We start from the raw sequence: 230,686 nt of genomic DNA on the forward strand, positions 1-230,686 counted from the left end.
GCAGCAACCCGGCTCCGCCCGCCACCGGTGACACCGCGGAACCGGATGAAGGCCTGGTGGCGCGCACCACCCGCCAGGCCATCGGCAAGGCCCGCGAGGAACTCGCCACCGCCGACATCGGCGTGGGCGGCAAGGGCGACGGCCGTGGCTTCAGTTTCGGCGACGGTGCCCGCACGGACGGCCTGCCGCCGGCAAAGATCAGCCCCGCGGGCGACCTGCTGATCGATGGCGAACCCGTGCCGCTCGACGACCGCCAGAGGGCGCTGGTGCTGGCCCACCGCGCCAACGTGATCGCGGTGGCCGATGCCGGCATGGAGATCGGCGCGCAGGGCGCGGCCCTCGGGCTCGACGCGGCACGCGGTGCGCTGGGCGCGCTGTTCACCGGCGGTAGCAAGGAATTCGAGGCACAGATGGAAGCCGAAGGTGCGCGCATCGAACAGGCGGCGCTGGGCCTGTGCGGACATCTGCCGGCAATGCTCGAATCACAGCAGGCGCTCGCCGCCGCGGTGCCCGCCTTCGTGCCCTACGCGACGATGACCGGAGACGATGTCGAGAACTGCCATCGCAAGCTTGAAGAACGTGATGCAGCGGCGGAAGCCGCCACGGCGCCAACGTCAGCCGGCTGAGCTGCAAGCGGTCGCCGTGCCACACCCGCGCCCGGCAGCTGGGGCTCAGCCGCCTCCGCCGCCGGGTTTGCCGTGGATGCCACCGCGGGTCAGCGCTTCCGGGTCCAGCAGCGCGCGCAGGGTCTTCTCGTCCAGGCCGCTGTCCTCCAGCGCGATGTCCAGTACCGGCCGGCCTTCGGCGTAGGCGCGCTTGGCGATCGCCGCGCCCTTCTCGTAACCGATCACCGGGTTGAGCGCGGTGACCAGGATCGGGTTGCGGTCCAGCGCGGTGGCGATGATGTCGCGGCGCACGCTCAGGCCATCGATGACGCTGTCGGCCAGCAGACGCGACACGTTGGCCAGCAGCTGGATCGACTCCAGCAGGTTGGCCGCGATCAGCGGCAGCATCACGTTGAGCTGGAAGTTGCCGCTCTGCCCGGCCACGGTGATCGCGGTGTGGTGGCCCATCACCTGCGCGCAGACCATGCCGACCGCCTCCGGGATCACCGGATTGACCTTGCCCGGCATGATCGAACTGCCCGGCTGCAGCGCCGGCAACTCGACCTCGCCCAGGCCCGCGAGCGGCCCGGCATTCATCCAGCGCAGGTCGTTGGCGATCTTCATCAGCGCCACCGCCAGCGCGTTGAGCTGACCGGACATCTCCACTGCATCGTCCTGCGAGGCGATGCCTTCGAAGCGGTTCTCCGCGCTGGCGAACTTCACCCGCGTCTGCTTCGACAGCGCCGCGCACACGCGCGCACCGAAACGCGGATCGGCATTGATGCCGGTGCCGATCGCGGTGCCGCCGATCGGCAGCCGGCGCAGGCGTTTGAGCGCATCGGCGATGCGGGCCTGCGCCGATTCCAGCTGCGCCGACCATGCGCCGAACTCCTGCGCGAACGTCAGCGGCATCGCATCCATGAGGTGGGTCCGCCCGGTCTTCACCACCTTCTTCAGTCCGCGCGCGCGACGGTCGATGGTCCGGCGCAGGTGGAGGATCGCCGGCTGCAGGTCCTCTTCCGCCGCCAGTACCGCACCCACGCGCAGCGCGGTCGGGATCACGTCGTTGGAGCTCTGGCCGAGGTTCACGTGATCGTTGGGGTGTGCCTTGCGGCCGCGCGCCGAGGCCAGCGCGGCGATCACCTCGTTGGCATTCATGTTCGATGACGTCCCGGACCCGGTCTGGTAGATGTCGATCGGGAACTGCGCGTCGTGGTCGCCGTCGGCCACGGCAAGCGCCGCACGCCGGATCGATGCGGCAAGGCGCTCCGGCAACAGCCCGAGACCACCATTGGCATCGGCCGCGGCGGCCTTCACCAGCCCCAGTGCACGGATGAAACCGCGTGGCATCGGCCGCCCGGAGATCGGGAAGTTCTGCACCGCACGCTGGGTCTGCGCGCCCCACAGCGCATCGGCGGGCACCTGCAGTTCGCCCATGCTGTCGTGTTCGGTACGAAAGGACTCCGGCATGGCGCTCTCCTGTGCGGTGATGGCGGGCCACAGGCTCCGCCGGGTGTGTTCCCGAGGATACGACAGCGCCGGTGCAGGCCCGGGCTGCCGCCACACGCCACTGGCGCGTCATCGTGAGCGCCCCTGCAGGCCCGGCACGCGAACCACCGCGCCTGCAGCGCTGTTCGATCCCGCATAAAATGCGCGCCCGCCCGCTGTGCAGCATTCCCCATGTCCCACGCCCTGCTCGCCCTGTCGCCGCTGGATGGCCGCTATGCATCGAAAGTCGATGCGCTGCGCCCGGTGTTCTCCGAGTACGGGTTGATCCGCGCCCGCGTGCGGGTGGAGATCGAATGGCTGCTGGCACTTGCCGCGGAGCCGGGCATCGTCGAACTGGCACCGTTCGATGACGGCGCCACCGCCCGCCTGCGCGCGATCGCCGATGACTTCTCGGTCGAGCATGCGGCGCAGGTCAAGGCGATCGAACGCACCACCAACCACGACGTCAAGGCGGTCGAGTACTTCATTAAGGACCAGCTGCGCGATGCGCCGGGGCTGGCCGGCGCGCTCGAGTTCGTGCATTTCGCCTGCACCAGCGAGGACATCAACAACCTGTCCTATGGACTGATGCTGGAACAGGCGCGGCGCGAGGTGCTGCTGCCGACGCTGCAGGGCATCGCCGACGGCCTACGCACCATGGCGCACGCACAGGCCGGCCAGCCGATGCTGTCGCGCACGCACGGCCAGACCGCATCGCCGACCACGCTCGGCAAGGAGCTGGCCAACGTGGTCGCGCGCCTCGAACGACAGATCCACCAGATCGCCGCGGTCGAGTTCACCGGCAAGATCAACGGCGCGGTCGGCAACTACAACGCGCACGTGGCGAGCTACCCGGATGTGGACTGGCCGGCGTTTGCGCAGCGCTTCGTCGAGGGCCTGGGGCTGGTGTTCAACCCCTACACCACGCAGATCGAGCCGCACGACAACATCGCCGAGATCGGCGATGCCGCCCGCCGCGCCAACACCATCCTGATCGACCTCGCCCGCGACATCTGGGGCTACATCTCGCTGGGCTACTTCAAGCAACGGCTCAAGGAAGGCGAGGTCGGCTCCTCGACGATGCCGCACAAGGTCAACCCGATCGATTTCGAGAACGCCGAGGGGAATTTCGGCATCGCCAATGCGCTGTTCGAGCATTTCAGCGCCAAGCTGCCGATCAGCCGCTGGCAGCGCGACCTGACGGATTCGACCGTGCTGCGCGCGCTCGGCACCGCCTTCGGCCACACCCAGGTGGCGCTGGACGCGCTGTCGCGTGGCCTCGGCAAGCTGGAAGTGAACCCGCAGCGGCTCGACGCCGACCTCGACGCGTCGTGGGAGGTGCTGGCCGAGGCGGTGCAGACGGTCATGCGGCGCCACGGCCTGCCCAATCCGTACGAGCAGCTGAAGGCACTGACCCGCGGCCAGGGCATCACCGCGGACTCGATGCGTGCCTTCGTCGAGTCGCTGGAGCTGCCGGAGGATGCGAAGCAGCCGCTGCGCGAACTCACCCCGGGCGGCTACACCGGGCTTGCGGAGCAGCTCGCCCGCGCGATCTGAACGATCGGCCGGCGGAAAGGGCAAGGCCTCGTGCCGCGCGTCCGGCCAATGCTGCAGGGAGGAACTGCCGATGTCCGTCTCCATCCTCATCAACCTCGACGTTCCCGATCTCGCCGCAGCCGAGGCCCTGTACACGACGGCATTCGGCCTCCGCGCCGGGCGCCGCTTCGGCACAGACGGCGTCGAACTCCTGGGCGCCCAGGCACCGGTCTACCTGCTGGTGAAGGCGGCCGGCAGCACCGCCGCCGCGACGCGACCGCGCGACTATGCGCGCCACTGGATGCCCTGCCATCTGGACCTGGTGGTCGACGACCTGGACGTCGCGCTGACCCGGGCGCTCGGTGCCGGCTTTACGCAGGAAGGCGATGTGCGCGAAGCGGACTGGGGGCGGATCGTGCAGATCGCCGATCCGTTCGGGCATGGCTGGTGCCTGCTGCAGTTCCTGGGCGGTGGCTACGACGCGATCGCCACCGCGCCGGCCTGATCCGGACGCGCCCGCGGCATCGGTTTTCGCGTGAGGCGGATCCGGTTTTCGCGTAGGCTGCGGCCCCATGAGCCGCCCCCCATTCCCGATTGAAATCGACGCCAGCCGGACGCCCGAAGGCGGCCCGCTCGGCATGTCCGCCGAACGCTTCCTGCGCGACTACTGGCAGCAGCGGCCGCTGCTGGTCCGCAACGCGTTTCCCGGCTTCGTCTCGCCGATCGAACCCGACGACCTCGCCGGCCTCGCCTGCGAGGACGGCGTGCTGGCGCGCATCGTCGAGCACGACCGCGCCGCCGACCGCTACGGCCTGCGCACCGGCCCGTTCCCCGAAGACGCCTTTCCTGGCATGCCCGACCACGACTGGACCCTGCTGGTGCAGGACGTCGACAAGTGGGACGCCGACATCGCAGCGCTGCTCGACGCCTTCAGCTTCCTGCCGCGCTGGCGCATCGACGACATCATGGTGAGCTTCGCCGCCACCGGCGGCTCGGTCGGCGCGCATATCGACCAGTACGACGTGTTCCTGCTGCAGGCCCAGGGCCAGCGCCGCTGGCAGATCGACGCCCGCGCCAACCCGCCGACCGCCTTCCGCGACGATGCCGAGTTGAAGCTGCTGCGCCAGTTCGATCCCAGCCACGACTGGGTGCTCGACCCGGGCGACATGCTCTACCTGCCGCCGGGCATGCCGCACCACGGCGTCGCGGTGAACCCCTGCCTGACGTTCTCGGTGGGCACGCGCGCGCCGTCGTCGGCGGAACTGATCACCGACTGGCTCGACACCGTGGTGGCCGATGCCGACGACAGCATCCGCTACCGCGACGCCGGCATGGCGCCCCCGAAAGACCCGTGGGAGATCGACGCGCTGGCGATGGGTCGCGTGATCGAGGCCCTCAACGCGCTGCGGATGAACGACGCCGACCGCCTCGGCGACTGGTTCGGCCGCTTCATCACTCTCTACCGCGCCGGCGCGGAGGCCATGCCGGGGGGCGAAAGCCGCCCGCGCATCGAGGTGGAGTGGGACCTGCGCGCCGGCGGCGCCCTGCACCGCCACCCGTGGACGCGGATGGCCTGGCGGCGTGCACGCCGAGGCGCGCGCCTGTACGCATCGGGCCAGGAATTCGGCCTGCCGGTCGCGGACGCGCGCGCGCTTGCCGCGTCGGCGCGGGTGGACGATGCGCTGTACTCACGCCTGTCCGACACCGGCCGCGACGCCGTGATCGCCCTGCTCGAGGCCGGCCATTACCACCTGCTGCCGCCCGACGACGGCGAGTGGGACGGTGCGGAGGACGGCGACGGCGTGGAGATCGACGGGCGATGAGCGGCCAGCCGCCGCCCGGGCCGTTCCAGGTCGCCACGGCCGACTGGACACGCGACCACGCCGCACTGTTGCAGGTGCGCGGCGTGGTGTTCATCGAGGAACAGGGCGTTCCGGAAGCGCTGGAGCGCGACGACGACGACCCGCGCAGCACCCATGTCATCGCCCGCGATGCCGGCGGCCGCCCGATCGGCACCGCGCGGCTGACCCCGCAGCGGCGGATCGGCCGCATGGCCGTGCTGCGCGAGTGGCGCGGCAAGGGGGTCGGCGACGCGCTGCTCGAGGCGCTGCTGCGCGAGGCGCGTACGCAAGGGCTGTCCGAGGTGGCGCTGCATGCTCAGGTCGAGGCCATCGGCTTCTACACCCGGCACGGCTTCGTCCCCGAGGGCGAGCGCTTCGACGAGGCCGGCATCCAGCACCAGACCATGCGCCGTGCGCTGGCGCGGCCGCAGGCGATCGAGGACCGCGATGCCGCGGCGGCCATCGTCTGCGCGCTGGTGCATGGCGCACGCCGGCGGCTATGGGTGTACAGCCGCGAGCTCGATCCGGGCCTGTTCGACGACCCCGAGGTCCTGGCGGCGCTGCGCCGTTTCGGCACCCGCGGCGGCGGCGTGGAGGCGCGCTTCCTGCTGCAGGACCCCGCCGCCGCGCAACGGGCACATGCGCCGCTGCTGCCGCTCGCCCAGCGCCTGTCGAGCGTGTTCACGTTCCGCGTGGTCGAGGAACCGGTGGACCGCGGTTACGCCCCGGCCTACATCGCCACCGACGCCGGCGGCTATTACTTCCGCATCCTCGGCAACCGGTTCGACGGCGAGGCTGAACTCGACGCCCCGGGCCGGGCGCGCCAGCTGCGCGACACCTTCTTGCCAGTGTGGGAACGCGCGCGCCCGGCCAGCGAATTCCGCGTGCTCGGGATCTGACCCGGCAGCCGGCGACAACATGAACGGGGGCGTCGCGGCGCCCGCGGGCGCTCGCAACGGGTCGCCCCCACCGGTGGGCTGGGGCTATAATCGCGTTCTTTGCCGCATCCCGACCCGGGCGGCCGCTGTAACCACGTCCGGGCCGTCCCCCGCCCCTTCTTTCCGAGCCCAAACCCCCGACGTGGACAGTCTTCTCAAGCAGTTCGCCCAGTCTTCCCAGCTCGGCGCCAACGCCGCCTATATCGAGGATCTGTACGAGCAGTACCTCGTGGATCCCGACAGCGTCGGCACCAAGTGGAAATCCTGGTTCGACGGCTTCAAGGGGCGTGAGGCCGGCGACGTTCCGCACTCGGTGGTCATGGACGCGGTCGCCCGCGCCGGCCGCGAGGCGAAGGGCGGCGTCATCACCACCGCAGGCGGCAATGGCGGCGACCTCGAAGCCCAGCGCAAGCAGGGCTCGGTACTCAAGCTGATCACCGCCTACCGTTCGCGCGGCCACCTGCAGGCGGATACCGATCCGTTGGGCATGGCCGAGAAGATCGACGCCCCCGACCTCGACCTGCCCTTCCACGGGCTGTCGGATGCCGACCTCGACACCGAGTTCGCGACCGGCCCCGGCGGCGGCACCAGCACCTTCGGCGGTGCGCCGCGCATGCGCCTGCGCGAGCTGCTGGCGCTGCTCAAGGCCACCTATGCCGGGCCGATCGGCGCCGAATTCATGCACATTCCGCAGGCCGACCAGCGCCGCTGGATGTACGAGCGCATGGAAAAGGCCGGCGGCCGCTTCAGCCACACCCCCGACGAGCAGCGCAGGATCCTCGAGCGCCTCACCGCGGCCGAGGGTCTGGAGCGCTACCTGCACACCAAGTACGTCGGCCAGAAACGCTTCTCGCTGGAAGGTGGCGATTCGCTGATCCCGCTGCTCGACACCGTGATCCGCAGCGCCGGCAACGACGGCGTCAAGGACATCGTGATCGGCATGGCCCACCGTGGTCGCCTCAACGTGCTGGTCAATACCCTGGGCAAGAGCCCGCGCCGCCTGTTCGACGAGTTCGAAGGCAAGTTCGAGCACAACGCGCTCGCGCTGGCCGGCGACGTCAAGTACCACATGGGCTTTTCCGCCGACGTCGCCACCGAAGGCGGGCCGGTGCACCTGGCGCTGGCGTTCAACCCGTCGCACCTCGAGATCGTCGACCCGGTGGTCGCCGGCTCGGTGCGTTCGCGCCAGGAGCGCCGTGGCGATACCGACCGCCGCAAGGTGATGCCGATCCTGATCCACGGCGACGCCGCGTTCGCCGGCCAGGGCGTGGTGATGGAGCTGTTCCAGATGTCGCAGGCGCGTGGCTTCGCCGTCGGCGGCACCGTGCACGTGGTGGTCAACAACCAGGTCGGATTCACCACCAGCAACCGCGAGGACGCGCGTTCCACGCTGTACTGCACGGACGTGGCGAAGATGATCGCGGCGCCGGTGCTGCACGTGAATGCCGACGACCCGGAAGCCGTCGCCTTCGCCGCGCGCCTGGCCTATGACTTCCGCCAGGAATTCCGCAAGGACGTCGTCATCGACCTGGTGTGCTACCGCCGCCACGGCCACAACGAGGCCGACGAGCCGGCGATCACCCAGCCGGTGATGTACCAGATCATCCGCAAGCACAAGACCACCCGCGAACTCTATGCGCAACAGCTGGAAGCCGCGGGCGTGCTGTCGGCCAAGGCGGGCCAGGCCCTGGCCGATGCCTACCGCGACAAGCTCGACAATGGCGAGGTCACCACCGAGCTCGCCAAGGTGGAGAAGACGCCGCCGGAAAGCCGCCTGTTCGTCGACTGGGGCACGCTGGTGTCCGGCAGGCTCACCGACGACACCAGCACCGCGGTCGGGCTGTCGAAGCTGACGTCGCTGGCGCAGGCCATCACCCGCATCCCGGACGACGTGCAGCTCCACGCACGCGTGTCCAAGGTCTATGACGACCGCCGGAAGATGGCCGCAGGTGAAGCGGCCGCCGACTGGGGCTTCGCCGAGAATCTCGCCTACGCCACCCTGCTCGACGAGGGTTTCGGCCTGCGCCTGGTCGGCCAGGACGTCGGCCGCGGCACGTTCTCGCACCGCCACGCGATCCTGCACGACCAGAAGACCGACACCTACCACCTGCCGCTGCGCCAGCTGGTGGATTCGCCGGAGCGTGCCACCGTCATCGACTCGCTGCTCAGCGAGGAAGCGGTGATGGCCTACGAGTACGGCTTTTCCACCACCGACCCGAACACCCTGTGCATCTGGGAAGGCCAGTTCGGCGATTTCGCCAACGGCGCGCAGGTGGTGATCGATCAGTTCATCGCCTCGGGCGAGGCCAAGTGGGGCCGCATCAGCGGGCTCACCCTGCTGCTGCCGCACGGCTACGAAGGCCAGGGCCCCGAGCACAGCTCGGCGCGCCTGGAGCGCTTCCTGCAGCTGTGCGCGCTCGACAACATGCTCGTGTGCGTGCCGTCGACCCCGGCGCAGGCCTTCCACATGCTGCGCCGGCAGATGCACATGACCACCCGCAAGCCGCTGGTGGTGATGAGCCCGAAGTCGCTGCTGCGCCACAAGCTCGCGGTGTCGAGCCTGGAGGAACTCGCCAACGGCGAATTCCGGCACCTGATCGGCGACGCCTCGGCCGACCCGAAGAAGGTCAAGCGCGTGGTCCTGTGTTCCGGCAAGGTCTACTACGACCTGCTCGAGGACAAGGACAAGCGCGGCCAGGACGACGTCGCGCTCGTGCGCGTCGAACAGCTCTACCCGTTCCCGCGCGAAGCGCTCACCGCTGAACTCGGCCGTTACGGCAAGGCCACCGACGTGGTCTGGTGCCAGGAAGAGCCGCAGAACCAGGGCGCGTGGTACCAGATCCGCCACCACCTGCAGGCCTGCGTGCCCGTCGGCCTCGAGCTGCACTACGCGGGCCGCCAGCGCTCGCCCTCGCCCGCCGTCGGCCATTTCGCCGACCACGTCGTCGAGCAGCAGCAGCTGGTCGCCGATGCACTCACCTCCCCCGCCGGCAGCGTCTTCGCAGCCGACTGACCCCACACCGCCTACGACCCAGGACGCATCAAGACCATGGCCACCGAGATCAAGGTACCGGTACTCCCCGAATCCGTTTCCGACGCCACCATCGCCACCTGGCACAAGAAGGTGGGCGACGCGGTCGCGCGTGACGAGAACATCGTCGACCTCGAGACCGACAAGGTAGTGCTCGAAGTGCCGTCGACCGTCGAGGGCGTGATCAAGGAGCTGAAGTTCGCCGAGGGCGATACCGTCACCAGCCAGCAGGTGCTGGCGGTGATCGAGGAAGGCGCCGCGCCGGCGAAGTCCGCGGACGCGCCGAAGGACGAGGGCAAGGCCAAGGCCGCGGAAGTCGAGGCCGCCCGCGAGGAAGGCCCGAGCGTCGCGAAGAAGCCGGAGGCGTCCGCGCCGCCGCAGGCCGCGTCGTCGACCGGTGACCTGCCGCCGGGCGCGCGCTTCACCGCCCTGACCCAGGGCATCGATCCGTCGCAGGTCGAAGGCACCGGCCGCCGTGGCGCGGTCACCAAGGAAGACCTGGTGAACTACGCCAGCGGCAAGACCCCCGGGGTGTCCGGTGGCGCGCGTCCGGAAGAGCGCGTGCCGATGACCCGCATCCGCAAGCGCATCGCCGAGCGCCTGATGCAGTCCAAGGACTCCATCGCCATGCTGACCTCGTTCAACGAGGTCAACCTCGGCAAGGTGATGGCCCTGCGCAAGCAGCTGGGCGAACAGTTCCAGAAGGACCACGGCATCAAGCTCGGCTTCATGAGCTTCTTCGCCAAGGCCGCCGCCAACGCGCTGGCGAAGTACCCGGTGGTCAACGCCTCGGTCGACGGCGACGACATCATCTATCACGGCTACGCCGACATCTCGATCGCGGTGTCGACCGACCGCGGCCTGGTGACGCCGGTGCTGCGCAATGTCGAGCGCATGGGTTTCGCCGACGTCGAGAAGCAGATCGCCGAATACGCGACGAAGGCGCGCGACGGCAAGCTGGCGCTGGACGACCTGCAGGGCGGCACCTTCACCATCACCAATGGCGGCACCTTCGGCTCGCTGATGTCGACGCCGATCGTCAACCCGCCGCAGTCCGCGATCCTCGGCATGCACGCGATCAAGGAGCGCGCGATCGTCGAGAACGGCCAGGTCATCGCCGCGCCGATGATGTACATCGCGCTGTCCTACGACCACCGCATCATCGACGGCAAGGACGCGGTGCTGTTCCTGGTCGACATCAAGAACCAGCTCGAGAACCCGCACCGCATGCTGCTGGGCCTGTAAAGTTCTGGGCCCTCTTCCGCTCGCGGAGAGGCGCGCCCCCATCCGGCGCTGCGCGCCACCTTCTCCCGCACGCGGGAGAAGGGATCAAGCAAGGAAACGAACATGGCTGAACAATTCGACGTCGTCGTCATCGGTGCCGGCCCGGCCGGTTACCACGCCGCCATCCGCGCCGCGCAGCTCGGCATGAAGGTCGCCTGCATCGACGCCGCGCTGGGCAAGGATGGCAAGCCGGCGCTGGGCGGCACCTGCCTGCGCGTGGGCTGCATCCCGTCAAAGGCGCTGCTGGATTCCTCGCGGCAGTTCCACAACCTGCAGCACGTGTTCGAGCAGCACGGCATCAGCGCGAAGGATCCGCAGATCGACGTCGAGAAGATGGTCGGCCGCAAGGACGCCATCGTGAAGCAGTTCACCGGCGGCATCGCGCAGCTGTTCAAGGCCAACAAGGTCGCGCCGTACTACGGCTTCGCCACCCTGCATGCCGACCGCCTGGTCAAGGTGAAGCAGCATGACGGCAGCGAGGTCGAACTCACCGGCACCAACGTCATCATCGCCGCGGGTTCGGATTCGATCGAGCTGCCGTTCGCGAAGTTCGACGGCGAGACCATCGTCGACAACGTCGGCGCGCTCGACTTCACCGAGGTGCCCAAGCGCATGGCGGTGATCGGCGCGGGCGTGATCGGCCTCGAGCTCGGCAGCGTGTGGAAGCGGCTCGGCGCCGAGGTCGTGATCCTCGAAGCCATGCCGGACTTCCTGGCCGCCGCCGATGCCGAAGTGTCGAAGGTCGCCTTCCGCGAGTTCAGGAAGCAGGGCCTGGACATCCGCCTCGGCGCCAAGGTCTCGAAGGCCGACGTCACCGGCAAGGGCAAGAAGAAGGAAGTGCAGGTCACCTTCGCAGACAAGAACGGCGAGGAAACGATCACCGTCGACAAGCTGCTGGTGGCCGTGGGCCGCAAGGCCGCGTCCAAGGGCCTGCTGGCCGAAGGGTCCGGCGTGAAGCTCACCGAGCGCGGGCAGATCGAGGTCGACGCGCACTGCCACACCGGCGTCGACGGCGTCTGGGCCGTGGGCGACTGCGTGCGCGGCCCGATGCTGGCGCACAAGGGCTTCGAGGAAGGCATCGCGGTGGCCGAGCTGATCGCAGGCCTGCCCGGCCACGTCAATTTCGACACCATCCCGTGGGTCATCTACACCGAGCCGGAGCTGGCCTGGGTCGGCAAGACCGAGCAGCAGCTGAAAGAGGAAGGCATTCCGTACAAGGCCGGCAGCTTCCCGTTCGCGGCAAACGGCCGAGCGGTGGCGATGATCGAGGCCGCGGGCTTCGTCAAGGTGCTGGCGCATGCCGAAACCGACCGCGTGCTGGGCATGCACCTGGTCGGCGCCAACGTCTCCGAGCTGGTGCACGAGGGCGTGCTGACGATGGAGTTCAAGGGCTCCGCCGACGACCTGGCGCGCATCTGCCATGCGCACCCGAGCCTGTCGGAAGTGGTCCACGACGCCGCGATGGCGGTCGACAAGCGCGCGATCCACAAGGCGAACTGACGCCACGGCCGCCGGGCGCGCCCGGCGCCACCGCGGTGCATGCGACACAGGCGCCGGGCTCTTGCCCGGCGTCCGCGTTTCTCCCCCCTGCGTTTTCCTTCCAGCACGGCACACCCATATGCGAAGCATCTGCGTCTACTGCGGCTCCAACAGCGGCGCCCGCCCCATCTACGCCGAACAGGCGATCGCGCTGGGCACGCGCATGGCACGCGACGGCATCCGCCTGGTCTATGGCGGCGGCAACATCGGGCTGATGGGCACGATCGCCGACGCGGTGCTCGAAGCCGGTGGCGAGGTGACGGGCATCATCCCGAAGCAGCTGGTGGACATGGAAGTGGCGCACCGCGGCCTGACCGGGCTCGAGGTGGTGGGCTCGATGCACGAGCGCAAGCTGCGGATGTTCGATCTCGCCGATGGCTTCGTGGCGATGCCGGGCGGCTTCGGCACGCTGGAGGAAGTGGTGGAAATGCTGACCTGGCGGCAGCTGGGCATCAGCGAGAAGCCCTGCGCGTTCCTGGACGTGGAGGGTTACTACCAGCCGCTGATCGCGATGATGGACCGCATGGTCGAGGAGCGCTTCCTGCATCCCGCACAGCGCGAGGACATGTGGACCGGCCGCGACATCGAGGCGATGCTCGACTGGATGAAGTCCTACGAACCCGCGCAGGCGACCAAGTGGCTGAGCGAGAAGCACAGCCGCGAACTGCGCTGAACCGACCGGAGCAATGCCATGACCATCCCCACCGGCTTCCGTGCCTTCCGTATCCACGATGACGCACAGGGGTATCGCAGCGGCGTCGAAACGGTGACGCTCGACGACCTTTCACCGGGCGAAGTGGTGATCCGCACGGCGTACTCCTCGGTCAACTTCAAGGATGCGCTGGCGGGCACCGGCAAAGGAAAGATCCTGCGCCGCTTCCCGCTGGTCGGTGGCATCGACCTCGCCGGGCACGTGGTCGCGTCCACGGACCCCGCCTTCAGCGAGGGCGACGAGGTGCTGGTGACCGGCTGCGGGCTCAGCGAAACCCGCGACGGTGGTTATTCCGAGTACGCACGCGTGGAATCGAAATGGGCGGTCAGGCTGCCGGCCGGGCTGTCGCTGCGCGACTCGATGGTGCTGGGCACCGCCGGCTTCACCGCGGCACTGGCCCTGCTGCGCCTGACCGAGAACCACCAGCACCCCGGCCTCGGCCCGCTGGCGGTCACCGGCGCCACCGGCGGCGTCGGCTCGCTTGCGGTCGACATCTTCTCCAGCGCCGGTTACGAGGTGCATGCGGTGAGCGGCAAGCCGGCCCAGGCCGCCTATCTCAAGGAGATCGGCGCAACCGAGGTCATCGGCCGCGATGCGCTGGCGACCGGCCGGCCGATGGAATCCGCGCGCTTCGGCGGCGGCCTCGACAACGTCGGTGGCCCGATGCTGGCCAGCCTGCTGGCGCAGACCGTGCCCTACGGCAATGTCGCAAGCGCAGGCCTTGCCGCGAGCCACGAGCTGCCGACGACGGTGATGCCCTTCATCATCCGCGGCGTCTCGCTGCTGGGCGTGGCATCGGCCGGCACCGCGCGCGACATCCGCGATGAGGTCTGGAAGCGCCTGGCCGCCGAATGGAAGCCGCGGCACCTTGACCGCATCCTCCAGCACGAAGCGACACTCGACACGTTGCCCTCCGTGTTCGAGCGAATGCTCGCCGGTGGCTCGCTCGGGCGCACGCTGGTACGCATCGGCTGAGTCGGCGCGCATCGTCCACGCACGCACTGCATCCGCTTGCCGGGTGTGGTGGCGCGGCTACAATCTCCGCTCGCAACCCGGAACATGCCATGGCGCGCATCCTGATCGTCGACGACTCACCTTCCCAGCTTGCCGGCATCCGCCGCATCGTGGAGAAGCTCGGCCATCAGCCGCTGACGGCCGAAGACGGACAGGCCGGCGTGGATGCCGCCAACCGCGAACTGCCGGACCTGATCCTGATGGACGTGGTGATGCCCAACCTCAACGGCTTCCAGGCGACCCGTTCGATCAGCCGCGAGGCGACGACGAAGCACATCCCGGTAGTGCTGATCACCACCAAGGACCAGGAAACCGACCGCATCTGGGGCATGCGCCAGGGCGCGCGCGGCTACCTCACCAAGCCCTTCACCGAAGACGAGCTGGCCGACGTCATCTCCAGCACGCTGGGCGCCGGCGACATTTCCGCCTGAGTCGCGTCGCTGGCGCGGCCTACGCGCGCCAGCCCTCGCCGAACGCGGCCTGCAGCGCCTCGTAGGCCTCGCGCTGGGCATCGGTCTGCGGCTTCGGCGCCAGCACCTCGAGTTCGACGATCTGGTCGCCCGCCGGTGCGCCGCGCGTGCCGGGTAGCCCGCGCCCGCGCAGGCGCAGTCGCCGGCCGGCTTCCGAACCTGCGGGAATCCTGAGTTCCACCGGTCCGCCAAGCGTCGGTGCGCTCACCGTCGCGCCCAGCGCGGCTTCCCACGGCGCGACCGCCAGTACATGGATGACGTTGCCGCCATCGACCTCGAACTGCGGATGCGCGGCGTACTCGACCTCCAGCAGCAGGTCGCCGTGGGCGCCCTGCCCGCGCAGCCGGATCACCTGCCCGGGGCGGATGCCACGCGGCACGTTGACGTCGAGCGAGCGTCCGTTGACCGCGATGCGCACGCTGTTGCCGTGGTAGACCGCGTCCAGCGGCACCGCGAGCTTGGCGCGGGTGTCGCCGCGCGGCGCCTGCGCGCCCGGCCCCGGTCCGCCGCCGAAACCGCGGCGGCGACCGAACAGTTCCTCGAAGAAATCGCTGAAACCGCCGCCGTCTCCGCCGGCGAAGATCTCCTCGAAATCGACACCGCCGGGGCCGCCAAAACCGTGCGGGGTCTGCACCTCGTCGCCGGGCCGGTAGCCGCGCGCGCGAAGCTGGTCGTAGGCGGCGCGCTTCTGCGGGTCACGCAGGGCCTCGTAGGCCTCGTTGACCGCCTTGAACTGCTCTTCCGCATCCGCCGCCTTGCTGACGTCCGGATGGTATTTGCGGGCGAGCCTGCGATAGGCGGTCTTGAGCTCCGCCTCGTCCGCGCCGGGCTCGACGCCGAGTGTCCCGTAGTAGTCCTTGAACTGCATCGTGCGTGTTCGTCTGGAGGTTGCCCAGTGTAGTGCGTGGCCGCCGGTGCGCGGCCGACAGGGCGTAGCCGCACCGGGCGCGCAATGCGCCCGGTGTGGGCCCCGTTCCGCCGGCGTGGCGGCTGTGCTGCGTGCTTACTGCTGCGTCGGCAGCGTGCCCGGTCGTCCGACCTGGATCCGCCGCGGCGTGGTTTCCGGGCGCTTGGGGATGCTGATTTCCAGCACACCGTTGTGGCCGGACGCGGTGACGCCTTCGGGATCGGCACTGTCGGGCAGCGCGAAGCGGCGGTGGAAACTGCCGTAGCGGCGCTCGACGCGGGAAAAGCTGGTGCCCTCGTCGCGTGCCTCGGACTGGCGCTCGCCGCGGATGCTCAGGATGCCCTTGTCCATCAGCACCTCGACGTCCTCCGGGTCAACACCCGGCAGGTCGGCCAAGATCACGAAACGGTCGGCCTCTTCCTTGATGTCGACGCGCGGTGTCCACTGGCTGGTGACCACCGATGAACCGTCGCGGTCGTCATCGGTCTGGAAGAACTGGTTGAATGCCTGGCGCAGTTCGTCGTGCAGGCTGGGCTGGGTGGTGCCCTGCAGGGGATGGCGGATTGCATGTCTCATCGGTGTGTCCTCCGTTGCTGGATGGCGGCGCCGTGCGCCCGCCGTATGCCCGGGATGTAGCGTTTCCGCTGCGTCTTTCAAGGGTCACGTCGCGGCCCGGCATGGCGCGGCTAGACTGTGTTCACCCATTCCCCGAGGAGTTCCCATGAGCGTGCAGCCCGGCGACAGCATTCCCGAAGTGGTGCTGAAGTACATCAACGATGGCGTGCAGGCCATCGACACCCCCACCCTGTTCCAGAGCCGCAACATGGTGCTGTTCGCGGTGCCGGGGGCGTTCACCCCGACCTGCTCCGAACGCCACCTGCCGGGCTTCGTCGAGCACTTCGACGCGTTCCGCGCGCGCGGGGTCGAGGTCGCCTGCATCGCGGTCAACGACCCGTTCGTGATGCAGGCCTGGGGCCAGCAGCTCGGCGTGCCCGACGGCCTGCGCATGCTGTCGGACGGCAATGGCGACTTCGTGCGCGCCCTCGGCCTGGAGATGGACGCCAGTGCCTACGGCATGGGCCGGCGCGCCAAGCGCTTCTCGCTGTACGCGGAGGACGGGGTGATCCGCCACCTGTTCGTGGAGGCGCCCGGAGAGTTCAAGGTGTCCAGCGCCGAGCACATGCTGGCGCAACTCGACCGTGACGGCGAACGCCCGGCATCCTGAAGCGTTCACCGCTTCACCCATGGGCAACGGCTGCTTCACGCCGGCTGACGGGGACCGGCGCGCAGGATGCACGTGCGGCACCAACGGTGTGTCCGCATCCCCCCTCAGGAGTCAGCGATGAACAACCAGACGCAGGGTCAGAACAACCAGCAGCAGGGCGGCCAGGACCAGCAGAACCAGCAGGGCCAGGGCGGCCAGCAGCAGGGCCGCGAGACCCAGGGCATCCAGGACGAAGAGGAATAGTCCTCTCTTTTTCCAGGACGCCCCCGACGCCCGGCATCAGCCGGGCGTCGTCGTTCCGGGGTGTGCCGCAAGCGAAGCGGCCACCCGGTCGAGTACCGGTTGCAGCTGGGCGACGGCGACAGCCTGGCGGTCGAGCAGCAGCTTCGTGGCGGCGTCCGCTCCGGGCTGCGGTCCGCGCCAGGCGAATGCGACCTGGTTGCGCATCCGGGCTTCCTCGACCAGCAACACCCGGTCGGCACCGAACACCGCGCGCAGGTGCTCGACATGGGCGTCGGCCCCGGCCGCGAACAGGTTGACCGACAGCGCGCCGCCGGGCAGCAGCGCGGCGTGGCAGTCGGCGTAGAACTGCCGGGTCGACAGCACCGGCGGGATGCCGGTCTCGTCGTAGCCATCGACCAGCAGCACGTCGTAGCGGCCGGGGCGTGCGGCCACGAACGCGGCGCCGTCGTCGACCAGCACCCGCAGGCGTGCGTCGTCGTCGGGAATGCCGAATTCCCGGCGCAGGCCGACCACCCACGGGTTGTTCTCGACCACCTCCAGCGTGGCTTCCGGGAAATGCCGATGGATGAACTTCACCTGCGATCCACCGCCCAGCCCGACCATGCCGATGCGCGGCCGCGCCGGTGCCCACAGCAGGGCCGCCAGCATCGTGCGCGTGTAGTCGATCAGCAGATGGTCGGGGTCGTCGGCGAGCATCCGGCTCTGGGTCTGGCTGCGGGTGAACTGCAGCGCGGCGTAGCGGCCGTAGCGCCGCACCGAAGGCCGGCGCAGGCGCCGTCCGGACGCGTCCACCGGCCCGCGCACGCGTTGCCACCAGCGCTGCAGCCATGCCGCGATGGTGCTGTTTCCCACGTTGGTTCCGCCTGCGTCGCCCACCGTTGATCCATGTTGCGGAAGGGCGCACAGCCTAGCGTGCGCACCGCGGGCGCGCGATGCGTGGACACGTCGATCGGCGTGGCCACGCGCCGGGAAGCGCCGGTATGCTGCGGGGGTCCGGTTCCGGGGGAAAGGATGGACCAGCACATCGACACGGCGACCGGCATGCCCGCTGCGGCGGCCGCCGCGCCACGGCGGATGTCACGGCTGCCGCGGCGCGTGTATCCGTTCCGCGTGCTCGGCATGGGGCTGGCCGGGGTTGCGGCGGCGGTGGTGCTGTACGAGCGCCAGGCCGGGTGGCCGGCGTGGGGCTGGATGCTGGCGATCGCACTGGCATGGCCGCAGCTGGCATGGCTGCGCTCGAGCCGCAGCCGCGATCCCCATCGCGGCGAGGTGGGCAACCTGTTGATCGACTCGGCGCTGGCCGGCTCGCTGGCCGCCCTGCTCCACTTCAACCTGCTGCCCAGCGTGCTGGTGCTGACGCTGGCCACGGTCGACAAGATCAGCACCGGCCTGCCACGGCTGTGGCTGCGTTCGCTGCCGTGGATGCTCGGCGGCCTGCTCGCGACCGGCCTGGTGACCGGCTTCGCGGTGGCGCCGGATACCTCGATGGCGGTGATCGTGGCCTGCCTGCCGATGATGATCCTGCACACCATCGGCGTCGCGCTGGCCAGCCAGGACCTGGTGCAGCAGATCCGCGGCAAGAACCGCCAGCTCGACCAGCTCAGCCGCATCGATGGACTCACCGGGGTGACCAGCCGCCGCCACTGGCAGCAGCAGGCCGAAGCGGTGTTCGCCGGCGCCCGCGCCGACGGCGGCGCGGCGCTGCTGATGATCGACATCGACCGTTTCAAGGACATCAACGACCGTGTCGGCCATGCCGCGGGCGACGGGATCCTGCGCGCGCTCGGCGAGATCCTGCTGCAGTTGCAGGCCCGGCCGGGCCTGGCGGGCCGCTACGGCGGCGATGAATTCGCGCTGGTGGTTCCCGCCGTGGACCGCGCCGCGGCGATGGCCCTGGCCGAACGCCTGCGCGCCACGGTGGTCGTGCGGACCGCCGGCGGGCCGGGCCCGGAAGCGACCATCAGCATCGGCCTGGCGATGGCCGATCCCGCGCAGCAGTCGCTCCGCGACTGGATCGAAGCCGCCGACGCCGCGCTGTACCGCGCCAAGGGCAGCGGACGCAACCGGGTGGAGGCATCGCCGGGTTGACGTGGCGGAATGTCGCGATGGCCGGTTGCCCGCGGCTTGCGCCGGATCAAGTCCCGGCGCACCGGGTTGCCTAGACTGTGCGCATGCAGACCCGTTACCGCGCCACCCCCCGGACCACCGATGTGGTGATCGTCGGCGCCGGCCCCGCCGGGCTGGCACTGGCCTGTGCGCTCGCTCCGCTCGGACTGCGCGTGGAGCTGGTGGAACGCCAGCCACTGTCCGCCGTGGCGGAACCGGCGTTCGATGGCCGCGAGATCGCGCTCACCCACGCCTCGATGCGGCTGCTGCGCGAGCTGGGCATCGCGGCGCACATCCCGGCGGCCGCGATGTCGCCTCTGCGGATTGCACGGGTGATCGAGCGCGACGTCGCACGCGAGCTGCAGGTGCATACCGGTGACACCGGCCACGACCGGCTCGGCAGCCTGGTGTCGAACCGGGTCATCCGCGCGGCGGCGTGGCAGGCCGCGCAGGCGCTGCCCGACGTGCAGGTGCACGCGGGCGCGGTGGTGGATGCCGTACACACCGATGCCCGCGCCGCCGAAGTGCGCCTGGCCGACGGCCGCGTGCTGCGCGCCGGCCTCCTGGTGGCCGCGGACAGCCGGATGTCGCAGACCCGGCAGGCGCTCGGCATCGGCGCGCGGATGCACGACTCCGGCCGCCACATGCTGGTGTGCCGGATGCACCACGAGGTCGCCAACGATGGCGCGGCCTGGCAGTGGTTCGGCGATGCGCAGACGCGTGCGCTGTTGCCGCTGGAACCGCACCTGTCCTCTGTGGTGCTGACCCTCACCGGTGCCGAGGCGCAGCGCATGGAGCGGCTCGACGACGACGCCTTCGCCCGCGAGGTCGAACAGCGCTTCGAGCACCGCCTCGGCGCGATGGCCACGGCCAGCACGCGCCACCGCTATCCGCTGGTGACGGTGTACGCGCGCCGCTTCGTGGCCACGCGCGCGGCGCTGGTCGGTGATGCCGCGGTCGGCATGCATCCGGTCACCGCGCACGGCTTCAACCTCGGCCTCGCCAGCGTGGAACGCCTTGCGGGCGCGGTGGGCGATTCGCTGCAGCGGCACGCCGACCCCGCCGACCCGCGTGCGCTCGCGGCTTACCAGCGCCGCCACCGCCGGGGTTCACTGCCGCTGTTCCTGGCGACCGCCACCGTCGCCGGCCTGTATGGCGACGACCGTGGTCCGGTGCGGCCGCTGCGTCGTGCCGCGCTCGAGGCTGCAGCGCGCACCGCCCCGTTCCGGCGCGCGCTGGCGGCAGGGCTGGTCGATGACGGCCCGGTGGACCCCGGTGCAGCCGATCGCGTACGCGCCGCCCTGCGCTGGCTGCGACCCGGCTGACCCACGCGGCACGCACCGCCGGGGTCATGGCCAGCGGCCCTCGCGCATGGGACCATGCGCCCCATGCAGACCATTCCGTTCGATCTCGAAGGCGACCACGTCGAACTCAACCAGCTGCTCAAGCTGGTCGGGCTGGTCGACAGCGGCGGTGCCGGCAAGGCCCTGGTGGCGGCGGGCGCGGTGTGTGTCGACGGCGCGGTCGAATCGCGCAAGACCGCGAAGATCCGCAGCGGCCAGGTGGTGCAGCTCGATGGCGTCGAGATCCGCATCAGCTGAGGCACGCTTGCCATCTCCAGGCGTTCGCTGAACGCGGCTTCAGCATGTCCACGACGCGCTAATGCCGCCCTCGCCAGCATGGCGGCATGACGACATCCAACGCAGCCGCCGGCGCGCGCGTCCGGCAATCCGAGTTCTTCCTGCACGACACCCGCCTGGTGGCGGCCTCGCCCTGCGACGAATGGGACCTGGTGATCGGCGACGGGCCGGTGGTGGCCGCCGCGGTCCATGACGGTCACGCGATGCGGCCGTCGCTCGAACAGCATCTCGCCATCGATACGCCCAGCCGGCGCCGCGACGAGGATCCGCTGACCGGGTTGCTCACCAGCGTCGGCGACGTGCGCCTGCGCGCGCGGCGCTCGCGCTTCGAGGTCGACCTCAACCGGCCACGCGACAAGGCGCTGTCGAGCAACCCCGAGGACACCTGGGGCATCCGCTTCTGGCGCGGCGAACTGCCGCGCGAGGAACTGCAGGCCTCGCTCGCCGTGCACGACCGCTTCTACGCGATGCTGACCGAACTTTTCGACGCCCTGCTCGAGCGCCATGGCAGCCTGCTGGTCATCGACCTGCACAGCTACAACCACCGCCGCGACGGACCGGACATCCACGCCCCGGCGGATGCCAATCCGGATATCGACCTCGGTGTCACCACCCTCGACCGCGCGCGCTGGGGCAAGGCCGTGCATGCATTCGCCGAAGCCATGCGCGCCGCACCGGTCGCGGGCGGCGCCCCCGACGTGCGCGAGAACGTGCGCTACCCCGGTGGCGGCCACTTCCCGGAATGGATCCACGCACGTTACGGCAGCAACATCTGCACGATTTCCATCGAATACAAGAAGACCTTCATGGACGAATGGACCGGGCATGCCGACATCGCCCGCCTCTACGACCTGCAGGCCGGGCTCGAGCAGGCGGTGGCCGCGGTGCGCGCGGAGTTCGGGCGGTGAACGCGACCGCAGCGACGCCAAGGCCGCTGCCGCCCATCGCCGCCGGGGTGGACGCCGCACTGGCACGGATGGACGCCGAGCTCGACTGGCTGATGGCGTTGTCGCCGATCGGCAACGTCGAGCTGTGGGAGGCCTTCGAAGGCAGCGGCCGCACCGCGATGCCGGAACTGCGCTATATCGACCTCGACATCGACCTGCATGCGGCGCGGCGCCGACTGCTGGAACTGCCGGTGGACCGGGTGGAATCGCCGTTGCTCTCGGGGCTTCTGGCCGAGAAGCAGCGCGAGCTGGACCGCCAGCTCGAACTGGTGCGCATGCGCGGCACCGACGGCTTCGTGAATGCAAGCATCGACCTGTTCGGTGGCGTGGAGCCGCCGTTGCTGGAACTCGCGCAGGAGATCCTGCGCGACGTCGAGCCGGGTGCACCGTTGCAGGCCGATGCCGGCATCGACGAATTCATGGCCGCGCTGGAAGCGGAGCTCGACTGGTACCACGACCGCTGCCCGGACTTCCACGCCGAGGTCGTGGTCGACACCGACCTCAACTCGCTGATGCTGGTCAACCACGGCACGTTCTATGTCGACGGCAACCTGCGCATCCCGCACGCGCGGGTGCAGCCGCTGATCCAGCACGAGATCGGCACCCATGTGGTGACACGCCACAACGGTGCGCGCCAGCCACTCACGCAACTGAAGGTGGGGCTGGCGCACTACGACCCGCTGCAGGAAGGCCTGGGCGTGCTGGCGGAGTTCCTGGCCGGCTACCTGCCCGGCGAACGGCTGCGGGTGCTCGCGGCGCGTGTGCTCGCAGTGCACATGGCACTGGAGGGCGAAGGCGTGCCGGCGATCTTCGACGCGCTGCACAACACCCACGGGCTGCCGACCGACGACGCCTTCGATGTCGCGGTGCGCGCGGTGCGCGGCGGTGGCCTCAGCAAGGACGCCGTCTACCTGCGCGGCCTGCGCGACCTCGTCGACTACCTCCATGACGACGGCGACTTCGAGGCGCTGCTGGTGGGCAAGTTCGCACTGTCGCACCGCGTGGTGCTCGACCAGCTGCTGGCCGAGGGCTGGGTGGTCGGCCCGGAGCTGCTGCCCCGCTACATGACCGATCCCGCCTTCGCCGACAGGCTCGCACTGTGCCGCAGCCTGCCCGTCCAGCACCTCTACCACATGGAACCCGCATCATGAGCCCCACCCCGATCGCGCTCGGCTTCGTCGTCAACGACGTCGCCACCGAGCAGGAGAACTACACCACCATCCGGCTGGCCCGCCGTGCCTGCGCGCGCGGCCACCGCGTTGCGATCATCGGGCTCGGGGACTTCACCTACGACGCCACCGGTTGCGTGCGCGCATCGGCCTGCATCCCGCAGCGCTCCGACTATGCCGACGATGCCGGGCTGCTGGCCGAACTGCAGGGCGAGGGGGCGACGCGCGAGCGCATCTCGGTCGAGGACCTCGACGTGCTGATGCTGCGCAGCGATCCCGCCGAAGAACTCGAAAGCCGGCCATGGGCGCCGAACAGCGCATTGCTGTTCGCCCAGCTGGTCGCGGCACGCCACGTGATCGTCCTCAACGATCCGACGCGCCTGACCGACGCCAGCAACAAGACCTATTTCCAGCATTTCCCCGAGGAACTGCGCCCGGAAACCTGCATCACCCTGGACCCCGACGAGATCAAGTCGTTCATCGCCGCGCACGATGGCTACGGCGTGATCAAGCCGCTGCAGGGCTCGGGCGGCCAGAGCGTGTTCGTGGTGACGCCCGAGAGCGGCGCCAACCTCAACCAGATGATCGATGCGGTGGTGCGCGACGGCTACGCGATCGCGCAGGAATACCTGCCCCGGGCAGCCGACGGCGACCTGCGCCTGCTCACGCTCAATGGGCGCCCGCTGCAGGTGGATGGCACCTGGGCGTGCATCCGCCGCTACAACGACAGCGGCGACGCGCGCAGCAACATCAGCGCCGGCGGCAAGTACGAGGCCGCGGTGCCGGACGCGGATGCATTGCGCCTGGCGGAGATCGCCGCGCCGAAGCTGATCCGCGACGGCATGTACTTCGCCGGCCTCGATATCGTCGGCGACCGCATGATGGAGATCAACGTCGACACGCCCGGCGGCATCAACATGATCGAGGAGCTCACCGGCGTGGATTTCAGCGGCCACATCATCGCCGACCTCGAGCGCAAGGTGCGGCTGCGCGACCAGTACAACCGCACCCTGGGCAACGTCGAGCTGGCGATGCTGTAGCGCCGGAGCCGGTCAGGCCTTGCGCAGGAACTCGGTCTTCACCACCAGGCCCCTGATCTTCTCGGAGTGGCCTTCGACATGCGTCGGATCGCCATCGACCAGGCGGATGTTGCGGATCACCGTGCCCTGCTTGAGCGGGATCGAGGATCCCTTGACCTTGAGATCCTTGATCACCACCACGGTGTCGCCGACGACCAGCGGATTGCCGTTGCTGTCGCGTACGGTGTCGCCGCTCTCGCCATCCGACGGCGCATCCGACCACTCGTGCCCGCACTCCGGGCACACCAGCAGGCCACGATCGGTGTAGGCGTGGGCACCGCCACACTGTGGGCAGGCGGGTTGATCGGACATGTGTGCTCCAGCGACAAACGGCGGCGCATTGTATCGCTAGCCGCGCGGCGCAGCCCCCGAGCGCGCTGCGAGCACGCGTTGCACATCGGCCCAGCCAAGGCCGCGGGCGCGCAGCAGCACCACGAGGTGGTACACCAGGTCGGCGGCTTCGCCGAGCAGTGCATCGTCGTCCTGGGCGACCGCTGCGAGCGCGGTTTCCACACCTTCCTCGCCGACCTTCTGCGCGATGCGGCGCACACCGCCTGCGAACAGGCGTGCGGTGTAGCTCGCATCGGCCGGAGCATCCACCCGGGAAGCCACCAGCGCGTCCAGTGCCGCCACCACGTCGCCTGGCGCGTCGGCGAAGCAGCTGTCGCGTCCCAGATGGCAGGTCGGGCCCTGCGGTCGTGCGCGCACCAGCAGGCTGTCGGCGTCGCAGTCGGTCTCGATGGCGACGAGCCCGAGGGTATTCCCCGACGTCTCGCCCTTGGTCCACAGGCGATTGCGGCTGCGGCTGAAGAACGTCACCTGTCCCGTCCCGCAGGTCACCTGCAGGGCCTGGCGATCCATATAGCCGAGCATCAGCACGCGCATGTTGTCGGCGTCCTGCACCACGGCGGGCAACAGCCCGCCACTCTTGTTCCAGTCGAGGCTGTCGATGTCGATCATGGTGCTCATGCCGTGTCGCCGCGCAGAGGGAAGGAGGCACGGGCGTCCGGCGCTGCCCGCACCGCGATGCCGGCGCCGCGAAGATCGCGTTTGAGTTGCGGGATCGCGAGCGCACCGCTGTGGAACACGCTGGCGGCGAGCGCCGCGTCGGCATCGGCGTCGCGGAACACATCGACGAAATGCGCGGCCGTCCCCGCGCCTCCCGACGCCACCAGCGGTACGCGGCACACCGCGCGCGCGGCACGCAGCTGTTCGATGTCGTAGCCGTTGCGCACGCCGTCGCTGCCCATGCAGTTGAGGACGATCTCGCCGGCACCCAGCGCCTGCGCCTCGACGAGCCAATCCAGCGTGCGCCGCCCGGGCGCGCGTGTGCGCCCGGGATCACCGGTGTGGCTGCGCACACGCCACTCGCCGTCCGCCTCGCGGACCGAATCCACGCCCACCACGACGCACTGCACGCCGAATTCGGCAGCGAGCTCCCCGATCAGCGCCGGACGCTCGAGCGCGGGCGTGTTGATCGAGATCTTGTCGGCGCCGGCCTGGAGCACTGCGCGTGCGGTCGCCACATCACGGATGCCACCGGCCACACAGAACGGGATGTCGAGCAGGCGCGACACGCGGCGGATCCACTCGCGGTCCACCGAACGGCCCTGCGGGCTCGCGGCGATGTCGTAGAACACCAGCTCATCGGCGCCGGCATCGCGGTAACGCAGGGCGAGTTCGACGATATCGCCCATGTCGACGTGGTCGCGGAAGCGCACGCCCTTCACCACGCGCCCGTCGAGCACGTCCAGGCAGGGCACGATGCGCCGACTCAGCATGACGTCGCCCGCAGCGCTTCGGCGACGGTGAAGCGGCCCTCCAGCAGGGCGCGGCCGAGCACGATCCCGGCGCAGCCCCGGGTGCGGGCGTCGCCGATGTCGTCGAGCCGGTGCACGCCGCCCGAGGCCTGCACCGACAGCGACGATGCGATCCCGCGCAGATGCGCATACAGCGCGGGATTGGGGCCGGCGAGCATGCCATCACGGTCGATGTCGGTACTCAGCAGATGCACCAGCCCGGCCTGCGCATAACGCAGCGCCAGCGCATCCAGCGTCTCGCCACCGGTTTCAGTCCAGCCGTGCACCGGCAGCCGCCAGACGCCGAGGGCGTCGCGCCGGGTGTCGAGCGCGACGGTGATGCGGTCGGCGCCGAATTCCTGCAACCACGCTTCGACCAGCTCCGGACGGCGCACCGCGAGCGACCCGACCACCACGCGCGCAGCGCCCGCATCAAGCAGGGCGGCCACATCATCACGTGAACGCACGCCCCCGCCGGTCTGTACGCTCAGCCCGGTGCCGGCGATGATCGCCCGCAACAGGGGCCCCAGCGTGTAGTGGCCGACGCGCGCGGCATCGAGATCCACCAGGTGCAGCCATTGCGCACCCTGGTCGGCGTATTCGCGTGCCAGCGCGAGCGGTCCGTCGGCGTAGCGCGTCTCGCGGGCATAGTCGCCCTGGCGCAGGCGCACCACCCGCCCCTCGCGCACGTCGATCGCCGGATAGATGGTGAAGTCGTTGCTGGTCACAGTCCGTTCTCGATGAAATTGCGCAGCAGGCGCGCACCGACGTCGGCGGAGCGCTCCGGGTGGAACTGCGCACCCGCCACGTTGCCGCGCTGCACGATCGCGGCGAAGGTATCGCCATGCTGGCAGGCCAGCACGCAGTCATCGGTCACCGGCGCGGCGTAGCTGTGCACGAAATAGGCGTGTGCACCGTGTTCGATCCCCGCCACCAGCGGCGATGGCCGCACCGGCGCCAGCGTGTTCCAGCCCATATGGGGGACCCGGACACCGTCGCGTTCCTGCAGGCGCATCACCCTGCCCGGCAGCAGCCCGAGGCAGGCGGTGTCGTCCTCGGCCGAATGCTCGAACAGCAGCTGCATGCCCACGCACACGCCGAGCAGAGGCGTCCGCAGCTCACGCAGCACGTTCACCAGTTCCAGCTCGCGCAAGCGCCGCATCACCGTCGCCGCAGTGCTCACCCCGGGCAGGATCACGCGATCGGCCGCGTGCAGGACCGCCGCGTCGGTGGTGAGTTCCGGCTCCACGCCCAGCCGCTGCAATGCGTACGCCACGGAGCCGAGGTTGGCGCCGCCGGCATCGACCACCGCGAGCCGCATCAGAGCACTCCCTTGGTGCTGGGAAGCCCGGCGCCCTCGCGACGCAATGCCTGGCGAAGCGCACGCGCCACCGCCTTGAACATCGCCTCGATCTTGTGGTGATCGTTGTCGCCGCGCACCTGCAGGTGCAGGTTGAGCCCCGCCGCATCGCAGAGCGAGCGGAAGAAGTGCGCGACCAGTTCGGTTGGCAGATCGCCCACCCGCTCGCGGCGGAAGCCGCCGTCGAACACGAAGTAGGCACGACCGCTGAAGTCGAGCGCGGCCCGTGCCAGGGTCTCGTCCATCGGCAGGGTGAAGCCGGCGTGCGGTGCGGCCGCAGCCAGCATCGGATCGTCTGGCGGGTCGAAACCATAGCGGCCGATCCCGCGCTTGGCGCCCAGCGCTTCACGCAGCGCCTGTCCCAACGCCAGCCCGGTGTCCTCGATGGTGTGGTGCTCGTCGATATGCAGGTCGCCCTGCGCGTCGATCTCCAGCGCGAAGCCGCCGTGCTTGCCGAGCTGGTCGAGCATGTGGTCGAAGAACGCCAGGCCGGTGCTGACCCGCGGCTCTGCGGCGAGATCGAGGTCGAGCGCGACACGGATCGAGGTCTCGCGCGTGGTGCGCTGCACCTGTGCCCGGCGCGGTGCATCCACCAGTTCGTGGGCGATGCCCGCCCAGTCCCACTCACCGCCGAACTGTGGCGTGCGCAGCTGGAAGCCACGGATGCCCATGTTGGCGGCGAACGCGATATCGGTATCGCGATCGCCGACCATCGCCGAACGTGCGATGTCGATGCCACGATCGCGCAGGTAGTGCATCGCCAGCCCGATGCCGGGCTTGCGCGTCGGCAACCCTTCGCTGGCGAAGCTGCGGTCGATCAGCGTTTCGCGGAAGCGGATGCCCTGGCTTTCGAAGATCTGCAGCATCAGCGCATGCGGGCCATCGAAGGTTTCCTGCGGGAATGCATCGGTGCCGAGCCCGTCCTGGTTGGTCACCATCACGAACTCCCAGCCGGCATCGCGCAGCTTCAGCAGTGCGGGGATGACGCCCGCAAACAACCGCAGCTTCCCGTAGGCATCGATCTGGAAGTCGCCCGGTTCCTCGATCAGGGTGCCGTCGCGATCGACGAAGAGGATCGGCGTGCTCATTGCGAAGTCTCCTCTGTGCGGCGTGGCACGGGCATGCCGGCTGCGTCCGTCACGTCGCCCGGCGATCCGGCGGTGCCGCGGGGTGCGCCGAAGACCTCGAGCACGCGATCGTTCTGCTCGGGCGTGCCGATGCTGATCCGCAGTGCGTCGTCGAGCTGCACGGCGCCACGCTGGTCGCGCACGACGATGCCCGCGGCCAGCAGGCCGTCGAACGCGGCCTGCGCATCGCGGCAGCGCACCAGCAGATAGTTGCCGTCGGACGGGTAGACACGACGCACGCCGGGTGCGCGCAGCAGTCCATCGAAAAGGCGCGTTCGTTCGCGTCGCACCTCGTCGACGTGGCGTTGCGTCTGGCGCAGTGCCGCAGGCACGAGCGCCGCGCAGGCCAGCGCCGCCGATGGTGCCGGCAGCGGATACGGCGCCTGGCAACGGCGCAGCACCGCGATCAGGTCCGGATGGCCGATCGCGACGCCCACCCGTGCACCGGCCAGCGCATGCGCCTTGGAGAGCGTGCGCAGCACCACGAGGTTCGCGTGCTGCGCGAGCAGGCCCAGCGCCGACGGCTGCGAGGAGAACTCGGCATAGGCCTCGTCCACCACCACCAGCGCCTGGCCGCGCAGGCTGTCGGCAACGGCTGCGATCGAATCCGGCGCGATCGCGGCGCCGGTGGGGTTGGCCGGCGAACACAGGAACACGATCCGCGCCTGGCGTTGGCGTGCGGCCTCGACGACGGCACCGAGGTCCGGTCCGAACCCGCGCACATCATCCAACAGCGGCACCTCCACCAGCGGTGCGCCCTGCAGCCGCGCGGCCACCGCGTACATGCCGAACACCGGCGGCGTGGCGAGCACGGCGTCCTGCCCCGGTCGGCAGCTGGCGCGCACGAGCAGGTCGATGGCCTCGTCGCTGCCACGCCCGACCAGCAGCTGGCCGGCATCCACCGCGTACAGCGCGGCCAGCGCATCGACCAGCGCCTGCGGTTGCGGATCCGGATAGCGGCGGCAGCCGCCATCGGCATCGGCGGCATTCGGCCAGGGCGATTCGTTGGCATTGAGCCAGTCACGGCCGGCCACCCGCGTGCTGCGCGCGGAGCCATAGCCGGCGAAATCGCGCAGGTCCTCGCGGACCAGGTCGAGCACGCTCATGCCCGCGCCTCCGGCAGCCGCAGCCGCACCGCGTTGGCATGGGCCTGCAGGCCTTCGGCTTCGGCGATGGCGATGGCATCGGGCCCGATCGCGGCGATCCCGCCGGGTGTTGCGGTCTGCACGCTGATCGTCTTCTGGAATGCCGCCACGCCGACACCGCTCCAGGCGTGCGCGGCACCGTCTGTCGGCAGCACGTGGTTGGTCCCGCTGCAGTAGTCGCCCAGCGCCTCGGGGGTGTGGTCGCCGAGGAAGATCGAGCCCGCCGAAGTGACCCGGTCGAGCCAGCGGCGCGGTTCGCGCAGCGCCAGGATCAGGTGCTCGGGCGCATACAGGTTGGACAGCGCGAACGCATCCTCGAGGCTGTCGACCTCGACCAGCCGCGAGCGCGCCAGCGCCTGCCGCGCGATGTCGGCGCGCGGCAGCGCGTCGAGCTGGCGGGCCAGCGCCACCTCGACCGCGGCGATCAGCGCCGGTGCGTCGGAGACCAGCAGTACCTGCGAGTCCGGGCCGTGTTCGGCCTGCGACAGCAGGTCGGCGGCGATGAATTCCGGATCGGCGCCGGCATCGGCGATCACCAGTACTTCCGACGGGCCCGCCGGCAGGTCGATGGCGATGTCGCCCGCCTGCGCCAGCTGGCGCTTGGCCTCGGTGACCCAGGCATTGCCCGGCCCGAAGACCTTGTCGCACGCCGGCACCTGCGCGGTGCCGAGCGCCAGCGCGGCGATCGCCTGCGCACCGCCGAGCTTGAAGACGCGGTGCACGCCGGTCATGCGCGCGGCCACCAGCACCGCGGGGTCGGCGCTGCCGTCGCGACGTGGCGGCGTGCACAGCACCACCTGCGCGCACCCGGCCAGGCGCGCCGGAACCCCGAGCATCAACGCGGTGGATGGCAGCGGCGCGCTGCCGGCCGGCACGTACAGGCCGACCCGCGCGATCGGCCGCACCAGCCGTTCGCAGACCACGCCCGGCGCGGTCTCGACGCTGTAGCCCTGCAGCGCGCCGGGCGCGTGGAAGGCCTCGATGCGCGCTGCGGCGCGGGCCATCGCGTTGCGCAGGTTCGCGGGCACCAAGGCTTCAGCCGCGGCGAACTCGGCTTCGCTGACCTCGAAGGATTGCAGTGCGACGCCATCGAGGCGCGCGGTGATGGCACGCAGTGCGTCATCGCCGCCGCCGCGCACCTTGTCGATGAGCGCGGCCACCGACCGCGCCAGTGCCTGCGCACCGTCGCGACCCGGGCGCTGCAGCACGCGCAGGCGTGCTTCGCCGTCCAGCGTGGACCAGCGCACGCGCTGCGCGGTCGGCGCGATGTCCAGACCGGTGCTCATGCCAGCGTCCTCTCGACCGGCAGCACCATCAGCCCCCGGGCACCGGCCTGGCGCAGATCTTCCAGGCGCTGCCAGGTCATGGTGCCGCGGCACAGCGTCTGCAGTGCCAGCGTGTCCTGCCCATCGAGCTGCATCACGGTCGGCGGCTCCGCGTCCGGCAGCAGCTTCATCAGCGCGGGCACGGCCTCGCGCGTGGTCTGGAACATCAGCAGGCGGCTGTCGCGCAGGCGCAGCACGCCGTCCATGCGCCGCAGCAGCAGTGCCATGAGTTCGGCACGCGCATCGGTAAATGCCCGCACCGGCCCGGCCAGCACCGCCTCGCTCTGCAGCAGGGTGAGCACCGGGCGCAGCTGGTTGGCGGCGAGCGTGGCGCCGCTGGAGACGAGGTCACAGATCAGGTCGGCCTGGCCGAGACGCGGAGCGATCTCCACCGAACCCGACAGCACCACCACGTCGGCGTCGATGCCCTGCCCGTCCAGCCACTGGCGCATCAGGTGCGGATAGCTGGTGGCGATGCGCCGGCCAGCGAGTCCGCCAGGGCCGGTCCATTCCCAGCCCTCGGGCACGGCAAGGTCGAGCCGGCAGCCGCCGAAGCCGAGCGTGCGCAGCTCCCGCGCCACCTCCGGCAACGCCTCGGCCCGGCGACCGGCGGCCTGCTCGGCCAGCACGTTGCGGCCGACGATGCCGAGATCGCAAACGCCATCCGCCAGCAGGCCGGGGATGTCGTCGTCTCGCACCAGCAGCAGGTCGATGGGCAGGGTTTCGCCGTAGCAGAACAGGCGGTCGCGGCTCTCGCGGAAATCGAGGCCGCACGACGCCAGCAGGGCGCGGGACGGCTCGCCGAGGCGGCCGCTCTTCTGGATGGCAATGCGCAGACGGTCGCGCACCGCCGCGGGGGCGGTCGGGCTCATGGCGGTCCGGGTCAGTGGGAGGGAACGAGGTGCGGGAACTGGCGACGCGCGGCGGCGGCATAGCCGCCCTCGCCGTGGCCCAGCGTGCGTGCGACGCGACCGACGGTGGTCACGCTGACACGGGTGCGCTCGTGGATCTCGCGATACGGCACGCCTTCAAGCAGCAGCGGCACCACTTTCCAGCGGTCCGACATCGCTTCGAGTTCGGCGGGCGTGCACAGGTCGCGCAGGAACGCGACCACGTCCTCGCCGCTCTGCAGCGACGCGAATGCCTCCGCCAGGCCCTGCAGGGCGGCTTCGGCGTCGTATCGCGGCAGGGGATCAGGACGTTGTTTCACTGGGATAATGTATTAACGCGTTAGTGCATTATTCCGATCGGCGCTCCAATTGCAAGCGCTCGGCGCGTTGCGTTCAGCACGGATGCGGCCTCGTGGTTCAATCGCCGGACGCACCTCACGGACGACGTCGTGCTTCCGATCCCATTGATTGCGACCTGGGCCGCTCTCGTGTTCGCACTCCCGGCAATGGCCGCGCAGCCGCAGGAGGACGTCGCGCAGGGGGACACCTTGGCCGCAGCGCAGGCCACACCGGCCCTGCCGCTGCGCAGCCATGACGCGCTCGCGGCCTGGCGCCAGGCGAATCCGGGCCCGCTGGACCGGATGTCTCCAACCGGCCTGGCGCGCTTTCTGCGCGGACTGGTGCTGACCGATCGTGGTCCGGCGGGCTTCCCGCTCGCCGACCTGCAGGCCGAGCTCACCAGCGCCGAGGTGACTGCGGTGGCACGACTGTTCGGGATGGACGGCCATTGGGAGGGGCTGACCGAAGCCGAGGCGCGGCGCGTATCGCAGGTCGCGCGCCCTGCGGCGGCCACCGCACTGGAACATCGCGTCGAAACGTTCGAAGCGGACATCGCTGACCTCTCCGCGCACACTGGTTCTCGAAACCGCGCCATGGCGGTGCAGGCGAGGTTCGAACAGACGTTCCCGTCCGCCGGGTGGACGCGGCTGCTTGCGAACGCGGGCGACCACGACCTGCTCCTGCTGTGGCGCGCGGCCAGCAGTGCAGCGTTCCACGGCCGCGATCCACGCCTCCACGATCGCGCGGCGACGGCCCTCGCCGCGTTGCGCGAGCGTGGGCTGGATACACGCCTGCAGGTGCGGGACATGCAGGCCTTGCATTTCGCGGCCGGCGATCCGGATGCCGCCGCGGCGATCGCGCAGGCGATGCCGGAGCGCGACCCGATCCGGCTACCCGGGCTGCATCCGCTCGCGGACAGCGGACGCCATCACACCGCCTGGGAGGTCACCGGCGATCCTCCGGCACTGGTCGAGCGCGACCGCGCGGTGGCCGGGCGGCGCGTGGTCGTGGTGTCGGCGCCGGGTTGCGGATTCAGCCGCGCGGCCGCGCGTGACATTGCCGGGGACGCCACGCTGGGGCCGGTGTTCGCACGCCACGCGCTGTGGCTTGCACCGCCACGGCAGCTCGCCGGCTGGGAGCATCTGCAACGATGGAATGCCGCCCACCCGGACACGCCGATCGAGGTCGCCACCCGCGAAGGCGCGTGGCCGGAGCTGGATTTCGCACGGACCCCGGTGTTCGTGGTGCTCGACGGCGACCGGGTGCTGGCCCGCATCAGTGGCTGGACCCCGGACCATCGCCTGCAGCTGGAGGAGGCCCTGCGCGCCCACGGACTGCTGCCTGACTGACGGCACGCCGCGCCCCGCGGCCGCGCCATGCCTCAGTCCCCGGCGTCGGCAGCCCGGTCGCTGTCCTGGTGGCGGTGCGCGATCACCCAGCCCAGCGCCACGCCGGACACCGCGCCGATGATCTCCATGAAGACGCGCGTGCCGAGGCCGTTGGCGTCATGGATCCCCTGCAGGAACATGCGTGCGTAGACCGGCGACTCCAGCCGCACCACGCCCATGTAGAACAGGTTCCAGGTGTCGATGCCGGCGGCGATCGCGATCGCGGACACGCAGCTCCAGCCGATCGAATGCCCTTCGGTCCAGGCGAACCTCCGGGCCAGCGCGTGGAACAGCCAGAAGGCCAGCACTCCCACCAGCAGCGCGATCAGGCCGGCTTCCAGGGCACCGAGCCAGCCGTAATGCAGCGGCAGGTTCAACCGCCCTGCTCCAGCGCCCGGCGCGCGGCGGTCAGCAGGGTGCCGTCGGCCACCAGGCGCACCGCTTCGGCCACCTCGCCATCGAGCGCACGGTCGCGGTCCAGGAAGGCAATGCGCTCCCGCAGTGCGGCGTGGGCCGCGGCGACGGCCGATCCGGGCTGGAAGGGCTCGGAAACGGCGAGCTCCTCGCGCAGCGCATCGACCTCGGCGAGGAAACGCTCGCGATCCGGATGGGACGGCCCCGGCGCGCCCTGCACCTTCACCGCGAAGCCGGCGGCATCGCTGCGCCGCGCGAGGTCGCGCGCGGCGTTGATCATGTCGCGGCGGAAATCGAGCGCCTGCGCGGCGGTGTGCATTTCCAGTGCCAGCACCTTGCCGAGGTCGGCCACCATCGACAGCACATGGCGCGCCTCGTTGGCGCCCATCGACACGTGGTCCTCGGCGTTGGCGCTGGTGGGTACCGAGTACACGCTGGCCGGGTGCGCGCGCGTGGCGAGGTCGTTGACGATCGCCGCCGCGGTGTACTGGATGATCATGAAACCCGATTCGGTGCCGTCCTCGTTGCCGATCAGGAACGCGGGCAGGCCGTCGCTGGTGGACGGATCGACCAGCTTGTTGAGCCGCCGCTCGGAGATCGACGCCAGCACCGGGATCGCGGCCTTGACCGCCGACAGTGCCAGCGCCAGCGGCATGCCGTGGAAGTGGCCGGCGGAGATCACCTGCTCCTCGACGTGCTCGGCCTCGCGGTCCGGGAACACCAGCGGGTTGTCGGTGACGGCATTGAGTTCGATGTCGAGCACGCGCGCGGCGTGCGCGGCGGCATCGCGCACCGCACCGTGCACCTGCGGGATGCAACGCAGCGAATAGCTGTCCTGCGGCTGGTGCTTCTTGCCGCCACGGAACGGCTTGAAGCGGTCGTAGAACTTCTCGCGTCCGTGGCGCTGGTTGGCGGCCACCCAGTCCCAGCCGATATCGAAGCGCAGCGCCTGCGCCTCGGCCGTGTCCCAGCTCTCCGGCATCCAGAAGCGGAAGCGCGGCACCAGGTGGTAGGCGATGTCGGCGAGCGTCGAACCGTCCAGCAGCGCACGCAGGCGTGCGGCCACCTCGACCTGGCCCGGATGCGGGCGCAGCGCGTGCACGTCGGCATCGAACGCGCCGAGGCGTCCGGCAAAGGCGTCGATGGTCATTGCCGCGGCGAGGTCGGCGGTGTCGAGCAGGTCCTCCAGCCGGTGCAGCGCCAGCACGCCCATCGCCAGCATCTGCGCGGTGCCATTGTTGAGCGCCAGGCCCTCCTTGTACGACAGCTCCACCGGGCGCAGGCCGGCGCGCGCGAGCGCCTCGCCACCCGGCATCCGCTCGCCGTCGAGGAAGGCCTCGCCGCCGCCCAGCAGCACGATCGCCAGGTGCGACAGCGGCGCGAGATCACCCGACGCACCCACCGAACCCAGCGACGGCACCACCGGCACCACACCGGCATTGAGCATCGCGGTCAGCGCCTGCAGGGTTTCCACGCGGATACCCGAGTGCCCGCGCAGCAGCGTGTTGATGCGGATGCACAGCATCGCGCGCACCACGTCGGCCGGCATCGGCTCGCCCACGCAGACCGCATGGGTGACGATCAGGTTGCGCTGCAGCTCGGCGTGCAGCGAGCGCCCGGACGGCGTGGCGCCCGGCAATTCGTCGCGCAGCGGATGCGCGCCGAGCAGCTTGTCGGCATTGCTGCCGAAACCGGTCGAAACCCCGTAGATCGGTTCCTCGCGGCGGACCTGCTCGGCCAGGAAGGCGGCGGCACGTGCCACCGCCTCCAGCGCACCCGCATCCAGCTCGACCGGGGCCCCCTCGGCCACCATCACCAGTTGCGTACGGCTCAGCGACCTGCCGTCGAGATGGATCGGTTTCATCTGTCGTCCCCTGTATTCGTTGCCGGGCCGTCGCGCATGCCTGCCGCTACCGGCGTGATGCGTGCGGCGGGCTCAGCGGCCTGCCAGCGCGCGGGTCTGCTCGAGCTCGACGCGCAGCGCTTCCGCGCACTCGGCGCGTGCCACCTCGAACTGCTGCTCGCGCAGCAGGTCCTTGACCGCGACCACGCCGCGCGCGCGCTCGTCGTCGCCAGCCAGCACCACGAAGCGGACACCCGCCTTCGCCGCGTACTGGAACTGGCGGCCGAGCTTGCGAGGCTCCATCTGCACTTCGGTGTTGATGCCACCGGCGCGCAGCCGGCGTGCCAGGTCCAGGGCGTCGTCGAGCGAGGCATCGTCCATCAGCGCCACCATCGCCTGCACGCTGCTTTCGCCGATGCCGTCGATCAGGCCGGCGTCGCGCAGCTGGAAGAACAGCCGGGTCAGGCCGATCGAAATGCCCACGCCGGGCAGCCTGGACTTCGTGTAGTGGCTGGCGAGGTCCTCGTAGCGGCCGCCGGAACAGATCGAACCGATCTCCGGATGGTCGGTGAGCGTGGTCTCGTAGACGGTGCCGGTGTAGTAGTCGAGGCCGCGGGCGATCGAGAAGTTCAACCGGTAGGCGGACTCGGGCACGCCCAGCGCACGCACCAGCTCCAGCACCTCGCGCAGTTCGGCGGCGCCTGCGCGCAGCGCCTCGCCGGCGCCCTCGCCCGCCTGCGCCAGCACCTGGTCGATCCGCGCCAGCGCATCGGCATGCGAGGTGGAGCGCACTTCGACGAAATCGAGGATGCGCTGCACCGCATCAGCGGGAAGACCGAATGCCGCGCCGGTGAGCGTCTCGCGCACGTAGTCGGGGCCACGCTTGTCGATCTTGTCGACCTCGCGCAGCACCAGCGCCTGTTGCTGCGCATCGGTCACACCCTGGGCCTCGAAGAACCCGCGCATCAGCTTGCGGTTGTTGAGCTGCACCGCGAAGCCGCCGATGCCGAGCTCGGAGCACACCGCGTGGATCACCGCGAGGATCTCGGCGTCGTAGCGGATGCTCAGGCCGTCCTTGCCGATGACGTCGATATCGCACTGGTAGAACTCGCGGAAGCGCCCGCGCTGGGCGCGTTCGCCACGGTAGACGCGCTGCATCTGGTAGCGGCGGAACGGGAAGCTGAGCTCGTGCTCGTGCTCGGCCACGTAGCGCGCCAGCGGCACGGTGAGGTCGAAACGCAACGCCAGTTCCGGGAGGCCGGCACCCTCGCCCGCGGCGGCGTTGGCCAGCGCGCCGGTGGACTGCACGAAATACACCTGGCGCTCGGTCTCGCCGCCGGTCTTGGTCAGCAGCACGTCGGACAGCTCGAACACCGGCGTCTCCACCGGCAGGAAGCCGAAGCGCTCGTAGTTGCGGCGGATCACGTCCAGCATGCGCTGGAAGGCGATCTGCTCGCGAGGCAACAGTTCCATGACCCCGGCGGGGGTACGCGGCTTGATCAAGGCGGGCTCCGGCAGTGCAGAAAGGCAGTGCGACAGTTTAGCGGCTCGCCCGACTCCGGCGTCCGATCGTGCACGACCCCCTTGCCGAGTTCTTCGCGGATCCCTAGAATGCGCGGCTCAGTCGGGGTGTAGCTCAGCCTGGTAGAGCGCTACGTTCGGGACGTAGAAGTCGCAGGTTCAAATCCTGTCTCCCCGACCACTGTTCATCGAAAAAGCCGGCCTCGCGCCGGCTTTTTCGTGTCCGCACCGGTCGCAGGATCAGGCCGCGGCGATGCAGCGGTCCTTCCCGGCCCGCTTGGCCTCGTACATGGCCAGGTCGGCGCGCTTGACCAGCGCATCCAGCGACTCCCCCGGCGCATACAGGGCAACGCCCGCACTGAAGGCGATGACGATCCGCGCGCCCTCGTGCGGCAAGGCGCGGTGCTGCAGCACGGTCCGCAGGCGCGCCAGCGCGGCGAGTGCCTCCGGCAGTGGCGTATCGGGCATCAGCACGACGAACTCCTCGCCACCGAAGCGCGCGACGACGTCGCTGGCACGCAGCGTGAGCCGTGCGACCTCTACGACGTGGCGCAGCGCCGCGTCGCCGCCGAGATGCCCGTGGGTGGCATTCAGCGCCCGGAAATCGTCGAGGTCGAGCATGGCCAGGCACAGCGGGCGGCCAGCGCGCACCGCGGCGGCGGCAGCGGCGTCGAAACGTTCCTCGAAGCCGCGACGGTTGAGGCAGCCGGTCAGCTGGTCCTCGCGCGCCTTCCCCGCGGCGTCGCGCAGCTTCTGCTCCAGCTGCTGGATATGGCGTTCGCGCGCCTCGACCTCCTGCCGCGCAGTCAGCAGGTCGTCGCGGGCCCGCAGGGCCTGCGCCTGCACCCGGGCGGTATCGACCAGCACGTCGTCGAGCATCTGCTGCAGGTCGGTGATGCTGCGCGCCTCGCGCACCCGCAGCGCATGGCGGGTAATGCGGTCGTGGAACTCGCCGGTGTCCACCGCCATCCCGTCCAGACGCTCCACGAACGCCGCCATCATGTCCTTCATCGCGGTGCGCGAGTCGGCGATGCCCTGCCGCAACAGGCCCTGCCGGTAGATCACGTCGCGCAGTTCGGCGCGCGCCGATTGCAGCGACTGCCGGTCCATGGGCCCGCCCAGCAGGCCACGGACCCGGGCGATCTGCCCATGCAGCCAGCTGCGCTCGTCGAGCAGCTCGCCGATGTTCTCCAGCAGCACCTCGAACAGCCCCACCAGCATCGCCAGCTGTTCGTCGGCATCCTCGGCATACAGGCCGACCCGCGTGCACAGGCCGGTCAGCTGTTGCGTCAGCGCGCCCAGGTCCTGCCCGGGCCGCCATTCGCGCACCCGGGTGGCCAGCGCGCCCGCTTCTTTGGCCAGCGCGGGCTCGCGCTGCAGCAGGGCCCCCAGCGCGACGCCCAGCACCTGGCGGAGCGCCTCGCGCAGCCGCTCCGCCTCGCTGGCCGACGGTGGCTCCAGCTCTATGCAGCGGATGTACCTGTCGACGAGTTGCCGCATCGAGCGGCCGTAGGCGACCCAGTCCTCGGCGGCGCAGGCCGCCTGCAGGTAACGGCCCATGTCGCCGAGCTCGTCGTGCAGCCCGGCCATGCCGTCGGCGAAGGCGGCCAGCAGCAGCGGTGGCTGGTCGGCGCCCGCGAACAGCACGCGCAGCCCTGCGCCGTCGATCGGCTCGGCACGGCGGATGGACACCGCGGCAGCTGTGCCGCCTGGCGATCGACGGAAGGTGGTGGCGGGGGGATCGCTCATGTCGCGCATGGAAGGTTTCTGTGCAGCGGCGGGCATGCGCCGCGCGGAGGCGGACCCAATGGCTATCGGCTGCCGCGGCGAAAGATTGAGGAATCGCCGCGTCGTCGCTGCCCGCTATCTGAACCGCGCGAGAAGACCTTCCGGAACTGGCAACGCGCCGTTGACATCGGCCTCGCAAGTATCGCCGCGCCGAATGCCGCAGGGATGCAGTGACACGGCCCGCATCCCAACTCAGTCGATCACTTCATGCGATGTCCCTGCGTTGTTCGTCCTGGCCGTCTTGCCCTCCTGCTGTTCGCCCTGTCGCTGCCCGCCGGCGCGCAGGTGCTTCCATCCAGTGATCCCGCCACGGGCCGCCACTCCGGGGCCGGTGTTTTCGCGGCCATCGACGACCTGCGCAGGCAAGGCCGGCATGCTGAGGCCCTGCTGCTGATCGAGCGCCGGCTCGCGCACAGCCCGGACGACGACGCGTACCGCCTGCGCGTGCTGACGCTGGCCGATCTCGGCAGTTCGCGCCTGGCCGCGGCCGGGCTTGCGCAACGCCCCACCCTGTTCGCCGACCACGAGCGTGAGCGCATCGAGGGCAACGCGGTGGCGCGGCGCCTCGGCTGGGCCGAAGTGCTGCCGGAGAACCCGCAGGACCGGCTCGCCGAAGCCCGCGCCGCGCTGGCGGAACTGCGCACGCTGCAGCGCGAGGCGCCGCGGCAGACCCGTTGGGAATCCACACGGCTGCGGGTGGATGCACTGACCGCGCTCAACCAGTTGCACAGGCACGAGGAGGTCGCCGCCGGTTACCGCGAGCTGCTGGCCGACGACATCGAGGTGCCGGCCTACATCCTGGCCACCGTCGGCGATTCGCTGCTGGCGTTGCGGCGCCCCGACGAGGCGCTACCGGTGCTGGAGCAGGCGGTCGCCCACGACCCGGGCAACGTCAACGCGACGATCCTGCTCGGCTATGCATGGCTCGAGCTCGAACGCTTCGATCGCGCGCTGCCGGTGTTCGCCACGTTGGCCGCGTCGCAACCGGCGTGGCCGCGGCGCGATGGCGCCATTGCCGGCTACGAGAACTGGGACCGCTACAGCGCCGATGTCGCCCACGCGCTGGCCCATTCCCACGCCAACGATCACGCCGGGGCCGAAGACATGCTGCAGTCACTGGTGGCCATCGGCCCGCACAACGCATCGCTGCAGGCGGCCTTCGGCGCCGTGCAGGCGCGACGGCTGCGGCCCGCCGCGGCGCTGCAACGCTACCGGATGGCGGCCACGCTGGATCCATACGATCGCGATGCCCTCGCTGGCCAGGTCGGCAGTCTGGTCGCGCTGGAGCGCATCGACGAGGCCGCGGATGCACTGCAGGCGTTGCACGCGATCCATCCGGACGATCCGCGCAGCGCACGTATCGCCCGCGATCTCGATCGCCATCGCGGTGCGCAGCTGTCGCTGTCGTCGGCGTCAGGTCGCAGCAGCCCGCTCGGCGGACGCACGGCGCAATCGCCTTTCGGCAGCCGCGATGCCAGCCACGCACTGGAGCTGCGCTCGCCGCTGCTGGCCGGGCGCTGGCGCGTGGGCGTCGTCGGCCAGCAACGTGAGGCCGACTTCGACGACATCCGCACGCGCTATCGCGGCGCCGGCGTGGGCGGCTGGTACCGGCACGACCGCCTCGGTGCCGCGGCCACCGTCTGGCGTATCGACGACGATGACGCGCCCGGTCCCACCGCGTGGTCGTTCGCCGCAGACTGGCGCCTCGGCGATGCCTGGCGGATCGGCGGCTCCATGGCCCACCGCGATGCGGATGCCTCGCTGCAGGCGCGCCGGGCCGGCATCACCGCCGACAGCCTGCGCCTGAGCGCCGACTGGACACCGGACGACACCCTCGCCATCGGCGCGCATGCATCGCGCCTGCGTTACGACGACGGCAACACGCGCGACCGGATCGGCGTGGATGCATCCACCCGCCTGCATACGCGCCCGCACCTGCTGGTCGATGCACTGGCCTCGGTCCATGTCAGCCGCGGCTCGCACGGCGAGGACGCCGCGTACTTCAACCCGTCGCGCGACGCCTCGATACAGCTGGGCCTGCGCCTGGACCACATCACCTGGCGGCGCTACGGCAGCGCGTTCCGGCAGAGGCTGGAACTGCACGCCGGCCCGTACTGGCAGCAGAGGCATGGCAGTCAATGGATACCCGCCGTCGGTTACCGCCATGTGTGGCGACGCGAAGGCGGCACGTTCGAATATGGCGTGACCTGGTCACGCCCGGTCTACGACGGCGTGCGTGAGCAGCGCGTCGCGCTCGACGCCGGCCTGCGCTGGGGAGATGCCCGATGAGCCGCGCACTGGTGCTGATGCTGGCGCTGCTGGCGTGGGCGTGCTGGCCACATGCGGCCCGTGCCGACCTGCTGGTGCTGAGCTATCACGACATCCGCGACGATGTCGCGCCGAAGGGTGATCCCGATGCCTACGCGGTGTCGACGGCCAACTTCGCCCGGCACCTGGACTGGCTGCATGGCAATGGCTACCGCCCGGTCAGCGTGCAGGCGGTGCTGGATGCGCGCGCCGGCCGCGGCGCGCTGCCCGAACGCGCGGTGCTGCTGACCTTCGACGATGGCCTGCGCAGCGCCTACACCCACGCATTCCCGCTGCTGCGCGCATACGGTTTCCCCGCGCTGGTGGCACCGGTGACAGGCTGGATGGACCTGGCCGAGGGCGAAGCGGTGCCCTATGGCCCGCGCGACTTCACCCGCGAGGACTTCCTGACCTGGACGCAGCTGCGCGAGATGCAGGACAGCGGCCTGGTCGAGATCGGCTCGCACAGCCACGACCTGCACCGGGGGGTGACCGGCAACCCCTTTGGCAACCAGATGCCCGCTGCGGTCACCCGTCTGTGGAATGCGGACACGGGCTACGAGTCCGATGCGGACTGGCACGCGCGCATCCATGCCGACCTCGCCACCAGCAGTGCGCTGATCGAGCGCCACACCGGTCGCGCGCCACGGGTGATGGTGTGGCCCTACGCCGCCTACAACCGCGCCGCCACCGATATCGCCCACGCGCTGGGCATGACCCTGTCGTTCGATCTCGAAGGCCGTTCACAGCAGGGCGACCTTGGCCAGCAGGGCGAGCGTGAGGCCGGCCAGGACTCGCTGGACAGCCTTGCGCGGCTGCTGATGCACCGCAATCCCGATGTGCGTGACTTCGCCGGCGAGCTGCGCCGCGATCTCTCGCGCGATGGCCTGCGGGCGATCCAGGTCGACCTCGACTATGTGCACGACGAGGATCCGGTGCAGATGGCGCGCAATCTCGATGCGCTGGTGCAACGCATCCACGAGATCCGCCCGAGCCATGTGTTCCTGCAGGCGTTCGCCGATCCCGATGGCGATGGCGCGGCGGATGCCCTGTACTTTCCCAACCGGCACCTGCCGGTGCGCGCGGATCTCTTCAGCCGCGTGGCCTGGCAGTTGCGCACGCGCGCGGGCGTGCGGGTGTTCGCGTGGCTTCCAGTGCTGGGCTACGAACTCGCCGACCCAGCACTGCAGCGCGAGCTGCGGATCGCCGCGCACGACCCGGCCGAGATTCCCCGGCTCGATCCTGCCGATCCGCGCGCGCTTGCGATCGTCGAGGACATCTATGCCGATCTCGCCCGCCACGCGCATTTCGACGGCCTGCTGTTCCATGACGATGCCTATCTGCGCGACGACGAGGTGCCTCACTACGGCGACGGGGTGCCGGCCCGCCGCACCGCAGGGCTGGTCGACTTCACCCTCGCGCTGAAGGCGTCCGCCGAGCGCTGGCGGCCGAAGCTCGTCACCGTGCGCAACCTGTTCGCACGACCGGTGCTGGAGCCGGAATCCGAAGCGTGGTTCGCGCAGCGCCTGGACGCGTTCCTGGAGGCCTACGACTTCACCGCGCTGATGGCGATGCCGCAGCTCGAGAACGCGGAGGATCCCGAACGCTGGATGCAGGCCCTGGTGGCCGCGGTCGCCACCACGCCGGGTGGGCTCGAACGCGCACTGTTCGAGCTGCAGACGATCGACTGGCGCAGTCAGCGACCGATCGCGCCGGATGTGCTGCGCAGCCAGGTGCGCGCACTGCTCGCCGCGGGCGTGCGCCACCTCGGTTACTACCCGGACGACTTCATCTCCGACCATCCGCCCCTGCCCGCCGCCCGTGAAGCAATGTCGGCACGCGAATTCCCCTACGTGGAGCATTGATTGGACGTTTACGGGTTTCCGCTTGCCGCATGGCTGTTCAACTTCGCGTTCTTCTACCCGATCGTCATGGCCTTTTTCTGGATGACCGGCGGCATCTACTACTACCTGCGCCGCGAGCGTGGCACCCCACTGCCGGATGCACCGCCCCCACTGCCGGACACGCCGTTCGCTTCGATCCTGGTGCCCTGCCACAACGAGCAGGACCACATCGTGGCCACGATCACCGCGCTGTCGGCGCAGGAGTACCCGGACTTCGAAATCATCGCGGTCAATGACGGCAGCAGCGACCGCACCCCGGAGCTGCTCGATGCAATGGTCGCCGACCATCCGCGCCTGCGCGTGGTACACCTGGCCGCAAACCAGGGCAAGGCGAACGCGCTGCGCATCGGGACGCTGGCGGCGACCTCGGAGTACCTGGTGTGCATCGATGCCGATGCCGCGCTCGATCGGCACGCGGTGCGCTGGCTGGTCGGCCACCTGATCGACGGGCCACGCGTGGGGGCGGTCACCGGCAACCCTCGCATCCGCAACCGCACCACCCTGCTAGGCCGCATGCAGATCGGCGAGTTCTCCGCGATCATCGGCCTGATCAAGCGCGCGCAACGCACCTACGGTCGTCTGTTCACCATCTCCGGCGTGATCTGCGCGTTCCGGCGCACGGCACTGCACGACGTCGGCTACTGGAGCGACCGCATGGTGACCGAGGACATCGACATCTCCTGGCGGCTGCAGCTGGCCGGCTGGGACATCCGCTACGAACCCAACGCGCTGTGCTGGATCCTGATGCCCGAGACGCTGCGCGGGCTGTGGTCGCAACGGATGCGCTGGGCCAGCGGAGGCGTCGAGGTGCTGCTGCGCCACGGCCGCGACGTGCTGTCGTGGCGCCGGCGGCGGATGTGGGGCGTGCTTGCCGAATACGCGCTCAGCCTCACCTGGGCCTACGTGATGCTGACCATCATCCTGCTCTGGGTGCTCGGCCTGTTGCTGCCGTTGCCGGCCCCGTTGCAGGTCGAAACCATCCTGCCGCGCTGGCACGGGGTGGTGCTTGCCTCGGTGTGCATGCTGCAGTTCGCCACCAGCCTGGTGATCGAGCGCCGGTACGAACGCGGCCTGGCGCGGCACTTCTACTGGATCATCTGGTACCCGATGGCCTTCTGGGCGATCGGCATGGTGACCGCGGCGATCGCCTTCCCGCGCACCCTGCTCGGCCGCCGTGACCGGCGCGCGTTGTGGACCAGCCCGGATCGTGGAGCACGCGCATGACACCGCCGATCATCGACCACCGTCATCGCCGCGGGCCCGGCCGGCGTGCCGCCGGCGGTGCGATGACGGCCGCCGCATGGGCGGTGTACGCGTGGCTGTGGGCGCCGCTGGTGACGATAATCGCCTGGTATGTCGGCATCCGCACCGCGTGGCTGCAGCTGTACCTGCGCCAGGATGAGGTCGACCTGTTCGTGCTCGCCTCGCTGCCACTGATCGCGCTGGCGTGCGGTACGCTGCTGATCGGCTGGGCGGAGTACAACCGGGCCCGCTTCGCAAACGCCGACCGGCGCCGTCGCCGGACGGATGTGGATGACGACAGCGTGCGCTGCGCGCTTGGCGCCACGCCGATGCTGGCAACGAAGCTACGCGACGGGCGCATCGTCCACGTGGCGCTTGACGATGACGCGTGCCCCGTGGCCGCGCAACTGGGCAGCTGACTCCGTCGGGCTACAGCGCATCCAGCCGCGCACGCAGTTGATCCAGGCGCAGGTCCGCCGCCGCGCCGGGCGACACGCGCGCCGCGAGGCTGGCTTCCGGCGTGCGTCCCTCCCCGGCCTGCTCCACCGACGCCGCGGCGGCACGGTAGGCATCGCGGAACGGAACGCCGGCGGCGGCCTGCTCCACCGCCACGTCGGTGGCATACATGCCGGCATCCATCGCCGCGCGCATGCCGCCGGGCTTCCATTCGAGGTTGGACAGCAGCGCCGGCAGCAGCTCCAGCGCGGCCAGGCCGCGACCGAAGCCATGGAAGATCGCGCCCTTGGACGCCTGCAGGTCGCGGTGGTAGCCGGATGGCAGCGACAGCAGCTGTTCGATCTCGGTGTGCGCGGCGGCCACGCTGGCGTGGGTGGCGCGCATCAGTTCGACGACGTCGGGGTTGCGCTTGTTCGGCATGATGGAGCTGCCGGTGGTGTACTGCGCCGGCAGGGCCACGAAGCCGAATTCGGCCGCGGTGAACAGCGACAGGTCCCAGGCAAGGCGGCGCAGGTCGAGGGTGGCCGAGCCGAGAGCTTCCAGGGCGGCCAGTTCGAACTTGCCGCGCGAGAGCTGCGCGTAGATCGGGCTGACCTGCATGCGTGAGAAGCCGAGCGCGGCGGTGGTGTGCTCGCGGTCCAGCGGCAGGTTCACGCCGTAACCGGCGGCAGTGCCGAGCGGATTGGCGTCGACCAGCGCCAGCGTGTCGAGCGCACGCCGGGCGTCGTCGATGAACGCCTCCGCCCAGCCGGCCCACCACATCCCCGCCGACGACACCACCGCACGCTGCAGGTGGGTGTAGCCGGGCAGCGGCAGGTCCTTTTCGGCCTGCGCGCGGTCGAGCGCAATGCGGGCGGTCTGCTGCGAAAGCGTGGCCACGCGAGCCAGCTTCTCCTTCAGCCACAGGCGCGTGGCGACCAGGACCTGGTCGTTGCGGCTGCGGCCGGTGTGGACCTTCTTGCCGGCATCGCCGAGGCGCTCGACCAGCCGCGCCTCGATCGCCGAATGACCATCCTCGTAGCGCGCATCGAGGATGAAATCGCCACTGCCGAAGTCGGCGGCGAGCTGGTCGAGTTCCGCTTCCAGCCTCTGCAGTTCATCGGCCGAAAGGATGCCGATGCGCTGCAGGCCCTGCGCATGCGCGCGGCTGGCGGCGATATCGTGCAGGAAGAACTCGCGGTCCAGCAGCACATCGTCGCCGGCGAGGAAGGCCTGGATCTGCGCGTCGACGGCGACGCCGGGTTTCTGCCAGAGGAGGTCGGACATCGTTGGAGTTCCTGTTGCCGGAGGAGCGGCGCGTGCCGTGCCTAGAGCGGAATGCCCGTGGTCTCCGGGAGACCGAAGGCGAGGTTGAGGTTCTGCAGCGCCTGGGTGGCGGCACCCTTGAGCAGGTTGTCCAGCGTGGCGACCACCACCACGCGACGGCCGTCGTCGCTCGCGGTGAAGCCGCCGATCCGTGCGCCATGGCGCCCGGCGATGCCGCTCACCCACGGCGCGGCGTCGATGATCTCCACCAGAGGTTCGTCCGCGTACCGGTCGCGGTAACGCGCAGCGAGCGCATCCACCTCCACCGGAGCCGACAGGTGCGCATTGACGGTCAGTGTGATGCCACGGAAGTGTGCGGCGACATGCGGCATGAATTCCACCGCAGTCGCCAGCTGGCGCGTCACCTCGCGCTCGTGGATATGCCCGGCCAGCGCATACGGCATCAGGTTGTCGCGCAGCAGCTCGATGTTGTTGCGGTCCGATGGCGTGGTCCCGGCACCGGAATAACCGGACACGCCGAACGCCTGCACGGGACCGTCCAGCAGGCCCAGCAGCGGCGCGATCGCCAGCTGCATCCCGGTCGCGTAGCAGCCGGGGTTGCTGATCCGGCGCTGGCCGTCATAACGCCCGCGGGTGAGCTCGGGCAGCCCGTAATACCAGCTGTCGTCGAAGCGGTAGTCGGCCGACAGGTCGACCACCACCGTCTGCGGCGCATCGCGGTCGAGCGCGGCGACGAATGGCGCGGCCTTGCCGTTTGGCAGCGCCAGCACCACCGCATCCGCGCCCTGCCCGGGCACGGCCTCGGCATCGAAGTTGCCGTAGCGCAGCTCACCGGCGTAGCCGGCGACCTGCGCGTCCACGCGCTGGCCGTCGAGTTCGCGCGACGAGACGAAGGCAAGCTCCAGCGACGGATGGCCGTGGACCAGCCGGATCAGCTCCGCGCCGGTATGGCCGCGTGCGCCGACGATGCCGACGGTACGTACGGATTGGCTCATGTCGTACTCCCTTCGCTCAGCCGACGAGGGTCGGCGTGCGCTGCGCGCAATGGTCGACGAAATAGCGGATGTCTTCGAGATCGCCGGTGCCGTACCAGAACACCTTCCACGCATCCTGCTTGTAGCAGCCGTCGGACTGCGCGTAATAGAAGATATTGATCTGGTTGTCGTGGCGCGAGCGCCAGAACAGCTGCGGCGTCTCCTCGTGCATCACCTGCCACACCGCGCGCCCCAGGCCCTCGCCCTGCGCCTCGTCGAGCACCGCGAACTTGTCGAGATACACGTAGTCGCCCTCAGCGGTGAGGATGACCGCGGCACGGTAGTTCTCGCTGACATAGGCGCGCAGCAGACGGGTGCGCTCGAAATAGTCAGGCGCCAGCGTGCGGCCGAAGCTCGACTCGATCAGCGTGCGCAGCCGGTCGAGGTCGAAGGCGCTCCAGTCGGTCGCACGCAGCACGCGCTCGCCGCGGCGCACCAGCGTGCCCGAGCCCTTGTGGGTGAACAGCTCCTTGGCGAGATCATCCGGGCGGGTGATGGAGACCGACGAGGTCAGCGGCAGGTCGTCGAGCAGCCCCTTGATCTGCTCCAGCTTCAGCCGCATCCCGCCGCTGATCCAGTCCTGCGCCATCAGGTGTTCGTACTCGGTCGACAGGTTGATCGAGTCGATCACGCTGCCCTGCTCGTCGAGCAACCCGCCGGTGCCGGTGAGGAAGATGATCTTGTACGGCTGCAGCACCCGCACCAGCTCGTTGGCGGAGAAATCGGCGTTGACGTTGAGGATCTGCCCGCCACTGGTCTCACCGAGGCTTGCGATGACCGGGATCGACCCGGCCTGCAGGCTGGCCTCGATCGGCGCCAGGTTGACCCTGCGGATCTCGCCCACCAGGCCGTAGGTGTCGCGGTCGAGATAGTCGGCCTCGAACACGCCGCCGGTGATCGAGGTCGCGCGCGCACCGGCCTGCTGCAACGCCTCCACCAGTGCCAGGTTGGAGGCCTGGAACACCCGGCGCACGATGGCCAACGACTCCGGCGTGGTCACCCGCAGGCCGTTGACGGTGTGCTTCTCAATGCCGGCGGCCGACAGCTCCGCATCCAGCTGCGGGCCGGCGCCGTGCACGACGATCGGGCTCAGGCCCACCTGCTGCAGGAAGGTCAGCGACGAGGTCAGTGCATCGAGGTCGTCGCGCAATACCGCGCCCCCCACCTTCACCACCGCGAACCGCTTGGCGTCGAGCTGGGAGAAGCGCTTGAGGTACTGGCTGATCTCGCGCGCGCTCGCCATCGACGACAACAGGCGGACGATGGTCTGGCGGGTCTGGGTATGTGCTTGCATCGGCTCGGTTCGGGTGGGTACGGGTTTCAGCCGCGGATTACGGTGCGGACGCGGATCGAAGGGGGAAACGTGCGGCGTTGCTGTCGGGCCACCTCTCCCGCGCGGGAGGGAGGGGTGTTACGTGTGTGTCTGGCGGGCCGCGGTCCGTTGGCCGCCGGCGTTCATCGGCGTGGATCCGCGGCAGAACCGGCCGCACCACCCAGGATCCGCACGATCGATTCCGCGTAGGTCTCGAGCTCGCTCAACGACACCCACTCGTCCGCCGTGTGCGCCTGGGCGATGTCGCCGGGCCCGTAGACGATCGCGGTCATCCCCGCCTGCGAGAACAGCGAGGCCTCGGTCCAGAAGTCCACCGCATTTCCAACGGGCAGGCCGAGCGCGTCGGCGAGGTCGCGTGCTTCCAGCCGGCGCTCCTCGGCTTCGGCGACGTTGCCGGCCGGCAGCGGCGGACCGCGGAAGGTTTCCTCGTAGCGATCGAGCGCGCCGGTGGTGACGAAGCCGCCGAACGTGCTGTGCAGCACATCGATGTCCTGCGACGGCAGCGGCCTGAAGCCGAAGCGCACCTCGGCATGCGGAGCGATGACGTTGGCCTTGATGCCGCCTTCCACGCGGCCGACGTTGAAGCGCAGGCCGGTCAGGCCACCGAACCGCTGGTGCGCCTGTGCCTCGACGAAATCGAGCGCGCTCGCGCCCCAGCGCATCGCCTGGTGCAGCGCGCTGGCCTCGAGCGCATTGGCGCCGGATGCATGCCCGGCCGCACCGCGGAACTGCAGCCGCACCGAACTGATGCCGCGATGCGCGAGCACCGCTTCGCAGCGCGTCGGCTCGGCGATCACCGCTTCGGCGAAGCCGTGGTCGCGTTCCAGGAACGCGGCGATGCCGCGCGGATCGTTCGCTTCCTCGTCGCTGGTGAACAGGAATGCGGCCGCCCCGCGGGTGGCCCGCGCGGCCGCGATCAGCCCCGCAGCCGCGCCCTTGATGTCGCAGGCGCCCAGGCCGATGGCGCGGCGGCCACGCACGCGAAGGCGCAGCGGGTCGGCGCTCCAGTGCGGCGAGTCCGGCACGGTGTCCAGGTGCACGTTGAACAGTACCCGGGGCTGCCCGCGCACCGCGAACAGCGACACCGCGCCGTCACCGTGGTCGGTCACCTCGACGCGGAAATCCGCCAGCTGCGCGCGGATGTAGTCGAAGATTCCACCGGTATCGATGGCCCGCGGGGGATTGCGGGTGTCGAAGGACACCAGCCGTTCCAGGTGCGTCAGGGTGCTGTCGAGAAGATTGCTCATCGGCTTCGCATCAGGGTCGCGGTGGTCGGTTCGGGGCCGGGATGCCGGGTCGCTCAGCGATTGATCTGCGCATACAGCGTCGAGCTCATGCCGAACAGCTTGATGAAGCCTTCGGCTTCCTCGACGCCCCAGTCGGCGGACTGCGCGTAGGTCGCGTTGCGCGAATGCAGCAGGTGCGCGGAGCTGATGGCCACGGCGTCAACCCGGCCGCCACGCGTCTCGAGCGTGACCTCGCCGGTCACCGTGGCCTGCACCGAGGCCAGGAAGGCCTCGAGGTCGGTCTTGAGCGGATCGTGGAAGAAGCCCTCGTAGACCAGCTCCACCCACTTGCGCGCCACCTCGGGCTTGAAGCGGTTCTGCTGCTTGGACAGCACCGCCTCCTCGAGTGCGCGATGCGCGGTCAGCAGCGCCACCAGGCCCGGCGCTTCGTACACGATGCGGCCCTTCAGGCCGATCACGGTGTCGCCGGTATACACGCCACGGCCGACGCCGTAGGACGCGAACAGCGTGTTGAGCCTGGCCAGGAGCTGCTCGCCCGGCAGTGGCTTGCCATCCAGTTCCACCGCCTCGCCGGCGACGAACCGCAGCTTCACCGTCAGCGGTTCCACCGGCCAGGCGCTACGCGGCGCGCACCAGCCACGCGCGCCCTCGCCAGGTGCCTCCCAGCGGTCGATCTCGCCGCCCGACATGGTCACGCCCAGCAGGTTCTCGTTGATGGTGTAGGCCATCTGCCTGGCGCGCACGCCAAAGCCGCGCTCCTCGAGATACTTCTGCTCGTAGGCACGGGTCTGCGTGTGTTCCTTCTGGATCTCGCGGATCGGCGCCACGATGCGGTAGTCGCCCTGTGCCTTGATGGCGAGGTCGAAGCGCACCTGGTCGTTGCCCATGCCGGTGCAGCCGTGGGCGATGGCGTTGGTGCCGAGCTCCGCCGCGCGCTTGAGCGCCGCATCAACGATCAGGTAGCGGTCGGAAACCAGCAGCGGGTACTGGCCCTGGTAGCCCTCGCCCGCCCACACGAAGGGCTTGACGAAACCAGTCCAGATCGCCGGGCCGCCATCGACGGTGACGTGGCTGGCCACGCCCAGCTCCTGCGCGCGCTTCTCGATGAAGGCGCGCTCGTCGGCGTCCACGCCGCCGGTGTCGGCGAACACCGTGTGCACCGACCAGCCGCGCTCCTGCAGGTACGGCACGCAGAAACTGGTATCGAGGCCACCCGAGAAGGCGAGCACGATGTCGCGGCTCTGCGCCGGCGAAGTGCGGACCGGGGAACCGTCGGAAGAAGGCGCGGGATGCTGCGACATGGGAGATCTCTGGAGGAAAAAGAAGGGGAGAAAAATGAAAAGAAGGGCCGCTCAGGCAGCGCGGGTGGCGGCGGTCACTGGCGCGCGAGTGCCGCCATCACCGCCTTCTGCACGTGCAGGCGGTTCTCGGCCTCGTCGATGGCGATGCAGTTGGGCGAGTCCATCACCGCATCGGTGGCCTTGACGTTGCGACGCAGCGGCAGGCAGTGCGAGAACACGCCATTGTTGGTCAGCGCCATCTTGCGCTCGTCGACCATGAAGTGCCTGTACTGGTCGCGGATGGGCTTTTCGGGGCCCCAGTTGCCGAAGTACGGCAGCGCGCCCCAGCTCTTGGCGTAGACCACGTCGGCGCCGGCATAGGCGGCATCGACGTCATGGCTGACCGCCAGCGAGCCGCCGCTCGCGGCGACATTGGCCTCGGCCCAGTCCATGTAGCGCTCGTCGAGGATGTATTCCGGCGTCGGGCACAGCAGGGTCACGTCCATGCCGAGCCGGGTGGCGATGGTGAGCGCCGAGTTGGCCACCGCGGTGTTGAGCGGCTTCGGGTGGTAGGTCCAGGTCAGCACGTACTTTTTCCCGCGCAGGTCGCTGGTGCCGAAGTGCTCCTGCAGCGCCAGCGCGTGCGCGAGCTCCTGGCACGGATGGGTGATGGTCTCCATGTTGATCACCGGCACCGGCGAATACTTCGCGAACGACTTCAGCACGATGTCCTGGCGGTCGTAGGCCCAGTCGGTGAACTTCGGGAACGCACGCACGCCGATCATGTCGACATAGCGACCCAGCACGCGCGCCACCTCGGCGATGTGCTCCTCGGTGTCGCCGTCCATCACCGTGCCGAGGTCGAACTCGATCGGCCATGCGTCCTTGCCCGGCTGCAGCACGACGGCGTGGCCGCCCAGCTGGAACGCGCCCAGCTCGAAGCTGGTGCGCGTGCGCATCGACGGGTTGAAGAACACCAGCGCGATCGAGCGGCCCTTCAGCGCATCCCCGAGCTTCTCGCGCTTGAAGCGGGCGGCATCGGCCAGCAGCGCGTCCAGCTCCGCGCGGCTCCAGTCCTGGGTGTTGAGGAAGTGCTTGATCGACATCGGCATGGTCCGGGTGGAGGTGGTGCGCCCGCAGTGGCTGCGGGTGCCTGCGCGTCATGCGCATGGTGCGGAAACGAAAAAACCCAGCGCTCGGGCTGGGTCTGTCCTGGTGAAACTCGAATGCGACGAGTACCGGCTACCCAGCGGAATGGTGGGCTTCCGGTCGACGCGCGCGCGAGGTCATGCCAGCCGCCATCCAGGCGGAGGTCAGGATCTCGGCGTCGGCGCGAAGGGGGTTCATGAGGGGCGGCATCCTCGCACGGGCGCCGGCGGGCGGCAAGTGGCGGCTCATTCGGCCGACGCCCCGACCACCGGCGTCACCGACACCCGCACACGCACCCGGTTGCCCGGGTCGAACGGCAGCCGCGAACGGTACTTCACGCCCTTGTGGATGTAATCCACCTCGTAGCCGATCGGGCGGCGGAATTCGCGCTCCACCGGCACCATCCGGCAGTTGCCGTTGGCCGGACGTGCACGCGCAGCCTCTTCCTCGTCCGGGCCAAGCACGTCGCGCACCGCGCCGACCACGCGGGAAATGCCGCGCCGCTCGCCCTCGCCGGCCACCGGCGTGGAGGCATCGCAGCGCTCGACCATGCTGGTCGCCCGCAGCACCTGGTAGACCGGTTCGGCGCTCAGCACGCGGGCGTATTCCATCCGCACGTTCTCCTGCGGCGGCGCGGCCATCTGCGCGTCGCGCTGGGCGCGCTGGTTGCCATGCACGCTCTGCGCCGCAACCGGCAACGACACCGCCGCCACCACCAGGAAGGCGCACAGGCAGGTTGCTTGCTGGAACGGTTGGGGCATGGAAACCAGGAGAGGCGCGAATTCAGGGAGTTTAGGCCGTGGCGCTGTGCGCGGCCTGAATCCTCGCTGTCGTGGACCCGGGCGGGCCGTTAGAATCCCGGGGTTTACCGCAAGCACCGCCATGACCCTGCGCCTGCACAACAGCCTCACCCGACGCGTCGAAGCCTTCGAGCCGCAGGACCCCGGCTGCCCGACGATGTACGTGTGCGGGCCCACCGTCTACAACTACGTGCATATCGGCAACGCGCGCGGTCCGGTGGTGTTCGGCGTGCTCGCGGATCTGTTGCGGCGCCGCTACGGCGGGTTGCGCTATGCGCGCAACATCACCGATGTCGACGACAAGATCAACGCGGCCGCGCGCGACCAGGGCGTGCCGATCTCGACGATCACCGACCGCTTCGCCGCCGCCTACCGCGAGGACATGGCCGCGCTGGGCGTCGCCCCGCCCGACCTCGAGCCCGAAGCGACCGCGCATATCCCCGAGATCGTGGCGATGATCGCGCAGCTGATCGACAGCGGGCATGCCTATTGCGCCGAGGGCCATGTGCTGTTCGCGGTCGAGAGCTTCGACGGTTACGGCAGGCTGTCGCGCCGCGATATCGAGGACATGCGCGCCGGCGCCCGTGTCGAGGTCGCCCCGTACAAGCGCGATCCCGGCGACTTCGTGCTGTGGAAGCCGTCCACCGACGACCTGCCCGGCTGGGACTCGCCCTGGGGCCGTGGCCGCCCGGGCTGGCACATCGAGTGCTCGGCGATGGCGGCGGCGCACCTGGGCCGGACCATCGACATCCATGCCGGCGGCGTCGACCTGCAGTTCCCGCACCACGAGAACGAGATCGCGCAGAGCGAATGCGCCCACGGCGGCGCGCCATTCGCCCGCTTCTGGCTGCACAACGGCATGCTGACGCTGTCGGGCGCGAAGATGTCGAAGTCGGTCGGCAATATCGAAAAGGTCCGCGACCTGCTGCAGCAGCACCCCGCAGAGGCACTGCGCTATGCGCTGCTGTCGGCGCACTACCGGCAGCCGCTGGACTGGTCGGACGCACTGGTCGAACAGTCGGCGCGCACGCTGGAGCGGCTGTACGCCACCCTGCGCGATCTCGCCGACGTGGAGGCGACGCCGCGCATTCCCGCGGCCATCGAGACCGCGCTCGACGACGACCTCAACACCCCGCAGGCACTGGCGGAACTCGCCCGCCTCGGCGGCGAGGCACGCAGGGCCGAAGGCGAGGCGCGCGTCGACGCCAAGGCGCAGCTGGTCGGCGCCGGGCTCGCACTCGGCCTGCTGCAGCAGTCGCCGACCGACTGGTTCGGCCGTGGTGCCGCCGGTGACGACGATGCACGCATCCAGGCACTGGTCGACGAGCGCAGCGCCGCCAAGAAGGCGCGCGACTTCGCCCGTGCCGATGCCATCCGCGACCAGCTCGCCGCCGATGGCGTGCAGCTGGAGGACACACCGCAGGGCGTACGCTGGGTCCGCAGACGCGCCTGACCGCCCGCCTTGAACCGCGACGGCTCCCGGCAGCGGACGGCGAACAGGCCGACCGCGCGTTCGCCGCGCGGCAATACCGAATCGACGAGCACAACGTGAACGACACCGTTTTCCCCCTCGAAGCAAGCGCCGCAGAGGCCCAGGCCGCGATCCGCGACGAGTTCGCGTTCTTCGGCGACTGGTCGGAGCGCTACCAGTACCTGATCGACCTCGGCCGCAAGCTGCCGCCGTTCCCCGACGAGCTCAAGACCGAGGACAACCGCCTGCTCGGCTGCCAGTCGATGGTCTGGATCGTGCCCTCGGGCGATGCGTCGCGGATGGACTTCGCCGCCACCAGCGATTCCGCGATCGTCTCCGGGCTGATCTTCCTCGCCCTGCGTGTCTATGCCGGCCGCAGTGCGCGGGAGATCGTCGCCACCGAGCCCGACTACATCGCCGCGATCGGGCTGGCGAAGCACCTCTCGCCCACCCGCAGCAACGGGCTGGCGGCACTGCTGGCGGAGATCCGCGCCGCCGCGCAACGCGCACTGGCGTGAGCGCACCGGCGCAGGCTGCCGCGGACGACAGCAGCCGCGCCGCACCACTGCGCAATCCCGGCTTCCGCCGGCTGCTGGCCTACCGCATCTGCTCGATCCTGTCCTACCAGGTGGTCGCAGTCACTGTCGGCTGGCAGGTCTACGAACTCACCCGCAACCCGTGGATGCTGGGCCTGATCGGGCTGGCCGAACTGCTGCCCTACTTCTGCGTGGCGCCGTTCGCCGGCTACCTGGTCGACAACCTGCCGCGTCGCCGGCTGGGCATGGCGGCGGGCCTGGGCTTGGCGCTGACGCCGGTGCTGCTGGCGCTGCTCACGATCGGCGTGATCGATGCCGGCGTGTGGGCGATCTACGCCGCGGTGGTGCTCACCGGCATGGTGCGGGCCTTCCTCGGGCCGGTCTACAACGCCCTGTTCGCACGCGTGCTGCCGCGCGCGCAGTTCGTGCGCGGAGCAAGCCTGGGCAGCATCGTGTTCCAGTCGGCGCTGGTGCTGGGGCCGGCAATCGGCGGCGTGCTGGTGGGGTGGTCGGGAACCGCGTCGGCGTACGTGGCCGCGGCGGTGCTGGCGCTGGGCGTGGTCGTCGCGCTTGCCGGCATGCAGGTCACCGAGCCGGCCCCGGTGCTGCAGCGTGCGCCGATCTTTTCCAGCATCGCCGAAGGGGCGCGCTTCGTGTTCGGCCACCAGATCCTGCTGGGTGCGCTGGCGCTGGACATGTTCGCGGTGCTGTTCGGCGGGGCGATCTCGCTGGCGCCGGCCTTCATCCACGACATCCTCGACTACGGCCCCGAAGGGCTGGGCATCCTGCGCGGTGCGCCGGCGCTGGGCGCGGTGGCGGTCGGCGTGTGGCTGGCGCGCAACCCGATCCAGCGCAATGCCGGGCGCATCCTGCTGGTGGCGGTGGCGTGTTTCGGGCTGTGCATCATCGGATTCGGACTGTCGCGGGTCTTCTGGCTGTCGGCGTTCTTCCTGCTGCTGTCGGGTGTCTGCGACGGCGTGTCGGTGGTGATGCGCTCGACGATCCTGCAGTTGGCGACCCCCGACGAGATGCGCGGCCGGGTGTCGTCGATCAACGGGCTGTTCGTGGGTTCGTCGAACGAGCTCGGCGCCTTCTATGCCGGCTCGATGGCGCGGCTGCTGGGGCTGGTGCCCGCGGTGGTGCTGGGTGGCTGCGTGACCATCTCGATCGCGCTGGCCGCGGCATGGCGGGCGCCGCGGCTGCGCCGGCTGGATCTGCGCGAGCTGCAGGCCGGGCCGCTGGCGCGCGGACGCGACGACTGAGCGTCGGACAGGCGCAGGGTCCTGCGCGTCGTCGACAGCCCGGAGAGCGGTGCAGCCACCAGGCCGCGACGGCAGCGGCAGCGGCCCTGCGCCAGCTGCGGGACCGGGCCGGCGCCTGGCGTCGCGCCGGACCAACACCCACCTGCCGCTGCAGGTCCAGGCACGCCATCACCTGCCAGCCCTGAAACGGAACAGGCCCCGCACTGCGGGGCCCGTCCAGGTCATTCGTGATGCGTGGGGGTCAGTCGCCCATCTGCTTCTGCAGATGCTCCCAGCGCTCCTGCTCGTCGATCGTGCGTTCGGCGGTCAGGCGCGCCTCGAGGCGGTCCAGGCCGATTTCCTCGCCGGAATCGACGCTGTAGCCGTATTCGCCCGAATCGACGCGCTTGAGCGTGCTGTCGATCTTGCCGATCAGCTTTCGGTAACGGTCGCGGGTGCGCAGCTCCAGCGAATTCTCGGTCTCGCGGGTGGCGCGCTCGGCCTCGTCGCCGACGTCACGCACTTCTTCCTTGAGGTTCTCGATGGTCTGCTTGGATTCCTCCACGAGATCCGCACGCCACTGCATCAGGCGCTGGCGGAAATACTCGAGGTGCAGCGGGTTCATGTATTCCTCCTCGCGGGAGGGGCGATAACCGTTCGGCACGATCGGACGGCCGGTCTCGGGATCGGTTTTGTATTCCACTACCTTGTACTTCGTCTTGGGCGCCGGGGGAGCCGGGCGAGCGGCGACAGCCACTGCGACCTTGCCCGTCCGGCGCGGGTTCGCGGCCGCGCTCGCGGCCTGGGGAGCGCCGGTGGGCGCGGTGTTCTTGTTCGCGCCCTTCGACGCCGTGGTCTTCGTGGTCTTCGTGGTCTCCGGCGCTTCGCCCTTGACCGCCGCGGCCGGGGCCAGCTTGCGGGCGACGTTGGCGGCCTTGGCGATCGGCTTCTTCGCAACCGCGGCCTTGCTTGCCACGGCAGGCGTCGCCACCTTCTTCACCGCCGTCTTGCCGGCCGGGACCTTCGCGACAGCCTTCTTCGCGGGCGCCCTGGTGGCGGTGCTGGTCGAGGCCTTCTTCGCCGGCGCGGTCTTCCTGGCAGGTGCAGCCTTCTTTGCCGGAGCGGTGTTCCGGGCGACGGCCGCCTTCTTCGCGACTGCCGCCTTCTTTGCGGCCTTCGCGGGGGCCTTCTTCACCGGGGACCTGGCAGCGGTGGCCTTCTTTGCCGCAGCCTTCTTCGCCGGTGCCTTCACGGCCTTCTTCGCGGGCGCCTTCTTCGCCGCCGCGGTGGCGGACTTTTTCGCGGTTTTCTTCGCTGCCACGTCGCTCCGTCCTTTCGTTCCCTTGGATTGGGAAAGCGGGGTGTTATACCCTGCCCCGACGGCAGCGGCAACCGAGCACCACCCCCCATCATCACGCCGCATGCATCCAGTGATCGACCGCTTCCTCATCCTCCTGCTGCGCCTGTACAAGCGCCTGTTGAGCCCGCTGCTCGGCCCGCGCTGCCGGTTCGTCCCCAGCTGCTCCGAATACGCGATGACCGCCATCGCGCGCTTCGGCGCGCTCAAGGGCGGATGGCTGGCCGTGCGCCGCCTGTCACGCTGCCATCCCCTGCACCCCGGCGGGCACGACCCCGTGCCGATGCCGCACACGGACTCCACCCAATGACCGACACCCTCATCATCAACGCGCGCCTGGTCAACGAAGGCGCGGTCACCGAGGCCGACCTGCGCATCAGCAACGGGCGCATCGCCGCGATCGCCAGCGGCCTGACCGCACGCAACGGCGAGCACGTGGTCGATGCCGCCGGCCGCTGGCTGATGCCGGGGATGATCGACGACCAGGTGCACTTCCGCGAGCCGGGCCTGGAATACAAGGCCGACATCGCCAGCGAATCGGCGGCGGCGGTGGCCGGTGGCCTCACCAGTTTCATGGACATGCCCAACACCAGCCCGCCGACGCTCGACGCCGGCGCGCTGCAGGACAAGTACCGGCGCGCCGCGGGGCGTGCGCATGCCAATTTCGGCTTCTACCTGGGTGCCAGCAACGACAACCTCGACGCAGTGCGCAGCCTCGACCCGGCCACCGCGCCGGGCGTCAAGGTGTTCATGGGCGCGTCCACCGGCAACATGCTGGTCGACAACCCGGAGACGCTCGACGGCATCTTCCGCGAGACCCCGGTGCCGATCATCACCCATTGCGAGGACACGCCGACGATCGATGCGCTGCTTGCGAAGTTCCGCGCGGAGTACGGCGACGACATCCCGGCCGAGTGCCACCCCGACATCCGTTCGCGCGAAGCCTGCATCGCGTCCACCCGGCTGGCGCTCGAGCTTGCGCGCCGCCACGACACCCGCCTGCACGTGCTGCATATCTCGACGGCCGACGAGCTCGCGCTGTTCGAGCGCGGCCCGCTGGTGGATGCCGACGGACGCGTGCGCAAGCGCATCACCGCCGAGACCTGCGTGCACTTCCTGCACTTCGCACGGCCCGACTACGCGCGGCTCGGCCACCAGATCAAGTGCAACCCGGCCATCAAGGATGTCGCCGACCGCGATGCGCTGCGCCGCGCGATCGCCGACGACGTCATCGACGTGCTGGCCACCGACCACGCACCGCACACCTGGGACGAGAAGCAGCAGACCTACCTGCGCGCGCCGTCGGGGCTTCCGCTGGTGCAGTTCGCGCTGTCGGCGGCGCTGGAGCGCGTGCACGAGGGGCACTTCGACATCGCCACCGTGGTGCGCAAGTTCGCGCATGCGCCGGCGCAGCTGTTCGACGTGCGCGAGCGCGGCTTCCTGCGCGAGGGCTACTGGGCGGACCTGGTGATGGTCGAGGACATTCCGTTCCAGGTGCGGCGCGAGCAGGTGCTGTCGAAGTGCGGCTGGTCGCCATTCGAAGGCACCACCTTCCGCAGCCGGGTCGCCTCGACCTGGGTCAACGGCACGCTGGCCTGGGACGGCGAGCGCATCACCGGTGCGCCCGCCGGCCAGCGGCTGGAGTTCGCGCGTTGATGGCGGCATTGCGCCCGCTGGCACGGCGCTGGACCGCTGCGCTCCTGTGCGCCCTGGCGATTGCGCCGTTCGCCGTTGCGGCCGATGACCGCGTGGTGTTTCCCGACCGCGTGCAACAGGGCGCGATGGTGATCGGCAAGGTGCCGCCGGGCAGCGAGGTCACCCATGCCGGACGCACGCTGCGGGTCACCGGCTACGGAAGCGTGGTGTTCGGCGTCGGCCGCGACGAAAGCGGCCCGGTGCAGGTGTCGGTCACCCGCCCCGACGGCAGCCGGCAGCCGGTGGCGATCCAGGTCCTGGCCCGCGACTGGCCACTGCAGCGCGTGGACGGCGTGCCGCCGGCCACCGTCGATCCGCCACCGGCGATCGCCGAACGCATCCGCCGCGAGCAGGCGCAGGTGTCAGCGGCGCGGGTACGCGACGATGCCCGCGCGGATTTCGCCCAGCCCTTCATCCGTCCGGTCGAAGGCCGCATCAGCGGCCGCTTCGGCCGTGCCCGCGTCTACAACGGCAGGCCTGGGTCGCCGCATTCGGGCATGGACATCGCCGCGCCCACCGGTACACCGATCCGCGCGCCTGCCGCAGGCATCGTCACCTTTGCCGCACCGGACCTCTATCTCACCGGCGGCACGGTGCTGCTCGATCACGGCCACGGGGTCAGCTCGAACTTCCTGCACATGTCGCGCATCGACGTGGCGGTGGGCGATCGCGTCGAGCAGGGTCAGGTGCTTGGCGCGGTCGGCGCCACGGGTCGTGCGACCGGGCCGCACCTGCACTGGGGCATGAGCTGGTTCGACGTGCGCATCGATCCACAGCTGGTGCTCGAACGCGCTCAGTGAGGGCACCCTGGGTATGCGCGGGTCACCCGATGGGTGACCACCAGGCACAGGCGTTGAAGCCACAGGGTCGCGGGGCAGAAGCGCTGCACGCGCCGCCCTGATCGGCTACCGGTCAGCGCGTAAGCGCGGAAATCCGTGCCCGGGCTCTACGGCCCGCTGACCCGCGCCACCGCGTCATGCGCGTGCAGGCTTTCGAAGTGCGACACCGTCGCCTCGAAGCGCGACACGTGCTCGTCGGCGGCAAGCGCGGCAGCGACGCGGCGCGCGGCATCCTCGCAGAACATCAGGTTCTCGGCGTTGAGGCGCGCGAAGGCCTGTTCGTCCTCGCGCTTCACCGCCGTCTGCACCGGCGTGCCGAGTGCGGCTTCCAGGGCATCGACCAGCGCCTCGACCGGCAGGCCGGCATCGAACGACGGCTGCAGCTCGACGCGCACGTCGGCGCGGCTGCGCTGTGCGTGCGGTGTGGCGGCAAGCCCGCGCTCCGACGCCAGCCATTCGCCGACCACCTGGGTCGACAGTGGGCGCGCCGCCGCGAAATCCCCGGTGAAGCGCGCCGCGTTGAGCTGGCGCGACAGCGCCGCCGAGGCCGGACAGGTGCTGGAATACTCGACCGAGAACGCCAGCACCGCACGGAAGCGGCCATCGGCCACCGTGGCTTCCAGCTGCACCGGGTAGCGCTTCCAGCCGGCGTTGTCGCTGGCCAGCGCGCGGCGACGCAGCAGGTGTTCGTAACGGATCACCACGCGCGCCGAGCCCGACAGGCCACGCTGCGAATCGACCAGGTCGTCGAGGATGCGGCGCAGGCCGGACAGTGTCAGGGGCTCCGCGGCAAACGCGTCCTGCAGGCGCAGGTACAGCCGCGACATGTGGATGCCGCGGGTATCCGGGCGCCGCAGGTCGACCGCGACGTCGACCTCCGCAGGCACCTGCATAGCCGCTCCACCCTCCATGGCCGGCAGCTGCAGAGGCAGCGCGATGCGGTCCATCCCCACCCAGTCGAGCGCGCGCGCGGACAGCGCGGCATCGTCGGCGACATCGGGCAGGACGGGGGCAAGGCGCTGGGTCACGGTTCACCGGGGACGACAGGGGGGCCGGCTAGTGTAACGGCGCAGGTCCGGCTGCCCGCGCAACGATGCGTTGTGGCGGGTGCCGCGGGCGATCGCGGCGATAGGCAGCGTCTGCCGTTTCAGCCGCGCGCCGCGCGCCATGCCAATGGCAATGCCCGCCATGCTGCGAGCGATTGCGGGGCCTTGCCGTCGGCCAGCGCCAGCAGGCGCCGGCGCAGCAGTTCGGCCTGGATGCGGCGTCCGCGGCTGCCGGCACCGCGCCGGCCGGGCCATGCCGCAAGCACGCGCCGCGCCTCGTCGGCGTCGCCATGGCGCAGCGCACGCTCGCCCAGCAGCGTCGCGACCAGCTGCGCGGCGTCATCGGCGCCCACCGTCTGCCCGGCAAGCGCGGCCTCTGCCCGGGCCAGCGCCTCGGCGAGCGGAGCCAGCGTCGTTCCGATGTTTTCGGGTGCACCCTCGCGCGTGGCCGGAAGCACGTTCAGCGCGTGTCCCAGCGTCGCCCAGTCGACCGGTTGTGCGCGCAGACGCTGCGCCAGCGGATGCCGCCGCGCGCCGCGCGACCAGCCCAGCAGTTCGTCCTGCCACCACGCCAGCTTGGCCAGCCCGGGCGCCGCCTGGCTGCCGCCCCAGGCGGCATCGGCGAATTCCTGCAGCAGCGCAAGCCAGGCCTCCAGCGCCTCGCGCTCGCCCGGGGAGATGAAGGCGATCGCCACGCCCCATTCCGGCCAGCGCTCCTGGAACTTGGCGGTGAAGCTTTCCGGCGGCTCGCGGTTGTCGGTGGTGGCCATGCCCGGTCCCGCCTCAGCCACGCGTGGCGACGCGCGGCCAGCACGCCGGGTCCAGCAGCTCGCCGGGCTGGTCGACCATCACGTCGCCACCCCAGTTGCGTGGCAGGTCGTCGCCGAGGCGATAGCCCCACAACGCCACGATCGACGGTATCCCGGCGGCGCGCGCGGCCTCGATGTCGCGCTCGTCATCGCCCACGTACACGCAGTCGGCCGGGTCCACGCCCAGCGTCTGCGCGGCATGCAGCAGCGGCAGCGGATGCGGCTTGCGTTCGGCCAGCGAATCGCCGCCCACCAGCACCTTGCAGCGGAACTGCCACTCCAGTGCACGCAGCACTTCGCTGGCGAGGTATTCCGGCTTGTTGGTCACCACGCCCCAGATCACGCCATCGGCCTCGAGCGCGTCCAGCAGAGCGGGGATGTCGTCGAACGGCCCGCCGTGGCGGCCGAGCTCCTCGCGGTAGATCGACAGGAATTCCGGAACCATGTCCTGGCGTTCGGCAAGATCGGCATCCGGGAATGCGGCAGCGGACATCGCCCGCGCACCCTTGGACACATGCGGGCGCAATTCGCCCAGTGCCATCGGCGGCCGGTTGCGCTGCGCGCGCATGCGGTTGACGGTGGCAAGCATGTCCGGCGCGCTGTCGAGCAGCGTGCCGTCGAGGTCGAACAGCACCGTGCGCGGGAAGCGACCCGGGGCGTTCATGACGTCGCCGCCCTGCGCGCGCAGGCGAGATAGTTGACCTCCGTCCGCGACACCAGCCGCGCGCGGTTGCGCCACGGCTCGTACATCATGCCGCTGACGTCCTCCAGCTCGAGCCCGCAGTCGCGCAGCCAGGCGGCCAGTTCCGACGGGCGGATGAAGTCCTCGTAGCGGTGGGTGCCGCGCGGCAGCAGGCGCGCCACGTATTCGGCGCCGACGATGGCCAGCGCAAAGGCTGCCGGCGTGCGGTTGAGGGTGGACACGAACAGCCGGCCACCGGGCCTGAGCAGCGTGGCGCACGCGCCGAGGATCGCGCCCGGATCGGGCACGTGCTCGAGCATCTCCATGCAGGTGACGGCATCGAAGCTGCCCGCTTCGGCCTCGGCGAGGCTTTCCACCGCCTGCTGCCGGTAGTCGATGTCCAGCCCGGACTCGCGCGCGTGCAGCTGGGCGACCCGCACCAGTTCCGGGGCGAGATCGATCGCGGTCACGTGGGCTCCGGCAGCGGCGAGTGCCTCGCTCAGCAGTCCGCCGCCACAACCCACATCCAGTACCCGGGCACCCGCCAGCGGTACGCGCCCGGCGACATACTCCAACCGCACCGGGTTGAGCGCATGCAGCGGCTTCTGCGGGCCGTCCGGGTCCCACCAGCGGCTGGCGAGCGCGGCGAACTTGTCGAGCTCGGACTGGCGGTAATTGCTTGCGGTTGCGGTCATTGCATGCTCCTGCGCTGCGTGTGCCTCAGCGCCCGAGGGCGGCGATGCGGGTGCGCCACTGGCGCGCGTTGGCGACCAGCGCCGCGGCGTCGATATCCACCAGTTCGCGGGAGCGCAGGCGCGCGCGGCCGCCGATCCACACATCGCTGACCTGGTGGCGGCCGGTAGCGTAGACCAGCTGCGAGTGCACGTGATGCAACGGTTGCGTCTCCAGCGCCGAGAGGTCCACGCAGACCAGGTCGGCCTGCTTGCCGGCCTCGATCGACCCGACCAGGTGGTCAAGCCCGATCGCCCGCGCGCCGCCCAGCGTGGCCGCGCGCAGCGCGGTGGCGGCATCGAGCGCGGAGGCGTCCTGCGCGACAGCCTTGGCGAGGATCGCCGCAGTGCGCGTTTCCCCGAACATGTCGAGGTCGTTGTTGCTGGCGCAGCCGTCGGTGCCGATGGCGAGGTTCACCCCGGCGCGCTCGAGCGCGCAGGCCGGGCAGAAACCCGATGCCAGCTTGAGGTTGGATTCCGGGCAATGCACCACGCTGACGCCGCGCTCGCGGCAGAGGTGGATCTCCGCGTCGGTCAGCTGGGTCATGTGCACGGCGATCAGCCGGTCGTTGAACAGGCCCAGGCGATCCAGGCGCGCAATCGGGCGTTGGCCGTGCTCGGCCAGCGACTGTTCCACTTCCTGCGCGGTCTCGTGCAGGTGCAGGTGCACCGGCACGTCGAGCTGGTCGGACAGCATCCGCACGCGTTCGAAGTTGGCGTCGCTCACCGTGTACGGCGCATGCGGCGCGAACGCGGTGCTGATCAGCGGATCATCGCGCCACTGGTCGTGCACCTCGCCGGCACGGGCGAAGTACTCGTCGTCGCTCTTCGCCCAGGCGGTCGGGAAGTCGATCACCGGCAGGCCGACGCGGGCGCGGAAGCCATGGCGCTTGTAGACCGCCGCCTGCACGTCCGGGAAGAAGTAGTTCTCGTTGACGCAGGTGGTGCCACCGCGAAGCATCTCCGCGATCGCCAGGGTCACCCCGTCGGCGACGAACTCCGGGCCGATCACCGCGGCCTCGATCGGCCAGATGTGGTCCTGCAGCCAGGTCTTGAGCGGCAGGTCGTCGGCCACGCCGCGCAGCAGCGTCATCGGGTTGTGGGTATGGGCGTTGACGAAGCCGGGCATCAGCGCCGCGTCGGGGCGCGAGACCGTCTCCGCCGCCTCGAAGCGGGCACGCGCTTCGTCACGTGGCAGCAGCGCCACGATCGCGCCGTCGCGGACGGCGACCGCGTGGTCCTCGAGCACCACGCCATGCGGTTCCACCGGCACCACCCAGCCGGCTTCGATCAGGAGGTCGACGCGTTCCGGGGGCTGGCTCATTGCGTTCACCGCTTGCGGTCCGGCGGTGTCGCGACGGCGGCACCGATGGACGTGGACGTCGTCAGGCGGGAATCCGGGACCGGGGTCCGTGGATGACACGCCGTACGGCTGTTAGGAACCCCGCCTCCGCGGGGATGGCTGATCCGCGACGCACCGCAGCGCGGGCGCTGCGGATCAGTCACTTCACCCGGCTGACGTATTCGCCGGAGCGGGTGTCGACCTTGATCACCTCGTCCTGGCCGACGAACAGCGGCACGCGCACCACCGCGCCCGTCTCCAGGGTGGCCGGCTTGCCGCCGCCACCGGAGGTGTCGCCGCGCACGCCGGGGTCGGTCTCGGTGATCTTCAGCTCGACGAAGTTCGGCGGCTGCACCGCGATCGGGGTGCCGTTCCACAGGGTGACCACGCAGTCCTCCTCGCCCTTGAGCCACTTCTCGGCGCCGCCCATGCCGGCCTTGTCGGCCTGCACCTGCTCGAAGTTGTCCGGGTCCATGAAGTGCCAGTACTCGCCGTCGGCGTAGAGATAGCGCATGTCGGTGTCGACCACGTCGGCGGCATCGACCGAGTCGGTGGCCTTCATGGTGACTTCCTGCACGCGGCCGGATTTGATCATCCGGTACTTCACGCGCGTAAAGGCCTGGCCCTTGCCCGGCTTCACGTACTCGGTGTCGGTGATGATCGCGGGCTCATTGTTGACCAGGATCTTCATCCCGTTCTTGACGTCGTTCATGCCGTAGCTGGCCATCTCTGCTCCTGCGGTCCCGCTTGCGCGGGAGATAGAATGTCGGTTTGCGCCCGGTGCCGTTGCGCCGCGCTGAGCCCGACATGATACCTGCAGCCTCCCTTTCCATGCAGCCGCGCCGCTGGCAGCTGGCCTGGCGCGATGCGGTCCGCGATCCGCGCGAACTGCTCGGCCTGCTGGGCCTGGACGCGCTGGCCGCGCGCGTGCCGGAGGCCGCCTGCGCGCAGTTCCCGCTGCGCGTGCCGCGCAGCTTCGTCGCGCGCATGCGCCATGGCGATCCCGCCGACCCGCTGCTGCGCCAGGTGTTGCCGCTCGACGACGAGCTGCGCCCGGTGCCGGGATTCGACCTGGATGCCGTCGGTGACTCGGCCGCTCGCGCCGGCCGTGGCCTGATCCGCAAGTACCGCGGACGGGCGCTGCTTGTGGCGACCGGCAGCTGCGCCGTGCACTGCCGCTACTGCTTCCGCCGCCACTTCCCCTATGCCGAGGAGACCGCGGCTGCCGGCGGCTGGCACGACGCCGTCACGGCGATCGCGGCCGACCCCGCAATCGACGAGGTGATCCTGTCCGGTGGCGACCCGCTGTCGCTGGCGACGCCCAAGCTCGGCGAACTCACCCGCGCGCTGGCGCCGCTGGCGCACGTGAAGCGCCTGCGCGTCCACACCCGGCTGCCGATCGTGCTGCCCGAGCGCGTCGACGAGGAACTGGTCGGCTGGATCGCCACCCTGCCCTGGCCGGTGACGGTCGTGGTGCATGCCAACCACGGCAACGAATTCGATGCCGACGTCGATGCCGCGATGGCACGGCTGCGTGCGACGGGCGCGACGCTCCTCAACCAGGCGGTGCTGTTGCGCGGGGTCAACGACTCGCTCGACGCCCTGGCCGCGCTGAGCGAACGCGGCTTCGAGGCCGGCGTGCTTCCGTATTACCTGCACCAGCTCGACCGCGTGGCCGGTGCGGCCCATTTCGAGGTCGACGACGCGCGCGCGCTGGCCCTGCATGCCGCGCTGCGCGACCACCTGCCGGGCTACCTCGTGCCGCGGCTGGTGCGCGAAGTGGCGGGCGACGGCTCGAAACGGCCGCTCTGACCGTCATGTCGATGGACGCCGCAGGCCGGCGCATGGCATAAACCCCGGGCTTCCGGGGAGGGACGCATGGCAAGACAGGACAACGCGCTGCGCCTGGTGATCGTCGACGACAGCGTCGAGGACGCCGAGGCGATCGTCAGCGGTCTGCGCAACGCGGGCATCGCGGTCCGGCCCCTGCGGCCGGCGACCCTCGAGGAACTCGACGCCGCCCTCGGCGGCCAGCCGATCGACCTGGTGCTCGCCGCGCAGCGGCCGGGTGCGCTGCCGCTGGCCGAGGTGGCCCAGCGGGTGCTGGCCAGCGGCAAGGACATCCCGCTGATGGCGGTGGTCGAGAGCATCGACGAGGCCGGTTTCCTGGCCGCCCTGGCCCTTGGCGCGCGCCGGATCGTGCCACGCCACAAGCCGGCGGTGCTGCTGTCGCTGGTGAAGAGCGAATGGGCCGACCTCGAGGCCCGCCGCTCGCTGCGCCGGCTGGAGGCACGCGTGCGGGAGACCGAGCGACGCTGCGATGCGCTGATCGACTCCTCGCGCGAACCGATCGCCTACATCCACGAAGGCATGCATATCCGCGCAAACGCGGCGTACCTGGAGATGTTCGGGTACGAGGAATTCGAGGACGTCGAGGGCATGTCGCTGCTCGACATGGTCGGCCCGCAGCACGTCGACGACTTCAAGCAACTGCTCAAGAACCTGTCCAAGGGCGAGCCGCCGCCGCCGCACTACGAGCTGCAGGCGCGCGACATCGAGGGCAACGCCTTTCCCGCCACGATGGAGTTCACCCCGGCCCAGTACGAGGGCGAACCCTGCCTGCAGGTGATCTTCCGGCGTGCCGAGGTCGATCCGGAACTCGCGCGCCAGGTCGAGGAGCTGCGCAAGCGTGATCAGGTCACCGGCCTGCTCAACCGCCCGACCTTCCTGCGGCTGCTCGAGGATGCGGTATCGGCATCGGCGGCCGACAACCACCAGCACGGCCTGCTGCTGATCGAACCCGACCATTACCAGCGGCTGCTGCAGGAGATCGGCCTCGACTCCGCCGACGACATGCTGGCCGCGCTGGCCGAACGCGTGCGGGCGGTGATCGGCGACCAGGCGGTGGCAGCACGCTACGCCGAGCACCGGCTGGCGGTGCTGCTGCGCGATGCCGATCACGCCCGCACGGTGGCGCTTGCGGAGAACATCCTCGCCGCGTTCACCGCCGACATGTTCCAGATCGGCAGCCATTCCAGCGTGGTCACCGCCAGTATCGGCGGCGTGCAGATCGGCGAGAAGATCGCCAGCATCAGCCAGGTGCTGGCCAAAGCCGACGCCGGCGTGGCCTCGTCGCTGGCGGTGGGCGGCAACCGCTACGAGATCTTCGACCCGGCGGCCGCCGACCGCGCGGAAGAGGAACATATGCAGGCGTGGGTCGAGCGCCTGCGCGACGCCCTGGACCGCGACAGCTTCGTGCTGCACTACCAGCCGGTGATCAACCTGCAGGGCGAGACCGGGGCCGTCTACGAGACGCTGCTGCGGCTGGACGCCGGCGACGGCGAGCTGGTGAAGCCGCTGACCTTCCTGCACATCGCCGAGGAACACGGGCTGCTGTGGGAGATCGACCACCACGTGGTCGGCCAGGCGATCGCGCGGATCGGCGAGCGCATGCGCGCCGGCAGGCCGACCACGCTGCTGGTGAAGATCAGCCAGGCCTCGCTGCACGACGACAGCCTGGTGCGCTATATCGGCGAACAGCTCGCCAAGCACGAGGTGCCCGGCGAGTACCTGGTGCTGGAGCTGCCGGAAGCCAAGGTGTTCACCCACCTCAAGGCGACGCGCGACTTCGCCACGGCGATCGGCCGCTACGACTGCCGCCTGGCCCTGGAGCATTTCGGCGTGGGCCTGGATTCCTTCCAGCTGCTCGCCCACCTGCAGCCGCACCTGCTCAAGCTCGACCGCAGCTTCACCGAAGAACTCCCGCAGAATGCCGACAACCAGCGGCGCGTCGGCGAGATCGCCGAGAAGGCGCGCGAGCTGGGCATCCGCACGATTGCCGAATCGGTGCAGGACGCCTCGAGCATGTCGATCCTGTTCTCGGCCGGCATCGACTACGTGCAGGGCATGTTCCTGGCCGAGCCGGGGCCGCACATGAACTACGACTTCGAGTAGCCGCCTCCGCGCAACGAAAAAGCCCGCCATCCGGCGGGCTTTTTTGGTTGTCGGTGACGGATCAGAACGCGCGCTGGCGGGCCCCGTCGCTTTCGCCGAGATCGGCGTTGCGCAGGCTCTGGATACGCTCCTCCAGCGGCGGGTGGCTCATCAGCAGGCGCTTCAGGCCATGGCCCAGCCCGCCGCTGATGCCGAATGCGGCGATCTGCTTGGGCAGCGTGTTGTGGCCATAGGTCTGCCCCAGCCGTTCCAGCGCGGCAAGCATCTTCTGCCGGCCGGCCAGCTGGGCCCCACCGACGTCGGCGCGGAATTCGCGGCGACGCGAGAACCACATCGCGATCATGCTGGCGAACAGGCCGAAGATCATGTCCAGCACGAATACGATGGCGAAGTAGGCAAGCCCGCCACCGCCGTTGTCGCGGCCGCCATTGAGGTAGCCGTCGACGGCGCGTCCGACCACGCGCGCCAGGAAGATCACGAAGGTATTGAGCACGCCCTGCAGCAGGGCCATCGTGACCATGTCGCCGTTGGCCACATGCGCCACCTCATGGCCGAGCACCGCCTCGGCCTCGTCGCGGGTCATCGAGCGCAGCAGCCCGGTGGACACCGCCACCAGTGCGTTGTTGCGGGTGGCGCCGGTGGCGAAGGCGTTGATTTCAGGCGCGTCGTAGATCGCCACCTCGGGCATGCCGATGCCGGCCTGCTGGGCCTGGCGGCGCACCGTCTCGACGAGCCAGCGCTCGCTCTCGTTGGCCGGCTGGGTGATCACGTGCGCGCCGGTGCTGCGCTTGGCGGTCCACTTCGACAGCGCCAGCGACACGAAGGCGCCACCGAAGCCGAACACGGCCGCGAACATCAGCAGCCCCGCGTTGGTGGCGGGATCGATGCCGAAGATGGCCATGACGATGCTGACGAGCGCCAGCACGGCAATGTTGGTGGCGAGGAAAAGGGCGATACGGCTGAACATCGGATTCGTTCCAGATAGGGGTTCGCGGACCATCGGCCGCGTTGCTGCCGACATAATGCCAGCCTGCCGGAATTCAAGTGCTCCGGTCAGCCCCGGTTGCCCGCACAGCCCATGCCCCCCACTCCGACACCACCACGCGGACGCTTCGCGCCCTCGCCCACCGGCGCTCTGCACGCCGGTTCGCTGCTGGCCGCGCTGGGCAGCTGGCTGTTCGCCCGCCACGTGGGAGGCGAGTGGCATGTGCGTATCGAGGACATCGACCCGCCGCGGGAAGTGGCCGGCGCCGCGGATGCGCAGTTGCGTGCACTCGCCCGCCTCGGCCTGCAGCCGGACGGTGCGGTCGTGCGGCAGAGCACGCGCGGTGCGCTCTATGCACAGGCGCTCGAGCGCCTGCTCGACCAGGGCGACGCCTTCGTCTGCCACTGCAGCCGCAGTGCGCTGGCCGCGCATGCCGGCGTCCATCGCCGTTGTGTGGGCGGCGCGCCCAGGCGTGATCCCTCGATCCGGCTGCGTGTTCCCGAAGGCACCCGTGTCGCCTTCGACGATGCCATCCAGGGCCACGTCGCCGAGGACGTGCATGCGCTCACCGGCGACTTCGTGCTGCGACGCGCCGACGGCTACTGGGCCTACCAGCTGGCCGTGGTCGTCGACGATGCCGCGCAGGGCATGACCGGGATCGTGCGCGGCGCCGACCTGCTGGGATCGACCGCGCGCCAGATGGTCCTGCAGCAGCGCCTGGGCCTGCCGGTACCGCGGTACGCGCACCTGCCGCTGCTGCTGGATGCGCGTGGCCACAAGCTCTCCAAGTCGCTGGATGCCCTGCCCTTCGATGGGACCGATCCCGTAGCCGCGCTTGCCGGTGCATGGCTGCTGCTGGGGCAGCAACCACTGGCTGCCACCACCACCGATCCTCGCGACTGGCTGGTGCTGGCCAGCGCCGCGTTCGAGCCCGGACGGATCCCGCGTGGACCGCTCGCCGCATCGCACAACACCGGTGACCGGGACCCACCCTAGAATCGGCGGCGCACCCACGCCCCGTGGCAAGGAGAAGGAAATGACGGCAAGAGTCGCCCTGGTGACCGGGGGAACCGGTGGTATCGGCACTGCCATCTGCAGGCGCCTGCACACCGCGGGATATCGCGTGGCCACCAACTACCGCGACGAGGGCCGCGCGCGCGAATGGCAGGAACGCATGCGCGCCGATGGCTGCGAGGTGGTGCTCGCGCAGGGCGATGTCGCATCGGCGGAGCAGTCGGAGGCGATGGTGCGCCAGGTCGAGCGTGACCTCGGTGCGGTCGACATCCTGATCAACAACGCCGGCATCACCCGCGACACCACCTTCCACCGGATGCGCGCCGACCAGTGGCGCGAGGTCATCGACACCAACCTCAATTCGGTCTTCAACGTCACACGCCCGGTGATCGAGGGCATGCGCGAGCGGCAGTGGGGGCGCATCGTGCAGATCAGTTCGATCAACGGCCAGAAGGGGCAGTACGGGCAGGCCAACTACGCCGCTGCCAAGGCCGGCATGCATGGCTTCACCATTTCGCTTGCGCAGGAGAACGCGCGCTTCGGCATCACCGTCAACACGGTCTCGCCGGGTTACATCGGCACCGACATGGTGATGGCCGTGCCCGAAGCGGTACGCGAGAAGATCGTCGCGCAGATCCCCACCGGCCGGCTCGGCACGCCGGACGAGATCGCCTACGCGGTGGCGTTCTTCCTGCCCGAAGAAGCCGCATGGATCACCGGCGCCAACCTCTCGGCCAATGGCGGCCAGTACATGGGCTGGTGATCGCGGCGCGCGCGCAACCGCCATCGCGCAGGCGCGCGGCGCGGTTGCGCGGGCCCACGCGCTGGGCCATGCTGCGTGGCAACACGGCCAGGCCACAGGGTCCCATGAGCGACCTCCGCATCATCAAGAAGTATCCGAACCGCCGGCTCTACGACACCGAGATTTCCAGCTACATCACGATCGAGGATGTCCGCCAGCTGATCATCGATGGCGAGAACTTCGAGGTCCGCGATGCCAAGAGCGGCCAGGACCTGACCCGGCAGGTGTTGCTGCAGATCATCTCCGAGCACGAACAGGAAGGTCAGCCGATCCTCTCCACCCAGCTGCTCAGCCAGATCATCCGCTTCTACGGTGATCCGCTGCAGGGTTTCATGGCGACCTACCTGGAACGCTCGATGCAGGTGTTCCTCGACCAGCAGACCCAGTTCCGCCAGCAGGTCAGCGGGCTTCTGGGGCAGACGCCCTGGACGATGATGAACAAGCTCACCGAGCGCAATCTGGAAATGTGGCAGGACTTCCAGAAGAACCTCGTCGGCAGCGTCGGCCGCGCGCCCGGTACGGGCCCCGACAAGCCCGACGACAAGCGCGGCCGCTGAGCCGCGAACGATCCGACTCGGCGGCGCATTGCCGCCGTGTCGCCCATGACGAGTTGATTGCATGAGTCCACAACGCGTGGCCGTCGTGACCGGCGGCCTTGGCGGCATCGGCACCGCGATCTGCAGGCACCTCGCCCGCGCCGGTTGCCGGGTCATCGCCGCCGACCTCGATGGTCCGCCGGAGCGCCGCACCGCATTCGAGCAGTCCATGCAGGGGCTCGACGCGGAGCACGCGGTGCTCGACGTGTCCGATTTCGATGCCTGCGCGCGGTTCGTCGCCGGGGTGGAAGATCGCCATGGCGCGCTCGACATCGTCGTCAACAATGCGGGCATCACCCGCGACGCCACCCTGCGCAGGATGGATCGGGTGCAGTGGGAGGCGGTGATCGACGTCAATCTTGGCAGCGTGTTCAACCTGTGCCGGCATGCGGTCGACGGCATGGTCACGCGCGGCTTCGGGCGCATCGTCAACCTCGCCTCGGTCAACGGGCAGACCGGCCAGTTCGGCCAGACCAACTACTCGGCGGCCAAGGCCGGCATGCATGGCTTCACCATGGCCCTGGCCCGCGAGGTCGCACGCAAGGGCGTGACCGTCAATACGGTGTCGCCGGGTTACTGCGCCACCGCCCTGGTCGCCGCGATGCCGGACGCGATCCGCGAGGACATCGTCGACAGGGTGCCCGTGGGCCGGCTCGGCCAGCCCGACGAGATCGCACGCGCGGTGGCGTTCCTTGCCGCGGAGGAGTCCGGCTTCATCACCGGTGCGAACCTTCCGGTCAACGGCGGGCTGTTCATGAGCTTCTGAGCGGGCGCGCGAGCCCACGGCCCGCGCGCATCGCTGCTACATCGCCTGTTCGCAGAAGCGCTCGCGGTATTCGAGCGCGCGCGGCATCATCGCCTGCAGGTTCTGGATGCGCGTGCCCGGGTTGGGATGCGTCGATGAGAACTCCGGCTGTGACTGCCCGCCCGAGGCCTCGCCCATCCGCTCCCACAGCGGCACCGCCTCGCGCGGATCGAAACAGGCGGCGGCCGCCAGCATCAGACCGACCTCGTCGGCCTCGGTCTCGTGCTTGCGCGCATACGGCAGCAGGTAGCCGTAGCCCATCGCCGCCATCACCATCTGCTGCTGCTGCGGGTCCATGCCGCTCATCGCACCGGCCATCTGCCCGACCTGGCTCAACCGCTGCTGCGCCATGCGCTGCGCACCGTGGCGCAGCAGCGCGTGGGCGATCTCGTGGCCCATCACCACCGCCATCGCGTCCTCGTTCTGCGCCACCGGCACCAGGCCGGTGTAGACCGCCATCTTGCCGCCGGGCAGGCAGAACGCATTGGCCTGCTCGGACTCGATCACGTTGACCTCCCAGTCGAAGCTCTGCGAGAAGCGGGTCGGCTGCATGCCGTGCTCGGCGGCGAGCGCCGCCTCGACGACATCGACCTTGGCGATCAGGCGGTCGGCGATCGACTGCACCTCCCGGGCGATCGGCAGCGACGGATCCACCGGGCGTTCCTGCTGCAGGATCTGCTGGTAGGCCTCCAGCCCCAGCGCCTTCTCGTCGTCGGCCGACAGGTTGCGGTCGATCAGCACCTTCTGCCCGGTGACCGGGTCCTCGACCTGGTTGGAGAAGTAGTAGAAGACGCCGTACCCGGCGAACAGCAGCAGGATCCACAGGCGCAGGCCCCCGCCGCGGCGGTTGCGGCGTCGCGGGTCCGACTGTCGGGAAAACGGGTCCTGTCGCATCGTGGGTTCTCGTGCTGGCGCGGGGTGCGCGCCGATGTACCACGCCCGGCACGCAAGACGTGGTGAGGATGCCGCGGGGATCAGAGATCGCGGACCACGCGGAAGCCCAGGCGGGCGTTCGTGGTGTCGCGCTGCGCAGGCGTGCGCCATGCCGAACGCGCCTGGCCGGGCGCGCTGGCCCAGGATCCGCCGCGGATGACATGCGTGCGGCAGCCGGGATTCACCCACGGCGTGGCATCAGCCGGTGCGCGGCGGTAGTTGTCGTGCCAGCAGTCGGCGACCCACTCGCTGACATTACCGGCCAGGTCGTGCACTCCCCAGCGGTTGGCCACGAAGCTCGCCACGGGTGCCGGGCCCCAGTAGCCATCGCCATAGCCCGGGAAGGCGTTGCTCCACTGCCGGCCGGAGGGCGAACGGTCCTCGCCACCGGTCAGGTTGCCGACGCCTTCCGGGACCTCGTTGCCATCGCCCCAGGGAAACGCGCTTTCGGTGCCGGCGCGCAGCGCGTATTCGAACTCGGCCTCGCTGGGGAGGCGGTAGCGGTGCCCGCTCTGTTCCGACAACCAGTCGGCATAGGCGGCGGCATCCACCGCACTGGCGTGCAGCACCGGTGCGTTGTCGGCGGCGAGCGCGCCCAGATGGTCGTGGCGCCAGTCGACATTGCTGCGGCGGACGAAGTTGCCGCTGCGTTCGTCGTAGACCATCGAGAAGCCGCGCCGCGCCGAACGGGTCTGGTAGCCGGTAGCGTTCACGAACCGCCGGTAGTCGCCCACGGTGACTTCGGTCACCGCCATGGCGAAGCCGCGGTCGAAGCGGATATTGCGCTGTGGCTGCTCGGCGTCGGTGGAGCCCGGCTCGTCCGCCGGAGCGCCCATGGTGAAGGCGCCATGCGGGATGACCACCATCCGCGGGCCACGGCCGCCGCTGCCCAGCGCATCGGTGAACACCTGGCCGGGCCGGAACAGGCCGTAGTGCACGGCGAGGTCGATGCGCTCGCGCAGGTCCATCGCGGCGGGATCGCCGGGCTCGGCGATGCGCAGGAGTTCGGCGAGTCGCGCGCGCGCCTGCGCGATGCCATCCTCCCCGGCCAGCGCGGCCACGCCCTGGTCGCGCAGGCGCGCGATGCGCAGCGTGCGCATGCGCGCGATGCGCTCGCGGGCATCGGGCACGGTGTCGATGTCCGGACGCAGCACCGCGGCGTGCTCCAGCCACTGCCCGGCGCTGTTGAAGTCGCCGCTGGCGGCGGCGGTCTCGGCGCGGCGGATCAGCGCGCTCTCGACCGCGGCGAGGTTCTGCATCGCACGCGCCTGGCCGGGTGCGAGTTCCAGCGCCTCGCGCAACTTCGGCAGCGCGCCATCGCCCGATTCGCCGAGCCGGTCCTGCGCCAGGTCCGCCTCGGCGAGGCGGTTGAGTTCCCACAGATGGTCGGCGCGATCCACCCGCTGCAGATAGGCCTGGGTCTGTTTGTCCTGCGGCCAGACATCGCGCGCGACCGCCGCGACCCGGTGGGCATTGCGCAGGGCGTCGGGGTCGTCGCCGCTCTGCGCCAGCGCTTCGTCCCCGAGGGCGATCAACCGCGCGCGCGCCGCGTTCAGGCCGCGTCGCGCGTCACCGTCCTCCGGGTCGCGTTCGAGCAGCGCGAGGTACAGCGGGATCGCCGCGTCCTCGCCCTCGTAGAGATCTCCGCTGTCGAGCGCCTCGCCGGCACGCTCGCGTGCCTGCGCGATCTCGTCGTCCTCCTCCGCCAGCGCGACCCGGGGGCGCTGCCAGCTCAGCGCCGCGGCGCCCGCCTCCTGGGCGCTGATGGTGACGCTGCCGGTCGCCGCGGCCGGCGACGCGTCCTCCGCCGCCGGCACGTCCGCGTCGCGCGCGCATGCCGCACACAACAGCAGGACCAGCGGAATCACGAGGACGGGACGAAGACGCAAGCGGGGCTCCAGGGACCTGGCGGGGTGTACGAACGGCGGACGGTAGGGGGCGCCCGCGGCGCGGTCAATCGCGCGGCCGGGCGCGCAGTATCGCCTGTGCACCGGCGGGCCTGCGTGCAGACCGGCCCGACGGCTACACTGGCGCGATGCCCGAACCCCGAATCCAGTGGATCGACGATCCACAGACCCTCGCCGCCCGGCTCGCCCGCCCACCCGCCCGCGTCGGCCTGGACACCGAGTTCATCCGCGAACGCACCTACTGGCCGCAACTGGCGCTGGTGCAGCTGGCGATCGACGACGAGATCCTGCTCATCGACCCGCTGGTGCCCGGCATGACCGACGCACTGCGGCCGCTGCTGCTCGATCCCGCCGTGCTCAAAGTGATGCACAGCGCCGGCGAGGACCTCATCGCCTTCAAGCACGCCTGCGCGGCGGTGCCCACGCCGCTGTTCGACACCCAGGTGGCCGCGGCGATGGCCGGCATCGCCGCAGGCCTCGGCTACCAGAAGCTGGTGCAGGAAATCACCGGCGAGGCCCTGCCGAAGGGCGAGACGCGCTCGGACTGGATGCGCCGGCCACTGTCGGAATCGCAGCTGGCCTATGCCGCCGATGACGTGCGGCACCTGGCCGCCCTGCACCAGCACCTCGACGACCGCCTCGCCGCGCTCGGCCGCCGCGCGTGGCTCGACGCCGATTGCGCGCGCCAGGTGCGCCTGGCCGACAGCGACGAGACCGAGCGCTGGCCGCACCTGTCGCTACGCGCCGCCCAGCACCTCGACCTGCCTGCCCAGCACCGCCTGCTGCGCCTGCTGCGCTGGCGCGAGCGGTTCGCTCGCGAGCGCGATCGCCCGCGCAGCTGGGTGCTCGACAACGAACTCGCCACCCTGCTCGCCCGCGACCCGCCAGCCGACGCCGCGGAGCTGCAGCGCGTGCTCGACCGGCACCCGAAGTCACCGCGCAAGCTGGCCGCGCAGATCCAGCACGCGCTGGTGACACCGCTTGCCGACGAGGCCGACGCGCCGCCGCCACGCACCGAGGAGGTCGACCGCAAGGCGCTCAAACGGCTGCAGGATGCCGTGGCCGCGCGTTCGTCCGAACTCGGCCTGCCCGATGGCGTGCTGGCGTCGCGGCGCTGGCTGGAGGCCCTGCTGGAGGGCGGCGAGTGGCCGCAGGCGCTGGCGGGCTGGCGTCGCGCCGAGCTCGAGCCGGTACTTGCGCCGCTGCTGGGCGACGTCTTGCCGGCTGCCGGCCGCTCCGTATAATGGCCCGTCGCTGACGTTTCCGTGGGGCCATAGCTCAGCTGGGAGAGCGCGTCGTTCGCAATGACGAGGTCGGGAGTTCGATCCTCCCTGGCTCCACCACATAAACGGAAGGCCCGGTTCGCAGGAACCGGGCCTTCCTGTTTTCAGCGCTCCGTTCCGGATTCGCTCTCCTCGCCCGGCACCGAGGTTTCGGTGTCGAGCAGTTCGCGCACGTAGAGCCTCTTGACCAGCACGTAGACGAACACCGTCAGCGGCGCGGCCAGCAACAGGCCCGCCAGCCCGTACAGCGCGCCGAACCCGAACAGCGCGAACAGCAGCAGCGCCGGTGGCAGTTCGACCGCGCGCTGCTGGATCAGCGGCTGGATGATGTTGCTCTCGATCTGCTGGATGACGATGTAGACCACCAGCGTGGCCAGCCCGATCTTCGGGCTCACGGTGAAGCCGAGCAGGATGCCGGGCACCGCGGCCACGATCGGGCCGATGATCGGCACGAAGTCGAGCAGGAAGGCGATCAGCGCCAGTGCGAACGCGGCGGGCACGCCGAGCATCCACAGGGCGATGCCGGTCAGCGCGCCGACCAGCAGCATCGCGACCAGCTGCCCGCCCAGCCACATCTGCAGTGCGCGCCCGCTGGCGTCGAGCGCTTCGGCGGTGGTCAGGCGCACGGAGCGCGGCACCAGTTTCAGCACGCCCTTGCGGTAGAGCTGCGGCTGCGCGGCCATGTAGATGCCGCCGACCAGCACCAGGAACAGTTCCAGCAGTCCGCTGGTCAGCGACATCGCCATCGCCCCGGCGGTGCCCATCAGGCGGTTGACGTTGCCGCGCAGCGCCTCGATCTGCTCGTGGATGACCGGGCCGAGCCGGGTGGTGTCGACCCAGTCCTGGAAGGATTGCGCCGCGGCGGGCATGGTCTCGACCAGGGTGGCGAGTTCGCTCGCCGCCTGCGCGCCGAACAGCGCCAGCAACGTCGACAGGCCGCCGATCAGCAGCACCAGCACGACCGCCAGCGCGACACCGTGCGGCAATGGCACCACGCGCCGCAGCAGCCCGGTCAGCGTCAGCAGCACGGCCGCCAGCACCACGCCGCCGAACACCATCACCAGCACGTGCGAGAGTTTCGCGAGCACGAACGCAAGGCCGACGATGGCCACGAAGATGATCACCTTGCGGGTGTAGTCGAGCAGCTCGGTCGGCATCGGTGCGGTCGGAATCGGGCACTGCAGGCAGCGGTGCGCTCCAAGTGCCCATATGCGGCGTGCAAACGCCGTGGACGCTGCGGCTTGGGCAATTGGCCCGGGCATGAGAAAATCACCGGTCTGCCCCCGTAGCTCAGCTGGATAGAGCGTCCCCCTCCTAAGGGGAAGGTCGTGCGTTCGAATCGCGCCGGGGGCGCCAGTTGCATCCACTTCGGCATCCTGCCGTCGCGCCGGCCCGCCCGGCGCCCGTGTCCCCCATGTTCCGTTTCAGGAGTACTCCATGACCCATTCCGTCCTCAGCGCGCTCGGCCTCGGCGACAGCGAATCCGGCACCTTCCTCGGCGGCGGCGAATGGGCCACGGGTGACGGCGCAGGCACCCTCGAGCCGACCAATCCGACCACCGGTGAGGTGCTGGCACGGGTCAGCGCGACCACGCCCGAGCAGTACGAGGCCATCGTTGCGCGCGCGCAGGAGGCCTTCAAGGTCTGGCGCAGGACGCCGGCCCCGCGTCGTGGCGAGGCCATCCGCCTGTGCGCCGAGGCGCTGCGCACCCACAAGGACGCGCTGGGTTCGCTGGTCGCGCTGGAGATGGGCAAGTCGAAGCCGGAAGGCGATGGCGAAGTGCAGGAGATGATCGACATCGGCGAGTTCGCCGTGGGCCTGTCGCGCCAGCTCTACGGCCTGACCATGCACTCCGAGCGCCCGGGCCACCGCATGTACGAGCAGTGGCATCCGCTGGGCATCGTCGGGATCATCTCGGCGTTCAACTTCCCGGTCGCGGTGTGGGCATGGAATTCGTTCGTCGCCGCGGTCTGCGGTGACATCTCGATCTGGAAGCCCTCGGGCAAGACCCCGCTGTCGGCGATCGCCTCGATGCGCATCTGCAACGAGGCGCTCAAGGCCGGCGGCTTCCCCGACCTGTTCTTCCTGTTCAACGACACCGACAACGCGCTGGCCGAGCGCATGGTCGACGACAGGCGCGTGGCGATGATCAGCTTCACCGGCTCGACGAAGGTCGGCCGCCAGGTCGGCGAGCGCGTCGCGCGTCGCATGGGCCGTTCGCTGCTGGAGCTCGGCGGCAACAACGCGATGATCGTGGAGTCCTCCGCCGACCTGAAGCTGGCGATCCCGGCGATCGTGTTCGGCGCGGTCGGCACCGCCGGCCAGCGTTGCACCAGCACCCGCCGCGTCTTCATCCACGAGTCGATCTACGACGACGTGCTGGAGAAGCTGGTCTCTGCCTATGGCCAGGTGGAAAAGAAGATCGGCGACCCCACCGACCCGGCCAACCTGATGGGCCCGCTCAACAGCCCCGATGCGGTCAAGGCCTACCTCGACGCGATCGGGAAGGCCAGGGCGGCCGGCGGCACCGTCGCCACCGGGGGCAAGGCGCTGACCGAGCGCAAGGGCAACTTCGTGCTGCCGACCATCATCACCGGCCTCGCCAATGACGCCGAGGTGGTGCAGACCGAGACGTTCGCGCCGATCCTCTACGTGATGAAGTATTCGGATCTGGAAGAGGCGATCGAGATGCAGAACGACGTGCCCCAGGGCCTGTCGTCGGCGATCTTCACCACCGACCTGCGCTCGGCCGAGCAGTTCCTTTCCGCCTGGGGCTCGGACTGCGGCATCGCCAACGTCAATATCGGCACCTCGGGCGCGGAGATCGGTGGTGCGTTCGGTGGCGAGAAGGAAACCGGCGGTGGCCGCGAGTCGGGCTCCGACGCCTGGAAGGCCTATATGCGCCGCCAGACCAACACCATCAACTACTCCAACGACCTGCCGCTGGCACAGGGCATCAAGTTCGACCTCTGACCGCATCGCGGCGGCCGTGCGCGGGTGGTGAACCGCCACGCGTGGCCGCCGCGCGCCGAAGTACGATACGGCCACGGCGGCCCCTTCCCGGGCCGCCACACCCCGGGAGCCGGACATGGACGCAACGCCACGCCAGACCAGTGTGCTCGCCGTTCTGAGCCTCGTGTTCGGCATCCTCGGCTGGACGCTGCTGCCCGGCCTCGGCGCGATCGTGGCGGTGGTCACCGGCCATATCGCACGTGCGGAGATCCGCCGCGCGCCGCAGACGCTGGAAGGCGACGGGCTGGCGATCGCCGGCCTGGTCCTGGGATGGCTCGGCATCGTGCTGGGTATCGCGCTGGTGGCGCTGATGCTGGTGCTGTTCGGCGGCCTGGCATGGCTCTCGGCATGGGGCTGACCGTGCGGGATCCGGCCGCGTCGACCACCGCCGCCATCGCCATGTCCACGCGCGCGGAGCGCTGAGCCGCATGTATCCGCTCGGCCGCCGCCTGCTGTTCTCCCTCGACGCCGAACGCGCGCACGGGCTGGGCCTGTCGGCGCTCGACCTGGCGTACAGGACCGGCACCACCGGCCTGCTCGCGCGCAGGGTCAAGCCGTTGCCGACACCGGCCTTCGGGCTGCGCTTTCCGAACCCCGTCGGCCTTGCAGCCGGGCTCGACAAGAACGCCGAGCACATCGACGCGCTGTTCGCGCTGGGCTTCGGCTTCGTCGAGGTGGGCACGGTCACGCCGCGGCCACAGGCGGGCAACCCGAAGCCGCGCATGTTCCGGCTGCCCGAGCACAACGCGGTGATCAACCGGTTGGGCTTCAACAACGACGGCGTCGATGCACTGGTGGCCAACGTCGGCCGTGCGACGCGCAAGGGCGGGCTGCTCGGCATCAATATCGGCAAGAACAGGGACACCCCGAACGAATCCGCGGCCGACGACTACCTGTACTGCATGGAACGGGTGTATCCGCTGGCCGACTACATCACCGTCAATATCTCCTCGCCCAATACCGCTGGCCTGCGCGAGCTGCAGGAGGAGCAGTCGCTGCGGCGGCTGGTGGCGACGCTGCGCGAGGCGCAGGAACGCTTCGGCGCACAGCATGGCCGGCGCGTGCCGATGCTGGTGAAGGTGGCCCCGGACCTCTCGGACGACGACATCGACGCGGCCGCCCGCGTGCTGCGCGAGCTGCAGGTGGACGGCGTGATCGCCACCAACACCACGGTGTCGCGCATCGCCGTGCAGCAGCATGCGCTGGCCCGCGAGACCGGCGGCCTGTCCGGCGAGCCGCTGATGAACAAGGCCACCGCGGTGCTGCGGATGCTGCGCACGCGGCTGCCGGAATCGATCCCGCTGGTAGGCGTGGGCGGCATCATGACCGGTGCCGATGCGGTCAAGAAAGTGGCGGCCGGCGCCTCGCTGGTGCAGCTCTATACCGGCCTCGTCTACCGCGGCCCCGCACTCGTGCACGAATGCGCCGCGGCGATCCGCCGGCGCAAGGAAGCACCGAGCATCGGCAACCTGCCCCCGGCCTGAGTACGATGACCCGGGGCTATCGCGTACTGCAGCGCGTGCCGCTGCGCAGTTCCAACACCTTCGGCATCGACGCCTGCGCCCCGCGCCTGGTCGAGGTGGACGAGGCCGATGCCCTGCCCGGCCTGCTGGCCGCAGGCCTGCTCGGCGATGCATCGGCACCGGCGATGGTGCTGGGCGGCGGCAGCAACCTGCTGTTCGCCGGGGACCCCGAGTGCACGCTGTTGCGGCTGTGCGGTGCGCGCATCGACATCATCGACGACCGTGATCCGGCGCATGTCGTGGTCCGCGCCGAGGCTGGCGTCGACTGGCACGCGCTGGTGATGTGGTCGCTGGCACAGGGTCTGGGCGGGCTGGAGAACCTGGCGCTGATTCCGGGCACCGTCGGCGCCGCGCCGATCCAGAACATCGGCGCCTATGGCGTGGAAGTGGGCGAGCGCATCGTCGCGGTGAAGGCGTTCGACCGCGAACGCGGCAGCGCGGTACGGTTGGACCGCGACGCCTGCGCATTCGCCTATCGCGACAGCCGCTTCAAGCGCGCGCCGGATCACGAGATCGTCACCGCGGTGGAATTCGCACTGTCGCGCCACTCGGCGCCGCGGCTGGGCTATGCCGGGCTGGGCGAGGAACTCGCCGCGATGGGGATCGCCACGCCCTCGCCGGCTGACGTGGGCGAAGCGGTAATCCGCCTGCGACGGCGCAAGCTGCCCGACCCCGCACGCATCGGCAATGCCGGCAGTTTCTTCAAGAACCCGCTGGTTCCGACCGCGCAGGCGCAGGCCCTGGTCGCCGAGCACCCGGACCTGCCGCTGTACCCGGCCGGCGACCCGGGCCGCCGCAAGCTCTCGGCCGCGTGGCTGATCGAGGCCTGTGGCTGGAAGGGGCATCGCGATGGCGACGCGGGTGTGTCGGCCGGACATGCGCTGGTGCTGGTCAACCACGGCAGCGCCAGCGGCCGCCAGTTGCTCGACCTCGCCGTGCGCATCCGCGACTCGGTGCACGCGCGCTTCGGGGTGGCCCTGGAACCCGAGCCGCGCATCGTCGGCGCCAGCTGGCCTGCATGAGGTCCCCGGCGCGCGCAGCCATCTCCACCCCGGCACGCGCCGCCCTGCTGATGCTGGGCAGCACCATCCTGTTTGCGCTGATGGTGATCGCGATCCGGCTGGCATCCGAAAGCCTGCACACGTTCGAGATCGCCTTCTTCCGCAACTTCTTCGGCCTGGTGGCGGCGTTGCCGCTGCTGCTGCGCCCCGGACGTGGGCTCGCCTTCCTGCGCACGACACAGCTGCCGCGCTACGTGGTGCGTTGCGTGATCGGGGTGGCCTCGATGTTCTGCGGGTTCTGGGCGATCGGCCACCTGCCGCTGGCGCAGGCGGTGTCGCTGTCGTACTCGACGCCGATCTTCGTCACCATCGCCGCGGTGCTGTTCCTGGGCGAAACCGTGCGCGCGCGGCGCTGGACGGCCGTGGCGCTCGGCTTCGTCGGCGTGCTGGTGATCCTGCGCCCGGGCACCGGGGAGTTCACCCCGGGCATGCTGGTCGCGGTGGCCGCGGCCGTGCTCAGCGGCATCGTCGCCATCCAGATCAAGGAGCTCTCGCGCACCGAGCCGGCCGACCGCATCGTCATCTGGACCACGCTGTTCTGGGTGCCGATGTCGTTCCTGCCCGCGCTGGTGGTGTGGGAGTGGCCGCAGGGCATCGTCTGGCTGTGGGTGATCGCCTCCGGCGTGCTCGGCACCGGCGGCCACATGCTGTGGACGCGCGCGCTCAAGATCGGCGAGGTGTCCGCGTTGACGCCGATCAGCTTCATGCAGCTGCCGGTGGTCGCGCTGTTCGGCTGGCTGCTGTTCGGCCAGACCGTCGACCGCTGGACCGCCATCGGCGCCGGCATCATCCTCGCCGCCAATGCCTACATCGCCCACCGTGAAGCGCGCCTGGCACGCCGCTCCGCCACCACCGCACCGGTCGAGGCTGCGAAGCCGGGTGAGTGATCCGCGGTGGAAAACCGTGCCGGCCGTACCGTTCACCCGCCTGCGCGCAGGTTCAACCGGCAGGTCCACCCTCCTTCAGGCGCATCGCGGCGCGCACTTCGCCACGGCCGTCGCCGATGACCTCCAGCGCTGCCGGTAGCGCTTCGTCGACCAGCGCCAGCGCTTCGCGGCGTGAGCCCGAAAGATCGAGTAGACCGGCATACTTCAGCGCGGTCAGAAGCGAAGAAGGGTGGCGGGCGCCCAACAGCCGCTGCTGGGTCTCGAGGACCTCCCTGGCCATCGGCAATGCAACGTCGAAGCGCTCGATGCGCGCCAGGACTTCCGCCACGCGCCAGCGTGACATCAACGTCTGCGGGTGCTCCGGGCCGAGCACGTTCTCCCGCAGTCGAGCACCGCTTCGAGTTCAACAAGCGCTTCGTCATGGCGCCCGAGGTCACGGAGGTCCAGGGCCATGTTCGAGCGGGTGGCGAGCGTTTGCGGATGCCGCTCGCCCAGTTTGCGCATCCCCGCCTCGAGCAGCCTGCGGTTGTAGGACATGGCATTCCCGTAGTCACCGACATCCGACGACGATGCCGCGAGATTTCCGAGCGTCCGGAGCGTGTCCTCGTGCTCGGGACCATGCACGCGTTCGCTGATTGCCAGAAGCTCGGTGAATATGCCGCGCGCGACCTCGTGCTCCCCGAGCTTGGAATATGCGATGCCGAGGTTGTTGCGCACCCGGATCGTGGTCGGGTCCTCCTCGCCGCGGGTCATGGCGAGGCGCTCGTACAGGGACGCCTGCATGTCCCTGGCCGCGACAAGGTCGCCCATCCCGGCGACGGCCTCGCTCCTGCTGAGTTCGAGCAGTGCACGCAACTCGCTCGCATCGTCGAGGTGACCTGCATTCCGCAACGCGGTCTCCACCACGGCCTTGGCCTCGGCCGGCCGCCCGTCGCGGATCATGCTTCTGGCCAGACCCTGTCGCGCCTCAAGTGTTGCGTCCGCACTCGCACCCAGCAGCCGTTCCCGCTCGGCGAGCACCCCTGACCAGTCATGGGCGGACTGACGGTACATTCCCAGCTCATGCCGCACATGCGCGATGGAGGCACGCAGGTCCGCTGCAAGCACGGGGTCCGCCCCGAAGTCGCGCTCGATCGCGGAGATCGCGCCGCCCAGGATGTTCCCGTCGACGAGTTGCCGGGCGATGTCGGCCCCGTTGAGGTGGGGCAGGACCTGCTGGAAGGCCTCCAGACGATCCTCCGCCCTGTCCTGCACCTGGGCCCGTAATGCATCCACCAGCCCGACACCCAGCCCCTCGATATCGATGCCCTCGAGCATCGACTGCTGGAACTCCGATACGGTTTGCAGCTGATGCGCCCCCTGCTCGGCCAGCGCATGTTGCGTCCGCGCCTGGTCGAGCCCGTAGAGGGAGAGCCCCAGCCCGGTCAGCAGCGCCAGTACGACGACACCGGCGACCGCCAGCCCGCTGCGATTGCGCCGAACGAATTTCCCCCAGCGATAACCGCGCTGGTCCGGGACCGCAAGCAGGGGCCTGCCCGCGAGAAAACGCCTGAGGTCTTCCACCAGCCCGGTGACCGATGCGTACCGCATCGCGGGGTTGCCCGCCGTGGCCCTGGCCACTGCCCAGTCCAGGTCACGTGCAAGCATTGCCCGATAGCCGGCGACGCCGACATCCAGCGCCCGCGCAAGCTCCCGCCTTCCGTCGGGCGACAGGGCCGTCAGCGTCCGCGAAGGCCGGAACGCGTGACCGGTACCCCGGTCCGCGACTTCGCGGCGGGCGGCACGGTTGCCGGGCCGGGGCAGGTGGAGGTGCGGATCCGCGGTGGCACGGCGCAGCTGCAGCCGGACAGCGCCAGCCTCGGCCAGATGGTCAAGCGGATCCAGGACACCCTCGCCGGCTGATCCGGAGCGTGCCGCACGACCAGGCGCCGTCAGGCGGTGGTCGCGACGTCCTTGGCCGCGAACGACGACACCGCCATGTGCAGGCCCGACGACACCCCGTCGAACTGCTGCGATGTCCCGGCCAGGTGCTCGACCAGTGCGGCATTGCGCCTGGTGCCATCCTCCATTCCGGCCAGGGCGCGGTTGACCTGGTCGACGCGCTGGGTCTGTTCGCGGGTGGCGGCGGTGATGTCCGCCATCATGCCGCTGGTCAGCTCGATCATCCTGGCCAGCTCGCGTACGGCCTGACCGGCTTCCATCGCGCGCTCACTGCCGGTGGCGACGGCTTCGTCCGCGGTCTGCAGGCTCCGCCGGATGTCGCGCGCGGATGACGAGCAGCGCTGGGCGAGCGCGCGAACCTCGCCGGCCACCACGGCAAAGCCGCGCCCTGCCTCGCCCGCACGCGCAGCCTCGACCGCTGCATTGAGCGCGAGGATGCTGGTCTGGAAGGCGATCGAGTCGATGACGCCGGCAAGCCCTGCCACCCTGCGACTGCCTGCGGCGATGTCGTCCATCGCCGCCACCACGCGCTCGACCGCCTGCGCGCCGCCCTGCGCGGCCTGCGTCGCGCTTCCGGCAAGTCGCGACGCCTCGTCCGCGTGCCCGGCGGTCTGCGTGATCGCCCCGGCCAGCGCATGCATGTCGGCCGCGGTGCGCTCCAGCACGGTCTGCTGCTGCGCGGTGCGATGCGAAAGGTCGCCACTGCCCGTGGCGATCGCCAGTGCACCCTCCCGCAGCGACTCCGAGAATCCATGCACGCGCGCCAGCAGCGCTTCCAGCGCCGCGGCCTGCTCCACCTCGGCGGTGATGTCGGTGCAGTACTTGACCACCCGGTAGGGCCTGCCCGCCGCGTCGAGGATCGGGTTGTAGCTGGCCTGCAGCCAGAGGTCGGTCCCATCGCGCCGGATGCGCCGGTAACGCCCGGTGTCGGCCTCGCCCGTGGCGAGCTTGCTCCAGAAGCTGCGATAGGCCTCGGAGGCGCGCTCGGCCGGATCGACGAACATCGAATGGTGGCGGCCGACGATCTCCGCCCCGTCATAGCCCGCCGCGCGCAGGAAGTTCGCATTGGCCGCGCAGATGGTGCCGTCGAGCTCGAACTCGATGACCGCCTGCACCTTGTGCAGCGCGGTGATCTGTCCTTCGTGGTCGGCGGTGCGGTTGCGCTGCGCGGTCACGTCCGTGGCGAACTTGACCACCTTGCGGGGCCTGCCCGCGGAATCGAGGATCGGGTTGTAGCTGGCTTCGATCCAGACATCACGGCCGTCGCGCGCGCGGCGCCGGAACAACCCGGAACGGAACTCCCCCGCGTTGAGTGCCTCCCAGAACGCGCGGTACTCCGTACCGGCCGCGTGCTGGCGATCCACGAAGATGGCGTGGTGCCGGCCCACGACCTCTTCGGCGGCGTAACCCATCGTCGCCAGGAAATTCGCATTGGCGCGCAGGATGGTGCCGTCGAGCGCGAACTCGATGACAGCCATGGAGCGGTCCAGCGCCTGGTACTGGGCGGCCAGATCGAGCTCGCGGGACCTGCCTGCGGTGATGTCACGCACGAGTTCGATCACCCGGGGCGAACCACCGGCGTCGGCGGGCAACGCGATGAACGTGGACTCCAGCCACAGTTCGCGGCCGTCGATCGCGGCACGGTACGCCTGCCCCGACGCGGTGCCGGCGCGCGCCAGTGCGTCGCAGGGATCACCATCGGGCTGCTGGAAGCCGTGCGATGCGAGCACCTCGCAGCGCTTCCGGCCATGCACGTCAGCACTGTCGCAGCCGAGCAGTGCGCGATAGGCCGGGCTGGTACGCAACACGGTGCCATCGCCGGCCAGTTCGGCCACGGCGTGGCTGTGCTGCATGGCGTCGTAGAGCGTGGTGGCGACAGCCGGAACGTGCCGTCGCGGCAACCGCGACAGAAAAGGGACTGCAGGCATCCAGGGAAATCCGATGGCGTGGCATAGCGGGCCCCGGGGGGCGCCCCGGAGACGGCGCATACCCCGCCGTACCACCGCTATCGGCCGACCTCTCCGCTACTTGAGTGCCGATCCGCGAATCCGCTCACAGCTTCGCTGCACGATGCCGCCGCGGCCGCATACGGATGCGGCGACTTCCGACGCTCCGGTATCGCGGGCGGCTGGGCGCACGCGGACGTGGCGCCGGAAATGCGGACGCCCGGCGCGGGCCGGGCGTCCTTACACGTCAGCGGGAAGATCAGGGTGTGACCGTCAACACCACCGGTGCCGCCGCCTTCGGCGTGGCCGGGTCGTTGCTCTGTACGCAGTAGTTGGCGACATGGCGGCCCGGAGCGAGCCCGCCGGTACTGACACTGATCCGCAGGGTCTGGCTGCGCCCCGGCGCGACGCTGCCGGATGCCGGTGCCGCCGCGCCCATCCACGGCGCACCGCACCCGACCATGCCGCCGATCCGCATCGACAGCCCCGGGAAGGCGCTCACCGGTGACCAGCTGCCGGTGCCGTCCGCTGCGACCACCAGCGCGGCGAAGCTGCCATCGCCTTCCGGCGCCGCGTACCACACCCAGCTGCTGGCGAACGGCGCACGTGCATACACCACCAGCCAGTAGCGGCCGGCAGGCAGCACCACGTCCTGCCCCGCGGCGGCAAGGTCGAGGGCGATGTTCGCCCCGGACAGCGTCACGCCCGCGCCGGTGGGCGCGCTGGTATGGCGCCAGATCGCGGCCTGCGGCGAGGTGGCCGGGTTGCCGGCGGGCAGCCCGTTGGCGTCCGGGAAGATCGCCCAGCCCAGCGCACTGGCGACATTGGGCAGGACCGCACCCCCGACCATGAAGCCCTCGGTCCACAGCGAGGTGATGCGCGTGTCCCCGGCAAGGATGAAGTCGTCGGCGGCGAACTGCGCCGCCGGTGAACCCGCATCCGTCCGCCAGGTGCCGCGATAGCCCGTGGTGAGGGTGCCACGCTGGCGATCGACCAGGGTCAGCGCCGCGGTGCCGGTGTTGGCCACCGAATACTGCAGCGTCGAACCACCGGCGTTGGCAACCGATCCCACCGCCACGCCACTGCGACCTCGCGCGAGGCTGAGCGCCACCGCATCCGGCAGATCGATGACCGGCGCCGGCACCGCGATCGCCACCGGCAGCCGCAACGTCGGCCGCGGCTGTCCGCCGACGGTGGCGTTGACCGGCTCCATCACCACTTCGCCGAAGTGCCAGCTGCCATCGGCCGGCAGGCTGCTGCTGTTGACCAGCACCCGCAGCGTGCGGGTCGCCCCGGCCGCCAGCGTCAGGCTGGCCGGCGTCACCCCGCCCGGCACGCCGTCCAGGCGCACGCGGTAGGTCTGCGTGGAGGCGGTGGGGTTGCGCAGCGTGCGCAGGAAGCTGCAATTGCGGAAGCACCGCGCGCTGGCGATCGACGGCTGGTTGAGCGAGGACACGTCGCCACCGGTGGCCGGATTGGCAGCGAGGTAGTTCGCCGCGGTCTCGTGCATCACCAGCCCGGCATTGATCGCGCGGTCGACGCGGATGCGCCCGCTGCCCTTGCCGAACGGCGTGGCCGGGGTGACCTCGTCCTCGAGGTAGACGAGCGGTTCGGCGGTCATCGCCAGTGCGGACTTGATCTCCGGCACGCTCCAGCCCGGCCGCGCCTGTCGCACCAGCCCCGCCGCGCCGGCATGGTGCGGCGAGGCCATCGAGGTGCCGTTCATCAGGCCGATCGCGTTCTCGAACCCGGTGATGGTGGTCCCGGCGATGGTGGCGAGGATGCTCACGCCGGGCGCGGTGACGTCGGGCTTCAGCAGGTCGAAGCGGCCGGCAGGCCCGCGCGAACTGAACGCCGCCAGCGCGTCGGCGGTGTTGGGCAGGGGCACCGGCGGAAACGCGATCGCCGCGGTGGCGTCGGCATGCGCGCGCGCGAAGTCACGCAGCGCGATGCCATCGGCCTGGTCGACGCCGAAGGCGCGGATGGTGGTGTCGGGCACCGACGGGATCAGCGCACCGGGGGCGTTGTTGGCGATGAGCACCGCGGTCGCGCCGCCTGCCGCCACCGCGTTGGTCTTCTCGGTGAACGAACAGCCGCCGCGGCGCACCAGCACGATGGCGCCCTGGTAGCTGCCCGCGGGCGCGGCGGTGCAGGCGTCGGTGTCGGTGTCGAAGGTCGGGCTCACCCGCAGCGGCGTGCTGCCCGGGATCGCGGAGGTGTGGGCCACACCGTTGCTGCCTTCGTTGAGCAGCACGGGGGTCAGCGGTTCCGGCACCGGCTGCGGCCCGGTGACTTGCAGGGTCACCGCGAACGCGCCGCGGCCGTGCTGCGCGGCGGCAGTCGACGCCACCCACGGTTCCAGATGCCCCATGGTGTTCGGGCCGGGCCCGCTGTTGCCGGCCGATGCGGCAACATAGATGCCGGCATCGGTGGCGCCGAGGAACGCCAGCGACACCGCCTCGCTCCACGGCTGCGCGCCGCCGCCGATCGAATAGTTGATGACGTCGACGATGCCGTCGGCCACCGCCTGCTCGATCGCCGCGACCGCCGAAACGTTCGGGCACAGACCCTGCCCGGTGGCCACGTTGGTGTAGCAGATGTCGAAGGCGACGATGTTGGCGCGCGGCGCGACGCCCGAGATGCGCCGCGGGTTGCCGCGGAAGTCGACATCGCGGCGGTTGCCGGCGGCGGTGGACGCCACGTGGCTGCCGTGGCTGTTGGTATCGCCGAATCCCGGCTCCTCGCGGATGTTGGGCTGGCCGCAGGTGTTGGCGGGCGCCCCGCAGACGAAGTTGTAGCCGCCGATCAGCTTGGCATTGCAGCGTCCCTGGTCGACGCCACCGGGCGCGCAGGTGCCGAGGTAGGTGCCGTCGCCCAGCGGGTTCGCGTGCACGTGGCCGTCGACCGGATCGACGGCGGCGAACGAGGGGCTGCCGAAGTTGATGCCGGAGTCGAGGATGCCGAACACCACCCCTTCGCCCTGGTAGGGCGCGGGCGCGCCGGGATTGGTGCCGCTCCAGACCGGGCCGGCGCCGATGTGCAGCGGGCCGGTGTCGGTATCGAGCACGTACTCGCGGTAGCCCTCGACCAGCATCACCTCGGGCATCGCCTCGACGGCCGCGACCTCGTCGGCCGACAGCGGGATCACCACGCCGTTGACCGCGTACTGCATGCGCTTCTCGGCCGCCACCGCGCGCCCGAGGCGCCGGGCAATCGCGCCTTCAAGTACCTGCTGGCGCTGGCGCAGGTGGGTCACGTAGGAGCGCGCGTTGGTGCCACGGGCGTCGATGCGCTGCTTGCCGCGCGTGTCGCGACGCCGTTCCGGCGCGGCGAGGCCGGGGGTGCCGCCCTCGTAGGCGGCGAGCGCGGGTTCGCGGAACACCACGATGTGCGGCTGCGGTGCATCCGGCTGGGCACCCGCTCCGCCGCCTCCACCCCTGCGGCCGGCGGCGGTCGCCGCGGCCCCGGGGTCTGCGGATGCCGCACCTGCGGCGGTCGTGGCGACGGTGCCCGGCCCACTCCCGGAACCGGATGGAAAGCTGACGATTGCGGCAAAGGCCAGTCCCGAGAACAGGACGGCCAGACCGGTCATGCGGACAGGCGACATGATGGATTTCCCCGATGGCGTTCACGATCGGAACGACGACGGCGCCCGGAAGCGGCCATCGCCCCGTACCCGGCTCGCGTGCGCCACCCCCTGTCCGGCGGCGCGGCCTGTCGCCGGTTATACACCGGCCCGCGGCGATGCGCGCGGATCACCTCTGGGATTGGATCAGCGTGCGGCGGCGCCCCCGCGCATCAGCAGCAGCCAGCTCGCCACCACCCAGATGCTCGCCGCCATCCAGCCGGCAATGATGTCCGAGGGGTAATGCACACCGAGATACACCCGCGACAGCCCCACCATCGGCACGAACACCGCCATCGCCGCCAGCACCGGCCAGCGCCAGCGCGTGGGCCAGCACAGCAGCACCAGCACCAGTGCCAGCGACATCGAGCCCATGGCGTGGCCGCTGGGGAAACTGTAGGTGGTCTCGGGCGCGATCGATTCCCACAACGTCGGGCGCTCGCGCGCGAAGGTCAGCTTGGTGGCGACGTTCAGCAGCCCGGCGCCCCCCAGCGCCACCGCGGCGAACACCGCCGCGCGGAACCGCCGACGCCACAGCAGCACCAGCACCACGACGACGTCGGCCGGCACCACACCCCAGCTGTGGCCGATGGCGGAGAAGAACAGGAACAGCCGGTCGAAGCCGTCGCGCGCCATCGCCTGCGCGAACAGCAGCAGGGGCTCGTCGAACGGAATGGCCTCGGCCTCGTGGACCTCGTCGGCGAGTTCGGCGAATACCCACATGGGCAGCAGCACGCCGGCAAACAGCAATGCGAGGGCGAATCCGTGCCTGCGCAGCACCGCGGACGCGGTGTCGCGCAGCCCGCGTCCCCGCGCCGGTTCAGGCGATCGCGGGGTGCCGCCCATAACGCCGGTCGACGTACTCGTCGATCAGCCCGATGAACTCCCGGGCGATGTTGTCGCCGCGCAGGGTCACGGCCTTCTCGCCATCCACGAACACCGGCGCCGACGGCGCCTCGCCGGTCCCCGGCAGCGAGATGCCGATATTGGCGTGGCGCGATTCGCCGGGGCCGTTGACCACGCAGCCCATCACCGCAAGGGTCATGGTCTCCGCCCCCGGATGGGTGATCTTCCACTCCGGCATCTTTCCGCGCACGTGTTCCTGCACCACCTGCGCGAGCTCCTGGAAGAACTCCGACGTGGTGCGGCCGCAGCCCGGGCAGGCGGTGACCATCGGCGTGAACGCGCGCAGGCCCATGGTCTGCAGCAGTTCCTGCGCGACCACCACTTCCTGGGTGCGCGACGCGCCCGGCTCGGGCGTCAGCGAAATGCGGATGGTGTCGCCGATGCCTTCCTGCAGCAGCACCGCGAGCGCGGCGCTGGAACCGACGATGCCCTTGCTGCCGATACCGGCCTCGGTGAGCCCCAGATGCAGAGCGAAGTCCGAGCGGGTGGCGAGATCGCGATACACCGCGATCAGCTCCTGCACGCCGCTGACCTTGGCCGACAGCACGATGCGCTCGCGCGGCAGCCCCAGTTCCACGGCGCGTTCGGCGGAATCGAGAGCGGAACGGATCAGTGCCTCGCGCAGCACGCGCCCCGCATCCCAGGGCTGCGCGCGGCGCGCGTTCTCGTCCATCAGCTGCGCGGCGAGCACCTGGTCGAGCGAACCCCAGTTGGCGCCGATGCGCACCGCCTTGCCGTGGCGCGCCGCAAGCTCGATCAGCTGCGCGAACTGCAGGTCCTTCTTCTTGCCGAAGCCGACGTTGCCCGGGTTGATGCGGTACTTCGCCAGCGCCTCGGCACAGGCCGGCTCGCGTTCGAGCAGCTGGTGGCCGTTGTAGTGGAAGTCGCCGATGATCGGCACCTCCACGCCCTGCATGGCCAGCCGCTCGACGATGCGCGGCACCGCGGCTGCCGATTCCGGGTTGTTGACGGTGATGCGTACCAGCTCGGAGCCCGCGCGCCAGAGTTCGGCGATCTGCTTCGCGGTGCCGGCGATGTCGGCGGTATCGGTATTGGTCATCGACTGCACGACGACCGGGGCATCGCCGCCCACGGCCACCTGCCCGATCCGCACCTGGCGGGTGACGCGACGCGGCGCCGGACCGAAGCGATCGGTCACGGGAAGGGACGGCAGGGGCTGGGGTTGCGCGGACATGCGCGCATTTTAGCGGCACCCGCCGTCCGCGGGATGACGGTGCCCGCAACGGTGCGGGCACCGCTGCATGCGCTAGTGGCTGTCGTTTCCGTGGCCACCACCGTGTGCACCATGCCCGGTCGCCGAGCGCACCTCGAATTCCACCGGCACGCGGCCGGCACGTTCGAACACCAGCGCCGCGGGCACCCGGCTGCCGATGGCCAACTCCGCCTGCGGTTCCATCAGCATCAGGTGGTAGCCACCCGGCCTCAGCTCGACGTGGGCGCCGGGCGGCAACTCCAGCCCGGCTTCCAGCTGGCGCATGCGCATCATGCCGTCCTCCTCGCGCATCTCATGGATCTCCACACGGGTGGCCGCATCGGTCTCCACCGCCAGCAGGCGGTCGGCCTCCGGCCCGCCGTTGCGGATGCCGAGATACCCGGCCGCGACCGCCGCGGGAGGCGGCGGCAGGCGGATCCACGGTGCCTGGATGGCGATCCCGGCCTGCGCGGCATCGGCCGCCAGGGCCTCATCGGCAGCAGTCCCGATACCGGGCGGCGGCGCATCGACGGTTGCGGGCGGCGCCGCCTGGTTGCAGGCGGCCAGCGACAGCGCGGCCAATGCCGGCAGGAGTGCATTGCGGATGTTCAATTCAACCTCCAGGGGTTCCGGACCCGCTGGGCAAGTGGCGCAGGGCAGGTCGTGACGGAATGGACGCGACAGTATCGCCGCTGCGTCGTTCGGCGTCGCCCCGCGCACCTCGCGCTGCGTGGGGGCCGGTATCCTGTCGCGCATGCATACGCCACCCGTCGCGGACGTCCTCACCCCGAGCCAGCTCAATACCCTCGCCCGCAGCCTGCTGGAGGACACGTTCCCGGCGGTGCTGGTGGAAGGCGAACTCGGCAACGTCTCCCGCCCGGCCTCGGGCCATCTGTACTTCACGCTCAAGGATGCGCGCGCGCAAGTGCGTTGCGCGATGTTCAAGCCCAAGAGCCAGTGGCTGCGCTTCCAGCCCCGCGAGGGCATGCAGGTGCTGGCGCGCGGGCGGCTGACGCTGTACGAGGCGCGCGGCGACTACCAGCTGATCCTCGACAGCCTCGAGGAGGCCGGCGAAGGCGCGCTGCGGCGTGCATTCGACGAGCTCAAGGCGAAGCTGCAGGCCGAAGGCCTGTTCGACGCCGCGCGCAAGCGGCCGCTGCCGGCGTGGATCGGGCGCCTGGGCGTCATCACCTCGCCGGGCGGCGCGGCGGTGCGCGACGTGCTGAGCGTGCTGGGCCGCCGCTTCCCGCTGCTCGAGGTCGAGATCCTGCCGGTGCTGGTACAGGGCAGCGGTGCGGCGCCGCAGATCGTCGAGATGCTGCAGCGTGCCGGCGCCAGCGGACGCTATGACGCCCTGCTGCTGACCCGCGGTGGTGGCTCGCTGGAAGACCTGTGGGCCTTCAACGAGGAACCGGTGGTGCGTGCGGTCGCGGCGTCGCCGGTGCCGGTGGTGGCGGCGATCGGCCACGAGACCGACTCCAGCCTGGCGGAATTCGCCGCCGACTTGCGCGCACCCACGCCGTCGGCCGCCGCCGAACTGCTGGTGCCGGACCGCATCGACCTGGAGGCGCGGCTGCGCGTGTTGCAGCGCCGCCACGCCGGCATGATCGAACACCGCCTGCGCCAGGCCGCGCAACGTGCCGACCGCGCGTTCCTGCGCCTGCACGCGCTGCGCCCGCAGGCACGCATCCAGGCGCTGGCGGCGCGCCGCGACGAGGCGCTGCGGCGGCTGCATACCGCCTGGGCGATCTGCCTAGAACGCCGCCAGGCGCGCGTTCGGCATGCGCAGGCGGACCTGCGCCGGCACCATCCGCAACAGCGCCTGGCCGCGTTGCAGGCACGCCTCGCCGCCACCCGGCCGCGCCTGCAGGCCGCGCTGCCGCGCCGCCTTCGCCACGACCGTGCGCGCCTGCAGGCCCTGGTGCGTGCACTGTCGGCGGTGAGCCCGCTGGCCACCGTCGCCCGCGGCTACGCGATCCTGCAGCACGACAACGGTCGCGTGGTGCGCGGCGTCGACGATGCACGGCCGGGTGATGCACTGCGCGCACGCGTGGCCGACGGCGAGTTGCGGGTACGCGTGGAGCCCGACGCCAACGCCGATTGATCACCGGCGCCGCGGTCGCCCGCCGATCACGCCGCCGGCGGCACACTGGCCGTGTCCCGTACCGGATCATCTGCATGACCAAGGCATCGGATCTTTTCGTCGCCGCGCTCGAGTCGCATGGCGTCGAGTACGTGTTCGGCATCCCCGGCGAGGAGAACCTCGACCTGCTGGAATCGCTGCGCAAGTCCGGTATCCGGCTGGTGCTCACCCGCCACGAGCAGGCCGCCGGCTTCATGGCCGCCACCATCGGGCGGCTCACCGGCCGCGCGGGCGCGTGCCTGGCGACACTCGGCCCGGGCGCGACCAACCTGGTCACCGCGGCGGCCTACGCACAGCTGGGCGCGATGCCGATGTTCATGGTGACCGGGCAGAAGCCCATCCGCAGCAGCAAGCAGGGGCATTTCCAGATCGTCGACGTGGTCGACATGATGCGTCCGCTCACCAAGTACACGCGGCAGATCGTCTCCGCCGACAGCATACCCGCCCAGGTGCGCGAGGCGCTGCGCTGCGCCGAACAGGAACGCCCCGGCGCGGTGCACCTCGAGCTGCCGCAGGACATTGCAGCCGACGACAGCGATGCGCGGCTGATCCCGGAGAGCCATTCGCGGCGACCGGTCGCCGAGGAGAAGGCGATCCGCCGCGCCGCGGATGCCATCGCCGGCGCGAAGCACCCGTTGCTGATGGTCGGCGCCGGCGCCAACCGCAAGACCACCGCGCGCATGCTGCGGCGTTTCATCGACCGGCTCGGCATCCCGTTCTTCAGCACGCAGATGGGCAAGGGCGTCATCGACGAGACCCACCCGTTGTGGCTGGGCACCGCCGCGCTGTCGGACGGCGACTTCGTGCACCGCGCCATCGATGCCTCCGACTGCATCATCAACATCGGCCACGACGTCATCGAGAAGCCGCCGTTCTTCATGCGCGAAGGCCGGCGCACCGTCATCCATGTCAACCACTCCGGCGCAGTGGTGGACCCGGTCTACTTCCCGCAGGTGGAGGTTGTCGGCGACATCGCCAACAGCGTGTGGCAGCTGGCCGAGGCGATCGAACCGCAGCCGCACTGGGACTTCGGCTTCTTCGACCGCGTGCGCGAGGCGCTGCACGCACAGCTGCGCGATCGTGCCGACGACGACCGCTTCCCCATGGCCAGCCAGCGGCTGGTGGCCGAGGTGGCCGCGGCGATGGGGCCCGAGGACATCACCTGCCTCGACAACGGCCTCTACAAGCTGTGGTTCGCCCGGAACTTCCGCTGCCGCACGCCGAATACGCTGCTGCTCGACAACGCGCTTGCTTCGATGGGCGCCGGGCTGCCGAGTGCGATTGCCGCAAGGATGGTGCATCCGCAACGGCGCGTGCTGGCGGTGGCCGGCGACGGCGGCTTCATGATGAACTCGCAGGAACTCGAGACCGCGGTGCGGCTCGGCGTGGACCTCACCGTGCTGGTCCTGCGCGACGACGCCTACGGCATGATCCGCTGGAAGCAGGCGCACGAGAAATACCCCGAATACGGCATGGCGCTGGGTAATCCGGATTTCGTGAAGTACGCGGAATCCTATGGTGCCCGTGGTCACCGGCCGGCGTCGGCCGCGGAGTTCGCGCCGATGCTCCGGCAGGCGCTCGATACGCCGGGTGTGGACGTGATCGAGGTCGCCATCGACTACACCGACGACGACCGCATCCTCAACGAGGACATCCCGCGTGAGAGCGCGGCGGTCGCCTGACCGCCACCGATACGGAGGACACCGCATGGCCAGCCCCAGGAAAACCGCCTCGCGTCGCATCACGCGCAGCCTCGCCCGCAGCTACCCGTACTGGCTCGCCGGCGAGGCGGTCACGGCCAATACCGATCTCGAGGTGCGCGACAAGTACAGCGGCAGGGTGGCCACCCGCGTGGCGTTCGCCGATGCCGACGCCGTGGACCGTGCGATCGAAGCTGCATCCAACGCGCGCGGCGCGATGGCCGCCTTCGCGCCCGACCAGCGCCGCGACGTGCTCGAGCACTGCATGCGCCGTTTCGAGGAACGCTTCGAGGAACTCGCGCTCGCGCTGTGCATCGAGGCCGGCAAGCCGATCGGCGATGCCCGTGGCGAAGTGACGCGGCTGATCGACACGTTCCGCATCGCCGCCGGCGAAGCCACCCGCGTGGAAGGCGAGACGGTGGAGCTGCAGATCTCCGAACGCACCCGTGGCGCCCGCGGCATGGTGCGGCGCGTGCCGATCGGGGTGTGCAGCTTCATCACCCCGTTCAACTTCCCGCTCAACCTGGTCGCGCACAAGGTGGCGCCCGCGATCGCCGCCGGCTGCCCCTTCGTGCTCAAGCCCGCGGCGAAGACCCCGGTGGGTGCGCTGATCATTGGCGAGATCCTTGCCGAGACCGATCTGCCCAGGGGGGCGTTCTCGATCCTGCCGTGCAGCAATGACGATGCCGCCGCGTTGACCGGGGACGAGCGCATCGCCCTGCTGAGCTTCACCGGCGGAATGATCGGCTGGGACCTCAAGGCACGTGCCGGGCGCAAGAAGGTCACCCTCGAACTCGGCGGCAACGCCGCGTGCATCGTCGATGCCGACCCCGGGGCCAGCCTCGACCATGTCGTCGACCGCCTGGTCTTCGGCGCGTACTACCAGTCCGGCCAGAGCTGCATCAGCGTGCAGCACATCCTCGTCCATCGCGATCTCTACCAGCCGCTCAAACGCAGGCTCAAAGCGCGGGTGGCGAAGCTGGTGATGGGCGACCCGCGCGACGAGGACACCTTCATCGGACCGGTCATCGACGAGGACGCCGCCAGGCGCATCGAGTCGTGGATCGACGATGCACGAAAGGCCGGCGCGAAACGGGTGGCCGGCAGCGCGCGCACCGGCACGATGGTGCCTGCCACGCTGATGGAGGACGTGCCGCGCGACTGCGACCTCTACCGCCAGGAGGTCTTCGGCCCGGTGGCCTGCCTGCAGGCCTTCGATGACTTCGACGAGGCGCTGGAAACCGTCAACGCCGGCGAATTCGGGCTGCAGACCGGCGTCTTCACCGCCCGCCTCGACCACGCCATGCGGGCCTGGGACCGGCTCGAGGTCGGCGGTGTCATCGTCGGCGACGTGCCGAGCTTCCGCGTCGACAACATGCCCTACGGCGGGGTCAAGGGCTCCGGCCTCGGCCGCGAAGGCGTGCGCTATGCGATCGAGGACATGACCGAACCGCGCCTGCTGGTGATCAGGGACACACCCTGACGACAGCGAGGGGGCTACGTGCCGCGCACCGGCCGGCGTGCGAACGTGTGCCAAATGCCGCGCGGCGTGCGACCGCGCATTGCACGTCGCGCATGCGCTAGGCTTGCCCGGCTGCACGGATGCGGTTGGTAGAGGGCGGCGTCGACGTCCGGACATCGTAGTCACGTCGACCCCGTTGGCCATCGCAGGACGTTGGCAGCTGCCACCGACTGGAGAGTGCCGATGCGCGTGCCTGCCCTGCTTGTCTGTTGCCTTGCCCTTGCCGCCTGCCAGGGGCCACAGCGTGCCGAGACGCGCGCCGTCGCGGAGGCATCTTCGCGGGACGACCGGCGCGAGGCCGAGCCACCGGTGGTGTTCGACAGCCCCTCCGCGATCAACATCCATGCACCGCCGCCGTCGCCCCCTGCGCCGCCCGCGCCCGTCGCCGACGGTTTCTTCCCGATGGCAGGCAGCGAGCGCTACGCACCGCGAACGGACAACCCGGTGCAGCGCACGGCCGAGGCGCCGGTCTCGACGTTCTCGGTCGATGTCGACACCGGCAGTTACAGCAACGTGCGGCGGATGCTGCGCCAGGGCGTGCGGCCGCCCGCGGATGCCGTGCGCGCCGAGGAGTTCATCAACTACTTCCGCTACGACCACCCGGCGCCGGCGGGCCGGGATGTGCCGTTCCGGATCACCACCGAACTCGCGCCTTCGCCGTGGGCGCGTGGACGCCAGTTGTTGATGATCGGCCTGCGCGGCTACGACGTGCCGCGCACCACGCTGCCTGCGGCCAACCTGGTGTTCCTCATCGACACCTCCGGCTCGATGGGCGCGCCGGACAAGCTGCCACTGCTGCAGAAGGCATTCGCCGAACTGGTGCAGCAGCTGCGCCCGCAGGATCGGGTGAGCCTGGTCGCCTACGCCGGCTCGGCCGGCCTGGTGCTTCCCCCCACGCCCGGCGACCGCAAGGCCGAGATCCTCTCGGCACTGGGCAACCTGCAGGCGGGCGGCAGCACCCATGGCAGTGCCGGGCTGCAGCTGGCCTACGAGACCGCACGCCAGGCCCACGTGCAGGGCGGGATCAACCGCGTGATCCTGGCGACGGACGGGGACTTCAACGTGGGCCTCGTCGACCGTGCGGCACTGGAGACCTATGTCGCCGACCAGCGCCGCAGCGGCATCGCACTCAGCACGCTCGGGTTCGGCCGGGGCAACTACCACGACGCGATGGCGGAGCGGCTGGCCGATGTCGGCGACGGGCAGCACGCCTATATCGACACCCTGCAGGAGGCGCGCAAGGTGCTGGTGGAGGAACTGTCGTCCACCCTGCTGACCATCGCCAACGACGTCAAGGTGCAGGTGGAGTTCGATCCTGCCCGCGTGGCCGAATACCGCCTGATCGGCTACGAGAACCGCCTGCTTCGCGAGGAGGATTTCGCCAACGACCGCGTCGATGCCGGCGACATCGGCGCCGGCCACGAGGTCACCGCGCTGTACGAGATCGTGCCGGTCGGTTCGGCCGACGCGTGGCTGTCGCCGCGTCGCTACGGCGCGCCCGCGCCCTCGACCGCACCCGCGACCGCCGGCGAAATCGCCCGCGTCAGCCTGCGTTACAGGCTGCCGGGCGAGACGCGCAGCCGGCTGGTGGACACCGCGGTGCGCAGCGCCGATCTCCGGCCCCAGGCCGGCGAATCACTGCGCTTCGCAGCGGCGGTCGCCGCCTATGCCGATGCACTGCGCGGGGGTACCCATCTGGGCGACTGGGGCTGGGACGACATCCGGCGCGAGGTCGCCGCTGCGCGCGGCGATGATCCGTGGGGGCTGCGGGGCGAACTGCTGGGGCTGGTCGACCTCGCTCGTGCCCATGCCGACATCGCGCCCACCGCACCCGCCGTGACCGCTCAGCCTTCCGGTGCAGGCCGGCCGAACAGGTAGCCCTGCCCGAAGTTGCAGCCGAGCTGCGCGAGCAGTTCGCGCTGTTCCTCGCGCTCGATGCCCTCGCCGATGGTCTCGATCCCCAGCGTGCCGGCCAGTGCCAGGATCGCGCGCACCAGCGCCAGGCTTTCGGCGCGCGAGGCACCCACCAGCCCGGCGACGAAGCTCTGGTCGATCTTGATCGACTGGATCGGGAACCGGTGCAGGTACGACAGTGCCGAGAAGCCGGTACCGAAATCGTCCAGCAGCGCCAGCACGCCGCGGTCGCGCAGCGCGTTGAGCGTGCGCAGCGCGCGCGGGGAGTCGTCGAGCAGCGCGACCTCGGTGATCTCGATGCGCAACCGCCGCGGGTCGGCGCCGGCATCGTCGAGCAGCTGCAGCAGCCGCTCGGCGAAGTCGTCGGAGACGAAATGGCGCGGCGACACATTGATGGAAACATAACCGTGCGCCTGCCGGCTCAGCCAGCGCACCACGTGCCGGTACATCAACCAGTCGACCTGGGCGATCAGGCCGGTGTCCTCGCCGACGCCGATGAACTGTGGCGGGGCCAGCAGCCCGCGCTGTTCGTGATGCCAGCGCAGCAGCGCCTCGTGGCCGACCACCGCGCCATCGGACAGCCGCACGATCGGCTGGAAGTACGGCTCGAAATCGTCCGACAGGATGGCGCGGCGCAGGTCCGCCTCGAGGTCGAGCAGGCGCATCGCCTCGGCGCGCATCTCCTCGTCGAAGAGTTCGCTGCGGTCGCGCCCACGCGCCTTGGCGCGGTACATGGCGGCGTCGGCGTCGCGCAGCATCTCCTCGCCGTGGCGGTAGCGCGGTTGCCAGAACGCGATGCCGATGCTGGCCGACGGGAACAGCTCGCGCCCGGCCACCCACATCGGCCTGCCGATCTCGGCCAGCAGCCGCGAGGCCACGCGCTGCGCGGTCTCCGCGGCCGGCACGTCCTGCAGCAGCACCGCGAACTCGTCGCCGCCCAGGCGCGCCACCGTGTCGGCACCCGAGAGCGCACGCCGCACGCGCCGGCCGACCTCGACCAGCAGGTCGTCGCCCGCGGCGTGGCCGATGCTGTCGTTGACCAGCTTGAAGCGGTCCAGGTCGAAGAACAGCACCGCGAACGCCCGCGCGTTGCCGGCCTGCACCGCGGCGATGGCCGCGTCCAGGCGCTCCAGCAGGTGTTCGCGGTTGGGCAGGCCGGTGAGCTGGTCGTGGCGTGCCTGGTGGATCAGCCGCTGCTCGGCGCGGGTGCGTTCGCCGACCAGCGCCTGCAGCTCGCGGTTGGCCTCCTGCAGCTCGCGGGTACGCGCCTGCACCCGCGATTCCAGCTCGGCATGCGCGGCCTTGAGCGATTCCTGTGCGCGCTTGCGCGACAGCGCGCTGCCGATATGGCGGGCCACGAAGGTCAGCAGTTCCTGGTCGCGCTCGTCGAACAGGATGTGCGGCGAATAGCTCTGCACCGCGATCGCGCCGATCACCGTCTCGTCGCGCGACAGCGGCACGCCCAGCCAGCAGTGCGCGCGCGTGCCCTGGCTGTGCACGTCGCCGCTGGCCTGCAGGCGGTCGATGGTGGCGCGGTCGGCCAGCATCGGCTGGCCGGAGCGGATCACGAACTCGGTCAGGCCGTTGGAGAGCCGGCGCGGCGGGCGCACCGGGTCGCGCTCGTCCACCGAGTACGGGAACTCGATGCGCTCGCCGTCGCCCACCAGCATCGCGATGTAGAAGTTCTCCGCATACACCAGGCCGTTGACCACCTCGTGCACGTCGGCATAGAAGCGCAGCAGGCTGCCGGCACTGACCGACATCTCGCTGATGCGGAACAGGGCGCGCTGCAGGCGCTCGGCGCGCTGGCGTTCCACGATCTCGTCCTGCAGCACCGCATTGGCCCGTTGCAGTTCGACGGTGCGCTGGCGCACGCGGCGCTCGAGTTCGCGCTGCGCATGCTTGCGGTCGAGCGCGGTCAGGATGTGCTGGGCCACGTATTCCAGCAGCGCGCGGTCCTCGTGGGTGTAGCTGTCGGGGCGGTTGTAGCTCTGCACCACGATGGCGCCGGCCACCCGCGCCTCGCGCCGGACCGGCACGCCCAGCCAGTCGGCGCTTTCCGGGCCCTGGTTGCCGTCGCGCGGCACGTCGAGCTGGGCGCGGATGGTGTCGGACGGCCCCATCACCGGCTGGCCATGTCGCAGCAGTGCCGCGGTCAGGCTGTTGGGCATCTCCGAAAGCGGGATGTCGTCGTCCGGATCCGGCCGCCAGGGGTCGTTCTGGTCGGCGAAGTACAGGAACCGCATCGTCGCGTGCACATCGTCGTAGAGCGCGATGTAGAAGTTCTCGGCCGACATAAGCGATGCCACCAGCACGTGGATGCGGCTGAGCATGTCGCGCATTTCCAGCGTGGAGCTGGCGAGGTCGGCGATCTCGTACAGCGCCTGCTGCAGGCGTTCGGACTTGCGCAGCGTGCGGATCTGCGCGCTCGCCAGTTCCGCGCGGGTGACCAGCACGAGCGCCGCGCGTGCCGGCGCCACCCAGCGCTGCAGGTCGCCGGGATCGGCACGCCGCGGCGGATCCACCGCCACCGCCACCCGCGTGCCGGCGTCTTCCCAGAGGATGTCGAAGGGGTGGCGGTCGGGGTCGGGATGCACACCCGCCAGCGCCACCGAGGCACGCGCGTGCAGATGGTCGGCGGCGCCGGGCGTCGCGACCTGCCCGCTCTGCAGGCGCGGATCGCACCAGTGCACGGCCATGTCGGCGCCTGCCGGCAACAGGGCCATCAGCAGTTCACGCAGCAGCGCCGGACCACGGGCCGGGGGTGCGGCCGCGGTGACCGTCTGGAAGTTCTCGATGTCCTGCACGCCTGGCCGTCCCCCTGATCGCCGACAGCATACCGGCCCGTGCCCGACCACAGGCACCGTGCACGGGCCCGGCTTCACCCCATCGGCCGCAGCCGCGCGTTCTGTAGCGCCATGCCCATCACCCCGACATCGGCCGCGGCACTCGTGCCGGCGATGACCGGCTTCTCCTGCGAGGCGGGAATGCTTAACCTGCGCGCGGTGAGCGAAGCCGCGGCCCACCCCTCCGGAACCCGAGAAACCAGCGACGAAACGCTGATGCTGGCCTATGCCGCCGGCGACGTCGCCGCGTTCGAGCAGCTCTACGCCCGCCACCGGCAGCGCCTCTACCGTTTCCTGCTGCGTGAACTGCGCGAGCCGGCGCTCGCCGACGAGATCTACCAGGACATCTGGCAGCGTGTGATCGCCGCGCGCGCCAGCTGGCAGCCCGACGCCACGTTCGCCACCTGGCTGTACCGGATCGCGCGCAACCGGCTGGCCGATCACTGGCGCGCGGCCCGGCACCGCCCGCCGGCGCCGCATGATGCCGATGCGCGCCTGGCGCGTGTACCCGACGACGACACCCCGGAGCGTAGGCTGGCCGCCGAACAACGCAGTACCGGCCTGCAGCGCGCACTCGAGGCCCTGCCGCCGGAGCAGCGCGAAGTGGTGCTGCTGCGGCTGGAGCAGGAACTCACCCTGGAGGAGATCGGCGCCGTGACCGGTGCGGGGCGCGAAACCGTGAAGTCGCGCCTGCGCTATGCGATGGACAGGCTGCGGGCTGCGATGACCCCATGATGACCCGCGATCCCTCCCTTCTCGACGCCGACGAGCGCACGATCGCCGCGCAGCTGGCGCGCCATGCCCCTTTGGGCGCGCCGGCGCCGGCGCTGGATGCGGCGGTACTGGCCGCGGCGCGTGCAGCAACCGCTGGCGATGCCCCGGCGCGGCCGCAGCGCACCCCATCGCGCGCCGGGTGGTCGCGTCGTCGCCGCTGGCCCGCGATCACCGGCGTGGCCGCGTCGCTGGCGCTGGCTGCCGGCATTGCCTGGCAGTTGCGCCCGATGCCCGCCGCCGCCCCGGTGCAGGACGAAGGCCCCGCGCCGGCCGCCACGGCATTTCGCGCGACCCGCGACGACCCGCCTGCGCCCGGGCTGGCCGGAGCGCCCGCGGCCGCTCCGGCAACAACGGCCGTGCCCGGGGAGAATCCAGCGCAGGTGGCAGCGACGGCGCCCTCCAGCGGCGCATCTGCCCCGCCGCCCGCGACGATGCAGATGGAAGCCGTGCCGCAGGGGACACCCGAAACCCATGCCGGGGACAACGACGCCGGGCGCCCCCCGCTGCCGCCGATGGCTCCGGCACCGGCCGCCGAGCCATCCTCGCCTGCGACGTCGGCGCCGGTCGACCGCGCACCGGCAACCGCGACATCCGCTCCGCCAACGCCGGTGGGCAGGGCGACCGGTGCGACCGCGGTCGGCCGCCAGGCGCTGCGCGGGGCTCCCGTGCCGTCGCGCACCGCGGTGGCTGCGTCCGATGCCGGCAGCGCGATGCACACGGATGACGAGCACGCAGGTTTCAGCGACGGGGAACTCGACGACTCGCCGCCGGCGACCGTGGACTCGCCCGAGGTGCACCAGGCCTGGCTGCAGCGCATCCGCGAACTGCGCGACAGCGGACGCAGCGAAGCCGCCCGCGAGAGCCTCGCCGAACTGCAGCGGCGCTTCCCGGACCTGCCCGTTCCCGACGACCTGGCCGCGCTCGCCGAACCCCCGCAGTGAGCCTGGACACCCTTACCGCCGCGGCCGGGCACACGCTCGAGGTCAAGCACAGCCGCTTCCTGGCCCGCGCCGCTCCGGTCGAGTCCGCGGACGCCGCGCAGGCGTGGATCCGCGCGGTGTCGGTGGCCGATGCGACCCACAACTGCTGGGCCTGGCGGGTCGGCGACGACTACCGCTCGAGCGACGACGGCGAGCCTGCCGGCACCGCCGGACGGCCGATCCTCGCCGCCATCGATGGCCAGGGCTACGACCGTCTCGCGGTGGTGGTCACCCGCTGGTACGGCGGCATCAAGCTGGGCGCCGGCGGCCTGGTGCGTGCGTATGGCGGCGCCGCCTCGGAATGCCTGCGGCTGGCGCCGCGCGAGCCGCTCGTGGAATACGCCGACGTGGTCGTGCATGCGGGCTTCGAGGACCTCGGCTGCGTACACCAGGCCATCGAAGCACGTGGAGCGATCAAACAGGACGAGGCCTACGCCGCCGACGGCGTGCGCTTCGTGCTGCGATTGCCGGCGGCCGACGTCGACGCATTGCGGCTGCTGCTGCGCGACGCCAGCCGTGACCGCGTGCGGGTCGAGGCGGCCGGTTGAGCGCCGCGCAGGGTTCGCGAACCCGATCGGCACGGGCCGCGACGATGCAGCGCTACACTTCCCGGTCCGCACCGCGGACACCCCGATTCGATGACCGATCTTCCCCCCGACGACGCGGGCAGCGCCCCGAAGGCGCGCGTGCCGCTCGGCATCCTGCGTACGCTGTGGCCGTTCCTCGCGCGTCAGCGCGGGCTGCTGGTGGCCTGGCTGCTGGCGCTCGCGGCGTCCTCGACGGCCACGCTGAGCCTGCCGCTGGCGGTGCGCTACATGATCGACCACGGCTTCGGCAGCGGCAGCGATATCGATGCCGCGTTCGCGCTGCTGTTCGCGGTCGCGTTCGCGCTGGCCATCGCCACCGCGGCGCGCTTCTACCTGGTGTCGCTGCTGGGCGAGCGCGTCATCGCCGACCTGCGCACCCGGCTGTACGCGCACCTGATGGGCCTCGACCAGGCGTTCTACGAGCGCAGCCGCAGCGGCGAACTGGTCTCGCGGCTGTCGGCCGATACCGAACTGCTGCGTGGCGTGGTCGGCTCCGGCATGTCGGTGGCATTGCGCAGCGTGGTGATGGTGGTCGGCAGCCTCACCATGCTGGTGGTCACCAGCCCGCGGCTTGCGGCGTGGACGTTGGTCGGCATTCCGCTGTTCGTGCTGCCGATCGTGCTGGGCGGGCGGCGGCTGCAGAAGATCTCGCGGCAGGCGCAGGACCGCGTGGCCGACGCCAACATGCTGGCCGCGGAAACCCTGGGTGCGATCCGCACCGTGCAGGCGCATGCGCGCGAGGCCTTCGAACGCGGGCGCTTCACCGAAGCCGTGGCGCTGTCGGTGGCCACCGCGCGCCGGCGCATCGGCACCCAGGCGGTGGTGACCGCGGTGGCGATCACCGCCATCTTCGGTGCGATCACCGTGGTGCTGTGGTCGGGCGCGCACGACGTGGCGGCCGGGCGCCTGAGCCCGGGCACGCTCGGGCAGTTCGTGCTGTATGCGTTGATGGGCGGCGGCTCGGTGGGCGCGCTGGCGGAAGTCTGGAACGAGCTGCAGCGCGCGGCCGGCGGCATGGGCCGGATCAACGACCTGCTGGTGGAGCAGCCGACGCTGCTGGCGCCGGTATCGCCGCAGAGGCTGCCTGACCGCGTGACCGGCGCGATCGACATGTACGGCGTGACCTTCCACTACCCCGGCCGCGACGACATTCCCGCGCTGGCGGACTTCAGCCTGCATGTGCGACCCGGCGAGACGGTGGCGCTGGTGGGCCCGTCGGGTGCCGGCAAGAGCACCGTGTTCGGGTTGCTGCTGCGCTTCCACGATCCGCAGCAGGGCACGCTGCGGCTGGATGGCCTGGACCTGCGCCAGCTGGATCCGGTCGACCTGCGCGAGCGCATGGCGCTGGTGCCGCAGCAGCCGACCATCTTCGCCGCCTCCGCCCGCGACAACATCCGTTACGGCCGGCTGGACGCGTCCGATGCCGAGGTCGAGGCCGCCGCCCGCTCCGCCGAGGCCGACGAGTTCATCCGCGCACTGCCAGCCGGTTACGACGAACAACTGGGCGAGCGCGGCGCACGCCTGTCGGGTGGCCAGCAGCAGCGCGTGGTCATCGCCCGGGCGCTGCTGCGCGATGCACCCGTGCTGCTGCTGGACGAGGCGACCTCGGCGCTCGATGCGCAGAGCGAACGCGCCGTGCAGCACGCGCTCGAGCACCTGATGCAGGGCCGCACCACGCTGGTGATCGCGCATCGCCTGGCCACCGTGCTCAAGGCCGACCGCATCGTGGTGATGGACCAGGGCCGCATCGTCGCCGAAGGCACCCACGCCGAACTGCTCGCGCAGAACGGCCTGTACGCGGAACTGGCACGGCTGCAGTTCCTGCACTGAGACCCGGTTGCCGCCCGGACGGACGCGGATCGACGCGGATCAGGCGTGCGGCGGTGGATCGCAGCGGAACCGGACCGCAGCCCGGCCACGCGCGACGTACCCGGGTCGCCGGGGCAGGTGCGGACCCGCAAGCGCCTGGCGCCGTGTCCGGGCGACAGCGCTCTGATCCGCGCTTGCCTGCCTGATCTCAGGCGATCTCGACCACCGGGATGCCGGCGATCTTCGACTTCCACTTGCGCGGGCCGGTCTCGTGCACCGACTCGCCGGTGGAATCCACCGCGACGGTCACCGGCATGTCGCGCACCTCGAACTCGTAGATCGCTTCCATGCCGAGGTCCTCGAACGCGACCACGCGGCTGGCCCTGATCGCCTTCGACACCAGGTAGGCGGAGCCGCCGACCGCCATCAGGTACACGGCCTTGTTGTCGCGGATCGCCTCGATCGCCGCCGGTCCGCGCTCGGCCTTGCCGACCATGCCGACCAGGCCGGTCTGTTCGAGCATCTGCCGGGTGAACTTGTCCATGCGGGTGGCGGTGGTCGGGCCGGCCGGGCCCACCGCCTCGTCGCGCACCGCGTCGACCGGGCCGACGTAGTAGATGAAACGGTTGGTGAAATCGACCGGCAGGGTCTCGCCGCGGTTCAACATGTCGACCATGCGCTTGTGCGCGGCGTCGCGGCCGGTCAGCAGGCGGCCGTTGAGCAGCAGCACCTCGCCCGGCCTGAACGTGGCCACGTCGTCGCGGGTGATCGTATCCAGGTCCACCCGGCGTGCGTTGGCCGGGTTGTAGGTGAGCTTCGGCCAGTCCTCCAGTGACGGCGGGTCGAGCATCACCGGGCCGCTGCCATCGAGGGTGAAATGTGCGTGCCGGGTGGCGGCGCAGTTGGGGATCATCGCCACCGGCAGGTTGGCGGCGTGGGTCGGATAATCCCTGATCTTGATGTCGAGCACGGTGGTCAGCCCGCCCAGGCCCTGCGCGCCGATACCCAGCGCGTTGACCTTCTCGTACAGCTCCAGGCGCATTTCCTCCAGCCGGTTGGCCGGGCCGCGCGCCTTGAGGTCGACGATGTCGATCGGCTCCATCAACGACTCCTTGGCCAGCAGCATCGCCTTCTCGGCGGTGCCGCCGATGCCGATGCCGAGCATGCCCGGCGGGCACCAGCCGGCACCCATCGTCGGCACGGTCTTGAGCACCCAGTCGACCACCGAATCCGACGGATTGAGCATCGCGAACTTGCTCTTGGCCTCCGAGCCGCCGCCCTTGGCGGCGACGATCACGTCGACCCGGTTGCCCGGCACGATCTTGACGTTGACCACGGCCGGGGTGTTGTCGCGGGTGTTGACGCGCTTGCCGGCGGGATCGGCCAGCACCGAGGCGCGCAGCTTGTTGTCGGGGTGCGCATAGGCGCGGCGCACGCCCTCGTTGACCATGTCCTCGACGCCCATGGTGGCGTCGTCCCAGCGCACCTGCATGCCGATCTCGAGGAACACGGTGACGATGCCGGTGTCCTGGCAGATCGGGCGGTGGCCTTCGGCGCACATGCGCGAATTGATCAGGATCTGCGCCATCGCGTCCTTGGCCGCGGGCGATTCCTCGCGCTCGTACGCGGCGGCCAGGTTCCGGATGTAGTCGACCGGGTGGTAGTAGCTGATGTACTGCAGCGCGTCGGCGACGGACTGGATCAGGTCGTCCTGGCGGATCGACACGGGTTCGGAGGCAATCGCGGGGGGGTTGTGGGTCACGGCGGCGGTCGGCTGGCGGAAAACCCGCCCATTCTACCGGCCACGCGCCCGGCCTTCCGGGACGCAGCGTTGCGCTACGTCCTGCAGCGGTCCGGTGCAGCGGGCCGCCCTGCCCCCGCCGCGCGGCCGCTGGCCCCGGCGCTGTCAGCCGGCCAGACGCAGCCCGGATTCCGCATCGAAGAGATGCAGGTGCCGGGTGTCCAGCCGCAGCGGCAGCGCGCTGCCGGGTTCGGGCAGGTCGCCGGGTGGAAGCCGCGCCACCAGTGCCTGCGCGCCGCGGCGCAGGTTGACGAACACGTCGCTGCCGACCGGCTCCACCACCTCGACGAGCGGTGCGAAGCCGCCGCCGTCGCCACGTTGCAGGTGCTCCGGGCGGATGCCGAGCGCGACCTCGCGGCCGTCCATCTCCGGCTCCAGTTCGGCATCGTCCAGCGCCAGGCGGCTGCCATCGTCGAGCATCAGCGCCCAACCGTCCGCACGCCCCAGCCTGCCGCGCAGCACGTTCATCGCCGGGCTGCCGAGGAAGGTCGCCACGAACAGATTCGCAGGACGTTCGTACAGGTTCATCGGCGTGTCGATCTGCTGGATCTCGCCGCGGTCGAGCACCACGATGCGCTGCCCCAGCGTCATCGCCTCGATCTGGTCGTGGGTGACGTAGACCATCGTCGCGCCGAGCTGGCGGTGCAGCCGGGCGATCTCCACGCGCATCGACATGCGCAGCTTGGCGTCGAGGTTGGAGAGCGGTTCGTCGAGCAGGAACACCTGCGGGTTGCGCACCAGCGCACGCCCGAGCGCCACCCGCTGGCGCTGCCCGCCCGAGAGCTGGCCGGGCTTGCGGTCGAGCAGCGCGTCGAGCTCCAGGATCTTCGCCGCCTCGCGCACGCGGGCGTCCACGCTGGCGCGGTCGTGGCCACGCAGCTTCAGCCCGAAGGCGAGGTTGTTGGCCACGCTCATGTGCGGATACAGCGCGTAGGACTGGAACACCATGGCGATGTCGCGGTCGCGCGGCGCGATGTCGTTGACGACCCGGTCGCCGATGCGCAGGGTGCCGGCGGAGATCGACTCCAGCCCGGCGATCATCCGCAGCAGTGTCGACTTGCCGCAGCCCGAGGGCCCGACCAGCACCAGCAGCTCGCCATCGGCGACCTCGAACGTCGCGCCGGCCACGCCGACGTGCCCGTTCGGATAGACCTTGCGTACCCCGTCCAGCTCGACCCTGGCCATCCACGCTCCCGGATATGTCTGCATGCGTCCGCACGTGGCGGTGTCCGCCGATTGTGGCGTACGTCGTCGCTCCTGCAGCGGGTGCCGCAGGCGCTGGACATTCTGGCATGTAATCGCTTACATACGATGGCGCCTGCGGGGGGCCTGCAATGCGTCCGGGACCCGTCAGGGCCGCACCGGCCGCGCGGGGAACGCATGGCCATCCGACATCACCTGTTATCGTCCCTCCGGATGCACGACGCAGCGGCCAGTCGCGGACTGGCGGGCGCGTCGGCCGGCCGGAGTTTCCTGCGGAGCTGCGATGCACGACACCCTGTTGCTGTTTGGTGCCACCGGCGACCTCGCCTCCCGCTACCTGTTCCCCTCGCTCGTCCATCTGCTGCGCGACCGACTGCTGCCCGAGAGTTTCCGCGTGATCGCAGTCGGCCGCACGCCGCATGACGACGCCGGGTTCCGCGCCTGGCTGCGCGAACGCCTCGACGACGGCGACGGCCGCAACAATGCTGCGCTCGACGACCTGCTTGGCCGCACCCGCTACCACGCGCTCGACCTGCAGGACGCCGACGCCATCGCGGCGGAACTGTCGCAGTACGGCGACCGCCCTGCGGTGAGCTATCTCTCCACCCCGCCGAACCTGTTCGCACCCGCCTGCCGCGGCCTGAAGGCCGCCGGCCTGCTCGAGGAGCCGTCGCGGCTGGTGCTGGAGAAGCCGCTCGGCCACGACCTCGCCTCGGCGCGCGAGATCAACGCCACCCTGCGCGAGAGCCTCGACGAGTCGCGGATCTTCCGCATCGACCATTACCTCGGCAAGGCACCGGTGCAGAACCTGCTGGCGCTGCGCTTCGGCAACACGCTGCTGGAGGCGGTATGGGAGCGGCGCTGGATCGAGTCGGTCGACATCGTGGTGGCCGAGACCGCCGGCGTCGACGGCCGCGAGGGCTACTACGCCGACTACGGCGCGCTGCGCGACATGGTGCAGAACCACATGCTGCAGCTGCTTGCATTGATTGCAATGGAGCCTCCGGCTTCGCTGGATGCCGACAGCGTGCGCGACGAGAAGCGCAAGGTGCTGCGTGCGCTGCGGCCGATGAGCGCCGCCGACGCCGCGCGCGACAGCGTGCGAGGGCGCTACGGCGATGGCGTGGTCGAAGGCCATGCGGCCAGGGGCTTCCGCCACGAGCGCGAGGTCGAGACCTTCGTCGCCCTGCGCGCCTACATCGACAACTGGCGCTGGGCGGGGGTGCCGTTCCGGCTGGTCACCGGCAAGCGCATGCCGTCGCGGGCCACCGAGATCGTGGTGTCGTTCCGGCCGGTCTCGCACTGGCTGTACGAGCGGCCCTCGCGCGAGCGCGCCCAGCCCAACCGCCTGCATGTGTGCCTGCAGCCGGAGGAGGCGATCGACCTCACCCTGATGGGCAGCCTCGCCGCACCGGAATGGGGTGCCACCGAGCTGCAGCCGCTGTCGCTGGATCTGGAGATGTCGCCCGCGCCGAAGCGGCGCATCGCCTACGAGCGCCTGCTGGTCGATGCCCTCAAGGGCGACCAGACGCTGTTCGTGCGCGACGACGAGGTCGAGGCGGCGTGGCACTGGATCGACAGCGTCAGTGCCGCCTGGCAGGAGGCCGGCACGCCGGTCGAGGAATATCCGGCAGGCTCGTGGGGGCCGGCGTCGGCAGCCCCGTTCCTGCCCACGGTGACCGGCAGCAACGGGAAGCGCCGCCCATGAGCGGTACCCGCCCCGTCCTGCTGGCCGACATCGGCGGCACCAATGCGCGCTTCGCGCTGGCATGGCCCGATGCGCCGATGCCGCTGCGCGTCGACACCGTCGAGCGTTACCCGGTGGTGGAGTTCCCCTCGCTTGCCGACGCGGCGCGACATTACCTCTCGCAGGCCGGGGTCTCGGTAGGCAACGGCGTGTTCGCGGTCGCCGGCCGCGTCGACGGCGACCATGCACGCATCACCAACCATCCGTGGGTGATCTCGCGGCCGCGACTGTGCGCGCAGCTGGGGCTCGACGACGCCATGCTCGCCAACGACTTCGCCGCACAGTCGATGGCGATCACCCTGCTCGGCCCCGACGACGTCGCCACCGTCGGTGGCACCAGCTGGCGTCCCGATCCGCCCGGCGTGCACCGGAACCGCACCTACGCGGTGATCGGCCCCGGCACCGGGCTCGGTGTCGGCGGGCTGCTGGTGCGCGACGGCCGCTGCTATCCGCTCGAGACCGAAGGCGGGCATGTCAGCTTCCCGCCCGGCACCCCGGAGGAACTGCGCATCCTCGACGTGCTGTCGCGCCAGTTCGGCCGGGTCTCCAATGAGCGGCTGGTGTGCGGGCCGGGGCTGGTCAACATCCACCATGCGCTGGCGGAGATCGCCGGCGAGGATCCCGGCCCGCTGCAGCCGCGCGATGTCACCGCGCGCGCCGCCGGCGGGGATCCACGTGCCACCCGCGCGGTCGACATCTTCTGTGCGGTGTTCGGTGCCATCGCCGGCGACGTGGTGCTCACCCTCGGCGCCTGGGACGGGGTGTTCCTGACCGGCGGGCTGGTGCCACGCATGCTCGACGCACTGCGCCATTCGGGCTTCCGCCAGCGCTTCGAGCACAAGGGCCGGTTCTCGTCGAACATGGCGCAGGTGCCGTCGATGGCGGTGATGCACCCGCAGGCCGGACTGCTCGGTGCCGCGGCGCTGGCACGGCAGCGCTACGGCCAGGTGCCCGCATGATGGTCATGCCGCCCGCCTCGCCGCTGGGCGCCGGCGACCTGCCGGTGCAGCTGTACACCTACGACTCCGCCACCCAGTGGGTATGGGGCGCGGCAGTGGCGCTCTCGGCGGCGCTCACGCGCACGCTGGAGGAAAGGCCGCGCGCGCGCCTGCTGCTGTCGGGCGGCAGCACGCCGGAGCCGGTCTACAGCGCGCTGGCCAAGGCGCCGCTGGCGTGGTCACTGGTCGACGTGGCGCTGGTCGACGAACGCTGGCTGATGCCCGACGACCCTGACAGCAACGCGCGCCTGGTGCGGCAGACGCTGCTGCAGCGCAATGCCGCCGGCGCTCGCTTCGAGACGCTCACCCGCGCCGGCCGGCCGCTGGCCGAGGCCGTGTCCACCGCCAACATGCACGCGCGCAGTCCGGCCGACGTGGTGGTACTGGGCATGGGCGAGGACGGCCATACCGCGTCGCTGTTTCCCGGCATGCGCGATCTCGGCGCCGCGCTGGCGTCGCCGCAACCGTATGTCGCGGTGGATGCCAGCGGATGCCCCGGCGCCGGGCCCTGGCCGACACGGATCAGCCTGACGCCCACCGGGCTGGCACCCGCGCATACCCGCCTGCTGCTGATCCGCGGCCAGCGCAAGCGCGAGTTGCTGGACCGCGTGCTGGCCGGCGACGACCCGTTCGAATACCCGGCGCGGATCGCCTTCACCACGCCGGGCGCGCCGCTGCACGTGCACTGGTGCCCGTGAGCCACGGCGACCGGCCACGCATGCCCGCGATCCGACCTGCGCGCGATCGCTCCACGATCGATGGTGATCTGCAATGAGCCTGCACCCCGTACTCCATGACGTCACCGAGCGCATCCGCGAGCGCAGCCGGGGTTCGCGCGCCGCGTATCTTGCCGGCATCGATGCGATGCGCGATGCCGGCCCGCTGCGCGGCCGCCTGAGCTGCGCCAACCTCGCCCACGGTTTCGCCGCCTGTGGGCCGGTCGACAAAGGCCGCCTGCGCGAGGGGCCGACGCCGAACCTCGGCATCGTCACCGCCTACAACGACATGCTCTCGGCGCACCATCCCTACGAGCACTACCCCGAGCGCATCCGCGACGTGGCGCGGCGCTTGGGCGCCACCGCCCAGGTGGCCGGCGGGGTACCGGCAATGTGCGACGGGGTGACCCAGGGCCGCGCCGGCATGGACTTGTCGCTGTTCTCGCGCGACGTCATCGCCCAGTCCACCGCCATCGCGCTGTCGCACGACATGTTCGACAGCACGGTGTACCTGGGCATCTGCGACAAGATCGTGCCCGGGCTGCTGATCGGTGCACTGGCCTTCGGGCACCTGCCCGCGGTGTTCGTGCCGGGCGGGCCGATGCCCAGCGGCATCCCCAACCGGGAAAAGGCCGAGGTACGCGAACGCTACGCCGCCGGGGAGGCGACCCGCGAGGAACTGCTCGACGCCGAGGCGGGCTCCTACCACTCGCCCGGCACCTGCACCTTCTACGGCACCGCCAACTCCAACCAGGTCATGCTCGAGGCGATGGGCGTGCAGCTGCCGGCGTCGTCGTTCGTCAACCCGGGCACGCCGCTGCGCGACGCACTCACCAACGCTGCGGTGGAGCGTGCACTCGCCACCACCGCGCTCGGTGACGACTACCGCCCGCTCGGTCATCTCATCGACGAGCGCGCCATCGTCAACGCGGTGGTGGCGCTGATGGCGACCGGCGGCTCCACCAACCACACCATCCACTGGATCGCGGTGGCGCGCGCGGCCGGCATCGTGCTGACCTGGGACGACTTCGACGTGCTTTCGTCGATCGTGCCGCTACTGGCGCGCGTGTATCCCAATGGCGAGGCCGACGTGAACCGCTTCCAGGCCGCGGGCGGCACCGCCTTCGTGTTCCGCGAGCTGCTCGATGCAGGCCTCATGCATGCGGATCCGCCGACCCTGCTCGACCGCGGCATGCGTCCCTGGTGCGAGGAGCCGCGGCTGGACGCTGGCACCCTGCGCTGGTTTCCGACCATTGCAGCCAGCGGCGACGCCGGTGTCGTACGCGGTGCGGCGGAACCGTTCGAAGCCCAGGGCGGCCTGCGCCTGCTGCGCGGCAATCTCGGCCGTTCGCTGATCAAGACCTCGGCGGTGAAACCGGAATACCGTCGCATCGATGCACCTGCGGTGGTGGTCGACACGCCGCAGGCGCTCAACCGCCTGCATCGTTCCGGCGCGCTGCCGCACGACTTCGTCGCCGTGGTCCGCTTCCAGGGGCCGCGTGCCAACGGCATGCCGGAGCTGCATTCGCTGGCGCCGCTGCTGGGCATGCTGCAGAACCAGGGCCGCCGCGTGGCGCTGGTCACCGACGGCAGGCTGTCGGGCGCGTCCGGCAAGTTCCCTGCCGCCATCCACGTCACTCCGGAGGCCGCGCGTGGCGGCCCGCTGGCGCGCCTTCGCGACGGCGACCGCATCCTGCTCGACGGCGAAACCGGCACGCTCGAGGCGATCGTGGATCCTGCAGAGTGGTCCGCACGCGAGCTCGCGATCGACACCGCGCCGGCGGGTTCCGACCTCGGCCGCAATCTGTTCGCCTTCAACCGCCGCAACGTGGGGCCCGCGGACCAGGGCGCGCTGTCGATCTCGTGCGGACCGCCCGCCGCCGATGGCGGCCCGTGGAACTACGACGCCGAATACGACTTCGGCCACGACCCGGCGGCGATCACCTCGCCGCACGCCTCCAAGGACGCCTGACGTCCCTCCAGCCAAGGACCACACCCGATGTCGATCGTGCAGCACCAGGACACCGCCGAACGCCTTCTGCGCGAGGCCGGCCTGCTTCCCGTCATCACCGTGGACAGCGTCGACCAGGCGCGCCGCATCGCCGATGCGCTGCTGGAAGGTGGCCTGCGCACGCTCGAACTCACCCTGCGCACGCCCTGCGCGCTCGACGCGCTGGCCACACTCAAGCGCGAGTTGCCGGACATCGTGATCGGCGCCGGCACCATCACCGCGGTGGCGCATATCGGCCAGGCGATCGATGCCGGCGCCGACTTCCTGGTCACGCCCGGCACGCCCCCTGCCCTCGCCGCAGCGCTGGCCGCGGCCCCGCTGCCGGTGGTTCCCGGCGGTGCCACCCCGACGGAATTCATGGCACTGATGGCGCATGGCTTCCGCGTGTGCAAGCTGTTCCCGGCCAACGCGGTCGGCGGGCTGGCGATGCTGAAGGGGCTGGCCGGCCCGCTGGCCGACCTGCGCGTATGCCCGACCGGCGGGATCACCGAAGCCAATGCCGCCGACTTTCTCGCCCAGCCCAACGTGGTCTGCATCGGCGGGTCGTGGATGGTGACCAGGGCCTGGATCGACGCCGGCGACTGGCAGCACGTGCGCGACACCGCGGCGCAGGCGGCGGCACTGGTGCGCAGCGCACGCGCAGCCTGAGCACGGCGTGCGTCGCGCCAGGCTATGCGGCGCGCAACCGGTAACCCGCGCGCTTCCACAGCCACGCGTGGACGAGGAACCAGGTCACCAGGCCGAGGCCCAGCCACCACTCCAGTGCGTTCTCGAAATGGTCCTGGAAGGGACTGCCGCCGGCGACCACCAGCGCGATCACATGGACCACGCCCAGCAGCAGCATCAGTGCGCAGATCGCGCGCAACGCCTGCCGGATCCGCGGCGCCGCCTGCAGCCCGGGGTCACCCGCGCGCAGAAACGCCACCTGTGCCAGAAAACTGGCCCCGAAGAACACCACCACGCCATAGCGGCGCAGGAAACGGTAGACCTCGCCCTCGGTGCCGAGGAACGTCACGTACACCGCCAGCGCCACCGCGGCCACCAGCCCCGCGCCGAGCACCGTGCGTCCGCGCGCGCCGGTGGCGGACAGCCAGCGCGCGGACAGCCACCAGTGCAGGCCGATCGCCAGCGCGTTGGGCAGCATCAGCAGGCGGAACAGATGGTTGCCGACGCCCTCGCGCGCAGCGCGGCTGATCGAGGTGCAGCCTTCGAGGTACGGAATGCACCCCGGGACGATGCCGGCATGCACCGACAGCGCCCAGGCCGCATGGGTGCCCAGAAGGAAGACCAGCGCGACCGCAAGCGGCAACAGCCACAGTGGAATGTCGTGTCGCGCCATGCGGACCTCCTTCGGCACCCGTACCTGGATCCTGCACCGGAGGCCGTGTATGCCTTGCGGAGCAAGGCCGATGACAGGCGCCCGACCTCGCCCGCCCTCTCCCGCTCCGGGAAACGGCTTACGGCGCCGGGGCGCCCGGCACGGCGACCCGCACGCCTGCACCCGGATGCGTGATCCGCAGCTCGTTGCCGTCCCAGCGGGCCGGCTTGCCGTCGATGGTCGTCGTGCCCGGCACATTGGGATACGGCCACTGCAGCACCAGCCCACCGGGCGGCAGGCCGGCATCGGCGGCGATATCGAGCCGCAGGACATCACCGTCGCGCCGCAGCCGGTAGCCGAGCCGGCCACGCGGCGTGCGCATGCCACGCAGGGCGACGCCTTCTTCCAGCCAGTCCGCGGGCACGCCGGCCGCAAGCACGATGCTGTCGTCGATCTCGCGCACGTAGGCGAACATGTCCAGCGCCGAGCGCACGAAGTCCGAGCCCACCCACGCATGCGGCAGGTCGCCGAGGAAGAACGGCGTGCGCGGCGTCGGCGTGACCACCTCGCCCCACTGGTTCCAGGCCTGCGGCACGCGGTGGCCGAAGAACCATTCGCGCGCCTCGTTGGCCCGCTCGCGCCAGCCCAGGCGCACGAAGGCGGCGACGTTGCGCCATTCGTACGGGGTGTAGTCCTTCCACGGTTCCAGCCCGTCGCGGCGGGCGACGAACTTCTGCCAGTAGCGCTCGAAGGTGTTGGTCAGCAGCGGCTCCGGCAGCCGGCCCTGCTCACCGCCCGGGGCAAGCGCGATGGTGGTCGACGTGGCATCGAAATCGCCAAGTTCCGCCGCGCCGGGCAGGTAGTCGATATCGTGGATGCGGGCAGCCGCCCGCAGCGAGGCGTCGAGATCGGTGCGGAACTCGTCGCGCGCGATGGCCATCCGTTGCGCATCGTCCGCGCGACCCAGCGCTTCCGCCACCTCGACCGCGTCCTTGTAGCCACGCAGTGCCCAGAAGTTGTCCCAGTACGAATGCATCGGCTTGGCCGAATAGCCCTCGTGGCTGATCGACGCCGGCATCATTCCGTAGAAAGCCTCGTTGACCTCGCGGTTGGCCCCGGTGCGTTCACTGGCGCGCAGCACTTCCATGTAGTCGAACGCGCCCTCGACGTGCGGCCACATCGCCTCGAGGAAGGCGCGGTCGCCGGTGTAGCGCCAGTACTCGGCGATATTGAAGATCAGCTCGCCGTGGCTGTCGTTCTCCGGCACCGGGTCGCTGCCGCGGTCATCCACGCAGCACGGCACCATGCCGTTGTCGAACTGGTACGGCGCATACCACTCGACATAGTCCTTCACGACTTCCGGCCGGCCCATCCGCAGCAGGCCTTCGGAGATCATTGCGCCGTCGCGGATCCAGCTGCGCGCGTATGAGCGCGTGCCCGGCTGCAGGCGCGGGCCGATGCGCGAGATCAGCATGTGCGCAAGCGAGGTGCGCAGCGTGTCGGCCAGCGCCTTGCCTGCAGCAGGAACGTCGAAGCCGACCTCGCCCAGCTTGCCGCGCCACTCGTCCGCGACCGTGTCCTGCCAGGCCTGCGGGTCCCACGTGGCGGGACGGGACATGTCGCCGTCCATCGGAATCAGCAGGTCGACCTCGCGCGACTCGCCCGGCGCCAGCCGCATGCGCCAGACCAGCGCGCCGGATGCGAGCGCCTGCGCGTCGTCGACCGCGGTCGTCTCCGGCAGCGCGCCGGCGGCGATGTGCTCGATGGCCATGCCGGCATCGAAGCTGCTGGCGAACGCGGCATCCGCGGGCTGGCGCACATGCACGCGCGGCATGCCGTCGACGCTGACCATATCGGCAGACACCGCCAGCGCGCGCAGCGGGCTCACGCCGCCGGTGATGTTGAGGAACTGGGTGGGCGGGTTGACCTGCAGCGGCTGCACCGCGAGCGCCAGGGTGTAGTCGCGCGCGCGATCGCCGGGGTTGTGCAGGCGGTAGCGCGCAACGAGCTGCGACGACTTCGGCTCCCCACGCGCGAATGCTTCCACGCGCAGCGCCGCCGACGCGTGCGTCCATTCGACGGCGGGCATCGGCAGGTAGTCGTCGAGCAGCGACTGGCGCGCCTCCACGTCGGCCCAGGTCAGCAGCGCGTCGTCGACGCGCAGGAAGGGCTCGATCGAAAAGCCGCCCGCGGCCACCTCGATCGCGCCGTCCTCGCCGATCAGGCCCTGCTGGTAGCCGCCATCCAGGCCGAGGATGGTCCAGTACGCCTGTTCGCCGCTGAACCCGCGCGGGAACCAGCCGCGTGGATGGTCGGCCGCCACGGCTTCGACGAAGTCGTTGAGGTGATTGCCGAGCTCGACCGGTTGCAGCGTGGCCGCGGCGAGCGCAAACCCCTGGCCAGGGCCTTCCAGCAGATCGATCGCGACATGCCGCGCCTCGGACTCGGGCAACCACAGCCAGTCGACGCCACCGTTGCCGGCATCCACCGTGCGCAGCGCGCGCCAGGTCACGCCATCGTCGGAACCCGACACGGTGTAGTGCCGCGCATGCCGGCCCGGCAGCCACTGCAGCCGCAGGCCACCGAATTCCCGCGGCTTGCCGAGATCGAGCAGCAGCCGTTGCGGTGCGGCCGCGGTGTTCCAGGCGGTGCGGGCATCGCCGTCGACGGCATTGGCGGCGCCGTCCGGGGTGGTCGGCGAGTGCGCGGTGGCGACCAGCGGGGACGGATCATCCGCCGGCAGCGCTTCGAGTGTCAGCGAGTCGAAGCACACGGTGCCCTTGCCGCCGGCGTTGTTGTAGATGGTGAACTCGACCTTCTCGCTCGCGCGCAGGGTGCGGTCCGGATCCGGCCCCCAGGCCTTGTCGATATGCCGCTTGCGGTAGCGTACGGGCGTCCATTCGCGCGGATATTCGTACTTCGGCCGGTTCACCCACCAGACGTTGTCGCCGCTGGCATCAATGACCTTGAACTGCAGGTCGTTGGCCGGCGAGTCGCCGCGCAGCTGGAAGCCGAAGCGGTAGTTGTCGTGATACGCGAGCGACAGGTCGCGCTGGATACCGACGTAGCCGGAGACGCCGTTGTAGTCGTAATCCAGGCACAACGCACGCCCGTCGACGCCATCCACGGCACGCAGCGCCCCGCTGACCTGGTTGGAGGTGACCACGCGCCAGGCCGAGGGATCCTCGAAGTCGTCGAGGACACGTGCCTGGGCTTGCAGCTGCGGAGCGACGAGAAAGCCGAGCACGCAGCCGACAACGCAGGTGGAAAGCCCTTTCCGTGAGTGCGCACGCAGGTCTGGAAGGGCCGGTGCGATCCGCCAGGCCGGGACCGTTGGCGCCATGGATGGCGCCATCGAGCCCCCATGGACGGGTTTACGGCGTGTCCCGGCCTGGCGGATCGCATCGGCCCCACCGCGGATCACCCGGACTGTCAGCGAAACGAAACCTTCAGACATGCGCACACCTCACCCCTTGACGCTTCCCAGCAGCAGACCCTGGATGTAGTAACGCTGCAGCAGCAGGAAGAGCAGCAGCACCGGCAGCACGGTGACCACCGCACCGGCCATCATCATCTCCACTTCCTGCACGTGTTCGCGCGACAGCGCCGCGATCGCCACCGGTAGCGTGTAGTTGTCCTGGTCGGTCAGCACGATCAACGGCCACATGAAGTCGTTCCACGCCGCCATGAAGGTGAAGATGGCCAGCGTCACCAGCACCGGCTTCAACATCGGCAGCACGATCTGGAAGAAGATCCGCAGCTCTCCGGCGCCGTCGATACGCGCGGCCTCCAGCAGTTCCTCGGGGATCGAGCGCGCGTACTGGCGCACCAGGAAGATGCCGAACACCGTCGCCAGTGCCGGGATGATCACCGCACCGAAGGTGTTGACCAGCCCGAGCCCCTTCATCATCAGGAACAGCGGCAGCATCGCCACCTGGGCGGGGATCACCAGCGCCGCCAGCAGCACCTGGAACAGGCGGTCGCGGCCGCGGAAGCGCAACTTCGCGAACGCATAGCCGGCCATGGTGTTGACCAGCAGCGCGCCCACGGTGATCGCGATCGACACGATCAGGCTGTTGACGAAATAGCGGCCCATGCCGGCACGCGCGAACAGTTCGCGGTAGGCATCCAGGCTCGGCGCCGCCGGCAGCAGCGGTGGCGGGAACGCACTGGCTTCACCCTTCTGCATGAACGACACCGCGACCATCCACAGCAGCGGCGCCAGCGCGATCAGCGCCAGCACCACCAGACCGGCGTTGACCAGCAACGCGTGCAGTCGGCTGTCGCCGACATCGGCCGATGTACGGCTCACAGCGCCCCCTTGCGGCGCCCGATGCGCAGCAGCACCGTGGTGACGGCGAGGATGATCAGGAACAGCAGGAACGCCACCGCCGACGCGCGGCCGAGGTTCCACCACATGAAGCCTTCCTCGTACATGAAGTACAGCACGCTGACCGTGCTCTGCAGCGGATCGCCACGGGTCATCACGTACGGCTCGGCGAACAGCTGGAAGTACCCGGAGACCGTGATCACCCCGACCACCAGCAGCACGGGGCCGAGCATCGGCAGGGTGATGTGCAGGAACTGCTGCCAGCGCGAAGCGCCGTCGATGCGCGCCGCCTCGTAGAGGTCCTGCGGAATCGCCTGCAGCCCTGCCAGCAGGATCACCATGTTGTAGCCGAAGTTCTTCCACACCGCGAACAGGATGATGGTCGGCATCGCCCAGCGCGGGTCGCCCAGCCAGTCCACCGGCGCGATGCCCACGTGCGCGAGCGCCCAGTTCACCAGGCCGTAGCTGGCGTGGAAGAGGTAGCGCCAGATCACCGCCACCGCCACCAGCGTGGTCACCACCGGTGCGAACAGCGCGGTGCGGAACAGCGGCTTGAAGCGGGCGACCTTCGCATCGAGCAGCATCGCCGCGCCCAGCGACACGAGGATCGACAATGGCACGCCGACCACGACGAAATACGCGGTGTTGCCCAGCGCCTTCCAGAACAGCGGCGTGCGCAGCAGTTCGAGGTAGTTGTCGAAGGCGACGAAGCGCAGGTTGTCGATATTGGCCAACGCGTAGAGATCGAAGTCGGTCAGGCTCAACAGCAGCGCCGATGCCACCGGCACCACGAAGAACAGCCCGAGCACCAGCAGCGCCGGTCCCGCGAACAGCCACCCGGCGGTACTAATGCGCATCGGGGCCCTCCCCGCGCTGGTCGCGTACCCAGCGGCGCTTGGCCAGGATGTCGTCGACGCGCGCATCCAGCTGCGCGACCGCGGCGTCCTGGGCCAGGCCGCCGCGCACCACGCGCTCGCTCATCAGCCGCATCTCCTGCGCGATGCGCTCCCATTCCAGCACCTGCGGCGTCGGCTTCACCCGCTCGAGCTGGTCGCGGAAGGCCCGCGCATGTGGATCGGCCTGCAGCTGCGGCAGTTCCCAGGTACTGCGGCGCGGCGGCAGGTTGCCGATCATCGCGTGGAAGCGTTCCTGGATATCCGGCCGCGACAGGAACTCGACCAGCTTCCAGCTCGCATCCTGCACCTCGGAGCCGCGGAACAGCACCAGGCTGGTACCGCCGGCAATCCCGGCACCGGGGCCGTCGGGCCCAGGCAGCGGTGCGGTGGCCCAGGCGTCCTGCAGGTCCGCGGGCAGCCGGTTGCGGAACTCGCGGATGTTCCACGGGCCGGAAATGTAGAAGCTGAAGAAGCCGCGCCCGAACTCGTCCCAGACGTTGGAGATCTGCGATTCCGACATCGGCGGCGCCCAGCCGTTGTCGAACATGCCCGCATAGAACCCGAGCGCGCGACGGAACCCGGGACTGGAGAAATTGCCGCGGGTGCCGCCATCGCGCAGCAGTGGATCCTCCTGCTGCAGGGCGAACGACAGCAGCTGCTCGAACTCGTTGAGCGGCACCATGATCGCGTAGCGGTCCGCACCGACGTGCGCCCTGACGTCGGCCATCGCCTGCGCCCATTGCGCCCAGTCGCGCGGCGGTGCGTCCCAGCCGGCGGCGGCGAGGATGTCGCGGCGGTAGAACAGCAGCCGCGTGTCCACGTACCACGGCACGCCGAGCAGCTGGCCGTCGATGACATTGGTGGCCCAGATGCCCGGGAAATAGTCGTCCGGATCGATGACATCCGAAGCGGCGACGCGCGCGTTCAGCGGCTCCAGCGCGCCCAGCGTTGCGAATTCCGGCACCCAGGTATTGCCGAGCTGGCACAGGTCCGGCAGCGCGTCGGCGGCGTAGGCGGTCAGCAGCTTCTCGTGCGCGGAGGTCCACGGGATCTGCTGGATGCGCACGCGGATGCCGGGATTGTCCTGCTCGAATTCGCGCACCAGCTCGCCGACCACTTCCGCTTCGCGGCCCATCGCCCAGAACCGGATGACGGTGTCGTCGCCCTGGGAACGGCAACCGGCAAGCAGACCGACGATGCCGACGAGCAGCCAGGTGCACAGCGCACGACCCCGGCACCATTGCGTATGGGGTCGATGCACGCGGACCTGGCCCTGCCCCATGCCGTCGCCTTACTGCGCCGGCGCCGGGCGGGCCGGCGTGCCGCCTGCAGCCGCTGCGTCCTTCCGCGCCGGTGCCGCGCCGGTGTCCGTGTCGGCGCCATCGGCAGCGCCCGGCCCGGCCTCGCCGCCCTCAGCCACTTCCTCGCCGCCCGCTTCCTGCGCCGCCAGCTCGTCGAGCCAGCCACCGCCGAAGCCGGCGCGCCGCAGGCCCTCCTGGATATACGGGCTCCTGCGCATCAGGTTCCAGACGAAGCCGTTGCGGTAGTTGGCGATCATCGCAAGGATCGGGCCCTGGTCGATGCCGATGTAGTCGCTGGCCACCCAGCCCAGCCCCGGCACGATGCGTCCGGTCTTGAGCGGCACGTCGTACTGGAAGCTCGGGTTGAAGGAATCCAGGAACCCGTAGCTTGAATACAGGTGCTCGCCAAAGCGGCGGTGCAGTTCCTCGGTGGCCGGGATGACGATCTCCGGGGCGAACGCGATCGACGCCACCGCCGCGGTGGGCGCAATGGTGCCGTCGTCGAACGCGACCGCGAGACCCGCGCCACGTGCACTGTAATGGCGGAACTCGCGCATCTGCCCGTTGTATTCCTGATCCGTGCGCTGGGCGCCGTCACTGGCGGTCAGGCCCCACACGTTCTCGCCGTACTCGCGCCAGCCCATCGGGTTCTCGATCGCGTACTGGCGCTGGGCATAGGTCGCGCGGCGGCTGTTCTCGAAATAGTCGATCCCGCGGCCGCGCATGTACTCGTCGCGGATGCCGCGGAAGTCCACCCAGGTGTGGGTGTACTGGTGGCCGAAGTGCGGGGCGAAGCTCAGGTATTCCTGGCCCATGAAGGTGCCCCAGACCTCGGTGTCGTAGGTGCGCGTCCACGCTTCCCAGGCCTCCGGACCCACCGGATGCGTGGGTGAGCCCAGCGCCAGTATGTAGACCAGCATCGCCTCGTCGTAGCCGGTCCAGTCGTGCTCGATGAAGCCGGTCTCCGGGTACCAGCCCATCGAGATCAGCGGCGGGCGCACCTGCAGCCAGGTCCATTCGACATTGCGGTACAGCTGGTCGGCGATCTCGCGAATCTCCTGCTCGCGCGGGTCGTCGCGGTCGTAGTACTGCTGGGCGAACAGCACGCCCATCATCAGCAGACCGGTGTCCACGCTCGACAGCTCCACCCACGGCTCGTAGCGGTGGCCGTTCTGCATGTCGATGAAGTGGTAGAAGAAGCCCTTGTGACCGATCGTCCCGGTTTCCTGCGGCCCCTGCTTCGCGTCGCGGAAGAAGCGCAGCGTGGTCAGCGTGCGGTCGACCGCCTGGGTGCGGCTGACCCAGCCGTTCTCGATGCCGATGGGATACGCGGTCAGCGCGAAGCCCACCGAGGCGATGCTTGAAAACGGTCGCGACGGATAGCGGTCGGGGGTCAGCCCGTTGACCTCGTTGGTGGTGTCCCAGAAGAACTGGAAGGTGCGCTTCTCGATGTCGCGGAACAGCGGCGGCAGCTCCGGCGGGCCGGCCGGCTTTACCGGTTCGGGCTCTTCCACGACGGCCTCCGGGATCGGGCCGGGCCGCGGCGGTTCCACTTCCGGGGCCTCGCGGCTGCAACCGGCCACCAGGGCCAGCAACAGCAGGGGCAGCAGCAGCGTCGGCAGCAGGGATGGGGCGCGATACCGGCCTGTTCGCATCTGTGATGTCGCCTTCTGTAACCGTTTACAGACCCAAGTATAAGAGAGGCCGCCCGCCTGAACGGGCGGCCCCGGTGTTTACCAGTCGACGCTGAACGAAAGCTTGAAGTACCGCGTCGGGCCCCGGATCGACAGGCCACGCTGCGCACCCATCGGGTCGTAGTCGTTCCAGTTGTCCCAGTTGAAGACGTTGAACACGTCGCCGCGGATGCGGAAGCTCAGGTCGGTGCCGGTGTTCCACACCTTCTGCAGTGCCAGGTCGAGCTGCTTGTACTCGATCGTGCGGTCACCGTAATAGCTGTCGAAGTAGCCGCTCAGCGGACTGGTGAACACGGTGACGTCGCGGGCGACCGGGCTTTCCAGCGTCAGCTTGCCGGAGAGCGTCAGCCCGCCCCATACGTCGGCGATGCCCGTGGCCACCACGCGATGGCGCGGGATGCCGACCGAGTCGATGAACGGCGCGCCATTGAGGTTCGGCAGGTCGAACAGGTAGTGCTCGTCGTTCTGAGCGGCGTTGCCACGGTTCTCCTCGGCATCGCTGTAGGTGTAGGCGAAGGTCATCCCCCAACCCGAATCGGGCGTATAGGCCTTGTCCACCGACAGCAGGATCGAGTTGAGACGCGTCTCGACGCCGTTGTCGGCAATGATCAGCGTGCCGTAGCCGGGGATGCGGAAGTCCCAGGGGGAATTGCCGAAATCGGCACCCGGCGGGAAGAAGCTGCCATCCGGACGACGGTTGCCCAGGGTGAACAGGATCCCGTCATAGCTGCGCACGTGCGACAGCGTCACCGAGGTCATCCACTCGTGCCCACCCAGAGTGAGCGCGTTGCGCATGCCGAGGCTGAACTGGTCGGAGTACGGCACGTCCAGGTCGTTGTTCATCAGGTTGACCTCGGCGCCCAGGTTCGGGTTCGCCGCAACCAGTGCATAGAGGTTGTTGATGTCGAGGTACGCCGGATCCCAGGGGATGCAGGTGGGCCCCGGGGTGCAGGCCGCCCCCGGCACGCCGGTGAAGTCGAAGGTGTAGGTCGGGAACGTGCTCTTGGACTGCTCGAGGGCGATGTAGTCGAACAGGTTGCGGTCGTAGGCCCGGCCGGCGCCGCCGAAGATCACATGGCGCTGGTCGGCGTTGATGTCGTAGGAGAAGCCCAGCCGTGGCTGCCACGCACCCTTGAACGCACTGCGGTTGTTGCCGCTGCTGATGTAGTCCTCGATGTCGTAGTCGGCGTTGTCGAGGTTGCTCCAGGTCCGCAGCGCGTTGGCCAGCCCGGCCGGCGTCACGTAGTTCTCGTACCCTTCGGTCTTCTCGTAATCCCAACGGACGCCGAGGTTGAGGGTCAGGTGCTCGTTGACCTCCCAGTCGTCCTGGATATAGATGCCGAACTGCCGGTTCGGCGAATTGACCGTGCGGTCCTCGAAGCCCGGCAACGGTGCGCCGAAGCGCACCCGGTTGGGCACGAACGACGCCAGCGTGGTGTTGCCGGCGGCAAGATTGGCCAGGTAGTCGATCTCGAGCTGCTGGTTGTAGGGCTGCTGCTCGAGCGAATCGAGTTCGACGTCCTTGTACTTGATGCCCATCTTGACGGCGTGGCCTTCCCAGCCGAAGAACGTCAGATCGTTCTGGAACGACCACCCCTTCTGGCCCTTGTTCTGGAAGTCTTCGCCGCCGCCGTAGTTGACCAGCGTGCCGCGGCCGATGGCCTCCGGAAGGTGCAGGCGGTAGCCCGGGCCGAGGGTGATGGCGCGCGGGTTCCAGTACGCGTCCTCATAGGTGACGTGCGCATCGTTGAGCCAGTTCTCGGCACTGAACTGGTGGCGCAGGTCGAGGCGCGTTTCCTCGTTGTTCTTCGCGCTGCCGAACGACGGCGTGTTCGGGCCGTCGCCGATCCCGGTGATTTCGGTCTCGTCGCGACGCTTGGCCGTGAGTTCCAGCAGCTGCTCGTCGTTGATCTGCCAGCTGAGCTTGCCGAAGTACAGGTCACTGTCGAACGGGCGGTTCGCGGTGCCGAGCAGGCCCTCCACTTCCGGGATCAGTGGCACCGGAAAATTGGTGGTCGTGCCCAGGCGCACCTCGCGCGGATCGACGATCTCCTTTGCCTCGTAGGTCACGAAGAAGTGCAGGCGATCGCGCAGGATCGGCCCACCGAGCGCGACGCCGTACTGCTCCGAGCGCGAGGGAATCTTCTCTCCGCGCTCCAGCTCCGAGGGCGTCGACGCCCGCCAGTCATCGCCCGTGCGGTCCCAGAAGAAGCTGCCTTCGAACTCGTTGGTGCCGGAACGGGTCACAGCGGTGACCGCAGCGCTGCTGATCTGGTCGTACTCGGCCTTGTAGTTCGAGGTGATGACCTTGTACTCGCCGATCGCCAGCTGCGGGAAGGGATTGCCGCGGGTCGAATCCTGGCTGCTCACGCCACCCTTGGTGACGTAGTTTTTCTGGCCCACGCCATCGATATAGACGTTGACGCCGTTCGCCGACTGCGCGCCGCTGCGCAGCTGCGTCGAACCGTCGGCACGCTCGACGAAGGTCATGCCGGGCACGGTGTCGGCGAAGGCGAGGAAGTTGCGCGAGCCCTGCGGCAGCATCTCGATCTGGCGTGGCGAGACATAGGTGGCCACTTCGGACGTGCGGGTTTCCGCCATCCGCGTTCCGGTCACCACCACGGTGTCCATGTCGGTCGCCTGCTGTGGGCCGGTTTCGGCCACGCCACCCACGCCGAGGTCCAGGGTCGCGGTCTGGCCGACGCGCAGGGTCACCGTTTCCGACGTGGTCTGGCCGTTGGCGGTCACGTCGATGCGATAGGTCCCCGGCGGCAGGCCGGCGAGGTTATAGCTGCCGTTTGCACCCACCTGCGCGCTGCGGGTCAGGCCGGTGCCGGTGTTGGTCGCGGTCACGCGCGCGTCGGCAGCGGGCGCGGAGTCCACCGATACCTGACCGCGCAGGGTGGCCGCCGTCGACTGGGCCAGAGCCACGGGTGCCGAAAGTGCGAGCGCGCTGCCAAGTGCACAGCTCAACAGGGTGCGACGCAGGACGCGGGAAGCGTTCATGGGGGAAGTTCCTTGGGGAGGTACGTTCGAAGTGCTAAGGCGCCGTGAAACGTTCAGCTCGGTGAAAGAGACCACCGGCGATGTGCATGCGGCGTCTAGATGCGTGGGCGCGTTCCGCAGGACTGACGCACCACCAGTTCCACTTCCAGCCGCTCGGTCGTGGCCGGGAGCTCCGGATCGCCCAGCCTGGCCAGCAGTGCGCGCAGTGCGCGCCCACCGAGCGCGGCGATATCCACGCGCATGGTGGTCAGCCCGGGATGCACGTAACGGGCAAGCGGGATGTCGTCGAAACCGGCCAGGGCGATGTCCTGCGGCACCTGCACGCCAGCCTGGTTGAAGGCGAACAGGCAGCCCAGCGCCATCATGTCGTTGGCGGCGAACACCGCGTCGGGGCGTTCGCCCGACGCCACCAGCGCCCGTCCGGCGGCATACCCGGAGGCCTCGTCGAAATCGCCCGGCAGCACCCAGGGCTCCCCGCCGCCATCCTCGGCGAGGGCGTCCCGGTAGCCACGCAGGCGCTCGTGAGCGTCGAAGTTGTCGGCGGGCCCGGCGATGAAGGCGATGCGCCTGTGCCCCGCCGCGAGCAGATGCCGCGTCATCGCGCGCGCGCCCTGGTAGCTGTCGACGTCGAGCGCGGGCAGCCCTGCACGTGCACCACTGTTGAGCAGCACGGCCGGCATCCCCAGCGCCTGCCCCGCGAGCGGATCGGCATCGGCGACAAAGGGCGACATCAGCAGCAGGCCGTCGACGCGCCCGCGCATGGCCCGCAGCGCGGCGCCCTGCTCGTCGGGATTGCCGTGGTAGCTCGAGACCAGGAGGTGGCGGCCGGCCTCGCGGGCGACCGCATCGATGCCGCGCATCAGCTCGGAAAAGAACTCGCCGTAGAGGTCCGGCAGCACCACGCCGATGGTCTGCGTGCGCCGGCTGCTGAGGCTGCGCGCGGCATGGTGCGGGCTGTACTGCAGCCGGTCGGCGACCTCCAGCACGCGCTGGCGGACATCAGGGGCCACGTTCTCGTGGCCGTTGAGCGCCCGCGACACGGTGGCCACGGATACATTGGCCTCGCGCGCGACATCTTTGATGGTGATGCTCACCCGCCCTCCGAAGCTGGGTGCACAGGGCGCGGACTGTAAGCGCTTGCAGACATCTCTGCAAAAGTGTCGCACCACCGCCATGCACCGCTGTGCGACGCGGCTGCGCCGGCCGTGGTGCACGTCGTCATCCGTCGCGCCAATGCCGTGACCTCAGGGCAGCACGCGCCGGAACGGCCGCACCTCGACGCGGTCATAGACCCCAGCGGCGATATACGGATCGGCGTCGGCCCAGGCGCGGGCAGCGTCGAGCGAGTCGAATTCGGCCACCACCAGGCTGCCGCTGAAACCGGCCGGGCCCGGGTCCTCGGCATCGATCCGCGGGCACGGGCCGGCGAGCAGCAGGCGGCCGGCGTCGCGCAGTGCGACCAGCCGTTCCACGTGTGCCGGGCGCGCTTCGAGCCGCTGCGCGAGCACGTCGTCACCGTCGTAACCTTCGATCGCATACCACATGGCGCGGGGCATCCTGGCTGTCGGGGCGCGGTAGTGTACGGATGCGGCCCGCGGCTGGCACCGGTGCGGCACGGTCCTGCATGCCCGCGCGTGGATAAACCCGCGACGGGCGCATGCTGGACAGCCGCGCGGGGAGCCCGTAGGCTAGCCCGGAGCTTCGAGACCCGACCGCAGCGGCCGTCGCAACTGGACGTCCGATCCGCTGCCCGTCACGGTCCCGCCCGACGCCCTTTCCGCCATCGCACCGCCCACCGACCGGGTGATGTGGCCAGTGGCGTCCGGCCGCCAAGTCCAGTCGTCACCGGCCCTGCCCCACAGCGGCCAGCCGGCCGGGTGCGCATATTGGCAGCCGCACATTCGGACACCTGGCCGGCCCGGAGGGGGCCGCATCGCGAATGACACAACCCGGCCTACCCGCCGCCGCTGCCGCGGAATCCAACCCGAATGCCCCTCCGCAACAGCAGGAGATGCCGCTCGCGGTGGTGCATGGCCAGCCGGTGCTGCAGATTCCGCAGGACCTGTACATCCCGCCGGATGCACTCGAGGTCATCCTCGATGCGTTCGAAGGGCCGCTGGACCTGCTGCTGTACCTGATCCGCCGGCAGAACCTCGACATCCTCGACATCCCGGTCGCGGAGATCACCCGGCAGTACGTCGCCTACATCAACGTCATGCAGGACCTGCGGTTCGAACTGGCCGCCGAGTACCTGGTGATGGCCGCCATCCTCGCCGAGATCAAGTCGCGCATGCTGTTGCCGCGGCCGCCCAGCGAGGAAGGCGAGGAAGACGATCCGCGTGCGGAACTGGTGCGCCGACTGCAGGAGTACGAACGTTTCAAGCAGGCTGCCGAGGACATCGACCGCCTGCCGCGCATGGAGCGCGACACCGCGACGGTGTCGGTCGACATCCCCGACCGCGCCACGGTGCGCCTGCCGCCGCCGGTGGACCTGCCGGAGCTGCTGCTGGCCCTGCACGACGTGCTCAAGCGTGCGGAGCTGTTCACCGGCCATGCGATCCGGCGTGATGCCCTCAGTGTCCGCCAGCGCATGGGCGAAGTGCTGAGCCGACTCGAGGACGGCGCGTTCCACCGCTTCGAATCGTTGTTCGACGCGCACGAAGGCAAGCTCGGGGTGGTCGTCACCCTGCTCTCGCTGCTCGAGCTCACCAAGGAGCGCCTGCTCGAACTGGTGCAGGACGCGCCGCTCGCGCCGATCTACGTGAAGTCGCTGGCCACCCGCGACGGCAAGGCACCCGTCAGCCTGGTCAGCGAGTTCGACGAGGACATCGAGGACGCATCCGATTCCGGCGCATGAGCTGCGCGGTCCGGATCGCCCCTCGCGACACACACCGCGGCCAATCGCCGCATCACGATCGATGACATGGACCAGACACTGATCAACCGCATCGTCGAGGCCGCCCTGCTGGCCGCGAACCAGCCGCTGGGCGTGGCCCAGCTGCGGGGACTGTTCACCGTCGACGAGCCGGCACCCGAAGGTGCCGTCGAGCAGGCACTGCACGATCTGCAGGCCGCCTGCACCGGGCGCGGCGTGGAACTGGTGGAGGTCGCCTCCGGGTGGCGCTACCAGGTGAAAGCCGACGTCCATGCCTGGGTTGCGCGGCTGTGGACCGAGCGCCAGACCCGCTACACCCGCGCCACCCTGGAAACACTGGCGCTGATCGCCTACCGCCAGCCGATCACCCGTGGCGAGATCGAGCAGGTCCGCGGCGTGGCCACCAGCAGCAACATGATCAAGGCGCTGGAAGAGCGCGAGTGGATCCGCGTGGTCGGCCACCGCGACATTCCCGGCCGGCCGGAACTGCTCGGCACCACCAAGGCGTTCCTGGACTATTTCGGCCTCAAGCGCCTGGACGACCTGCCACCATTGTCCGAACTCAAGGATTTCGGCGAGCTCGAACCGCAGCTCGACCTCGGCGACCGCACCCCGTCACCCGATGGCGCGATGCCGCTGGGCGACACCCCGCTCGACGCCGACGACAGCATCAGCGCTGCCGGGCGCAGCGACGACATCCCTGACACGACGCCGGACGCGGATCCGCGGCCCGACGACGACCCCGACGCGGCATCGACGATGCCCGACGTGACCCCCGATTCCCTGGACGGGAGCGCCGACACCGGCGCGTCCGACCTGGAACCCACCGAAACGAATACCGCCCTCGCCGAAGACGGCGACAGCACCCGGAGTCAATAGATGAACGACAACACCCCCGCCCAGGACAAGGGCACCCGCAAGCTTTCCCTCAAGCGCGACGCCGACACCACGCCCGCGCCGCGGCTGGAGGAGCGCCTGCACAAGGTGCTCGCGCAGGCGGGCCTCGGCTCGCGCCGCGCGCTCGAGCAGCGCATCGCCGAAGGCATGGTCAAGGTCAACGGCGAGCCGGCGCAGACCGGCATGAGCGTGGGCAGCGGCGACCGCATCGAGATCGATGGCCGCAGCTTCGTCGCCAGCGCGCTGACGGAACCGGCCCGCGTGCTGATCTACAACAAGCCCGAGGGCGAGGTCACCACCCGCGAGGACCCCGAAGGCCGTCCGACCATCTTCGACGCGCTGCCGGTGCTCAAGGGCGCGCGCTGGATCGCCATCGGCCGCCTCGACATCAACACCACCGGCCTGCTGCTGCTCACCACCGACGGCGAGCTGGCCAACGCGATGATGCACCCGTCCTACGAGGTCGAGCGCGAGTACGTCTGCCGCGTGCGCGCCCCCGAGGGCGAGGACGTGGTGTCGGACAAGATCGTCGACCGCCTCAAGCGCGGCGTGGCACTGGACGACGGCCCGGCGAAGTTCGACGAGATCGAGCGCATCGGTGGCACCGACTCGCACGACTGGTTCCGCGTGGTGGTCAAGGAAGGCCGCAACCGCGAGGTGCGCCGCCTGTGGGAATCGCAGGGCTGCCAGGTCAGCCGCCTCAAGCGCACCCGCTACGGGCGCATCGCCCTGCCGCAGCCGTTGCTGCGCGGGCAGTCGCAGGAGCTTGCCGCCACCCAGGTCGAGGAACTGCGCCGCGAACTGAAGCTCGAGGAAGGCCCGCCGCCGGCGCTGACGCTGCAGCAGGTGATCGGCCAGCGCCGCGCCAGCAAGGCGACCGTGCACATTCCGCGCGAGGCGCGCGGCACCGGCAATGCCTACGTCAACGGCCATACCACGGCCGATGAAGGGCGCGAGCTGCGCCGCTTCGACCATGTGCGCGAGGACCGCGGCCGCCGTGGCGGCCACAAGCCGCATGGCGGCCTGACGGTGAGTGGCGAAGCCGCCGCCAAGCAGTCACAGAAGCCGTTCAAGCAGCGCGCCGACAAGCACAACCGCGCGCTGCCGGAAGGCAACCCCGCCGCGTTCCGCAGCTGGTATGTGCCCGATGGCGTGGACACCGGCCCGGCCGGTCACCGCAATGCCGACGGCCGCGGGCCGAAGAAGCCCTATGGCAACAAGAAGCGTCCGGGCGGTGGCGGTACCGGCGGTGGTGGCGGCTACGGCGCTGCGCCGGGCACCGGGCCCAAGCGCGCGCCGCGTGCCCCGCGTCCCTACGGCCACCCGGACAGTGCGCCGGTGTTCCCGTCCGACCATGGAAACCCCGGCGGCCATGCTGGTGACCGCGGCCGCAACCCGTATCCGCGCGCCGGTGCGGGCCCTGCCCGCGGACCGGCGGGTGGCAATCGTGGCCCCGGCGGCGGCAAGGGCCCGGGCGGCAATCGCGGGCCCGGTGCCGGGCGTGGGCCGGGCGGTGGACCGGCGGCGGCTCGTGGACCAGGCGGTGGCAACCGCGGGCCATCGGGCGGCAACCGTGGCCCCGGCGGTGGTGGCCGTGGCCCGGGTGGCGGCGCCGGTCGCCCGGCTCCGCGGGGCCCGCGTGGCGGCAACCGCTGATTGCTGAAGACCCGGGAGGTCGCGCCGGGTCGGCGGGATGACACGCCTTATCGCGTGTCGTGAGCCCCGCCGCCGCGACTGACGGCAGGAATGGACGTCCAGGCGGCGATGCGCGTTTGGCGCGCCCGGACCGCGCTGACCCTGCGCAGGTCAGCGACGGACGGCGTCAGTCCTCGCGGCGCAGGATGGTGTGCTGGTCGGGTTCCAGCCGGCGCACCCGCCGGATGCTGGCCAGCGGGAGGAAATGCGGCTTCTCGGGCTCGAGGGCATCGTCGAGGCGCAGCACGCCGTTGGTGCCCTCGTTGCCCTGTGGATCGTGGAACATCTGCAGCGTGGGCTTGATCGCGACCGCGCCCGTCAGCACGCGCCCGTCATCGAGCTCCACTTCCACCCGCGCCTCCTCGTCGAGCACGAGGATCATCGCCTTGATCCGTTCGATCTCCGCCTGATCGGTCACCACACGCTCGGCGAACTGGGCCATGACGGTCTCCTGCTGGGAAAGACCGTCACTACACCCCGCCGGCCGTCAATGCCGCGGCAACGCCCTACTCCGCCCGCGCAGGCAGGCCGTCCATCTCGAAGCGGTCGGCATCCAGCATCGCCGGGAAGTGTTCGCGGTAGGCGCGCAACGTCGCCGCCTGCAGGGTGGTGGTGCTGACCACCTCGAAATCGGTGGCCTCGGCAAGCGGGGTGCCGGCGAAATCCAGCACCACGCTGTCGCCGTCGTAGGCAAGCCCGTTGCCGTCCTCGCCGACGCGGTTCACGCCCACCACGAAGCACAGGTTCTCGATCGCGCGCGCGCGCAACAGCGTGCGCCAGGCGTACGCGCGCGCGGCTGGCCAGTTGGCCACGAAGATCTGCACGTCGAAATCCAGCTGCCCGGGGCGCTCGACGTCGTAGCGGTTGCGGCAGAACACCGGGAAGCGCAGGTCGTAGCAGACCTGCGGGTTGATCCGCCAGCCGCGCCAGTCCACGGTGAGCCGTTCGCGGCCGGCGGCGTAGCGCCTGTGTTCCCCGGCGTAACGGAACAGGTGGCGCTTGTCGTAGTGCGCGAGCCCGCCATCGGGGGTTGCCCACAGCATGCGGTTGAACACGCCATCGCCAGTGCGCAGCTGCACGCTGCCGGTTACCGCCGCATCCAGCAGCTGCGCCTGCTCGCGCACCCAGGCGACCGTCGGGCCGTCCATGTCCTCGGCGCGGTCCATCGCGTCGTTGCTGAAACCGCTGGTGAAGGTTTCCGGCAGCACCACCACGTCGGTGATTCCACGCAGCGAGCGCATGAAATCGCCGTAGTACTCGCGGTTGGCTTCCGGGTCGTGCCAGCGTGTCTCGCCCTGGACGATGGACACGCGCAGATCGTTGCTGGGTTTCACGTGGTGGTCCTGCCTGTATCAGTCTGCCGTTACAGCGCGCGCAGGCGCTCGATGGCGGCATCGAGCGTCGCTTCGTTCTTGGCGAAGCACAGCCTCGCCAGGCGCTGGCCTGGCGGCGGCTGCGCATAGAACGGCGACAGCGGGATGGCGGCCACGCCGTGCTCGATGGTCAGCCATCGGCAGAACGCGGCGTCGTCGAGATCGCTCACCGCCGAATAGTCCACCAGCTGGAAATAACCGCCCGCCACCGGCAACGGCTGCAGCCGCGTGTCGCGCAGCTGCTCGCGGAAACGATCGCGCTTGGCCTGGTAGAACGCGCCCAACTGCTCGTAGTGCTCCGGCTCGGCGTCCAGCATTGCCGCGAAGGCATGCTGCGCCGGCGCGAACGTGCAGAACACGTTGTACTGGTGGACCTTGCGGAACTCCGCCGACAGCGCCGGCGGGGCGATGCAGTAGCCGAGCTTCCAGCCGGTGCAGTGGTAGGTCTTGCCGAAGCTCGACACCACGAACGCCCGTTCGCGCAGCGCAGGATGGCGCAGTGCCGACTCGTGGCGTGCGCCGTCGAACACGATGTGTTCGTAGACCTCGTCGGACAGCAACCAGATCCGGGGGTGTTCGTCGAGCAGCGCCTGCAGCGCCTCGATATCGCCGGCCGAGAACATCGCCCCGGACGGGTTGTGCGGGGTGTTGACGATCAGCATGCGGGTGCGCGGAGTGACCGCAGCGCGCACCGCAGCCCAGTCCACCGCGAAGCTGCGCGGGTCGAGCGCCACGTGCACCGCCTGCGCACCGGCCAGCTCGATCGCCGGCTCGTAGCTGTCGTAGGCCGGGTCGAGCACGATCACCTCGTCGCCGGCGCGCACCACCGCGTGGATGGCGTTGAACAGCGCCTCGGTCGCCCCGCTGGTAACGGTCACCCCGGCGTCGGCATCCGGCCGGTAGCCGTACACGCGCTCCGTCTTGCCGGCGATTGCCGCGCGCAGTGCCGGGATCCCGGTCATCGGCGCGTACTGGTTGTGCCCTGCGCGCATGGCGCGCTCGAGTTCATCGACCAGCCGTGCCGGCACCTCGAAATCGGGGAAGCCCTGGCCGAGGTTGACCGCGCCGTGCTCGGCCGCGAGCTGCGACATCGTGCTGAAGATGGTGGTGCCGACCTTCGGCAGCTTGCTGTCGGTTGCGATCGCCACGGTGCGCCTGTCCAACAACGGGGGCAACGCAGTGTACCCGCCGCTGCAAGGGATGTCCGTGCCGCGCGGAGCGCCTAGAATGGGCGGTCACTTCCGACCGTTGCCTGCGCGGCGCCGATGCCCGACTCCGCTCCGTCCATGCCGCTCCTGAGCGCGCAGGGCCTCACTTTCAGCCGCAACGATCGTCCCGTGTTCGGTCCGCTCGACTTCGCCGTGGATGCCGGCGAGGCACTGCTGGTGCGCGGCGGCAATGGCGCCGGCAAGACCACCCTGCTGCGGGTGCTGGCCGGCCTGCTGCGTGCCGATGCCGGCCTGGTCGAGATCGACGGGCGTGCCGCGAAGACAGCCTTGCGCGCACAGGCGATGGCCTATCTGGGGCACCTGCCCGGGCTCAAGGCGGACCTCAGCGCGCTGGAAAACCTGCGCTTCCTGGTCGGCCTGCACGGGCTGCGCCGCGGGCAGCTGGTGGAACAGGCGCTGGGCATCGTCGGCCTGGCCGGCTACGAGGACACCGCCCTGCGCGAGCTCTCGGCCGGGCAGAAGAAGCGGCTGTCGCTGGCGCGCCTGTGGCTGTCGCCGGCGCCGCTGTGGCTGCTCGACGAGCCCTACGCCAACCTCGACCTCGATGGCATCGAACTGGTGAACCGCATGGTGCAGGCGCAGTTGCGTTCCGGCGGCGCCGCGCTGGTGACCACCCACGGCGCCTACGCCGCGCCGCCGGTGCGTACGCGTGAACTGGTGCTCGGTGGCAGCACCGGGGACGACGCCGTGGTGGAGGTGCTGGCGTGAGGCGCCCGACCCTGCGCACCGCTGCCGCGGCCCTCGTCGCCCGCGACCTGCGTCTGCTGTGGCGCCGCCGCGGCGACGCCCTGCAGCCGGCCCTGTTCGCACTGATGGTGGTGGTGCTGTTCGGCCTCGCCCTGGGCGGTGACGCCGCGACACTGGCCGGCGTGGCACCCGGCGTGCTGTGGGTGGCGGTGCTGCTGGCCGGCCTGCTGGCGCTGGACACCCTGTTCCGCGGCGATGCCGAGGACGGCTCGCTGGAACAGTGGATGCTGTCCCCGCTGCCGCTGGCCTGGCTGGTGCTCGTGCGCACCGCGCTGCACTGGGCGACCACCGCACTGCCACTGCTGGTCGCCGCGCCGGTGCTGGCGGAACTGATGCAGCTGCCGCGCGCCCAGCTGGCCGTGCTGATGGCCGCACTCGCGCTGGGCACTCCGCTGCTGAGCCTGATCGGTGCGGTGGTGGCGGCATTAACCGTCGGCATGCGCCGCTCGGGTATCCTCCTGTCCCTGCTGGCACTGCCCCTGTACGTGCCCGTGCTGGTGTTCGGGGTCGGCTGTGTCACCCAGGCCGGTCAGGGCCAGGACCCCACCGGTGGCCTGCTGCTGCTGGCGGCGGGCCTGGTGCTGGCACTGGTGCTGGCACCGGTGGCCGCCGCGGCCGCCATCCGCATCGCCCTCAATTGACCACCGCCCACGCGGTGGCCGCTGGAAACGCATGAACCCCGTCGTCCGCTGGTTCCATCAACTCGGTTCACCCCCCACCTTCGACCGCTTCGCCGCGCGCTGGGCGCCATGGTGCTACGGGCTGGGGGTGCTGCTGATGGGTTGGGGCCTGTACGGCGCGCTGTTCCAGGTGCCGGCCGACTACCAGCAGGGCGACAGCTTCCGCATCCTCTACATCCATGTACCGAGTGCCTGGATGAGCCTGGCGGTCTACGGCCTGATGGCGTTCTACGCCGCGATCGCGCTGATCTGGCGCATCAAGCTGTGCGAGATCCTGGCGATGGCCTGCGCGCCGATCGGCGCCGCCTTCACCGTGATCACCCTGGCGACCGGCAGCATCTGGGGCCGGCCGATGTGGGGCACCTGGTGGGACTGGGACCCGCGCCTGACCAGCGAGCTGATCCTGCTGTTCATGTATCTCGGGGTGATCGGCCTGTACCACGCCATCGACGACCGTCGCGCCGCCGCGCGCGCGGCCTCCCTGCTGGCGATCGTCGGCGTGGCGCTGCTGCCGGTGATCCGCTATTCGGTGGTGTGGTGGAACTCGCTGCACCAGGGGCAGACGATCCGCGTGTTCGGCGAATCCTCGATGGACCCGAGCATGCTGCCGCCGTTGATCTGGCTGGTGGTGGGCACCAAGTTCTGGTTCGCCGGCTCGCTGCTGGCACGCGCCCGCGCCGACAACCTCTATCGCGAGGGCGGCAAGGACTGGGTGCGCAGGCTGGCCGAGCGGATGCCCACGAGGTCCGGGCCCGCATGATCAGGATCAAGACCATCCGCGGCGCCTGCTGCGACACTGGGGCATGGCTGCAATGACCTACGCCGGTTACGTACTCGCCGCCTATCTGGTGTTCGTCGCGGTGCTGCTGTGGGACTTCGTGGTGCCGCATATCCGCATCCGCCGGCTGCTGCGCGGCGTCCGGCTGCTGGCCGCGCGCCGCGCCGCCAACCTGAAACGGGGAGACCTCGACCGATGAACCCGACCCGACGCCGCCGCCTGTGGTTCGTGCTGGCGCTGGTGCTGGCCGCCGGCGTGTCCACCACGCTGGTCGCGATGGCCCTGCAGCGCAACATCGCCTACCTCTACACGCCCGCGGAAATCCTCGATGGCCGCGCCGGTGCGCCGGTGGCATCGGGCGAGGCCCGCTTCCGCCTGGGCGGCATGGTGGCCGAGGGCTCGTTCGAGCGGCCTTCGGGTTCGCTGGAGTCGCGCTTCCTGGTGTCGGATGGCGATGCCGTACTGCCGGTGCTCTATACCGGCCTGTTGCCCGATCTGTTCCGCGAGAACCAGGCGGTGGTCGCCACCGGGCGTATGCGCGATGGGGTGTTCATGGCCGAGGAAGTGCTGGCCAAGCACGACGAGACCTACATGCCCAAGGAACTCGCCGACAAGATGGGCGTGGCCCACCAGAAGCACGGCATCGACGAAGCGGCCGATGGCGCCGGCCAGGACATGCCGCGCTGATGCCTGTGTCCTGGGGATTCCTTCCGACCGCCAGCGGATCGCGCGATGCTGCCTGAACTCGGCCAGATCGCGCTGCTGCTGGCGCTGATCGCATCGCTGATGCAGGCCACGCTGCCGCTGTTCGGTGCGCAGCGTGGCATTCCCGCGTGGATGCGCACCGCACGCCCGGCCGCACACGTGCAGCTGGCGCTGGTGTTCATTGCCTATCTGGTGCTGACCTGGGCCTTCGTGGCGCAGGACTTCTCGGTGCGCTACGTCGCCGAGAATTCGAACACCCTGCTGCCGTTGGTCTACCGGATCACCGCGGTATGGGGCAACCACGAAGGCTCGCTGCTGTTCTGGGTGCTGATCATCGCGCTGTGGAATGGCGCGGTCGCGCTGTGGTCGCGCAACCTGCCGCCGGTGGTGATCGCACGCGTACTGGCGGTGATGGGCGCGGTGTCGTTCGGCTTCCTCGCCTTCCTGGTGTTCACCAGCAATCCGTTCGAGCGCCTGTTGCCGGCGGCGATGGAAGGCCGCGACCTCAACCCGCTGCTGCAGGACCCGGGGATGATCGTGCATCCGCCGCTGCTGTACGTGGGCTATGCCGGCTTCGTGGTGCCGTTCGCGTTCGCGATTGCCGCACTGCTGGATGGACGCGTGGATGCCCGCTGGCTGCGCTGGACGCGGCCCTGGACCAACATCGCGTGGGCGTTCCTCACCGTCGGCATCGCGCTCGGCAGCTGGTGGGCGTACTACGAGCTCGGCTGGGGTGGCTGGTGGTTCTGGGATCCGGTCGAGAACGCCAGCTTCATGCCGTGGCTGGCCGGCGCCGCGCTGATCCATTCGCAGGCGGTCACCGAAAAGCGCGGCAGCTTCCGCGGCTGGACGCTGCTGCTGGCCATCGCCACCTTCTCGCTGTCGCTGCTGGGCGCGTTCCTGGTGCGCTCGGGCGTGCTGACCAGCGTGCACAGCTTCGCCGCCGATCCGGCGCGCGGGCTGTTCATCCTGGTGTTCCTCGGCATCGTCGTGGGTGGCTCGCTGCTGCTGTACGCGCTGCGAGCACCCGACGTCGAGGACGGCAAGCCCTTCGCCGGCACCTCGCGCGAAACGCTGCTGCTACTCAACAACCTGCTGCTGGTGGCGGCCTGCGCGATGGTGCTGCTGGGCACGCTGTATCCGCTGCTGGCCGACGCGCTCGACCTCGGCAAGATTTCCGTCGGCCCGCCCTACTTCGGGCTGCTGTTCCTGTTGCTGATGGCGCCGCTGGTACTGCTGCTGCCGTTCGGGCCTCTGACGCGCTGGCAGCGCGACGACACGCCGCGGCTGCTGAAGATCGCGCGGCCGTGGCTGGTGCTGGCGCTGGTGGCGGGTGCATTCGGTTATTTCATGGCGCCGCAGGGGCCATGGAAGGTCGGCATTGGCGTGGCCGGCGCGCTGTGGGTCGGCGCCGGCACGGCGTACTTCGCGTGGACGCGGATCCGCGGCAACGGCCGCTTTACCCCGGAACTGGTCGGCATGCTGCTCGGCCACGCTGGCGTCGCGGTGTTCCTGGTCGGCGCGTTGCTGGTGGAGGCGATGAACCTGCAGCGCGAGGTGGCGCTGCGCCCGGGCCAGACCCTGGAGATGGGCCGCGACAGCTTCCGCTTCGAAGGTGTCGAGCGCGTGCGCGGCCCCAACTACATGGCCGACCGCGGCCGCGTGGTGATGCTGCGCAACAACCGCGAAACGGTGATGCATCCCGAGAAGCGCCATTACGCCAGCGGCGGCCAGGTGATGACGGAAGCCGCGATCCGGCCCGGCGTGCTCGGTGACGTCTACGTGGCACTGGGCGAACCTCTGGGCGACGACGCCTGGGCGGTGCGCGTGCACGTCAAACCCTTCGTGCGCTGGATCTGGACAGGCGCCGCACTGATGGCGCTGGGCGGGCTGGTGACGGCTTTCGACCGCCGCTTCCGTGTCGCGCCGCGTCGTCCTGCCACCGGCGCCGCGCCGAAGGTCGGCGCACCATGAAGCTGCAGCGCTGGCTACCGCTCGCGGCATTCGGCCTGATCGCGGCGCTGCTGGCGGCCGGCGTGTGGCTGAGCCGCGACCCCGACCGCGACGCCCTGCCCTCGCCGCTGATCGGCAAGCAGGCGCCGGCATTCCGCCTGCCGGCACTGCACGAGGCCGGGCGGCTGGTGACCGATGCCGAGCTGCGCGGCGCGCCCTACCTGCTCAATGTCTGGGGCAGCTGGTGCCCCGGCTGTCGCGAGGAGCACGGCGTGCTGACCCGCTTTGCCGAGACCCGTCGCGTGCGCGTGGTCGGCTACAACTGGAAGGACGAGCGCGCCGATGCGCTGCGCTGGCTGGAACAGTTCGGCAATCCCTACTGGGTGGTACTGGTGGATTACGAGGGTCACAACGCGATCGAATGGGGCATCTACGGCGCACCCGAGACCTTCCTGGTGGATGCGGAAGGGATCGTGCGCTGGAAGCATGTCGGCCCGATGACCGACGACACCGTGCGCGAGCGCCTGCTGCCGGCGCTGGAGGCGATCGGCGGATGAGGACGGTGCTGCTTGCATTGCTGGGCATCCTGCTGGCGGCCCTGCCGCTGTCGGCGGTGCAGGCACAGGCGGCGCAGGATCCGGCACCGCTGGAGTTCGCCGACGCGGTGGAGGAGAAGCGCTTCCGCAGCCTGATCGCCGAACTGCGCTGCGTGATGTGCCAGAACCAGTCGCTGGCCGATTCCAACGCGCAGATCGCGCACGACCTGCGTCGCGAGGTACTGACGTTGATGCGGCGCGGCATGGGTGATGCCGAGATCCGCCAGTACCTGGTCGACCGCTATGGCGAGTTCGTGCTGTACCGGCCGCGCGTGGGTGCCGCCACCTTCGTGCTGTGGTTCGGCCCGGCCTTGCTGCTGCTGGGTGGCGGCGTGCTGGTCTGGCGGATCGTGCGCCGCCGCAGCCGCGACGGCGCGGTTCCGCACGACGACACGCAGGAGTGGTGATGGCCCCGTATTTCGTGCTCGCCACGTTGCTGGCGCTGGTTGCCGCCGTGGTGCTGGCATGGCCGCTGCGCGGCTCGCGCCCGCTGTTCGCGGGCCTCGTGATCGCGATACCGATGATGGCCTTGAGCCTCTACCAGCTGGTCGGCACGCCCGCCGGCCTGGACCCCGCGCAGCGCCGCGCGCCCGAAACCCTCGAGCAGGCCATCACCCAGTTGCAGGCGGACCTCGAGCGCGATCCGCGCCAGGTCGAAGGCTGGCGGCTGCTTGGTCGTGCGTTGCAGCAGCAGGAGCGCTACGCAGAGGCGCGCGATGCGTTTGCACGCGCTGCGCGCCTGGATCCGGAGGACCTCGGCCTGCAGACCGAATACGCGGAGTCGCGCTCGCGCGCCGATGCGCAGCGCCGCTTCGACGACGAGGCGATCGGCATCCTCGAACGCGTGCTGGAACTCGACACCGCCCAGCATCGTGCGCGGCTGTTCCTCGGCATCGGCTATCGCCAGCACGGCCGCAGCGCCGAAGCGGCCGCCACCTGGGAGCCACTGCTGCCGACCCTGGGCGGCGAGGCGGCGGCAGGCCTGCGCCTGCAGATCAACGAGGCCCGCGTGCATGCCGGCCTTGATCCGCTGCCCGACCCCGACCCCGTGGACACCGCTGCCGGCGAAGGCCTGCGCGTGCGCGTCGTGCTGGATCCGGACTTCGCCGCCCGCGTGCGGCTCGACCCGGCCGCGGTGGTGTTCGTGATCGCACGTGCACCGGACGGCCCGCCGATGCCGGTCGCGGCGCAACGCCATACGGTCGCCGACCTCCCACTGGACATCGTGCTTGGCGATGCCGACAGCCCGATGCCCACCCAGCCGCTGTCGGCGCTGCAGGAGGTCGAGGTGCTTGCACGGATTTCGTCGAGCGGCTCGGCCACCCCGCAGGATGGCGACCTGTCGAGTGCCCCGGTGCGAGTCACGCTGCCGAATAGCGAGGCCACCGAGCTCGTGCTCGGCCCCGCCCGCGACGGCGAGTAGGCCTACCCCGCGGCCCAGGGCCGGACGACGAGCACGGCGCCCACTGCGACCAGCACTGCGCCCAGCACCCGTATCGCATCGATCGGCCGCACGTCCGACAGCACGCCGTAGTGGTCAAGCAGCAGCGAACCCACCAGCTGGCCGAGGACGATCAGGCAGATCAGCGACGCAGCGCCGATCCGCGGCACCAGCACCGTCGCACTCAGCACGTATGCCGCGCCGATCACACCGCCCAGCCAGATCCAGCCCGGCTGCACGGTGACGGTCGACATCGACGGCCAGCGCGCGCGGGTGGCGATGACCGCCACCGCCAGCACCAGCGTGCCGACCAGGAACGACACGAACGACGCAAACAGGGCGCCGCCGGTGACCTGGCCGAGACGCGCATTGACCAGCGCCTGCAGCGGCAGCACCGCGCCGATCAGGATCGCGATCGCGGCACCTGCAAGCAGCCATGGGTTCATCAGCTCCTCCGGCGCGTTTCCATTACCGGCGACACGCGGCCATGGCATGTCAGACGCGGGCGCACGCCTCTCACGCCCATGTCGCCGCATGCGCACGATCCGGCGCGATCGTGAAATCGATCTCCGGCCCTGCCGGCACCACCGCGGTGGGATTGATATGCCGATGGCTCTGGTAGTAGTGCCGCTTGATATGGTCGAAGTCCACGGTGGGCGCAACGGCCGGATGCGCGTACAGCTCGCGGGTGTAGGACCACAGCGCCGGATAGTCCACCAGCCGGCGGATGTTGCACTTGAAATGTCCGTGGTACACCGCGTCGAACCGCAGCAGCGTGGTGAACAAGCGCCAGTCGGCCTCGGTCAGACGGTCTCCACACAGGAAGGTCTGCCGCGACAGGATTTCCTCGAGCCAGTCGAGGGTTTCGAACACTTCGGCGACGGCGCTGTCGTAGGCCTCCTGGCTGCGCGCGAATCCAGCGCGGTAGACGCCATTGTTGAGACCCGTATAGATCCGCTCGTTGACGCCATCGATCTGCGCCAGCAGGTCCGCTGGCGTGTAGTCGCCCTGGGAAGCGCCAACGGCATCGAACGCACTGTTGAACATGCGGAGGATGTCGGCCGATTCGTTGCTGACGATGCGCGATTTCTGCTTGTCCCACAGCACCGGCACCGTGACACGTCCGCTATACCCGGATTCCGACTTCGCATAGAGCTGCCACACGGCGTCGGTACCGTTGACCGGATCACCGATGACGCCCGGCGCGTGGTCGAAGGTCCACCCGTCCTCGGCCATCAGCCAATGGGTGACCGACAGCCCGATATGGTCCTGGAGTCCCTTCAGTTCACGGAAGATCGTCGTGCGATGCGCCCATGGACAGGCCCGCGCCACGTACAGGTGGTACCGCCCGGCCTCGGCCTTGAAGCCACCCTCGCCGGTCGGACCCGCGGCGCCATCGGCCGTCACCCAGTTGCGGAATACCGACGAAGGGCGTTGCAGCGCGCCCGACGCATCGACCAGCCTGTCGACATCAGGACGCCAACTGCCCTCGACCATCATGCCCATGACGCCACACCTCGTTGACCGCCAGACCGCATCATCGGCCGTCTGGCGTCAAGGTGGTGTCCGGCGAGTTCAAAAAAAAACGCGCGGACACGGGGCAGGTCTCACCACCATGCCCGTGCCGCGCATCGCGGCTTGAGCGCGCGCTTCGCAGCGCTCCACTCCACCCTCGTCAGGGCTGGTAGCACTCGCCCGAGGGGTCGACGTCGATCTGGATCAGGTCACCACCAGCGGCGCCCCACACGTTGCCACCAGTGAAGATCAGGCAGCCCTCGTCGCGGAACAGCGCCTGCATGCGCGTGGCGTCGTTGCCGAAGTAGAACGGGATCCAGCGCTTGCCCGACTCGTAGGTGTGGAAGCGATCAGGCGTGCCATCCATGATTTCCTGCACGTCCTGCATGCTCATGCCGATCCGCAGCTGCGCGAACTTGCTGCCGTCGGCCGGCGTTCCGATGATCTCGCCGGTGTATGAACCGTCCTGCGATTCCACCTCGCGCACTTCCCGGTCCTGTGCCGACACCGCACCCGCCATCGCCAGCGCACACCCCAGCACCGCACCACGCATCCAGAGCTTCTTCTGCATAACCTTCCCTTGTTGCTCCCCTGCCGCCGGAATGGCGGCGGGGTGATTCTAGCGACAACCCCAGGACATGCGTACGGCACGCAATGCTCACCGCCGGAAAGAAGAGGAGAAGTAGATCCGGCGATACAGCCTGAGAAGCTGTCTGGCTACCGCCAACGCTGTCGATGGAGAACGCAGCGAACGCTCTAGTACCACCATCGCTGACGCTCCCGGTGGCGTTGTGCAGAGCGCGCATCGATTGCCTGACTGGTCGCGAATTCCGCCATGAACGTCGGCTCCGGTAATTGATAGGGGTCTCCCGGTGCGATGGCGCACTGCGCCTCCACCTCCGGCGGAAACACCGGCGTCCGGCAACTTTTCATGGTTAACCAGCGGCTCAGCGTCAGCGCCCCATAGAGCGGGAACAGCAGGCTCCAGCGCAGGGGATACAGGATGGTGCCCATCATCAGGCACACCATCAGCCAACTGTTGCGCCATGTCATCCGCGTGGACAACGCGATCATGCGGTCCGCAGGATGGTCGAAGCATCTGTCCGGGCCATCTTCCATGTAGCGCCGGATCAGCTCCCATTCTTCGCGGACGCGGTTCTCGTGATCCCAGAAATGGCCTACGGTGAAGGTCTGCTGCACCTGCCGATTGCGGTCCAACACGTGGCAACGCAGGTCGCGCAGGTCCTTGTTCTGTCCCCCCTGCCCGATATGGAAATACACGTTCGGATCGCCCCAAGGCAATGTCACCGTGCCGTCGGGGCCGTTGTGACGGAAGACGTACACCTTGCGGGTCTTGCGGTTGAAGCGGACTGGGTAATAGGTGTATTGAAAGAGGTCTTTTCCAAGATAGATTACCCAGAACAAGACAACTCCGCCAACAAAAACTGGCGATAATATTAAGATCGTCGTTAACCACTCCGACAAACTCAAATTGCCGTAATCGCCAATAGCGACCGATAGAAACATATATAAAAGAAAAGCGGAAACGCACACAGAAAACGCAGTGGCAGCCATTCCTTTTATTTTGAAGGTACGATCCACAAAATCAACATATGTCGAATTGAATCGTATCAATCCGACCGCATCATCGGGACTGAACGGCTGCGGTGTATCGTAAGGCAGGTAATGGCCACGCTCATGATCGTCCAAGCCGCGATCCAGTTTAAATTTCGGAATCCATCCACTCAACATGTCAACGCACCTGTTGCAAAGCCGTCATAGCTTCACCCTGAACTTCCAAGTCTGGATATACACCCGAAGCGTTATTTCCAAAATGCATAACCTTGTCTAGCCAACGTTCCATTTCATTCGGCTTAAGCCACGAGAGCACCACAGTAACAACAGCGGCGAGAATTAGCAGTGCTATAGCCAAAGGAATAGCCCAGCCAAGTACAATCAGGACTGATGAAATAGCAAGAGCGCCTCCCGTCACCATCATTGCGCTTCCATAAACTGAGCTAATTGCGCGATCATTATTTCCCTCAATAATCATCACTGCGCCCATCACCACCCCACCAATCCCCGTCAACCAGCGTCCCACTCCGGCAATCAATTGCGCCCGCGTGGTCGCATTGCGCAACCACCAGCGATTGGGGTTCGACAGCCTCTGCGAAAACCACGGCAATCGGTGTCCCGCCGCGCCGACCACCTCCGCGCTGCCGCCCAGCAGCCCCACCACGCCCGCGCCGAAGTTGGCCGCCTTCAGCCCGCGCACGCCCGGGGCCGCTTTCTTGTATTCCTCGCTCAACTGCCCCAGGCTGCCGCCTGCCAGAATCAGGCCCACCACCCCATAACCCAGCGACCAATTCCCCAACTGGCCCACGCTCTGCCGCAGCAACGCATGGAACTGGTGCGTCCGGTAGTGCTGCGGCAACGCGTTCCGGTAACTGTCGCCCGGCGAGATCGCGCGGATGTTCAGTGCGTTCATCAGCCGCACCTGATCCGCGTTGGCCAGCACCACGTACCCGAACCGCATCCCGCCCGGCCCGCTCGTCGGCGCGCCGCCCGCACGCAGCGCCTCACGCGCCGGACGGCCCGCGCTCGCCCGGTCCGGCAGGCCCGCCTGCAACGCGATGGTCGCCGCCAATGCGCGCGAGGCGCTCTGCGGGCTCATGTGACCCACCAGATCGATGATCTCCACCCGCGGGGCGTCCACCTGCACCAAAGCACCCAATAGCCCCATCTGCATCTTGTGCGGCAGTTGCACGACCGCGCCGGTCGCAAGATCGCCAACGTACTGGCCCACCATGCGCGTCAGCGGGCCCGCCAGCTGCTCGGTGTACTTGGCCAGGTTCTCGAACGCGCCGGTCAGCTTGCCGGCGCCCTGCGCGTCGAGCAGCTCCTTGAGCGCATTGAACAGCCCTGCCGTCAACGTACCCCAGTCGATCGAAGGCCGGTCGTTCTGTCCAGCGACGGCGGACATCCACGCGGCCACCGCCTCATCCTGATTCCAGACCTGTGCCCGCAGCACGATCGACGCAGGATCCCGCGGGTCATCCTCTTTCAGGCAGCGGGCGATATGGTTGAACACCACACCCCGCGATGCCGCATCCTGCAGGATCACCGCCACCGCCTCCTGGTACTGGATGCCGCTGTCGACGTCGGCCGGATCGAAGGTGCACATCATGTGCTCCCGCAGCAGCGGCGCCTGCAGCCACTGCACGAGTGCTTCGTCCAACGCCTGGACATGGGCTTGATAGAACGTTGCCTGCTCCGCTGGGTAGGTCTCCGTCAGCCACCTTTCGTAGCCATCCCCATCCTTGAGATGCTTGCGGTACTTCTCCCAGGACTGCTCCCCGAGTCTCAGAACGGTCTCTTCACCCTCAACTTTGAACCAGTCGTCATCCCAGTCCTGTACCGGCACCGACAGCTGGTCCCGGGCTGTCCGGCCGGCCAGCACGCCCACGATGGCATGGCGCAAGAGGGCGCCATCTTTACGCCGCTCCTGCTCCTCTTCCAGTGCGCCGTTCTTGATCGCCTCGCGCAAGGACACGATAGCCGAGGCCGAAGCTTTCATTTCGGTCCGCTCGGTGTCCTGCTCCCATTCGGCAATGCGCTCAAGCGCCAGTTGATTGAGATCGGCCGCAATGCCGATCGGGTCTTCCAATGCCAGCAATGCCGGCGTCACGCCTTCGGGGTGATCGGGGGCCGTCTGCCTTGCGCACTCTCGCGCCTTCGCACTCAGGTCATCGACGCGACCTCGGTCCAGGCTGATGCAATCGGACAGGCTATGTTCGAACGGCAGGCTCCCCGGCGTCACCGCTATCGTAGCCAACGTTCGGATGCCGCGTTGATCATCCGCATAGGGCCGATACTCCGATGCCAGCTTGAACTCGGAGACTTGATCCATTGCTTGATAGAGGTTGGCCAAGTGCGGCTGCGCCGAAGAGGTAGCCACCCAAGCCGCCAAATCGATGCGTCGCATATGGCGCTGCCGATACGCTGCCTGTCGGTGGTTCGCGACAACTGCCGGCGTCCAGGGCGACGCGCTGAAAGCCAGCCACAACGTCGTCGCCTGCTTGGCGTCCGGAATCACGATGCATCTCGCAAGCGACGGTATGCCGTGCCGCGAACACACTGCCTGCGGCCCATCCTCCTGCGGTGGAGGCGCGGGATCTCGGATATCGAACTCGGTCAAGTCACCGTAGTTGTCTACTTGGTACGCTGTCCATACGTCACTGGACTCGTTGAAGGCGTACAAGTAGCCACTCCGCAGGAGGCGAAGCGTGTAGCTAGCGCCGTCCGGTAACCCGACCGATAGCACTCCTTCTCCAAACGGCGCCTCGAGCTCTGGGGCCTTTCTTCTGACAGCGTCGTCGCTGCGCGCCACCGCGTAGCGGACCGGCAGGATTGGCAACCCGAACCTCGAGCAGTTCTCGCATGCCTGTGATTGTGATTGATCGGTTGCTGTCATGCTCGTCAGTCCTTGTACAAGTCTCACGCAACGCCTGAGCGGCAGGCAAGATCGTCATTCGATAAGCCACGGCAGGCCGAGCTGTAGCTGATCCCCTGCTCACGCGCCCGCTGCAGCCTTAGAGCTACAGCCGGAAAAAGAGCGAATTCCGGCCCGTACTCGAGCTGCTGAAGCGCAAATAGGGCCGCATCGGAAAAATGCGCCAACCCTTGTCTACGGGCCACAAGCAAACCTTCCAGCACACGCTTGGCTATATCGTCGCCTGATTCCTGCCCCATTTCAGCGAGATCACGCAAGCAACGATTCAGCGCTTCAAGGTGACTCACCGCCTGCCATTGTTCGGAGTCCAAGCGGAGGTACAGGCCTTTCGCCGCATTAGGTCGGGTCCACTGATGCCAACGCCTGCACAGTGGATCGAAGCCTAGCCATGTTTGCGCTGACCCCATGAGTGTCGCCAGTTGTTCGTCATCGAGCAGCCATTGCAAATGCCGGAATACGCGGGGGTCGTAATAACGCAGCCAAACGCGCTGCCCACCTTCTCGCTGGAGCACCGTGCGGCGCAGAAGCTCCGAAAACACCTGAGCGTACGTGTGTTCGCTTGAAAACAGCGCACTGAAGAGAGGCATGTGATGGCGCTGTGCCCAGCTCAGGGTGCGTTCCAGCAGCTCGATCCGATGAGCCGCCTCCAGGCTTTTCAAATCAACGAGCAATGGCAGGATATGTTCGTGCCGCTCAAGCCCCTTCGGCTGCAATCGAAGCGGACTCAGGTCGGAGTATGCCTCCCTGCCAACCTGCATCGGATTGATGATGGCGTAGTCCTGCGCGAGGAACAGCCTGTGGTCGAGTTCGACGATCATTCGCTCAATCCAAGGCGATAACGCCTGCACCACCAGCATCGCCCCGCTTTGCGCTCAGCTCGCAGAACCTCGGATCGCCTTCGCCCAGCACCGGCGCCTGCCCACTCGCACTCTTCGGTCCGGCCAGCTCCTTGCTGGATGCCTTGAACTCCACCACCCCCGGCGCACCCAGCTCGATGTTGCCGCCCTCGAGCTTCAGGTAGGCGCCTTGAGCGGTGAGTAGCACGTGCTTCGCAGGTGCCGCGATTTCGATATCGGCCTGCGTACTGGCGATAGTGACCTTTGTCTTCGCGGCCGCCTTGGCTTCATTGCGGTGGGCACGTGCGCTGACTTTGCCTTGCGCCGCATGCATTGCGATGCCGGTTTCCCGGTTCGGCTTGCCGGCCGCTGGCTCGCTTCCCTGGGTGAACAATGCGATGCCGCCGGCAACCGCAGTCACGTGGCAGGCCTGGCTCATCCAGTCGAGGTCGGCTCCGGCGACCAGCGCGGTTTGCGTGCCCGACACCCAGCTCTGGTCGGCCGGCGTCAGGGTGACGACGCCATCGGTGCCGGTCGCAAGCAGATGCGGCGCGCTCCAGCCTGGTGCCTCGCCGACGCCACCTCCGATGGCTCCGCTGACCTCCGCCGCGACCGCACCGCCTTGCTGGGTGGCGGCCAGACTCTCTTGCAGGGTTTCATGGCTCTGTTGAACGGGAAGCATTGCGGATTCCTCTGGCAGCCCTGCCTGCTGACCGGCTGCGATCTTCAGCAGCGTGGTTGTGAGTTCCGCGCTGTCAGCCAGCTGGCCCAGCGCCGTTCGGGCCGTGAGCTGCTGGTGACCGGGTTCGGTGGTCAACAGCAGGCCGCTGCCGGCGCGCACCGCGCCACCGGCCTGCGTCGACAGCTCCGCGCCAAAGCCGCGTTCGCCCACGCGCACGTTGTCCTCGCCGCCCTTGAGGTGGCCAAGCGTCAACGTGGTCGCGTGCTGGGTGGTGGCGGCCTGTGTGCGTCCCTGCCCCGGTGTGTCGTCGAAACGAAGCTGCTGGTAGCCACCGGTGCCGCCCTGGCTGTCGGCCAGTGCCTGCGATTTGAAACCGGTGTAGACCGCGGCGTGCGCGTTGCCCTCGAACCAGGCCGCCGCATTGGCGGTGGCGCCGCCGGCACCTGCGCCAGCCTGGTTGTGCGGTGCATCCGGCTGGCCACGGCCGTTGTAGACGCTACCCACGATGACCGGCCGGTCGATGTCGCCTTCGATGAACGCGACCAGCACTTCCTGGCCGCGCCGCGGCACCACCACCCCACCCCAGTTGTCGCCCGCCCAGGGCGTGGCGACGCGCACCCATGTCCATGCACCGTCGTCGCCTGGGGCGTTGTCGTCGCCGCCGGGATGGGCCAAGCGCGTGCTGGAGTCGCCACCGCGCTGCCACGGAAACTGCACCTTGATGCGGTGGTCGCGATCGGTGGTCAGCGGCGCGCCATCGCTGACGACGATGGCCACCTGCGTGCCATGGACCGTCGGCCTGGGATGCATGCGTTCGCCGCGTTCGTCAGACATGCGTGTCCGATAGGCGACGTCCGCCGGCTGCATGGAGAACGTATTGCGATAGAAGTCGTTGGGCTCGACGGCAGTTGCACCTGCTGGCGACGCTGACCTCTCCAGGGGCGTCCCATTCGCGCTACCGCGCTGCGCCGGAACGGAGAGCAGTTCAAGCGCCACTGCATCCGCTTTACCGCCGCCCCCGAGTGCCTCGGGAAGCGGAATTCCCGGCAGCGCCACCGCACCCAGCGCCTGTTCAAGCGCATCGAATACCTCGGCGCCGAGATTGTTCCGCGCATCGTGCGTCACCCCGACACACAGATGCGCTTCGTCGCCCACTTGCGGATGCTGGCTGACCGAAAAACGACTGCCCGGCGCCATCCGTCGCCAGGTTCCCGCGCCGGCGCCCGTGCAGGCAGTCGCCTGCACGGCTTCGAGTTGCCTGGCGGCCAACCGTGCCCCATGCGCCCCGTCGCACCACGCATAGGGGGCGGTGACGTCGGTATCCTCGATGACAACATCGGCGTGCACGGCAACGGACTCCGCGGAGGCAGGCCGCAAGCCCACGCTCCGGTAATCCCAGCTGGCGCGCGCCAGGCGTGTCGGGTGCAGGCGTCGCGCCGGTGACCAGCGCTGCAAGCTGTCGGCCCGCTCGGTGGCATCGGCGCGGTGATAACGCACCGTGCCCAGTTCGGCGCAGGCCTCGTTGTGGTCGGCGATCACCATTACATGGCGGCCGAGGGTGTCGTCGCCCGGCGCACCTTCGTGTTCGAACCAGTAGAACAGTCCCTCGTCGGCGAGCAGCCGCTCGACGAACGCGAAGTCGCTCTCCTGGTATTGCGTCGTCAGGCTGCGCACCGGGTACACCGCGGCGTCCTGCAGATCCCACCGCCATGCGGGGGTGAGGGCTCCGGCCTCGGCGTAATCGGCAAAGACGTCCTCGAGGACCTGTACCAGCGTCCGGCCCTGGAACACGTAGCTGTCGACGCGCTGACGCAGGAAGGCAAGCCACGGCTCCACCCGCAGGCGATAGCGCGCCAGTCCGCCATTGCTGCCGAGCTGTTCGAACGCCGTCACATGGCCGTGGAACGGGCGCCGCACGGGTGAGTCCGCACACAGCAGTTCGAGCAGGACCGGCTTGCCCAGCAGTGTGTCCAGATCCAGATGGGCGTCCACCGAAAGTGCGGTGATCTCGAAGCGGAACCCGCCACCGCCCAGACGCTCCTCGCCGCGGAACACTTCAGCCACCAGCACATCCGGGCCGAACGGTGTATGCAGGCGAAGCAGCCGGTCACGCTGGCCGGGAGCGGCGAGAAGCGCGGTTGTCAGTGTGGCGACGGCATCCATGTCGGTCTCCTGCCGGAAGGCATCCTGGCCATCCGGTCCGCAGCGTGCGGGTGAATCAGGCGCTGATACGTTCGAGCTTCAGCGACGGGGTCTCGGTGCAGTGCAGGCGCCAGGTGCGGCTGGCCACCGACACCTCGATCTCGCGCACGTTGTTGACCAGTCGCGCGCCACCCTGGGCGGCCGGCTGGTTGCGGATGCGCCACGGCATCCGCGCGATCAATGCCGAAAGATCACGGGCATCGGCACGGGCCTCTGGAGCCGCGCGGTCGAGCAGGTCGACGACGTGCTCGGGGCGTACACGGTTCCAGCTGCAGATCGCGGAGGTCTCGCGGCCGGCACGGCCAAGCGAAAGGCTGTCGCAATGCGCCATCGCGGCGGCGCGGTCGAATCCGTAGAAATCCATCTCCATCTCCTTGTGGTCGTTCGTCCGTGTATCAGGCCACCCTGTATCTGAAATCGCCGTTGCGCCCGGCAGTGACCCTGATGCGGCTGATCTTACCGCCTTCGGCCATGCTTTCCAGTACCGTGTCCGCGATTTCGGGCAACAGGGTCCCATTGAGGATGTGGTCGACGTTGCGGGCCCCGGAGTCCACCTCGGTGCAACGCTGCAACACCGCATCCACCAGCCCATCATCCCAATCGAAGCTCGACTTGTGGTTGGCCAGCACGCGGTCGCGGATGCGCTGCAGCTTGAGGGCGATGATCGAGGCGAGCACGTCGTCGCTGATCGGGTAGTACGGCACCACCTTGAGCCTGCCCAGGAAGGCGGGCTTGAAGTGCTTCATCAGCACCGGGCGCAAGGATTCCGCCAGCGCATCGGCGGCCGGTATCTCCTCCGCTGGCTTGTTGAGGCAGGCCTGCATGATCTGCGGCGATCCGACGTTCGAGGTCAGGATGATCAGCGTGTTGCGGAAATCGATCTCGCGGCCTTCCGCATCGTCCATCGCGCCCTTGTCGAACACCTGGAAGAACATCTCCAGCACATCCGGGTGCGCCTTCTCCACCTCGTCGAGCAGTACCACGCTGTACGGATTGCGGCGCACCGCTTCTGTGAGTACCCCGCCCTCGCCATAGCCGACATAACCCGGCGGCGAGCCCTTGAGCCCGGAGACGCTGTGGGCCTCCTGGTACTCGCTCATGTTGATGGTGACCAGCTTCTTCTCGCCGCCGTAGAGGATGTCGGCCAGCGCCAGCGCGGTCTCGGTCTTGCCCACGCCGGAAGGACCGACGAACAGGAACACGCCGCGCGGCTTGTCCGGATCCTCGAGGCGTGCGGTCGCGGTGCGCACGCGCTGGGCGATGGCATCGAGCGCATGGTCCTGGCCGATCACCCGCTCGGCCAGCAGCGGTTTGAGGTTGCGCACGGTACGGATCTCGTCCTTGACCATGCGCCCGAGCGGAATCCCCGTCCATGCGGAGACGATCTCGGCCACCACGGTACCGTCCACCTGCAGCGGCACCATCGGCGACTCGCCCTGGAGTTCACGCAGTTGCACGAGCAGGGTCTCGAGCTCGCTGGGGGGCTCCGCAGCGACGGTTTTCGACTTGCCGCGCCCTGCTTTGCGTCGCGTTGCAACGGCGACCCCGGCCTCCGCCTCCGCCACGTCGGGCTGCCCGACGTCGGTCTGTCCCTGGCGGGATTCGAGCCCGGCGCGCAGCGCCTGGATCCGCCCGGCCAGTTCCTGCTCTTTCGTCAGGCGCGTCTCGAGTGTCCCGAGCTGTGCCCTCGCCTGTGCCTGCGCGAGTTCGATCGCGGAGATGCGCTCGGCGTGCTCCTTGGCACCGCCTGCGGCTTCGCGCGACAGCGCGGTGAGTTCCGCATCCATGCGCTCGAGCTGACGCCGGGTGTCCTCGATGGCGGCCGGCGTGGCGCTCTGCCCCAGCGCCACCTTCGCGCATGCGGTATCGAGCACACCCACCGCCTTGTCCGGCAACTGCCGTCCGCTGATATAACGATGCGACAGCCGCACGGCTTCGGTCACCGCTTCGTCGAGCACGCGGATCCCGAAGTGCCGTTCCATCAGCGGCACGATCCCGCGCAGCATCGCCGCCGCGATCGGCTCGCTCGGTTCATCCACCTTGACCACCTGGAAGCGGCGCGCGAGTGCCGCGTCCTTCTCGAAGTACTTCTTGTATTCACTCCAGGTCGTCGCGGCGATGGTCCGCAATTCACCACGCGCCAGCGCCGGCTTGAGCAGGTTGGCGGCGTCGTTCTGCCCGGCGGCGCCCCCGGCGCCGATCATGGTGTGCGCCTCGTCGATGAACAGGATGATCGGGTGCGGGCTCTTCCGGACCTCATCGATCACGTTCTTCAGGCGGTTCTCGAACTCGCCCTTGACGCTGGCGCCGGCCTGCAGCAGGCCCATGTCGAGCACGTGCAGCTCCACGCCTTGCAGCACGGCCGGCACGTCGGCATCGGCAATGCGCAGTGCCAGGCCCTCGACCACGGCGGTCTTGCCGACGCCGGCCTCGCCGGTGAGGATCGGATTGTTCTGCCTGCGCCGCAGCAGGATGTCCACCAGCTGGCGGATCTCGCCATCGCGGCCGATGACCGGGTCGATATGGCCATCGCGTGCGCGTTGGGTGAGGTTGGTGGTGAACTGGTCCAGCGCCGGTGTCTTCGACAGGCCGCCGTCGGACCCCGGCGGATCACCTGCAGTGGTATCCCCACCCGGATCCGTCGCGCCCGCAAAGCGCACGCCTTCGCCCGCCTCCTGCGACCCTTCGGTCAACGCGGCAAAGTTGTGCTTGAGGTCGTCATGCTTGAAGCGCGCGAACTGTTTCGAGCCGCGCATCGCGAGTTGTGAAAGGCCTGGCTCGGTCAACAGTGCCAGCAGCAGGTGGCCGCTGCGGATCCGCGTGGTGCCAGAGTCGAGCGACGCGATCAGCCACGCGTGCTCGAACAGCGTCGGCAGGTGCTGCGAGAACACCGGCGTGCGCGTGTTGCCGCTGCGGAAGCGGCCGATCTCGGCCTCGAGCTCGCGCTGCAGGGTGTCCGGGGAGATGCCGCTGCGGCGGGCGATCAGCACGAAGTCGCACTGCGGATGCTCGAGCAGCGCGAGGAACAGGTGTTCGAGATCGACTTCGTAATGCCCGCGCGCCATGCACAGGTTGGCGGCGCGTTCGGCGGCCTGCCGGCAGGTGGTGTCGAGTTTGCCGATCAGGGTCTTGAGGCTGATGCTCATGGGTGTGCGGTCCTTGCGCGACGCGTTCCGGGTCGTGAATGAAGTGGCTAGTGGACGGTATGGAGTTCGTAGCGGGTGTCATCCCGCGGCATCGGCGCCGCGCGCGTACACAGGTAGCTGTCCCAGCCGAGGCGTACGCCGTGTTCGCCGAGGCTGGCGCCGCGGACATCCTCCGCGCGCAGCAACAGGCGGACCTCGTACTCGAGCGAGGATCCAAGCAGAAGCGTGAGCCATTTGGCCAGCGACGCCGCAGCCGCGCCCCCGGGCAGGAAGGCATCGAAGTGGCCGCGGTCCAGCGGCCCCAGGTGCAAGCGCATGCGCAGGTCACGCTGCCAGACACGGTCGCCGGCGAGCGCCGTGGATCCGAGCCGGGCAGTGCCCGACCCGAGCAGGGTGCGCTGCGCTGTCGGCACCCGGTACCAGGCGCCGACGAACTGCTCGACGCGCACCGGCACACCGAAGTAGTCGCCAAGGATCCTCTGCACGGTGATCGCCGACACCGGCCGCTGACGGATCGCGCCGGCGTGGTAGGCCACGGCCTGGTCGAAGAGGTCGCCTTCGCCGTCCACCATCCGCTCTCGCAGTCCCGGGAGGCCGAGCCCTGCCAGCGACAGCACCAGTGGCAGGAAGCGCTCGCGGCGGTCCAGTTCGTACTGAAGCGCAAGCCGGTACTTCTTCCATGCGCCGTAATGCAGCGCGACCATGCGAGTGGTGAAGATGTCGAGGAACGCCCGGGCCGCGCGGTCGCGCCGGTAGAGCTCGCGGTCGGCCAGCGTTTCGGTGTAGTGCAGTGGCAGCGCCCCGGTGGCGCCGAGCAGGCCCATGAAAGCAGGCGTGAGATGTACCTGCCCAACACGCAAACCCGCCAGCGCTTCATCGAGCGCTTCGCCGCCCTTCAGTTCGACGCCTTCCAGGTCGTACAGCGCCATGTCGCCGAGTTCGCTGGCCGGAAACCCCAGCGACAACGAGTTGCGGAAGCGCACCTGCAACGGCAACGCATCGCCTGCTTTGACGCCCTGGCGGTGGAACAGCTGCTCGAGCAACCGCATCGCCTGGAAGAATCCGAAGCGCTGCGGTTGCTCCGCCAGTTGCTGGATCAGACCAGCGTCGATTCGCCGCTGCGCGCGTCGCATCGCACCAGCTCCTCCCCATTGCGGGCCGACAGCAGAACCAGGCGGGTGAAGCTGTTGGCGTGGACGTACAGGCCGAAGAAGCGGTCGAGGACCTGCGCGAAGCCGGCGATGCCGCTGCCGACGAAATCGTTCTCCTCGATGGACAGGCGGATCTCGATGCCGCGCACCACCGATGCGAAGTGTCGCCCCGGCATCCACTCGGTCGCGGCGACATGTTCGATCGCGACGATGCCGTCGATCTGCCGCCGCGACACGTCGGTCGATGCGAGGTCATACAGCCGCAGCATCTCCTTGAGCGCAGGCAGGCCCGCCTGGGTCAGCGACAGATGGTTCAGCGCCAGGTGCGAGATCAGCCGCCATTGCGCACCGCGTCCGCGACGGAACCGCAGTGGCGCCGAGGGCTTGCGCAGCATCGCGATGCTGCGCACCGGCGCGCCGCCTTCCATGCTGAGATCTCCCCCGGTGACGCCGAACGTGAGCTGCGTGGGAAGGTCGCGATTGCTGCAGGTCAGTTCCACGCTGACCACGTCGGTTCGTGGCACGACCGGGTTGAAATCGAGATCGACGAAGGACAACTCGGTCTCGTAACCCGGGCTCACACGCTCGACGTCCTCATTGCGCTGCGACACCCAGTAGTGCCCGCTGCGCTCCGGGTCCTCGCCATGGTGGAGCGAGTAGAACGGGCGGAATTCCTGTATCTGTTCACCCTGGGGTGTCTGCCTGATGCGGACCACCGATTCGATGGCGTGGACGTCATAGGCGAACGCACGCCGCGCGTCGGCGAGCACGGGGTAACTGTCGACACGCTGGGTGACGCGGATCGGTTCGCCACGTTGCCGGAACAGGTTGACGACCGGGGTGCAGCCGGCGAGCAGATGATCGGACGAGAGACCTTCCAGCACGCGCGACGCGGCATGCTCGGGCCCCGCACCGCGCAACACCAGATGCACGGTGAAACGCCGGCTGGCTCCGGCGGTGACGTCGCGCAATGGCAGATCGAAGAACCCGAATTTGTCCGGGAACGCGAAGAACTCGGTCAGCAGGCGGTACGCCGGGTGCGAACGCGCGGGAAAGTCAATCAGCGCGTCGCTCTCGTCGAAGCCTGTCGGCTGCAACGGGCTGTTCTCCAGTCGCCGCCAGCGTCCGTCGCCATCGGCTTCGACGTACGCACCCAGCACCTGCAGGGCGAGCGCATCGCGCAGCGCCGCGCGCAGTGACGGCTCGCCGTCGGCGAACAGACGCAGAATGGCGCCATCCAGCTCGGCGAATGACACCTGCGCCGATGCGAGCTCGAAGCTCAGTGAAATCTGCGCGCCGCTTCCCTGCGGCAGGGTCACCGCCAGCGGCGCGTCCGCCACGCCGCGATAGCGTGCCGACACCAGCGACAACGGCAGCAGCTCGACATCGAATGCGGTGCGGAACCTGCAGGGAACCCCGCGCACCGACCGCGACTGCAGCATGGTGCCGCGTGGAATGCGTACCGGGCCGCTGAGTCGCGTGGTTCCGGGGCCGGCGTCGAACCGGGCGATCGAACACGACGGGAAGCTACGCAGGTAATGGGGGTACATCACCTCCAGCAGCGCGTCGGTGAATTCCGGATAGTCGTCGTCGATCTTCTTGGAAACACGTGCGCTCAGCAGCGCGAATGATTCGATCAGGCGCTCGACATGGGGGTCTTCACTGCCCTCCGCCGACAACAGCAGGCGGTTGGCGATCTTGGGGTAGCGTTCGGCGAACTCGCGGCCGTACCGGCGCAGGTAGCCGAGTTCGCGCTCGTAGAAGGGCAGCAGGTCCTGCACGGATTTCCTCAGGCAGCCTGTCGCCGCAGGCGACTCACCGAATACTGCAGCGTCGTCGGTTGCAGCATGGCGTCAAAGCTCACCGGTTCGCGCGCGGGTTGCACGTCCAGGAGCGCATGGATGGAGAAATGCAGTCCGGTGCCGGCGCGATTGCCGCTGTCGAGCTGCACCTGCACGTGGTGGAGACGACGCTCGTGGCGGGCGATGGCCTGCTCGAGCGAACGGCAGATCGCCGCGCGGTCATATGCATTGGCGAGGCTCATCGCCGCGAAGTCGCACAGCCCGTAGGTCATCAGCGAGCGCTGGCATTCCGGAAACGCTGCCAGCGCATCTTCATCGAAGGCACAGCGGCTGTTGAGCAGACCTTCGAGATCGCGTGCGACCGATTCCTTGTACTGCTCGAGCGAGACTGGACGAACCACGCTTGCGACCGCGCTGCCGCGCGGCGAATCGTCAAAGAGCTTTTCCAGCAGGCTCGGCTCGAGTCCCTTCATGTTCCTGGCGTCCTGGCGCGGCAGTGCTGCGCGTATAACGGCCGTCGGCAGGCGACGGAGCGGGCGGGCGCATCCGTGGCCCGCGTGCAAATGCGGTGGCACCTTGCGGCGCCACCGCAAAACCACCGCGGGTTACGCGGTGTAGTTGGGCACGTTCTTGATGGCACTCCACTGCGCCACCGTCTTGCCGCCAACCCCGCCTTCCGGCTTCTGCTGGTTGTAGGTCCAACGGATGGCACCGTAGCTCAACTGCACCACTTCCTGCGGCATGCCCTCGTCATCGACCGTGGTGGTCACGCGATGGACGAGGACATTGAGCAGTTCGACGGCGTAGTAGTTGATGGCATTGCCATCCTTGTCGGCGCGCATGAATTCGATGCGGGCCTTGGGGAAGGTGGTGCCGTTGGCGCACGCCTGGTTGAGTGCGGTGGTGGAGAGGTCGATCGACTTGACGACTTCGATCGGCGACAGGTTGACGCGCGCGGCAGTGGAACCACCGGACGTCGACGCCGTGGCCGAACGTGGCTGGAGGAGATCCTGCGAGAAGGACTTGATCTCGATCCAGTCGCGGTGCTTGTCGTCGCGGGACTCGCCCTTGATCGTGTCGATGCTGAGGAACGCGTGTTGCATACCTGGTTTCCTTGTTCCGTTCTTCCGTGAGTAGGACGCCGGGCGCGGGCCCGGCGCGTGGCTGGCCGCCGTCCATGGGCAGACGGCGACCAAGCTTCGGATCGGGATCTCCGTCCCTTGGCGCTAGAGACCGCTACGACTTCTTGGCGCTGGCCGGCAGTTCGGCCACCAGCCGCAGCGAAACCGACAGCTCGTCGAGCTGGAAATGCGGCCTGATGAAGGCCACCGCGCGGTAGACACCGGGCTTGCCCGGCACTTCCGAAACCTGGATGGATGCCTCGCGCAACGGATACTGCGCCTTGGCTTCCTGGCTCGCGTTGTCGTCCAGAAGCACGTACTGCGCGATCCAGCGGTTGAGGAACTCCTCGACATTGCCGACCGACGCGAAGCTGCCGATCTTCTCGCGCATCATCGCCTTGAGGTAATGGGCGATGCGCGAGACCGCGAAGATGTACTGCAGCTGCGCGGACAGGATCGCGTTGGCGTTGGCGGCGTCAGTGTTGTATTTCTTGGCCTTCTGCACGGACTGCGCACCGAAGAACGCCGCGTAGTCGGTGTTCTTGCAGTGCACCAGCGGGATGAAGCCAAGGTCGCTGAGTTCCTTCTCGCGGCGGTCGGTGATGGCGATCTCGGTCGGGCACTTCAACGCAACCTCGCCGTCGTCGGTACGGAAGGTGTGCGTCGGCAGGTCCTCGACCAGGCCGCCGCCTTCAACGCCGCGGATCGCCGCGCACCAGCCGTAATCCTCGAACGCGCGTGTCAGCCGTGCACCCATTGCATAGGCGGTGTTGCACCACAGGTACTTGCTGTGGTCGCTCGCCTCGACTTCCTCGACGAAATTGAAACCCTCGACCGTGGTGCCATCCTTCGGGTTGTAGGGCAGCCGGCCGAGAAAACGCGGCAGCGTCAGGCCGACGTAGCGGCTGTCCTCTGCATCGCGGAAGGACTTCCACTTGGCGTATTCGACGGTGTCGAAGATCTTTGCGAGGTCACGCGGCTTGCCAAGGTCGGTGAAGGTTTCCAGCCCGAACATGTCTTCCGACGCCGAGCTGATGAACGGCGCGTGCGCCGCGGCGGCGACATGCGACATCTGCTCGATGAAGTACATGTCCTCCGGCTGCCGCCCGATCGCGTAGTCGCCGATCAGGGCGCCGAACGGGGCGCCACCGAAGGTGCCGAATTCCTCTTCGTAGACCTTCTTGAACAGCGCGCTCTGGTCGAAGTCGATCGCCGACTTGAAGTCGCGAACGATGTCCTTCTTCGGGGCATTGAGCACCTTGACCTTGATCATCGGGCCGGTGGACGTCTGCTGGCACAGGTAATGCAGGCCGCGCCAGGTGCTCTCCAGCTGCTGGAATTCCGGCGCATGCATCACCGCCGACAGCTGCTCGGAGATCATGCGATCGAGTTCGGCGACACGCGCATCCAGGGTAAGACTGAGGTTTTCGGACACGACCACGGTGCCGTCCATGACCTCGCGGGCGAGCTCGGAAATGATGTCCTTGGCCCGGCGGTGCTCCACGTCGGTCCTGGCAACCTTGCTCTGCTCGACGATCTGGTCGAGCAGGCCCGCGGCCTCGGTGGTGGGCGCCGCGGCGGACGCGGCAAGTGCCTCTGCGTTCATGCGTCCTGCTCCTGCGGATTCTCGGCACCCAGACGGGCCAGCTGCTCGGTGTTGTTGAGCACATCGGTGAGGATGTCCTCGAGCTTTTCGTTGCCGGCGAGCTTGTTGCGCAGGTCGGCGAGCTTGGAGCGCGATTCCAGCAACCGGCGCAGCGGTTCGACCTGCTGCACCACCGCCTCGGGTCGGAAGTCGTCGATCGACTTGAACGTAAGCTCGACACCGAACTCGCCGCCCTGGTCGCCGATGCGGTTCTGCACCCGGTAGGTCGCGCGCGGCGCGACCCCTTCCATCACCTCGTCGAAGTTGTCGAGATCGACGTTGACGAATTTGCGATCCTTCAGTCGTGGCAGCGGCTGTTCGGGATTGCCGCTGAAATCGCCCAGCACGCCGACGACGAACGGCAGTTCCTTCTGCTCGATGGCGTCGCCCTTCTCGACGTCGTAGGTGAGCTGGACACGCGGGGGCCGGATCTTCTGCAGCCGCTTCTGGACACTATCCTTCTTGGACATGATTCGTCTCCTGACGATGTGATGAGGCGGTGGCTGCGGTCAGTTTCCGCCGATGTTCTTGAACGGGTCGGCGCCGCTGCGCGGTGCCGGTGCGGGCGTCGCGGGTGCGCGTTCCTCCTGCGCCGGCGCGCTCGCGGCAGGCTGGCTTCGCGGCGTACGTGCGGTGCGGCGCGATGCCCGCGCAGGCTCCGGCTCGGCGAGGATCGCCGGGCCCATGGTTTCGCGCAGCGTATTGGCGAGGGTTTCGGCTTCGCGACGCGCGGTTTCCGACGCCAGTGCACCGCGGCCCTGCAGGCGCTGCAGGGAATGGTTGGCGATACGGAAGCCGCTTACGGTGAGGATGCCGTCGGCAACGATGTCGTCCGGATCACGCTGCATCGCCTCTTCGGCGGCAACAATCGCACGTGCGTAATGGGTGCGATCGAACTCGAGCTGCGCGATGCGCACCCAGGGTTCCTTCTGCGTGGGATCCGCGCCCGCGGCATCGCGGAACGCGATCAGTGCGCTGTCGACCTGCCCCGCCCGCACCGAATTCTCGGCCTGGTCGATCAGGACCGCATAGTCGGGAGTGTTCCTGTTCGCCGGGGTCGAGGCACAGGCGCCAAGCAGCGCCGCCAGCACGACCACGGACAGGCCGCGCACGGCCCGGTTACCGTTCCATCTCGTCATCATGACCGTCCCAAATCAATCCTGATTCTTTCCTTGTGCACGCACGTCCCGTGCGCCACGTGGTGCCGGCCGTTGCCCGGCCCGCTCCTTCTCCCCACCCGGGGAGCCGGTATAGTAGCCCGCAGACCGCGCGTCAATGCAAGCACAGATTTCGCTCGATAGACGCCGCCGACACGCCCCGGGGCGGCTGGACGGGACCCGACAACGGATGACGGAACCTCGTATGGATACGAACCCGCGCGCACGGCTTGCGCCCTCTCCCCATTCATCGCCACGGCTGCGCACGGCGCTGGCTGCGCTGCTGATCGTGTGCGGAATCCCGGCCTGCAGCAGCGGTGGCGGCATCGTCGATCGCACCCTGCAGACGGTGGGACTGCGCGATGCCGCGCCGGAGGCCCCGCAGGTGGTCGCCGTCGAGCTGATGGCCGGCAACAACCTCAACGCCGGCACTGGGACGCGTGGCCTCGCCCTGGTGGTGAAGACCTACCAGCTCCGTGATGGGCGCCGTTTCGAGCAGGCGCCATTCGAGGCCTTCCTCGACGAAAGCCGTGAGCGCGCCGCGCTCGGCGACGACATGGTGGCGGTGAACGAGGTGGTGCTTGCGCCCGGGCAGCGACAGGTCGTGCAGGAGCGCCTGGGCGACGGGGCCACGGTGCTCGGCGTGGTCGCACTGTTCCAGGCGCCAGCCGCCAACCGCTGGCGGCTGGCCTTCAGCCCCCGCGATCCGGCGGCGCGTGACGGTGGCATCCGCATCGGCCTGCACGCCTGCGCCATGACCACGTCGAGCACGGCTCTCTCGACCCGGTTGCCGGGTGACGCCTCCAGCCTCGCGTCGGTGCGCTGCCAGCCGGCGGGACGCTGACCGGGATTGCCGGCCCTCCACGGGCTCGCTACTCTGCAACCGGCGCCGAGCGCGCCACCATGCATGCGTCCGGCATGCCGCACCGAAGGAACGGCGCGAAGACGCATGGAGTTTCACCCCGCCAAAGGATTGCCGCGTGTCGCATGTCAGCCGGATGTCGAAGGTGTTCTGGGGCGAGGGCCTGTTCCTTCGGCCACAGCATTTCCAGCGCCAGGACGCCTATCACGAAGCCCGCATCCACGATCTCGCGCGCAGCCTGCATCCGTATCCATGGGGTGTGCGCCGGCTGAAGTTCGATGCACAGAGCCTCGCCAACGGCAGCGTGCGCGCGCTCGAACTCTCGGCGATCTTCGCCGACGGTGAAACCTATGACGCGCCTGCGCACGACCAGCTGCCCGATGCACTGTCGCTCTCGGGGCTGCCGGCCGGCGTGCAATCGACGACCGTCCATCTCGCGCTGCCGCTGCTGCGCGATCACGGTGGCAACTGCGGCAATGGTCAGGACGACGCCACGGCACGCTCACCGCGCTACCGGCAGGCGGACCTTGCCACCCCGGACCTCTACACCGACGCCGCCTCCGCCGAACTTGCCTATCTGCACAAGGCGGTGCGCCTGTTGACGGATGACCAGCCACGAGACGCCTACACCACGCTGCCGGTGGCCCGCGTCCGGCGCACGGCGACCGGTGGTTTCGAATTCGACGACGCCTTCATGCCTTCCGCGCTGCACGTACAGGCGTGCGCCCCGCTCAACCTGCAACTCCGGCAGCTGCTGGATGCGCTGCAGGCTAAGGTGGACGCGCTGTATGGCCTGCATCGCGAACCGTCGCAGAACATCATCGAGTTCCGGTCGGGTGACATCGCGTCCTTCTGGCTGCTGCATACGGCGTCGTCGGCGTACGCCGCGCTCTCGCACCTGTTCCGCAACGGCGACTTCCATCCGGAACGCCTGCACCAGGAGCTGCTGCGCCTCGCCGGTGCGTTGCTGACGTTCACCAAGGCCTACGGGCTGGCCGACCTGCCCCATTACGACCATGCTCATCCCGAAGACGGCTTCGAGCGCCTGTTCGGGATCATCCGTGAGCTGCTCGACACGGTGATCTCGGCGCGCTACTTCCAGATCGCGCTGTCGGAAGTGAAGCCATCGTTCCACCTGGGCCGCATCGACTCCCAACGCATCGATGACCATTCCGCGTTCTATCTCGGCGTGGGTGCCGATATGCCCGGCCAGGAACTCGTGCAGACGGTACCGGTACGCTTCAAGGTGGGCGCACCGGACGACGTCGAGAAGTGCGTGCTGTCCGCGCTGCCCGGCGTGAGGCTGGTGCACGCTGCGCAGGTGCCGGCGGCGATCCCGGTCAGGCCCGGCAGCCACTACTTCAGCGTGGAGGCACGGGGCCCGCTGTATGAGCGGATGCTCAAGGCGCAGTCGATGATGATCTATGTGCCTGCCGGCATCCAGGACCTCAAGCTCGAACTGATCGCGGTGGCGCCATGAGCACGCTTCCTCCCGTTCCCGGCGCGATGCCTTCGCTGACGCCGCAGCATGCGGCGCCCCCGACCACGGCCGCGGCAACGCCACGCAGCCTGCTCGACCTGATGTCGGACGGTTTCTACCTGCTGGTGCTGCTCAAGCGTGGGCAGCTGCCGCATGACACCGAGGCCTTCGTGCAGTCGATCCAGCGCTTCCTCGCCCAGGTGGAACGCGGCGCGGCCCGGCTTGGCATCGCCTCGGAAGATATCTATGCCGCCAAGTACGCGTTCTGCGCCGCGATCGATGAGGCGGTGCTGTCGCAGGCGTCGGCATTGCGCGACACCTGGGAACTCAATCCCCTGCAGTTGCGGCTCTTCGGCGAGCACCTGGCGGGCGAGCACTTCTTCGACCGGCTGGACGAACTGCGCGCGCAGGGCGCGCCGCGGCTTCCGTCGCTGGAGGTCTACCACTACTGCCTGCTGCTCGGCTTCGAGGGCAAGTACCGGCTGGAAGGCCCGGAGAAACTGGGCTACCTCACCGCGCGGCTCGGCGACGAGATCGTCTACCTCAAGGGCAAGCGCACCGGCTTCGCGCCGCACTGGCCGCCGCCGGACAACGTACGCCATGCGCTGCGTCGTGTGGTCCCGCTCTGGGCGCCGGCGGTGGTCGTCGCCTGTTTCGGTCTGATCGGCTACTTCGGGCTGCACGCATGGACCGGCCAGCAGACCGAAGAGCGCCTTGCCGCATACAACCAGGTCGTGCAGATGCCAGAACGCACGGCCCATATCACCATCACCCTGCCGTGAGCCCCATATGGACATGCCTGCTCTGGCCCGTGACGCGCTTGCCGCGCTCTCGGTACCTTCGCAACGCGCCCGCCTGATCCAGCTGGGTGCGTCCCGGCCGGGCGTGCCGGTCGACGGCCTGGTTGTCGAGCGCTTCCATGGATCGGAAGCCGTATGCGCGCCATTCCGCTTCGAGGTCGACGTGCTGTCGACCTCGGCGTTCGTCGACTCCGGCCAACTGCTCGGGGAGACACTTTCGCTGCATCTGCGACGCGCCGACGGAGGCATGCGCGACTGGCATGGCCTGTGTGCGGAGGTCGCGCCGCTGGGCGGCGACGGTGGCCTGGCACGATACCGGCTGACCCTCGCACCGTGGACGGAGTGGCTGCGCCATCGCCGCGATGCGCGCATTTTCCAGGACATGGATGTACGCGGGGTGGTCGAGACCATGCTCGGTGACGTCGGGCGCGCAACGTGGCGCTTTGATGTCACCCGCAGGCTTCCGGTGCATGCGATCACGACGCAGTACCGTGAGACCGACTGGGATTTCCTCACCCGCCTGCTCGCGGAGTCCGGCCTCGCCTGGCGCTACGAACACACGCAGCGCGGCGTCGGGGCGGGCGCGGACGATAGTGACCCCGGGCATACGCTGGTGATCTTCGATGCCGATGCGGAGCTGCCGTCGCCGGTGCGGCTGCGCTTCCATCGTGCGGATGCGAGCGAAGCCGAGGATTCGATCACGGCGTTGGGCGAACGGCGCGAACTGGTGCCCAACCGCAGCGTGGCCAGCAGCTGGCACAGCGAGCGCGTGGAGGCGGTCAGCAGCGAGGCGGCCGCTGCCCATCACGATGCGATCCCCACGCTCGAAGTCTACGTGCAACCGCGTGCCGGTCGCTTCGCAGACCCTGCCCATGCCAGCGAGGAAGCGACATTCCGCCTCGACGCCGCGCGCCTGCGTGGCTGGCGACTGGAGGGGGCGGGCTCCGCGCGTGTGCTCGCGGCAGGCCAGCCCATCTCGATTGCCCAGCATCCCCGGCATGGAGGCGCCACGCTGGTGCCGCTGGCGGTCGAGCATGTCGGCACCAACAACCTCGGTTCGGGCATTACCGCGCTGCTCGCACAGCCCGAGCTCGAACACGGAAGCTACCGCAACCGTTTCGTTGCCACCCCGGCAGAGGTGCCCGTGGCACCGCTCCCGGCGGACCGGCCACGTGTCCATGGTCCGCAGACCGCGCGCGTTGTCGGTCTTCCCGATGCGGCGGTGACTCCGAGCCGCGACCACCAGGTGCGCATCCAGTTCGCCTGGCAACGCGGCGAACACCCGAACCCCGGTGGCCTGTCTGCAGGGTCGCACGCGCCCGGTGACCACACCTCGGGGACGTGGGTTCCGGTCGCGGAATGGCTGGCCGGCCCGAACTGGGGCAGCCACTTCCTGCCACGCATCGGCGCGGAAGTGCTGGTCGAGTTCCTGCATGGCGACATCGACCAGCCGCGCATCACCGGCCAGCTCTACAACGGCGATGTCGCACCACCGTTTGCAGCCGGCATCGATGGCGGGGCCAACCATCCGGGCACACTGAGCGGCCTGCATACGCGGGGTCACGACGGCGGCGGGACCCAGCAGTGGGTGATCGATGACACGCCCGGGCAACTGCGCACCCGCCTGCACACCACGCTGGCCGACAGCCGGCTGGAACTCGGCTACCTGATCGAGCACGGCGACCACCATCGCGGCAGTCTGCGCGGACAAGGTGTGGAACTTGCCACGGCGGGCTGGGGCAACGTGCACGCAGCGCAAGGCCTGCTGCTGTCGACGACTGCACGCCCGGATGGCGCATCCACGCAGATGGACATGGCAGAAGCGGTGGCGCAACTCAAGGGCGCCGAACGCACCGCCGAAGCGCTGCATGACACGCTCCGTCAGCAGGCCGTGCCAGGCCTCGATGCCAACGAACGACTCGTCGCGCTGCGCGAGGCAGTGGATCCCGATGTCGATGGCGCCTATCGAGGCAACGTGGCCGGGCAGCCCGCGATGAAGCCCGACGGCGGCGGTCGCCAACCCGGAGACGAGCCGGTCGAGCGGTTCGCCGGCGCAAGGCTCATCGCCGAGTCGCCGGAATCGATCGCCTTCGTGACGCCGAAAAGCGCCATCGCGTACGCCGGCGGCGCAATGCACATCACCGTGCAGAACGACGCGCACATTGTCGCGGGCCACACCACATCGTGGGTCAGCGGCCAGCACACCGCGCTCTACGCACACGCAGGCCCGATCCGGGCGATCGCCGCCAACGGCCCGATCAGCCTGCAGGCGCACACCGGCGAACTCGAACTGCTGGCCGACCAGTCCGTCACCCTCACCGCAACCGACGACCGCATTGACGTCCTCGCGCAGCAGAAGATCGTGCTGCAGGCCGGACAGTCGCGCGTGGTGCTCGAAGGCGGCGACATCACGTTCGAATGCCCCGGCGAATTCACGGTGAAGGCGAGCCAGCATCCGTTCCGCGGGGCTGAAACGAACCCTGCCATCCCTGATCACATGCCACACGAAATCGTCGTACCGCCTGAGATGTTGGCGATTCGGACCCAAACCCAGTACGGCGGTGAATCGCTCGGAGGCAAACCCTATCGGCTTGAGATTGGGGGAAAAACGATTGAAGGGATATTACCGTCCGATGGGACGGTCATGGTGGATGTCCCCAAGGGCGTGAAGAACGGCAAATTCATCGTGTACCCATTCGGCAAAGAACATGGCCCCTGGAGTTGGGATCTGGATCTGAAGCGGCAGCACCAGACCTCAAAGCACGTCGGCATCCAGTCCAGACTGAAGAATTTGGGCTTCTATACCGGCGCGCTAGACGGTGACTTTGGCCCTAGAAGCAAGGCTGCCTGGCGCCGATTCCAAGAAAGTAGGAGCCGTTCAACAGCATCGGGATTGCAAGGGACGTCATTGACCACGCTTGGCTCTGGTCACGACATCTGACGGGAGAATGGACTCAGTGCTGTACGGAAACCATGATCTGCAACGTGGCGACCATGACGGGAGCCCAACCAGTAACAGGCCACCACGTTGGGGAGGTCGCGACAATCCACCACCTTTAGCGCAGAACGTTCAGACACCCATGGGTGCAGGCGGCGCGACCGTCGCAGTTCCAGGACATGTCCAGCAACTCCAACGAGATCTGCGCGAGCTGGGCTTTGCCGTCATTTCGTCGCCGGACGGTGACTTCGGTCGCTATACTCAATGGGCCGTGCGCGAGTTCCAGATCTACTCACGTATGGAACGCGTCGCCGCACTCGACGTGGCTCGGCTGCACGAGCTGACTGGCGATCCTAATGCCGGAGAGGGCGCCTCCGAAGTCGCTGTACTGGGCACTGTCCCAGGAGAGACCCCACCTGTGTCATATTATGTCAGCACCTTGAGACAGGTCGAAAATGCGTCTCCCTATACCGGCCCGATCAGCGGTGTCGTCAATGCGGATACGCGTAATGCAATCCGCCACTGGCTCGATAACAGCTATCGGTGCCCAGTAGTCGTTGAGGCTTGGAACGTCAATCGTGGAGCGCGCACCACGACCTTCAGTAATGGCGTCAACATCTGGCGCCACAACGAAATGACGAGCGGCGCCCCCAGGATCTTCTACCGCGATTTCAGTAATTATTACACCTACCCCGACACCCGAGAAGAGGGCGATTATCACGTCCTCGGAACTTATTCTGCGTTTGGAAATTGGGGTGGCCCTGCAAGCCTGGTACCAGGGCACACATGGCGAGAGGAGGCAGAAATGCTTCCACAGCATCTAATTAACGATGCCACCACAACAACCGCCCTCGCACTGCTGCCTGATAACGCCACTGCCTCAACCTACCGTGTAGTGCGCGCAACAGCTGAACAGGAATGCATGGGCGCATTCGATTCAGTCAATGCCTACGATGACGCTATCGTCTCTCTAGGCCCTTGCCACTGGACACTTGGTGTACTCCCCGATGGCGGTTATGACAATGGAGAGCTTCCAGGGTTCCTTGCCTACGTGATGCATCGAAACTTGGAAGATTACCGACAAGCATACGGAAATTTCGGGCTATATCCTTCAGAGCCATGGGTCGGACAGAACTCGGGACCTCTTTGGCTTAGAGGTCAGTTAAAGTATGCGGGCTGGGCCCGTGTGCATGTAGAAGGCACCGAGCCCAACCGGGCCCATGATAATCTTGCACAGCTTCAGGAGTTTGATCGTTCTGCAGACGAGGCCGCTTACTTCAAAAACTGGCACTGGTTCTTTCGATGGGTCATGGCCGGACGGACGGTTGAAACCGTACGCACTTCTATGTGGGACATGGTCCGCATGCGAATCCGAGACATCCGCTCGTCTAACGTCAACATCAACTCGGGCGGCGTCACCATCAATACTACGATGGGCGAAATTTTTACTTCGGAACGCGCCAACGCCGTCATCTTAAGGTGGCATATCTTTCGTCCCGCACATGTCACCGGCGCTCGCATTCGTACCAGTATCGCCAATGCCATTTCCGGCTCACCACGTATCGAGTGGAATCTCGCCCCAGCACAGTGGACAGATGACCACGAAACAGCGTTGTTGACCCAACTTCTTGTCGATGCCAATCAAGTCAACACTACTCAAACCGCGCTTTCACAATGGCCGAATTATGCTGGTCGGAACGGCAGGGCCTACATTCTCGGCAACGAACTTGGCAACCTACGAACAGAGCGAAACTCGTTCAACCTCGACACGCTTGGGATCTGATGGCATGTCTCGTTCCTATATACCATTAATCGCCCTTTCACTGGTCGCTTGCACCCCCCCCCCTGCCCATACGACCACTCCGGAACCAGCCGTGGCGAACCATCCCTGTGCCACCGCGACTGCAGAGACTCTGATGGAGATACAAACGCTAGAGAACGATGGCGTGAGCATCTGTCGACACGATGGCGTCGGGGACTGCCTCTATTCCGCTGAAGCCGGACGGACATTCGAGGTTGGCAGACCAGATCTGAATTATGACGGCCATCCTGACTTTCTGATTCGTGATTTCACGGGTGCATATGGCAAGCATGACGTCGTCCATTTCCTTGGCTATGCAGCATGTCCCGCTGGTGGATATGTCAAAATACTCGATTCGTTCGTGACTTCAGTTGAGCCGACAGATGACACCTCCTCGGGATGGCGCGAGATCAGCGCTTCTCGTGATTGCTTTGATGATTCGACACAGGACGTTGTGTCTCGCCGCTACCGATTGACATGGGATGAGAGAGCTTCCACCTACGGCCCTCCTGATAATGACGAAGACCTCGCTCAATACTGCAGCAGCAAGGAAATGGCCCCCCCTCCAAACTGACCTCATTTTTCAAGATAAAAGCGTGAGAGGAATTACATATTTGAATCTTGTTTCACGTCTAGTAATAGGTTGAAAAATTCAGCGTGGTCTGCCGAATCCAGGCTGCCTTTGACCCCACTCACAACTACCATAGCGCGGCCCAATGCGGGCTGGCCTCGAAGGCGACGACCACGCCCGCGATGTCGCAATTCCGGCCGAGGTGGCGGTGGCCCCCGCGGCCGCAGGATCGCCCGCGCGTGCACGGCCCCAGACCGCCCGCGTGGTCGGCCTGCCTGCCCGAGGCTCGCCAGCCCCAACCGCGACCATCAGGTGCGCATCCAGTTGGCCTGGGTGAGAGCGCGCGCTTCGCAGGCACTGCCGGCGGCGGGCTCGAACGCCCGGCCAGGGATGGCCGGGCCGGTGGATACGCAAGCCGGCGCCGGTCCCGCCATGGATGGCCACGAGGATGCCCCTGAGCAATAGACGGCCTGGGTGCTGGTGGCCGAATGGCTGGCCGGCCCGAACTGGGGCAGCCACTTCCTGCCACGCATCGGCGCGGAAGTGCTGGTCGAGTTCCTGCATGGCGACATCGACCAGCCGCACAGCACCGGCCAGCTCTACAACGGCGATGTCGCGCCACCGTTTGCAGCCGGCATCGATGGCGGGGCCAACCATCCGGGCACACTGAGCGGCCTGCATACGCGGGGTCACGACGGCGACGGGACCCAGCAGTGGGTGATCGATGACACGCCCGGGCAACTGCGCACCCGCCTGCACACCACGGCCTGCGACGCCCCGTGCCGACGCAGGACTGGAAAAGCTATCGGCAGACACCCGACGATCCGAGGCCGTTCTCCTGGGGCGAAGTCACCTACGTGGTTGGTGACGGTGCCTCCGACGCCGACCCCAACCGCAACCCTCACATTCCCGAAGGCACCCGCGCACTGCCCATCAGGCGTTGACGGCGATCACCGAACACGACGGTACCCGCTGGTGTTCCATGATGTCGGCACCCAGGGCGGCGGGACCGCGTCCGGCTCGGTACGCGAACGCGACTATATGCATGTCCGCCTCCCCTCCTCCTGGGAATGGCCTGGCTTCGAAATCGTGCGCATCGATGACACCCGGCCCGATCACTTCTATGCGCGCCATGTCGCCCACCATGGACAAGCCACCCCGGACGAGCAGACCGCCCTGGAATGACCTGCCCCCAGTAGCCGTACCACCCATTACTGGGAGAGCCCGGGGTTGAAGGGTACTGCGGCGGGATTGGTTTGGGTTCGGTGGTTGGCAGCAAACTGGGCCGGCGGGATGCGTCCGCAGCTGCTGTGCGGTCGCACTTGGTTGTAGTCGCGGCGCCACTCGGCGATGACGCCGCGGGATTGGACCAGCGACGTGAACCAGTGCTCGTTGAGGCACTCGTCCCGGAACTTGCCGTTGAAGCTTTCGATGTAGCCGTTCTGCATGGGCCGGCCGGGCTCGATCAGCAGGTGTTGGATGCCATGCTGCTGCGTCCATGCGATGAAGGCCCGGCTGGTGAACTCCGGACCGTTGTCCGTGCGCACCGCCCGCGGGTAGCCGCGGAACCGCGCAGCCTGATCCAGCACGCGCACGACGTAGGCGCCGCTGATGCCATGGTCGACGGTGATGTCGACGCACTCGTGGGTAAAGTCGTCGGCGACCGTCAGGCACTTCAGGCGGCGCCCGTTGGCCAGCGCGTCGCTGACGAAATCCATGCTCCATACCGCATTGGGCGCCGTTGCAGACGACAGCGGCTGGCGCTGGCTGGGTGGCCTGCGGACCTTCTTGCGGCGACGCACGGCCAGGTTCGCATCGCGATACAGGCGGTAGACCTTCTTGTGGTTCACAGCCGGGTACTCCGGACGCAGCAGGTCGTGCAGGCGGCGATAGCCAAACCTACGGCGCACCTGCGCCAGTTCGATGATGCGCGCCAACAGTGCCTGGGTCGCAGGCGCCTGTTCGGGCGGATGGCGGAAGGCATCGCGGGACAGCCCCGCAAGGCGGCACGCCCGACGCTCGCTCACCGTGGTGGCTTCGAGCATGCGACGGACCGCCTCGCGCTTGCATTGCGGGGCTAGCGTTTTACCCCGAAGCCAACCTTGAGCGCTTCAATGTCCAGGTGCGCTTCAGCCAGCAGCCGCTTCAAGCGGTTGTTCTCCGACTCCAGCTCCTTCAGGCGCTTGGCGTCTTCGGCCTCCATGCCGCCGTACTTGGCCCGCCAGGCGTAGAAGCTAGCCGGACTGAAGCCGTGCTGCCGGCCCAGCTCCGATACCGCCATGCCGGCCTCGGCCTGCTTGATGAAGCCGATGATCTGTTCCGTGGTGAAGCGACTCTTGCGCATGTCCGTCCTCTCTGGGTGACGGACTCTACCTAGCTTCGGTTGGTACGGCTCGGTGGGGGCAGGTCACTCTGCAAAGACATGGCTGGCACAGGCGCTATCGCACCTCATCGTCAAGCACGAAAGCGAGTGGTCGGGGCCGATAGGCAGTGGGATGCATCAATGAGTTGATCCCGGAGAATCGGAAGAATGACTGGACGAAGGAAAAGGAGCGGATCGCATCATTGTTGGGGTGGGAAGATGCCAAAGGACAGAACGGCTGACGGGCGAGGAACCATTGATTGCTCACAACATGCGTCCTGACGCTCTGATGCAGCGACGTGTTCGCAGGCTTGGATGCTCGATGCTCCTGGCCGTGCTGGCCGCCTGTGGTGATAGCAACCCGCCGATGTCGATGGACCGGGCTCATTCCGACCGGGATACCACCATGCAGGTCGAGGACATCGACGTGGCGTCCCCCGCGCTGCCGGCGACGGCGAGCAGCGTCGACCGTGCGCTCCGCTACACCGATGCCGCTGGCGACAACACCCTGCTGCTCGGGCAGCACTCCACGACACGTAGCGACGACGACGGCGTCGTGGATCAGTTGACGTTGCACGCTGCCCACCACCTCGCGACCCCGCACGCGCCGCAGCCATTCCGTGAGGCGTGGCGGCACACCGAGGTTGTCGAGTGTGAGGGGCTGGATTTCGACGGACACTTCCTCGATGAGGTCTTGCGTGTCGAGGACCTCGACGGTGACGGCTTCGCCGAGACCCTTGTAGGGTTCAGCACGTTCTGCGGCGGTGGCATCGATCCACGGCAGATCAAACTGGTGCTGCACACGCGCGATCGCGACTTCGTCCTCGAAGGGGAATCCGTCGTCGAACCTCCCGGCGGCTCGCCATTTGGCGGCAGCCATGCCATGACCCCGCACGAAGACACGGTTCCGGCTCCGTTTCGCGAGGCGCTGCTCGCGGCGTGGAAACGCGTTCGCGCCGACTAGAGGCGGCAACCCTCCTTTACCGCGACCGTCGGACCACCACAGCGCGGGTCATCCCGCGCGGCGGCGTGGAAGTGCATCCGCCGGCCAGGGCCACCATCCCTCCCCCGTCATCGCATACCGATCGGCGGCGCGCTCGAAGCGGTTGCGCACGCTGACGCCGCCGCAGGCGAAGTAGATCGGCAGGAACAGCGGGCCGAGTGCCATGTACTGGTAGACGTGGGCGCGCTCGTGGTCGCCGATGCGGACGTGGGGATCCACGCAGAGGCCGGCGCGATGCGCGTAGGTGGTGCAGGCGACGTCGAGGTCATCACCGGTCTGCAGGATGACGTTGCCCAGCGTCATCGCCCCACCCGGGCCCCACGGGTACCGTGCGAACACCAGCGCGAGGTCGTGGTGGGACCATTTGGGACGCGCGCCAGCCAGCATCCCCGCCGCACCGGCAATCAGGCCCAGCAGCGTGTTCGGCAGCGTCCAGATCACTCCGGCGAGCAGCGCGAGCATGCGCAGAAGAGGCAGCGATCGGGTCACGACACGTGTGTCCGGTTGCAACAGCACGGTACCGGGGCCGACCGGAACCGCATTGCCTCAGTCGCCCTCCGGCATGACCAGCCAGAGCACGAGATACACGATGATGCCGGGGAACGCCGCGGAAAGGACGGACAACACGATGTAACCCAGCCGCACCGCGGTCGGGTTCCAGCCCATCCTGCGCGCGATGCCGCCCAGGACTCCGGCAAGCACACGGTCGTTGATCGAACGCGACAGCGTCGGCCTGTTGGCTGATGGGTTCATGACATCGGTCCTTTCCTAACGCGAGCGGGCCGTGAGCCACTCGTTGATCGCGGTCGGCACTTCCTTCTGCGCGCGACCGGAGACATAGATACCGATATGGCCGCCGCGGAACGACAGTTCGGAATAGTCGTCGGTGCCGACCAGCCCGCGCATCGGCCGCGATGCCGAAGGCGGCACCAGATGGTCCTGCTCTGCGTAGATGTTGAGCACCGGCATCTCCACCAGCCCCAGGTGCACTTCCTGGTCACCGATGGTGACGCCGCCGTTGACGAAGCCGTTGCCCTGGTAGAACTGCTTCACGAACTGGCGGAATGCTTCGCCGGCCTGGTCGGGCGAATCGAAGATCCACTTCTCCATGCGCAGGAAGTCCTCCACCGCCTTGCGGTCGTCGAGGATGTCCACCAGCCCGACATACTTCTGCACGAACAGCCGCCACGGCTTCAGCGTGAGGTAGCAGAGGTTCATCATGTCGGCCGGCACGTTGCCGAGCGTGTCCACGAACAGGTCGACATCCATCTCGCGCGTCCAGTTCGACAGCATGTTGTCGTCGGTATGGAAATCCACCGGGGTGACCATGGTGACGAGGTTGCGCACGCGGTCGGGATGCAGCGCGGCATAGCACAGCGAGAAGGTGCCACCCTGGCACACGCCCAGCAGGTTCACCGCATCGAGGCCATGGCTGTCGCGCAGATGGTCGATCGCGCCGCCGAGGAAGCGCTCGATGTAGTCCTCGAGCGTGAGGAACCGGTCGGACCGGTCCGGATAGCCCCAGTCGATGATGTAGACGTCCTGTCCCAGCGCCAGCAGGTTGCGCACCATCGAGCGGTCCGCCTGCAGGTCCACCATGTAGGGGCGATTGACCAGTGCGTAGCAGATCAGCAGCGGCACCCTCGATGTCGGCGCCTGTTCGCCGCGGAAGCGGTACAGCACGACCTTGCCATCGCGCCAGACCTCTTCGCGCGGGGTGACGCCGAAACCGGTGTCGCCCAGCTCGTGCAGGGTGCGCGCGCCGGAGGCGAGCTTCTGCTGGAAGGTCATCGCCTCCTGCATCAGGGTGTTCAGGCCGATGTCGAGTGGGCCGGTCATGTCAGCGCTTCCCCTTCTTCAGTGGCTTCGGTGCAGCGGGCATGGCATGCGTCGCGGAGAACAGCGTGCGTTGCCCCTGTCGCGCAGGGGCCACTGCGACCTCGCGTTTCGGGCGTCTGGTGGCAGCGGCCTTGCGGACGGCCGGCTTGCTGCGTGCGCCTGTCGTCCTGGTAACCCGGGTTCCGGCAGGCCTGTTGCCCTTCGCCCCCGCGCCGCCCGCCGCGACCTTCGAACCGCGCGGCAACCCACCTCCGGCGGCAGGCCCTGCGGCGGCCTGCGCCTCGCCCCGCGTGGGGACCGGCGTCGCTGCGCGGCTCGTCTTGCCCACCTGCTTGCGGCCAGGGCGACGCGACGCAGGCGCGGGCTCGCCGGATCTGCCACGAGACGGGTTGCGCGCGACGGCGTTGCCGGCCTTGCCGGGGGTCGACGCACCGGGTTGCCCACCGTGTCCACCGGCCAGCGCCGCCACGGCATCCCGCAGCCGGCGGACCTGCCGCTCCAGCTCCACGACCTTGCGGTGCGCGCCGTCGAGCTCGGTACGGGTCGGCATGTCGAACAGCGCGCACACCTGTTCCACCTCGCGCTGGACGCCCTGGCGCACGCGCATCTGCGCGTCCACCAGCGCGGCATAGACGTGGCGAAATTCCTCGCCGAGTGCCACCGGTGCATAGGCCTCCTCGGCTGCGTCGATCCAGAGGTCGAACAGCGCGCGCGGGGAATCGATCTGCAGGCCCGGTGCCTCGCGGTCGGCCAGCTTGCGCTCGAAGATCGCGAGCCCGTCCTGCGTCACCCGCGCCATCAGCGCGTTGTACGCCTCCATTTTCTGCTGCAGTTCGATCTGCGCCTGTGCCAGCGCCTGCCAGCGCTCCTGGTGTTCCCGTGCGAAGCCGAACGTCGGGGTCTGCAGCCAGTCGCCGGCGCCGCCCTGCATCCGCTGCAGCCAGGGTGCCACCTGGGCCAGCCATGCCTGCGGTCCCAGTGAGCCTGCCTGTTGCTGCGCGCTTGCGAGCATCTGGGCGAACGGGTTGCCGCCGCTGTTGGCGAGCATCTTCCTCCAGGCGTCCACGACCTCGCCGGCGCTGCTGTCGCGCCCGGCGAACTGCGCGGCCAGCTGCTGCATCTGCGCATACCACTGCCTCGCGAGCCCATCGAACCGCGATGCCGCGTGCTGTGCAGCCGAGGCCTGCGCCAGGTTTGCCCACCAGCCCATGGGATCCGCGGCACCGGTGGCCGCGAAACCCGGGGCGCCGACACTCGAACCGAAGCCCGGCATACCAGCGCCAGGCCAGAATCCGGACTGGACGGAGCCGCTACCACCCTGCCCCGTCGCGGGCTGCAGGGCCTCGCTCCAGGCACCCCAGAAGCGGCGTGCGAGGGTGTCGAATTCGGCCGCGGCGGCGGCGAAAGCCTGCTGGGATGCATCGTGGGACATGGGACCTCCGGGCGTCGCGTCGATCATAGCAACGGCGCATGCATCGCCCGTTACCGTGACGCGGTCACTCGCGGTGTGCCGCCCGCACGGTCAGGGCTTGGGGATACGCAGCGTCTTGCTGATCATCAGCGTGCCCGACAGCGCGAACATCAGCACCAGCGGATGCAACTGCCACGGCCCGAGCTGCCACTGCCCGAACCAGATCGCATCGCCGATGCGCCCCTGCGACGCGGCCACCGCCAGCACGACCACCAGCGCGAGGCTGGTGGGGATCGGCGTGCCCTCGAAGTACCGCACCTTGCCCTCGTCACCGGCAAGCTGCTCGGCGGTGACGTTGTAGCGCGCCAGCCGGCTGACGCCGCAGGCGACGAAATAGCTCAGTACCACCCAGTCCCAGCCGCCCTGCAGGCCACAGGCGTAGGCGAGCGCCGCGGGCGCCACGCCGAAGGAGATGACGTCGGCCAGCGAATCGAGCTCGCGGCCCAATGTGGAGGCGACCTTGCGCCAGCGGGCCACCCGCCCGTCGAGTGCGTCGAACACGAACGCCAGCGGGATCAGCGCCATGCCGATCATGAGGTCGCGCACCACGCCGTCCTGCAGGAAACGCATTGCGGCGAAGATCGCGCCGGTGCCGCAGAAGGCGTTGGCGAGGGTGAACCAGTCGGCGAGATGGAACTCGCGCAGCATCGAGAAATGGCGGGATCGGGGCATCGTGGGTCACTCGTGGGATGCCCACAGCCTGCCAGAAACCCCTGTGAAGCGGACGGTGGCGTGGCGCACGCTAACGTCCGGGGATCGCCAGCGCTGCCGCATCCAGCGTGCCGCCCGGTCGGGTCTCGATGACCGCGTCGGCAGGCAGGCCGGCCTGCCCGTCGAGATGTGCCTGCACGCGGTCGAGTGCGGCGTAGACGTAGGGCAGCAAAGGCACGTAGCGGGCAGCGTAATCCGGCAACGCCAGGAACCCATCGAAATGCTGGGCGTTGCGGACTTCCCACAGGCGCACGTCGCGGCCGGCAGCACGCGCGGCGGCGGCATACGGGGCGCTGGTGAACGCGATCGGGATCAGGCCGTCGTCGCGACCATGCACAAGCACCACCGGCAGCCCCGCCCGCGGCGGTGCCGAGGCGAGCTGCTGCACGCCGGTGCGCACGCGTTGCGCATCCACGCCGTCGCCGGTCCACAGCGCGCGCAGGCAGGTGATTCCCGTGCCGGTGAGGTCCGGCGGTGCGAGCGCCGGATCGATGATGCCGACACCGGCTCCCGGCGGGATGCCGCTGGCGTCGCTCCACCAGGCGGCTCGTTCGGCCGCGGTGGCCGCACGCGGGCTGAAATCGGGATTCTGCGCTGCGAACGTATGGCCGCAGGGATGCGCGCCAACGCCGTAGCGACCGTAGGCGGAGGCATAGGTGACCGCCACCGCGCGGTAGAGATCGAAGTCCACCGAGAGTGCGGCCGCGCGGATCGCCTCGTCGGTCCAGCCGGACGCGTTGAGCGCGGCCAGTGCGGAGCGGGCCTGCGCTGCGGTGTCGTCGCCTTCGAGCACGCCCGCCTCACGCAACGCCGCACAGCGCGGCGCGCGCATCGCGGTGGCCAGCGCGGACAACGGCGACTGCGGCAGGCCCTCGAGCGCTGCCAGCGCACACGGCATCAGCATCGCCGCTTCGGTGGTGTAGTCGTACAACGGCCTCGCGCCGGGCGCGTCGATGTGGATGCTGGGCTCGCCGGCAACCACGGCGTCGAGCCAGTCACCGTCCTCGGCAGCGCGCAGCACTGCGCCACCACCGTTTGAAATGCCGACCGCGATGAAACGGGTGTTGTCGAAGGTGAAGGGTGCCGCGTCCGGCAGGGCCACGTTGAGCGCGGCCAGTGCGAACTCGCCGGCCTGGCGCACATGGCGCCCCCAGTCGGCTTCGGGGTTGTCGCCGGAATGGGCGTGCTTGAAGGCGATCCCGTTGGCCGGCGCGTCGTCACCCGGATCGAAGGCGAGCAGCTGGTCGCGCCCCGCGACGCGCCCGTCCATGCCGATGCCCTGACGCGCATCGAGGTCGAAGTAGTCGCTGCCCGCGGCCTTGTCGGTGTAGGCGACCGCGCATCCTCTGGGGAGGCCCCACGCGCCCGCCACCGCGATCGCACCATAGATGCCACGCGAGCCGGAAGACGCGGTCACCACCACGCAGCGCCGCCCGGCATCGAAGGCATCCGGGAGTTGCAGCATCACCCGGTGCGGATGGCGCGCGCCGGGCACCGTCGCCAGCGCATGGAACTCGCGCCCCGGGACCGCGGCCACGCTGCCGTACAGGCTGCCGTAGCCGCCTTCCGGGCGCAGGTCGGCGATGCCTCGCCAGCTGCTCCAGAGCGCGCGCCTGCGCAGTTCGGCGACGGTGGGCGCGGCGGCATCGGCGAACGCCGGTGCTGCCATGGCGCGGAGGCCGTCGAGACCGAGCCCGGCGCTCAGAAGATCGTCGCCGTTGCGATGGACGCTGCTGGACATCGGAGTGAAAACGGCCGGATCCATTCGCGATGCCGATGGCGGGCTGGACGCGCAGGCGGCCAGGACGAGCGCGCCGGCACAGGCCGCGGGATGCAGGAATCTGGGGTTCATGGCCGGACCTTAGCAGCGTGCCGCCACGACGGCATCGTACTTTGGTACCACCGGCGCCGGCGGGTGCGATGGCTACAATCGCGCCATGCCGACCCTGCTGATCGCCGACGACCACCCGCTGTTCCGCGCGGCGCTGCGTGGTGCGGCCGACGAGGCCGCAGATGACATCCAGACCTGCGAGGCGGGCACCCTCGACGACGTGATGGCGACGCTTGAAACGCGCGCCGACATCGACCTCGTGCTGCTGGACCTGCATATGCCCGGCAACCACGGTCTCGCCGGCCTGGCGGCATTGCGCGCGCAGTTTCCCGCCGTCGCGGTGGTGCTGGTGTCGGCCAACGAGGATCCGCAGATCGTGCGTCGTGCACTCGACCATGGCGCGGCGGGCTATATCCCCAAGAGCGCCGGCCTCGACGAGATGCGCGACGCGATCCGGGCCGTGCTCGACTGCCGGCAATGGCTGCCACCGGCATTGCGTGGCGCGGTGTCGCGCGCGGAGTCGGCCCCGGGCGATGCGGATCTCGCCGCGCGCCTGGCCAGCCTCACCCCGCAGCAGTTCCGCGTGCTGGCACTGGTGGCCGAGGGCCTGCTCAACAAGCAGATCGCCGATCGCCTCGACGTGCAGGAACGCACCGTCAAGGCGCATCTGTCGGCGATCTTCGAGAAGCTCGGCGCGCGCAACCGCACCCAGGCCGGGGTGATCCTGCGCGGGCTCGAGATCAGCGACCCCGCGGGCCGGGTCGAAAGCTGATCAATCCGTCCGTGCGGGAGCGTTCCCGTCCCCGGCGTGCGGCGCAGCCTCGACATGCAGCATGTGATCACGCAGCTGGTTGGCCCAGCGATAGCAGTCGCATGCGCTGCGTTCCAGTGCGCGCAGGTCGACGATCACCACGCTCCCGCGGCTGTAGCGGATCAGACCATGCTGGCGGAGGCGCATCGTCGCCACCGACACACCAGAGCGTTGCGTGCCCAGCATGTCCGCCATCACCTGGAGTTTGAGCGGAAAGCCGCACGCGCCGACGCGATCGGCCAGCGTCAGCAACCATCGCGCCAGCCGTGCCTCCACGCCATGGAAGCGGGTACATGCGGAAACCCGGGAGGCCTCGCCGAGCAGCACGTAGAGGTAATGATCGAGCATGCCGCGCAGGCGCGGGTTCAATGCGACCTCGGCGCGGAATGCGTCGGCACCCATGCGCCAGGTCCAGCCGCCGGTGCGTACGAGTGCGTTGAGCGGAGACATCGCCGGCCCATCGATGACGGGGCTTGCCAGTAGACCTTCCCGTCCGATCAGCGTCACCTGCAGGCCGGCGAGCTGGTCGGCCTGCGCCATCAGCGCGATCGTCGCCGTCACCGGGTAGTAGACATGGCTGAGTGGTCCACCCATGTGCCCCAGCGCTTCCCCGGCCGCCAGCCACACCGGCTCGCACTGGTCGCCCATGCGCAACAGGTCATCCGGTTCCAGCTGCCGCAGCAGCCGGTTGCGCGAGGCGTTGAAGTCGTCAGGATTCCGGGTTCGACTTGCGCCGCTCGGTCCGAAGTCTTCGATCGGGAAACGAGATGGCGATGCCGCGACAGCGGCGGTCGGAGGCATGGCGTCGATCGCCTCCCCTGCGTCGGCCGTGGGCCCCATCTGCGGCATTCGCGAACCCCTCGGAATCACCATCGGCGGCAGCATGCCGCGCCTTCACGGCGCCGTCGGTACGCAAGCCCACAAAGGAACCCTCGTGGCGGACGTCCACAGGCCGCCGGCTCAGCCGTTGCAGCTCCCGGCCCATGACCGCATAGCATTCGCAGGTCAGGCCCTCGAGGCTGTCGCGATCCAGCACGCGGATAAGACCGCGGCTGTAGCGGATCACCCCCGCCTTGTGCAGCTTGTTGGCCGCCAGCGTCACGCTCTCGCGGCGCACGCCCAGCATCTGCGCCACCGATTCCTGGGTCATCCGCAGCTCCTGCAGCGGCAGCCGGTCGAGGCTCATCAGCAGTCGCCTGCTGAACTGCTGGTCGAGCGTGTGGTGGCGATTGCAGGCGGCCACCTGCCCCATCTGCGTCAGCAGGGTCTGCGCATAGCGCAGGAACAGCTGCTGCATGGCCGGCACTTCAACCAGGCATTGCCTGAGGACGTCGCTGCGCAGGCGGCAGAGCTGCCCGCCCACATGCACCTGCGCACGCAGCGGCATGCTTTCCCCGCCCATCACCAGCGCAACCCCCACCACGCCGTCATTGCCCACCAGTGCGGTCTCGGCGAAGTTGCCCGATTCCATCACATGCAGCAGCGACACCAGGCCGTCGACCGGAAAGTAGACGTGGCGCATGACGTCGTCGGGCTCATGCAGCACCTGGCCTTCGCGGCACTGCACACGCTCGACCTGTTCCAGCAAGGGCTCGCCGGCCAGGCCCACCGCCTGGCGAAGCAGGGCATTGCCCGCCCCCGGGACATCTCCCGAACTGCTGTCTCTCATGCGCTCCCGGCCCCCCTGGTGCGTACCGCCCCGGCCGCCACGTCAACACAGGACATCGATCCTGCGCCGTGATGCGGATCCTATCCTGAAAGTCAAGCCGACAAAACCATGTGTACGACGCCGCACCGACAGCGCGGGACCGTCGCCCTAGCGTGTTGCCACAGGCACCGCTGTCGCCGCGACCGGATGCCACCCCACTGAAGACGCCCAGCACCTCTGCCCCGGAGGCTCCGATGCTCGCCCAACGCGCCAACCCTGCGGCCAATCGCCATGGCCTGACGTTCTGGGGACAGTGGGTGTGCGGCATCAGCCTCGGGAGCGCGGTTCTCTGCTACCTCGCCATCAGCCACTTCGGTGAGGTACCGGGGGAGTACCGGCTGCTGGTCGCACTGACCGTTCTCGGCTCCGTGCCGGCCTACATGCTCCTGCGCGTGTACCACAAGCGCTACAGCTACCTGTCGGGTCTGCTGCACCTGGCCGCCGGCTGGGTGACGTTGCTGGCGGGGCTTGCCGGCATCCTCTACATCAGCGAGAGCAACGCGCTGTTCGCCAGCCGGATCCTGTTGGAGTGGGCACTGCTCGGCTTCGTCGTCCAGGCCATCGCCTTCATGCCGCTGCGCTATTTCGCCATGCTGCATGCACGCAGGCTCAATCGCGAGCGCACCGCGATCATCATCGGCACCAGCCCGCGCGCGTACGAGCTTGCCCAGCGGTTGCATGCATCCAACCGCATCCCGCTGGTGGGCATGGTGCCGCCCACTGCCGACCAGTCCACCCGCGATGGCCGTTTCCCGGTGCTCGGCAACCTGCCCGACCTGCAGGCGATCACCGAGCAGCATCGCGTGCGTCGGGTGTATATCGCCGTGACGCTGGAGGAGATGGCGCGCATCGAACAGCTCTACCTCGGGCTGCTCGACATGAGCGTCGACGTGGTGTGGGTTCCGGACTTCGGCCGCATGCCGCTGCTCAACCAGTCGATCGCGCAGATCGACCAGTTGCCGGTGATCTACCTCAACGAGGCGCCGCTCAGTTCGCACCCGGCCGCGGTTTTCAGCAAGGGCCTGATCGACCGCACGATCGCGGTGCTGGGGCTGCTCGCCCTGGGCCCGTTGCTGCTCGCCACGGCAATCGCGGTGAAGCTGTCGTCGCCGGGGCCGGTCCTGTTCCGGCAGCCGAGGCATGGTTGGAACGGCGAGGTGATCCACATCTTCAAGTTCCGCTCGATGCGCGTGCACCACGATGGCGAGGTCAGGCAGGCCACCCGCGACGACGACCGCGTGACGCGCGTGGGCCGCTTCATCCGACGCACGTCGATCGACGAGCTGCCCCAGCTCCTCAACGTGCTGCGTGGCGAGATGTCACTGGTCGGGCCGCGCCCGCACGCCGTCACCCACAACCAGTACTACTGCGACAAGATCCTCGCGTACATGGCGCGGCACCGCATCAAACCCGGCATCACCGGGCTGGCGCAGGTCACCGGCCACCGCGGGGAAACCGAAACACTCGACAAGATGCAGCGGCGCGTCGAACAGGACCTGGCGTACATCAACAACTGGTCGTTGTGGCTGGACATCAAGATCCTGATGAGAACGCCCTTCTCGTTGTTCTCGCGAAACATCTATTGATCGGGCCAGCGCAGGCGCCGGGCGCGCATCACCGCCATCGACCGCGCCGGCAGCGACGCCGTGACAACCGGGGAAAGGAACGCTACATGCACATCAAAGTTGTGGGGACCGGGCTTGTGGCGCTGTGCCTGATGCCGGCCGCGGCGTCCGGCCAGTCCGCCTTCTCGCCATTCGCCGCGGTGAGCGTGGAGCACGACTCGAACGTCTTCGGTTTCGCGGATCGCGACGAGGCCGAACGCACCACCGGCAGTCCGGCGTTGTCGGACACGGTGCGACGCGCCAGCATCGGGGCCGACCTCCAGTACACGCTGGGCCAGCAGACGCTGCGCGCCGGCATCCATGCCGGACGCAACGACTTCCAGCGCTTCGGCCAGCTCGACCACAGCCACCATCGCTGGAGCACCGCGCTGGACTGGCGCCTCGGACCCCGCGTGGACGGGCTGCTGGAGTGGCGCCAGGAACGGCGCATGGCAGCGCTCGCCGAGCGCCAGAGCGACGAACTGGCGATGGAGGACGAGCGCATCGGGACCGCGGCGCTGAACCTGGACATCGGTGCGGACTGGCGCCTGCAGAACACCGTCCGCAGCCGGCAGCTGGAACTCCCGCTGGTGGGGCTGCCGCATTTCGCGCTGGAAGAGGACAGCTTCAGCACCGAACTGCGCCACAGCGGCCTGGGCCTGTTCAATGCCGGCCTGCGTGCCGAATACCTCGATGGCCGCTTCACCGGCACGCTGCTGGGCGACGAGCCGTTCGACCAGATCAGCGTGGAGGCGGTCGCCACCTACGCCGCCAGCGGCCTGTCGCGCTTGAACGCACGCCTGGGCCACAGCCGCCGCCGCGACCGCCGCAACGCCGACAACGACACTTCCGCCGTGACCGGGCTCCTGTCGATGGAGCGAACCTTCAGCGGCGTCACCTCGGCCGACCTCGAGCTGTTCCGCCAGATCAGTTCCTTCTCCTACGGGCCCGAGTCGATGATCGAAACAGGGGTGCGCACCACCCTGCGCTGGCAGCCGAGCGCCAGGACCGCCGTGCAGGCAGGACTGGAATGGAGCCGCAACGAGTTCCAGGAAAGCGCGCGGTTCCAGCAGGCCGGCGAGCCGATGCGCAACGACCGCCAGCGCTCGGCGTTCCTGCGCGCCCAGTATTCGCCACTGCCGTGGCTGGGGCTGCATCCCTACGCCCACGTCCGCGACCGCAGCTCGAACTACCGTGAGCAGCGCTACGACAAGTACGTGGTGGGCCTGGAAGTACGCATCCGTTTCGGCAGCGCCCAGCCCACCGAGGCGGCGGACCGCCGCTACTGATCACGGGCCGCGCCGCTCAGCCCGCCGCGCACTCCCGCAGGTCGGAGCCGTCGGCACTTGCGGCCACCCCCTGTTCCAGTGGGATCCACGCGATGCGCAGCACGTCCTCTGCCCTGCGCGAATCGAGCACGATCGCCTGGCGCCACAGGCGCAACAGCGAAGGCGGGATCGGCGCGGCGGATTCCGTGGAGGCGCCGACGCCGGCGCGGCGCCTCATGCCTTGCCCGGCGACCCGCAGCGGCGCGGCGATCGCCTCCAGCCGGAGCCGATAGCCGGGTACCGGTGCGGGGCTGAGCCCCAGCGCGCGCGCATAGATGGCGAAGTACCCGTTCCAGGTCGGGGGGTCGGGAATCGCCAGGTTGAAGCTCCCGCCGATTGCCTCGGGCGTGCCGATCGCGGCCACGACCGCGGCCGAGACATCGTCGATATGCACCAGATTGCAGCGGCCCTCGCCGGCGCTGCCCAGGTCGCCGATGCGTCCGCTGCGCAGCAGGTCCGCGATGCGCAGGCTCCACTGCGGGCTGCCACGCCCATGGATGCAACCGGGACGCAGGATCACGCGCCGTGGCATGTCCGCAAGCGCGCGCTCGGCCCCCAGCTTGGCAGCCGCGTAGTCGCCCAGGCGGCCGACCGGTAGCGTGCGCTCGTCGACCATGCCTTCGGCGCTGCCGTATACCGCCATCGAACTCAGGTGCACGACGCCCGGTGGCAGCGGCGCCCCGGCGACCGCACGTGCCAGCGCGTCGGCACTGGCACGCAGCGTTGCGGCGTCGCCGGACACGCAATTGACCACCCAGTCCACGTCACGGATCGCAGCCGCCAGGCGCTCCGCATTTGTGGCATCCAGGGCCACGCTCCCGATGCCCGGCGACGTCTGCGGCGGCCGCCGTGCCGCGGCCACCACCGGGCCGACGCGTGCCGCGGCGAGCGCGCGCGCGACATGGCGACCGACATACCCGCTTCCGCCCAGCACCAGCACCCGCTGCGTCACGCGTGCTCCCGTGCGTGCCCGGCCGACACGCCGACCACGGGGCGCGCCAGCCGTGCCTGCAGGTGATCGGCCAGCCGCAGTGCCAGGGCCACGATGGTCAGGGTGGGATTGGCCTGGCTGGAGGTCGGGAACACCGCCGCGCCGGCCACGTACAGGTTCTCCATGCCGTGCACGCGACCGTCGCCGTCGACCACGCTGCGACGCGGGTCGGTTCCCATCCGGGCGGTGCCGATGTGATGGCCGCCGTAGGCACCGTAGCGCAGCATCTCCGCCTCCACGGTCGCGGGGTCGTAATCGAGCCGCCCGACGCCGCTCTCGCGCAGGTCGCGGGCCAGCACCGCCAGCGCGGTGCGCACGGTGTGCACGTCGCCCGGCGCATGCCGCCAGTCCACCAGCAGCTGCGGCATGCCAAGCGCATCGCGCGTTCCGCACAGGCTCACGCGGCTCTCGCGGTTGGGCAGTTGCTCGGCATGGAAGTCCACACTGAAACGGTTCGCCTTCGGGTGCACGATGATGGATGGAAACTTGCGAGATGCCAGTCGGCGCCGGGTGAAGAGGTGCCATCCGAACGCGGCGGTACCCGGCAGATCCGCAGCCAGGTTGCGCAGGTGAGCCAGCCAGGTCCGCGCATCGACGCGGGCGTCGCCATGCAGCCGCTTCGCGTATTCGTACGGGATGAACGGCCTGGCCAGATACAGCAGCGACAGCGGGCCGCAGCGGTGTGCCGGGTCGGTAATGCGCGGATGATGCAGCCGGGCAATGAAGTTGCCGGTTCCCAGACGTCGCTGGCTGTGTGCCGAGAGCGCGAAACGGCGGCGGCAGTAGATGCCATCCGCATCGCGCCGGTAGCCGTGGCTGACCGCGGAGACCGGGCCATCCACCACCAGGGTGCCGATGGTGCCGGCCAGGTGGGACATGTAGTAGCGCCCCACCACGTGATGCGCGTTGCCGATCCCGGCCGGATGCCGGTCGCGGCTGGCCAGCAGCAGCCGCGCCACCTCCAGGCCTCCGGTCGCCACGACGAAACAACGGGCCCGTACCCGCATGTGCTTGCCGGTCAGCGTGCGCACCTGCACCGAGCACACCTGCGTGCCACTGTCGCCGACTTCCAGCGCGGTGACATTGGCGTGCAGCAGCACGCGCACGTTGCGCGCCGCCTGCAGCCGCGGCGCATAGCGCGCGCCGAAGTCGGTGGGCCGGCTGAAACGCTCGAGGGCATCGGTGTCGAAATCGCGGCTGCGGAAGCCGGCGATCAGCGGCGACCCGGGGCTCGCAAATGCCGCGGCGGCCGAATACGCGAACCGGCCGGCCTCGCAGAGGGCGTTGGCCTGCGGGTAATAGGCCGCCACGTCTTCGAAACCGATCGGCCAGCCGCTGTCGGGCACATGCGCGCGCGGCTCGAAGTCGATCGGGTCGAAGGGCACGCAACGCCCGCCCCACAGCGTGGTGGAGCCGCCATACCGGCGAACACGGTAGCGGTCCAGCGGGGGATGCCGTGCCGCGTCCTGCACCTGTCCGGCATACAGCGCCTGGGTCGCGGCGTCGTCGCGGCGTCCGCCCGCTTCCAGCAGCAGCACGTCGTATCCGCTGTCGATGAGCTGCAACCCCAGGGTGATGCCGGCCGCACCGGCACCCACGATGCAGATGTCCGCGCTCAGCCCGTCATCGCCGGGGTCCAGATCCAGTGCATCGAAGAACATCGCTCACGCCCCCTGCGGAGCCCTGCGGCGCAGGACCAGTCGCAGTCTGTTCTCCGCAAGGTGCGTTCGTCTGTTCGACTCCACACAGAGCGTGGTGCGCAGGCTGTGTTCGGCAGCATACAGACGGGCGCCGGGGTGGCGACTACGGTGCCCTCTGTCGGATACCGCCCTCCGGGGCGCCCTGTGAACCGGAGATCGAGCATGGGTGTCGAACACGCGCAGCCGCCTGCCATACACACCGCACCCGGGGCATCGCCTGCGAGCTCCCGGCGCATGGCCTGGCATCTGGACGACTACGACCTCGATGCGTTCACCGACCTGGCGGCGCGCTTCGGGCACCACGGCTATGCCTACATGGTCACCCCGAATGTCGACCACCTGATACGCCTGCACGAGGATGCCGGGTTCCGTGCCCTGTATGCCGATGCCGGTTTCGTGCTGCTCGACAGCCGCTTCCTGTCGCATCTGTTGCGCCTGACCCGCGGCACGGACCTGCCGGTGTGTGCGGGCAGCGACCTGGTGGCGCGGCTGTTTGCCGAGGTGGTGCATCCCGATGACCCGCTGGTACTGATCGGCGGCCCGGACGAGCAGGCACGCCTGCTCGAATCGCGATACGGACTGCAGCAGCTGGTGCATTACAACCCGCCGATGGGCTTCATCCACGACCCGGACGCGGTCGAGGACTGCCTGCGCTTCATCGAAACCCACAGCCCGTTCCGCTTCTGCCTGTTGGCCATCGGCTCGCCGCAGCAGGAAATCATCGCGCGCCACCTGCAGCAGCGCGGGCGTGCGCGCGGGCTGGCCCTGTGCATCGGTGCGGCGGTGCACTTCATCACCGGCACCCAGACGCGCGCCCCGCGCTGGATGCAGCGCAGCGGATTCGAGTGGGCCTACCGGTTGATGCAGGAACCGGACCGGCTTGCCCGCCGTTACCTGCTGCGTGGACCGCGTGTATTCGGCCTGCTGCGGCGGACCGACGTCGTGCTGCGGCAGGCCAACGCAAGTGCTCGCGCTCTCGCTCCCGCGGGCAGCGATGCGGCGCAACCGTCGCCCGTCGCGCCGCGCTGAGCGGTCGGGGCCCGGCACGGCTCTGCACAGCCTGCGCGCAGGCACCCTATCGACGATCCCCCGCATCCCAGTGCCGGCGCAGCAGCGCCATCTTGTCCTCGCGCACCTGCAGATCGTCATCGAGGATGCCGCCGGTGCCCTCGCTGTTGGGCGTGTAGCACCAGTAGAAACTGCTGTGGATACCCTTGTCCTGCAGATAGTCGACCAGGGCGTCCTGCCACGCGACGTCGGCCGGATCGGCATCGGGACCATGCCCGTAATGGCCGCCCCATTCGCCGATCACCACCGCATGGCGCGGATGGAACTGCCCGAACAGAAGCTCCCAGTGCGCGCCAAGGTTGGCCGGATAGCCGCGCGCGTCGAACGTGGCTTTCCGGTAGACGTCGGGGCCGTAGGTATGCGGGCTGAGCACCAGCTTGTCGGCGCGGATATCCAGCGGCTGGTAGGCCTGCGGCTGCAGGTTCTCGCCGTAGTTCATCGGGATCCGCGAATCCTCCACGCCATCCCAGTTGCCGGTGATGCCGGCCACGAACACCAGCAGGTCGGGATTGGCCACCAGCACCGCCGCCGCCGCCTTCTCCGCCGCGGTCTTCCAGTGGTACTTCGGGTCGGACGCACGGCGGTCGCCCGCAGCCCAACGCACGATGTCATGCGGCTCGTTGTAGAGGTCGATGCCGATGAAATGGCGCAGGTGCGCATAGCGCCGGGCGACGAGCACCAGATCATCGATCCAGTCCTGCTCGGTGTAGGCGCGGCCGTGGTACATCAGTGCGAAGTCGGCCGGCGTGTCGAGGAACCAGGTCGGGTACTGGCGCTGCGCGGACACGCTGTGGAAGTCCAGCAGCACATACAGCCCCTGTCGCTCGGCCTCCTCCATCCACAGGTCCAGCACCTGTAGCGGCGTCCTGCCCACGAGTGCCTGGTTCTCCGCCCCGTCCAGCCAGCTGAGCGTGTCCACCGGCGTGGTCACGTGCAGGGTGTCGGGCACGAACGGCAGGCGCACGGCGTTGAAGCCGAGGTCCCTGATCTGTGCGATCTGCTCTTTCCAGCCCATCTTCCACAGGAACTGCGGCTGCAGGATCGGCGCGTTGAAGCCGAAGTGGTTGATGCCGCGCAGCTGGATCGGCCTGCCCTCCCGGTCGTGCACCTGGCCCGCGCGCACGTGATAGCCGGACGGCGGCCCGACGGGCGCGGCGGGTGCGGCGGGCTGGATGGGCGGCGCAGGCGCGGCACCGGCCAGCAGGAACCATCCCAGCACCAGCAGGCACATGCCACCGAGCATTGTCTTGCCCATGAACCCTCCAGCAGCGGCACCCGGGCGGGCATCGCGTGGTGGGCACGCTAGACCTCCTATGTCGCACCTTCTGTCTGCTATCGCACAGACGGGTCGGGCGCGGTTCCGGAACATCGGGCCATGACACCGCCCCGGCCCGGCTGCCGGACGGCGTCGGTCCGGCACAGAACCCATGGAGATCAGCCGCATGATCGTCAGCCTGCTCCCGCACCCGGGCGCTGCCAGCCGCAGCAGCCGGGTGTCCGCAATCGCAGCCCTGCTGTTGCTGCTGGCGCTTGCGCTGCCGGCCATCGCACAACCGGCGGCACCTGCTTCCACCGCATTCGACGTCGAACAGCCCGGTGAAATCCCGGCCGCCGACCCGATGCTCCAGCTGGGCCCGGGCGACGCCATCAGCATCAAGGTGTTCGGCCGGCCGGAACTGGACACGACCACCTATGTCTCCGATGACGGCACTGCACCGGTGCCGCTCGCCGGGCCCGTGCATATCGGAGGGCTGTCACCTGCGCAGGCTTCGGCACGGGTGGCCGACGCGCTGCGCCAGGGCCAGTTCCTGGTCGATCCGCAGGTCACGATCTTCCTCGTCGAATTCCGCAGCCAGCAGGTGTCGGTGCTGGGCCAGGTGCAGTCGCCCGGGCGCTTTCCGATCGAGTCCAGGGTGTCGGTGTTCGACCTGATCGCGCAGGCCGGCGGCACCACCGAGGACGGTGCGGACACGATCTACCTGCTCCGGCCCAACGCCGACGGCACCATGCAGCGCCACCCGGTCGACCTGCGCGCGCTCACCCGCGGAGATGCCGTGCAGGCGGCTCCCGCGGTCCAGGGTGGTGACTCGATCTTCGTGCCGCGCGCGGGCCAGTTCTACATCCACGGCGAAGTGCAGTCGCCCAACATGTACCGGCTCGAGCCCGGCATGACCGTGGTGCAGGCGATGTCGCGCGGTGGCGGCGTGACGCAGCGGGGCAGCAGCAACCGCGTGGAGATCCGCCGGCGCAACGCCGATGGCCAGCACGTCACCTTCCGCCCGCAGCTCACCGACCCCGTGCAGGCCGACGACGTCATCCTGGTCAAGGAACGCATCTTCTGATGGACAGCCAGAACCTCCCCGCCGTGCCGGAACCGGAGCGCCTGCCGGCGTCCCACACGCCTGCCGCGTCCTATGTTCCGCGCCATTTCGTGCATCCCGGGCTGTCGCTGCTGCAGCTGCTGGCGATCGTCTGGGCCTGGCGCAGGGTGACGCTGGCGGTGGTCGCGGGTGCGCTGCTGCTGGCGCTGGCGGCGTCGAAGCTGCTGCCCAGGACCTACACCGCGACCGCGACGCTGATGGTCAATTACGAAATCTACGATCCGCTCGGTGGCAAGGAGTTTCCGATCGGCCTGCTCGGCAGCTACATGGCCACGCAGATCGAACTGATGCGCAGTTCTGAAGTGTTGCTGGAAGTGGTGCGCAGGCTCGGGCTCAACCGCGATGAGCGTTATATCGCGGGTTTCGACGGCAGCCCGGACCGCCTGGACGAATGGGTGAAGTCCAGGCTGGAGCGCGACCTCGTCATCGAACAGGGCCGCTTCGGCAGCCAGCTCATCCATATCACCTACTCCACCAATACGCCCGCGCGCGCCGCCGCGGTGGTCAACACGCTGGCCGAGGTCTATGCCGAGCAGCAGCACTCGCGCCTGACCGGCCCCGCGCGCGAGCGTGCCGACCGCTACACCGAGCAACTGCAGGAACTGCAGGGGAAGGTCGCGCGCGCCCAGGAAGAAGTGACCGCGTTCCGCGCCCGCAACGACACCATCGACCCGACCGCGAAGATCGACATCGAGATGGAGATGCTGGGCACCCTGGAGCAGCGCCTGCTGGAAACCCGGAACACCCGCCGCACCGCCGAGTCGCAGCTGTCGGGCGACCTTTCGGTCGGCGACCAGGTCCTGAACTCGCCGCTGGTGCAGACCCTCAAGGCCAGGCTGGCCGCCGACTCCGCGCGCATGGCCGAGCTGCGCGCGACACTGGGGCCGCGCCACCCGCAGGTGATGGAACTGGAGTCGCAGATCCGCCACAGCCGTGGCGCGCTAGACGCCGAGATGGGCAACTACCGGCGCAATGCCAGCTCGACCGTCACCGCCTCGCGTGATCTCGAAGCCAGGCTGCAGCAGGCGGTGGACGAGCAGCGCGAGAAGGTCATCGCCGCGCGGCAACAGCAGGACGAGCTTGGCAAGTACGAACTGGAGCTGGACTCGGCGCAGTCGGTCTACCGCCGCGCGCTCGAAGGCTACGACCAGATCATGTTCGCCTCCGGCGGGCACTACACCAACGTGCGCTTCGTGGGCCCGGCGCCCGAGCCGCTCAAGCCGAGCAAGCCGAACCTGCTGAAGAACCTGGTCCTCGCACTGGCCGCCGGGATCGTGCTGGGGCTGCTGGTTCCGCTCGCCTACGAACTCCTGTTCAACCGCCGGGTGCGTTGCCGCGACGACCTCGAGCGTGATTACGACCTGCCCGTGCTCGGTGAATTCGCCAGCGTGCCCGCCCTCCGGACCTGACCATGAGCGAAGCGATGGACACACCCACGATGGCCGACGAACTGCTGGTGATGGACGACGGCGCCTCCTCGATCGAGCCGGGCCATTCCCTGGTCGGCGGCATGGCGCATCCCGACCTGTCGCTGACCCCTGCACACCACCCGCACGCGCCACGCAGCGAGCAGCTTCGCGCCCTGCGCACCGAACTGATGATGCGCCGCGACCACACCGGCACCGAGCGTGCGGAGGTCGTGACCCTGCTCAGCTCCGGGTGCGGCGAGGGTCGCTCGCAGATGGTCGCGGAGCTGGCCATCACCTTCGCGCAACTCGGGCGGCCGACCCTGCTGCTGGACGCCGACATGCGCCATCCGCGCCAGCACCTGCTGTTCGGCATGGACAACCACCACGGGCTGTCGCAGATGCTGGCGTCCGGCCGACCCCCACGCCTCTACCCGGTCAGCGGGATGCCGCACCTGATGCTGCATACCGCCGGGGCACCGCCATCCAACCCCGTGGAGCTGTTGTCGGGCCCTGCCTTCGAGCAGGCGCTGCGGCGCTACCGCCAGGACTACGACTTCATCGTCATCGACACCCCGCCGCTGGATACCTACGCCGATGCATTGGCGGTGATCAATCTGGCGCGGCGCGGACTGGTGCTGACCCGCGCCCAGCACACCCGCTACCAGGACACGAAGCAGATGCTGCGCCGCCTGGCGGCCACCCGGGCGCAGATCCTGGGTTCGGTCATCAACCACTTCTGACGCCATGAACCCACCCGGCAACCCGTCCCGCAGATCGCCCGCGCTTGCCGCGCACGGGATGTGGCGGGAGCGCGGACCGGCCGTTGCCACGCGCGGTGGCGGACAGTCGTGGGTCCGGGATGACCGCTTTTCGCTGCTGCTTGCGGCAATGGTCTGGGCGCTGGTGGTGCTGATCACCACGCCGGAGGGCTTCGACTACTCCGCCCTGACCACCGACGACATGCCGACCTCAGGCAGCGCCACCAGCCGCCTGCAGTGGCTGGGACTGATCGGCATCGGCACGGCGTTCCTGCTGTGGCGTGGAGGGCTGGCCTGGCTGCTGCTGCGCTGGGTCAATCCGTTCCTGGTGGCATTCGTGGTGCTGGCCGCGGCCAGCGTGCTGTGGTCGATCGAGCCGGGGATCACCCTGCGGCGGATGATCCGGGTCGCGGCGATCCTGCTGTGCCCGGCCGCGCTGGTCCTGGTCGCCTGGCATCCGCGGCGCTTCCAGCAGGTCCTGCGTCCGATCATCACCGCACTGCTCGCCGGCTCGCTTGCATTCGGCGTGGCCTTCCCGCAACTGGCCATCCACAACGAGACAGCAGCCGAGCTGGCCGGCGCCTGGCGCGGCCTGACCAACCACAAGAACAGCCTCGGCACGCTGGCCTGCCTGGGCCTGATCTTCTGGCTGCATGCCGGTCTCGCGCGCGAGACCCGCTTGTGGACCGCGCTGGGCGGCGCGGCGATCGCTGCGGCCTGCCTGCTGCTGTCGCGCAGTTCGACGGCCCTGGTCACCGGCGCCTTCACCTGCATCTTCCTGCTGATGCTGCTGCGCTCGCCGAAGGGTCTGCGCCGCTGGATGCCATGGCTGACGGCGCTGTTCGTGACCGCACTGCTGGCCTATTCGCTGGCCGTGCTGCGCCTGGTACCCGGCCTGGAAGTGCTGCTGACCCCGGTCACCGCGATCACCGGCAAGGACCTGACCTTTACCGGCCGCACCGAGATCTGGGCGATCGTGATCGAGCAGATCCGCCTGCACCCCTGGCTTGGCGGCGGCTATGGCGCGTACTGGATCGGGCCGGTACATGGCTCGCCCGCCTACGAAATGGTGCGGCTGCTGTATTTCTACCCGGGCTCCGGGCACAACGGCTACGTGGACATCGCCAACGACCTCGGCAGCGTCGGCCTGGTGGTGCTGCTCGGCTATCTGATCGTCCACGTGGCGCAGTGCCTGCAGCTGCTGAAGATCGACCGCGCCCAGGCCGCGCTGTACCTGGCGATCTTCTTCCAGCAGGCGGTGAACAACCTGTCCGAGTCGCACTGGCTCAACGTCACCACCCTGAGCATGGTGGTGATGACCACGGCGAGCCTGGCGCTGTCGCGTGCATTGCTCGAGCACCGGCTGCGGGACGTGTTCGGCATGCCCCGGGCGCGGCATGTACCTGCGCCCGCCGCGGCACGGCACCACCCCGCGCCGCGCGCCCACCCTGCGCCGCGCGTCGGGGTTGCCGCGCCATGACCGCCGCGATGCGACTGACCGCGCATACCCGCTCCCCGAAAGCGGCGCTGTCGGCGATCCGCGACTTCGACGGCCCGCTGCTGATCGACCTGGATGAAACGCTGTACCTGCGCAATTCCACCGAGGACTTCATCGATTGCGCCTGCCCCGGCATCGTCGCGATCGTGCTGTTGCGCGTGCTGGACCTGCTGCAGCCCTGGCGCTGGACCGGCGGCGTGGCGACGCGCGACTACTGGCGGGTCCGCACGATCGCCCTGCTGCTGCCGTGGACGCGCTGGCGCTGGCTGCGGCGCGCGCGGCACCTCGCGGCCGAGCATGGCAACCGGCCACTCATCGACGCCCTCAGTGCACACGACCGCTCGGCCGTCATCATCATCACCAATGGCTTCGCGCCGATCGTTGGGGCGCTGGTCTCCGCGCTGGAGCTGCCGGCCCACAGGGTGATCGCCGCCGGGCTGTCCTCCGCGCGCGACCGCCGCATCGGAAAGCTGCGCATGGCGCAGGAAAAGCTGGGCGACCGCACGATCGCCGACTCGCTGGTGCTGAGCGATTCGCTGGACGACCTGCCGCTGCTGGACGCGTGCCGGCGGCCGCTGCTGACCATCTGGCCGGATGCCTGCTTCCGCGCTGCGCTGGCAAGGACCTACCTGCCCGGCCAGTACCTGAGCCAGGTCAAGCGCCCGGGCGAGCGCTACATCATCCGCGGCATCCTCAAGGAGGACTTCGCGTTCTGGGTCCTGGCGTCGGTGGGGCTGGCCGCCATGCCGGTCCTGCACGTGCTGGGGCTCGGGCTGTTGCTGCTGTCGTTCTGGGCGATCTACGAGCTGGGCTACGTCGACAACGATCGTATCGGCGCACGCTACGAATCCGATCCCAAGCTCAGCGCGGCCTTCCATGCCGCGCCCGTCGCCACGCCCGCGGTGCGTCCGTGGATCTGGGCGATCGGCAGTGCCGCACTGGCGATCATCCTGCTGCGCTGGCCGGAGCCGCCCCACATGGCCGACCTCGCCGTCTGGGCCGGCCTGCTGGTGCTGCTGCACCAGTGGTTCCGCTTCTACAACCGGCTGGACAAGCAGACCCGGATCTGGCCCTTCGCAGGGCTGCAACTGGCGCGCACCGCGGCCTTCGCGATCCTCGTGCCGATCACCGCGGTCGGCGCGATGGCGTTGGGCGCCCATGTGCTGGCGCGCTGGGCGCCCTATCTCGTCTACCGGGTCACCGGCCGCGACTGGCCGGACACGCGCCTGCCGCTGGTGCGGCTGATGTTCTTCGTGATCCTGACACTTCTGCTGCTGCCGTCGCTGGGTGTCATGCCGCTGCTGGAGTGGACGGCCGTGGCGCTGCTGGGCTGGAACCTGCTCCGCGCGCGTAAGGACCTGCTGTCGATGGTGTCCGCCGCGCGACGCATCGACCGGAGACCCGCATGAACGTGAGCCTGTGCATCGCCACCTACCGGCGCCCGCTGCGGCTGGCGCTGCTGCTGGACGACCTCGCCGGGCAGGCGCGTCCACCGGACGAGCTGGTCATCGTCGACAACGATCCCGACGCCAGCGCCGAGGCGGTGGTGGCGGAGCGCGTCGCCCGCGGGCTGCCCTTCCCGGTGCGCTATGGCCGGCAACCGGTCAAGAACATCTCGCTGACGCGCAATCACAGCGTGGCGCTGGCCAGCGGCGACTGGATCGCCTTCATCGACGATGACGAGCGGGCCCCGCCGTACTGGCTGCAGCGGCTATGTGCCGCCGTGCACGATTACCGGGCCGACGGCGTGCTCGGGCCGGTGATACCGATCGTGCCCGCGGACGCGCCGGCGTGGATCCGCCGCGGGCGCTTCTACGACTGGGCGCGGATGCCGACCGGGAACACCGTTCCGCGCAACCGGTTGCGCTTCGGCAACCTGGTGCTGCGCGCATCGCTGCTGCGCGGGGCAACCCCTTTCGATCCCGCCTACGGTCTGACCGGCGGCGAGGACGGAGACCTGCTTGCGCGCCTGGCGCAGGCGGGCGCCAGGCTGGTGTGGTGCGACGAGGCCGTCGTCCACGAGCCGGTGGAGGCCACCCGGCTGGCGCTCGGCTGGCTGCTGCGCCGTGCACTGCGCGGTGGCCAGGATTTCGCCCGGCACACGCTGGCCGGCCGCTACGGCGCCAAAGGCCTGGGCGCACGCCTGCGGCTGGCGTTGCGCGCCGGTGTGCAGCTGCTGGCCGCCTCGCTTCTCACGCTGCTGAGCCTGCCGTTCGGCCGCCATCACGCGGTGCACTGGCTGACCAGGGCCTCCGCCAACCTCGGCAAGCTGACCATCTTCTGGGGTTGGCACTATCGGGAGTACGCCTGACATGGATGTGGTCGCGTCGTCCGGTTTCCTGCTGCTCGCCCTGCCGACCCTGCTCGGCGGCCTCTACCTGCTGCTGCTGACCCTGCTCTCCGCGCGCCCGCGGGCGCGGCCGCCATCACGGCTGCAACTGCACTTCGACGTGGTGGTGCCCGCGCACAACGAGGCCGGCGGAATCGCCCGCACCATTGCCAGCCTGCAGGCGCTCGACTGGCCGCGCGACCGGTTCCGCATCCTGGTCGTCGCCGACAACTGCACGGACGCCACCGCCGCCATTGCCCGCGCCGCGGGTGCGCAGGTGCTGGAACGTCACGACGACCATCGCCGTGGCAAGGGCCACGCGCTGGCCTTCGCCTTCGACGCCAGCCGCCGCGACGCGCTGGCCGACGCGGTGGTCGTGGTCGATGCCGACACCGGGGTGTCGCCCAACCTGCTCGAGGCCTTTGCCACGCGCCTGGAGCACGGTGCGCGCGCGGTGCAGGCGCATTACGGCGTCCGCAACCCGAATGCGTCCTGGCGCACGCGCCTGATCACCATCGCCAAGGGCGCCTTCCATATCGTGCGGTCGCGCGGACGCGAGCGCCTGGGCCTGTCCTGCGGACTGCGTGGCAACGGCTGGTGCGTGACCCATGGGCTGCTGCACCAGGTGCCCTACAGCGCCTACTCGCTCACCGAGGATCTCGAATACACCCTCGAACTGGGGCTGTCCGGCGTGCGCGTGCACTATGCGGACGAGGCCCATGCCGATGGCGACATGGAAGCCGGCGGGGCAGCCGCGACACCGCAGCGTCAACGCTGGGAACTGGGCCGTTTCGCGCTGACGAAGAAGTACGCGCTGCGACTGCTGCATGCAGGCCTGCGCCGCCCCAGCCGCCTGTGCCTGGACCTCGCAATGGACCTGCTGATCCCGCCGCTGTCCTACCTCGCGCTGTCCGCGACGGCGCTGCTGGCAATGGCCGCGGCCGCAGCCCTCTGGCAGCCGGCATGGAGCTTCTGGCTGGCCTGGCCGGCAATCTCCATCCTTGCCATCGCGCTCTACGTGCTGCGCGGCTGGCAGTTGAGCGGAACGGGACCGCGTGGCCTGCTGGATCTGGCTGCCGCGCCGGTTTTCGTCACCTGGAAGCTGATGGCCATGTTGGGGCCACGCACGGCAGGCTGGGTCCGGACGCAGCGCCACCCATGAAGCCGGAGACCCGCGGGTTGTTCGTGCGCATGTTCAGCGGCGCCGTGCTCGACCAGGCGCTGCTGTCGGCAAGCAGCCTTGCGGTCGGGCTGCTGCTGATCCGCCATGCCAGCGAACTGCAGTACGGTTATTTCGTGCTGGTCACCAGCATCCTCATGCTGATGACATCGCTGCAGCGCTCCTTCATCGGCCCGGCGATGATCCACCGCATGACCACGCTGGACCGCGAGGGCCGCGGCGCCCTGACCGGCGCGATCTACCGGGAGCAGTGCCGGTGGAGCCATCTGATGGTCCTGGTCGCGGCCACCGCGACCCTGCTGCTGTGGGTCAACGGCGTACTCGACCGGCAGACCGGCCCGCTGGTCCTGGTGACGATAGGCACCGCTGCGGCAGCGTTGCGCCGGGAGTTCTTCCGCATGGTCCTGCTGGCCTACCGCCGCTCCACGGAAGTGCTCAGGGCCGACACCGTCTATGTCGTGCTGCTGGTGGCAGCGGCGCTGGTCACCAGTCGCCTGCCCAGCCCCGCGGCGGCGACCACGGTGCTGCTGGGCCTCGCTGCACTGGTCGGAGGCAGCCTGTTGCAGAGGCTGCTGCGCAGTCGGGAAGCCTGGGACATCACGGGCGACCACGGCATCCTGCGCCGCATCGCCCCCGTCGGTGCATGGGCGGTGACCGGTGCGGTGATCCACTGGAGCTACAGCCACGGCTACAACTATCTGGTGGCAGGCACGCTCGACGTCGCCGCCATCGCGGCCATCGCCGCCACGCGCCTGTTGCTGATGCCGATCAACCTGCTGTCAACGGGCATCGGCGCGCTGATGCTGCCGCTCACGTCGGCCTGGCTGCACGCCTGGGGCGCTGCCGTGGTGCTGCGCCGCTTGACCCTGTTCGCAGCCGGCGTGGCCGCCGCCTCGCTGGTCTACCTGGGCACCCTGTGGCTGACGCGTGACTGGATCTTCGCCAAGGTCCTCAACAAGCACTTCGAGGACGGCGACACCCTGTTGCTGCTGTGGTCGGCCGTATTCGTGCTGATGGTGATGCGTGACCAGCTGATCTACCTGCTGGTGGCGCGACAGCGCTTCCGCACCCTGGCGGCGCTGTCGACCTTCAGCGCGGTGCTGTCGCTGATGGTCAGCTACGTCGGCATGCAGCACTTCGGCGTGGTCGGCGCGGTGTTCGGCCTGCTGGTGGGCGAAGCGCTCAGCCTCGCCGGCGTCGTGCTGCTGTCGTTGCGCGAGGTCGCGCAGCCGGTGCCCGCGCAACTCTGCGCGGCGCGATAGAGCCTCAGAACCGCGAGCACGACCACGACTGCATGCGGCCGTCGCGGTAGGGCATCACCATGTGGAAGGCACGCGGGTCATCGTCGAACACCAGTGGCACGAAGTGCCGATCGCCTTCCCACATCGGCAGCTCCAGCAGCCGCTCGATCTCCACCCACTCCAGCGTGCCTTCGACGTTGGACGCGTGCGGTGTGCCGCTGTAGCGGGTGACGAGGAACACGAAGCCGAACCAGTCCTCGCCGCCCTTGCCGAAGCCGGGCCAGCTGATCGTGCCGCGCAGCTGCATGGCGTCGCAGGTGATCCCGGCCTCCTCGAGGATCTCGCGGCGCATGCCGGCGGCGATGTCCTCGTCGGCCTCCAGCTTGCCGCCCAGGCCGTTGTACTTGCCGAGGTGCTGGTCGCTGGCGCGTGCGTTGCGGTGGATCAGCAGCACCTGGCGGCCGTCGGCGGACAACACGTAGCCCAGGGTGGCGAGGATCGGGGTATAGGGCATGCGGTGCGCTGGACAGGTGGCGTCGGGTGCCATGGTAGCCGCGGTGGTGGTGCCGGTACCGTGCTCAGTTCGCGCGCATCGCGCACAACCGGTCCAGCGTGGACTTCAGCGCCAGCGGCCGCACCGGCTTCTGCAACAGGCCGAGGCCGAGATCGGCGACCTCGCGGCGCACCGCATCGGTGGCGTCGGCGCTGAGGATCAGCGTCGCGTGCGCACCGTGCCGCTCGCCCAGCCGTTGCGCCACGGCGGTACCGGTCTCGCCGTCATCGAGGTGATAGTCGAACAGCCACAGGTCGGCCGGCCGCTCGTCGAGCGCGACGTCGGCCTCGCGGCCATTGCACACGGCGGCCACGCTGCAGCCCCAGCCTTCCAGCAGCCGCGTGAGGGCTTCCAGTGCTGCGGGTTCGTTGTCGAGCAGCAGCACGTGGGCGCCTGCAAGGCCGGCGTGCGTCCGGCCGGGCCGGTCGTGCGCCGGCGCGGCGACCTGCGGCAGGTCGAGTGCGAATACGGTTCCCGACCGCTCGCGGCTGCGCAGCGAGATGCGCGCATCCAGCAGGTGGGCGATGCGGTCGGCGATCGCAAGCCCCAGTCCCAGTCCCAGCCCCTGCCCCGCACTGCCCTCGCCACGGCGGAACTCCTCGAAGATGAGCGCCTGCTGCCGAAGCGGAATGCCCGGACCGGTGTCATGCACCTCCACCCGCAGCGCGCCGCCCGTGCGGCGCACGCCCAGCAGCACCCGGCCACGCGATGTGTAGCGCACCGCATTGGCCAGGAAGTTCTGCAGCACGCGGCGCAGCAGCTGCGGGTCGCTGCGCGTCCATGCCCGGGTGGCCACGAAGTCGAACGCCAGCCCGCGCTCGGCGGCGAGCGCGCGGAACTCCGACGCCAGCGGTTCCAGCACATCCGACAGCGGGAAATCCCGCGGCTGCGGCACCAGCCCACCGGCTTCCAGCCGCGCCATGTCGAACAGGCCGGTGAGCAGGTCGGTGGTGGAATCCAGTGCACCGCGCAGCTGCCCCAGCAGGCGCGGCGCACTGCCCTGCGGGGCCGGACCGAGCTGCTGTTGCAGCGCGTCGGTGAACAGTTGTGCGGCGTGCAGGGGCTGCAGCAGGTCGTGGCCCACGGCTGCGAGGAAGCGGCTCTTGGCCTCGTTCGCACGCTCGGCCTCGCGGCGTGCCTGGTCGAGGCTGCGGGTGCGCTCGTCGACGCGCTGCTCGAGGGTTTCGTTGGAGGTCCGCAACGCATGCTCGGTGTTGCGGAACGCGGTGACGTCGGTGAACGTGGCGACGAAGCCGCCCCCCGGCATCGGGTTGCCGCGGATCTCGATGGTTTCGCCGCCCGGAAAGCGGCGTTCCGCCACATAGGGCGTGCCGGCCCGCATGTGCGCGAGGCGCTTGTCGACTTCGCCCGCCACCGCCACCGCGCCGATCAGGCCGCGGTCGAGGTTGTGGCGCACCAGCCGCGCCACCGGAACGCCCACCCGCAGCAGGTGCGACGGATAGCCGAAAAGCTGTGCATAGCGCGAGTTCCACGCCACCAGCTGCAGGTCGGCATCGACCACGCTGATGCCCTGGCTCATGTTCTCCAGTGCGGCTTCCAGCACGCGCTGGTTGAAGCGCAGGTCCTGCGAGGCCTCGCCGACGATGCTGGCGACGGTATCGAGGTCGGGACCGGATTCGCGACGCGCCGCGTCCAGCAGCAGGCGTGTCGACGCACTGCCCAGCACCGCCGACAGCTCGCGCTCCAGCCGTGCCTCGATCGCTGTCGGCACCGGCCCGCTGCGTGGCGCGCCGCGCAGCACGCGGTCGACCAGGCCCACCGGCAGGAAGCGACGGCCCGCATTGCGCAGCGCATCGAGATCGGCCCGCGCCAGCGGACGGTCGCGCTCGCGGCGATCGATCATGGCCACCACGGTGATCGCCGCGGTACCCACGAACAGCGATGCGCCGAACGCGCGGCCGAGCTGGCTCCAGCTCGTCAGGCCGAACAGTGCCTGTGGGCGGGCCCAAGCCGGCAGCTGTGCGGACCACCCGGACGGCAGCAGCGCGGGTGCCAGCATCACCCAGGCCCAGACCACGAACGCCGCCACGATGCCGGCGATCGCCGCACGCGGCGGGGTCTGCGGACGCCAGATCGCGAACGCCAGTGGCGGTGCCAGCGTCGCCAGCGCCGAGAACGACACCGCACCGATATCGGCCAGCATGCTGGCGTCGCCCACCACCCGGCCGTACGACCATGCGGCCAGCATGATCACCACGATGCCGGCGCGGCGCAGCATCAGCAGGTCGCCGCGATGGTCATTGCGGTCGCGTCGCGCCCATGCGCCACGCAGCAGGCCCGGCGCGAACCAGTGGTTGCCGATCATCAGGCTGAGGGTGAGCGTGCTGATCACCACCATGCCGGTGGCGGCACTCAGGCCGCCCAGGAAGGCCACCAGCGCCACCGACTCGCTGCCCTGCGACAGCGGCACCGCAAGCGCATACATGTCCGACGGCACGTGCGCCCCCAGCAGCCCCAGGCCCACGTAGGCCAGCAGCAGGCCGGGGGCGCCGATCAGCAGCAGGTACAGCGGAAACTGCCAGCGCGCGGCACCGATCTCGCGCTCGTCACGACATTCGACGACGGCGACGTGGAACTGGTGCGGCAGCACGAACATCGCCAGCGCACCGAGCAACACCAGCGGCATGAAGCCATCGAGGTCCTGTGCGGGAAGTGACGGCAGCGCAGGCATGTCGCGCGCGATGCCCCACACGAACAGGCCCAGCACCAGCATCGCCACCAGCTTGAGCACCGACTCGAACGCCACCGCGAGCACCAGTCCGCGGTTGTGCTCGGCCGCACTGGTCCGCCGGGTGCCGAACAGCATCGCGAACACCGCCATCGCCAGCGCGACGTACAGGCCGACATCGCGCCACGGCGGAATCTCCGTCAGGTCCGCGAAGCCGGTGGCCGTCAACACCGAGTAGCTCATCGCCACCGCCCTGAGCTGCAGCGCGATGTAGGGCAGCAGGCCCAGCACGGCGACGAGGGTGACCGTGGCGGCCAGCCAGGGGTCCTTGCCCAGCCGCGTGGCGATGAGGTCGGCAAGCGACGTGGCATTGGTCTCGCGTGCCAGCCGCACCAGCCGCGCCATGAAACGCCAGGCGATCAGGTAGAACAGGATGGCGCCGACGAAGGTGGGCGGCAGCGGCCAGCCGTAGCGCGCCGCCTGGGTCACCGTGCCGTAGAAGGTCCACGAGGTGCAATGCACCGCCAGCGACAGCGCATAGACGTGGCGCCAGTGCCGCGCGAACAGCTGCGGGCGGCGTTCACCGTAGATGCCGGCCAGGAACATCATGCCCAGCCACAGCATCGCCGCCGCCAGTACCGCCCCCACGCTCAACACCGGGGCGTGACCATGGACGAGTGCGCGAAGGAGGTGCGGTCAGGCATGGCGCGCGAGCATAGCGCAGCGCTGCACGACTGCTCACACGACACAGTCCCCGGACATGCCGGGGCCTGTGCGTTGCACGGTGCGATGCGCGTGGTCAGAAGTTGCGGCGGACGGTCAGGTACCAGTTGCGCGGCGGTGCGTAGTACGCGGTCTGGATGTTGGCCACCGAGGAGAACTCCTGCCCCTCGATCTTATACAGCTCGTCGGTGAGGTTGCGCACGCCGGCGCGCACCTGCCACGCGTACTGCGGCGAATCCCACGACGTGAACACACCGGCCGTGGTGTAGGCCTCCTGCATCAGCCCCGGACGGTTGTCCACCGACAGCCAGGTATCGCCACGGTAGGCCACGTCGCCGCCCACGGTGAAAGTACCGTTGCCGCCGAGGTCGAACGCGTGCTGCAGGGCGATGCGCGCGGTCCAGTCCGGCGAGAACGGCACGTGCTCGTGCAGCGACGGGTCGTAGGCCGGGTTGGCCGGATCGGTGGTGCGCAGATCCTCGAAGGACCTGTAGCTCGCGTCCATCCAGCTGACCTGCCCGCTGAGCTGGGTGGCGTCACCCAGGCGCGCCACGCCCTCGAACTCGAACCCGTTGATCTCCATTTCCGCGGCGTTGAGCACCGGGAACGAGAAGGTCGGCGTCGGGGAATCCGGATTGAGTACCTCGGAGACACGCGCCTGGAAGTCCTTGTAGCTGCTGTGGAAGGCAGCCACGTTGGCGGTCAGGCGGCCATCATCCGAGCGCATCTTGACGCCGGCTTCGTAGGTCCACACGAACTCGGGGTCGAACACCGCCCGCGTCGTCTCCAGGGCTGCGTTGGCACGGCCGTTGAAGCCGCCCGACTTGAAGCCGCGGTTGGCCGAGACATACCCCATCACGTTGTCGCTGAAAGCCTTCTGCAGGCTCAGCGACGGCGTCCACGCATCCCAGCTCCGGTTGCCGTCGAATGCCACGGTCTCGTTGAGCGCGGCCAGGATCGGACCCCAGTAGGTGCTGGTGGTGCGCCAGTAGTCCTTCTCGTCGCGCGAATAGCGCAGGCCGGCGGCCAGCGTCCAGGTCGGCGCGAACTCCCAGTTGACGTGGGCGAAGGCGGCGACGCTGGTGGTCTCGAGGTCGTCGTCGATCGTGCGCAGGAAGTCGATCGGCGTGCCGGCGAAGCCGAAGAAGTCGTCGGCATAGGCTTCCTGGTACGACGGCAGCGTCTCGTTCATGTAATACGCGCCGAATATCGCCTGCAGGTTGCCGCCGTTGTCGTACTGCAGTTGCAGTTCCTGGCTGACCTGTTCCTGGTCGACCTCGACCAGCACGTCACCCAGCACCCACTCCGACGCATCGATGTCGATGAAGGAACTGGTATCGAGCTTGCGCCAGGCACTGATGCTCTTGAGCGACCACTGCTCGCCGAGCTCCCATTGAAGGTTGGCGCTGACACCCTTGTGCGTCATCTCCTGCCCCTGGCCGGGGCGGAACGAGGTACGGGTGCGGAAGTCGTAGTCCCCGGTGGACGGCTGCAGCAGCACCACCTGGCCGAGCGCGAGATCGGTGCGCAGCAGCGGTGCGGTGGGCTGGCCGAGGGTGAGCGCGTTGTCCTGGCGGGTGTAGTCGACCGAGACGGTGGCGCTGAAGGTATCGCTGGGGCGCAGCGCGAGCTTGCCGCGCAGGGAGATCGTGTCCTCGCCGTTGTAGTCCTCGCCGGTGGCGGGATCCTCCACGTAACCATCGTTGGTCAGCCACGCACCGGCCAGGCTGAAGGCTGCGGTATCGCTCAGCTGCTCGCCGAGGTAGGCACGGCCATCCACGCGGCCGAAGCTGCCGGTGCCGAACTCGACGGCTGCTCCGGTGTCGTCGAGCGGGTTCCTGGTGGTGACCTTGATCGCGCCACCGGTGGAGTTCTTGCCGTACAGCGTGCCCTGCGGGCCACGCAGCACTTCCACCTGCTGCACGTCGAACAGCGAGAACAGCGCACCATTGATGCGCGAGTAGTAGACGTCGTCGACGTACATGCCGACGCCGGGGTCGAAGGTCTGCAGCGAGTCGGGCTGGCCGATGCCGCGGATGAACACGTTGACGGTGTTCGACGAGCCGCGGCCCTGCACGATGTTGAGGTTGGGCACCGCGCCCTGCAGGCCATCGATGTTGTTGGCCTGCAGGTCGCGCAGCTGCTCCTCGCCGAATGCGCTGACGGCTACCGGCACGTCCTGGATCGACTCCGCGCGGCGGCGTGCGGTCACGACGATGCCGTCGAGGGTGGTCGCATCCGCGGCGCGCGCCGATGCACCGCCGGCGGGCTGCGCCGGGTCCTGCGCCTGCGCCGCGAACGTCGACAGGCCGATGGCGATCGCCAGGCCGAGCCGGCTGCCCAACAGATTCCTGTGCTTCATGTGTCCCCTCCCACGGGTTGTCTCTTCGTGGCGCGCGCCGCTGCGCGCACCGTGGCCGCTTGGACCATGCTGGCAAGCCTAGGCAGCCCGTGGATGGCCAGCACTTGTACCTTCGGACAATGTGGCCGCCGCGCCGCGCTGACGACACTGGCGATCGTCATCAATCCGGATCGATCCATGTCCCTGCTGATCGTGCTCGCCGCACTGGGCTTCCTGATGCTGGTCGCCTATCGCGGCCACAGCGTCATCCTGTTCGCGCCGGTGGCGGCGATGGGCGCGGTGCTGCTGACCGACCCGGATCTCGTCGCGCCGATGTTCACCGGGCTCTTCATGGACCGGATGGTCGGCTTCCTGAAACTGTATTTCCCGGTGTTCCTGCTGGGCGCCGTGTTCGGCAAGCTGATCGAGCTTTCCGGATTCTCCAAGTCGATCGTGGCGGCCACCATCCGCCTGTTCGGGCCACAGCGGGCGATGCTGTCGATCGTGACCGTGTGCGCGCTGCTGACGTATGGCGGGGTGTCGCTGTTCGTGGTGGTGTTCGCGGTATATCCGTTCGCGGCCGAGCTGTTCCGCCAGGCCGCGATCCCCAAGCGCCTGATCCCCGGCACCATCGCGCTGGGCGCCTTCACCTTCACCATGATGGCACTGCCCGGCACGCCGCAGATCCAGAACATCATTCCGACCGCGTTCTTCGGCACCGACTCCTGGGCGGCGCCGGCACTGGGCACGATCGGTTCGATCCTGATCTTCGCCGGCGGCATGGCCTATCTGGAGTGGCGCCGCCGCAAGGCCGCCGTCGCGGGCGAAGGCTACGGCGAGAACCTGCTCAACGAGCCCGAGCCCTTCGTGGGCGAGCGGCTGGCGCATCCGCTGGTGGCGCTGCTGCCGCTGCTGTTGGTCGGCGTGTCCAACAAGCTGTTCACCGACCTGATCCCGCGGGTGTATGGCGCGACCCACAGCTTCAACCCCTCGTCGATGGGCAGCGCCGAACCGGTGGTGCAGGAAGTGTCGCGGGTGGCGGCGATCTGGGCGGTCCAGGGCGCACTGCTGGTGGGCATCCTGGCGGTGCTGCTGCTGGCCTGGAAGCCGGTGAGCGCGAAATTCGTGGAAGGCAGCAAGGCCGCGATCGGCGGCGCGTTGCTGGCGTCGATGAATACTGCCTCCGAGTACGGCTTCGGCGCGGTGATCGCCGCCCTGCCCGGCTTCCTGCTGGTGGCCAACAGCCTCAACGCCATCTCCGATCCGCTGGTGCACGAGGCGGTCACGGTGACCGCACTGGCCGGCATCACCGGCTCGGCCTCCGGCGGCATGAGCATCGCCCTGGCGGCAATGTCGGAGACCTTCATCGCAAACGCCCATGCGGCCGGCATCCCGATGGACGTGCTGCACCGCGTCGCGGCGATGGCCTCCGGCGGCCTGGACACCCTGCCCCACAACGGCGCGGTGATCACCCTGCTTGCAGTGACCGGGCTGACCCACCGCCAGTCCTATGGCGACATCTTCGCGATCACCCTGATCAGCACCTCGGCGGTGTTCGTGGTGATCGCGCTGTTCTACCTCGCCGGAATCGTCTGACCCGCTCCATGTCCCGGCCCTGCGGGCTTCGGCGCCACGTCGGGGCCATCTTCCCGGGTGCACAAAAAGAAAGAGCGGGCCGAAGCCCGCTCTTTCGTCATGCCCGCCGCGCGTCGGTGACGCGCGATGGCGATGGCTCGCTTACTCGGCGGCCGGCGTACCTTCGCCTTCCTCGACGGCCTTGATCGACAGGCGGATGCGGCCCTGCTTGTCGACTTCCAGCACCTTGACCTTGACGATGTCGCCTTCCTTGAGCTTGTCGCCGACCTTCTCCACGCGCTCGCTGGAGATCTGCGAGACGTGCACCAGGCCGTCCTTGCCGGGGGAGATGGTCACGAACGCACCGAAGTCCATGATCTTGACCACCTTGCCCTCGTAGATCCGGCCCGGCTCGACGTCCGAGGTGATCTGCTCGATGCGGTCCTTCGCGGCCTTGCCGGCGGCGGCGTCGACCGAGGCGATGGTGATGGTGCCATCGTCCTGGATGTCGATCTGGGTGCCGGTTTCCTTGGTGATCGCCTGGATGACCGAACCGCCCTTGCCGATCACTTCGCGGATCTTGTCGGGGTGGATCTTGATCGTGATCAGGCGCGGCGCGAACTCGGAAAGCTCCGAACGCGGCGTGCTGAGGGCGGCCTCCATCTCCTTGAGGATGTGCAGGCGGCCCTGCTTCGCCTGCGCCAGCGCGACCTTCATGATCTCCTCGGTGATGCCCTGGATCTTGATGTCCATCTGCAGGGCGGTGATGCCCTCGCTGGTACCGGCCACCTTGAAGTCCATGTCGCCGAGGTGATCCTCGTCACCGAGGATGTCCGAGAGCACGACGAACTCGTCGCCTTCCTTCACCAGGCCCATCGCGATGCCCGCGACCGGTGCCTTGATCGGCACGCCGGCGTCCATCAGCGCCAGCGACGAGCCGCAGACCGATGCCATCGACGACGAACCGTTCGACTCGGTGATCTCCGAGACCACGCGGATCGTGTACGGGAACTCCTCGATCGTCGGCATCACTGCCAGCACGCCGCGCTTGGCGAGGCGGCCATGGCCGATCTCGCGACGCTTCGGGCCCATCATGCGGCCGGCTTCACCCACCGAGTAGGGGGGGAAGTTGTAGTGGAACAGGAAGTGTTCCTTGTACTCGCCGGCCACGGCGTCGATGACCTGGCCATCGCGCGCGGTACCAAGCGTCACGGCGACGATCGCCTGGGTCTCGCCACGGGTGAACAGCGACGAGCCGTGCACGCGCGGCAGGATGCCGACCTTCGAGCTGATCGGGCGCACGGTGTCGAGCGCACGGCCATCGATGCGGACCTTGGTCCGGATGACCGAGTCGCGCATGGTCTGGTATTCCTGCTCGCTGAACTCCTTCGACAGCTCGCTCGACGTCCAGGCATTGGCCTCGGCGTTGGGCGCCAGCGCCTCGAGGATCGCCTTGCGCACGCTGGAGATCGCGTCGCGGCGCTGCAGCTTGTCGCGCACCTGGAACGCGGCCGAGAGCTGCTCGCCCACGGCGTTGCGGATGGCCGAGACCACGCCTTCGTTGGCGGCCGGTGCGGTCCACTCCCACTTCGGCTTGCCGGCTTCGGCGACCAGCTCGTTGATCGCCGAGATCGCGACCTGCATCTGCTGGTGGCCGAACATCACCGCGCCCAGCATGACGTCTTCCGACAGCACGTTGGCCTCGGACTCCACCATCAGCACCGCATTGGCGGTACCGGCGACGACGAGTTCGAGATCGGAGTCCTTGAGCTCCGACACGGTCGGGTTGAGCAGGTACTGGCCATCCCGGTAGCCGACCTTGGCGGCGCCGATCGGGCCGTCGAACGGCGCGCCCGACAGCGACAGCGCGGCGGAGGCACCGATCAGGGCGAGGATGTCGCCATCGATTTCCGGGTTCAGCGACATCACCGTGGCGATGATCTGGACCTCGTTGCGGAAGCCATCCGGGAACAACGGGCGGATCGGGCGGTCGATCAGGCGCGAGATCAGCGTTTCCTTCTCGGTCTGACGGCCCTCACGCTTGAAGAAGCCACCGGGGATACGGCCGCCGGCGTAGAACTTTTCCTGGTAATCGACCGTCAGCGGGAAGAAGTCCTGCCCTTCGCGGGCGGTCTTGTTGGCAACGGCGCTGACCAGCAGCACGGTGCCTTCGCACGAGACCATGACCGCACCACCCGCCTGGCGGGCGATCTCACCGGTTTCGAGCGTGACCTGGCGGCTGCCGTACTGGAAGTTCTTGGTAACTTTTGCCACGTTGTTGTGTCCTTAGATGACTCTTTCTTCGATGAACCGCCCGGGGCCCTTGCCCCGGCCGGGCGACCGCGTTGGGGCGGCCTTTTTACGAACCTCAAAACAAACGCGGCGCATCGCTGCGCCGCGTGTGGTGCGATTTACCGACGCAGACCGAGTTTCTCGATCAGTGCCTTGTAGCGGTCCGCGTCCTTGCGGTGCAGGTAGTCCAGCAGGCTACGGCGCTGGTTGACCATCTGCAGCAGGCCGCGGCGGCTGTGGTGATCCTTCTTGTGCGTCTTGAAGTGCTCGGTGAGGTGCACGATGCGCGCGGTCAGCAGCGCGACCTGCACTTCCGGCGAACCGGTGTCGCCTTCGGCCCGCTTGTGTTCGTTGATGATGCTGGTGGTATCGATGGACATGGAAACCTCGTGTCGCAAAGCCCGCAGAAGACGCGACGTGGGGGACTGCGACACGGCCCGGACTGCGGCGTGGAACAGACCACGATCGACGCACCGCCAGGGCCCGCCATGGATGGAATAATGCGAAATGCAAGCGCTTGAAAAAGCGCGGGAATTCTACCGCGATCAGCACCCTGCCACAACCGCGCTCAGCAGGTGACCACGCGGCCCGGCTGGCTGACCGCCCAGCTGAACAGCCGCTGCGGGCGCAACCGGCCGTCGCCATCGACCTCGCCCAGCCCGAGGGCCCGCCCGTTCATGTCGAACACGCCGACCTCGCCCCGCGGTTGGAAGCCGCCGCTGACGGCCTGCCCATAGGACAGCGCCTGCACCTGGCGGGCATCGAGGCGGACTTCCGGCCAGGCGGCCATCCCCGCCTCGATCGGAAGCAGGCAGGCCTCCAGCGCCGGTCGGCCGCGTTCCGCCAGCGCCTGCAGTGCCTCCAGCGTCCACAACCGTGGGTCGCGGAACGGGTCCACCCAGATGCGGCGCAGCTCCGCCACGTGCGCGCCGCATCCCAGCGCTTCGCCGAGGTCGCGGACCAGACTGCGCACATAGGTGCCCGAACCGCACTCGACATGCAGCCGCAGCTGCGGCGGCACGCCCTGCAGGTCGTCGACCAGGTCGGCGGCGGACTGCAGCGCGAACCCGTGCACGTCCACCTCGCGCGGCTCGACCTCGACGTGTTCACCGCGTCGTGCCTTGGCATACAGCGGCTCGCCGCCACGCTTGAGCGCGGAGTAGATCGGCGGGCGCTGGAGGATGCGCCCGGTCAACGCCTGCAAGGCGGCGTCGATTTCGGCCACGCGCAGTGGCGGCACCGGGCGCTCGCGCAGGGGCTGGCCATCGGCGTCGTCGGTATCGGTGACCGTGCCCAGGCGGGCGACGGTGTCATAGGCCTTGCGTGCGCCGAGCAGGCCACCTGCGATCTTGGTCGCCTCGCCCAGGCACACCGGCAACAGGCCGGTCGCGAGCGGATCCAGGCTGCCGGTGTGGCCGCCCTTCTCCGCCTCGAACAGCTTGCGCACCTGCTGCAGGGCCTGGTTGGAGCTCAGGCCACGCGGCTTGTCGAGCAGGAGGATGCCGTCGACCTTGCGGACACGTCTGCGCGGTTTGGACATGGGTTCACGTCAGCGCACGTCGCGGCAAGCAGCGCATGCCGCGCGGTGCGTCAGGCGCCGCGCGCCCCGTCCGCCCCGTCGTCGCCCTCGTCGGCGTCGGCCGGCGCGTCGGGAAGATCGCGCAGCAGGGTGTCGATGCGCTCGCCGCGATCGACCGAATCGTCGTAGTGGAAATGCAGCTCCGGCACGTGGCGCAGCTTGATCAGGCGTGCAAGGCGGAAGCGGATCTCCCCGGCCAGCGCCTTGAGACCGGCCATGGCCTCCTGCGAGCGCTCGGCCTGCAACGCGGTCACGAACACCTTGGCGTGTGCGAGGTCGCGGGTGACCTCGACGTCGGACACGCTGACCGACGGCAGCCCGTACTCGGACACGGCCTGGCGGACCAGGGTGCCGAGTTCGCGGCGCAGCTGCGCGGACACGCGATCGGTGCGATGAAAGGATTTGGTGGGCATGGTGGAACTCCTGGTCGGCAGCGCGCCGACCGGCCCGGAGAGCGCGGGACCGGTGCGGACGGCGTTGCCGTCGCACTTCCCCGCTCCCTCCGGATGCCGGCCGCCGGCCGCCGCATCCGTTACAGCGTGCGCTGGACCTCGATGCGCTCGAAGCACTCGATCTGGTCGCCGGCCTTGACGTCGTTGTACGCCTTCACGCCGATGCCGCACTCGGTATGCACACGGACCTCGTCCACGTTCTCCTTGAAGCGGCGCAGCGATTCCAGCTCGCCCTCGAAGACCACCGTGTTGTCGCGCAGCACGCGGATCGGCTTGGAACGCTTGACCACGCCCTCGACCACCATGCAGCCGGCCACGGCACCGAACTTGGAGCTGCGGAACACGTCGCGGACCTCGGCGATACCGATGATCTCCTCGCGGATCTCCATGCCCAGGATGCCCGAGGCCACCTGCTTCACCTGGTCGATCACGTCATAGATGATCGAGAAGTAGCGCAGGTCGAGGCCGTTGGTCTCCACGACCCGGCGGGCCGAGGCATCGGCACGCACGTTGAAGCCGATGATCGTCGCCTTGGCGGTCGCCGCGGCGTTCGCATCGGACTCGGTGATGCCACCCACGCCGGACACGATGATGTTGATGCGGATCTGGTCGTTCGACAGCGCGGTGAGCGCCTGCTTGAGCGCCTCCACCGAACCCTGCACGTCGGCCTTGACCACCAGGTTGAGCGACAGCTGCTGCTCGGCCTGGCCCATCTGCGCCATGATGTCTTCCATGCGGTTGCCCGCGGCCTGCACCAGCCGCGTCTCGCGGCGCTTGGCCTCGCGCTGCTGGGCGACGTCCTTGGCGAGACGCTCGTCGTCGACGACCACGAAGTCGTCGCCGGCATCGGGCACACCCGACAGGCCGAGCACCTGCACCGGGATCGACGGACCGGCGCCGTCCACGGCCTGGCCGTTCTCGTCGAACAGTGCGCGCACGCGGCCGTACTGCACGCCGCACACCAGGTAGTCGCCGCGGTTGAGGCGGCCCTGCTGCACCAGCACCGTGGCGACCGGGCCACGGCCCTTGTCGAGCGAGGATTCGATGACCGTGCCGGTGGCACGCCCGTCCTGCACCGCACGCAGTTCCAGCACTTCGGCCTGCAGCGAGATCGCGTCGAGCAGGTCGTCGACGCCCATTCCGGTCTTCGCCGAAAGCTCGACCATCTGGGTGTCGCCACCGAAGTCCTCGGCCACCACCTGGTGCTCGAGCAGTTCGTTCTTGATGCGGTTCGGATCGGCGGTGGACTTGTCGATCTTGTTGATCGCGACGATCAGCGGCACCTTCGCGGCACGCGCATGCTGGATCGCCTCGACCGTCTGCGGCATGACGCCGTCGTCGGCCGCGACCACCAGCACCACGATGTCGGTCAGCTTCGCGCCGCGCGCTCGCATCGAAGTGAATGCCGCATGGCCCGGGGTGTCGAGGAAGCTGATGACGCCCTTCGCGGTTTCGACGTGGTACGCACCGATGTGCTGGGTGATGCCACCCGCTTCACCGGTGGCGACCTTGGTGGTGCGGATGTAGTCCAGCAGCGAGGTCTTGCCGTGGTCGACGTGACCCATGATGGTGACCACCGGCGGACGCGCGGCCTGCTCGCCCTGCACGTCGGCGACGTGCGCGACCAGCTCGCTCTCGGCGTCGTCGGATTCCGCGCGCACCGCCTTGTGGCCCAGCTCCTCCACCACCAGCACCGCGGTGTCGTGGTCGATGGTCTGGGTGATGGTCGCCATGACGCCCATCTTGAACAGCGCCTTGACCACGTCGCCGCCCTTCAGCGCGAGCTTCTGCGCGAGGTCGGCCACGGTGATCGCTTCGCCCACGGCGATCTCGCGCACGACCGGTGCGGTCGGACGCTCGAAGCCGTGCGGGCCGCCCGAGCCGCCGCGCGACTGCTCGACATTGCGGCGCGGCTTCGGCCGGCCACGTGCGGTGCTGCGACGGGCGCGGTCGGCCGCCGACAGATGCAGCTGGCCGGCGAAACGCGCGGTGCTCTCGTCGTCCTCGACCCCGGCGACCATCGCATGCGACCCACGCTGCGCCTTGCCCTTGTTGGCGGCGCTGCGGTCATCGCGTGCGGGGGCGGCCGGCTTGGCCGGCTGGCCGTGGCTGTGCGGCGCGCGGCGCGCCGGGGGCGCGTCGTCGTCACCGGTCACCACGGCAGCTGCCGCTGCGGCTTCCTTGCGCAGCCGCTCGGCCTCGGCTTCGGCCTGGCGCTTGCGCTCGGCGGCCTCTTCGGCGCGGCGCTTGTCTTCCTCGGCCAGGCGCTGCTGCTCGGAGAGGTTGCGCTGGCGCGACTCCTCCAGCTTGCGCAGGATCTCGGCGCGCTCGGCTTCCTCGCGCGACAGCCCGGACGCAGGATCGACCCCGTCGCCCTTGCCGGTCGGCGGGACCACGGTGACCTTCTTGCGCACCACCACGTCCACGGTCTGGCGGTTCTTGCCACCACCGACGGTGAGTTCCTGCTTGCGGCTGCGGTTGAGGGTGATCTTCTTCGGGCTGACCGCTTCCTCGGCAGCCTTTTCGGACTTGCCGTGGGTGCGGCGCAGGAAGCCGAGAAGCTTCACCTTCTCGGTGCTGGTGACCACCTGGTCGGGGCTGCTGAACTTCATGCCGGCCTCGGCCAGCTGCTCCAGCAGTTTCTCGACCGGTGTGTTCACCAGTGCGGCCAGCTTGCGGATGGTGGTTTGCTGCGACATTCGGTTTCCGTGTCCAATGCGGCGGCTCGGGCCGGCGCGGATATGGGGATTCTAACGGCTCTGGCGCGTGGGGTCGGCGCGGGGCGGCCCGGGTGTCTTCGGGCCCACCTTGCGCGACCTGTCAGCCTTCCCGCTCCAGACGCGCGATCTCCTCGGCGCGCGCGGCCAGGATCAGCACCGAGGCGCGCTCCTGGTCGAGACCTTCGATATCGAATTCCAGCACTTCGTCCACGCCCAGGTCGGAGAGGTCCTCGGCGGTGCGCACGCCGTGCGAGGCCAGCGCATAGGCGATGGTGTCGTCCATGCCCGGCAGCTGCAGCAGGTCCTCTGCCGGCGCATGCTCGTCCAGCTCCTCCTCGACCGCCAGCGCATCGTTGAGCAGCGCGTCGCGGGCGCGGGCGCGCAGTTCCTCGACGATGTCCTCGTCGAAGCCCTCCACGGCCAGCAGCTCGCCCATCGGCACGTAGGCGATCTCCTCGACCGTGCTGAAGCCCTCGGCCACCAGGATGCCGGCGATTTCCTCGTCGACCTCGAGCTTGTCCTGGAACAGCTGGCGGGCGGCGGCCTGTTCGGCCTCGCTCTTGGCCTGCACCTGCTCGGCGGTCATCACGTTGAGCTGCCAGCCGGTCATGCGGCTTGCAAGGCGCACGTTCTGGCCGCCCTTGCCGATCGCCTTGGCGAGGAAGTCCTCGGCCACGGCCAGGTCCATCGAATGCTTGTCCTCGTCGACCACGATCGACTGCACTTCCGCCGGCGCCATCGCGTTGATGACGAACTGCGCCGGGTTGTCCGACCACAGCACGATGTCGACGCGCTCGCCATTGAGCTCGTTGGACACCGCCTGCACGCGCGAACCACGCATGCCGATGCAGGCACCGATCGGATCGGTGCGGTTGTCGTGCGCGAGCACGGCGATCTTGGCGCGGTCACCCGGATCACGGGCACAGGCCATGATCGACACCAGGCCCTGGCCGACTTCCGGCACCTCGAGCTTGAACAGCTCGATCATGAATTCCGGCGCGGCGCGGCTGATGAAGAGCTGCGGGCCGCGCGGCTCGCTGCGCACGTCGTAGAGATACCCGCGGATGCGGTCACCGGCGCGCACGACGTCGCGCGGGATCGCCTTGTCCTTGGGGATGAAGGCCTCGGCGTTGCCGCCGAGGTCGACGTAGACGTTACCGCGCTCGACGCGCTTGACCACGCCGGTGACCAGTTCGCCGACGCGGTCCTTCCACGCATCCACGACCTGCTGGCGCTCGGCCTCGCGCACGCGCTGCACGATCACCTGCTTGGCGGCCTGCGCGGCGATGCGCCCGAACTCGGCGTTGTCGATCTGCTCCTCGATGTAGTCGCCGACCTCGACGCCCTCGGCCTCGTCGATCGCGTCCATCAGGCGGATCTGGCGGTCCGGCGACTCCATCACCACGTCGTCGGCCACCACTTCCCAGCGGCGGAAGGTCTCGTAGGTGCCGTCCTTGGAATCGATCGCAACGCGCGTGAGCACGTCCTGGTCGACGTAGCGCTTCTTGGCCGCAGTGGCCAGTGCTGCTTCGATCGCTTCGAGGATGACGGACTCCGGCACGCCCTTCTCGTTGGCGACCGCGTCGACGACCATCAACAGTTCCTTGCTCATTCTGTTACGCCTCTGGATGTCTTGAGTTGGTCCACTTCGGAGACCGGAGGTCGGGCCCCGAAGCTCCGCCAGTCCATTACGGACTGCCCGCCCCGGTCATCGGGGCCACTGATCTGTCGTGGTGCCGTCGCCTCAGGCGGCGGGACCGTTGCCACGCTTCTTCGCACCGCTCTTGCCGGGGCGTGCGTCGCGTCCGGACGCATCGTCCTTGGCCGGGGCCAGCCCGAGGGCCACCCAGTCCGGCACCAGCCGCGCCTTCTCGATGTTGTCGGCCATCACCTCGAACGGTTGCCCATCGATGTCGAACGTGATCCGCTCGCCATCCACGGACACGATCCGCCCGGTCAGCCGGCGGCGTCCGTCCTGCGGCAGCTTCAGCACGACCTTCGCGCTCTCGCCGTTGAAGCGCGCGAACTGCGCCGGCGCGAACAGCGGACGGTCGATCCCGGGAGACGACACCTCGAGCGTGTAATGGCTGCTGATCGGATCCTCGACGTCGAGCTGCGCGGAGACCTCGCGGCTGACCGCTTCGCAGTCCTCGATCGTCACGCCAGGGCCGACGGCATCGCCTTCGACGCCGGGGCGGTCGATATACAGCCGCAGCAGCGCACTGCCCGGGTTGGGAAGGTATTCCGCGCCCAGCAGTTCCAGCCCGAGGGCTTCCACCGTGGGCGTCAGCAGTTCGATGATGCGGGTTGCATTGTCAGCCACGAATGCGCCGGCTCCTTTCGATCCGGTAAACGAAAATCCGCCCCCTGAAACAGCCAAGGGGCCCGATGGGCCCCTTGTCCGATGACGCTGGATTTCGGTGCCGGCACACGGAGCAACGTGTACCGACTCAGCCCGATCGCGACCGGTACCGCCGGAATGCCTCCCTTGAGGACATTCCACCGACCGCGAAAAGCTGGTAGCGGGGGCAGGATTTGAACCTGCGACCTTCGGGTTATGAGCCCGACGAGCTGCCAGACTGCTCCACCCCGCAGCAGAGAAATGAATTATGACGATCGGCCGGTTTGATTGCAAGCCCGGAATGATCGTTCGATGGATATATCCCGATACATCCATCGCTGCTGCGACGCGCGCCCGGCGCGACGCAGCATGTCGCGCAGTCTACAGCGTGGCGAACGCCTGCTGGCACCAGGTCATGATCGGACTCCATGCCAGCCCCAGCACCAGCAACGCCAGGGCGTTGACGGTGAAGACCGCACGCAACGCGGTACCGCGACGCGGCGACACCGGCTCGCCGACGGGTTCGTCGAAGTACATCACCTTGATCACGCGCAGGTAGTAGAACGCGCCGATCACCGCGAACACGATCGCCACGATCGCAAGCCACAGCATGTCGGCTTCGACCACCGCGCGCAGCACCGCCACCTTCGCCCAGAAGCCGAGGAACGGCGGCACGCCAGCCAGCGAGGCCATCGTGATCAGCACCAGGAAGGCCATCCACGGATTGCGCGCGTTGAGCCCGCGGAAATCCTCGATGCGGTCGGCCTCGAACCCCTTGCGCGACAGCATGACGATGGCGCCGAACGCGGCTGCCGACATGATCGCGTAGCTGATCGTGTAGAAGGTCGCCGCCGCGAATCCGTCGGTACCGCCCGCGGCGACGCCGAGGAACAGGAAGCCGACGTGCGAGACCGTGGAATAGGCCAGCATGCGCTTGAGGTTGGTCTGCGCGAGCGCAATCACGTTGCCCACCGCCAGCGATGCTGCCGCGAGCACGCCCACCAGCAGCTGCCAGTAGTCCTGCAGCGGCCCAAGGCCACCTTCGAACAGGCGGAAGGCCATGCCCAGTGCGGCCAGTTTCGGTGCCGAGCCGATGAAGATCGTGATCGGCGTCGGCGCGCCGTGGTAGGTGTCAGGCAGCCACATGTGGAACGGCGCAGCGCCGAACTTGAAGGCGACGCCCACCACCACGAACACCATGCCCGTCAGCAGCAGCGTGCGGTCCTCACCGGCCACGCCAGCGGCGGCCTCGCGGATGCCGTCCAGCGCCAGCGTGCCGGTGGCGCCATACACCAGGGACATGCCGTACAGCAGCAGGCCCGACGCAAGCGAGCCGAGCACGAAGTACTTCATGCCCGCTTCGGAGGCCTGCGGGCTGTCGCGGTCGGTGACCACCAGGGCGTAGGAACACAGCGCCAGCAGCTCGAGGCCGAGGTACACCATGGGCAGGTTGCCGGCGGAGACCAGCAGCATCATGCCGACGGTCGCGAACAGCATCAGGACCATCATCTCGCCGCGGTACAGGCCCCGCTCGCGCATGTACGACCAGCTGTAGGACGCCGCGAGCGCGCCGACCACCAGGATCGTGAACTTGAGGACGTCCGAGACCGTGTCACGGACGAATACGCCTTCCATCACCTCGCCCTGCCCGCCGATGCCGAGCGCGACCGCGAGGGCCGCGACCAGCAACGTGGCGATGCCGAGGGTCTGGGTGACGATGCGCTGGCGGTCCGACAGGAACAGGTCGAGCATCAGCAGGGCGAAGGCGCCGAACACCACCACCAGCTCGGGAGCCAATGGCGCGAACTCGGCGAAGGTGCGGACGGGAGGCGTCATGGTGGCGACGGTCATCGCGGGTCTTTCCTCAAAGCTTGGTGGCGGTGAGCAGGTCCGCCAGTTGCGCGATGGACGGCTCCATCAGGTCTGTGAGCGGCTTCGGGTACACGCCGATCGCCAGCACGAAGATGGCGAACACGCCGAGCACGAGAGCCTCGCGCTTGTTGATGTCGGTGAGCGCGGCGACGTGCGCATTGGCGACCTCGCCGTACAGCGTGCGGCGCACCAGCCACAGGCTGTAGGCCGCGCCGATGATCAGGGTCAGCGCTGCGGTGAAGGCGATCAGCGGGTGCGCCTGGAACGAGGCCATGACCACCATGAACTCGCCAACGAAGCCCGAAGTGCCCGGCAGGCCGGAGTTGGCCATCGCGAAGAACACCATGAAGGCCGCGAACCATGGCATCACGTTGGCGACGCCACCGTAGTCGCGGATCATGCGCGTGTGCATGCGGTCGTAGACCACGCCCACGCAGGAGAACATCGCGCCTGAAATGAAGCCGTGGGAGATCATCTGCACCATCGCGCCCTGCAGGCCGAGGCGCGCCGCATCCGGGTTGCCGGTGTCGCGGATCAGGGTGAAGGCGATGAAGATGCCCAGCGTCACGAAGCCCATGTGCGAGATAGACGAGTACGCGATCAGCTTCTTCATGTCCGCCTGTACCAGCGCGACCATGCCGACGTAGACGATTGCGATGAGGCTGGCCGCGATCACCAGCCACGCCCACTCGTGGCCGGCGTCGGGGGTGATCGGCAGGCTGAAACGCAGGAAGCCGTAGCCGCCGATCTTCAGCATGATCGCCGCCAGGATCACCGAGCCGCCGGTGGGCGCCTCGACGTGAGCATCCGGCAGCCAGGTGTGGACCGGGAACATCGGCACCTTGACCGCGAACGCGATCAGGAACGCGAAGAACAGCCACATCTGCTCGGTGGCGGTGAGCGGCAGTGCATACAGGTCGGGCAGCTGCCAGCTCCCGCCCTTCAGGTACAGGTACACCAGGCCGACCAGCATGAAGACCGAGCCCAGGAACGTGTACAGGAAGAACTTCATCGCCGCGTACACCCGGCGCGGCCCGCCCCAGATGCCGATGATGATGAACATCGGGATCAGCATGCCTTCGAAGAACACGTAGAACAGCAGCGCGTCGACGGCGGCGAACACGCCCACCATCATGCCTTCGAGGATCATGAACGCCGCGAAGTAGTGCGCGACGCGCCGGTCGATGGAGCCCCACGCGCCGATTAGCACCAGCACGGTGGTGATCGTGGTCAGCACGATCAACGCAACCGAGATGCCGTCGGCGCCGAGGTGGTAGCGGATGTCGTATGCGGGGATCCATTCCCGGTGCTCGACGAACTGCAATCCCGCGAAGGCGGAATCGAAGCCGGACAGCAGCAGCAGGCTGGCCGCGAGCGTCAGCACCGCGAAGCCGAGCGCCACCCAGCGGGCGGTGTTCGGGCGCGCGTTGCCGCACAGCAGGGTCAACACGCCGCCGAGGATCGGCAACCAGATCAGGAGGCTGAGGAGGGGCCAGTTCGCCACGTTTCTTTATTCCGTATGGTGTTGCGTCAGCGCCAGTGGAAGATCAGTACGGCCAGCAGTGCAATCAGGCCGATGATCATCGCGAACGCGTAGTGGTAGACATAGCCGGACTGCAGGCGACGGCTGACGCTGGCGACCAGGTCGACCACGCGTGCGGCACCGTTGACGAACAGGCCGTCGATCAGTTTCTCGTCGAACCTGCGTGAGCCCTGGCCGAGCACCAGGCCGCCGCCGGCGAACCCGTCGATCCAGAGATCGTCGGCCCAGTACTTCTTCTCCAGTACGCGGATCGGCAGCGCGAACAGCCGCGCGGCCTTTGCCGGCAAGTCGGTGCGCCACACGTACATCACGGTCGCGAGCAGGAAGCCGGCCAGCATCAGCCAGAAGGTCGGCACCTGGAAACCGTGCACCGCATACGCGACCGGCCCGTGCCACAGGGTGTCCTTGAGCTGCAGCACGGTGTCGCGTGCGGGGGCGAGGTCGATCGCGCCGAGGAAGAACGGCAGCTTCTCGGTATGCCCGGACCAGTCGGTGCCGAACAGCATCGGACCGACGGTGAAGAAACCGATCGCGATCGACGGGATCGCCAGCAGCACCAGCGGCAACGTCACCACCCACGGGGACTCGTGCGGCTCGTGCGGGCCATGATGGTCGTGATGGCCGTGCGCATCGTCGTGCAGCGGCTCGTGCAGTGTCTGCTGGCCGTGCTCGTCCCTGGCGGCAACCGGATGCGACGGCGCGGCGTGGCGGAAGCGCTCTTCGCCGAAGAAGGTCATGTACAGCAGGCGGAAGCTGTAGAAGCTGGTGACGAAGGCACCCAGCAGCACCGCCCAGTAGCCGTAGGTGCCGACCCAGCCCATGCGCTCCGCGGCGTGGCCTGCGGCCTCGATGATGGTGTCCTTCGAGTAGAACCCGGACAGGAACGGCGTGCCGACCAGCGCCAGGGTGCCGATGACGCTGGTCCAGAAGGTGACCGGCATGTACTTGCGCAGGCCGCCCATCTTGCGCATGTCCTGCTCGTGGTGCATGCCGATGATCACCGAACCGGCGGCCAGGAACAGCAGCGCCTTGAAGAACGCATGCGTCATCAGGTGGAACACCGCGGCCGAGTACGCCGACACGCCCAGCGCCACCGTCATGTAGCCCAGCTGCGAGAGTGTCGAATAGGCGACCACGCGCTTGATGTCGTTCTGCACGATGCCGATCAGGCCGGTGAAGAACGCCGTGGTCGCACCGATGAACAGGATGAACGCCAGTGCGGTGTCACTGAGTTCGAACAGCGGCGACATGCGCGCCACCATGAAGATGCCGGCCGTGACCATCGTGGCAGCATGGATCAGCGCCGAGATCGGGGTGGGGCCTTCCATCGAATCGGGCAGCCACACATGCAGCGGCACCTGTGCGGACTTGCCCATCGCACCGATGAAGAGGCAGATGCAGATCAGCGTCGCCACGGACCAGGGATAGCCCGCGAAGATCTCCACCACCTGGCCGCCGCCCACGCGGTCGGTCGCGTTGGCGAACACGGTGGCGTAGTCGAGCGTGCCGAACCAGTACAGCACCCCGGCGATGCCGAGCAGGAAGCCGAAGTCGCCGACGCGGTTGACCAGGAACGCCTTCATGTTGGCGAACACCGCGCTCGGCTTCTTGAACCAGAAGCCGATCAGCAGGTACGACACCAGGCCCACCGCTTCCCAGCCGAAGAACAGCTGCAGGAAGTTGTTGCTCATCACCAGCATGAGCATCGAGAAGGTGAACAGCGAGATGTAGCTGAAGAACCGCTGGTAACCCGGATCCTCGTGCATGTAGCCGATGGTGTAGATGTGCACCAGCAGCGATACGAAGGTCACCACCACCATCATCATCGCGGTCAGGCGGTCGACCATGAAGCCCACGTGCGCGGAGTAGCTGGCCACGTCGAACACCGTGTAGATGTTCTCGTTGTACGGCGCAGCCCCCTGCAGCAGCTGCCACAGCACGTAGCACGACAGCACGCAGCTGGTGGCGACGCCGAGGATCGTCACGCTGTGCGCGCCGGCACGGCCGACCTGCCGCCCGAAGAGGCCGGCGATGACCGAGCCGAGCAGCGGCGCAAGCACGATGATCAGCAAGTGGGTTGTCGAAATTGCCATCTGGATATCCATTGACCTGGTCGCGCCGGGGCGGACCGTTACAGCCGTCCGGGTGACATGCGTCGTGTGTCACCGTCGAATCGTTTGTCGTGCGTGCCTTCCATGGTGGTACCGCGGGCTCCGGAGAGAGTCCGGCCCGGCCTTCCTGGCCGGGCATTCGCTGCAGCGCGGGCGCTGCAGCCTACCCCTTGAGCGTGTCGATATCGGCCACGTTGATCGTGTTGCGATTGCGGAACAGCGTGACCAGGATCGCCAGGCCGATCGCCGCCTCCGCGGCCGCCACGGTCAGGATGAAGAACACGAAGACCTGGCCGCTGGCGTCGCCGAAGTGCCGCGAGAACCCGATGAAGTTGACGTTGACCGCCAGCAGCATCAGTTCGATCGACATCAGCAGCACGATCACGTTCTTCCGGTTGAGGAAGATGCCGGCCACGCTGATGCAGAACAGCACCGCCCCGAGCGCCAGGTAGTGGCCCAGCGCCAGGCCTTCTCCGAACAGACTCATGCCTGGCCCTCCCCGTCCTGGACCTGCGCCGTCGCGGGCGCCTGCGGGCGCACCGCATCCATCTTGATGATGCGCACGCGATCGGACGCACGCACTGCCGCCTGCGCCGCCGGATCCTGGCGCTTCACGCCGACGCGCGCGCGCAGGGTGAGCATCACCGCGGCCACCACCGCCACGGTCAGGATCAGCGCGGCGATCTCGAACGGCAGCAGGTAGTCGCGGAACAGCGTATGCGCGACCCATGCGGTGTTGCCCAGGCCGGCGGCTTCAGCGGGATCGGGGCCGAACGGGGTGATCCGCGAACCGATGCCGATCAGCGTGAGCACCTCGGCCAGCATCACCACCGCGACGACGAGCCCGATCGGCAGGTAGCGCACGTAGCCCTGGCGCAGCGTGGTGACGTCGATGTCGAGCATCATCACCACGAACAGGAACAGCACCATCACCGCGCCGACATACACCACGATCAGCGCCACGCCCAGGAACTCGGCACCGGCAAGGATCCAGGTACCGGCAGCACTGAAGAAGGTCAGCACCAGGAACAGTGCCGAGTGCACCGGATTGCGGACACTGATCACCGCTACCGCCGACATCACGGTGATCGCGGCGAAGCCCAGGAATGCGAGAAGAATGAAATCCATGACTTACCTGTAGGCGGCGTCGGCGGCGCGGCGCTGGGCGATTTCCGCCTCGAGCCGGTCGCCCAGTGCGAGCAGCTGCGGCTTGCTGACGATGTTCTCGCCGCGGTTCTCGAAGTGGTACTCGTGGATGTGCGTCTCGACGATGGAATCCACCGGGCAGGACTCCTCGCAGAACCCGCAGTAGATGCACTTGAACAGGTCGATGTCGTAGCGGGTGGTGCGGCGGGTGCCGTCCTCGCGCTGCGCCGAGTCGATGGTGATCGCCAGCGCCGGGCACACCGCTTCGCAGAGCTTGCACGCGATGCAGCGTTCCTCGCCGTTGGGATAGCGACGCAACGCGTGCAGGCCGCGGAAACGCGGTGACTGCGGCGTCTTCTCCATCGGATACATCAGCGTGTACTTGTCACGCCACAGGTACTTGAAGGTCAGCTTCATGCCGCCCATGAGTTCCAGCAGCAGCAGGCTGCGGAAGAAATTGCCGACGCGGCTCATCGCTGTACACCCTCCAGCACCCCGAAATACGCCATCAGCGCGGTGACCACGATCCAGGCGATGCTGACCGGAACGAATACCTTCCAGCCCAACCGCATGATCTGGTCATAGCGGTAACGCGGGAATGACGCGCGGAACCAGATGAAGACGCTGGCGAAGAAGAACATCTTGGCGAACAGCCACCACCAGCCATCGCCGAGGATCGTCGACAGCACCGGCACGTCGGGAATCCACGCCGCCGGGATCGGGGACAGCCAGCCGCCGAGGAAGAACAGCGTCGTCAGGATGCTGATCAGGATCATGTTCGCGTATTCGGCCAGGAAGAACAGCGCGAACGCGGAACCCGAGTACTCCACCATGTGACCGGCGACGATTTCCGACTCGCCCTCGACCACGTCGAACGGTGCACGGTTGGTCTCGGCCACGCCGGACACGAAATAGATCACGAACAGCGGCAGCAGCGGCAGCCAGAACCAGCTGAAGAGACCCGCACCACCCGCCTGCGCCATCACGATGTCGGTGAGATTGAGGCTGCCCGCGGCGATCAGCACGCCGACCAGCGCGAAGCCCATCGCGATCTCGTAGCTCACCATCTGCGCAGCAGCACGCATCGCGCCGAGGAAGGCGTACTTCGAGTTGGTGGCCCAGCCCGCGAGGATGATGCCGTACACGCCCAGCGAGGTCATCGCCAGCAGGTACAGCAGCCCCGCATTGGCGTTGGACAACACCAGCTGGTAGTCGAACGGCACCACCGCCCACGCCGCGAACGCCGGTGCCAGCGTGATCAGCGGTGCGAGCACATACAGCTTCGGATGGGCGTTGGTGGGCTGGATGACTTCCTTGAACAGCAGCTTGAAGACGTCCGCGAAGGCCTGGAACACGCCCATGCCCACGTACATCGGCCCATGGCGCACGTGCATCCAGCCAATCAGCTTGCGCTCCCAGACCACGTAGAAGGCCACCGCAAGAATCACCGGAACGGCGATCGCGAGGATCTTCAGCACGATCCACAACACCATGCCGATCGCGCCCAGCGAGAACAGTGCCTCGCGCATCGGGCCGAACAGCTGCTGGAGAAATTCCGCCGTCGTCATGCCGGCATCACCTGTACGTTGCCGGCTGCCAGCGCCGCGGTGGCGCCGTAGCCGCTTTCGACGAACACCGCACCCACGGCGACCTGGTCGCTGACCATGACCTGCAGGGTCGCGGTGCCGGCGTGGTTGGAGACCTTGGCCATCGCGCCGTCCACCACGCCGAGCGTGCCGGCATCGGCCGGATGCACGACGATGCGCGGGCCCAGCGTCAGCGGATGTGCCTGCAGGGCCGGCGAACGCCGGACCATGGCATCGCTGCGATAGATCGCGGGTGCCACCGCAAGCTCAAGACCGGCGTCCGCGTGCAGCGCCTGCCCACCCTGTACGACGACCTCGCGCGGCTGCATCGAAGCACGCAGCGGCGCGATGTCGACGAATCCGAAGCCGTCCAGGCCGAGCTGGGCGCCGAGTGCACGCAGTACGCGCCAGCCGGCACGGGCCTCGCCCGGAAGGCGACCGGCGGCGAGTGCGCGCTGGTCGATACCCTCGAGGTTCGTGAGTGTGGCGTCGATCTCCGGCAGCGCACCGATCGGCAGGATCACGTCGGCGACGGCGCGCGTGGAGGCACAGGCGAACTGGCTGAATGCCACCACCTGCGCGCCCTTGAGCGCCTTCAGTGCGAGTGCCTGGTCGGCGAAGTCCAGCCCCGGCTCGATGCCGTAGAGCACATACGCCGAACGTGCCTCGCGCAGCATCGCCTGCGCATCGCGCGAGGCCGGCAGCACGCCATGGCGGCTGAGGCCGACCGCATTCGCGCCCTGCGGGATGCGGCACAGCGCCGCACCGCGCGCAGTGGCGAAAGCTTCGGCCGCGGCACGGATCGCACCGGCATGCACGCCGCTTTCGGCCAGCGCGCCCACGATCACCACCATCCGCTCGCCCTCGCCCACCACGGCGGCGAGCTCACCGCCACCCAGGGCGGCGGCGATACGCGACGGCGCGACGATGGCCTTGGAGGCGACATCGAAGGTGAAGTCGAAATCGACGGGATTGACCACGTGCACGCGCGCGCCCTTGCGCCAGGCCTGACGCACGCGGTGGTGCAGCAGCGGCACTTCGTGGCGCAGGTTGGAACCGACGATGACGACGGTACCGGCGTCGGCGATATCCGCCACCGGCATCGCGAACGGCGTGGCGACGGCGTCGCCGGACAGGTCGCGCTGACCGATGCGGTGGTCGAGGTTGCCGGTGCCCAGGCCTTCGGCCAGCCGCGCCAGCAGCGCGCCCTCCTCGTTCGACGTGGACGGGTGCACCAGCATGCCGAGGTCGTCGGCGGCGTTGTCGCGCAGGACCTGCGCGGCGCGCGCGAGTGCTTCGTCCCAGGACGCGACGCGGAAGTCGTCGCCGTCGCGGATCAGCGGCTGCACCGCGCGGTCGTCCGCGCCCAGGCCCTGGTGCGAGTAGCGGTCACGGTCGGACAGCCAGCACTCGTTGACGGTCTCGTTGTCGCGCGGCACCGCGCGCAGCACTTCGCCGCGCCGCGAGTGCAGGAACAGGTTGCTGCCCAGCGCGTCGTGATAACCCAGCGACTCCTTGGCGATGAGCTCCCACGGGCGTGCACGGAAGCGGAACACCTTGTTGGTCAGTGCGCCCACCGGGCACACGTCGATGACGTTGCCCGACAGCTCGGTGGTCAGCGGCTTGCCGTCGTAGGTGCCGATCTGCAGGTTCTCGCCACGGCTCATGCCACCCAGCTCGTAGGTACCGGCGATCTCCGCGGTGAAGCGCACGCAGCGCGTGCACTGGATGCAGCGCGTCATCTCGGTGGCGACCAGCGGCCCGAGATCCTCGTCGGGCACCACGCGCTTGCGCTCGACGAAACGGCTCACCGAACGGCCGTAGCCCAGCGAGAGGTCCTGCAGCTCGCACTCGCCGCCCTGGTCACAGATCGGGCAGTCGAGCGGATGGTTGATCAGCAGGAATTCCATCACGTTGCGCTGCGACTTCAGCGCCTTCTCGCTGCGGGTGACGACCTTCATGCCGTCCATCACCGGCGTGGCGCAGGCCGGCGCCGGCTTCGGCATCTTCTCCACCTCGACCAGGCACATGCGGCAGTTCGCGGCGATGGCCAGCTTGTCGTGGTAGCAGAAACGCGGGATCGGGATGCCGGCCTTGTCGGCGGCCTGGATGATCATCGAGCCCTTCGGCGCGGCCATCTCGACGCCGTCGATGAAGACGGTGACGTGGTCCGGCGGCAGGTTCGGGTTCACGGGCTGCGCGCTCATGCGGCCACCGCCTTGGGCACCACGGTGCCGTTGCGCTGGTCGTCGACCAGGAAACGCCGGTTGACGATCGCGTACTCGAACTCGTCCCAGTAATGGCGCAGGAAGCCCTGCACCGGCCACGCGGCGGCCTCGCCGAACGCGCAGATGGTGTGGCCCTCGATCTGCCCGGCCGCGGCCCGCAGCATGTGCAGGTCCTCGACGGTGGCGGTGTGCTGGGCGATGCGGGTCAGCATGCGGTACATCCAGCCGGTGCCCTCGCGGCACGGGGTGCACTGGCCGCAGGACTCCTGGTAGTAGAAACGCGCGATGCGCTGGCAGGCGCGCACCATGCAGGTGGTGTCGTCCATCACGATGACCGCGCCCGAACCGAGACCGGAACCGGCCTTCTGGATCGAGTCGTAGTCCATCGTCAGGCCCATCATGATCTCGCCCGGAAGCACCGGCATCGACGAACCACCCGGGATCACGCCCTTGATGGTGCGACCCGGACGCATGCCGCCGGCGATTTCCAGCAGTTCGGAGAACGGCGTGCCGAGGCGGATCTCGTAGTTGCCCGGGCGGGCAACGTGGCCCGACACCGAGAAGATCTTGCAGCCGCCGTTGTTGGGCTTGCCGAGGTTCATGAACCACTCGGGGCCGTTGCGGATGATCGCCGGCACCGAGGCATAGGTCTCGGTGTTGTTGATCGTGGTCGGCTTGCCGTACAGGCCGAAGTTGGCCGGGAACGGCGGCTTGTAGCGCGGCTGCCCCTTCTTGCCTTCCAGCGACTCCATCAGTGCGGTTTCCTCGCCGCAGATGTAGGCGCCCGCGCCCAGCGCGTTGTGGATGTCGATGTCGATGCCGGAGCCGAGGATGTCCTTGCCCAGCCAGCCGTTGGCATACGCCTCGGCGGTCGCTTCCTCGAGGTGCTCGAACGGCTCGTGGTGGAACTCGCCGCGCAGGTAGTTGTAGGCGACCGACGAACCCGTGGCATAGCAGGCGATCGCCATGCCCTCGATCACCGAGTGCGGGTTGTAGCGCAGGATGTCGCGGTCCTTGCAGGTACCGGGCTCGGACTCGTCCGAGTTGCAGAGGATGTACTTCTGCATGTCGCCCTTGGGCATGAAGCTCCACTTCAGGCCGGTCGGGAAGCCCGCGCCGCCACGGCCGCGCAGGCCGGACTGCTTCACCATCTCGATGACATCGGCCGGCGGGATCTTCTCGGTGAGGATCCGGCGCAGGGCCTGGTAGCCACCGGTCTTGAGGTAGTTCTCGTACGACCACGGCTTGTCGAAGTGCAGCGTCGTGTAGACGGCCTGGTGTTCCTTCGGTGCCGGGCCGACGGGCCCGTAACCTTCGGAGACGTGGGAGTTGTGATGCGCCATGCCTGCGTCGAGCCTCACTTCAGTCCGTCGAGCAGCGCGTCCACCTTCGTGGTGTCGAGCTTCTCGTGGTAATGGCCGTTGATCACGACCACCGGGGCGCCGCAGCACGCGGCCACGCACTCTTCCTCGCGCTTGAGGTAGACGCGGCCGTCGGCCGTCGACTCGCCCAGCCTGCAACCCAGCTTCTTCTCGGCGTGCGCGACGAGATCCTCGGCGCCGTTGAGCCAGCAGCTGATGTTGGTGCAGAAGGCGACGTTGTTGCGGCCGACCTCCCGCGTCTCGAACATCGAGTAGAACGTCGCCACCTCGTACGCCCACACCGGCGGGATGCCCAGGTACTTGGCGACCGCGGCGATCAGCTCGTCGGTCAGGAAGCCGCCGTTCTGCTGCTGGGTCGCGAACAGCCCCTGGATCACCGCCGAACGCTTGCGGTCGGGCGGGAACTTCGCCACCCAGTGGTCGATGGACGCACGCGTGTCGTCGTTCAACGCCACCATCGGGTCGACGTTGCGCGCGTTCTCGAAATTGCCTGTTGCTTTCATTTCCTCACGCGCCTCAACGGTCGATTTCGCCGAACACGACATCGTAGGTGCCGATCATCGCCACCACGTCGGAGAGCATGTGGCCCTTGACGATGGCGTCCATCGACGACAGGTGCGCGAAGCCCGGGGCGCGCAGGTGCACGCGGAACGGCTTGTTGGCACCGTCGGAGACCAGGTAGCAGCCGAACTCGCCCTTGGGCGCCTCGATGGCCTGGTAGGTCTCGCCGGCCGGAACGCAATAGCCTTCCGAGAACAGCTTGAAGTGGTGGATCAGCGCTTCCATGTCGTCCTTCATCTCCTCGCGGGAGGGAGGCGCGACCTTGTAGTTGTCCACCATCACCGGGCCGGGATTGGCCCGCAGCCATGCCACGCACTGCTTGATGATGCGCGCGGACTGGCGCATCTCGGCCACGCGCACGAGATAGCGGTCGTAGCAGTCGCCTTCCACACCCACGGCGATGTCGAAA

General features: G+C 69.0%; 193 protein-coding genes, 4 tRNA genes and 3 pseudogenes (2 of these 200 cut by a window edge). 92 read left to right on the plus strand and 108 right to left on the minus strand.

The genetic code is table 11. The features are described 5' to 3' along the window. Positions 1-626, plus strand: partial view of a hypothetical protein gene (locus ERL55_RS08230; RefSeq protein ID WP_129135987.1) — the 3' portion only. 55 nt of this gene lie to the left of the window's left edge; only the last 626 of its 681 coding nucleotides appear in the window; its start codon lies off the left edge, out of view; the stop codon is at positions 624-626. 45 nt (positions 627-671) lie between these two features. Here ERL55_RS08230 and ERL55_RS08235 read toward each other — a convergent pair whose 3' ends face one another. Then, positions 672-2,075, minus strand: coding sequence for a class II fumarate hydratase (locus ERL55_RS08235; protein WP_129135988.1), 1,404 nt, complete (start codon positions 2,073-2,075; stop codon positions 672-674). Positions 2,076-2,285: 210 nt separating this feature from the next. Between ERL55_RS08235 and purB the strand changes: the two genes are divergently transcribed. From purB to pilH, 10 genes are all read left to right on the plus strand, one after another. Continuing rightward, positions 2,286-3,650, plus strand: coding sequence for an adenylosuccinate lyase (gene purB, locus ERL55_RS08240; RefSeq protein WP_129135989.1), 1,365 nt, complete (start codon positions 2,286-2,288; stop codon positions 3,648-3,650). A 70-nt stretch (positions 3,651-3,720) separates the two neighbouring features. Further along, the gene (locus ERL55_RS08245; protein ID WP_129135990.1) at positions 3,721-4,134 is read left to right on the plus strand and encodes a VOC family protein; all 414 of its coding nucleotides are present in this window, start codon (positions 3,721-3,723) and stop codon (positions 4,132-4,134) included. A 67-nt stretch (positions 4,135-4,201) separates the two neighbouring features. Further along, positions 4,202-5,452: a cupin domain-containing protein gene (locus tag ERL55_RS08250; RefSeq protein ID WP_129135991.1), complete on the plus strand. Its 1,251-nt coding sequence runs from the start codon at positions 4,202-4,204 to the stop codon at positions 5,450-5,452. After that, on the plus strand, positions 5,449-6,369 hold the full coding sequence (locus ERL55_RS08255; RefSeq protein ID WP_129135992.1) for a GNAT family N-acetyltransferase: 921 nt from the start codon (positions 5,449-5,451) through the stop codon (positions 6,367-6,369). Before ERL55_RS08250 ends, ERL55_RS08255 begins: the two co-directional genes overlap by 4 nt. A gap of 181 nt (positions 6,370-6,550) precedes the next feature. Then, positions 6,551-9,421: a 2-oxoglutarate dehydrogenase E1 component gene (locus ERL55_RS08260; RefSeq protein ID WP_129135993.1), complete on the plus strand. Its 2,871-nt coding sequence runs from the start codon at positions 6,551-6,553 to the stop codon at positions 9,419-9,421. 36 nt (positions 9,422-9,457) lie between these two features. Beyond that, positions 9,458-10,684: a dihydrolipoyllysine-residue succinyltransferase gene (gene sucB / locus ERL55_RS08265; RefSeq protein ID WP_129135994.1), complete on the plus strand. Its 1,227-nt coding sequence runs from the start codon at positions 9,458-9,460 to the stop codon at positions 10,682-10,684. 102 nt (positions 10,685-10,786) lie between these two features. Further along, positions 10,787-12,223, plus strand: a complete 1,437-nt coding sequence (gene lpdA, locus ERL55_RS08270) for a dihydrolipoyl dehydrogenase (protein ID WP_129135995.1) — start codon at positions 10,787-10,789, stop codon at positions 12,221-12,223. Between the two features lie 118 nt (positions 12,224-12,341). Beyond that, a complete protein-coding gene (locus tag ERL55_RS08275; protein WP_129135996.1) occupies positions 12,342-12,935 on the plus strand; it encodes a TIGR00730 family Rossman fold protein in 594 nt (197 codons plus the stop codon). An 18-nt stretch (positions 12,936-12,953) separates the two neighbouring features. Continuing rightward, entirely contained in the window at positions 12,954-13,949 is a 996-nt protein-coding gene (locus ERL55_RS08280) for an oxidoreductase (protein WP_129135997.1), read from the plus strand. A gap of 89 nt (positions 13,950-14,038) precedes the next feature. Further along, complete coding sequence (gene pilH / locus ERL55_RS08285) at positions 14,039-14,419, plus strand: twitching motility response regulator PilH (protein WP_129135998.1); 381 nt, start codon at positions 14,039-14,041, stop codon at positions 14,417-14,419. Between the two features lie 19 nt (positions 14,420-14,438). Here pilH and ERL55_RS08290 read toward each other — a convergent pair whose 3' ends face one another. Both ERL55_RS08290 and ERL55_RS08295 read right to left on the minus strand, forming a co-directional pair. Continuing rightward, a complete protein-coding gene (locus tag ERL55_RS08290) occupies positions 14,439-15,326 on the minus strand; it encodes a DnaJ C-terminal domain-containing protein (protein ID WP_129135999.1) in 888 nt (295 codons plus the stop codon). A gap of 135 nt (positions 15,327-15,461) precedes the next feature. Continuing rightward, the gene (locus tag ERL55_RS08295) at positions 15,462-15,941 is read right to left on the minus strand and encodes an Hsp20/alpha crystallin family protein (RefSeq protein ID WP_129136000.1); all 480 of its coding nucleotides are present in this window, start codon (positions 15,939-15,941) and stop codon (positions 15,462-15,464) included. A 145-nt stretch (positions 15,942-16,086) separates the two neighbouring features. On the opposite strand from ERL55_RS08295, the gene ERL55_RS08300 reads away from it, so the two are divergent. After that, positions 16,087-16,590 (plus strand): peroxiredoxin, encoded by a 504-nt coding sequence (locus ERL55_RS08300; protein ID WP_129136001.1) that lies wholly within the window; start codon positions 16,087-16,089, stop codon positions 16,588-16,590. A 117-nt stretch (positions 16,591-16,707) separates the two neighbouring features. Then, the gene (locus ERL55_RS15245) at positions 16,708-16,833 is read left to right on the plus strand and encodes a hypothetical protein (RefSeq protein ID WP_256386117.1); all 126 of its coding nucleotides are present in this window, start codon (positions 16,708-16,710) and stop codon (positions 16,831-16,833) included. A 36-nt stretch (positions 16,834-16,869) separates the two neighbouring features. Here ERL55_RS15245 and ERL55_RS08305 read toward each other — a convergent pair whose 3' ends face one another. After that, complete coding sequence (locus tag ERL55_RS08305) at positions 16,870-17,685, minus strand: transferase (RefSeq protein ID WP_129136002.1); 816 nt, start codon at positions 17,683-17,685, stop codon at positions 16,870-16,872. 159 nt (positions 17,686-17,844) lie between these two features. Here ERL55_RS08305 and ERL55_RS08310 point away from each other — a divergent pair, with 159 nt between their 5' ends. From ERL55_RS08310 to ERL55_RS08335, 6 genes are all read left to right on the plus strand, one after another. After that, positions 17,845-18,921, plus strand: a complete 1,077-nt coding sequence (locus ERL55_RS08310) for a diguanylate cyclase (RefSeq protein WP_241685733.1) — start codon at positions 17,845-17,847, stop codon at positions 18,919-18,921. Between the two features lie 83 nt (positions 18,922-19,004). Beyond that, positions 19,005-20,264, plus strand: coding sequence for a 5-demethoxyubiquinol-8 5-hydroxylase UbiM (ubiM, locus tag ERL55_RS08315; protein ID WP_129136003.1), 1,260 nt, complete (start codon positions 19,005-19,007; stop codon positions 20,262-20,264). Between the two features lie 63 nt (positions 20,265-20,327). Then, positions 20,328-20,540 carry an RNA-binding S4 domain-containing protein gene (locus ERL55_RS08320; protein WP_129136004.1) on the plus strand — a complete coding sequence of 71 codons (213 nt, stop codon included), beginning with the start codon at positions 20,328-20,330 and terminating at the stop codon, positions 20,538-20,540. A gap of 86 nt (positions 20,541-20,626) precedes the next feature. After that, positions 20,627-21,487, plus strand: coding sequence for an N-formylglutamate amidohydrolase (locus tag ERL55_RS08325; protein WP_129136005.1), 861 nt, complete (start codon positions 20,627-20,629; stop codon positions 21,485-21,487). After that, positions 21,484-22,677: a tyrosine/phenylalanine carboxypeptidase domain-containing protein gene (locus tag ERL55_RS08330; RefSeq protein ID WP_164972154.1), complete on the plus strand. Its 1,194-nt coding sequence runs from the start codon at positions 21,484-21,486 to the stop codon at positions 22,675-22,677. Before ERL55_RS08325 ends, ERL55_RS08330 begins: the two co-directional genes overlap by 4 nt. Continuing rightward, positions 22,674-23,735 carry a hypothetical protein gene (locus tag ERL55_RS08335; RefSeq protein ID WP_206733295.1) on the plus strand — a complete coding sequence of 354 codons (1,062 nt, stop codon included), beginning with the start codon at positions 22,674-22,676 and terminating at the stop codon, positions 23,733-23,735. The genes ERL55_RS08330 and ERL55_RS08335 overlap by 4 nt, the downstream gene beginning before the upstream one ends. 12 nt (positions 23,736-23,747) lie before the next feature. Here the strand turns inward: ERL55_RS08335 and ERL55_RS08340 are convergent, their stop codons facing one another. From ERL55_RS08340 to ERL55_RS08385, 10 genes and pseudogenes are all read right to left on the minus strand, one after another. Beyond that, on the minus strand, positions 23,748-24,086 hold the full coding sequence (locus ERL55_RS08340) for a zinc ribbon domain-containing protein YjdM (protein WP_129136007.1): 339 nt from the start codon (positions 24,084-24,086) through the stop codon (positions 23,748-23,750). Between the two features lie 36 nt (positions 24,087-24,122). Beyond that, on the minus strand, positions 24,123-24,743 hold the full coding sequence (hisIE, locus tag ERL55_RS08345; RefSeq protein ID WP_129136008.1) for a bifunctional phosphoribosyl-AMP cyclohydrolase/phosphoribosyl-ATP diphosphatase HisIE: 621 nt from the start codon (positions 24,741-24,743) through the stop codon (positions 24,123-24,125). Continuing rightward, entirely contained in the window at positions 24,740-25,555 is an 816-nt protein-coding gene (gene hisF, locus ERL55_RS08350) for an imidazole glycerol phosphate synthase subunit HisF (protein ID WP_129136009.1), read from the minus strand. The genes hisIE and hisF overlap by 4 nt, the downstream gene beginning before the upstream one ends. Next, a complete protein-coding gene (gene hisA, locus ERL55_RS08355; protein ID WP_129136010.1) occupies positions 25,549-26,301 on the minus strand; it encodes a 1-(5-phosphoribosyl)-5-[(5-phosphoribosylamino)methylideneamino]imidazole-4-carboxamide isomerase in 753 nt (250 codons plus the stop codon). Before hisA ends, hisF begins: the two co-directional genes overlap by 7 nt. Further along, a complete protein-coding gene (gene hisH / locus ERL55_RS08360; protein WP_129136011.1) occupies positions 26,298-26,897 on the minus strand; it encodes an imidazole glycerol phosphate synthase subunit HisH in 600 nt (199 codons plus the stop codon). Before hisH ends, hisA begins: the two co-directional genes overlap by 4 nt. After that, positions 26,894-28,021 (minus strand): bifunctional histidinol-phosphatase/imidazoleglycerol-phosphate dehydratase HisB, encoded by a 1,128-nt coding sequence (gene hisB, locus ERL55_RS08365; RefSeq protein WP_129136012.1) that lies wholly within the window; start codon positions 28,019-28,021, stop codon positions 26,894-26,896. Before hisB ends, hisH begins: the two co-directional genes overlap by 4 nt. Positions 28,022-28,119: 98 nt before the next feature. Beyond that, positions 28,120-29,166, minus strand: a pseudogene (hisC, locus tag ERL55_RS08370) (histidinol-phosphate transaminase); the annotation flags it as partial. Further along, positions 29,163-30,491 carry a histidinol dehydrogenase gene (hisD, locus tag ERL55_RS08375; RefSeq protein WP_129136014.1) on the minus strand — a complete coding sequence of 443 codons (1,329 nt, stop codon included), beginning with the start codon at positions 30,489-30,491 and terminating at the stop codon, positions 29,163-29,165. The pseudogene hisC and the gene hisD, both read right to left, overlap by 4 nt. Beyond that, positions 30,488-31,402 carry an ATP phosphoribosyltransferase gene (gene hisG, locus ERL55_RS08380; protein WP_129136015.1) on the minus strand — a complete coding sequence of 305 codons (915 nt, stop codon included), beginning with the start codon at positions 31,400-31,402 and terminating at the stop codon, positions 30,488-30,490. The genes hisD and hisG overlap by 4 nt, the downstream gene beginning before the upstream one ends. Before the next feature lie 11 nt (positions 31,403-31,413). Then, positions 31,414-31,740 (minus strand): YerC/YecD family TrpR-related protein, encoded by a 327-nt coding sequence (locus tag ERL55_RS08385; protein WP_129136016.1) that lies wholly within the window; start codon positions 31,738-31,740, stop codon positions 31,414-31,416. A 129-nt stretch (positions 31,741-31,869) separates the two neighbouring features. Here ERL55_RS08385 and ERL55_RS08390 point away from each other — a divergent pair, with 129 nt between their 5' ends. Further along, positions 31,870-33,108: a hypothetical protein gene (locus ERL55_RS08390; RefSeq protein ID WP_129136017.1), complete on the plus strand. Its 1,239-nt coding sequence runs from the start codon at positions 31,870-31,872 to the stop codon at positions 33,106-33,108. Positions 33,109-33,140: 32 nt separating this feature from the next. On the opposite strand, the gene ERL55_RS08395 is transcribed toward ERL55_RS08390, so the two are convergent. The 3 genes from ERL55_RS08395 to hisS form a co-directional block, all read right to left on the minus strand. Beyond that, positions 33,141-33,524, minus strand: a complete 384-nt coding sequence (locus ERL55_RS08395) for a hypothetical protein (protein ID WP_129136018.1) — start codon at positions 33,522-33,524, stop codon at positions 33,141-33,143. Continuing rightward, positions 33,521-35,425: an aromatic amino acid lyase gene (locus ERL55_RS08400; protein WP_129136019.1), complete on the minus strand. Its 1,905-nt coding sequence runs from the start codon at positions 35,423-35,425 to the stop codon at positions 33,521-33,523. Before ERL55_RS08400 ends, ERL55_RS08395 begins: the two co-directional genes overlap by 4 nt. Before the next feature lie 72 nt (positions 35,426-35,497). Then, on the minus strand, positions 35,498-36,907 hold the full coding sequence (gene hisS, locus ERL55_RS08405; RefSeq protein ID WP_129136020.1) for a histidine--tRNA ligase: 1,410 nt from the start codon (positions 36,905-36,907) through the stop codon (positions 35,498-35,500). Positions 36,908-37,029: 122 nt separating this feature from the next. Here hisS and ERL55_RS08410 point away from each other — a divergent pair. Then, positions 37,030-37,106, plus strand: a tRNA-Pro gene (locus ERL55_RS08410). A gap of 59 nt (positions 37,107-37,165) precedes the next feature. On the opposite strand, the gene ERL55_RS08415 is transcribed toward ERL55_RS08410, so the two are convergent. After that, positions 37,166-38,674, minus strand: coding sequence for a GGDEF domain-containing protein (locus tag ERL55_RS08415; RefSeq protein WP_164972155.1), 1,509 nt, complete (start codon positions 38,672-38,674; stop codon positions 37,166-37,168). 246 nt (positions 38,675-38,920) lie between these two features. Here ERL55_RS08415 and pgaA point away from each other — a divergent pair, with 246 nt between their 5' ends. From pgaA to pgaD, 4 genes are read left to right on the plus strand one after another with little or no spacing between them, the layout of a single operon-like run. Further along, positions 38,921-41,002, plus strand: a complete 2,082-nt coding sequence (pgaA, locus tag ERL55_RS08420) for a poly-beta-1,6 N-acetyl-D-glucosamine export porin PgaA (RefSeq protein WP_129136022.1) — start codon at positions 38,921-38,923, stop codon at positions 41,000-41,002. After that, positions 40,999-42,885 (plus strand): poly-beta-1,6-N-acetyl-D-glucosamine N-deacetylase PgaB, encoded by a 1,887-nt coding sequence (gene pgaB, locus ERL55_RS08425; protein ID WP_129136023.1) that lies wholly within the window; start codon positions 40,999-41,001, stop codon positions 42,883-42,885. Before pgaA ends, pgaB begins: the two co-directional genes overlap by 4 nt. Next, a complete protein-coding gene (pgaC, locus tag ERL55_RS08430) occupies positions 42,886-44,148 on the plus strand; it encodes a poly-beta-1,6-N-acetyl-D-glucosamine synthase (RefSeq protein ID WP_129136024.1) in 1,263 nt (420 codons plus the stop codon). Next, positions 44,145-44,585, plus strand: a complete 441-nt coding sequence (gene pgaD / locus ERL55_RS08435; RefSeq protein ID WP_129136025.1) for a poly-beta-1,6-N-acetyl-D-glucosamine biosynthesis protein PgaD — start codon at positions 44,145-44,147, stop codon at positions 44,583-44,585. Before pgaC ends, pgaD begins: the two co-directional genes overlap by 4 nt. A gap of 10 nt (positions 44,586-44,595) precedes the next feature. On the opposite strand, the gene argH is transcribed toward pgaD, so the two are convergent. The 7 genes from argH to ERL55_RS08470 form a co-directional block, all read right to left on the minus strand. Next, positions 44,596-45,888: an argininosuccinate lyase gene (argH, locus tag ERL55_RS08440; RefSeq protein ID WP_129136026.1), complete on the minus strand. Its 1,293-nt coding sequence runs from the start codon at positions 45,886-45,888 to the stop codon at positions 44,596-44,598. A 41-nt stretch (positions 45,889-45,929) separates the two neighbouring features. Further along, positions 45,930-46,883 (minus strand): N-acetyl-gamma-glutamyl-phosphate reductase, encoded by a 954-nt coding sequence (gene argC / locus ERL55_RS08445; RefSeq protein WP_129136027.1) that lies wholly within the window; start codon positions 46,881-46,883, stop codon positions 45,930-45,932. A 16-nt stretch (positions 46,884-46,899) separates the two neighbouring features. Beyond that, positions 46,900-48,216: an acetylglutamate kinase gene (locus ERL55_RS08450; RefSeq protein WP_129136028.1), complete on the minus strand. Its 1,317-nt coding sequence runs from the start codon at positions 48,214-48,216 to the stop codon at positions 46,900-46,902. 161 nt (positions 48,217-48,377) lie between these two features. Continuing rightward, positions 48,378-49,502: an acetylornithine deacetylase gene (locus ERL55_RS08455; protein WP_129136029.1), complete on the minus strand. Its 1,125-nt coding sequence runs from the start codon at positions 49,500-49,502 to the stop codon at positions 48,378-48,380. Between the two features lie 53 nt (positions 49,503-49,555). Beyond that, the gene (locus ERL55_RS08460; RefSeq protein ID WP_129136030.1) at positions 49,556-50,803 is read right to left on the minus strand and encodes an argininosuccinate synthase; all 1,248 of its coding nucleotides are present in this window, start codon (positions 50,801-50,803) and stop codon (positions 49,556-49,558) included. Between the two features lie 74 nt (positions 50,804-50,877). Continuing rightward, the gene (locus tag ERL55_RS08465; RefSeq protein ID WP_129136031.1) at positions 50,878-51,888 is read right to left on the minus strand and encodes an N-acetylornithine carbamoyltransferase; all 1,011 of its coding nucleotides are present in this window, start codon (positions 51,886-51,888) and stop codon (positions 50,878-50,880) included. Between the two features lie 288 nt (positions 51,889-52,176). Further along, positions 52,177-52,692, minus strand: a complete 516-nt coding sequence (locus tag ERL55_RS08470) for a hypothetical protein (protein WP_232140993.1) — start codon at positions 52,690-52,692, stop codon at positions 52,177-52,179. Positions 52,693-52,813: 121 nt separating this feature from the next. Here ERL55_RS08470 and cysS point away from each other — a divergent pair, with 121 nt between their 5' ends. The 3 genes from cysS to ERL55_RS08485 all read left to right on the plus strand — a co-directional run bounded on the left by cysS (position 52,814) and on the right by ERL55_RS08485 (position 56,000). Continuing rightward, positions 52,814-54,184, plus strand: coding sequence for a cysteine--tRNA ligase (gene cysS / locus ERL55_RS08475; RefSeq protein WP_129136032.1), 1,371 nt, complete (start codon positions 52,814-52,816; stop codon positions 54,182-54,184). A gap of 95 nt (positions 54,185-54,279) precedes the next feature. After that, entirely contained in the window at positions 54,280-54,720 is a 441-nt protein-coding gene (locus ERL55_RS08480; RefSeq protein ID WP_129136033.1) for a SufE family protein, read from the plus strand. Continuing rightward, positions 54,717-56,000 carry an MFS transporter gene (locus ERL55_RS08485; protein WP_129136034.1) on the plus strand — a complete coding sequence of 428 codons (1,284 nt, stop codon included), beginning with the start codon at positions 54,717-54,719 and terminating at the stop codon, positions 55,998-56,000. Before ERL55_RS08480 ends, ERL55_RS08485 begins: the two co-directional genes overlap by 4 nt. A gap of 241 nt (positions 56,001-56,241) precedes the next feature. Here the strand turns inward: ERL55_RS08485 and dksA are convergent, their stop codons facing one another. Continuing rightward, positions 56,242-57,300, minus strand: coding sequence for an RNA polymerase-binding protein DksA (gene dksA, locus ERL55_RS08490; protein WP_129136035.1), 1,059 nt, complete (start codon positions 57,298-57,300; stop codon positions 56,242-56,244). Positions 57,301-57,400: 100 nt separating this feature from the next. Between dksA and yidD the strand changes: the two genes are divergently transcribed. Genes yidD through ERL55_RS08505 form a run of 3 tightly spaced genes read left to right on the plus strand, consistent with a single transcriptional unit; the run spans position 57,401 to position 59,831 of the window. After that, a complete protein-coding gene (gene yidD / locus ERL55_RS08495) occupies positions 57,401-57,646 on the plus strand; it encodes a membrane protein insertion efficiency factor YidD (protein ID WP_129136036.1) in 246 nt (81 codons plus the stop codon). After that, positions 57,643-58,992 (plus strand): dihydroorotase, encoded by a 1,350-nt coding sequence (locus ERL55_RS08500; RefSeq protein WP_129136037.1) that lies wholly within the window; start codon positions 57,643-57,645, stop codon positions 58,990-58,992. The genes yidD and ERL55_RS08500 overlap by 4 nt, the downstream gene beginning before the upstream one ends. Further along, positions 58,992-59,831, plus strand: a complete 840-nt coding sequence (locus tag ERL55_RS08505) for a M23 family metallopeptidase (protein WP_129136038.1) — start codon at positions 58,992-58,994, stop codon at positions 59,829-59,831. The genes ERL55_RS08500 and ERL55_RS08505 overlap by 1 nt, the downstream gene beginning before the upstream one ends. 146 nt (positions 59,832-59,977) lie before the next feature. Here ERL55_RS08505 and folE2 read toward each other — a convergent pair whose 3' ends face one another. The 6 genes from folE2 to efp form a co-directional block, all read right to left on the minus strand. After that, positions 59,978-60,898 carry a GTP cyclohydrolase FolE2 gene (gene folE2 / locus ERL55_RS08510; RefSeq protein ID WP_129136039.1) on the minus strand — a complete coding sequence of 307 codons (921 nt, stop codon included), beginning with the start codon at positions 60,896-60,898 and terminating at the stop codon, positions 59,978-59,980. Between the two features lie 119 nt (positions 60,899-61,017). Then, positions 61,018-61,686 (minus strand): hypothetical protein, encoded by a 669-nt coding sequence (locus ERL55_RS08515; protein WP_129136040.1) that lies wholly within the window; start codon positions 61,684-61,686, stop codon positions 61,018-61,020. A 13-nt stretch (positions 61,687-61,699) separates the two neighbouring features. Then, positions 61,700-62,389 (minus strand): phosphoglycolate phosphatase, encoded by a 690-nt coding sequence (gene gph / locus ERL55_RS08520; RefSeq protein ID WP_129136041.1) that lies wholly within the window; start codon positions 62,387-62,389, stop codon positions 61,700-61,702. Further along, positions 62,386-63,102: a bifunctional 2-polyprenyl-6-hydroxyphenol methylase/3-demethylubiquinol 3-O-methyltransferase UbiG gene (ubiG, locus tag ERL55_RS08525; protein ID WP_129136042.1), complete on the minus strand. Its 717-nt coding sequence runs from the start codon at positions 63,100-63,102 to the stop codon at positions 62,386-62,388. Before ubiG ends, gph begins: the two co-directional genes overlap by 4 nt. A gap of 25 nt (positions 63,103-63,127) precedes the next feature. Further along, positions 63,128-64,462 (minus strand): TRZ/ATZ family hydrolase, encoded by a 1,335-nt coding sequence (locus ERL55_RS08530; RefSeq protein ID WP_129136043.1) that lies wholly within the window; start codon positions 64,460-64,462, stop codon positions 63,128-63,130. A 178-nt stretch (positions 64,463-64,640) separates the two neighbouring features. After that, on the minus strand, positions 64,641-65,207 hold the full coding sequence (efp, locus tag ERL55_RS08535; protein ID WP_129136044.1) for an elongation factor P: 567 nt from the start codon (positions 65,205-65,207) through the stop codon (positions 64,641-64,643). An 80-nt stretch (positions 65,208-65,287) separates the two neighbouring features. Between efp and epmB the strand changes: the two genes are divergently transcribed. Both epmB and ERL55_RS08545 read left to right on the plus strand, forming a co-directional pair. After that, positions 65,288-66,292: an EF-P beta-lysylation protein EpmB gene (gene epmB / locus ERL55_RS08540; protein WP_129136045.1), complete on the plus strand. Its 1,005-nt coding sequence runs from the start codon at positions 65,288-65,290 to the stop codon at positions 66,290-66,292. A gap of 66 nt (positions 66,293-66,358) precedes the next feature. Next, positions 66,359-68,434: an EAL domain-containing protein gene (locus ERL55_RS08545; protein WP_129136046.1), complete on the plus strand. Its 2,076-nt coding sequence runs from the start codon at positions 66,359-66,361 to the stop codon at positions 68,432-68,434. Between the two features lie 61 nt (positions 68,435-68,495). Here the strand turns inward: ERL55_RS08545 and htpX are convergent, their stop codons facing one another. After that, entirely contained in the window at positions 68,496-69,401 is a 906-nt protein-coding gene (gene htpX / locus ERL55_RS08550; protein WP_129136047.1) for a protease HtpX, read from the minus strand. Between the two features lie 111 nt (positions 69,402-69,512). Here htpX and gluQRS point away from each other — a divergent pair, with 111 nt between their 5' ends. The 4 genes from gluQRS to phbB (ERL55_RS08570) all read left to right on the plus strand — a co-directional run bounded on the left by gluQRS (position 69,513) and on the right by phbB (ERL55_RS08570) (position 72,597). Continuing rightward, positions 69,513-70,415 (plus strand): tRNA glutamyl-Q(34) synthetase GluQRS, encoded by a 903-nt coding sequence (gene gluQRS / locus ERL55_RS08555; RefSeq protein ID WP_129136048.1) that lies wholly within the window; start codon positions 69,513-69,515, stop codon positions 70,413-70,415. 40 nt (positions 70,416-70,455) lie between these two features. After that, a complete protein-coding gene (gene phbB / locus ERL55_RS08560; RefSeq protein ID WP_129136049.1) occupies positions 70,456-71,196 on the plus strand; it encodes an acetoacetyl-CoA reductase in 741 nt (246 codons plus the stop codon). Between the two features lie 104 nt (positions 71,197-71,300). Beyond that, entirely contained in the window at positions 71,301-71,792 is a 492-nt protein-coding gene (gene phaR, locus ERL55_RS08565) for a polyhydroxyalkanoate synthesis repressor PhaR (RefSeq protein ID WP_129136050.1), read from the plus strand. Between the two features lie 61 nt (positions 71,793-71,853). Next, a complete protein-coding gene (phbB, locus tag ERL55_RS08570; RefSeq protein ID WP_129136051.1) occupies positions 71,854-72,597 on the plus strand; it encodes an acetoacetyl-CoA reductase in 744 nt (247 codons plus the stop codon). Between the two features lie 36 nt (positions 72,598-72,633). On the opposite strand, the gene ERL55_RS08575 is transcribed toward phbB (ERL55_RS08570), so the two are convergent. Both ERL55_RS08575 and ERL55_RS08580 read right to left on the minus strand, forming a co-directional pair. Then, positions 72,634-73,530, minus strand: a complete 897-nt coding sequence (locus ERL55_RS08575; protein WP_129136052.1) for a M48 family metallopeptidase — start codon at positions 73,528-73,530, stop codon at positions 72,634-72,636. Between the two features lie 80 nt (positions 73,531-73,610). Continuing rightward, the gene (locus tag ERL55_RS08580; RefSeq protein ID WP_241685734.1) at positions 73,611-75,458 is read right to left on the minus strand and encodes a formylglycine-generating enzyme family protein; all 1,848 of its coding nucleotides are present in this window, start codon (positions 75,456-75,458) and stop codon (positions 73,611-73,613) included. 146 nt (positions 75,459-75,604) lie between these two features. On the opposite strand from ERL55_RS08580, the gene rnd reads away from it, so the two are divergent. Further along, positions 75,605-76,720, plus strand: a complete 1,116-nt coding sequence (gene rnd, locus ERL55_RS08585) for a ribonuclease D (protein ID WP_129136053.1) — start codon at positions 75,605-75,607, stop codon at positions 76,718-76,720. A 23-nt stretch (positions 76,721-76,743) separates the two neighbouring features. Further along, a tRNA-Ala gene (locus ERL55_RS08590) sits at positions 76,744-76,819 on the plus strand. A 44-nt stretch (positions 76,820-76,863) separates the two neighbouring features. On the opposite strand, the gene ERL55_RS08595 is transcribed toward ERL55_RS08590, so the two are convergent. Beyond that, on the minus strand, positions 76,864-77,916 hold the full coding sequence (locus ERL55_RS08595; RefSeq protein ID WP_129136054.1) for an AI-2E family transporter: 1,053 nt from the start codon (positions 77,914-77,916) through the stop codon (positions 76,864-76,866). Positions 77,917-78,038: 122 nt separating this feature from the next. On the opposite strand from ERL55_RS08595, the gene ERL55_RS08600 reads away from it, so the two are divergent. The 6 genes from ERL55_RS08600 to ERL55_RS08625 all read left to right on the plus strand — a co-directional run bounded on the left by ERL55_RS08600 (position 78,039) and on the right by ERL55_RS08625 (position 83,242). After that, positions 78,039-78,115, plus strand: a tRNA-Arg gene (locus tag ERL55_RS08600). A gap of 81 nt (positions 78,116-78,196) precedes the next feature. Further along, complete coding sequence (locus tag ERL55_RS08605) at positions 78,197-79,732, plus strand: aldehyde dehydrogenase family protein (RefSeq protein ID WP_129136055.1); 1,536 nt, start codon at positions 78,197-78,199, stop codon at positions 79,730-79,732. Positions 79,733-79,847: 115 nt separating this feature from the next. Then, positions 79,848-80,129, plus strand: a complete 282-nt coding sequence (locus ERL55_RS08610; RefSeq protein ID WP_129136056.1) for a DUF4190 domain-containing protein — start codon at positions 79,848-79,850, stop codon at positions 80,127-80,129. A gap of 70 nt (positions 80,130-80,199) precedes the next feature. Further along, entirely contained in the window at positions 80,200-81,255 is a 1,056-nt protein-coding gene (locus tag ERL55_RS08615; protein ID WP_129136057.1) for a quinone-dependent dihydroorotate dehydrogenase, read from the plus strand. Between the two features lie 5 nt (positions 81,256-81,260). Next, positions 81,261-82,316 (plus strand): UDP-N-acetylmuramate dehydrogenase, encoded by a 1,056-nt coding sequence (gene murB, locus ERL55_RS08620; RefSeq protein ID WP_129136058.1) that lies wholly within the window; start codon positions 81,261-81,263, stop codon positions 82,314-82,316. Further along, positions 82,313-83,242 (plus strand): DMT family transporter, encoded by a 930-nt coding sequence (locus ERL55_RS08625; protein WP_129136059.1) that lies wholly within the window; start codon positions 82,313-82,315, stop codon positions 83,240-83,242. Before murB ends, ERL55_RS08625 begins: the two co-directional genes overlap by 4 nt. Positions 83,243-83,294: 52 nt before the next feature. On the opposite strand, the gene ERL55_RS08630 is transcribed toward ERL55_RS08625, so the two are convergent. Together ERL55_RS08630 and ERL55_RS08635 are read right to left on the minus strand one after the other, a co-directional pair. Beyond that, positions 83,295-83,585 carry a tetratricopeptide repeat protein gene (locus tag ERL55_RS08630; RefSeq protein WP_129136060.1) on the minus strand — a complete coding sequence of 97 codons (291 nt, stop codon included), beginning with the start codon at positions 83,583-83,585 and terminating at the stop codon, positions 83,295-83,297. Then, positions 83,585-84,889: a tetratricopeptide repeat protein gene (locus tag ERL55_RS08635; RefSeq protein WP_129136061.1), complete on the minus strand. Its 1,305-nt coding sequence runs from the start codon at positions 84,887-84,889 to the stop codon at positions 83,585-83,587. The genes ERL55_RS08630 and ERL55_RS08635 overlap by 1 nt, the downstream gene beginning before the upstream one ends. Positions 84,890-84,985: 96 nt before the next feature. On the opposite strand from ERL55_RS08635, the gene ERL55_RS14930 reads away from it, so the two are divergent. Then, positions 84,986-85,144, plus strand: a complete 159-nt coding sequence (locus ERL55_RS14930) for a hypothetical protein (RefSeq protein ID WP_164972157.1) — start codon at positions 84,986-84,988, stop codon at positions 85,142-85,144. Between the two features lie 29 nt (positions 85,145-85,173). Here ERL55_RS14930 and ERL55_RS08640 read toward each other — a convergent pair whose 3' ends face one another. From ERL55_RS08640 to ERL55_RS08660, 5 genes are all read right to left on the minus strand, one after another. After that, a complete protein-coding gene (locus ERL55_RS08640; protein ID WP_164972158.1) occupies positions 85,174-87,111 on the minus strand; it encodes a methyl-accepting chemotaxis protein in 1,938 nt (645 codons plus the stop codon). Positions 87,112-87,388: 277 nt separating this feature from the next. After that, on the minus strand, positions 87,389-90,721 hold the full coding sequence (locus ERL55_RS08645; RefSeq protein ID WP_206733296.1) for a S8 family serine peptidase: 3,333 nt from the start codon (positions 90,719-90,721) through the stop codon (positions 87,389-87,391). A gap of 180 nt (positions 90,722-90,901) precedes the next feature. Then, on the minus strand, positions 90,902-91,534 hold the full coding sequence (locus ERL55_RS08650; protein WP_241685735.1) for a phosphatase PAP2 family protein: 633 nt from the start codon (positions 91,532-91,534) through the stop codon (positions 90,902-90,904). A 40-nt stretch (positions 91,535-91,574) separates the two neighbouring features. After that, positions 91,575-92,855 carry a flavodoxin-dependent (E)-4-hydroxy-3-methylbut-2-enyl-diphosphate synthase gene (gene ispG, locus ERL55_RS08655; protein ID WP_129136065.1) on the minus strand — a complete coding sequence of 427 codons (1,281 nt, stop codon included), beginning with the start codon at positions 92,853-92,855 and terminating at the stop codon, positions 91,575-91,577. Between the two features lie 72 nt (positions 92,856-92,927). Next, a complete protein-coding gene (locus tag ERL55_RS08660; RefSeq protein WP_206733297.1) occupies positions 92,928-93,485 on the minus strand; it encodes a copper chaperone PCu(A)C in 558 nt (185 codons plus the stop codon). A gap of 142 nt (positions 93,486-93,627) precedes the next feature. Between ERL55_RS08660 and xseA the strand changes: the two genes are divergently transcribed. From xseA to ERL55_RS08680, 4 genes are all read left to right on the plus strand, one after another. Further along, positions 93,628-94,977 carry an exodeoxyribonuclease VII large subunit gene (gene xseA, locus ERL55_RS08665; protein WP_129136067.1) on the plus strand — a complete coding sequence of 450 codons (1,350 nt, stop codon included), beginning with the start codon at positions 93,628-93,630 and terminating at the stop codon, positions 94,975-94,977. A gap of 74 nt (positions 94,978-95,051) precedes the next feature. Continuing rightward, positions 95,052-96,698 carry an acetolactate synthase large subunit gene (locus tag ERL55_RS08670; protein WP_129136068.1) on the plus strand — a complete coding sequence of 549 codons (1,647 nt, stop codon included), beginning with the start codon at positions 95,052-95,054 and terminating at the stop codon, positions 96,696-96,698. A 25-nt stretch (positions 96,699-96,723) separates the two neighbouring features. Continuing rightward, positions 96,724-98,199 carry an aldehyde dehydrogenase family protein gene (locus tag ERL55_RS08675; RefSeq protein ID WP_129136069.1) on the plus strand — a complete coding sequence of 492 codons (1,476 nt, stop codon included), beginning with the start codon at positions 96,724-96,726 and terminating at the stop codon, positions 98,197-98,199. Positions 98,200-98,640: 441 nt separating this feature from the next. Beyond that, entirely contained in the window at positions 98,641-100,116 is a 1,476-nt protein-coding gene (locus tag ERL55_RS08680; protein ID WP_241685884.1) for a VWA domain-containing protein, read from the plus strand. Here the strand turns inward: ERL55_RS08680 and ERL55_RS08685 are convergent. After that, the gene (locus tag ERL55_RS08685) at positions 100,083-102,878 is read right to left on the minus strand and encodes an EAL domain-containing protein (RefSeq protein WP_129137281.1); all 2,796 of its coding nucleotides are present in this window, start codon (positions 102,876-102,878) and stop codon (positions 100,083-100,085) included. The two genes, ERL55_RS08680 and ERL55_RS08685, sit on opposite strands and share 34 nt — an antisense overlap. 261 nt (positions 102,879-103,139) lie before the next feature. Between ERL55_RS08685 and ERL55_RS08690 the strand changes: the two genes are divergently transcribed. The 4 genes from ERL55_RS08690 to ERL55_RS08705 all read left to right on the plus strand — a co-directional run bounded on the left by ERL55_RS08690 (position 103,140) and on the right by ERL55_RS08705 (position 107,169). After that, positions 103,140-103,733, plus strand: a complete 594-nt coding sequence (locus ERL55_RS08690) for an RNA polymerase sigma factor (protein WP_129137282.1) — start codon at positions 103,140-103,142, stop codon at positions 103,731-103,733. Further along, on the plus strand, positions 103,730-104,713 hold the full coding sequence (locus ERL55_RS08695; RefSeq protein WP_206733298.1) for a hypothetical protein: 984 nt from the start codon (positions 103,730-103,732) through the stop codon (positions 104,711-104,713). The genes ERL55_RS08690 and ERL55_RS08695 overlap by 4 nt, the downstream gene beginning before the upstream one ends. 2 nt (positions 104,714-104,715) lie before the next feature. Beyond that, positions 104,716-105,300, plus strand: coding sequence for a YigZ family protein (locus ERL55_RS08700; protein ID WP_129137283.1), 585 nt, complete (start codon positions 104,716-104,718; stop codon positions 105,298-105,300). A gap of 90 nt (positions 105,301-105,390) precedes the next feature. Further along, positions 105,391-107,169 (plus strand): ABC transporter transmembrane domain-containing protein, encoded by a 1,779-nt coding sequence (locus ERL55_RS08705; protein ID WP_129136072.1) that lies wholly within the window; start codon positions 105,391-105,393, stop codon positions 107,167-107,169. A gap of 187 nt (positions 107,170-107,356) precedes the next feature. Here ERL55_RS08705 and ERL55_RS08710 read toward each other — a convergent pair whose 3' ends face one another. After that, positions 107,357-108,874 (minus strand): fumarate hydratase, encoded by a 1,518-nt coding sequence (locus ERL55_RS08710; protein ID WP_129137284.1) that lies wholly within the window; start codon positions 108,872-108,874, stop codon positions 107,357-107,359. A gap of 180 nt (positions 108,875-109,054) precedes the next feature. Beyond that, positions 109,055-110,134, minus strand: a complete 1,080-nt coding sequence (gene ugpC, locus ERL55_RS08715; protein ID WP_129136073.1) for a sn-glycerol-3-phosphate ABC transporter ATP-binding protein UgpC — start codon at positions 110,132-110,134, stop codon at positions 109,055-109,057. Between the two features lie 301 nt (positions 110,135-110,435). Between ugpC and zwf the strand changes: the two genes are divergently transcribed. The 5 genes from zwf (at position 110,436) to eda (ending at position 116,272) form a co-directional block, all read left to right on the plus strand. After that, positions 110,436-111,860, plus strand: coding sequence for a glucose-6-phosphate dehydrogenase (gene zwf, locus ERL55_RS08720; protein ID WP_129136074.1), 1,425 nt, complete (start codon positions 110,436-110,438; stop codon positions 111,858-111,860). Further along, positions 111,857-112,858 (plus strand): glucokinase, encoded by a 1,002-nt coding sequence (gene glk / locus ERL55_RS08725; RefSeq protein WP_129136075.1) that lies wholly within the window; start codon positions 111,857-111,859, stop codon positions 112,856-112,858. The genes zwf and glk overlap by 4 nt, the downstream gene beginning before the upstream one ends. Beyond that, entirely contained in the window at positions 112,855-113,595 is a 741-nt protein-coding gene (gene pgl, locus ERL55_RS08730; protein ID WP_241685736.1) for a 6-phosphogluconolactonase, read from the plus strand. The genes glk and pgl overlap by 4 nt, the downstream gene beginning before the upstream one ends. Before the next feature lie 73 nt (positions 113,596-113,668). Further along, entirely contained in the window at positions 113,669-115,585 is a 1,917-nt protein-coding gene (gene edd, locus ERL55_RS08735; RefSeq protein WP_129136076.1) for a phosphogluconate dehydratase, read from the plus strand. A 27-nt stretch (positions 115,586-115,612) separates the two neighbouring features. Continuing rightward, positions 115,613-116,272, plus strand: coding sequence for a bifunctional 4-hydroxy-2-oxoglutarate aldolase/2-dehydro-3-deoxy-phosphogluconate aldolase (gene eda / locus ERL55_RS08740; protein WP_129136077.1), 660 nt, complete (start codon positions 115,613-115,615; stop codon positions 116,270-116,272). Between the two features lie 22 nt (positions 116,273-116,294). On the opposite strand, the gene ERL55_RS08745 is transcribed toward eda, so the two are convergent. The 9 genes from ERL55_RS08745 to ERL55_RS08785 form a co-directional block, all read right to left on the minus strand. Continuing rightward, positions 116,295-116,963, minus strand: a complete 669-nt coding sequence (locus tag ERL55_RS08745) for a hypothetical protein (RefSeq protein WP_129136078.1) — start codon at positions 116,961-116,963, stop codon at positions 116,295-116,297. Positions 116,964-117,081: 118 nt separating this feature from the next. Continuing rightward, positions 117,082-120,285: a discoidin domain-containing protein gene (locus tag ERL55_RS08750; protein WP_129136079.1), complete on the minus strand. Its 3,204-nt coding sequence runs from the start codon at positions 120,283-120,285 to the stop codon at positions 117,082-117,084. 123 nt (positions 120,286-120,408) lie between these two features. Continuing rightward, the gene (locus tag ERL55_RS08755) at positions 120,409-121,254 is read right to left on the minus strand and encodes a carbohydrate ABC transporter permease (RefSeq protein WP_129136080.1); all 846 of its coding nucleotides are present in this window, start codon (positions 121,252-121,254) and stop codon (positions 120,409-120,411) included. After that, positions 121,251-122,129 carry a sugar ABC transporter permease gene (locus ERL55_RS08760; protein ID WP_129136081.1) on the minus strand — a complete coding sequence of 293 codons (879 nt, stop codon included), beginning with the start codon at positions 122,127-122,129 and terminating at the stop codon, positions 121,251-121,253. The genes ERL55_RS08755 and ERL55_RS08760 overlap by 4 nt, the downstream gene beginning before the upstream one ends. Next, positions 122,119-123,450 (minus strand): sugar ABC transporter substrate-binding protein, encoded by a 1,332-nt coding sequence (locus tag ERL55_RS08765; protein WP_129136082.1) that lies wholly within the window; start codon positions 123,448-123,450, stop codon positions 122,119-122,121. Before ERL55_RS08765 ends, ERL55_RS08760 begins: the two co-directional genes overlap by 11 nt. A 9-nt stretch (positions 123,451-123,459) precedes the next feature. Beyond that, positions 123,460-125,124: a glucoamylase family protein gene (locus ERL55_RS08770; protein WP_129136083.1), complete on the minus strand. Its 1,665-nt coding sequence runs from the start codon at positions 125,122-125,124 to the stop codon at positions 123,460-123,462. Between the two features lie 78 nt (positions 125,125-125,202). Then, complete coding sequence (locus tag ERL55_RS08775) at positions 125,203-128,169, minus strand: TonB-dependent receptor (RefSeq protein ID WP_129136084.1); 2,967 nt, start codon at positions 128,167-128,169, stop codon at positions 125,203-125,205. 95 nt (positions 128,170-128,264) lie between these two features. Then, positions 128,265-129,263: a LacI family DNA-binding transcriptional regulator gene (locus ERL55_RS08780; RefSeq protein ID WP_241685737.1), complete on the minus strand. Its 999-nt coding sequence runs from the start codon at positions 129,261-129,263 to the stop codon at positions 128,265-128,267. A 150-nt stretch (positions 129,264-129,413) separates the two neighbouring features. Then, a complete protein-coding gene (locus tag ERL55_RS08785; RefSeq protein WP_129137287.1) occupies positions 129,414-129,713 on the minus strand; it encodes a YciI family protein in 300 nt (99 codons plus the stop codon). A 395-nt stretch (positions 129,714-130,108) separates the two neighbouring features. Between ERL55_RS08785 and ERL55_RS08790 the strand changes: the two genes are divergently transcribed. From ERL55_RS08790 to ERL55_RS08800, 3 genes and pseudogenes are all read left to right on the plus strand, one after another. Further along, complete coding sequence (locus tag ERL55_RS08790) at positions 130,109-131,026, plus strand: ScpA family protein (RefSeq protein WP_129136085.1); 918 nt, start codon at positions 130,109-130,111, stop codon at positions 131,024-131,026. A 66-nt stretch (positions 131,027-131,092) separates the two neighbouring features. Beyond that, positions 131,093-131,680 (plus strand): annotated as a pseudogene (scpB, locus tag ERL55_RS08795) (SMC-Scp complex subunit ScpB); the annotation flags it as partial. A gap of 243 nt (positions 131,681-131,923) precedes the next feature. Continuing rightward, positions 131,924-133,597, plus strand: a complete 1,674-nt coding sequence (locus tag ERL55_RS08800; RefSeq protein ID WP_129136087.1) for a pseudouridine synthase — start codon at positions 131,924-131,926, stop codon at positions 133,595-133,597. A gap of 166 nt (positions 133,598-133,763) precedes the next feature. On the opposite strand, the gene ERL55_RS08805 is transcribed toward ERL55_RS08800, so the two are convergent. The 3 genes from ERL55_RS08805 to ERL55_RS08815 all read right to left on the minus strand — a co-directional run bounded on the left by ERL55_RS08805 (position 133,764) and on the right by ERL55_RS08815 (position 136,151). Further along, a complete protein-coding gene (locus tag ERL55_RS08805) occupies positions 133,764-134,078 on the minus strand; it encodes a DUF3247 family protein (RefSeq protein WP_129136088.1) in 315 nt (104 codons plus the stop codon). Between the two features lie 64 nt (positions 134,079-134,142). Continuing rightward, on the minus strand, positions 134,143-134,970 hold the full coding sequence (locus tag ERL55_RS08810) for an amidohydrolase (RefSeq protein ID WP_129136089.1): 828 nt from the start codon (positions 134,968-134,970) through the stop codon (positions 134,143-134,145). 29 nt (positions 134,971-134,999) lie between these two features. Beyond that, positions 135,000-136,151: a pyridoxal phosphate-dependent aminotransferase gene (locus tag ERL55_RS08815; RefSeq protein WP_129137288.1), complete on the minus strand. Its 1,152-nt coding sequence runs from the start codon at positions 136,149-136,151 to the stop codon at positions 135,000-135,002. Between the two features lie 123 nt (positions 136,152-136,274). Here ERL55_RS08815 and ccmA point away from each other — a divergent pair, with 123 nt between their 5' ends. Genes ccmA through ERL55_RS08860 form a run of 9 tightly spaced genes read left to right on the plus strand, consistent with a single transcriptional unit; the run spans position 136,275 to position 143,120 of the window. Beyond that, on the plus strand, positions 136,275-136,946 hold the full coding sequence (gene ccmA / locus ERL55_RS08820; protein ID WP_129136090.1) for a heme ABC exporter ATP-binding protein CcmA: 672 nt from the start codon (positions 136,275-136,277) through the stop codon (positions 136,944-136,946). Beyond that, a complete protein-coding gene (gene ccmB, locus ERL55_RS08825; protein WP_129136091.1) occupies positions 136,943-137,626 on the plus strand; it encodes a heme exporter protein CcmB in 684 nt (227 codons plus the stop codon). Before ccmA ends, ccmB begins: the two co-directional genes overlap by 4 nt. A 31-nt stretch (positions 137,627-137,657) precedes the next feature. Next, positions 137,658-138,425 carry a heme ABC transporter permease CcmC gene (ccmC, locus tag ERL55_RS08830; protein ID WP_129136092.1) on the plus strand — a complete coding sequence of 256 codons (768 nt, stop codon included), beginning with the start codon at positions 137,658-137,660 and terminating at the stop codon, positions 138,423-138,425. 43 nt (positions 138,426-138,468) lie between these two features. Further along, on the plus strand, positions 138,469-138,642 hold the full coding sequence (gene ccmD / locus ERL55_RS08835) for a heme exporter protein CcmD (protein WP_232140943.1): 174 nt from the start codon (positions 138,469-138,471) through the stop codon (positions 138,640-138,642). Continuing rightward, the gene (ccmE, locus tag ERL55_RS08840; RefSeq protein WP_129136093.1) at positions 138,639-139,130 is read left to right on the plus strand and encodes a cytochrome c maturation protein CcmE; all 492 of its coding nucleotides are present in this window, start codon (positions 138,639-138,641) and stop codon (positions 139,128-139,130) included. Before ccmD ends, ccmE begins: the two co-directional genes overlap by 4 nt. A gap of 45 nt (positions 139,131-139,175) precedes the next feature. Next, positions 139,176-141,122 (plus strand): heme lyase CcmF/NrfE family subunit, encoded by a 1,947-nt coding sequence (locus ERL55_RS08845; RefSeq protein ID WP_129136094.1) that lies wholly within the window; start codon positions 139,176-139,178, stop codon positions 141,120-141,122. Next, positions 141,119-141,658, plus strand: a complete 540-nt coding sequence (locus ERL55_RS08850) for a DsbE family thiol:disulfide interchange protein (protein WP_129136095.1) — start codon at positions 141,119-141,121, stop codon at positions 141,656-141,658. Before ERL55_RS08845 ends, ERL55_RS08850 begins: the two co-directional genes overlap by 4 nt. After that, positions 141,655-142,104 (plus strand): cytochrome c-type biogenesis protein, encoded by a 450-nt coding sequence (locus ERL55_RS08855; protein ID WP_129136096.1) that lies wholly within the window; start codon positions 141,655-141,657, stop codon positions 142,102-142,104. The genes ERL55_RS08850 and ERL55_RS08855 overlap by 4 nt, the downstream gene beginning before the upstream one ends. Continuing rightward, the gene (locus ERL55_RS08860; RefSeq protein ID WP_129136097.1) at positions 142,104-143,120 is read left to right on the plus strand and encodes a tetratricopeptide repeat protein; all 1,017 of its coding nucleotides are present in this window, start codon (positions 142,104-142,106) and stop codon (positions 143,118-143,120) included. The genes ERL55_RS08855 and ERL55_RS08860 overlap by 1 nt, the downstream gene beginning before the upstream one ends. A gap of 2 nt (positions 143,121-143,122) precedes the next feature. On the opposite strand, the gene ERL55_RS08865 is transcribed toward ERL55_RS08860, so the two are convergent. The 16 genes from ERL55_RS08865 to ERL55_RS08940 all read right to left on the minus strand — a co-directional run bounded on the left by ERL55_RS08865 (position 143,123) and on the right by ERL55_RS08940 (position 162,863). Next, positions 143,123-143,584, minus strand: a complete 462-nt coding sequence (locus tag ERL55_RS08865; RefSeq protein ID WP_164972159.1) for a DMT family transporter — start codon at positions 143,582-143,584, stop codon at positions 143,123-143,125. A gap of 70 nt (positions 143,585-143,654) precedes the next feature. Beyond that, a complete protein-coding gene (locus ERL55_RS08870; protein WP_129136099.1) occupies positions 143,655-144,644 on the minus strand; it encodes a glutathione S-transferase family protein in 990 nt (329 codons plus the stop codon). A gap of 169 nt (positions 144,645-144,813) precedes the next feature. Continuing rightward, positions 144,814-145,224, minus strand: a complete 411-nt coding sequence (locus tag ERL55_RS08875; protein WP_129136100.1) for a hypothetical protein — start codon at positions 145,222-145,224, stop codon at positions 144,814-144,816. A gap of 185 nt (positions 145,225-145,409) precedes the next feature. Then, positions 145,410-146,405 carry a DUF6708 domain-containing protein gene (locus ERL55_RS08880; RefSeq protein ID WP_206733299.1) on the minus strand — a complete coding sequence of 332 codons (996 nt, stop codon included), beginning with the start codon at positions 146,403-146,405 and terminating at the stop codon, positions 145,410-145,412. A gap of 1 nt (position 146,406) precedes the next feature. Then, positions 146,407-149,127, minus strand: a complete 2,721-nt coding sequence (locus ERL55_RS08885) for a T6SS effector BTH_I2691 family protein (RefSeq protein WP_305791899.1) — start codon at positions 149,125-149,127, stop codon at positions 146,407-146,409. Between the two features lie 23 nt (positions 149,128-149,150). Beyond that, positions 149,151-149,984, minus strand: a complete 834-nt coding sequence (locus ERL55_RS08890) for a DUF4123 domain-containing protein (protein WP_164972160.1) — start codon at positions 149,982-149,984, stop codon at positions 149,151-149,153. 4 nt (positions 149,985-149,988) lie between these two features. Next, entirely contained in the window at positions 149,989-152,847 is a 2,859-nt protein-coding gene (locus ERL55_RS08895; protein ID WP_129136104.1) for a type VI secretion system Vgr family protein, read from the minus strand. A 55-nt stretch (positions 152,848-152,902) separates the two neighbouring features. Then, a complete protein-coding gene (locus tag ERL55_RS08900) occupies positions 152,903-153,250 on the minus strand; it encodes a hypothetical protein (RefSeq protein WP_129136105.1) in 348 nt (115 codons plus the stop codon). Between the two features lie 31 nt (positions 153,251-153,281). Then, complete coding sequence (gene tssH / locus ERL55_RS08905) at positions 153,282-156,032, minus strand: type VI secretion system ATPase TssH (RefSeq protein WP_129136106.1); 2,751 nt, start codon at positions 156,030-156,032, stop codon at positions 153,282-153,284. A gap of 47 nt (positions 156,033-156,079) precedes the next feature. Beyond that, positions 156,080-157,165 (minus strand): type VI secretion system baseplate subunit TssG, encoded by a 1,086-nt coding sequence (gene tssG / locus ERL55_RS08910; protein ID WP_129136107.1) that lies wholly within the window; start codon positions 157,163-157,165, stop codon positions 156,080-156,082. Continuing rightward, positions 157,129-158,964, minus strand: a complete 1,836-nt coding sequence (tssF, locus tag ERL55_RS08915) for a type VI secretion system baseplate subunit TssF (protein WP_129136108.1) — start codon at positions 158,962-158,964, stop codon at positions 157,129-157,131. Before tssF ends, tssG begins: the two co-directional genes overlap by 37 nt. Positions 158,965-158,972: 8 nt before the next feature. Then, complete coding sequence (gene tssE / locus ERL55_RS08920; RefSeq protein ID WP_129136109.1) at positions 158,973-159,458, minus strand: type VI secretion system baseplate subunit TssE; 486 nt, start codon at positions 159,456-159,458, stop codon at positions 158,973-158,975. A 132-nt stretch (positions 159,459-159,590) separates the two neighbouring features. Then, complete coding sequence (locus tag ERL55_RS08925; protein WP_100322450.1) at positions 159,591-160,088, minus strand: type VI secretion system tube protein Hcp; 498 nt, start codon at positions 160,086-160,088, stop codon at positions 159,591-159,593. A gap of 133 nt (positions 160,089-160,221) precedes the next feature. After that, on the minus strand, positions 160,222-161,712 hold the full coding sequence (tssC, locus tag ERL55_RS08930) for a type VI secretion system contractile sheath large subunit (protein ID WP_129136110.1): 1,491 nt from the start codon (positions 161,710-161,712) through the stop codon (positions 160,222-160,224). Continuing rightward, a complete protein-coding gene (tssB, locus tag ERL55_RS08935) occupies positions 161,709-162,221 on the minus strand; it encodes a type VI secretion system contractile sheath small subunit (protein WP_129136111.1) in 513 nt (170 codons plus the stop codon). The genes tssC and tssB overlap by 4 nt, the downstream gene beginning before the upstream one ends. 39 nt (positions 162,222-162,260) lie before the next feature. After that, positions 162,261-162,863, minus strand: coding sequence for a hypothetical protein (locus ERL55_RS08940; protein ID WP_232140925.1), 603 nt, complete (start codon positions 162,861-162,863; stop codon positions 162,261-162,263). Between the two features lie 250 nt (positions 162,864-163,113). Here ERL55_RS08940 and tssJ point away from each other — a divergent pair, with 250 nt between their 5' ends. The 7 genes and pseudogenes from tssJ to ERL55_RS15150 form a co-directional block, all read left to right on the plus strand. Then, positions 163,114-163,752 carry a type VI secretion system lipoprotein TssJ gene (gene tssJ / locus ERL55_RS08945; protein WP_129136113.1) on the plus strand — a complete coding sequence of 213 codons (639 nt, stop codon included), beginning with the start codon at positions 163,114-163,116 and terminating at the stop codon, positions 163,750-163,752. A 154-nt stretch (positions 163,753-163,906) separates the two neighbouring features. After that, positions 163,907-165,250 (plus strand): type VI secretion system baseplate subunit TssK, encoded by a 1,344-nt coding sequence (gene tssK / locus ERL55_RS08950; protein WP_129137290.1) that lies wholly within the window; start codon positions 163,907-163,909, stop codon positions 165,248-165,250. Further along, complete coding sequence (gene icmH, locus ERL55_RS08955; RefSeq protein WP_129136114.1) at positions 165,247-166,032, plus strand: type IVB secretion system protein IcmH/DotU; 786 nt, start codon at positions 165,247-165,249, stop codon at positions 166,030-166,032. Before tssK ends, icmH begins: the two co-directional genes overlap by 4 nt. Positions 166,033-166,039: 7 nt before the next feature. Next, positions 166,040-168,991, plus strand: coding sequence for a type VI secretion system tip protein TssI/VgrG (gene tssI, locus ERL55_RS08960; RefSeq protein WP_129136115.1), 2,952 nt, complete (start codon positions 166,040-166,042; stop codon positions 168,989-168,991). A gap of 139 nt (positions 168,992-169,130) precedes the next feature. After that, positions 169,131-170,771, plus strand: a complete 1,641-nt coding sequence (locus ERL55_RS08965; RefSeq protein ID WP_164972161.1) for a peptidoglycan-binding protein — start codon at positions 169,131-169,133, stop codon at positions 170,769-170,771. Between the two features lie 91 nt (positions 170,772-170,862). Further along, on the plus strand, positions 170,863-171,363 hold the full coding sequence (locus ERL55_RS08970) for a hypothetical protein (protein ID WP_129136117.1): 501 nt from the start codon (positions 170,863-170,865) through the stop codon (positions 171,361-171,363). A 244-nt stretch (positions 171,364-171,607) separates the two neighbouring features. Next, positions 171,608-172,125 (plus strand): annotated as a pseudogene (locus tag ERL55_RS15150) (phage baseplate assembly protein V); the annotation flags it as partial. A 446-nt stretch (positions 172,126-172,571) separates the two neighbouring features. On the opposite strand, the gene ERL55_RS08980 reads toward ERL55_RS15150, so the two are convergent. Further along, a protein-coding gene (locus tag ERL55_RS08980; RefSeq protein WP_129136118.1) for an IS3 family transposase occupies positions 172,572-173,704 on the minus strand; the annotation gives its coding sequence in 2 pieces (ribosomal slippage) (positions 172,572-173,449 and positions 173,449-173,704; 1,134 coding nt in all). Positions 173,705-174,044: 340 nt separating this feature from the next. On the opposite strand from ERL55_RS08980, the gene ERL55_RS08985 reads away from it, so the two are divergent. After that, a complete protein-coding gene (locus tag ERL55_RS08985) occupies positions 174,045-174,686 on the plus strand; it encodes a hypothetical protein (protein WP_129136119.1) in 642 nt (213 codons plus the stop codon). A gap of 48 nt (positions 174,687-174,734) precedes the next feature. On the opposite strand, the gene ERL55_RS08990 is transcribed toward ERL55_RS08985, so the two are convergent. From ERL55_RS08990 to ERL55_RS09015, 6 genes are all read right to left on the minus strand, one after another. Continuing rightward, entirely contained in the window at positions 174,735-175,187 is a 453-nt protein-coding gene (locus ERL55_RS08990; protein ID WP_206733409.1) for a hypothetical protein, read from the minus strand. A gap of 84 nt (positions 175,188-175,271) precedes the next feature. Next, the gene (locus tag ERL55_RS08995; protein WP_129136121.1) at positions 175,272-175,478 is read right to left on the minus strand and encodes a PspC domain-containing protein; all 207 of its coding nucleotides are present in this window, start codon (positions 175,476-175,478) and stop codon (positions 175,272-175,274) included. 15 nt (positions 175,479-175,493) lie between these two features. Continuing rightward, a complete protein-coding gene (locus tag ERL55_RS09000; protein WP_129136122.1) occupies positions 175,494-176,564 on the minus strand; it encodes a class III poly(R)-hydroxyalkanoic acid synthase subunit PhaC in 1,071 nt (356 codons plus the stop codon). A 1-nt stretch (position 176,565) separates the two neighbouring features. Continuing rightward, complete coding sequence (gene phaE / locus ERL55_RS09005) at positions 176,566-177,996, minus strand: class III poly(R)-hydroxyalkanoic acid synthase subunit PhaE (protein ID WP_164972162.1); 1,431 nt, start codon at positions 177,994-177,996, stop codon at positions 176,566-176,568. 90 nt (positions 177,997-178,086) lie between these two features. After that, complete coding sequence (gene pssA / locus ERL55_RS09010; protein ID WP_129136124.1) at positions 178,087-178,707, minus strand: CDP-diacylglycerol--serine O-phosphatidyltransferase; 621 nt, start codon at positions 178,705-178,707, stop codon at positions 178,087-178,089. 70 nt (positions 178,708-178,777) lie between these two features. Beyond that, complete coding sequence (locus ERL55_RS09015) at positions 178,778-180,598, minus strand: 3-hydroxybutyrate oligomer hydrolase family protein (protein WP_129136125.1); 1,821 nt, start codon at positions 180,596-180,598, stop codon at positions 178,778-178,780. Positions 180,599-180,683: 85 nt separating this feature from the next. On the opposite strand from ERL55_RS09015, the gene ERL55_RS09020 reads away from it, so the two are divergent. Next, a complete protein-coding gene (locus tag ERL55_RS09020) occupies positions 180,684-181,349 on the plus strand; it encodes a response regulator transcription factor (RefSeq protein WP_129136126.1) in 666 nt (221 codons plus the stop codon). On the opposite strand, the gene ERL55_RS15270 is transcribed toward ERL55_RS09020, so the two are convergent. Both ERL55_RS15270 and ERL55_RS09030 read right to left on the minus strand, forming a co-directional pair. Beyond that, a complete protein-coding gene (locus tag ERL55_RS15270) occupies positions 181,350-182,189 on the minus strand; it encodes a Crp/Fnr family transcriptional regulator (RefSeq protein WP_343132723.1) in 840 nt (279 codons plus the stop codon). Then, positions 182,098-183,057, minus strand: coding sequence for a Crp/Fnr family transcriptional regulator (locus tag ERL55_RS09030; protein ID WP_129136128.1), 960 nt, complete (start codon positions 183,055-183,057; stop codon positions 182,098-182,100). The genes ERL55_RS15270 and ERL55_RS09030 overlap by 92 nt, the downstream gene beginning before the upstream one ends. Before the next feature lie 233 nt (positions 183,058-183,290). Between ERL55_RS09030 and ERL55_RS09035 the strand changes: the two genes are divergently transcribed. Continuing rightward, on the plus strand, positions 183,291-184,682 hold the full coding sequence (locus ERL55_RS09035) for an undecaprenyl-phosphate glucose phosphotransferase (protein WP_129136129.1): 1,392 nt from the start codon (positions 183,291-183,293) through the stop codon (positions 184,680-184,682). A gap of 86 nt (positions 184,683-184,768) precedes the next feature. Continuing rightward, complete coding sequence (locus tag ERL55_RS09040) at positions 184,769-185,989, plus strand: hypothetical protein (protein ID WP_129136130.1); 1,221 nt, start codon at positions 184,769-184,771, stop codon at positions 185,987-185,989. Between the two features lie 16 nt (positions 185,990-186,005). Here ERL55_RS09040 and ERL55_RS09045 read toward each other — a convergent pair whose 3' ends face one another. Next, positions 186,006-186,980: an NAD-dependent epimerase/dehydratase family protein gene (locus ERL55_RS09045; RefSeq protein ID WP_129136131.1), complete on the minus strand. Its 975-nt coding sequence runs from the start codon at positions 186,978-186,980 to the stop codon at positions 186,006-186,008. Continuing rightward, positions 186,977-188,680 (minus strand): GMC family oxidoreductase, encoded by a 1,704-nt coding sequence (locus tag ERL55_RS09050; protein ID WP_129136132.1) that lies wholly within the window; start codon positions 188,678-188,680, stop codon positions 186,977-186,979. The genes ERL55_RS09045 and ERL55_RS09050 overlap by 4 nt, the downstream gene beginning before the upstream one ends. 273 nt (positions 188,681-188,953) lie before the next feature. On the opposite strand from ERL55_RS09050, the gene ERL55_RS09055 reads away from it, so the two are divergent. Continuing rightward, a complete protein-coding gene (locus tag ERL55_RS09055; RefSeq protein ID WP_164972165.1) occupies positions 188,954-189,748 on the plus strand; it encodes a WecB/TagA/CpsF family glycosyltransferase in 795 nt (264 codons plus the stop codon). 46 nt (positions 189,749-189,794) lie between these two features. Here ERL55_RS09055 and ERL55_RS09060 read toward each other — a convergent pair whose 3' ends face one another. Beyond that, the gene (locus ERL55_RS09060) at positions 189,795-191,042 is read right to left on the minus strand and encodes a cellulase family glycosylhydrolase (protein WP_164972166.1); all 1,248 of its coding nucleotides are present in this window, start codon (positions 191,040-191,042) and stop codon (positions 189,795-189,797) included. Between the two features lie 187 nt (positions 191,043-191,229). On the opposite strand from ERL55_RS09060, the gene ERL55_RS09065 reads away from it, so the two are divergent. The 8 genes from ERL55_RS09065 (at position 191,230) to ERL55_RS09100 (ending at position 200,604) form a co-directional block, all read left to right on the plus strand. Then, positions 191,230-192,129 carry an SLBB domain-containing protein gene (locus ERL55_RS09065; protein ID WP_164972167.1) on the plus strand — a complete coding sequence of 300 codons (900 nt, stop codon included), beginning with the start codon at positions 191,230-191,232 and terminating at the stop codon, positions 192,127-192,129. Beyond that, on the plus strand, positions 192,129-193,577 hold the full coding sequence (locus ERL55_RS09070; protein ID WP_129136136.1) for a Wzz/FepE/Etk N-terminal domain-containing protein: 1,449 nt from the start codon (positions 192,129-192,131) through the stop codon (positions 193,575-193,577). Before ERL55_RS09065 ends, ERL55_RS09070 begins: the two co-directional genes overlap by 1 nt. A 2-nt stretch (positions 193,578-193,579) precedes the next feature. Continuing rightward, a complete protein-coding gene (locus ERL55_RS09075; protein WP_129136137.1) occupies positions 193,580-194,317 on the plus strand; it encodes a CpsD/CapB family tyrosine-protein kinase in 738 nt (245 codons plus the stop codon). A gap of 148 nt (positions 194,318-194,465) precedes the next feature. Next, positions 194,466-195,815 (plus strand): O-antigen ligase family protein, encoded by a 1,350-nt coding sequence (locus ERL55_RS09080; protein ID WP_164972168.1) that lies wholly within the window; start codon positions 194,466-194,468, stop codon positions 195,813-195,815. 8 nt (positions 195,816-195,823) lie between these two features. Next, complete coding sequence (locus tag ERL55_RS09085; RefSeq protein WP_206733302.1) at positions 195,824-197,242, plus strand: hypothetical protein; 1,419 nt, start codon at positions 195,824-195,826, stop codon at positions 197,240-197,242. Continuing rightward, positions 197,239-198,144: a glycosyltransferase family A protein gene (locus ERL55_RS09090; RefSeq protein WP_129136140.1), complete on the plus strand. Its 906-nt coding sequence runs from the start codon at positions 197,239-197,241 to the stop codon at positions 198,142-198,144. The genes ERL55_RS09085 and ERL55_RS09090 overlap by 4 nt, the downstream gene beginning before the upstream one ends. Before the next feature lies 1 nt (position 198,145). Beyond that, a complete protein-coding gene (locus tag ERL55_RS09095; protein ID WP_129136141.1) occupies positions 198,146-199,324 on the plus strand; it encodes a glycosyltransferase family 2 protein in 1,179 nt (392 codons plus the stop codon). Beyond that, entirely contained in the window at positions 199,321-200,604 is a 1,284-nt protein-coding gene (locus ERL55_RS09100) for a capsular biosynthesis protein (protein ID WP_129136142.1), read from the plus strand. The genes ERL55_RS09095 and ERL55_RS09100 overlap by 4 nt, the downstream gene beginning before the upstream one ends. Positions 200,605-200,608: 4 nt before the next feature. Here ERL55_RS09100 and ERL55_RS09105 read toward each other — a convergent pair whose 3' ends face one another. From ERL55_RS09105 to ERL55_RS09115, 3 genes are all read right to left on the minus strand, one after another. After that, positions 200,609-201,097: an 8-oxo-dGTP diphosphatase gene (locus ERL55_RS09105; protein WP_129136143.1), complete on the minus strand. Its 489-nt coding sequence runs from the start codon at positions 201,095-201,097 to the stop codon at positions 200,609-200,611. Positions 201,098-201,161: 64 nt separating this feature from the next. Then, positions 201,162-204,482 (minus strand): PAS domain-containing hybrid sensor histidine kinase/response regulator, encoded by a 3,321-nt coding sequence (locus ERL55_RS09110; protein ID WP_241685738.1) that lies wholly within the window; start codon positions 204,480-204,482, stop codon positions 201,162-201,164. Positions 204,483-204,624: 142 nt separating this feature from the next. Next, the gene (locus tag ERL55_RS09115; RefSeq protein ID WP_129136144.1) at positions 204,625-206,910 is read right to left on the minus strand and encodes a TonB-dependent receptor; all 2,286 of its coding nucleotides are present in this window, start codon (positions 206,908-206,910) and stop codon (positions 204,625-204,627) included. 177 nt (positions 206,911-207,087) lie between these two features. Between ERL55_RS09115 and ERL55_RS09120 the strand changes: the two genes are divergently transcribed. Then, a complete protein-coding gene (locus ERL55_RS09120) occupies positions 207,088-208,485 on the plus strand; it encodes a GntP family permease (RefSeq protein ID WP_129136145.1) in 1,398 nt (465 codons plus the stop codon). Between the two features lie 141 nt (positions 208,486-208,626). Here ERL55_RS09120 and pnp read toward each other — a convergent pair whose 3' ends face one another. The 19 genes from pnp to ERL55_RS09215 all read right to left on the minus strand — a co-directional run. Beyond that, entirely contained in the window at positions 208,627-210,738 is a 2,112-nt protein-coding gene (gene pnp / locus ERL55_RS09125; RefSeq protein ID WP_129136146.1) for a polyribonucleotide nucleotidyltransferase, read from the minus strand. A 137-nt stretch (positions 210,739-210,875) separates the two neighbouring features. Continuing rightward, on the minus strand, positions 210,876-211,136 hold the full coding sequence (rpsO, locus tag ERL55_RS09130; RefSeq protein ID WP_100322431.1) for a 30S ribosomal protein S15: 261 nt from the start codon (positions 211,134-211,136) through the stop codon (positions 210,876-210,878). A gap of 188 nt (positions 211,137-211,324) precedes the next feature. Further along, positions 211,325-212,296, minus strand: a complete 972-nt coding sequence (gene truB, locus ERL55_RS09135; protein ID WP_129136147.1) for a tRNA pseudouridine(55) synthase TruB — start codon at positions 212,294-212,296, stop codon at positions 211,325-211,327. Between the two features lie 50 nt (positions 212,297-212,346). Further along, a complete protein-coding gene (gene rbfA / locus ERL55_RS09140; RefSeq protein ID WP_129136148.1) occupies positions 212,347-212,748 on the minus strand; it encodes a 30S ribosome-binding factor RbfA in 402 nt (133 codons plus the stop codon). A gap of 119 nt (positions 212,749-212,867) precedes the next feature. Further along, on the minus strand, positions 212,868-215,486 hold the full coding sequence (gene infB / locus ERL55_RS09145; protein ID WP_129136149.1) for a translation initiation factor IF-2: 2,619 nt from the start codon (positions 215,484-215,486) through the stop codon (positions 212,868-212,870). Positions 215,487-215,607: 121 nt separating this feature from the next. Then, positions 215,608-217,119, minus strand: coding sequence for a transcription termination factor NusA (gene nusA / locus ERL55_RS09150; protein ID WP_129136150.1), 1,512 nt, complete (start codon positions 217,117-217,119; stop codon positions 215,608-215,610). Between the two features lie 132 nt (positions 217,120-217,251). Then, positions 217,252-217,830 (minus strand): ribosome maturation factor RimP, encoded by a 579-nt coding sequence (gene rimP / locus ERL55_RS09155; RefSeq protein WP_164972169.1) that lies wholly within the window; start codon positions 217,828-217,830, stop codon positions 217,252-217,254. A 194-nt stretch (positions 217,831-218,024) separates the two neighbouring features. Next, a tRNA-Met gene (locus ERL55_RS09160) sits at positions 218,025-218,101 on the minus strand. A 128-nt stretch (positions 218,102-218,229) separates the two neighbouring features. Beyond that, positions 218,230-219,699, minus strand: coding sequence for an NADH-quinone oxidoreductase subunit NuoN (gene nuoN / locus ERL55_RS09165; protein ID WP_129136152.1), 1,470 nt, complete (start codon positions 219,697-219,699; stop codon positions 218,230-218,232). Positions 219,700-219,712: 13 nt separating this feature from the next. Further along, positions 219,713-221,224 carry an NADH-quinone oxidoreductase subunit M gene (locus tag ERL55_RS09170; protein ID WP_129136153.1) on the minus strand — a complete coding sequence of 504 codons (1,512 nt, stop codon included), beginning with the start codon at positions 221,222-221,224 and terminating at the stop codon, positions 219,713-219,715. A gap of 26 nt (positions 221,225-221,250) precedes the next feature. Further along, the gene (gene nuoL / locus ERL55_RS09175; RefSeq protein ID WP_129137292.1) at positions 221,251-223,362 is read right to left on the minus strand and encodes an NADH-quinone oxidoreductase subunit L; all 2,112 of its coding nucleotides are present in this window, start codon (positions 223,360-223,362) and stop codon (positions 221,251-221,253) included. Positions 223,363-223,537: 175 nt separating this feature from the next. Beyond that, positions 223,538-223,861, minus strand: a complete 324-nt coding sequence (gene nuoK / locus ERL55_RS09180; RefSeq protein ID WP_100322423.1) for an NADH-quinone oxidoreductase subunit NuoK — start codon at positions 223,859-223,861, stop codon at positions 223,538-223,540. Then, complete coding sequence (locus ERL55_RS09185; protein ID WP_129136154.1) at positions 223,858-224,502, minus strand: NADH-quinone oxidoreductase subunit J; 645 nt, start codon at positions 224,500-224,502, stop codon at positions 223,858-223,860. The genes nuoK and ERL55_RS09185 overlap by 4 nt, the downstream gene beginning before the upstream one ends. A gap of 3 nt (positions 224,503-224,505) precedes the next feature. Beyond that, positions 224,506-224,994: an NADH-quinone oxidoreductase subunit NuoI gene (gene nuoI / locus ERL55_RS09190; protein WP_129136155.1), complete on the minus strand. Its 489-nt coding sequence runs from the start codon at positions 224,992-224,994 to the stop codon at positions 224,506-224,508. Then, positions 224,991-226,049 carry an NADH-quinone oxidoreductase subunit NuoH gene (gene nuoH, locus ERL55_RS09195; protein WP_129137293.1) on the minus strand — a complete coding sequence of 353 codons (1,059 nt, stop codon included), beginning with the start codon at positions 226,047-226,049 and terminating at the stop codon, positions 224,991-224,993. Before nuoH ends, nuoI begins: the two co-directional genes overlap by 4 nt. Before the next feature lie 35 nt (positions 226,050-226,084). Continuing rightward, positions 226,085-228,313, minus strand: a complete 2,229-nt coding sequence (nuoG, locus tag ERL55_RS09200; RefSeq protein WP_129136156.1) for an NADH-quinone oxidoreductase subunit NuoG — start codon at positions 228,311-228,313, stop codon at positions 226,085-226,087. After that, entirely contained in the window at positions 228,310-229,677 is a 1,368-nt protein-coding gene (gene nuoF / locus ERL55_RS09205; RefSeq protein ID WP_129137294.1) for an NADH-quinone oxidoreductase subunit NuoF, read from the minus strand. Before nuoF ends, nuoG begins: the two co-directional genes overlap by 4 nt. 14 nt (positions 229,678-229,691) lie before the next feature. Continuing rightward, positions 229,692-230,219 carry an NADH-quinone oxidoreductase subunit NuoE gene (gene nuoE / locus ERL55_RS09210; protein WP_129136157.1) on the minus strand — a complete coding sequence of 176 codons (528 nt, stop codon included), beginning with the start codon at positions 230,217-230,219 and terminating at the stop codon, positions 229,692-229,694. Between the two features lie 13 nt (positions 230,220-230,232). Then, positions 230,233-230,686: the final stretch of an NADH-quinone oxidoreductase subunit D gene (locus ERL55_RS09215; protein WP_232140677.1), read on the minus strand. 776 nt of this gene lie beyond the right edge of the window; 454 of the gene's 1,230 nt are visible here — the last part of the coding sequence; its start codon lies beyond the right edge, outside the window; its stop codon occupies positions 230,233-230,235.

This window comes from Luteimonas sp. YGD11-2, assembly GCF_004118975.1.
GTDB lineage: Bacteria > Pseudomonadota > Gammaproteobacteria > Xanthomonadales > Xanthomonadaceae > Luteimonas > Luteimonas muca.

Bases quoted from the DNA above. Each gene is read 5' to 3' on its own strand.
- ERL55_RS08235 (WP_129135988.1), bottom strand. From the start codon at position 2,075: ATGCCGGAGTCCTTTCGTACCGAACACGACAGCATGGGCGAACTGCAG.
- purB (WP_129135989.1), top strand. From the start codon at position 2,286: ATGTCCCACGCCCTGCTCGCCCTGTCGCCGCTGGATGGCCGCTATGCA.
- ERL55_RS08245 (WP_129135990.1), top strand. From the start codon at position 3,721: ATGTCCGTCTCCATCCTCATCAACCTCGACGTTCCCGATCTCGCCGCA.
- ERL55_RS08250 (WP_129135991.1), top strand. From the start codon at position 4,202: ATGAGCCGCCCCCCATTCCCGATTGAAATCGACGCCAGCCGGACGCCC.
- ERL55_RS08255 (WP_129135992.1), top strand. From the start codon at position 5,449: ATGAGCGGCCAGCCGCCGCCCGGGCCGTTCCAGGTCGCCACGGCCGAC.
- sucB (WP_129135994.1), top strand. From the start codon at position 9,458: ATGGCCACCGAGATCAAGGTACCGGTACTCCCCGAATCCGTTTCCGAC.
- lpdA (WP_129135995.1), top strand. From the start codon at position 10,787: ATGGCTGAACAATTCGACGTCGTCGTCATCGGTGCCGGCCCGGCCGGT.
- ERL55_RS08275 (WP_129135996.1), top strand. From the start codon at position 12,342: ATGCGAAGCATCTGCGTCTACTGCGGCTCCAACAGCGGCGCCCGCCCC.
- ERL55_RS08280 (WP_129135997.1), top strand. From the start codon at position 12,954: ATGACCATCCCCACCGGCTTCCGTGCCTTCCGTATCCACGATGACGCA.
- pilH (WP_129135998.1), top strand. From the start codon at position 14,039: ATGGCGCGCATCCTGATCGTCGACGACTCACCTTCCCAGCTTGCCGGC.
- ERL55_RS08290 (WP_129135999.1), bottom strand. From the start codon at position 15,326: ATGCAGTTCAAGGACTACTACGGGACACTCGGCGTCGAGCCCGGCGCG.
- ERL55_RS08295 (WP_129136000.1), bottom strand. From the start codon at position 15,941: ATGAGACATGCAATCCGCCATCCCCTGCAGGGCACCACCCAGCCCAGC.
- ERL55_RS08300 (WP_129136001.1), top strand. From the start codon at position 16,087: ATGAGCGTGCAGCCCGGCGACAGCATTCCCGAAGTGGTGCTGAAGTAC.
- ERL55_RS15245 (WP_256386117.1), top strand. From the start codon at position 16,708: ATGAACAACCAGACGCAGGGTCAGAACAACCAGCAGCAGGGCGGCCAG.
- ERL55_RS08310 (WP_241685733.1), top strand. From the start codon at position 17,845: ATGGACCAGCACATCGACACGGCGACCGGCATGCCCGCTGCGGCGGCC.
- ubiM (WP_129136003.1), top strand. From the start codon at position 19,005: ATGCAGACCCGTTACCGCGCCACCCCCCGGACCACCGATGTGGTGATC.
- ERL55_RS08320 (WP_129136004.1), top strand. From the start codon at position 20,328: ATGCAGACCATTCCGTTCGATCTCGAAGGCGACCACGTCGAACTCAAC.
- ERL55_RS08325 (WP_129136005.1), top strand. From the start codon at position 20,627: ATGACGACATCCAACGCAGCCGCCGGCGCGCGCGTCCGGCAATCCGAG.
- ERL55_RS08335 (WP_206733295.1), top strand. From the start codon at position 22,674: ATGAGCCCCACCCCGATCGCGCTCGGCTTCGTCGTCAACGACGTCGCC.
- ERL55_RS08340 (WP_129136007.1), bottom strand. From the start codon at position 24,086: ATGTCCGATCAACCCGCCTGCCCACAGTGTGGCGGTGCCCACGCCTAC.
- hisIE (WP_129136008.1), bottom strand. From the start codon at position 24,743: ATGAGCACCATGATCGACATCGACAGCCTCGACTGGAACAAGAGTGGC.
- hisF (WP_129136009.1), bottom strand. From the start codon at position 25,555: ATGCTGAGTCGGCGCATCGTGCCCTGCCTGGACGTGCTCGACGGGCGC.
- hisB (WP_129136012.1), bottom strand. From the start codon at position 28,021: ATGAGCACGCCGATCCTCTTCGTCGATCGCGACGGCACCCTGATCGAG.
- hisD (WP_129136014.1), bottom strand. From the start codon at position 30,491: ATGAGCACCGGTCTGGACATCGCGCCGACCGCGCAGCGCGTGCGCTGG.
- hisG (WP_129136015.1), bottom strand. From the start codon at position 31,402: ATGAGCCCGACCGCCCCCGCGGCGGTGCGCGACCGTCTGCGCATTGCC.
- ERL55_RS08400 (WP_129136019.1), bottom strand. From the start codon at position 35,425: ATGAAACCGATCCATCTCGACGGCAGGTCGCTGAGCCGTACGCAACTG.
- ERL55_RS08415 (WP_164972155.1), bottom strand. From the start codon at position 38,674: ATGAGCGATCCCCCCGCCACCACCTTCCGTCGATCGCCAGGCGGCACA.
- pgaA (WP_129136022.1), top strand. From the start codon at position 38,921: ATGCGATGTCCCTGCGTTGTTCGTCCTGGCCGTCTTGCCCTCCTGCTG.
- pgaB (WP_129136023.1), top strand. From the start codon at position 40,999: ATGAGCCGCGCACTGGTGCTGATGCTGGCGCTGCTGGCGTGGGCGTGC.
- pgaD (WP_129136025.1), top strand. From the start codon at position 44,145: ATGACACCGCCGATCATCGACCACCGTCATCGCCGCGGGCCCGGCCGG.
- argH (WP_129136026.1), bottom strand. From the start codon at position 45,888: ATGTCCGACCTCCTCTGGCAGAAACCCGGCGTCGCCGTCGACGCGCAG.
- argC (WP_129136027.1), bottom strand. From the start codon at position 46,883: ATGAGCCAATCCGTACGTACCGTCGGCATCGTCGGCGCACGCGGCCAT.
- ERL55_RS08450 (WP_129136028.1), bottom strand. From the start codon at position 48,216: ATGCAAGCACATACCCAGACCCGCCAGACCATCGTCCGCCTGTTGTCG.
- ERL55_RS08455 (WP_129136029.1), bottom strand. From the start codon at position 49,502: ATGAGCAATCTTCTCGACAGCACCCTGACGCACCTGGAACGGCTGGTG.
- ERL55_RS08460 (WP_129136030.1), bottom strand. From the start codon at position 50,803: ATGTCGCAGCATCCCGCGCCTTCTTCCGACGGTTCCCCGGTCCGCACT.
- ERL55_RS08465 (WP_129136031.1), bottom strand. From the start codon at position 51,888: ATGTCGATCAAGCACTTCCTCAACACCCAGGACTGGAGCCGCGCGGAG.
- ERL55_RS08470 (WP_232140993.1), bottom strand. From the start codon at position 52,692: ATGCCCCAACCGTTCCAGCAAGCAACCTGCCTGTGCGCCTTCCTGGTG.
- cysS (WP_129136032.1), top strand. From the start codon at position 52,814: ATGACCCTGCGCCTGCACAACAGCCTCACCCGACGCGTCGAAGCCTTC.
- yidD (WP_129136036.1), top strand. From the start codon at position 57,401: ATGCATCCAGTGATCGACCGCTTCCTCATCCTCCTGCTGCGCCTGTAC.
- ERL55_RS08500 (WP_129136037.1), top strand. From the start codon at position 57,643: ATGACCGACACCCTCATCATCAACGCGCGCCTGGTCAACGAAGGCGCG.
- ERL55_RS08505 (WP_129136038.1), top strand. From the start codon at position 58,992: ATGGCGGCATTGCGCCCGCTGGCACGGCGCTGGACCGCTGCGCTCCTG.
- ERL55_RS08515 (WP_129136040.1), bottom strand. From the start codon at position 61,686: ATGGCCACCACCGACAACCGCGAGCCGCCGGAAAGCTTCACCGCCAAG.
- gph (WP_129136041.1), bottom strand. From the start codon at position 62,389: ATGAACGCCCCGGGTCGCTTCCCGCGCACGGTGCTGTTCGACCTCGAC.
- ubiG (WP_129136042.1), bottom strand. From the start codon at position 63,102: ATGACCGCAACCGCAAGCAATTACCGCCAGTCCGAGCTCGACAAGTTC.
- ERL55_RS08530 (WP_129136043.1), bottom strand. From the start codon at position 64,462: ATGAGCCAGCCCCCGGAACGCGTCGACCTCCTGATCGAAGCCGGCTGG.
- efp (WP_129136044.1), bottom strand. From the start codon at position 65,207: ATGGCCAGCTACGGCATGAACGACGTCAAGAACGGGATGAAGATCCTG.
- epmB (WP_129136045.1), top strand. From the start codon at position 65,288: ATGATACCTGCAGCCTCCCTTTCCATGCAGCCGCGCCGCTGGCAGCTG.
- ERL55_RS08545 (WP_129136046.1), top strand. From the start codon at position 66,359: ATGGCAAGACAGGACAACGCGCTGCGCCTGGTGATCGTCGACGACAGC.
- htpX (WP_129136047.1), bottom strand. From the start codon at position 69,401: ATGTTCAGCCGTATCGCCCTTTTCCTCGCCACCAACATTGCCGTGCTG.
- gluQRS (WP_129136048.1), top strand. From the start codon at position 69,513: ATGCCCCCCACTCCGACACCACCACGCGGACGCTTCGCGCCCTCGCCC.
- phbB (WP_129136049.1), top strand. From the start codon at position 70,456: ATGACGGCAAGAGTCGCCCTGGTGACCGGGGGAACCGGTGGTATCGGC.
- phaR (WP_129136050.1), top strand. From the start codon at position 71,301: ATGAGCGACCTCCGCATCATCAAGAAGTATCCGAACCGCCGGCTCTAC.
- phbB (WP_129136051.1), top strand. From the start codon at position 71,854: ATGAGTCCACAACGCGTGGCCGTCGTGACCGGCGGCCTTGGCGGCATC.
- ERL55_RS08575 (WP_129136052.1), bottom strand. From the start codon at position 73,530: ATGCGACAGGACCCGTTTTCCCGACAGTCGGACCCGCGACGCCGCAAC.
- rnd (WP_129136053.1), top strand. From the start codon at position 75,605: ATGCCCGAACCCCGAATCCAGTGGATCGACGATCCACAGACCCTCGCC.
- ERL55_RS08595 (WP_129136054.1), bottom strand. From the start codon at position 77,916: ATGCCGACCGAGCTGCTCGACTACACCCGCAAGGTGATCATCTTCGTG.
- ERL55_RS08605 (WP_129136055.1), top strand. From the start codon at position 78,197: ATGACCCATTCCGTCCTCAGCGCGCTCGGCCTCGGCGACAGCGAATCC.
- ERL55_RS08610 (WP_129136056.1), top strand. From the start codon at position 79,848: ATGGACGCAACGCCACGCCAGACCAGTGTGCTCGCCGTTCTGAGCCTC.
- ERL55_RS08615 (WP_129136057.1), top strand. From the start codon at position 80,200: ATGTATCCGCTCGGCCGCCGCCTGCTGTTCTCCCTCGACGCCGAACGC.
- murB (WP_129136058.1), top strand. From the start codon at position 81,261: ATGACCCGGGGCTATCGCGTACTGCAGCGCGTGCCGCTGCGCAGTTCC.
- ERL55_RS08625 (WP_129136059.1), top strand. From the start codon at position 82,313: ATGAGGTCCCCGGCGCGCGCAGCCATCTCCACCCCGGCACGCGCCGCC.
- ERL55_RS08630 (WP_129136060.1), bottom strand. From the start codon at position 83,585: ATGTCACGCTGGCGCGTGGCGGAAGTCCTGGCGCGCATCGAGCGCTTC.
- ERL55_RS08635 (WP_129136061.1), bottom strand. From the start codon at position 84,889: ATGCTTGCACGTGACCTGGACTGGGCAGTGGCCAGGGCCACGGCGGGC.
- ERL55_RS08640 (WP_164972158.1), bottom strand. From the start codon at position 87,111: ATGCCTGCAGTCCCTTTTCTGTCGCGGTTGCCGCGACGGCACGTTCCG.
- ERL55_RS08645 (WP_206733296.1), bottom strand. From the start codon at position 90,721: ATGACCGGTCTGGCCGTCCTGTTCTCGGGACTGGCCTTTGCCGCAATC.
- ispG (WP_129136065.1), bottom strand. From the start codon at position 92,855: ATGTCCGCGCAACCCCAGCCCCTGCCGTCCCTTCCCGTGACCGATCGC.
- xseA (WP_129136067.1), top strand. From the start codon at position 93,628: ATGCATACGCCACCCGTCGCGGACGTCCTCACCCCGAGCCAGCTCAAT.
- ERL55_RS08670 (WP_129136068.1), top strand. From the start codon at position 95,052: ATGACCAAGGCATCGGATCTTTTCGTCGCCGCGCTCGAGTCGCATGGC.
- ERL55_RS08675 (WP_129136069.1), top strand. From the start codon at position 96,724: ATGGCCAGCCCCAGGAAAACCGCCTCGCGTCGCATCACGCGCAGCCTC.
- ERL55_RS08680 (WP_241685884.1), top strand. From the start codon at position 98,641: ATGGCAGGCAGCGAGCGCTACGCACCGCGAACGGACAACCCGGTGCAG.
- ERL55_RS08685 (WP_129137281.1), bottom strand. From the start codon at position 102,878: ATGGCCCTGTTGCCGGCAGGCGCCGACATGGCCGTGCACTGGTGCGAT.
- ERL55_RS08690 (WP_129137282.1), top strand. From the start codon at position 103,140: ATGCTTAACCTGCGCGCGGTGAGCGAAGCCGCGGCCCACCCCTCCGGA.
- ERL55_RS08695 (WP_206733298.1), top strand. From the start codon at position 103,730: ATGATGACCCGCGATCCCTCCCTTCTCGACGCCGACGAGCGCACGATC.
- ERL55_RS08705 (WP_129136072.1), top strand. From the start codon at position 105,391: ATGACCGATCTTCCCCCCGACGACGCGGGCAGCGCCCCGAAGGCGCGC.
- ugpC (WP_129136073.1), bottom strand. From the start codon at position 110,134: ATGGCCAGGGTCGAGCTGGACGGGGTACGCAAGGTCTATCCGAACGGG.
- zwf (WP_129136074.1), top strand. From the start codon at position 110,436: ATGCACGACACCCTGTTGCTGTTTGGTGCCACCGGCGACCTCGCCTCC.
- glk (WP_129136075.1), top strand. From the start codon at position 111,857: ATGAGCGGTACCCGCCCCGTCCTGCTGGCCGACATCGGCGGCACCAAT.
- pgl (WP_241685736.1), top strand. From the start codon at position 112,855: ATGATGGTCATGCCGCCCGCCTCGCCGCTGGGCGCCGGCGACCTGCCG.
- edd (WP_129136076.1), top strand. From the start codon at position 113,669: ATGAGCCTGCACCCCGTACTCCATGACGTCACCGAGCGCATCCGCGAG.
- eda (WP_129136077.1), top strand. From the start codon at position 115,613: ATGTCGATCGTGCAGCACCAGGACACCGCCGAACGCCTTCTGCGCGAG.
- ERL55_RS08745 (WP_129136078.1), bottom strand. From the start codon at position 116,963: ATGGCGCGACACGACATTCCACTGTGGCTGTTGCCGCTTGCGGTCGCG.
- ERL55_RS08750 (WP_129136079.1), bottom strand. From the start codon at position 120,285: ATGGCGCCAACGGTCCCGGCCTGGCGGATCGCACCGGCCCTTCCAGAC.
- ERL55_RS08760 (WP_129136081.1), bottom strand. From the start codon at position 122,129: ATGCGCATTAGTACCGCCGGGTGGCTGTTCGCGGGACCGGCGCTGCTG.
- ERL55_RS08765 (WP_129136082.1), bottom strand. From the start codon at position 123,450: ATGGGGCAGGGCCAGGTCCGCGTGCATCGACCCCATACGCAATGGTGC.
- ERL55_RS08770 (WP_129136083.1), bottom strand. From the start codon at position 125,124: ATGCGAACAGGCCGGTATCGCGCCCCATCCCTGCTGCCGACGCTGCTG.
- ERL55_RS08775 (WP_129136084.1), bottom strand. From the start codon at position 128,169: ATGAACGCTTCCCGCGTCCTGCGTCGCACCCTGTTGAGCTGTGCACTT.
- ERL55_RS08785 (WP_129137287.1), bottom strand. From the start codon at position 129,713: ATGTGGTATGCGATCGAAGGTTACGACGGTGACGACGTGCTCGCGCAG.
- ERL55_RS08790 (WP_129136085.1), top strand. From the start codon at position 130,109: ATGACACAACCCGGCCTACCCGCCGCCGCTGCCGCGGAATCCAACCCG.
- ERL55_RS08800 (WP_129136087.1), top strand. From the start codon at position 131,924: ATGAACGACAACACCCCCGCCCAGGACAAGGGCACCCGCAAGCTTTCC.
- ERL55_RS08805 (WP_129136088.1), bottom strand. From the start codon at position 134,078: ATGGCCCAGTTCGCCGAGCGTGTGGTGACCGATCAGGCGGAGATCGAA.
- ccmA (WP_129136090.1), top strand. From the start codon at position 136,275: ATGCCCGACTCCGCTCCGTCCATGCCGCTCCTGAGCGCGCAGGGCCTC.
- ccmC (WP_129136092.1), top strand. From the start codon at position 137,658: ATGAACCCCGTCGTCCGCTGGTTCCATCAACTCGGTTCACCCCCCACC.
- ccmD (WP_232140943.1), top strand. From the start codon at position 138,469: ATGGCTGCAATGACCTACGCCGGTTACGTACTCGCCGCCTATCTGGTG.
- ccmE (WP_129136093.1), top strand. From the start codon at position 138,639: ATGAACCCGACCCGACGCCGCCGCCTGTGGTTCGTGCTGGCGCTGGTG.
- ERL55_RS08845 (WP_129136094.1), top strand. From the start codon at position 139,176: ATGCTGCCTGAACTCGGCCAGATCGCGCTGCTGCTGGCGCTGATCGCA.
- ERL55_RS08850 (WP_129136095.1), top strand. From the start codon at position 141,119: ATGAAGCTGCAGCGCTGGCTACCGCTCGCGGCATTCGGCCTGATCGCG.
- ERL55_RS08855 (WP_129136096.1), top strand. From the start codon at position 141,655: ATGAGGACGGTGCTGCTTGCATTGCTGGGCATCCTGCTGGCGGCCCTG.
- ERL55_RS08860 (WP_129136097.1), top strand. From the start codon at position 142,104: ATGGCCCCGTATTTCGTGCTCGCCACGTTGCTGGCGCTGGTTGCCGCC.
- ERL55_RS08865 (WP_164972159.1), bottom strand. From the start codon at position 143,584: ATGAACCCATGGCTGCTTGCAGGTGCCGCGATCGCGATCCTGATCGGC.
- ERL55_RS08870 (WP_129136099.1), bottom strand. From the start codon at position 144,644: ATGGGCATGATGGTCGAGGGCAGTTGGCGTCCTGATGTCGACAGGCTG.
- ERL55_RS08875 (WP_129136100.1), bottom strand. From the start codon at position 145,224: ATGCAGAAGAAGCTCTGGATGCGTGGTGCGGTGCTGGGGTGTGCGCTG.
- ERL55_RS08880 (WP_206733299.1), bottom strand. From the start codon at position 146,405: ATGTTGAGTGGATGGATTCCGAAATTTAAACTGGATCGCGGCTTGGAC.
- ERL55_RS08885 (WP_305791899.1), bottom strand. From the start codon at position 149,127: ATGACAGCAACCGATCAATCACAATCACAGGCATGCGAGAACTGCTCG.
- ERL55_RS08890 (WP_164972160.1), bottom strand. From the start codon at position 149,984: ATGATCGTCGAACTCGACCACAGGCTGTTCCTCGCGCAGGACTACGCC.
- ERL55_RS08895 (WP_129136104.1), bottom strand. From the start codon at position 152,847: ATGGATGCCGTCGCCACACTGACAACCGCGCTTCTCGCCGCTCCCGGC.
- ERL55_RS08900 (WP_129136105.1), bottom strand. From the start codon at position 153,250: ATGGATTTCTACGGATTCGACCGCGCCGCCGCGATGGCGCATTGCGAC.
- tssH (WP_129136106.1), bottom strand. From the start codon at position 156,032: ATGAGCATCAGCCTCAAGACCCTGATCGGCAAACTCGACACCACCTGC.
- tssG (WP_129136107.1), bottom strand. From the start codon at position 157,165: ATGCGACGCGCGCAGCGGCGAATCGACGCTGGTCTGATCCAGCAACTG.
- tssE (WP_129136109.1), bottom strand. From the start codon at position 159,458: ATGAAGGGACTCGAGCCGAGCCTGCTGGAAAAGCTCTTTGACGATTCG.
- ERL55_RS08925 (WP_100322450.1), bottom strand. From the start codon at position 160,088: ATGCAACACGCGTTCCTCAGCATCGACACGATCAAGGGCGAGTCCCGC.
- tssC (WP_129136110.1), bottom strand. From the start codon at position 161,712: ATGAACGCAGAGGCACTTGCCGCGTCCGCCGCGGCGCCCACCACCGAG.
- tssB (WP_129136111.1), bottom strand. From the start codon at position 162,221: ATGTCCAAGAAGGATAGTGTCCAGAAGCGGCTGCAGAAGATCCGGCCC.
- tssJ (WP_129136113.1), top strand. From the start codon at position 163,114: ATGGATACGAACCCGCGCGCACGGCTTGCGCCCTCTCCCCATTCATCG.
- tssK (WP_129137290.1), top strand. From the start codon at position 163,907: ATGTCGAAGGTGTTCTGGGGCGAGGGCCTGTTCCTTCGGCCACAGCAT.
- icmH (WP_129136114.1), top strand. From the start codon at position 165,247: ATGAGCACGCTTCCTCCCGTTCCCGGCGCGATGCCTTCGCTGACGCCG.
- tssI (WP_129136115.1), top strand. From the start codon at position 166,040: ATGGACATGCCTGCTCTGGCCCGTGACGCGCTTGCCGCGCTCTCGGTA.
- ERL55_RS08965 (WP_164972161.1), top strand. From the start codon at position 169,131: ATGGGTGCAGGCGGCGCGACCGTCGCAGTTCCAGGACATGTCCAGCAA.
- ERL55_RS08985 (WP_129136119.1), top strand. From the start codon at position 174,045: ATGCTCCTGGCCGTGCTGGCCGCCTGTGGTGATAGCAACCCGCCGATG.
- ERL55_RS08990 (WP_206733409.1), bottom strand. From the start codon at position 175,187: ATGCTCGCGCTGCTCGCCGGAGTGATCTGGACGCTGCCGAACACGCTG.
- ERL55_RS08995 (WP_129136121.1), bottom strand. From the start codon at position 175,478: ATGAACCCATCAGCCAACAGGCCGACGCTGTCGCGTTCGATCAACGAC.
- ERL55_RS09000 (WP_129136122.1), bottom strand. From the start codon at position 176,564: ATGACCGGCCCACTCGACATCGGCCTGAACACCCTGATGCAGGAGGCG.
- phaE (WP_164972162.1), bottom strand. From the start codon at position 177,996: ATGTCCCACGATGCATCCCAGCAGGCTTTCGCCGCCGCCGCGGCCGAA.
- pssA (WP_129136124.1), bottom strand. From the start codon at position 178,707: ATGCCCCGATCCCGCCATTTCTCGATGCTGCGCGAGTTCCATCTCGCC.
- ERL55_RS09015 (WP_129136125.1), bottom strand. From the start codon at position 180,598: ATGAACCCCAGATTCCTGCATCCCGCGGCCTGTGCCGGCGCGCTCGTC.
- ERL55_RS09020 (WP_129136126.1), top strand. From the start codon at position 180,684: ATGCCGACCCTGCTGATCGCCGACGACCACCCGCTGTTCCGCGCGGCG.
- ERL55_RS15270 (WP_343132723.1), bottom strand. From the start codon at position 182,189: ATGCCTCCGACCGCCGCTGTCGCGGCATCGCCATCTCGTTTCCCGATC.
- ERL55_RS09030 (WP_129136128.1), bottom strand. From the start codon at position 183,057: ATGAGAGACAGCAGTTCGGGAGATGTCCCGGGGGCGGGCAATGCCCTG.
- ERL55_RS09035 (WP_129136129.1), top strand. From the start codon at position 183,291: ATGCTCGCCCAACGCGCCAACCCTGCGGCCAATCGCCATGGCCTGACG.
- ERL55_RS09040 (WP_129136130.1), top strand. From the start codon at position 184,769: ATGCACATCAAAGTTGTGGGGACCGGGCTTGTGGCGCTGTGCCTGATG.
- ERL55_RS09050 (WP_129136132.1), bottom strand. From the start codon at position 188,680: ATGTTCTTCGATGCACTGGATCTGGACCCCGGCGATGACGGGCTGAGC.
- ERL55_RS09055 (WP_164972165.1), top strand. From the start codon at position 188,954: ATGGCCTGGCATCTGGACGACTACGACCTCGATGCGTTCACCGACCTG.
- ERL55_RS09060 (WP_164972166.1), bottom strand. From the start codon at position 191,042: ATGGGCAAGACAATGCTCGGTGGCATGTGCCTGCTGGTGCTGGGATGG.
- ERL55_RS09065 (WP_164972167.1), top strand. From the start codon at position 191,230: ATGATCGTCAGCCTGCTCCCGCACCCGGGCGCTGCCAGCCGCAGCAGC.
- ERL55_RS09070 (WP_129136136.1), top strand. From the start codon at position 192,129: ATGGACAGCCAGAACCTCCCCGCCGTGCCGGAACCGGAGCGCCTGCCG.
- ERL55_RS09075 (WP_129136137.1), top strand. From the start codon at position 193,580: ATGAGCGAAGCGATGGACACACCCACGATGGCCGACGAACTGCTGGTG.
- ERL55_RS09080 (WP_164972168.1), top strand. From the start codon at position 194,466: ATGGTCTGGGCGCTGGTGGTGCTGATCACCACGCCGGAGGGCTTCGAC.
- ERL55_RS09085 (WP_206733302.1), top strand. From the start codon at position 195,824: ATGCGACTGACCGCGCATACCCGCTCCCCGAAAGCGGCGCTGTCGGCG.
- ERL55_RS09090 (WP_129136140.1), top strand. From the start codon at position 197,239: ATGAACGTGAGCCTGTGCATCGCCACCTACCGGCGCCCGCTGCGGCTG.
- ERL55_RS09095 (WP_129136141.1), top strand. From the start codon at position 198,146: ATGGATGTGGTCGCGTCGTCCGGTTTCCTGCTGCTCGCCCTGCCGACC.
- ERL55_RS09100 (WP_129136142.1), top strand. From the start codon at position 199,321: ATGAAGCCGGAGACCCGCGGGTTGTTCGTGCGCATGTTCAGCGGCGCC.
- ERL55_RS09105 (WP_129136143.1), bottom strand. From the start codon at position 201,097: ATGCCCTATACCCCGATCCTCGCCACCCTGGGCTACGTGTTGTCCGCC.
- ERL55_RS09115 (WP_129136144.1), bottom strand. From the start codon at position 206,910: ATGAAGCACAGGAATCTGTTGGGCAGCCGGCTCGGCCTGGCGATCGCC.
- ERL55_RS09120 (WP_129136145.1), top strand. From the start codon at position 207,088: ATGTCCCTGCTGATCGTGCTCGCCGCACTGGGCTTCCTGATGCTGGTC.
- rpsO (WP_100322431.1), bottom strand. From the start codon at position 211,136: ATGTCCATCGATACCACCAGCATCATCAACGAACACAAGCGGGCCGAA.
- truB (WP_129136147.1), bottom strand. From the start codon at position 212,296: ATGTCCAAACCGCGCAGACGTGTCCGCAAGGTCGACGGCATCCTCCTG.
- rbfA (WP_129136148.1), bottom strand. From the start codon at position 212,748: ATGCCCACCAAATCCTTTCATCGCACCGATCGCGTGTCCGCGCAGCTG.
- infB (WP_129136149.1), bottom strand. From the start codon at position 215,486: ATGTCGCAGCAAACCACCATCCGCAAGCTGGCCGCACTGGTGAACACA.
- nusA (WP_129136150.1), bottom strand. From the start codon at position 217,119: ATGAGCAAGGAACTGTTGATGGTCGTCGACGCGGTCGCCAACGAGAAG.
- nuoN (WP_129136152.1), bottom strand. From the start codon at position 219,699: ATGACCGTCGCCACCATGACGCCTCCCGTCCGCACCTTCGCCGAGTTC.
- nuoK (WP_100322423.1), bottom strand. From the start codon at position 223,861: ATGAGTCTGTTCGGAGAAGGCCTGGCGCTGGGCCACTACCTGGCGCTC.
- ERL55_RS09185 (WP_129136154.1), bottom strand. From the start codon at position 224,502: ATGGATTTCATTCTTCTCGCATTCCTGGGCTTCGCCGCGATCACCGTG.
- nuoI (WP_129136155.1), bottom strand. From the start codon at position 224,994: ATGAGCCGCGTCGGCAATTTCTTCCGCAGCCTGCTGCTGCTGGAACTC.
- nuoH (WP_129137293.1), bottom strand. From the start codon at position 226,049: ATGCGCGAGGCACTGTTCTCGCTGGGCGCGATCGGCATGGTGTTGTGG.
- nuoG (WP_129136156.1), bottom strand. From the start codon at position 228,313: ATGAGCGCGCAGCCCGTGAACCCGAACCTGCCGCCGGACCACGTCACC.
- nuoF (WP_129137294.1), bottom strand. From the start codon at position 229,677: ATGGCGCATCACAACTCCCACGTCTCCGAAGGTTACGGGCCCGTCGGC.
- nuoE (WP_129136157.1), bottom strand. From the start codon at position 230,219: ATGAAAGCAACAGGCAATTTCGAGAACGCGCGCAACGTCGACCCGATG.